We start from the raw sequence: 208,777 nt of genomic DNA, 5'->3' as shown, positions 1-208,777 counted from the left end.
AAGCGCTTAAGCTAACCAGTACTAATTGCTCGTGCGGCTTGACCCTATAACTTTGACAAATCCGTCAAGTTGTTATGCCAAGTGACGCAATCAAACACACAAGCTGATTTGCTCTATGAATTCGCCGTCCTGCACACAATGCTCGACAGCAACCCTTTATGCCTGATGACCATAGCAAGTTGGTCCCACTCCTTCCCATCCCGAACAGGACAGTGAAACGACTTTGCGCCGATGATAGTGCGGGTTCCCGTGTGAAAGTAGGTCATCGTCAGGCTCCTACAGCCCAAACCGCCCTCAGATCATCATTGGTCTGAGGGCGTTTTGCTTTTTGGAGATCCAGATTGTGCAATTGCAAGATATCCTGTATTCCCAAGGGTTTGGCACCAGAAGGGTATGCGCCGGCCTGATCCAGCATGGCCATGTTCAACTGCGTGAGAAAGGCGATGCTGGCGGAGCATGGACTTGCACCGATGCCGGGCTGGACGTCGATCCCGAGGGCTTGACCTTCTATGTTCAGGGCACGGCTTGGCAATGGCACGAGCGGGCCTACGTCATGATGAACAAGCCGGCGGCCGTGGAGTGTTCACAGAAACCATCCACTTATCCCAGCGTCTATACCTTGCTGCCTGACCCATTGCGGCAGCGGCCAGGACCGGGAAAGATCCTCGGCGTGCAGACCATCGGACGGTTGGACCAAGACACGACGGGACTGTTGCTGCTGAGCGATGACGGCAGTTTCATCCACCGCGTGAGCTCTCCGAAGAAACAAATACAAAAGACCTACAGGGTGCACGCCAAGTATGATCTTTCTCAACAGCAGAAGGATCAGCTACTGAAGGGCGTCGTATTGAACGATGATCCGAAACCGGTGATCGCTGTGGACTGCGTCCTCCAGGAAGGCCCGGTTTTCGATCTCACGGTCACCGAAGGAAAGTACCACCAGATCAAGCGGATGGTGGCTGCCGTGGGTAACCGTGTGGAGCAGTTGCACCGCATCCGCATCGGTGGCTTGCATTTGCCCGATGATCTGCAGGCTGGTGATTGGCGGTGGCTCCGTGAAGAGGATGTCCGCAGGATCTTTGAAGGTTGAGCCTCGGGCGTGGCGCTTGGATGTGCAGTGAAGATGGTGGCGTGGTAACGGCTTGGATATGAATATGCGCAAGTGCCCTCGGTGGCTTTTTTCGATCGTGTGCTCCGGCTTCTTCTGGACGGGTGCCGCCTTGGCGACGACCACTCCGCCTCCGGTGTTCGTGCTGAACTCGCTCGATGCCGATGTGAGCATCATCGATCCGGCCACATGGCAGGAAGTGCGGAGGATTCCCACGGGCAAGGAGCCGCACCACATGTATCTCACGCCCGACGAGAAATCCCTCGTCGTGGCGAATGCGCTGGCAGACAGCCTGACCTTCATCGATCCGCGCACCGCGCAGGTGCAGAGAACGGTAAGGAACATCGTCGATCCGTACCACCTCCGTTTCACACCTGACATGAAGTGGTTGATCACTGCGGCGAACCGCCTGAACCATGTGGATTTCTATCGCTGGGATGGCCACGACCTGACGCTGGTTCAGCGCGTGGCCACGGGGCGCACGCCGAGCCATCTCTGGGTGGACAGCGGCAGTCGCGTGGTGTATTCGACCATGCAGGACAGTGACGAACTGGTGGCCATCGATATCGCCACGCAGAAGATCCGCTGGCGCACCAAGACGGGGCCCATGCCCGCAGATATCTATGGCTCCGCTGACGACAAGTTCCTTTTCGTGGGCCTCACCGGCGGCGATGGCGTCGAGGTGTTCGATGTCTCGGGCGCGGAGCCCAGGCTGGTCCAGCGCATCAAGACCGGCAGCGGGGCGCATGCGTTCCGCGGGGCCGGCGACAAGCGTCATATCTTTGTCAGCAACCGCGTGGCCAACACCATCAGCAAGATCGACATGACCACCCAGAAGGTGGTGGACGTGTACCCGGCCCCCGGCGGGCCGGACTGCATGGATGTCTCCCCGGATGGTCGGTGGATCTACGTCAGCGCCCGTTGGGCAAAGAAGATGCTGGTCATCGATACCGTGGAGCGCAAGGTGGTGCAGCGCATCAACGTGGGCAAGTCTCCGCACGGTGTGTGGACGCTCCAGCATGCTCCCCGGTAAGGCCAGGATGCCACGAGCAGGCCAAGTGAGCCGCGCGGGCTTGATCTGTGCGGTGGTCTTGTCCCTGGTGCCGCCTGCGGGCGCGGCGGGTGCTGCATGCGACAAGCCGGTCTATCTGACTCTGGACACGGGTCACATGGGCGTCGCCCCCCTCATCGCCGATGTGTTGAAGCGCCAGCATGTGCTCGTGACTTTTTTTGCTGCGAACGAGAAGACGCAGGAAGGCGACGGCAGCCTGGGCAATTTCTGGGCGGGCTGGTGGAAGGCTCGCGCGGCAGAGGGCCATGCTTTTGCATCCCATACCTACGACCACGTCTATTGGCGTGCGGATGCCGGTCCTGCGGAATCTCCGAGCTTCCGGGTGCGGCCATCGGCCGGCCCGCGGGCGGGCCAGGAGTTCACTGTCACGGCACAGCAGTACTGCGCCGAAATCGCCAGATCCGAAGCACGTCTGAAAGAGATCACCGGGCAACCACCGTTGCCGCTGTTCCGGGCACCGGGTGGAAAAACCTCCGCCCGCCTGCTGGAGGCCGCAAAACGCTGTGGCTACGCCCATGTGGGGTGGTCTCCCGCCGGCTTCCTGGGCGATGAGCTTCCGAGCGAGCGCTACAGCAATCCGGCGCTGCTCCGGCAGGCTCTGGAGCGCATCCGGCCGGGCGACATCCTGCTGGCGCACCTGGGCATCTGGTCGCGCAAGGACCCGTGGGCGCCCGCTGTGCTCGAGCCCCTGATCGAGGGGCTGAAGTCCCGTGGATTCTGTTTCCGCACGCTGCGGGACCATCCCGGGTACCAGGGCTGGATTGCCGCTCATCCCGTGCGGTGAGCGGAACCTGGGCGATCAGGGCGGATCGGAGCGGGGGCTATGGACGGGCTCAGTCAAGTATTCGATATGGCGCAGCAATGGCTGTTCGAGACCATCGTGCAGCCGGCGATGTTCTCGCTCGGGATGGCCAATCTGCTGGAAGACGGCTATGCGGCCACCGGCTGGTTGCTGGTGGGGATCCTGCAACTGGGCGTGATGCTGTGCCTCATCGCGCCGTTGCAGCGGTGGAGGCCCGTGGAGCCGGTGACCGATCGCGCGTCCATCCGTACCGATGTGCTCTACACGCTGATCCACCGGCTGGGGCTCTTCCGGCTCGCGCTGTTTTTCAGCGTGGATCCGCTGTGGGATTCGCTGTTCGGCATCCTCCGGGTCGAGGGCTTCAGCACGTTCCACCTGGATGAGGTATGGCCGGGCGTCACCGACGTGCCCTGGGTCAGCCTGTTGATCTACCTGGTGGTTTTCGATTTCCTGAATTACTGGATCCATCGGGGGCAGCATCATTTCGAATGGTGGTGGAAACTGCATGCGCTCCACCATTCCCAACGGCAGATGACCATGTGGAGCGACAACCGCAACCACCTGCTGGACGACGTGCTGACGGATGCGATCATCGTGGTCGTGGCGCAGCTGATCGGGGTGCCGCCGGGCCAGTTCGTCGCCATCGTGGCCGTAACCCAGCTGAGCGAAAACTTCCACCACGCCAATTTGCGAGTGTGGTTCGGGAAGTGGGGCGAGCGCCTGTGGGTGAGTCCCCGCTTCCATCGCCTGCACCATTCCATCGGCCTGGGTCACGAGGGGCCCGCCAGGAACGGGGAACGGACGCCGGTGCTGGGAGGACACAATTTCGGTGTGCTTCTGCCCTGGTGGGACATGCTGTTCGGGACCGCCAATTTCGAGCTCCGGTACGACCCCACCGGTATCCGTGACCAGGTCGAGGCGGACTCGGAAGGCCGGGTGCGGGACTATGGCCGAGGCTTCTGGCGGCAGCAGTGGCGTGGATTGATGAGGCTGGCCGGCAAGGACTGAAGGGTTTCACCTTCGGGCTATGCTTGCAACCATGAGGCTGCTCATCGATTCGTTCTGGCGCGCCGTGGGTTACTGCCTGCATCCGCGGGTGATTGCCCTCTCGTTGCTGCCGCTGCTGTTGATCGTTCTTCTGACCGGGCTGTTCTGGTACCTGTGGTGGGACGGCGCGGTGGCTTCCCTCGGTGCCCTGCTCGCGGGTTCCGAGTGGCTGTCTTTCCTCTGGGGATGGCTGCAGGGATTCGGGGTGGAGGGGCCGGCGTTGCTGGCGCCCGTGCTGCTGGTGGTTTTGATCACCCCCGCCATCGTCGTGCTGTCGGTGCTCGCGGTGGCGATGTTGATGGCACCCGCGCTGGTGTCTCTGGTCGCTCGGCGCCGGTTCCCGTCGCTCGAGCGCCGGGGCCGCGGCTCCTTTCTGGCGAGCCTGGCCTGGTCGCTGGGTTCGACCGTGGCGGCGCTGGTGGCGCTGGTCCTTTCCATTCCGCTGTGGTTCATTCCTCCGCTGGTGCTGGTACTTCCGCCGCTGATCTGGGGATGGCTGACGTACCGAGTGATGGCTTTCGACGCTCTGGGCGAACACGCCGACAAGGCGGAGCGCGAGACGATCATGCGGCAGTACAAAATGCAGTTGCTGGGCATCGGCGTGGTCACGGGCTACCTGGGGGCTGCTCCCGGCATCGTCTGGGCCTCGGGCATCGTGTTCGCGGCAGCATTCCTGGTCCTGATCCCCGTGGCGGTCTGGATCTATACGCTGGTATTCGCCTTTTCTTCCCTGTGGTTCGCGCACTATTGCCTGGCAGTGCTGGCGCAGTTGCGGGCCTCCGGCTCCGGTGGGCGGGGCGTGGACGCAGTGGCCATCGGGCCTGGCGTGCCTCCAAGTCCGCTTCCCGGGACTTCTTCGACCACCCCTCCTGGACATCAGCCATGACCACGGTTCCATCATTCGGTCTCGTCATCGTCGGTGACGAAATCCTTTCCGGCAAGCGCGCCGACAAGCATCTGTCGAAAGCCATCGAATTGCTGGGTGCCCGCGGTATCCCGCTGGCGTACGCGGACTATGTCGGAGACGATCCCGCGCGCATCACCGCTACGCTGCGAAGGGCTTTCGAGTCCGGCGATGTCGTCTTCTCGTGCGGCGGCATCGGTGCCACGCCGGATGACCACACTCGCCAGTGCGCCGCCAGCGCGCTCGGCACGGAGCTGGAATTGCACCCGGAGGCGGCAGAGCTGATCCGCGAGAGGATGCGGGACGTCGCCCGGGAGCAGGGCGTGCCCTACGAGCCGGACCGCGCAGACAATGTGCACCGGCTGAACATGGGTGTGTTCCCCCGGGAGGCACGAATCATCCCCAACCCTTACAACAAGATCCCCGGCTTCTCGTGCGATGGCCCGGGCGGCGGCACGGTGCATTTCTTCCCGGGCTTTCCGGTGATGGCCTGGCCCATGATGGAGTGGGTGCTCGACGAGCACTGCCGGCAGTGGTTCAACCGCCGGCCGCAGACCGAACGGTCGGTGGTGGTGTACGGTGCCATGGAGGCCGCGCTCACGCCACTGATGGAGAAAGTGGAGACAGGCCATGCCGGCGTGAAGGTGTTCAGCCTGCCCAGCGTGGACCATCCGGTCCATGGCCGGCATATCGAACTGGGGGTCAAGGGCGACTCGGCCCTGGTTCTGCCGGCATGGAATGAATTGCTCCAGGGTTTGCACGATTTTGGTGCGCGCCTTGGCCCCGAATTGGTGCGGAGCACCTGATGCAGGGCCCTGGAGAGAGTGGAGCCCGTTTCTGGTGCATGCCGGGCGACGGGCTGTTGCGGAAGACGTGCATGCTCCGCGTTAGTGCATGCTGGCACGTTATCTGCTTTTTGTAGGCCGTGTTTTTTTCAACAAACGCTAAATCCTGGAGATCCTGATGGCAAAGACCGTTGCAGACGTGATGAAGATGGTGAAGGAGAACGAAGTCAAGTTTGTGGACTTCCGCTTCACCGACACCCGCGGCAAGGAGCAGCACGTCACCGTGCCGGTTTCCCATTTCGACGAAGACAAGTTCTCGTCGGGCCACGCTTTCGACGGTTCTTCGGTGGCGGGCTGGAAGGGCATCGAGGCTTCGGACATGCAGCTCATGCCCGACCCCAACACCGCCAACATCGATCCGTTCTTCGAGGAAACCACGCTGTTCCTGCAGTGCGACGTGATCGAGCCGGGCGACGGCAAGGCCTATGACCGCGATCCCCGCTCCATCGCCAAGCGCGCGGAAGCCTACCTGAAGGCCTCGGGCCTGGGCGACACGGCTTTCTTCGGTCCGGAACCCGAGTTCTTCATTTTCGATGGCGTGCGCTGGAGCAACGAGCCCGGCAAGGTCATGTTCGAGATCGAAGAGTACGAAGCGCCCTGGAACTCCGGCGCGAAGCTGGAAGGCGGCAACCGCGGCCACCGTCCCACGGTCAAGGGCGGCTACTTCCCCGTGCCTCCCGTGGACAGCACGCAGGACATGCGCGCCGAAATGGCCCTGATCCTCGAATCGCTGGGCATCCCGGTCGAGGTGTTCCACCATGAAGTGGCCGGTGCCGGCCAGAACGAAATCGGCACCAAGTTCAGCACGCTGGTCGAGCGTGCCGACTGGACCCAGGTGCTCAAGTACGTGGTGTGGAACGTGGCCAACGCCTACGGCAAGACCGCCACCTTCATGCCCAAGCCCTACGCCGGCGACAACGGCTCCGGCATGCACGTGCACCAGTCCATCTGGAAGGACGGCAAGAACCTGTTCGCCGGCGACGGCTATGCGGGCCTCTCCGACTTCGCGCTGTACTACATCGGCGGCATCATCAAGCACGCCCGTGCCCTGAATGCCATCACCAATCCCGGCACGAACAGCTACAAGCGCCTGGTGCCCGGTTTCGAGGCTCCCGTGAAGCTGGCCTACTCCGCCCGCAACCGCTCGGCCTCGATCCGCATCCCGTACGTGGCCAACCCCAAGGGCCGCCGCATCGAGGCGCGTTTCCCGGATCCTTCGGCGAACCCGTACCTGTGCTTCTCCGCACTGATGATGGCCGGCCTGGACGGCGTGGAAAACAAGATCCATCCGGGCGAAGCCGCCACGAAGGACCTCTACCACCTGCCGCCCGAGGAAGACAAGCTGGTGCCCACCGTGTGCCACAGCCTCGACCAGGCGCTGGAGTACCTGGACAAGGACCGCGGCTTCCTGACCAAGGGCGGCGTGTTCTCGGACTCCATGCTGGACGCCTACATCGAGCTGAAGATGGGCGAAGTCACGCGCTTCCGCATGGCTCCGCACCCGGTCGAGTACGACATGTACTACTCGCTGTGATCAGCGCGGCCCGGGCCTCGTGCCTGGGGGCGAGATGCGACAGGGCGGCTTCGGCCGCCCTTTTTCATGGGCGCGGACTCCATGCGCGGTTCCAGGGGCCCCGCCATACCGGCAGGCGAAGGGGAAGACCCTCCGGGGCGCGGCGATGCATGGCGGCGGCCGGGCGATTGGGGGATACTTCCGGTCAGCTTCCGCGTGCCGACGGCATGCCCCGCGAGGATTTTGAATGACTAAAACTCTCACCGTGCTCATGGCGCTGGCCGCCCTGGCGCCGACCGCCTGGTCCCAGGACCGCATCTACCGCTGCGGCAACGAGTACACCAACAACGTGTCCCAGGCCAGAGAGCGGGGCTGCAAGCTCGTGGAAGGCGGGAACGTCACGGTGGTGCAGGGATCCCGGCACTCCGGCGGCGGCGCTGCACACCCGTCTTCCTCGGGAGGCGGCGGTGCACCTGCAGCGTCGCCGTCCAACGCGCCGCGCGTGGACGCCAATGACCAGCGCGCCCGCGATTCCGACGCGCGTGCCATCCTGGAGGCGGAACTGCGCAAAGCGGAAGCCCGGCTGGCGGATCTGACCCGGGAGTACAACAACGGCGAGCCCCAGCGCACGGCACTGGAGCTGCGCAATCCGCAGGTCTATATGGAGCGGACCGCCGAACTCAAGGCCGCCGTGTCCCGTGCGGAAAGCGACGTGGCCGGCATCAAGCGCGAGCTGGCACGCCTGCCCTCGCCAGCTGGCCGTTGAGCGTGGCCTCGAGCCCTTCCGCGCTCCCTGCCGCGCGTTATGTCGCCCTGGATCTCGTGTCCACGCTGGTGGCCGTGCTGCATCAGGACGGCTCCGTGATGTTCGCGAATGCATCGCTGGAGAACATGCTGGGCCTGTCGCGGCGCACGCTGGAAAGCGCCGACTTCTGCTCCTTCTTCACGGATCCGGCGTTGCTGCAGACGGCCCTGGCCGGGGCCCGCGGGCAGGATTTCGCGGCATTGCGCTTCGAGGCGGGGCTGCGGCGCGGGCCTCTTCAGGAGCAGATACCCGTCCACGTGAACGTGGCGGTGGCAGAGCAGACCGGCGAAATCCTGGTGGAGATGTGGCCGCTGGAAGCCCAGGCGCGGCAGGACCGGGAGGAACGCCTGCGGGAGCAGGCCCTGGCCAACAAGGAGCTGATCCGCAACCTGGCGCACGAGATCAAGAATCCGCTCGGGGGCATCCGGGGGGCGGCCCAGTTGCTCGAGATGGAGCTCGACAATCCGGAGCTTGCCGAATACACCCAGGTCATCATCCATGAGGCCGACCGCCTGCAGAGCCTGGTGGACCGGCTGCTGGCGCCGCACAGGCATCCGCACCTGGTGGGCGACGTGAACATCCATGAGGTGTGCGAGCGCGTGCGTTCGCTGGTGCTGGTGGAGTACCCCCACGGCCTGCGCGTGCAGCGCGACTACGACACCTCGATTCCGGAATTCCGCGGAGACCGGGCGCAGCTCATCCAGGCGGTGTTGAACATCGTGCAGAACGCGGCCCAGGTGCTGACGGAACGCATCGCCACCGGCGATGCCGTGATCACGCTGCGCACGCGCGTCGCGCGGCAGGTGACCTTCGGGCGGCAGCGGTATCGCTTGGCACTGGAATTGCATGTCATCGACAACGGACCGGGCGTACCCGAAGCGATCAAGGAGCGGATCTTCTATCCGCTGGTGACGGGGCGCGATGGAGGGTCGGGGCTGGGACTGACGCTTGCACAGACTTTCGTGCAGCGCCACCACGGCTTGATCGAATGCGACAGCGTTCCGGGTCGCACCGATTTCCGCATCCTCATTCCCTTGCCCTGAGGTCCGGAGACATTCACTTCGAGACAAGGTAGAACTCACACATGAAGCCGATCTGGATAGTAGATGACGACCCCTCGATCCGCTTCGTCCTGGAAAAGGCGCTGGCCCGAGAGAACCTGCCGACACGCAGTTTCACCCACCCGCGCGAGGTGCTTGATGCGCTGGCCGACGTAACGGCCGGAGACCCTGCGCGCCAGGGGCCGCAGGTGCTGGTCAGCGACATCCGCATGCCCGGGGGCTCGGGCCTGCAGTTGCTGGAGCAGGTGCGGCAGCAGCAACCTGGCCTGCCGGTCATCATCATGACCGCGTATTCCGATCTCGACAGCGCGGTGTCCGCGTTCCAGCGCGGTGCTTTTGAATACCTGCCCAAGCCGTTCGACCTGCCCAAGGCGGTGGAGCTGATCCGCCGTGCGGTCGAGGAAAGCCAGCGGGAAGAGGTCACGGAGGAGCGCCAGACCGCCACGCCCGAGATGCTGGGCCAGGCGCCTGCCATGCAGGACGTATTCCGTGCGATCGGGCGGCTGAGCCAGAGTCAGGTGACGGTGCTGATCACCGGCGAGTCCGGCTCCGGCAAGGAGCTCGTGGCCCGGGCGCTGCACAAGCATTCGCCGGTGTCCGAAGGGCCCTTCGTCGCGATCAACACGGCGGCGATCCCCAAGGACTTGCTGGAGAGCGAACTGTTCGGCCATGAACGGGGTGCATTCACCGGCGCCCAGACCCAGCGGCGCGGCCGGTTCGAGCAGGCGGAAGGGGGAACGCTGTTCCTCGATGAAATCGGTGACATGCCGTTCGACCTGCAGACGCGCCTGCTGCGGGTGCTGTCGGACGGGCAGTTCTATCGGGTGGGGGGACATGCCGCGGTGAAGGCGCACGTCCGCGTCATTGCCGCAACGCACCAGAACCTGGAGCTGCGCGTCAAGGACGGGGTGTTCCGCGAGGATCTTTTCCACCGCCTCAACGTGATCCGTCTGCGGCTGCCCGCATTGCGCGAGCGGCACGAGGATGTGCCGATGCTGACGCGGCACTTCCTGCAGCAGAGCGCACGCCAGCTGGGGGTCGAACCGAAGCGTATTTCCGACGCCGCTTTGGCACGGCTTGGGCAATTCTCGTTCCCGGGCAATGTGCGGCAATTGGAGAACATCTGCCATTGGCTGACAGTGATGGCACCCGCCCAGGTGATTTCGCTGCAGGATCTGCCACCCGAGGTGCTGGACGGCCATGCGCCCGTGGATCCGCTGATGTCCAGCGCAGAGGCTCGCCCGGAGATACCGGCGCCTGCGGCCGGGGGGGGCGATGTGCCCGGCTCCGGCATGCAGGCAGGGATTTCCCGGGACGAACGCGGCGCCGGGTGGCCTGCAGGTCTGGCGGGCAGTTGGGCGCCCCAGGGCGGCCATACGCCCGTGCATGCCGCCGCACCCGTGCAGGCGGCGATCGCCCACGGGCCGCTGGGCGAACCCTCGGGCTGGGAGCATGCGCTGGAGGCCGAAGCCCAGAAGCTGCTGGCGACGGGGCAGCCGGAGGTGTGGGACGTGCTCACGCGCCGGTTCGAATCGCGCTTGATCCGTACGGCGCTGTCCGCGACCCACGGCCGGCGGATGGAGGCCGCGCAGCGTCTGGGCATCGGTCGCAACACGATCACGCGCAAGATCCAGGAGCTGGGCCTCGGCCCTTCCGACGATCCGGTGTCCTGACACGGATGGGGCATATCCGGTCGCGATCGGTTTGCTCCTGTTTTCGTAGCAATAGGATGAGATTGGGCGAATGTTTGCTCATCCGTTCCGCTGGCGCCTCTCCTACAGCGCAGCCACGCACGCGCCGACCCTCCGGACAAGCGGTGCCTTCCACAATCAGTGCACTGTTCAACCAACCGGAGCGAATTCATGTCGGATTTCAACGATGCAAACCGCGACCCCCTGACCAATGAGCCTGGAGCCCATCCCGTGGGAACCGGGGTTGGCGCCGCAGGCGGTGCCGTTGCCGGCGCGGCGGCGGGGTCCTTCGGCGGGCCGATCGGCGCAGCCGTGGGCGGCGTTGCGGGCGCCGTGGTCGGCGGCCTCGCAGGCAAGGCTGCTGCAGAGTCCGTGAACCCTACGGTGGAAGACGCCTACTGGCGCGAAAGCTACCAGCGGGAGCCGTACTACCGCAATGGTCGCACGTACGACGAGTACCGCCCTGCCTATGAACTGGGCTGGAGTTCCGTGGGGCGCTACGAAGGAGACTTCGATACGGTGGAGCCCCATCTGGCGCGTGACTGGGGCCAGGCGCGGGGCACCAGCGGCATGGAGTGGGACGAGGCACGTCCGGCGACCCGTGCCGCCTGGGAGCGTGCCGGCAGTGGCAGGACCACCACCGCGGGCGGAGCCGGTGTGGGCGCCGCCGTGGGCAGCATGACGCAATCCACGACGGGCGATACCGCACTGGTGGACAACGACGACGTGGTGGACGTGCTGGACGATCTGCTGGAGTCCTGCCGCGATGGCGAATACGGATTCCGCGCATCGGCCGAGCATGCCGAATCCCCCGAACTCAAGGGCATCCTGCTGCGCCATGCCAGCGAGTGCGCTGCCGCGGCCGCGGAGCTGGAGCGCGAGATCCGCAACCACGGCGGCGAACCGTCGAGCGGCGGTTCCATGTCGGGGGCGCTGCACCGGGGCTGGGTGTCCGTGAAGACTGCCTTGAGCACCCGTGACGACAAGGCCGTCCTGGAGGAGTGCGAGCGGGGTGAGGATGCCGCTGTGGCGCGTTACCGCAAGGCGCTCAAGGCTTCGCTGCCCGCTTCCGTACGCAGCCTGGTCGAACGCCAGGCGGAGGGTGCCCAGCGCAACCACGACGAAGTTCGCGACCTGCGGGACCGCTATAAGGCTGCGCCCTGAGTTCAGTCGGTAGGCATTGCCTGCCCGCCGCTGGCAGGTGATAAGCCGCGAAGCCCGCAGCCGCGTTGCGCTGCGGGCCGCGGCTTTTTTGTTTTGCGCGTTGTCGGCTGGCAGTGTCAGCCGAGCGTGGCCACGACCGGCGCGTGGTCGCTGGGCTGCGGGTTCTTGCGAGGTTGCCGGTCGATCGTGCACGCGGTGACTTGGCCGCGCAGGGCTTCGCTCACCAGGATATGGTCGATGCGCAAGCCCCGGTTCTTCTGGAAACCCAGCATGCGGTAGTCCCACCACGAGAAGCTTTTCTCGGGTTGCTCGAACATGCGGTAGGCGTCCGTGAGGCCCAGTTGCAGAAGGCTCTGGAAATGGGTGCGCTCTTCCACGGTGTGGTGGATGGTGTCTTTCAAGCCCACGGGATCGAAGGAGTCACGGTCTTCCGGCGCTACGTTGAAGTCGCCCACGAGCACCAGCCGAGGATGGGCGAGCAGTTCCTCCCTGACCCATCGGTGCAGCGCGGCCAGCCAGAGCATCTTGTAGGCGAACTTTTCCGTGCCCGGGGCCTGGCCGTTCACGAAGTAGCAGTTGATGAACCGGAGCGGGCCTTGGGGCGTGTCCAGCGTCGCCGCGATCACGCGGGCCTGGGTGTCTTCGTGCCCGGGGATGTTGCGCACCACGTCGCGTACGGGCGTGCGGCTCAGGATGGCGACCCCGTTGTAGGTTTTCTGCCCGAAGCTCACGGCGTGGTAGCCGGCGGATTCGAAGGCATCGTGGGGGAATTTCTCGTCCACCAGCTTGAGTTCCTGCAGGCCGATGGCATCCACGGGGTTGTCGGCCAGCCAGGCCAGCACCTGGGGCAGCCGTATGGAGAGGGAGTTGACGTTCCAGGTGGCCAGCTTCATAGGAGGGAGAGTGATGCGAGGAAGGACGGAGCTTGCCGGCGGGCGGCTTCAGCGGCGCCGGTAGCTGACGAAGGAAAAGGGAAGGGCCGCACTGCCGGCGGAGGTCTGCACGGGGGTGCGCGCGGTCTCCTCCCATTCGGGGCCCAGCACGGGGGCGAAGGCGTCCGCTTCGAAATCCCGGTGGATTTCGGTGACCTCCACGCCGTCCGCCATCGGAAGGGCCTGGGCGTAGATCTGCGCACCGCCCATCACCCATACCGTATCGCCATGCGGCCGGGCCAGTTCCACCGCCTGCTCCAGGCTGGAGGCGGACAGGGCGCCGTCCGCGTGCCAGCCGGCCTGGCGCGTGACCACGATGTTCGTGCGGCCGGGCAGGGGACGGAAGCGGGCAGGCAGGGAATCCCAGGTCTTGCGCCCCATGACCACCGTGGCGCCCAGCGTGAGCTGCTTGAAATGCGCCAGGTCTTCGGGCAGGTGCCAGGGCATGGCGTTGTGGAGACCGATGCCGCCATTGGCGGCCCGTGCGTAGATGAGTCGCAGTGTCATGGCATTGTTCAGAGGTGGAGGGCCGCGAGGACGCCGATGGCGATTCCCAGGCCTGCGACGCCATACATCCCCCACTGCAGCCATTTGCGGCGCGTGAGCAGGGCGATGGCGGCCAGCGCGATGGCGACCTGCAGCATGGTGGTGGCCTGGGCCCAGCGGTGGTGCTGGTGCATTTGCTGCTCGCTTTGTTCATCCAGCGCCAGCGACTGCGCTTCCAGCGCCTCGGCGTTGTGCCTGATGTCGTTTTTCTCCTGCTCGTAGCGATCCAGCCGGGTCTGCAGCTCCGGCCTGCGGTTGTCCGGTGCCAAGTCGCGCGCCAGTTCGGTGACCGATTGCTTGGTGCTTTTGGACTGGTAATAGGCCCACTGGTTGGCCGCCTCCGTTTTTTTGATGGCGGCATCGTTCTTGATCAGGCCGGCATTGGCCTGCGTGGCGCCGCCCATGTACGAGAAGATGGCACCCACCGTGGCGATGATGGCCGTCGCCATGGCGATGCGGTTGGTCATGGCGCCATGGTCGGCATCGGGATGGGCGTGCTGGGCGGCATGCTCGACAGCGTGGTCGTGCGGCCCATGGACATGAAAGCCGTGGGAAGACATCGGGAGGAAGCTGGAAGCGTTTGGAAAACGGGATGGTCAGACCGCGACCGGCGCCTTGATGGCGGGATGGTGCGCGTAGTCGCGCACTTCGAAATCCTCGAAACGGTAGTCGAAGAGGCTGTCCGGCCGGCGCAGGATGTGCAGCGTGGGATAGGGGTGCGGGGCGCGAGAAAGCTGCAGCTCCACCTGCTCGAAATGGTTGCTGTAGATGTGGCAGTCGCCGCCTGTCCAGATGAAATCGCCCACCTCCAGATTGCACTGCTGCGCCATCATGTGGGTCAGCAGCGCGTAGCTCGCGACGTTGAAGGGCACTCCCAGGAAGATGTCGGCGCTGCGCTGGTACAACTGGCAGCTCAGTTTGCCCCGCTCTCCGGCGGCCTGCGGCGGTGCCACGTAGAACTGGAAGAACGCGTGGCAGGGCATGAGGGCCATCTTGTCCAGGTCGGCCACGTTCCAGGCGCTGACGATGATGCGGCGCGAGTCGGGATGGGTCCTGAGCGTTTCGACCACCTGGCTGATCTGGTCGATATGGCCGCCGTCCGGCGTGGGCCAGCTGCGCCACTGCACGCCGTAGACCGGCCCCAGGTCGCCGTCCTCGCGGGCCCATTCGTCCCAGATGGTGACGCCGCGCTCCTTCAGCCAGTGGTTGCTGCTGGAGCCGGTGAGGAACCAGAGCAGCTCCGTGATGATGGATTTGAGGTGGACCTTCTTGGTGGTGACCAGTGGAAAGCCCTCGTTCAGGTCGAACCGCATCTGGTAGCCGAACACGCTGCGGGTGCCGGTGCCGGTGCGGTCGCCCTTGGCCACGCCATGGGTATAGACGTGGCGCATGAAATCTTCGTACTGGGAGCGCACGGGGCGGGCGGGGGCATTCATGGGCAGCAGGCGCAAGCGCGTTCGCAACGATGGAGCCGTGGATTCTAGGGTGTGGGCCCGCGGGCTGCCGGAGCCGGGCCTGGAGCCCGTGAAGGCGCTAAGCTCGGGCGTTGCACCATTCCCCGGCCCGCCGGGCCGGCCTTGCCAACATGCCCGATACATCGTCGCGATTTTCCTTCCCTTCCCTGGCGGCGTGGCCGCTGGCCGCCCTGCTGTCGCTGACGGGTTGCGCCAGCAACGTGCCTCTGTCACCTGCGCCGCCGCCCACCACCCCGCCGCCCGCCCCGGCCGTGGCAGCGCCTGCCGCTCCCGCTCCCGCTCCCGCGGCGGCCGACCGCTGGGCCGGAATGCAGGCACTGGTGGGGCGCTATCCCTCGGACGGCGTGGATTTCCTGCGTGCCGGGCCCATGGCCGAACGCCTGAAGGGCCTGCTGGGCCCCGTGAACTATCCCGTGCTCCTGCAGAACATGGGCACCAGCGGACCGCTGCGCAAGGAGGGAAACCTGCTCTACATCACCGGCAACCGGCCGCACCAGGGCGGATCGGAGTCGGCGGCCGTGGTGCTCGACCCCACGCGCGACGCGATGCGCGTATGGCTGCAGACGGGCGATGAGGAGTGGGACGTGCAGGACTATGGCCGCGGCGTGCAGATGCCGGCCGAAGTGCGCACGATGATGGAGAACGCGCGGCGCTGAACCGCTGCCATCAGCTGATGGCCTGGTCCGCCCGCACCGGCAACATGCATTGCGGGTTCATCAGGCCCTGGGGGTCGAGCGCTCCCTTGATGGCTCGCATCATCGCCAGCGCCACGGGGGACTGGTACTGCTGCAGCTTGTCCACCTTGAGCGCGCCCACGCCGTGCTCGGCGGAGAACGAGCCGCCGAACGCGGCCACGGCCTCGTAAACGAGATGGTTCACGCGGTCTTCCTGGTCGCGCAGGAAGGCCTTGGCATCGCCCTCCGCAGGCGCCTGCACGTTGTAGTGCAGGTTGCCGTCCCCCAGGTGGCCGAAATTGACCAGGCGCACGCCCGGGATCTCGCGCTGCAGCAGCGCGTCCGCATGCTCCACGAAGGCCGGGATGCGCGAGATGGGCACGGAGATGTCGTGCTTGATGTTCAGCCCTTCCTCGGCCTGGGCGAGCGGAATGTTCTCGCGGATGTGCCACAGCTGGTGCGCCTGGGCGAGGTTCTCCGCCACCACGGCGTCCACCACGCAGCCGGCCTCGAAGGCGGTCTCCAGCAGCGCTTCGAAGCGGGCGCGGGCGTGCTCCTCGGATTCACTGTCGCTGTTTTCCAGCAGCACGCCGTAGGGCACTTCCTCCTGGTCGATGAAGGGCACGCGCAACTGCGGCATGTGTTTGTTCACGAGGCTGAGCGCGAAGCGGCCCATGACCTCGAAGCCCGTCAGGCTGGCACCCAGGTGGCCGTGGGCCAGTGCGAGCAGCTGCACCGCGTGCGCCATGGACGGTACCGCGGCCCAGGCAGTGAGGCTGGCTGCCGGACGGGGGTAGAGCTTCATGGTGGCGGCGGTGATGATGCCCAGCGTGCCCTCGCTGCCGATGAACAGGTCGCGCAGGTCGTAGCCGGTGTTGTCCTTGCGCAGGCCCTTCAGCCCGCTCCAGACCTCGCCCTGCGGCGTGACCACTTCCAGCCCCAGGCACAGGTCGCGCGTGTTGCCGTAGCGCACCACCTGCGTTCCGCCGGCGTTGGTGGCGAGGTTGCCCCCGATGGTGCAACTGCCTTCGGCCGCCAGGCTGAGCGGGAAGAGCAGCCCGGCCTTTTCGGCCGTGTCCTGCAGATTCTGCAGGATGCAGCCGGCCTCCACCGTCATGGTGAGGTTGTCGGCATCGACGTTGCGCACTGCATTCATGCGCGTGAGGCTCAGCACCACCTGCGTGCCCGATGCATCGGGGATGGAGCCCACCGCCAGGCCGGTATTGCCGCCCTGGGGCACCAGCGCCGTGCCGTGGGCGGCGCAGGCTTTCACCACGGCAGCCACCTCGGCGGTGCTGGCGGGGCGGACCACGGCCAGGGCCTTGCCGCGGGCTCGCCGGCGCCAGTCCTGCTCCCAGGCAGTGAGGTCGCCATCGGCCAGGACATGGTTGGCGCCGACGATCTGGCGCAGGGTGTCGATCAGGGAGGCGGTCATGGAAATCTTCTCGTGACAACGAAACGGGAGAGGAACGCAGGACGGCAGCGGCGGACCGGGGTCATGGGGGCGTGGCGGGATGCGACCGCGCCGTGCGGGCGCCGGCATGGCGCTGCCGGAGCCGCACGTGCAGAGCGCATGCCGTGAACAGGCCCAGGCAGAGCACGATCTCCGCGCACGCCAGCCAGCGTCCCGGCGGTGCATCGCTCCATGCGCGCACCACCCCTTCGGTGAAGTACAGCCACACCAGCAGGCTGACCCAGCGGTAGGTGTACATGCGGCGCTTGAGCAGGCCCGCCAGCGGCAGAGCGAGCGGCAGCGCCTTGAGCGCCAGCCAGGAGCCGCCGGGGCGCAGCGGCGCCAGCCAGAGCTCCCAGGCCAGGCAAAGCACGATGAGACCCAGCAGGCTGCCCACGGCGAGCCAGCGGGTGAGCGCGATGGTGGGGGCCGTTGGGGCGGGGATGGGCGCGGAGGATCCAGGCATCGGGATGGCATCATATCGGCCATGCCCATTGCCCACCTCGCGCGGCGATTCGAAACCGTGCTGTCGGACCTGTCGCGCTTTCCCTGGCGCACGACCGCGCACACGCTGCGCGAGCGCTTCCGGGAGGACCGCCTGGGCCTCACCGCGAGCAGCCTGACATTCACCACGCTGCTGGCCCTGGTGCCCTTCTTCACCGTGGCGCTGGCCATTTTCACGGCCTTCCCGATCTTCCGCACGCTGCAGACGGGTTTGCAGCGCTGGCTGGTGGACAGCCTCGTGCCGGACAGCATTTCACGGCAGGTGCTGGGGTACCTGACCCAGTTCGCCGCCAAGGCGAGCGGACTGGGGGTGGCGGGGTTCTCCATCCTGCTGGCCACGGCCCTCGCGCTCATCCTCACGATCGACCGTACGCTGAACAACATCTGGCGCGTGCCCCGCCTGCGCCCCCTGGGACAGCGGGTGCTGATCTATTGGGCCGTCATCACGCTCGGGCCGCTGGTGCTCGCCGCGAGCCTGGCATTGACCACGTCGGTCGCATCCAGCGCATCGCGCGGCCTCGAAGGTGCGTTGCCGGACAGTGCCCGGCTGCTGTTCGACTCCATCGAATTCCTGCTGCTGGCCGGGGGCACGGCGGCGCTGTACCGCTATGTGCCCAACACGCAGGTGCGCTGGCGGCATGCCTGGTCCGGCGGGGTGTTCGTGTCGGTGGGCATCGAGGTGGCCAAGAAGGTGCTGGGGCTCTACATCGCCTCCGTGCCCACCTATTCGGTGCTCTACGGCGCTTTCGCGACCCTGCCCATTCTTCTGGTGTGGATCTACGTGGCGTGGGTGATCGTGCTGCTCGGCGCGGTGGTGGCGGCCTACCTGCCCAGCCTCCTCATGGGGGTCGAGAGAACGGCCACCGAGCGGGGATGGAGCTTCCAGCTGGCGGTCGAGGTGCTGCAGCAGTTGCATGCGGCCCGCTGCACGCCACAGCGCGGACTGGATGCCGGCGGGCTGGCCCAAGCGCTGCGCGTGGATGTGCTGCAGCTCGAACCGGTGCTGGAAGCGCTGACCGGGCTGGACTGGATCGTGCAGGTCAACGAGGCGGCCCATGGGGCGGCCGACGACGAGACTCCGCGGTATGTGCTGTTGGCGGAACCTGCCACCACCTTCCTGGAGCCTCTGGTGCAGCGGCTGCTCATCGAGCGCGGGGAGAGTCTGGAGCGCTTCTGGGGCAACACCGGCATGGCCGTGCTCAAGCTCGCCGACGTGCTTCCCCGGCCCGGTGGTGCGGTGGCAGGTGTAGGGGTGTACCGAGACCGCCCGGCTCTGCGCAGTCCCGAAGCGCTCTCAGAGGCTGCGGCCGGCCGCGGTGCCTGACAGGACGGCGCCTTCGAGGGTGGCGGGATAGGGGCCTGCGACATAGTCGCCGCAGGCCACCAGGCCGGCCATGATGTGCTGCGGAGGGCGATCCAGTGCCGGCAGGCAGGCGAAGGTGGCGCGCTTTTCGACGATCGTCCGCAGCACTTGCAGCCCCTCCAGCCCCAGTTGTTCCCGCGCCTGCCGGAGAACGGCCTGTTCCAGCACCGCCCGCTCGCCTTCGAAGGCGCTGACCACGAACGCGAGCAGTCCCGGCTCGCCGCCCAGGTGGCCGCGGTCGAACACGAACTGGGCTGGAGCCTCGGGGCCGCTGCGCAGCGCCAGCATGGGGGCATTTCCTGCCAGCGCAGGCGGCAGGGCCCCGGCCGCCTTCGCGTACACGGTGGCGATGGCGGTGAAACGCAGTGCCGCCGCGGTGGCAGCCCATGTTCGCAGGGCTGCGGCGGGGCGCGGCGGGGCCGTGTCCGCCGCTGCGGCGACCAGCCGGGCGGCTTCGGTGCTCGTGGTGGCCACGACGACGGCGTCGAATTGCATGCCATCCATGCGCCAGGCCTGTCCTCGGCTGCCGGTGGCGATCTCGAGGGACTGGATGCGCCGGCCGGCATGCACGGCATGCCCGTGGGTTTGTAGCCATGCAGCCGCGGCCTCGGGCCACAGCGCGCTCAGATCCCGGCGCGGCAGCAGCAGGTGGGAACCACCGCGCCCACTGAACAGGCTGTCGCGCAGCACCCGCAGGAACACGGCGCCGCTGGCGGCCCCGATCGGCGTGTTGAGCGCGGAAACGCACAGGGGATCGATGAATTCGCGCAGGAGCCGCTCGGGAAGCCCTTGGCAGAGCTGCTCTACGGTGGTGCGGGGCTGGCAGCGAAACCCTGAAATCCGCCAGCGCACCGCACGGCGCAGCAGGGCCAGGCGGTCAGCCAGGGGCCAGCCTCGGGCCCCCGCGATGCCCCGGATCGCATCCCAGGGTGGCGCCGCGTCGGGAAAGCGCAGCCCGTTGCCATCCGGGAATACGAGCGCGAGCGGGGTGCGCAGCAGCGCGGCGTCGGGATCGATGCCCACCAGCCGCATCAGCCGCAGGCATTCGGAGTAGGCGCCGATCAGGATGTGCTGGCCGTTGTCCATGCGGAAAGGCGCCTTGGTGTCCGCTCCTTCCGCAGGCGCCAGGGCCCGGGCACGGCCTCCCAGCATGCGGGCGGTTTCGAAGACGGAGACGGTGTGGCCTGCCTGCGCGGCAGCGATGGCCGCAGCCAGGCCGGCCCAGCCTGCACCGATGACGGCCACCTGCATGGCGTCAGCCCACAGTGCGGGGGCAGGGGGCTGCCCTGCGGGCGCGACAGGCGGCCAGGGCTGGACGCGGCCGGAAGAAGCGGCGCAGCGCCATCACATCCGGCCCAGGGCCTGCATCTTCCACGCCAGCCACAGCTTGCGCAGGGGCGTGAGTGCGATCCGCTGGTGCAGCACCTGGAACTGGTCCCTCTCGATTTCCCGCAGCAGGGTCCGGTAAATGCTGGCCATCATCAATCCGGGTTTCTGTGCCCGCCGCTGGTCGCCCGGGAGCAGGGAGAGGGCCTTGTCATAAAGACCATGGGCGCGTTCTGCCTGGAAGCGCATCAGCGCCGTGAAACGGTCGGAATACTGCCGCTTCAGGATTTCATGGGCCTTGACGTCGAACTGCTGCAGCTCCGCCACGGGAAGGTAGATGCGGCCCATCATCGCGTCCTCGCCGACGTCCCGGATGATGTTCGTCAGCTGGAAAGCGAGGCCCAGGGTATGGGCGTATTCCACGGTGCGTTCGTCGGAGGGGCCGAAGATGCGCGCCGCCACCTCGCCGACGATGCCCGCCACCAGGTGGCAATACCGAGAAAGGCCCTGGAAGTCCAGGTAGCGGGTCTGTTCGAGGTCCATCTGGCACCCCTCTATCACGGCCTGCAGGTGGCGCTCCTCGATGCCGTACATGCCGGTGTGCGGCATCAAGGCCTGCATCACGGGATGCGCCGGGGGCTGGCCCGCGAACGAGCGGGCGACTTCCGCCTGCCACCAGGCCAGCTTTGTCCGGGCCACGCCGGCGTCCGACACCTCGTCCACCACGTCGTCCACCTCGCGGCAGAATGCATAGAAGGCGGTGATGGCGGCCCGTCTGGCGGGCGGGAGGAACAGGAATGCGTAATAGAAGCTGCTGCCGGACGCCGCGGCTTTTTGTTGGACGTACTGTTCCGGTGTCATGAAGGAGGATTGTCCCATGCAGAAACGGCATCCCGAGCCCGGCCGTGCGCCAAAAGGGGCTCGGGACCGCGGATGCCGGAAGAGGGGGCATACCGGCCAGGTGAAAAACAAAAAAGGCCCCGAAGGGCCTTTTTGTTGAACACCCGCATTGCGCATGTTCCATGTATGGAGCGGGAAAAGAGTCTCGAACTCTCGACCTCAACCTTGGCAAGGTTGCGCTCTACCAACTGAGCTATTCCCGCATTGGCTGTTGATTCGTTGCCTCGTCAACAAGCCTTGAATTGTAGCACCATTTTTTGGTGCTTTGCCAAGTCGGCTTGAACACCGATCGATGTGCAAGCCGCTGTCCGTATCTGGAGGCGCGGGCCGGAGTCGAACCGACCTACACGGATTTGCAATCCGGTGCATAACCGCTTTGCTACCGCGCCGAAGATGCTTCCCTTGGCAAAAAGGGGAAGCTTTGGCTTCCCCTTTTTTGGAGTCTGGAGCGGGAAAAGAGTCTCGAACTCTCGACCTCAACCTTGGCAAGGTTGCGCTCTACCAACTGAGCTATTCCCGCATTTACCGAAGCCTTGCATTCTACAACGTTTGGCATCGATGGAGTGAATTGTAGCGCACTTTTTGGGTGGTTCCGGAAAAATTTCGCGTTCAATGCTTCACGGAATCCGTGGAGCCCTGTGCCTGGCGGTTTTCCCGGGCGGTGATGGACGCGGCGATCTCTTCTTCCGTCAGCGCGATCGGCTTGCGCTCCAGGGCGACTTCCAGCACCTTGTCGATCCACTTGACCGGAATGATCTCCAGGCCGCTCTTCACGTTGTCCGGGATCTCCTGCAGGTCCTTGACGTTTTCCTCGGGAATCAGCACCGTCTTGATGCCGCCGCGCAGTGCCGCGAGCAGCTTTTCCTTCAGGCCGCCGATGGCCGTGACCTCGCCCCGCAGGGTGATCTCGCCGGTCATCGCGACATCGCTGCGCACGGGGATGCCCGTGAGGGCGGATACGAAGGCCGTGGTCATGGCCGCGCCGGCGCTCGGGCCATCCTTGGGCGTGGCACCGTCCGGCACGTGGATGTGCATGTCGCGCTTCTCGAACACCTCGTCCTTGATGCCCAGGCGGTGGGCGCGGCTGCGCACCACGGTGCGCGCGGCTTCCACGGATTCCTTCATGACGTCGCCGAGCGAGCCCGTGCGCGTGATGGTTCCCTTGCCGGGCATGGTCGCGGCTTCGATGGTGAGCAGGTCGCCGCCGACCTCGGTCCACGCGAGGCCGACCACCTGGCCCACCTGGTTCTGCTGTTCCGCCCGGCCATAGGTGTGCTTGCGCACGCCCAGGTATTCGGCCAGGTTGTCCGCGGTGACCACCACCTGGGGCTCGAGCTTCTTGAGCTGCAGGCCCTTGACCACCTTTCGGCAGATCTTGGAGAGTTCGCGCTCGAGCGAGCGCACGCCTGCCTCGCGGGTGTAGTAGCGGATGACGTCGCGCACCGCGCTTTCCTCGACCCGCAACTCCTCGTCCTTGACGCCGTTGTTGACCATCTGCTTGGGCAGCAGGTACTTGATGGCGATGTTCGCCTTCTCGTCTTCCGTGTAGCCCGAGAGGCGGATGACTTCCATCCGGTCCAGCAGGGCGGGCGGGATGTTCATGGAGTTCGACGTGGCCACGAACATCACGTCGCTCAGGTCGAAATCGACCTCCACGTAGTGGTCGCCGAACTTGTGGTTCTGCTCCGGGTCGAGCACTTCCAGCAGCGCGCTGGACGGGTCGCCGCGGAAGTCCGTGCCCAGCTTGTCGATCTCGTCGAGCAGGAAGAGCGGGTTGCGTGTGCCGACCTTGTTCAGGCTCTGCAGCACCTTGCCGGGCATGGCGCCGATGTAGGTGCGGCGGTGGCCGCGGATTTCCGCCTCGTCGCGCATGCCGCCGAGCGCCATGCGCACGTACTTGCGGCCCGTCGCCTTGGCGATGGACTGGCCGAGCGAGGTCTTGCCGACCCCGGGCGGGCCCACCAGGCAGAGGATGGGGGCCTTGACCTTGTCCACGCGCTGCTGCACCGCGAGGTATTCGAGGATGCGGTCCTTGACCTTGTCCAGGCCGTAGTGGTCCTCGTTGAGCACTTCCTCCGCGTTGGCGAGGTCGTGCTTGATCTTCGTGCGCTTGCTCCAGGGCAGGCCGGTCAGGACCTCGATGTAGTTGCGCACGACCGTGGCTTCCGCCGACATGGGCGACATCAGCTTGAGCTTCTTGAGTTCGCTCTCGGCCTTCTTGCGCGCGTCCGCGGGCATCTTCGCGGCCTTGATCTTCTTCTCGATCTCCTCGATGTCCGCGCCTTCCTCGCCTTCGCCCAGTTCCTTCTGGATGGCCTTCACCTGCTCGTTCAGGTAGAAGTCGCGCTGGTTCTTCTCCATCTGGCGCTTGACGCGGCCGCGGATGCGCTTGTCCACGTTGAGGATGTCCACCTCGCGGTCGAGCTGCTCGAACAGGTTCTCGAGGCGTTCCTTGACATCGGCCAGGTCCAGCACGGCCTGCTTGTTCTCCAGCTTGAGGGGCAGGTGGGCGGCGATGGTGTCGGCAAGGCGGCCCGGATCGTCGATGCTCGCGATGGAGGTGAGGATCTCGGGCGGGATCTTCTTGTTCAGCTTGACGTACTGGTCGAACTGCTGCATCACCGCGCGGCGCAGCGCTTCGATCTCGCTGGGCTTGTGGTCGCCGTCGCTGGCGGGCACGGGCGTCACGGTGGAGGTGAAGTGGCTTTCATGGTCCTCGATGGAGGTGACCTGGGCCCGCTGCTGGCCTTCCACCAGCACCTTGACGGTGCCGTCGGGCAGCTTGAGCATCTGCAGGATCGTGGAGACGCAGCCGACGTCGAACATGTCGGACACCAGCGGCTCGTCCTTGGCCGCGGTCTTCTGGGCGACCAGCATGATGCGCCGGTCGGCGTCCATGGCCAGTTCCAGGGCCTTGATGCTCTTGGGCCGGCCCACGAACAGCGGAATCACCATGTGGGGGAACACCACCACGTCGCGCAAGGGAAGCAGTGGGAGGTCGATGGGGGTGGCTGGCAGGGGGGTATGTCCGGACATGGGAATCCTTGTGAAACTGAGTGGAATATGGTCCACCAGCCGGTATTTTCAACCCGCGGCACCATCCTGGATGACCGGGGCCGCGGCAGGGCGTCCGGCCGCAGGCGAGTGCCTCCCCGGCAGGGGAGGGCGGCTCAGGCCTTCTTGGCCGCTTCCCGGTAGACGAGCAACGGGGCCTTGTTCTCTTCGATGGTGGATTCGTCCACCACGACCTTCTCCACGTTGCTGGTATTGGGAAGATCGAACATGGTACCGATCAGGGACTGCTCGAGGATGGAGCGCAGGCCGCGGGCGCCGGTCTTGCGGGCCAGGGCCTTGCGGGCGATGGCCTTGAGGGCGGCGGGGCGGATCTCCAGCTCCACGCCCTCCATGGCCAGCAGCTTGCTGTACTGCTTGACCAGGGCGTTCTTGGGCTCCGTGAGGATCTGCACCAGGGCGTCCTCGCTGAGTTCCGCCAGCGCCGTGACCACGGGCATGCGGCCGACCAGTTCGGGGATGAGGCCGAACTTGATGAGGTCTTCAGGCTCGATCTCGGTGAACACCTCGGTGAGCGAGCGCTGCTTCTTGCTCTTGACGGCGGCGCCGAAGCCGATGCCCGAGGCCTCCGTGCGGTTCTCGATGACCTTTTCCAGGCCGGCGAAGGCGCCGCCGCAGATGAACAGGATGTTGGTCGTGTCGATCTGCAGGAAATCCTGGTTGGGATGCTTGCGGCCGCCCTGGGGGGGGACGCTGGCCATGGTGCCCTCGATCAGCTTGAGCAGCGCCTGCTGCACGCCTTCGCCGGAGACATCGCGCGTGATGGAAGGGTTGTCGGACTTGCGGGAGATCTTGTCGATCTCGTCGATGTAGACGATGCCGCGCTGGGCCCGTTCCACCTCGTAGTTGCAGCTCTGCAGCAGCTTCTGGACGATGTTCTCGACGTCCTCGCCGACGTAGCCGGCCTCGGTGAGGGTGGTGGCGTCGGCCATCACGAAGGGCACGTCGAGCATGCGCGCGAGGGTCTGGGCCAGCAGGGTCTTGCCCGAGCCGGTGGGGCCGATCAGCAGGATGTTGCTTTTCGCGAGCTCGACCTCGTCCTTGCCGGCCTTGTCCTTGTGGCGCAGGCGCTTGTAGTGGTTGTACACGGCCACGGCCAGGGTGCGCTTGGCGATTTCCTGGCCGATCACGTAGTTGTCGAGGTTGGCCTTGATCTCCGACGGGGTCGGCAGGTCGCCGCGCGAATCCCGCGCACCTTCGGTTGAAGGCAGCTCGTCGCGGATGATCTCATTGCACAGGTCGATGCACTCGTCGCAAATGAAAACCGACGGGCCAGCGATGAGTTTCTTCACCTCGTGCTGGCTCTTGCCGCAGAAGGAGCAGTAAAGGGTTTTTTCGCTGGAAGAGCCTTTTTTCTCGGCCATGGGGGCATTGCCTCGTGTTGCGGGAACTGTGGGCGGGATGATAACGAAATGGCGGCGGACGCCTTCCCTGGCAGAAAACGCCGCCGGAGGCAACGCCGCTGGTCAGGGACGCTGGGTCACCACCTGGTCGACCAGGCCGTATTCCTTGGCCTCGTCGGCAGTGAGGAAATAGTCGCGTTCGGTGTCGGCCTTGACCTTTTCCAGGGGCTGTCCGGTGCGTTCCGCCAGGATGCGGTTCATCTGGTCCTTGGTACGCAGGATGTCCCGTGCATGGATCTCGATGTCCGTGGCCTGGCCGCGTGCGCCGCCGAGCACCTGGTGGATCATGATCTTCGAATTGGGCAGCGAGAAGCGCTTGCCCTTGGCGCCGGCCGCCAGCAGGAAGGCGCCCATGCTGGCCGCGAAGCCCAGGCACATGGTGGACACGTCCGGCTTGATGAACTGCATCGTGTCGTAGATGGCCATGCCGGCCGTCACGCTGCCGCCGGGGGAGTTGATGTAGAAGGAAATATCCTTGTCGGGGTTCTCGCTCTCCAGGAACAGCAGCTGCGCCACGACCAGGTTGGCGGTCTGGTCGTTCACCTCGCCGATCAGGAAGACGATCCGCTCCTTGAGCAGGCGCGAATAGATGTCGTAGGACCGCTCGCCGCGTCCCGACTGCTCGATCACCATGGGAATCATGCCCAGGGCCTGTGTTTCCAGTGCGCTCATGTTTTCTCCAGTCATGCAGATACTGTACCGAGAAATGAATTGGGGCCTGTGCTCGCCAGCACAAGCCCCGGATGGCGGGCAGGAGCCGGCGCGCTGCGGATGCATGCGCCGGCGCCGCGGCTTCAGCCCTGGCCCATCAGTTCGTCGAAGGAAATGGCCTTTTCCGTGACCTTGGCCTTGTCCAGCACGAACGCCGTGACGTTGTTCTCGATGACCACGGCCTCGACCTCGGCCAGGCGCTGGCGGTCGCCGAAGTACCAGCGGACCACGTCCTCGGGCTTCTCGTAGCTGGCGGCGAGCTCGTCCACGTGCGCCTTCAACTGCTCGGGGGTGGCGTGCAGGTTGTTGGCGCGCACGAGTTCGGCCACGACCAGGCCCAGGCGCACGCGGCGCTCGGCCTGCGGGCGGAACACGTCCTCGGGGATCTCGGCCTTGTCGGCGTCCTTGATGCCGCGCTGCTTGAGGTCGGCGCGGGCGCCTTCCAGCAGGCGGGCGATCTCGGCCTGCACGCTGGCGTTGGGCAGGTCCAGCTCGGCCTTGGACACCAGGGCTTCCATCACGGCCTGCTTGTTGCGGGCCAGCAGGCGGAACTTGACCTCGCGCTCGAGGTTCTTCTTGATGTCGGCGCGCAGGCCTTCCACGGTGCCGTCGGCGATGCCCAGGGACTTCGCCAGCTGCTCATTGACTTCGGGCAGGTGGGCTGCCTCGATCTTCTTCACGGTGACCAGGAAATCGGCGGTCTTGCCGGCCACGTCCTTGCCATGGTAGTCCTCGGGGAAGGCGAGGGGGAAGGTCTTGCTTTCACCGGCCTTCATGCCGCGCACGGCGTCCTCGAATTCCTTGAGCATCTGGCCTTCGCCCACCAGGAACTGGAAGTCTTCGGCCTTGCCGCCGGAGAATGTCTCGCCGTCGATCTTGCCTTCGAAGTCCACGGTCACGCGGTCGCCGTCTTCGGCAGGCGTGCCCTGGGCGCGCTGGGCGAAGGTGCGGCGCTGCTTGCGCAGGATGTCGATGGTCTTGTCGATGGCGGCGTCGGTGACGTCGGCGGAGATCTTCTCGACGTCGGCCGTGGACAGATCGCCGATCTTCACTTCGGGGAACACCTCGAACACGGCGTCGAAGGTCACCTGGCCTTCGGGAGCGCCTTCCTTCTCGGTGATGCGGGGCTGGCCGGCGACGCGCAGGTTGGCCTCATTGGCGGCCTGGGCGAAGGCCTCGCCGACCTTGTCGTTCAGCACTTCGTACTGCACGGAGTAACCGTAGCGCTGGGCCACGACGTTCATCGGCACCTTGCCGGGACGGAAGCCGTCCATCTTCACCGTGCGGGCCAGGCGCTTGAGGCGCGAGTCCACTTCCGACTGGATGGCGGTCAGGGGCAGGCTCAGCGTGATCTTGCGCTCGAGCTTTTCAAGGGTTTCAACAGTAACGGCCATGGCTCTTCCTCTAGGTAATGGGACCGTGACGGCCGTCCCGTGCCGGGACCGCCTCACCGTGTTGTTCGTGGTGCGCGGGGGGGGACTCGAACCCCCACACCATTGCTGGCGTCAGGACCTAAACCTGGTGCGTCTACCAATTTCGCCACCCGCGCTTTTTCCACTTGGCTTTCCGCCCGCTGTTCCCAGCGGGCTACCGACAAAAAGCGGCGGACCCGGGGGACCGCCGCTGCGTGAAATTGGTCAACCTTCGATTTTACCCTGTCGGCGAAGCGTTCCCGGTCAGGCCGGTCGTGGTGGCCGCGTTTCGGGCCGCCTCACGCGGAACCACGCGGCGTACATCGCAGGCAGCGCCAGCAGCGTGAGCACCGTCGCGACGATGAGCCCGCCCATGATGGCGACAGCCATCGGCCCCCAGAAGACACTGCGCGACAGGGGAATCATCGCCAGCACGGCAGCGGCAGCGGTGAGCACGATCGGGCGCAGCCGGCGCACCGCGGATTCCACGATGGCGTCCCACGCCGGCACGCCGCGTGCGCGGTCGCTCTCGATCTGGTCGATGAGGATGACGGAGTTGCGCTGGATCATGCCCATGAGCGCGATCACGCCCAGCAGTGCCACGAACCCGAAGGGCCGGCCGAGCAGCAGCAAGGCGCCCGCCACCCCGGCGATGCCGAGCGGGCCGGTGAGGAACACCAGCAGGGCGCGGCTGAAGCTGTGCAGCTGGAGCATGAGCAGCGTGAAGGTGATGAACAGCATGATGGGCACGCCCGCCGCGATGGAGGCGGAGCCCTTGGAGCTTTCCTCCACGGAGCCGGCGACCTCGATCCGGTAGCCGGCGTCTCCCGATGCATGCCATTGGGCTTCCAGCTGGCGCAGGCCGGGCAGCAGCGCCTCGGTGACGGTAGCGCCCTGGAGTCCTTCGATCACGTCGCCTTGCACCGTGATGGCGTACTCGCGGTTCTGCCGCCACATGACGCCCGGCTCCCAGGCGAACACGGGGCGCGCGATCTGGGTCAGGGGAATGGCCTTGCCCGATGCGGTGGGAAGGTAGGCGTTCGCGATGTCCGTGATGGCCTGCCGCTCGTCCGGCGGCTGCCGGAACACGATGTCGATCAGGCGGTCGCCCTCCCGGTACTGGCCGACGGTGGTGCCGGTGAACACGGTGCGAGCGGCCTGGGCGATGGACTGGCTGGTGACGCCGAGCGCGCGCGCCTTGTCCTGGTCGATCTCCAGGCGCATGGTCTTCACGGATTCGTTCCAGTTGTCATTCACGCCGAGCATCTGCGGGTGTTCGCGCAGGATCTTGCGCACCTCGTCCGCATGCTGGCGCAGCCGCGCCGGATCGTTGCCGATCACGCGGAACTGCACCGGATACGCCACGGGCGGACCGTTGGGCAGCAGCTTGACGCGGGCCCGCACTTCGGGAAATTCCTGCGCCAGCATCGCCGGCAGCGCGTGCCGCAGCGCTTCGCGCCGTGCCAGGTCCTGGGGCAGCAGGATGATCTGCGATACGTTGGATTGCGGGAATACCTGGTCCAGCGGCAGGTAGAAACGCGGCACGCCCGAGCCGATCCAGGTGCTGACCGAGTGCACGCCGGGCTCCTCGACGAGGCGTTTTTCCATGCGCTTGAGCACGGCCTCGTTCGCGGCGAACGAGGTGCCCTCGGGGAACCATGCGTCGATCAGGATTTCCGGGCGGCTGGAGTCGGGGAAGAATTGCTGCTGGACGCGCCCCATGCCCATGATGCCCAGCGCGAAGAGCAGCAGCGTGACGCCGATGGTGATCCAGCGGTGCTCCACGCATGCATCCACGGCGCGGCGGAAGGTGTTGTAGAAAGGGCTGTCGAAGACCTCGTGCGGCCCTTGTGCCGCCCCCTGGGCGGTTCCGGACGGATGGTCTTGCGCCTTCGGGTGCTCGGGCACCCTGAGCAGCAGCGTGCCCAGGTACGGCACGAAGTACACCGAGACGAACCACGACAGTACGAGCGCGATCACGGTGACCGCGAAGATCGCGAAGGTGTACTCGCCGGTGACCGACTTGGCGATGCCGATGGGCAGGAAGCCCGCCGCGGTGATCAGGGTGCCGGTGAGCATCGGCATGGCCGTGATCTCGTAGGCGAAGGTGGCGGCGCGGACCTTGTCGTAGCCTTCTTCCATCTTCCGGACCATCATCTCGACGGCGATGATGGCATCGTCCACCAGCAGCCCGAGGGCGATGATGAGCGAACCGAGGGAGATCTTGTGCAGCCCGATCTTCCAGTACCACATGGCCAGGAAGGTCACGGCCAGCACCAGCGGGATCGTGATGCCCACCACCAGGCCGGGGCGGATGTCCAGCGTCCAGCGGCGCCACAGCGGATGGCTGCCGGGGCGCTTGTGCAGGCCGAGGCTCAGGAAGCTCACGGCGAGCACGATCACGACGGCCTCGATGAGCACCTTGACGAACTCGTTCACGGACGACGACACGGCGCGGGGCTGGTCCTGCACATTCACGAGGCGCACGCCGGCCGGCAGGGTCTGCTCGATGCGGCGCGCGGCCGCGTGCAGTGCTTCGCCCAGGCGGATGATGTCGCCGCCCTTGGCCATCGACACGCCGAGCGCGACGACTTCCCGGCCCTGGTGGCGCACCTTGATGGAGGGCGGGTCGATGTAGCCACGGCGGACCTCGGCGATATCGCCCAGCCGCAGTTGTGCGCCGGAGGCGCCCCGGATCGGCATCGCGCGCAGTTCCTCGACGGCGCCGAACTGTCCGGCCACGCGGATCTGCACCTGGTCCTGCGGGGTCTGGACGGTGCCCGCGCTCTCGACGGCGTTCTGCTGGCCGAGCTGGTTCAGGATCTGGTTCATGTCCAGGCCGAGCTGGGCGAGGCGCTTCTGCGAGATCTCGATGTAGATCTTCTCGTCCTGGATGCCGAACTGCTCGACCTTGGCCACGTCCTTCACGCGCAGCAACTGCTGGCGGATGTCGTCTGCGAAGGTCTTGAGCTCGGCCGGGCTGAAGCCTTCCGCTTCGATGGCATAGATCACGCCGTAGACGTCGCCGAATTCGTCGTTGAAGAACGGGCCCTGCACGCCCTGGGGCAGGGTGGCGCGCATGTCGCCGATCTTCTTGCGCACCGTGTACCAGACGCCGGGCACCTCGCCGGGCGGCGATGAATCCTTGAGCTCGAAGATGATCTGCGACTCGCCCGGCTTGGAGTAGCTGCGCATGCGGTCTGCGTACGGCACTTCCTGCAGGGTGCGTTCGAGCTTGTCGGTGACCTGTTCCGCCACCTGCTGCGCGGTGGCGCCGGGCCAATAGGTGCGCACCACCATGGCGCGGAAGGTGAAGGGCGGGTCCTCGTCCTGGCCGAGCTGGAAGTAGGCGCCCACGCCCAGCAGCATGAGCACCACCATGAGGTAGCGCGTGAGGGCGGGGTGGTCCAGCGCCCATTTGGACAGGTTGAATCCGCCGGTGGGCGGCTGCTGCGTCGCGTTTTCCATGGGGGCCTCAGCGTGCGGTGGCGGAGGCCGCGGGCGCGGCGCCGGATGCGGCCGGAACCGGTGCGGAAACGGGCGTGGTGGCCGGAGCCTCGCCGCCACGGGACGCGCGCGGCTGGTAGACCAGCACCTTCTGCCCCGGAGAGAGCACGTGCACGCCGGCAGCCACCACCTGCATGCCCGGCGCAAGGCCGCTGCCCACCACCACCTCGTTGCCGTCGGCGCTCGCGATCTGCACGGCCTGCGAGCGCACCGTGCCGCTGGCTGGCTCGTAGACCCAGACGGCGGTCTGCGCGCCTTCCTGGCGCAGCGCGCTCGTCGGCAGCTTGATGGCCTGCGGCCCTTGCTGCGCGGCCCCGTCGGGCGTCACGTAGGCGGTGGCGCCCAGGGGCGGGGGCGTGTCGGATTCGATGGCGACCTTGGCCAGGAAGGTGCGCGTGACCGGATCGGCACTCGCGGCCACTTCGCGCACCCGGCCCGGCAGCGCGCCGCCTCCCGACCAAGTGCGGACGGTCACGGCCTGCCCAGGGCGCACGCGGGCGAGCCGGTCTTCGGGCACCGAGAACACCACGTCGCGCGGCCCGTCCTGGGCGATCCGCACGACCGGCGTGCCGGCCGCGACCACCTGGCCGGGCTCGGCGTCGATGCCGGTGACCACGCCGGCGGCATCGGCCACGAGCCGCGTGTACTGCGTCTGGTTGCTCTGCGAGGCCGCCTGGGCCCGGGCCTGTTCGAGCGAGGCTTCGGCGGCCTTCAGCGTGGCCGAGCGCCGGTCGAGCTCGGCGCCGCTGATGAAGTTCTGCGCCTTGAGCGCGGAAAAGCGCTGGTAATCCGCCGCCGCCAGATCCCGCTGGGTCTGCGCCGATGCCACCTGGGCACGCGCCGCGTCCGCGGACAGCTGGTAGTCGCGCGGATCGATCTGCGCCAGCACCTGGCCGGCCTGCACGCGCTGTCCGAGTTCCGCCTGCCGCTGGACGATCTTGCCCGCCACGCGGAAGCCCAGGCGCGATTCGATGCGGGCGCGCACTTCGCCGGCATATTCCGCATGCGTGTGGAGCGACGACGTGCCGACGGTGAGCAGCTTGACCGAGCGCACGGGCTCCGGCGGCGGCTCCTTTCGGGAACAGGCCCCGAGTGCCAGGACCGCCGCGACGGAGGCGATCATGGCCCACTGCCGGCTGAGCACGGGCTGCCACGAAAAAGCCCCACGGAGGGGCTGGAGGGGGCGGGTGCGCCTGGAAGTCCGGGGCTGCGCGGAAAGCGGCATGGTGGTTCCCGAGGAGGGCGGTTAATGACTGACTGGTTAGTAATCTAGGTGAAAGCCTCGGCAGCGTCAAGCGACAATCGCCGGGTGACCACGCCACATTCCACGCGCCGCGACGCAGACATTCCCGAGGCGGCAGCGCCTGAACCGCCTGCAGCGCCCAACCTGCCCGCCACCCCGCCCGCCACGCGGGTACCGGAAGGCTTCCAACCGGCGGCGTCGTCGCGCCCCCCGGAAGGGGATGCGGAATGGCGCGCGCAGCCCGTCACGCATTACGAGAATTTTCCGGTGGCGTCCTGGCTGTGCCCACCGGCACTGCGCGAGCCGATCGCCGCGATCTACGGCTTTGCCCGCACGGCCGACGACATCGCGGACGAGGGCGATGACACGCCTGCAGAGCGGCTGGAGGTACTGGCGGAATACACCACGGAACTGCACCGCATCGCCGCGGGCCACCCACCCGGAGCGCGGTGGGCGGCGGTGTTCGGCCCGCTCCAGAGGGCGATCCGTGCACACGCGCTTCCCGTCCCGCTGCTGGCGGACCTGTTGAGCGCTTTCACCCAGGACATCGTGCGGACGTCGGCCGGCCTCACCTATGCGCATCGGGATGAACTGCTCGACTACTGCCGGCGGTCCGCCAACCCGGTGGGGCGGCTGTTGCTGCACCTCTACGGCATCGGCGATGCCCGGGCGCTGGCCCGCAGCGATGCGATCTGCACCGCGCTGCAGCTCATCAATTTCTGGCAGGACTTCAGCGTGGACCTGCCCCGCGGACGGCATTACCTCACCGATGCCGATCTGGCGCGCTTCGGCATCGACCGCGCGCTGCTGCAGCGTCAGCCGACCGATCCGCGGGCGCGTGCCCTGGTGGCCGACAACGCGGCGTGGGCACGGGCGCTAATGGAGGAGGGCGCCCCGCTCGTGCACCAACTGCCCGGCCGCATCGGTTGGGAGCTGCGCCTCGTGGTGCAGGGCGGGCTGCGCATTCTCGACAAGGTCGAAGCCCTGCGCGGCGACAGCCTCGTGCGCCGGCCGGTGCTGGGGGGCTTCGACTGGCTGCGGATGGTGGCCCGGGCCGTGGCGATGTGACCCGGCAGGCGCGGCACCGTCGGGTGGAGCCTGCGCCGCCTTCCCTACCTGCCGGCGCGCTCCGCAGGCATGGCGGGCGATGCCGCTCAGGGGCGTGAAGCGTCTGCGGCGGTGTAGGCCCCGGACTTGTTCCGGGGCGGTTGCACGACGAGGGTGCTGTAACCCCGGTAGGTGCCGGTTTTCGATTCGTCCGACACCCAGACGATCCACTCCGGCTTCCGGCCTTTGCCCGGGGCGACGGTGGCCACCACTTCCAGCCGGAAGCGCTGGTCCGGCGTCTCGACCGCGACGACGGCGCCTTGGGCATGCGAGGCTCCGGGAAGCACCGTCTTGACCGTATGGCGCTTCGCATCGGCGCGGTTGCGCAGCGATGACGGGAACGTCCGCACATCGAGCCTGTCATGGAGCGTTCTGGCCCGGCGCGCGGCGACCCCGGCCTTCTCCGCGGCGAAGGGCTTGCCGGCCACCAGGTGCAGGGCGTCGCACAGCAGGTATTCGCCGCGGATCTCGAAGTTGCGTTCCGACTCGACGGGGCGGCTCTTCGGCAGCAGCTCCGCATATTCGCGGCAGTTGCGGGCCGACTCGCCGTTGTCGAATGCGAGCGGCGTGCGCGCGGCCTGAAGGGCTGCCTCGGGGTTCTGCAGCGCGGCCAGCAGTTCCGGGTTGGCGACGCGCACGGTGGGGGCGGGGGCCCCGGCAGCCTGCAGGGTGCCGGCAGCCAGCGCCGCGGCCGCCAGGACGATCCATCGTTTCATTTGATTTTCTCCGGCAGTGCGGCTTCCTTGCCGTGCCGGGTAGGCCTTTGGACGTCAGGTAGGGTTTGAGCTTGGCGAAAGGGCTGGCGAGGCCGAGGTTTTTCAGGTCGTTCTCGGACCTCTGGCCGAGATCGACCCGGTCGCGATCTTCGCGCGGCTCTTGCTGACTTTCTCCGCCGGTACGTAGCCGGTCGTCTGCGGGCCGCCTTCCAGGGCGCTCAGGAAGGCGTGGTCGATTTGTTCTGGCAGAAGGGGCCCTTTGGAAGGTAATCAGCCGCCGCGTATTCGTGGAAGCGCGCGATTTGCCGCGCATGCGCAATCGGCCGGTACGGCAGGGCGCCGGGAGATAACTCTGCGAATAACGGGGATCGGCGAATACGCCGAACACTGGCCTGCCGACTGCCGCGCCGCCCCGAATGGCAGGCAGGTGGTTCCAGTGAGAATGCATGCAATTTATTTATGCATTGCATGAAAAAAGCCGGAGCCTTTGTGAAGGCTCCGGCTTTTGCGAAGCGAAGAATCAGGCTTCTTTGTTTTCCTTGATGTTCCAGCCGGCCGAGCTTTCTGCACCCTTGCCGCCCTGGTTCGTCTGTTCCCAGTATTGGGTCTTGATTTTGGCGGCCTGGAATGCGTAATTCACCAGGACGGCATCGCTGCCGTCGGTGCCGCTGACGGTGACGCTCGTGACCAGCACGTCGGTGAGCGTGATCTTGCTGAATTCGATCTGCGTGCCGCCGGCCTTGCACATCGAGATCTCCACCTGACCCAGGTGCTTGCCGGAGGAGCAGTGCTTGAGCACGGCCGGGTAGGCCTTGTCGATCTTGGCCACGACGTTCAGGTCGTGGAAAGTGACCTTGCCGGCGCCGGCGCCGCTGCCCGTGGCCATCGAGTTGGGTTGCGTCGCGCCCCAGGTGAAGGAGCGGATGTCGGTCCAGCTCTTGTGGTTGGCGTCTTGTGATTCGCCGCTGGCACCTTCAACCTTCATGAACATATCGACGGACATGGAATGCTTCCTTTTGATGGACTGCGCGTACGCGCTTTGAAAGATAAAAATGGAACCGACCCGCTCGCATCGCGGTGGCCTGTTCCTCACGAACGGGGCCTTTCGCCAAAGAGCCCTGACCATATTCGCCTGGAGCATCCCCCCTCCCAGGGGCTGCGCGAGGCGATCAGGCATGCTTCTTCGGGTGCCTAGTTGCGCCGCCGATGATAGGGAGGGGCGGTTCGTTTGAAAATACTCCAATTTTCAACATTGTTTAGTTTCAGGAAACAAAAGAAACAATTTGTCTTTTTGTTCGACGGGGACCGGGATGGCAGGGGCGTGTCACATGTTCCCGTTACACTTGCCGGTCCCCCGTAGAGCCCCGCTTTCCCGGTGCCTGGCGGGGTCAACGAGACGGCGGCGGGCGATACACTTTTCCGCCATCTCCATACAGACTAGAAACAGCCGGCTGGGAGTGATGCCTTGACTTTGGTGCTCGACATGCAGGAGACGGGATTTCGCGGCGGGGCCCTGCCCGGCGGCCGGCGACGTTCGCGCCGCCCGCAGCGGTGCTTGGAAGCGTGAACTCATGGACAAGGAATTCAGTGGCTCCGCGAACTGCCTGGGCCCCGGCGTGCAAGTCGGGGAGTACCGGCTGAACGATGTCGTGGGCGAGGGGGGGTTCGGCATCGTCTACAAGGCGCGCGACCTGAGCCTTGACCGCATCGTGGCGATCAAGGAGTACATGCCCGCCACCCTGGCCGGCCGCAAGGATGGCAACGAGGTGCATGTGCGGTCCCAGCACCGCGGCGCTTTCGACGCGGGACTGCGCAGCTTCATCAACGAGGCGCGGCTCCTGGCCAAGTTTTCCCATCCGGCGCTGGTGCATGTGTACCGGTTCTTCGAGGCCAACGGCACGGCCTACATGGTCATGCAGTATTACGAGGGGCAGACCTTCCGCTCCTTCCTGGCACAGCAGCACACGGTGGACGAGGCCTGGCTGTCGGCGGTGCTGGTGCCCATCCTCGACGTGCTGGAGATGCTCCACGCGGCAGACTGCTATCACCGCGACATCGCGCCGGACAACATCTTCCTGCAGGAATCGGGCATGCCGGTGCTGCTGGATTTCGGCGCGGCGCGGCGCATCATCGGCGATATGACCCAGGCGCTGACCATGGTGCTCAAGCCCGGCTTCGCGCCCATAGAGCAGTACGTGGACGACGGTGCGATGCCCCAGGGGGCGTGGACCGATATCTATCAGCTGGGTGCGGTGCTCTACCAGGCGATCACCGGGCGTCCTCCCGCGACGTCGGTCGCGCGGATGATCAACGATCCGCTGGCCCGGCTCACGCCGGAGAACTGCCCGGGGTTCAGCGCGCGTTTCCTGCACGGTGTGCAGAGCGCGCTCGCGGTCAAGCCGCAGGACCGGCCGCAGGGCATTGCCGAGCTGCGGCAGTTGCTGGGTCTCAAGACCGTGACCATTTCCTGGCCGCATGCTTCCGCGGCGGCCGCCGGTGCGGAGGTGGCGGTCCGGGCGTCGGAGCCGGTGCCCGAGGCATCCGCAACCTCTCCGGCGCTGCGCCCCGTGGAGGCCGTGGCTTCCATGATCCCTTCGCATTTGGCCCCTGCCGGTGCCCACGGCGCCGGCGCGGAACGCCGCGTGGCCGAGGATGACGCCTTCCTGCAACCCACGCAGCCGATGCCGCTGCAGGACATCCCGCCTTCGAGGATGGAGCCGTCCGCTGCCGCCGTCGCGTCGGAGATGCACGGCGACGGCGGCCACCGTGGCGAAAAGCCGGCCTCCCGGGCGGCAGCCGCGTCCTCCGCTGGCGCCAGAGCCGCTGCGCCTGCCGTGGCGGCGTCCGTTCCGGTGCCTTCGAAGTCCGGGCGACCTGCCTGGCTCGTGCCGTTGCTGGCGGTGCTGGCGCTGCTGCTGGTCGGTGGCGTGTGGTGGACGGTGCAGGCATCCAGCGAGGCGGCAGCGCGCGAGCGGATGGCTGTGCAGGAGGCGAGCCAGTGGGAGCTGGCTTCCCGCATCAATACCGTGGAATCCGTGCAGGCCTATCTGAGCGCGTTCCCGAACGGTGCCCATCGAATGCAGGCCGAAGAGGCCCTGACCCAGCTGACCGCGCGTTCGCTGCAGGCGACGGCCGTTCCCGCGGCCCAGGATGCCGCAGCCTCTGCACCTGCCGTGGTGGCGTCCGCGGCGTTGCCGCCGGCGGAGCCGGCGTCGCGCGCCAGCGCACCCGCGGCGGCGGCCCTTCCTGCGGCATCGGCGGCGCATGCGGGCCCGGCACCGGCTGCTTCGGTGCCTGCCGCGGAGGATTCCGCGCGGTCCCCGCGGACGGCCGGCCGCGAGGCGGAAAACACCGGCAGGGTGATCCTGCGTGTCATGCCATGGGGCAACGTCACCGTGGACCGGGTTCCCGTCGGTACCACGCCGCCTCTGACCCAGTTGACCCTGTCGGAGGGCTTCCACCGCATCGAGCTTTCCAATCCGGCATCGCAAACGGTCACCCGGATGGTGCAGGTGCGGCGGGGCGAATCCGTGGTGCTGACCCACAAATTCGAGTGATTTCGTTCCGGTGGCCGGATCTCCGGCCGGCGGGGCGTGGAAATACGGGACGGTGTCTGGCGGCCGCGGCCGCTGGTGCACCTGCCATTTTTTTGACGAGGTAAGCATGGCATCTAAGACGAAGCTCATTGGTGGAATGTGCCTGGTGGGCATCTTGCTGAGCGGCTGCGAGACGCCCCCTGCGGGCCAGGCGGGCGGCGGCCAGGCGCAGGCGGAAGGAACCGCTGCCGGCGCGGACGGCAAGGAAGCAGTGAAACCGAAAGACCCGGCTGCCTTGAAGGAAGAGGCGCTCTCCCAGGCGCTCGACGTCTATGCGGACGGCCGGTACGACGAGGCCATCGCTGCCCTCACGCCTTTGAGCACCGCGCCCGAGCTGCCTTCCGCATCGCAGGTCAAGGCCTACAAGTTCATCGCGTTCAGCCATTGCGCCCTGGGACGGCTGCGCCAGTGCCGCCAGAATTTCGAAACAGCGCTGCAGCAGGATCCCGGCTTCCAGTTGAGCGATGTCGAGAAGGGCCATCCGGTCTGGGGCAAGGAATTCAACGCCGCGCGTGCGGTGGTCACCATGCGCGCGAAGCGCGCCCTCCCGGCCAAGAAGGCGCCCTGACCCCGGCGGGTCGTAGCGGACATGGACAAAGTCGAACTCAGGGTCGTCCGCCATGCGGACGAAGCGGTGGACCGCTTATGGACGGCGGTATTCGGCGTGGCGGGCGGAACGATCGGCCGCGGAGGGCAGAACAAGCTCGTGCTGTCCGACAGCGATGCGGGTGTCGCCCGCGTGCATGCGATGGTGCGCATCGAATCCGAGGCCGCCTTCATCGCCAATCTCTGCGAGCGCCGGTCGATTTTCGTGGCGGGTGCCGAAGTGCGCTCGGGCGAAGAGGTGCGCCTGGCAGTGGGGGACGAGGTCCGCATCGGGCCCTACGTCCTGCATTCCGTCGTGCCGGGCTCGCCCTTCGTTCCCGTGGCGGCTGTTCCTGCTCCAGTTCCGGCTCCCGCCCCCGAACCCGTATCTGCGCCCGCTCCGGTAGCGAATCCGTCGTCCCCGGCCTCTGCCGCCGGCGTGCCGGTTCCCGTTTCCGTTCCCGTAGCCATTCCGGTGGCGAACGTGCCGCAGGGCGAGGGGCTGACTGTCGTGCCGTCGCCGCCTGTGGCGATGCCTGCGGCCGGAACGGGAGAAGGCCTGGCGGCGGCCGCGGCCTCTGCGGAGGAAGACGACAACCCCTTCGCGATGCTTGGTCGCGTGGAAGGGCCGGCCATCGCCGCCTCGGCCCCGTCCCGGGCCCCGGCGCCGGCCGCCTTGCCCACGGCCTCGACTGCGCCCATACCCGCGTTCGGCCCCGTGCCCGCCGACGCACCTGTGCCGCCATCCCGGTCCGCGTCCATGCCTGCCCCGGACGGGGTCCATGGTTTCGCCGCGTCGCCCGCATCGGCGATTCCGGTGCCTTCCGACCAGGGTCGGCAGGACAATGCCTGGTCCCCGGCGGTGCCGCAGGACAGGCCCGCCGCGGCACCGGCCCCCCGGGCCCTCGTCATTCCGGAGGACTTCGATCTTTTCGCGGTGGACCCCCGCAAGGGCGAGGAGAAAAAGGATGCCTGGGGGAGCGGTTTGCAGGCTAAGAGCCTGAGCGAGATCGCCAACATGCGGCACGACGAACTGCTGCAGTCGCTGCCGGCCAGCGGCGCGAAATTCGCGCACGACATGGACAACCCGGCCCATGCCGGGCTGCCCAAGGCGCTGGACCCGCGCGACGAACTCGACCCGCTGCGGCTCTTCACGGGCGGCTCGGATGCGGCCTCGGCACTGGTGCCCGAACGTTCGGCGATGGTGCTCGGTTCGGGGTCCGACCTGTCTCAGTCGTTCAGCCTTCCGAGGGGCGTGCAGGCGCCGGTGGGGCCGGGGCTCCCCGGCGCGGCAGAGGTGCCGGGAAGTTCCCCGCCGGTCGTCCAGGGCGCCGGCACGAACCCGGGCATGGCGTCCGCCGCGCCACCGGCCCCTCCGCTGGAGGGCCTGCAGCGTGTGGAAGGACTCGACCTTGGTGCCTTCGGCTCCGGTTCCGCTTCGGCCGATCCACTGGGCTGGCCGCCCGTGGAGAGCGGGCCCGCCCCCGCTGCTGTCGACGTGCTGCCGCAAGCCACGCTTTCCGGGCTGGCTGCCGGCGATGCGAAGGCCGTGCCCATCGAGGAGGTGGCGCTGGCGCATGTTCCTGCCGCGGCCGGCACGCCTGCTCCAGTCCCGGCGCCGGCCCCCGCGCCCGCTCCTGCGCCCACCGCCTCCCACGGCCCGGCTGGGGAAGAGGGCACCCCGAAGTCGCCCCTGGCTCCGGTGCTGCCGGAACTGGAAGCCGCTTCGCCAGCGGAGTTGCAGTCGCTGATCGCCGCCTTCCTGGAAGGCGCGGGGGTGCTGCAGAAGAAGGTCGAGCCGCAGAAGCTCAGTCCCGAGTTCATGCGATCGTTCGGGGAAGCCTTCCGCGTGGCCGTGCAGGGCACCATCGACCTGCTGGCCGCCCGCTCCGAGATCAAGCGCGAATTCCGCGCAGGCGTGACGGTGATTTCCTCCGGCGCGAACAATCCGCTGAAGTTCCTGCCGACGCCCGAGGGCGTGGTCATGCAGATGATCGGGCAGAATTTCCCGGGGTTCATGAAGCCGATCCCCGCCATGCAGGAGGCCTACGACGACCTGCGGGTCCACCAGGTGGCCCTGATGGCCGGCCTGCGCGCGGCCTACGCCGAGGCGCTGGAGCGTTTCGATCCCGCGGCCCTGGAGCAGCGCACCGACGTGACCGGTGGGGTGTTCGGCAAGCTGTCGGCCACGAGCCGCAAGGCAGCGCTGTGGGACGAGTACAAGCGCAATTTCGCCGAGATCCGGCGCGGCGCCGAGGACGACCTGGCGGCCTTCTCTGGCCAGGCCTTCCTGGAGGCCTATGAAAACGCCGAGGCGGCGGCGAAGGCCAGGACGTGATCTTCCATATCGCAGGCGAGGAGTTCCGGTTCCGGGTGATGGCGGCTTCGCTGTCGGAAAAGGGCGGCCGGGAGGTGAACGAGGATTTCCTGGGCATGGTGGACATGGGCCACCGCGGCCTGTGCTGCGTGCTGGCCGACGGCGCGGGCGGGCACGGGCACGGCGGGCTGGCGGCCCGGATCACCGTGAACGCGGTGCTCGAGGGCTTCGGTCACAACCCGCTGTTCGCGCCCGCGGGCCTGGCCTCGCTCATTTCGCTGGCCGAGCATGCGGTGGCCGGCGCGCAGCCGCTTTCGATTTCGCGCAAGCACATGAGCGCCACCGTGGTGCTGCTGTGCATCGATCGCAAGACCGGGCGCGCGCTCTGGGCGCATTGGGGGGATTCGAGGCTGTACTGGTTCAGGGACCAGAAGGTGCTTCAGATCACGGAGGATCACAGCGTCGTGCAGCAGCTGTTGCATGCGGGCGTGTATCGCAACCAGGATCCGCGGCGGCTGCCGAACCGCAGCGTGCTGGCGGGTGCCATCGGCGCGGAATCGCAGATCCCGCCCACGGTGCTCCCGCGGCCCATCGAGCTGGCGGCCGGCGATGCGTTCCTGCTCTGTTCGGACGGGCTCTGGGAGGGGCTGGACGAAGAGCAGATGGAGAGCGCCCTGCGTCACAGCCAGTCCCCGCAGGAGTGGCTGGAGCAGATGGAGGCGGCCGTGCGGGCCCAGGCCAAGTCCTACCAGGACAACTTCAGCGCCCTCGCGGTCTGGGTCGCGGACAGCGAGGATGGCGCCTGACAGGGCGGATGTGGCGTTTTCACCGGAACCTAAGGAGTCGGATATGCATCGGGAAGCGATGGCACGGAAGGGATTCATCAGGGCGGGGCTCGCGGCCGCGGCGGCGGCATGGCTGCTGGGCGGCTGCGGCATGATCAGCAACCTGAACCGCCCGCAGGAGGCCCCCACGGCCGTGCCGCCGGCCGTGTTCGAAATCGTCGCGGACCCTGGCGTCAACCCCGATATCCACGGCACGCCCAAGCCCATCCTGCTGAGGATTTACGAACTGCGCGCGGCGGCGGCTTTCGACCGGGCAAGCTACCTGGACCTGCAGGACAAGGACGAAGCCCAGCTGGGGGCCGATTTCGTGCGGCGCGAGGAGATCCTGCTGCAGCCGGGCGAGCGGCGCACCATCGAGCGCAAGGGCAGTGCGGATGTCCGCACCTTCGCCGTGTTCGCAGGCTACCGCGACCTGGAGCGCAGCACCTGGCGCGCGACCGCGGGCGCTCCCAACTCCGTGGAGATGCGCCGCCGCTGGTGGGGCCTGGGCGAAACCGAGCGGCTCAAGCCCGTGCAGTACCGCATCACAGTGGGCAAGGATGCGGTGAAGATCCAGACCGCTCCTTAAGCATCAAAGAACGAACACATAACGAAAGCCTGAAATCCACCATGGTTTGGCAGCGCAAGGTCGTCTGGGCCGAAGGGATGTTCCTTCGCCCGCAGCATTTCCAGCAACAGGACCGCTACACCGATTTCCTCGTGCAGGCCCGCACGTTGCCGGCCCAGTTCTTCTTCTGGGGCTTCTCCAAGCTGGCGCTCGATACGGAGCTGCTGGGGCTGGGCAAGCTGGGCCTGCTGTCCGGAGAGGGCGTGCTGCCGGACGGCACGCCGTTCAGCTTTCCGCACCATGACCAGGCGCCCGCCGCGCTGGCGATCGGCAAGGACGTCAAGGACACGGTCATCCACCTGGCCCTGCCGATGCGGCGCAGGGCCGGCGCGGAGGTGACGCTGGGCGCGCCCGGCGGCGCTTCGGTGCGCTATGCGGCCGAGGTGGCGGAAGTCCCGGACGTCAACGACATGGGCGCCCAGGCGGCCGAGGTGCAGATCGGGAACATCCAGCTGTCGCTGCGCGCCGCGCAGGACGTCACCGACGGATGGGTGAGCCTGCCCGTGGCCCAGGTGGTGGAGCGCAGGGCGGACGGATCGCTGCTGCTGGATCCGTCCTTCATTCCCACGGTGGTCAACAATTCCGAGATGTCGGGGCTGGCCACCTACTGCCGCGAGCTCTTCGGCCTGCTGCGGCAGCGGGGCGCGGCGCTGGAAGAGCGACTGAGCCAGCCCGGACGGGGCGGCGTGGGGGAGGTCGGCGATTTCCTGATGCTGCAGTTCCTGAACCGCTGGGAGCCGGCGGTGGAGCACTGGGTGCGCGTGCGGGCCATCCACCCCGAGCGGCTGTTCGACGATCTGCTGAAGATGGCCGGCGAACTGGCGACGTTCACGCGCGAGCAGCGCCGGCCCGCGGCCATGCCGACCTACGACCACGACGATCTGCGCAGCTGCTTCCTGCCCCTGATGCTCGAATTGCGCCGGGGGCTCTCCTCGGTGCTGGAACAGAACGCGATCCAGATCGAGTTGCAGGAACGCCAGTACGGCGTCCACGTGGCGCTCATCCCGAGCACGGAACTGCTCACCAGCTGCGACTTCGTGCTGGCGGTGCATGCGCAGACCGCCGTGGAGTTCCTGCGGGCGCATTTCCCCACGCAGATCAAGATGGGGCCCGTGGAACGCATCCGCGACCTCGTGAACCTGCACCTGCCCGGCGTGCCGTTGCGTTCGCTGCCGGTCGCGCCGCGCGAGATCCCTTACCACGCGGGCTATTCCTACTTCGAGCTGGACACGGGACACGACCTGTGGCGCCAGTTGCAGAACTCGGGCGGCCTGGCGCTGCACGTCTCGGGAGGCTTCCCTGAGCTGCAGCTCGAAATGTGGGCCATACGGCGCTGAAAGCGGACATGTCCATGCAGAACTCCGTCAACGTTTTCGCCGCCGGCCATCCGGGCCAGCCCGCCGGGGCCATGCCCGCGTCCGCACCTCCCGGCGGCACCGGTGCCGAGCCCGGCACCAAGCCGTCGGGCCTGCCCGATGTCGTGAGCGGCGGCAATCCGCTCGTGGCCGCGGCCAATACCCTGCTGAACCTCATTCCGCAGATCCGCCGCATGGCGACCAATCCCGATCCCGCGGCATTCCAGCACTACCTGCTCGAATGCATCCGGCATTTCGAGAGCCGGGCGGGCGGCGCGGGCGTGCCGATGGAAACCATCATCGGCGCGCGCTACTGCATCTGCACCGCGATCGACGAGGCGGCGGCCCAGACACCGTGGGGCGGTTCGGGCGTCTGGCCGCAGTACAGCCTGCTCGTGGCGCTGCACAACGAAACCTGGGGCGGGGAGAAGTTCTTCCAGCTGCTGTCCAAGCTGGTCCAGACGCCCCACCAGCACATCGACCTCATCGAGCTCATGTACTTCTGCCTGATGCTCGGCTTCGAGGGACGCTATCACGTCATCGACAACGGGCGCAGCCAGCTCGAGAGCCTGAAGGCCCGGCTGCTGCAGGTGATCGAGAGCACCCGCGGGGACCGCAGCGGGGCGCTGTCCCTGCACTGGCGCGGCGTGCAGCGCGCGGCGGTGCCGCCCTGGAGCCTGGTGCCGTTCTGGGTGGCGGCCGCGCTGACCCTGCTCATCGGCTTCCTGATCTTCCTCTGGTTCAACTACCGGCTGGCATCGCGCTCGGACGAGCTGTTCGCCGCGATCAATGCCATCCGCCTGCCGAAGATGCCCTCCGTGGTGGCCGTGGCGCCACCGAAGCCGCGCCTGCGCCAGTTCCTGGAGCCCGAGATCCGCGAAGGCCTGGTCGAGGTGAACGACCAGGCGGACCGCAGCATCGTGACCCTGCGCGGAGATGGCCTGTTCGATCCAGCGTCCACCGAAGTCAAGCCGCGCTATGTCGCGGTGATCCAGCGCATCGCGTCCGCGCTCAACGAAGTGTCCGGCAAGGTGGTCGTGAACGGCTATTCCGACAACCAGCCGATCCGCACGGCACGCTTCCCTTCGAACTGGCACCTGTCGCAGGAGCGGGCCCAGGCCGTCGCGGCCATGCTGCAGAGGACCATCGCCGACGGGTCCCGCCTGCGGGCCGAAGGCCGTGCCGAAAGCGACCCGATCGCCCCCAACAGCACGCCGGAAGGCCGGGCGCTGAACCGCCGGGTGGAGATCGTGCTGATGGTCCCGCCCCAGGCCCGCGATGCCGAGCTGCAGCTGACTCCCGGCCCGGCTGCGGCCGGCACGCCCGCCCCCGGCAATCCGAAGAACTAAAACATGCTGCGCAAGATCTTTTCATTCTTCTTCAACCGGTTCACGCTGGTGCTGTGCGGCCTGGTGCTGCTCAGCCTGCTGGTCTGGTTCGTCGGTCCGCTGGTCTATATCAAGCCCTACCAGCCGCTCGAGAGCGAGGCGGTGCGCGGCTGGATCATCGCCGCGCTGTTCGGCATCTGGTTCCTGCGGCTGTTCATCCGGTGGTGGCGGGCCAAGGAGATGAATGCACGCCTGCTGGGCCAGCTGGCCCGCATCGGCGCATCGGATGCCTCCGCCCCCGAGGCCGGTCCCGGCAAGGAGGAGGTGGCCGAACTCGAGAAGCGCTTCAAGGAGGCGGTCGATGTCCTGGGCAAGACCCGCTTCGGGCAGACGGAGCAGGGCTGGTTCGGCCGGCTGTCCCGCCGCTACCTCTACCAGTTGCCCTGGTACCTCATCATCGGTTCTCCGGGATCCGGCAAGACCACGGCACTGGTCAATTCGGGCCTCGATTTTCCTCTGGCCGCCCAGTTCGGCAAGGCGTCGATCCGCGGCGTCGGCGGCACGCGCAACTGCGACTGGTGGTTCACCGACCAGGCCGTGCTGCTGGATACCGCCGGCCGCTACACCACGCAGGAGAGCGACGAGGCGCAGGACAGTGCCGCCTGGTCGGGGTTCCTCGGCCTGCTGCGGCGCTTTCGCGGGCGGCAGCCCATCAACGGGGTGCTGGTCACCCTCAGCGTGCAGGAGCTGCTGAGCGGCGGCGATGCGGAGCGCGAGCGCCTGGCCCGGCTGATCGGCCTGCGCCTGGCCGAGCTGTGCGAGGGGCTGTCCATCAAGTTCCCGGTGTACGTGCTGGTCACCAAGACCGACCTGCTGGCCGGCTTCAACGAGTTCTTCGGCAACATGACCCGCGAGGAGCGGGCACAGGTCTGGGGCTTCACCAATCCCTATGTGGAAGGGCAGGCGCAGGAAGACCCGGGGCTGCAGTTCCGCAAGGAATTCGACGGCCTGGCCGACCAGATCAACCGGTTGCTGCCGCAGCGCCTGCTGGCGGAGCCCGACCTCGCGCGCCGTGGCCAGATCTATGGCCTGCCGCAGCAGTTCGTCGGCCTGCGGGACGTGGTCCAGCAGACGCTGTCCACGATCTTCGCGTCCTCGCGTTTCAAGGAAAAGCCGCTGTTCCGCGGCGTCTATTTCACCAGTGGCACGCAGGAGGGCATGCCGTTCGACCGGGTGCTGTCCGCCCTGTCGCGGCGCTTCTCGGTGGCGCCTCCGGCCCATCCCGCCGGGGAAGGGCGCGCGGGCAAGAGCTATTTCATCGAGACCCTGCTCAAGGGGGTCATCTTCAACGAGGCCGGGCTGACGGGACGCAATGCCAAGAAGGAGCGCCAGTTGCGGCTGCTGCAGGCCGCCGGCTTTTTCGCCCTGGCCGCGGGGCTGGCGGGCGCCACGATCGCCTGGACGATCAGCCACGGCAACAACCAGAAATACCTGGACGAGGTGGCCGCGAAGGTGCCCACGCTCAAGCAGGCGGTGGAGGAATCCCGCGACGCGGATCCCGAGAACATGGTGGCGCTGCTGCCGCTGCTGAACCACGCCGAGGCCCTCGCCGTGAGCCAGCGCTACACCGGCGATTCGCCGCCGCTCAGCTGGCGCTACGGATTGCTGCAGGTGCCCAAGGTGCAGACCGCTGCCGACGCGACCTACATGCGGCTGCTGGAGGATGCGTGGCTGCCCCGCCTCGCGCGGCACCTGCGCAATTCGCTGCAGCAGGCCTCGACGGCCAACCCCGAGGCCAGCTACGAGGCGCTCAAGGTCTATCTGATGCTCTACGATCCGGAGCGCTTCAACCCCCGCGTGGTGAAGGCCTGGATGCTCAACGAGTGGGAAGCCACGCTGCCCCCGGCCCTGGTGCAGTCGGGCATGCTGGACCAGCTGGCGCACCACCTCGACCGGCTCATGGAAGACCGTGCCCTGGTTTCGCCGATTCCGATAGACCAGCCGCTGGTGGACGAGGTGCGCCAACGGCTGGCGCAGCTGTCGCCTGCGCAGCGGGCCTACAGCCGGCTGAAGCAGTTGCTGACCACGGGCACGGCGCTGCCGCCGGACTTCACGCTGGTGCGGGCCGCCGGCCCCGAGGCGCCGCAGGTGTTCACGCGGCGCAGCGGCAAGCCGCTCACTCAGGGGATTTCTGGACTGTTCACCTACGACGGCTACTACGGCGTGTTCTCGCATGAGCTGCCCAAGGTGACCTCGCTGCTGGCGCAGGAGGAAACCTGGGTGCTGGGCAAGGCGCAGGGGCAGCGCAGCGTGGCCAACGAGGTCATGACCGGGCAGCTCGCGCTCGAGGTCAAGCGCCTCTACCTCATGGAGTACGCCAAGGTCTGGGAGGACTTCCTCGCCGATGTGCGGCCCGTGCAGGTGGCGTCGCTCGACCAGGCCGGCGAGCAGGCGCGGCTGTATTCGTCCGCCAATTCCAGCCTGGAGCAGTTCATCCGCGCGGTGGCCAAGGAAACCACGCTGGGTCAGAAGCCGGGGGCCGGCGGCAGCAGCACCAGCAGCTGGCTGGGCGAGAAGATCAACCGCATCAAGGAGGAGCAGGAGCAGCTCAGCCGCCTCACCGGCAAGCGGGTGAACATCGGCGGGCTCGCGGCCAGCACCAACCTCGAGGCCGATCTGGTGGACTTCCGCTTCCGCGAATACCGCCGTCTCGCCACCTCCAACGGATCGGGCCCGGCGCCCATCGCCGCCAGCCTGCAGGTGCTCAACGAAGCCGCCGCGGTCATCTCGTCCGCGCGCCAGCAGATCAGTGCCGGCGGCACCGTGCCGCCGTCGCTCTCGCCGGCCCTGGAGCGCGTGCGCATGGAGGCCAAGCGCGTGCCGCCGCCCCTCAACACCATGTACGAGGATCTGGCATCGTCCACGTCGGCCATGGTAGGCCGCGACGTGCGTGCCACCGTGGGCAGCAACCTCAATGCCACCATCGGGACGTTCTGCCGCAGGGCGATCGGCGGCCGCTATCCCTTCACCAAGGGATCGGCCAGCGACGTGACGAGCGACGACTTCGCCAGCCTGTTCTCGCCGGGCGGCATGATGGACGAGTTCTTCCGCAACACCCTGCAGCCGATGGTGGACATCTCCACCACCCCCTGGCGCTTCCGCCAGGGTGTCGATGGGACGCCGGTCGGTGGATCGGCCGCGCTGGCCTCGTTCCAGCGCGCCGCGACCATCCGCGACGTGTATTTCCGGGCGGGCGGCAAGGTGCCGTCCATCCGCATGGACATCAAGCCGCTGGAAATGGACGCCTCCATTTCGCAGATGGTGCTGGACATCGACGGCGAGGTGCTGCGCTACCAGCACGGCCCGCAGATCCCGAAATCGATGGCCTGGCCCGGCACCCGGGGCACGGGCCAGGTCCGCCTGCAGATCACCGGGGGCGGTGCCGAGAACACGGGCCTGGTGACCGAGGGACCCTGGGCCGTGCACCGTTTCTTCGACAAGGCCCAGATTCTGCCGGGCAGCACGCCCGAGCGCTTCGTCGCCGCCTTCGATATCGGCGGGCGCAAGCTGCGCTTCGAGGTCACCACGGGCAGCGTGCTCAACCCGTTCCGTCTCAAGGCCATGGAGGAGTTCGCGTGTCCTGGCAATCTCTGATGCCGTGGTCCCGCGCGCAGCCGCGCGTGGCCTGGTTCGGGAAGCTGCCCGGCCAGGGAGACTTCGTGGGCCGGCGCATGCCCCGGGCCATGAGCGGCGCCTGGGACGAATGGCTGAGCCACGGCCTGGGGCACCTGCGGTCCACCGCGCATGGCGACTGGGAGCGCACGTTCACGCAGGCGCCGCTGTGGTCCTTCGTGGCCAGCGGCGGCAAGGGCGCCGCTCCGTCGTGCGGCGTGCTCGCCCCCAGCATCGACCGCGTGGGGCGCTGCTATCCGCTCACCGTGATGGCGGTGGGCGAGGGCGGCCGGCAGTCGCTGGCCGCCGATGGCGTGCTCGGGCAGTTCTTCTCGGAGGCCTGCGATGCGGTCATCGAGGCGCGCAGGCTGGCCCTGCCGGCGGACGCGCTCGACACCCGCCTGTCCAGGCTGCCATGGCCCTTCGCCGCCACGGCGCCGGACGGCAGGGGGCAGGGCGGCGACATGGCGGGCATCCTCTCCGATCTCGGCATGGGCGGGACCGCCGGGCAGGGCGAGGCGATGTTCTCCCGTGGGCGGGACATCCTGCGCGCGGGACAGGCCGCCAGCTTCTGGTGGTCCTACCCGCCCGGGGCCGGCGGCCGCAGCTGCGAGCACTGGGGCGTTCCCAATGAAAGCCTGTTCCTGCGTCTTTTCGGCGGAGGCCCGAATGCATAAGCGCACGCCAGCAACGCGCGGGGCGCATTGAACCGACAACCCCATCATGATCGACATCGAAGAGCTTCTTGAACCCACGGCGGACACGCCGCCCTGCGGGCCGGATCTCACCTACGACGCGGAGTTCCTGGCCCTGGAGACCGCGGCCACCGGCAAGCCGGAGCAGCAGTTCGGGGACACGGTGATCCCCGCCGAGCCACCGGACTGGCGCGACGTGGAGCGCCGCGCGCGCGCGCTGCTCGTCCGCACGAAGGATGCGCGCGTCGCGGCCTTGCTGTGCCGGGCACTGACCAACGTCCAGGGCGTGCGCGGCATGTCGCAGGGCGTGCAGCTGATGGCCTGGATGTTCGCCCGTTACTGGGACGGCCTGCATCCGCTGCCCGAGGATGGCGACCACTTCATGCGCATGAACGCCGTGTCGTCGCTCAACGAGATCACGGGCCAGCTGCGCGACCTCCGCCAGCAGGACTTCGTGCGCCTGCCCGGCGGCACCATCAGCGTGCGGGACGCGGAGTCGGTGGCGCGGGGGGCGACCGCCGAGGGCGGCCTGCGGATATCGCTCGATCAGTTGCGGGTGGCGCTGGCGCAGGCATGGCAGCAGGGCGATGAGTCGCTGCGGGCCTGGAGCACGGCCAGCGAAGCGCTGCGCAGCCTGCAGACGACGTTCCGCGACCGGCTGGAAAGCACGCAGGTGCCGGACCTGGAGCAGTTCCAGTCGCTGCTGGTGGTCCTGAACGACCTGGTGCCGCATGCGCCCATCGGCATGGCCGATGCCGCCGCGGCATCGCCGGAGGAAGGGGCCGTTCCTGGCGCCGGCGCCGTTCCGGCGGGAGGTGTCGCGGCCGGCGATGCCGGCGGGGTAGCCGCCAGGCCGGCAGGGATCAGGACCCGCGACGACGCGCTGGCACAACTGCTGCTGGTGGCCGAATTCCTGGAGCGCACCGAGCCCACCAATCCGGCGCCGCTGCTGATCCGCCGCGCGGCCAAGCTGATGGGCCTCAGTTTCCTCGACATCCTGAGGGAGCTTTCTCCAGACAGCGTCAGCCAGGTCGAGACGATCACGGGAGGACAAAATCCGCCATCCTGATTTGGAAAACGAAATGTAACAGCGGTATTTTGTTGCCCGCTGGATACTTGTTCAGCAGGCACGCTGCCGGACGAGGTGGTGGAGGGCCCGCCGTGCGCCAGGCACAGGCGGTGAAGGCCGGCCGATCTCTGTTTTTAGCCTTACGAGAGAGAAGATTTCACTATGGTGACCTTAAGCAAGACCGGCAAGAGCGGTCAGAAGTTCATTGCCCGCAATCGCGCCCCACGCGTTCAGATCGAATACGACGTCGAGATCTACGGCTCCGAGAAGAAGGTGCAGATTCCCTTCGTCATGGGCGTGATGGCGGACCTCTCCGGCAAGCCGGTGGATCCCCTGCCGGAGATCGCGGACCGCAAGTTCCTCGACATCGACATCGACAACTTCGATGCGCGCATGAAGTCGATCAAGCCGCGCGCGTCCTTCAACGTGCCCAACACGCTGACGGGCGATGGCCGCCTGCACATCGATCTGACGTTCGAGAGCATGGACGACTTCTCCCCGGCCGCCATCGCGCGCAAGGTGGGGGCGCTCAATTCCCTGCTGGAAGCCCGCACCCAGCTGCACAACCTGCTGTCCTACATGGACGGCAAGCAGGGCGCTGAGGAACTGATCAGCAAGGTGCTGAAGGACCCGGCGCTGCTCAAATCGCTGGCCGCGATGCCCAACCGGCCCGCCGGCGGCGTGACCGAGAAGACCGACGACGCTCAGTGAAAGGGACAGCCGCATGAACACGACGACTTCTCTGGACGCGGTGCAGGGCACCCAGACGCTCGAGGGCAGCGAATTCACCTCGCTGCTGCAGAAGGAATTCAAGCCCAAGACCGACCAGGCGCGCGAGGCGGTCGAATCGGCCGTGCAGACGCTCGCGCAGCAGGCGCTGGCGGCCTCGGCCACGCTGTCGGACGATGCATACCAGACCGTCCAGGCCATCATCGCCGAGATCGACCGCAAGCTCTCCGAGCAGATCAACCTGATCATCCACCACAGCGATTTCCAGCAGCTCGAGGGCGCATGGCGCGGCTTGCACCACCTGGTCCACAACACCGAGGTGGACGAGCTGCTCAAGATCCGCGTGATGAACATCTCCAAGAAGGAGCTGCACCGGAACATGCGCCGCTTCAAGGGCGTGGGCTGGGACCAGAGCCCGATCTTCAAGAAGGTGTACGAAGAGGAATACGGCCAGTTCGGCGGGGAGCCGTTCGGGTGCCTGGTGGGCGACTACTATTTCGACCACAGCCCGCCGGACGTGGAACTGCTCGGCGAGATGGCCAAGGTGTCCGCCGCCGCCCACTGCCCGTTCATCGCCGGCGCGTCTCCCGCGATGATGCAGATGGACTCCTGGCAGGAGCTGGCCAACCCCCGCGACCTGACCAAGATCTTCACCAACACCGAATATGCCGCGTGGCGCAGCCTGCGCGATTCCGACGACTCGAAGTACATCGGCCTGGCGATGCCGCGCTTCCTCGCGCGCCTGCCTTACGGCGCGAAGACGAATCCGGTGGACGAGTTCGACTTCGAGGAGGAAACGGCCGGCGGCGACCACAGCAAGTACGCCTGGGCGAACTCCGCCTATGCGATGGCCGTGAACATCAACCGCTCGTTCAAGTACTACGGCTGGTGCACCTCGATCCGCGGGGTGGAGTCCGGCGGCGCGGTGGACAACCTGCCGGCGCACACCTTCCCGACGGACGACGGCGGCGTGGACATGAAGTGCCCGACCGAGATCGCCATCAGCGACCGGCGCGAGGCCGAATTGGCCAAGAACGGCTTCATGCCGCTGGTGCACCGCAAGAACTCCGACGTCGCCGCCTTCATCGGCGCGCAGTCCCTGCACAAGCCGGCCGAATACTACGATCCGGACGCCACGGCGAACGCCAACCTGTCGGCGCGCCTGCCCTACATGTTCGCGTGCTGCCGCTTCGCGCACTACCTCAAGTGCATCGTGCGCGACAAGATCGGCTCGTTCAAGGAGCGCTCCGACATGGAGCGCTGGCTCAACGACTGGATCATGAACTACGTGGACGGCGACCCGGCCAACTCCTCGCAGGAAACCAAGGCCCGCAAGCCGCTGGCCGCGGCCGAGGTGCAGGTGGCCGAAGTGGAAGGCAACCCGGGCTACTACACGTCCAAGTTCTTCCTGCGCCCGCACTACCAGCTCGAAGGCCTGACCGTGTCCCTGCGGCTGGTGTCGAAGCTGCCGTCGGTGAAGCAGGCGGGCAACTGACCCTTCGGGGCGCGCGGCAGCCTGCTGCCGCGCCCGTTGGCGGCAGGGCGGCGTGGCGGGGCGCGCCCCTGCCGCCGGTTCCCCCAGCGGAGAACCCATAACTATTTTTGCGGACCACCGCATGCAATCCATGAATTTCGATTTCAAGCGCCCGCTGGACCGCCAGCTGGCCGAGCTCAAGGACGCGATCCGGGCCAAGCCGCAGGATGCGCCGCTGCGGGTGTTCTATTTCCAGGTCCTGGCGGTGTACGGGGAGTGGCAGAAGGCGCTGGACCAGCTGCAGATCTGTGCCCAGCTGGACCGCAAGGCGGAAGCCATGGCACGTGCCTACCGGGAGGTGATCCTGTGCGAGGTCGCGCGCCGTGACGTGTTCGCGGGCAAGCGCACGCCCAACATCGTCGGCGAGCCCCCGGAATGGCTCGGATGGATGGTGGAAGGCCTGCAGTGCCTGGCCGAGGGGCGTGCCGGTCAGGCCGCGGAACTGCGCGCCGCCGCGTTCGAGCAGGCGCCGGCCTCGGCTGGTGAGATCGACGGCGAGGCGTTCGAGTGGATCGCCGACTCCGACGCGCGCCTGGGCCCGGTCTGCGAGCTGTACGCCAACGGCAGCTATTACTGGGTGCCGTTTTCCAGCGTGTCGCAGATCGCCTTCGAGAAGCCGCAGGACCTGCGCGATCTCGTCTGGTCGGCCTGCGAGCTCACGCTGCACAACGGCGGCGTGATGCATGGGTTCATCCCCACGCGCTATCCGGGCTCCGAAACCGCCGAGCGCGACGAGATCCGGCTGGCACGCGCCACCGAATGGCGCGACCTGGGGGACGACCAGGCGACGGGCTGGGGCCAGCGCGTGTGGGCCACGGACCAGGGCGATGCCGCGCTGCTCGACGTGCGGCGGGTGAAGCTGTCCGCCTGAGCGGAGCGGACGGTCCATGGCGACGCAGAGCAGGGAGAAATACGGCAACGGCAAGGACCGGCTGCAGCCGGCGCTGCTGGACCGGCTGACCGACCACGAGCCCTCCCGCCGCACGGAGCGGGCCGAATCGGTCTATGTGACCGAGCCGCGCCTGCGGCAGGCACTGCTGCGCGATCTCAACTGGCTGCTGAATGCGTCGGACGCGTCGTCGCACATCGATTTCGAGGGCCTGCCCCACGCCGAGCGCTCCGTGCTGAACTTCGGCATGAAGCCGCTGGCTGGCCAGCTGCTGTCGGAGCTGGACTGGAAGGACGTGGAAGCGGCCATCCTGAAGGCGATCCTCCAGCACGAGCCCCGCATCCTGCCCCATACCCTGAGCGTGACGCTGGCGCCTTCCAGCAAGCTGTTCAACCACCACAACACCCTGCAGTTCGAAATCCGGTGCCAGTTCTGGTCGTCGCCCTATCCGCTGGAGCTGCTGCTCAAGACCAGCCTCGACCTGGAGACCGGGCAGGTGTCCGTGTCCGAGCAGCGGTGAGGTTGCGTGCAATGGGCCGCCCGGGGCGGGCCCGCCTGACGGCCGCGGTGCGCGGCCTGGAGCTTTTCTGACATGAATCCGCGGCTGGTCGAGTACTACAACCGGGAGCTGAGCTACCTGCGCGAACTGGGCGCGGAGTTCGCTGCCGCCTTCCCGAAAGTCGCCGGGCGGCTGTCGCTGCGCGAGCTGGAGGTGGCCGATCCCTACGTGGAGCGGCTGCTCGAGGGCTTCAGCTTCCTCACGGCACGCATCCAGATGAAGATGGACGCGGAGTTTCCGCGTCTCTCGCAGCGCATCCTGGAGATGGTCTGTCCCCATTACCTGGCCCCGACGCCGTCGATGGTGGTCGTGCAGATGGAGCCCAGCGGCACGGAGGGCAGCCTGGTCGAAGGCTACACCCTGGAGGCCGGCAGCGTGATCCGCGGGCGCAAGACCGCGGAAGACCAGACGCCGTGCGATTTCCGCACCGGACATGCGGTCACGCTCTGGCCCATCGATCTGCAGCAGGCCCGCCTGGGCGGGCCGCCGCTGGACCTGCCGCTGTCGCGTTTCGGACTGGCGGAAGAGGCTGCCGGCCATCTGCGTTTCACGCTGTCGGTGCGCGGCGCCGCGCAGTGGCGCAACCTGCGCATGGACCGGCTCGACCTGCACATCTCCGCGGGGGACGCCGTGGCGTCGCACCTGCAGGAGCTGATCCACGAGTCCGTCATGGGCGTCATCGTCCACGATCCGCAGGACGCATCCAGGGTCTGGGCCCAGTTGCCGGCGGAGTCCGTGCAGCCGGAGGGGTACGAGCAGTCCCAGGCCCTGCTGCCCTACACCCACCGGGCATTCCAGGGGCACCGGCTGCTGCACGAGTATTTCGCCTTTCCCGCGCGGTTCCGCTTTTTCTCGATCCGGGGGCTGCGGGAGGCGCTCGACCGCGTGCCGGGCCCGCAGGTCGGCATCACGCTGCTGCTGCGGCGCGCGCAGCCCACGCTGGAAGCGCAGGTGGACCGCAACAAATTTCTCCTGCACTGCGTGCCGGCGATCAATTTGTTCGAACGCCCGGCCGACCGCATCCACGTGTCCCCGGGCGTCAGCGAATACCACGTGGTGCCGGACCGGACGCGGCCGCGCGATTTCGAGGTCTATTCGATTCTCGGCGTGACAGGCCACCGGGAGGGGCAGCTCAAGGACCAGGATTTCCTGCCGTTCTTCGCGTCGGTGCACGGCCTGCGCGCGAGCGAACAGGCCTATTTCGCCGTGCGCAGGGAGCCGCGCCTGTTCTCGGAGCATGCCACGCGTTTCGGGCCGCGCACCCAGTATCTGGGCAGCGAGGTTTTCATCTCGCTGGTGGACCAGAGGGCAGCGCCGTTCGCGGACGACCTCAAGCAGCTCAGCGTGCGGACGCTGTGCACCAACCGCGACCTGCCGCTGCTCATGGGGGGCAAGGGCGAGCAGAGCGACTTCAGCCTGGTGGAGTCCGCGCCCGTGGCCTCGGTGCGCACGGTGGCCGGCCCGACGCGGCCCACGGCCAGCATCGCCGAGAACGAGATGACCTGGCGGCTGATCTCGCACTTGTCCCTCAACTACCTGGCGATGAGCGACCTGTCGGAGGAAGAGGGCGCGGCGACGCTGCGCGATCTGCTGCGGCTCTACATCGACCACGGGGACCGCGACCTGTCCGGGCAGATCGCGGCGATCCGGTCGCTGGCGATCGCGCCGGTCACGCGCCGGCTGCCCCAGCACGGGCAACTGGTCTATGGCCGCGGCGTGGGCATCACCCTGGGCGTGGACGAAGGGCCGCTCGCGGGCGTGAGCCCCTGGCCCCTCGCGTCGATCCTGGAGCGCTTCTTCGCCCGCCATGTGGGTGTCAACAGCTATACCGAACTGTCGCTGCGGTCGCGGCAGCGGGGGGCGGTAGCGCGCTGGAAGGTGCGCCCCGGCCAGAGGCCCGCGGCATGAGCGACCGTGTGCCCGCGCAGGAGGACTCCGCAATGCCGGAGGCGGGACCGCGACCGGGGCAGGGGCCGGCGCCGGATGCCGGCCTGGATGCGTCGGGGTTCTGGCAGCGCCTGCGGCGCGATCCGCATCCGTTCGACCTGTTCTTCGCGCTGCGCGTGCTGCAGGCGCGCAGCCGCGGCCATCCGCGCTTCGGCAAGGCCCTGCGCCCGCGGGACGAGCCGCTGCGCCTGGGCCAGGACCCGTCGCTGGCCTTCGCGCCCGCGACCCTCGCCGAGGTGCTGCCGGCCACGGCCGGCCAGCCCGAGCGCCTCACGGTCTGGAACTTCGGCCTCTATGGCCCCAACGGGCCGCTGCCCACGCACTTGACCGAGTACGTGCGCGAGCGGCTGCGGCAGCACGACGACCCGACGATCGCGCGCTTCTCCGACATCTTCCACCACCGGCTGCTGCTGCTGTTCTTCCGGGCGTGGTCCGACACGCAGCCAGTGACCTCGCTCGACCGTCCGGACAGCGACCTGTTCGGGCGCCACCTGCGCAGCCTGATCGGCTATGGCGAGGCGTCCCAGCGCGACCGCGACACCGTACCGGACCATGCCAAGCAGTACCTGGCGGGCCACTGGACGCGCTGGACCCGCAATCCCGAAGGCCTGGTGTCGGCCCTGCGGATCTTCTTCGAAGTGCCCGTGGAACTGGTCGAGTTCACGCTGCATTACCTGGAGCTGGATCCGGAGCAGCAGACCACGCTGTCGCGCGTGCCGCGCAACGCGCGCCTGGGCGTGGACACGGTGGTGGGCAGCCGGGTGCCCGACGCGCAGGGCAAGTTCCGGCTGCGCATCGGCCCGCTGCCGCTCGCGCAGTACGAACGCTTCCTGCCGGGCGGCGAAGACTTCCGGGCGCTGGTGGACTGGGTGCGCAACTACGTCGGCATCGAGTTCGCATGGGATTACGAGCTGATCCTGCGCCGCGAGGATGTCCCGCCCTGCCAGCTCGGCGGCAGCGTCCGGCTGGGATGGACGACGTGGTCCTTCTCCGGTCCCGCGCAGCGCGATCCGGACGATTTCCGGCTGGACCCCGAACTGTGGCTGGCATCGCGCAGGCGGGCCCGCGCGGATGCCGGTGCGGGATCGCGGGCCGGGCCCGTCCCGGCGGCCGAAGCGTCCTAGCGTGCGGCACCGTGGCGTGTTTCCTTCTTTGTTCATTCCTTCACCGATTTCCATTTCCATCCGCGAGGTCCCATGTCTGAAATCAGCCGGCAAGCCCTTTTCGGCAAGCTCAATCCCCTGCTCTTCAAGTCGCTGGAAAGCGCGACCGTGTTCTGCAAGCTGCGCGGCAATCCCTACGTGGAGCTGGTGCACTGGCTGCACCAGCTGCTGCAGGAGACGGATTCCGACCTGATCCGGCTGCTGCGCCACTTCGCGGTGGATTCCGACCGGCTCGCCACCGACGTGCTGCAGAGCCTGGACCGGCTGCCGCGCGGCGCCACGTCGATCAGCGATTTCTCGGCGCAGATCGAATCCTCGATCGAACGCGGCTGGGTGTACGCCACGCTGATGTACGGCGAATCGCAGATCCGCAGCGCCTACTGGCTCTCGGGCATGCTGCGCACGCGCGTGCTGGCCAACGAGCTGCGCGCGATTTCGGGGGAATTCAACAAGCTGGGCGAGCCTGCCCTGAGCGAGGTGTTCGGCCGCGTGCTGCCGGATTCGCCGGAATCGCGCCTGAAGGCCGCGGACGGCAGCGGCCTGGGCGGCGTGCCCGGCGAGGCGAGCGGCGCCACTGCCGAGGCGGCCGGGCCCGGCGAGGCCCTGAAGCGTTACACGGTGGACCTGACGGAGCGCGCGCGCCTGCAGGAACTCGACCCGGTCACCGGCCGCGACGAGGAAGTGCGCCAGATGGTGGACATCCTCATGCGCCGGCGTCAGAACAACCCCATCCTGGTCGGCGAGGCCGGCGTGGGCAAGACGGCGGTGGTGGAAGGCCTCGCGCTGCGCATCGCGGCGGGCGACGTGCCGCCACCGCTCAAGGACGTGCAACTGCGCGTGGTGGACATCGGCCTGCTGCAGGCCGGCGCGAGCATGAAGGGCGAGTTCGAGAACCGCCTGCGCTCGCTGCTCGACGAGGTGCAGGCCAGCACGGTGCCGATCGTGCTGTTCATCGACGAGGTGCACACGCTCGTCGGCGCGGGCGGGCAGGCAGGCACGGGCGATGCCGCCAACCTGCTCAAGCCGGCGCTGGCGCGCGGCGTGCTGCGCACCATCGGCGCCACCACCTGGGCCGAGTACAAGAAATACATCGAGAAGGACCCGGCGCTCACCCGGCGCTTCCAGCTCGTGCAGATCCACGAGCCGGACGAGGCCAAGGCGGTGCACATGCTGCGCGGCGTGGCCGCGAAGCTGGAAGGCCATCACAAGGTGCGTATCGGCGAGGACGCCGTGGCTGCGGCGGTGACGCTGTCGCACCGCTACATCCCGTCGCGCCAGCTGCCCGACAAGGCCGTGAGCCTGCTGGACACCGCGTGCTCGCGCGTGGCGCTGGGCCTGCACGCGACGCCGGCGCGGCTGGAGTCGGTGGTGCGTCAGCTGGAGGCGCTCGAGGTCGAGAAGGACATCGTGCAGCGCGAGCTGGGCCTGGGCGTGGGCGACGCCGGCCGCTTCGCCGACATCGGCACCGCGATCGAGCGCCTGCTGGCCGAAAAGGCCGAATTGCAGGAGCGGTTCGAACGCGAGAAGGTGCTGGTGCAGCAGATCGTGGACGCGGAGGCGGCGTTGCTGAAGCCGGCCGGCAAGCCCGGGGCAGCCGGGGCGGCGCAGGCGCCTGCCCCGGCAACCGCGCCGGCCCATGCATCGGAGGCCTCCGGAGAAGCCGGCAGCGGCGGGGCGGCTGCCGCCGGTACGGCACAGGGCGCGGCGGTGTCCCCGGGCGTCGCCACTCCCGAGGCGCTGGCTGCGCTGCGCCAGGACCTGGCGCGCCTGCAGGGCGAAGATCCGCTGCTGCAGCCCGTCGTGGATGCGAGCGTGGTGGCTGCGGTGGTGGCCGAATGGACGGGCATCCCCGTGGGCCGCATGGTGCGCGACGAGGTGCAGTCCGTGCTGACGCTCGCCGATACGCTGGAGAAGCGGGTGATCGGCCAGCGCCACGGCCTGGAGGCGATCACGCGCCGCATCCAGACCGCGCGTGCCCAGCTGGACAACCCCGGCAAGCCCATCGGCGTGTTCCTGCTGGCCGGGCCCTCGGGCGTCGGCAAGACGGAGACCGCGCTGTCGCTGGCCGAGGCGCTGTACGGTGGCGAGCAGAACCTCATCACCATCAACATGAGCGAATACCAGGAGGCCCACACGGTCTCCACGCTCAAGGGCGCGCCGCCCGGCTACGTGGGCTACGGCGAAGGCGGCGTGCTGACCGAGGCCGTGCGCCGCCGCCCCTACAGCGTGGTGCTGCTCGACGAGATCGAGAAGGCCCACCCGGACGTGCACGAGCTGTTCTTCCAGGTGTTCGACAAGGGCTGGATGGAAGACGGCGAGGGGCGCTACATCGATTTCAAGAACACGGTCATCATCCTGACTTCCAACGTGGGCTCGGAGCTGATCGCCGGCATGTGCCGGGATCCGGAGCTGGCGCCCCAGCCCGAGGCACTGGCCCAGGCGGTGCGCAAGCCGCTGCTGGAGAAATTCCCGGCCGCGCTGCTGGGCCGGCTGGTGGTGGTGCCGTACTACCCGATCTCGGACGCGATGCTCGAGCAGATCATCCGCCTGCAGCTGCAGCGCATCCAGACGCGCATCGCCGAGCGCCACGGCGCCGTGCTGGACATCGACGATGCGGCCGTGCAGCTCATTCGCCAGCGCTGCACCGAGGTGGAATCCGGCGCCCGGATGGTGGACGGAATCATCACCCAGAACCTGCTGCCGCGGCTGGCGATGCGCTTCCTGCAGAGCTCTGTCGATTCGAAGTCGATCCGCCGCATCCGCCTCGGCGTGGCGGACAGCGATTTCGCCATCGAGTACGAAGAGGCCTGAGCCGTCCCCGGGAACGGGTGCCGCCCCCGGAAGGGGGCTTTTCCCGACTTGGTACATAATGGATGGTTTCCACGGCCGGTGGCAGGTGCCCTGCGGCCGCGGCGCAACTGCCGGAACGCACGGCACCCATTTCGGTCGATACAAGGGAAGCTGCGGCTTCCCTTTTCACTTTGCCGCGCAGGCAGGCATCGCCTGACTGTCCCCCGGGAGGCCATGCGGACATTGCACTCACCCCGCTCCGGGGGTACGCTGCAGTGCGGAGCCCGGGCGGCGCAGCCGGCGCCCCGATGGTGAAATTGGTAGACACTGCGGACTTAAAATCCGCCGCTTCCTGCGAAGGGGCGTGCCGGTTCGATCCCGGCTCGGGGCACCACTACGATTCGATCATGTCAAGTTACAACGCTCCTTTTGAAATCCATGTCCACGGCCAGGTGCAGATGCGTGCCGACACCACGTTCGAGCAGCTGCAGGACGCGCTCAAGCCGCTCTGGAAGTACGCGGGCGCCCGTTCGCTGGCCGACGGTGCGGCGAGCGCGTACGAGGAAGAGCCGGGCATCGAGTTCGATGCCAAGGAGCACGTGCTGAACATCTGCTGGACGGTGCATGGCGACGAGGATTTCCGCCAGTCGCTGGACGAGATGTGCATGAGCCTGAACGAACTTTCGGAGCAGGGCGCGGCCATCGAGGTGACGTTCTACGACACGGAGTTCGACGAGGACGAGGAAGACGACGGCACCGAGGCGCGCGATGATTTCGTCATGCTCTTCGTGGGCCCGACGCCCGCGGCCATCATGCAGGTGCAGCGCGATCTGCTGGTGCAGGACGTGGTGCACCTGATGGAGCGCCATTTCGACGGCGCCGAACTGGGCGGCGTGGTATCGGAGATCGACAAGCTGTTCTCGCAGCGCTTCGATGCCCTGGTGAATTCGCTGGAGATCGGCAAGCCCCCGCGCGGCACGGGGGGCGGCCCCGGTTCCGGCGGCCACGGCGGCGGCGGTGGCCGGAGGCCCCGCCACCTGCATTGAGCGTCCGGCCGTCCGGCGCCGATCCGTTGCTGCCCTACCTGCAAGGCTATCCCGAGCCGCTGCGCGCGCAGGTCGCAGCCCTCGCGGACGGCGACGGGCTTGGCGGGCTGCTGCTGCGGCGCTACCCCCAGGCCCATGCGGTGCGTGACGACAAGTCCCTCTACCGCTATGCGGCCGACCTGAAGGCGCGCCACCTGCGCCATGCCGCGCCCTTGAACAAGGTGGTCTTCGACAGCAAGATCCACGTGGTGCGGCATGCGCTGGGGCTGCACACGGCCTCGTCGCGGGTGCAGGGCGGCCGCCTGGCAGCCCGCCACGAAATCCGCGTGGCATCGGTGTTCAAGCGCGTGCCCGAGGAGTTCCTGCGCATGATCGTCGTGCACGAGCTGGCGCACCTGCGCGAGAAGGACCACGGCAAGGCGTTCTACCAGCTCTGCGAATCCATGGAGTCGCGCTACCACCAGTACGAGTTCGACACGCGCGTGTACCTCACCCACCTGGAGCGCGGTGGCGAGCCGCTCTGGCAGGACTGACGGCCGGGGCCGCAACCGTGCCTACACCGCCGTGCGCGGCATCCCGGCGATCAGTTTGTCGAGCGTGATGGGATAGTCCCGCACGCGCACCCCGGTCGCGTTGTAGATCGCGTTGGCGATGGCCGCGCTCACGCCGCAGATACCCAGCTCGCCCACACCCTTGGCCTTCATGGGCGAGGCGCGCGGGTCGGTCTCGTCGAGGAAGACCACCTCCTGGTGCGGGATGTCGGCATGCACCGGCACCTCGTAGCCGGCCAGGTCGTGGTTCACGAAGAAGCCCAGGCGGGTGTCCACCGCGAGTTCCTCCATCAGCGCGCTGCCCACGCCCATGGTCATGGCGCCGATCACCTGGCTGTGCGCCGATTTGGGATTCAGGATGCGGCCCGCCGCGCACACGGCCAGCATGCGGCGGATGCGCACCTCGGCGGTGAACGCGTCCACGGCGACCTCGACGAAATGCGCGCCGAAGGTGGACTGCTGGGTTTCCTTCTCCAGCACGCCGAATTCGATGGTGTCCTCCGCCTCCGGCTCGCCATCGCGGGCGGCATCGGCGAGTGCCACGCTGCGCCCTCCCGCTGACACCTGCCCGTCGGCGAACTGGGCCGTGGCCGGGTCCAGGCCCAGTTTCTTGGCGACGGCCTCGCGCAGTTTCACGCACGCGGCATAGACGCCCGAAGTGGAGCTGGCCGCGCCCCACTGTCCGCCCGAGCCGGCCGAGACGGGAAAGTCGGAGTCGCCCAGCCGCACCGCGACGCGCGAGAGCGGCACGCCCATCATCTCGGCCGCGGTCTGGGCGATGATGGTGTAGCTGCCGGTGCCGATGTCCGTCATGTCGGTTTCCACCAGGATGCGGCCCTCGCCATCCAGCCGCACGCGGGCGGCGGACTTCATGACGGGCGCGCCGCGGTAGGCCGACGCCATACCCAGGCCCACCCACCAGCGGCCCTCGCGGCGCTGCGCGGGCAGCGGGTTGCGCGCATTCCAGCCGAAGCGTTCGGCGCCCAGGCGCAGGCACTCCACCAGCCGGCGCTGCGAGAAGCGCTTTTCGGGGCGCTTGCCGTCGCCTTTGTCGCCGCCTTTTTCTCCCGTGGTGTCGGGCACGACCTGCGTGTCGTTGCGGATGCGGAGTTCCACGGGGTCGATGCCGAGCTTCTCGGCCAGCTCGTCCATGGCGACTTCCAGCGCCATGTGGCCGGTGGCTTCTCCGGGCGCGCGCATCGCATTGGCTTCGGGCAGGTGCAGTTCGGCCAGGCGCGTGGCGGTCATGCGGTTCGCGCCCGCATAGAGCCTGCGGGTCTGGTCCACGGCGCCGTCGGCCTGGCCGCCGGGCAGGTCGCCCGACCAGCACTCGTGGCCGATCGCGAGGATCTTGCCCTGCGCGTCGGCGCCGATGCGCACGCGCTGGATGGTGGCCGGCCGGTGCGTGGTGTTGTTCATCATCATCGGACGCTGCAGCGCCACCTTGACCGGGCGCTTCGCCGCACGCGCGCCCAAGGCGGCCAGCAGGGCGTCGGCGCGCAGGAAGAGCTTGCCGCCGAAGCCGCCGCCGATGAAGGGCGACACCAGCCGCACCTTGTCCTTCGGGATGCCCAGCGTCTTCGCCAGTTCGCCCTGGCCCCAGGCGATCATCTGGTTGGAGGTCCAGACGGTGAGCTGGTCGCCCTTCCAGGCGGCGATGGTGGCGTGCGGCTCCATCATGGCGTGCGACTGGTCGGGCGTGGTGTAGGTGGCATCGACCTGAACGGGGGCGGCGGCGAAGGCGCCCGCGAAGTCGCCCACCGCCGTGTCGGGTGCATCGCCGTTGATGTCCTCGGGCTTCGTGGCCGAGTCCTTGGCGGCGGCCAGGTCGTAGCGGCCGGGCTGGCGGTCGTAGTCCACGCGCACCAGCTGCGCGGCGGCGCGGGCCTGTTCGAAGGTCTCGGCCACCACCAGCGCCACGGCCTGGTGGTAGTGGTCGATCTGCGGGCCCGCCAGCAGCGGCGCGGTGTTCATCCTGCCCTGGCCCAGCTTGCCCGCCGACTGCGCGGTGACGACGGCCAGCACGCCGGGCGCACGGCGGGCGCGCTCCAGGTCGATGTGGCGGATGGTGCCGTGCGCGATCGCCGATCCCACGACGACGCCGTAGGCTGCGTCGGGCGCGACGTCGTGCCTCTCGTAGGCGTAGGGCGCGGTGCCGGTGGTCTTGCGCAGGCCGTCGATGCGGTTCACCGGCTGGCCCACGACCTTGAGCTGGTCGATGGGGTTGGCGGTGGCGGGGGTGTCGAACTTCATGGCGGTCAGCTCCGGGCCTGGGAAAGGGCTGCGGCCAGCGTGCGTTCGGCCAGGGGCAGCTTGAAGGCGTTCTCGTGGGTGGGGCGGGCACCGGCCAGCAGCCGTTCCGTCACCGCCTGCGCGCCCCGGGGCATGGCGGCCTCTGCCGCCTCGTCCCGCCAGGGCCTGGGGGCCACGCCGCCCAGCGCCACGCGGCCACTGCCGTCGGGCTGCACGATGGTCGCGACCGACACCAGCGCGAAGGCGTAGGAGGCCCGGTCGCGCACCTTGCGATAGACGTGGGTGCCGCCCACCGGCGCGGGCAGCGTGACCGCGGTGATGAGTTCGTCCGGCTGCAGCGCGGTCTCGATGTGCGGGGTGTTGCCCGGCAGACGGTGGAAGTCGGCGATGGGAATGACGCGGGTCGCGCCGTCGGCGCGCACGGTTTCCACCGTGGCATCGAGCACCCGCAGCGCCACGGCCATGTCGCTCGGATGGGTGGCGATGCACTCCTCGCTGCCACCGATCACCGCGAGCTGGCGGCTGAAGCCGCCGATGGCGGAGCAGCCGCTGCCCGGCTGGCGCTTGTTGCAGGGCATGTGGGTGTCGTAGAAGTAGGGGCAGCGCGTGCGCTGCAGCAGGTTGCCGCCCGTGGTGGCCATGTTGCGCAACTGGCCCGACGCGCCCGCCACCAGGGCGCGCGTGAGCACCCCGTAGTCGCGCCGCACGCGCGGATGGGCCGCCAGGTCGCTGTTGCGCACCAGCCCACCGATGCGCAGCCCGCCCTGCGGCGTGGGCTCCACCGTGTCCAGGCCGGTGCCGTTCACGTCCACCAGATGGGCCGGCGTCTCGATCTGCAGCTTCATCAGGTCCAGCAGGTTGGTGCCGCCGGCGATGAACCTGGCCCCCGGACGGGCGGCGACGGCGGCGGCGGCCTGCGCGGGCGAGGTCGCGCGTTCGTAGCTGAAGGGCTTCATGGCTCAAGCCTCCGCGACTTCGGTGATGGCATCCACGATGTTGGAATAGGCGCCGCAGCGGCAGAGGTTGCCGCTCATGCGCTCGCGCAGTTCCTCGGCCGACAGCAGGGGCTGGGCCACGATGTCGGCGGTGGCGTGGCTGGGCGCGCCGCGGCGCAGCTCGTCAAGGGCTCCGACCGCCGAGCAGATCTGCCCTGGTGTGCAGTAACCGCACTGGTAGCCGTCGTGCCGCACTAAGGCGGTCTGCAGCGGGTGCGGCGCGGCCGGCGTGCCCAGGCCTTCGATCGTGGTCACCCCGGCATCCTGGTGCATCACCGCCAGGCTCAGGCACGACACCACGCGGCGGCCGTCCACAAGCACCGTGCAGGCGCCGCACTGGCCGTGGTCGCAGCCCTTCTTGGTGCCGTTGAGGTGCAGATGCTCGCGCAGCGCGTCCAGCAGGGTGGTGCGGGTATCGAGGTCGAGTTCGTGCGCCGTGCCGTTGACGTTCAGGCGGACGGTGGCATGGACCGGGGCCGGAACCGCATCCGGCGGGCTCGCCGCGGAAACCGGCACGGCGGATACTGCCGCCGATGAAGCGCTGGCGATCAGCAGATCGCGCCGCGAGAGGGGGAGCTGGGCGTTGTGTTCCATCGAGGTTCCGTGGGGCTGTCACAAGGCTGGGGAAGCGCTGCGTGCGCACGGCACGCGCGAATTCCACAGCCTCGTACAGTCCGCGGCCGCGCCATGTAGGCCGTGCGCTGAAACCGCCGTGGGCGCCGGGGGGAGATACAGGAGAGCTGGGAGCCGTCCCGCAGGCCCTGGGCCGCAGCGACGCCGGGCTTTTGACGGTGCTACCGGAACCGTTTCAGGTTCCCGTTCCCAACCATTCGCCGGCCGCTTCCTGAGGTACCTCGACCAGGGCGCATGCCGATGCCGGCAACTGCAGCCAGCGGTGTGCGGCCGCCTGCAGCAGGGGCAGGGCTCCTGTCGTGAAGAGGCTCGTGGTGCCCGTGGCCGGAACGGTGGCCGCGGCCAGGGCGCCGGCCGCTTCGAGCAGCCGGCGCGTCTGGCGCGCCACGGGCTCGCCCGTCTCCACCAGGCGCACCTGCGGGCCGGTGTGCGCTCGCAGCGCATCCTCGGCGAAGAGGTAGTGCGTGCAGCCCAGCACGAGCGTGTCGATCTCCCCGGGCGCGGCGCCGAAAGGACCGAGCGCTGCCATGTACCGGGCGCAGAGCGCGCGGATCTCGGCCGTCGCAGGATCGTCGGGAAGGGTGTCGGCCGTGCTGCGCTCGATGGCGTGGGCCAGCCCGTCGCAGGGCTGCACCACGAACTCGACGGGGCCTTGCAGCGATGCCCGCAGGCGCTGGAACTTGGCGCTCGACAACGTCCCGCGCGTCCCGATCACGCCCACCCGGCCGGTGCGCGTCAGGGACAGCGCGGGCTTGAGGGCGGGCTCCACCCCTACCAGCGGCAGGTCGGCATGCCGTGCGCGGACTTCATGGATGGCGGCCGCGGTCGCCGTGTTGCAGGCCACGACCAGGGCCTTGATGCCGTGCGTTCGCTGCAGATACCCGGCGATGGCGTGGGTGCGCGCGGCCACATAGGCATCGCCGCGTTCGCCGTAGGGCGCATTGCCGCTGTCGGCCAGATAGACGAAGCGCTCGTGCGGCAGTTCGGCACGCAGCGCGCGCAGCACGCTCAGGCCGCCGACGCCGCTGTCGAACACGCCGATGGGGCGCTGCGTGGCTGATGTCATGTCGGAGGGGCGAATGTGAAAGGGGCCTGCGGCGCGCCCTGTGTGCGCCGCGGGCCCCGAATGGTAGTGCAGGGCGCGCCGGAGCGCGCACGCGCGTCAGGCCGCCACGACGTCGATGGACTTGAACTCGCCAGTGGCGATGCGCTTCTGCCATTCGGCCGGGCCCGTGATGTGGGCGCTGGTGCCGCCGGCGTCCACGGCCACCGTCACGGGCATGTCCACCACGTCGAATTCGTAGATCGCTTCCATCCCCAGGTCTTCGAAGCCGACCACCTTCGCGGTCTTGATGGCTTTGCTGACCAGGTAGGCGGCGCCGCCCACGGCCATCAGGTAGGCCGACTGGTGCTTCTTGATCGCCTCGATGGCGACGGGGCCGCGCTCGGACTTGCCGATCATCGCGATCAGGCCGGTCTGCGCGAGCATCATGTCGGTGAACTTGTCCATGCGTGTCGCCGTGGTCGGGCCGGCGGGGCCTACGGCCTCGTCGCGCACCGGATCGACCGGGCCGACGTAGTAGATCACGCGGTTGGTGAAGTCCACGGGCAGCGGCTCGCCCTTGGCCAGCATGTCCTGGATGCGCTTGTGCGCGGCGTCGCGGCCGGTGAGCATCTTGCCGTTGAGCAGCAGCGTGTCGCCGGGCTTCCAGCTGGCCACCTCCTCCCTGGTCAGCGTATCGAGGCTGACGCGGCGGCTCTTGTTGTAGTCGGGGGCCCAGTCGATCTTCGGCCACAGGTCCAGCGACGGTGCCTCCAGGTACACGGGGCCGGAGCCGTCCAGCACGAAGTGCGCATGGCGCGTGGCGGCGCAGTTCGGGATCATGGCGACCGGCTTGGAGGCCGCATGCGTGGGATACATCTTGATCTTGATGTCCAGCACGGTGGTGAGGCCGCCCAGGCCCTGCGCGCCGATGCCCAGGGCGTTGACCTTGTCGAACAGCTCCAGGCGCAACTCCTCCACCTGGTCGAGCTTCTCGCCGCGCGCGGCCTTGGCCTGCAGCTCGTACATGTTCAGGTCGTCCATCAGGCTTTCCTTGGCCAGCAGGACGGCCTTCTCCGCCGTGCCGCCGATGCCGATGCCCAGCATACCCGGAGGGCACCAGCCGGCGCCCATGGTGGGCACGGTCTTGAGCACCCAGTCCACCAGGTTGTCGCTGGGGTTCATCATGACCATCTTGGACTTGTTCTCGCTGCCGCCGCCCTTGGCCGCGACGGTGATGTCCACGGTGTTGCCGGGCACGATCTGCGTGAAGATCACGGCAGGGGTGTTGTCCTTCGTGTTCTTGCGCAGGAACTGCGGATCGGCCACGACGCTCGCGCGCAGCGTGTTGTCGGGATGGTTGTAGCCGCGGCGCACGCCTTCGTTGACGGCGTCCTCCAGGCCCTGGCCGGCCGGGAAGCCCTCCCAGCGCACGTCCATGCCGATCTTCAGGAACACGTTGACGATGCCGGTGTCCTGGCAGATGGGGCGCTGGCCGGTGGCGCTCATCTTGCTGTTGGTGAGGATCTGCGCCATCGCGTCCCTGGCCGCCGGGCTCTGCTCGCGCTCGTAGGCGCGGGCCAGGTGGGCGATGAAGTCGGCGGGGTGGTAGTAGCTGATGTACTGCAGGGACGCGGCGACGGATTCCACGAGGTCGTGGTACCGGATGGTGGTGCTCATGGTGGGGATGCGTTGTAGGTAGGACTGACGGCCATGATTATCGCGCCGCGCCCCGGCGAGGTGCTTGCCGACCGTGGAACATCAGGCCGGTGCGTCCACTGAGGGGTCGAGCGCCTGCAGGTCGATGATGGACGGGCTGAAATCCGCCGCGCCCTCGGGCTTGTCGCCCACGGCCCAGGCGAGCAGGGTGTCGGCCGGCATGGGCCGGGCGAAGTAGAAGCCCTGCAGTTCGTCGCAGTGCATGGCCGCCAGGATGTCGCGCTGGCCTTCCGTTTCCACGCCTTCGGCCACGACGCGCAGGCCCAGGGCGTGCGCCAGCCGCACCACGGCGTCCACCACGGCGCGTGCGTCTTCCTGCTCCTCCAGGTCGCGCACGAAGCTGCGGTCGATCTTGAGCTGGCGCGCCGGCAGGCTGCGCAGGTAGTGCAGGCTGGAATAGCCCGTGCCGAAGTCGTCGATGGACAGGTACACGCCGATGCGGCCCAGTTCCTCGATAGCCCGCTGGGTGGCACGCGTGTCTTCCATCGCCACCGATTCGGTGATCTCGCACAGCAGGTGCGAGGCCGGCACGCCGTGCCGCTGCAGGGCGTCGCGGATGCGGTCGGCAAGACCGCTTTCGCGCAGTTGGTAGGCCGAGAGGTTGATGGCCACGCGCATGCGCAGCCCGTCCCAGCTCCACGCGGCCATCTGCCTGCAGGCCTCCTCGATCACCCAGTTGCCGAGCTGCGCGATGAGCCCGAAGCGCTCGGCCACGGGAATGAACTCGGCCGGACTGACGTTGCCCCGCAGGGGATGCCGCCAGCGCAGCAGGGCCTCCACGCCGTTGATGCGGCCGCGCCGGGCGTCGATCTTGGGCTGGTAGTGCAGCGACAGTTCTCCGCGGGCTATCGCCTGCCGCAGGTCGTGCTGAAGCGACAGCTGGGCCGTGGCGTCGGAGTCCATGTGCGACTCGAACATCGCATAGCCGTTGCCGCCGGCCCGCTTGGCGGCATACATGGCGGCGTCGGCGTTCGCGACGAGCTTGTCGCGCTCGCCGTGGTCCGGATACACCACGATGCCGACGGAGCAGGCGATCTGCACGGTCTTGCCCGCCACCTCGAACGGCTGGCCCAGGGAATTGAGCAGCCGGTTCGCCACCGCGAGGCAGTCGGCCGGGTCGTTCACGTTTTCCAGCAGGAGCAGGAATTCGTCGCCGCCCACGCGGGCCACCGTGTCGCTCTCGCGGGCCTGCAGCCGCAGGCGCTCCGCGGCGCTGCGCAGGATGGCGTCCCCCGCCGCATGGCCGAAGGAGTCGTTGATGGGCTTGAAGCCGTCCAGGTCCACGAACATCACGCCCAGACGCTGGCCGGCATCGCGGCGCCGCATGCGGTCCAGGCGCAGCAGGGCGTGGGACAGGCGGTCCTCGAACAGTAGCCGGTTGGGCAGCAGGGTCAGGGGGTCCGCGAAGGCCTGCTTCTGCAGCTGGGCATTGGCTTCGGTGAGGCGCGCATTGCTCTCCTGCAGGGAGGCGTTGAGTTGCCGGGCCGTGCTCTGCAGGCGCGCGTCCAGCACGGCGGTGAACAGCGTGCTCAGCAGCAGCATGCCGGACGACAGCAATACCATGGCCGTCAGGCCCGGTCCGCCGAGGCCGTCGGCGCTCAGGCAGATCGAGCCTTCGGGGAACGACGCCGCAGCCATGCCCGTGTAGTGCATGCCGCAGATCGCGATGCCCATGATCAGCGCCGCAGCCGCCTGGTACCACGCCCTGCGCCGGTCCTGCCGTACGTGGATCAGCCACTGGAAGATGCGCAGCGCCGTGGCCGAGGCGAAAAACGCCACTGCGACCGACAGCGCCACCAGCACGGGATCCCACACGATGTCGATGGACATCTTCATGGCTTTCATGCCGATGTAGTGCATGCCGCTGATACCGCTGCCCATGCATACGGCGCCGAAGAGGATCTGCCACCGGCCGAACCGCGGCAGGCTGGCCATCCCCAGCGCCAGTGCCGAAGCCAGCACCGCCGCCAGCCAGGACAGCAGGGTGAGGCCGCCGGAAAATCCCAGCGCGATGGGCAGCTGGAATGCCTGCATGCCCAAAAAGTGCATGGCCCAGATGCCCGTGCCCATCACCACCGAGCCTGCGGCCCACCAGACCAGGCCGATGTGCCGCTGCGACACATGCACGCGGCGCGCCAGATCCAGCGTGACGTAGCTGGCCAGCACCGCGATGGCGAACGACGCCGCCACCACCATCGGATCGTAGTGCGACGGCATGAAGGCGGTCAGGGCGAAATTGGAAGTAGCGGACATGGTGGAGGCGACCGCCCATCGCGGCGCAGCGCCGTAGTGTATCTATTGGTTACAGGCCTTGCCGACCTGGGGGTTTGGCGGGCGGTGCGGGATGAGAATCGTTCCAGTGGCTTATGCTGCAGGACGAGGCTTCCTCGCCAGCGCGGCCCCGAAGAGAACGCGCCAGCCGTTGCCGGGGCGCATCCGCAGGGCATGCACCAGTCGTCACACCTTCCATCCAGCGGAAATTCATCCATGACCACCCGTACGGAACGCGATACTTTCGGCCCCATCGAGGTCCCGGCCCACCGGCTCTGGGGCGCGCAGACGCAGCGCTCGCTGCAGAACTTCGACATCTCCGGCGAGCGCCAGCCGCGCGAGATCCTCCATGCCCTGGCCCTGGTCAAGCGTGCCTCGGCCAGCGTGAACCACGCCCTGGGCCTGCAGGACGCCAGGAAGACCGAGGCCATCATCGCCGCGGCCGACGAGGTGGCCGCCGGCCGGCATCCGGACGAGTTCCCGCTCGTCGTCTGGCAGACCGGCTCGGGCACGCAGACCAACATGAACATGAACGAGGTGCTGGCCAACCGGGCGAGCGAAATCCTCGGCGGCGAGCGCGGCGAGGGCCGGGCGGTCCATCCCAACGACGACGTGAACCGCAGCCAGTCCAGCAACGACGTGTTCCCCACGGCCATGCACGTGGCGGCCGTGGAGGCGCTCACCCACCGACTGCTGCCCGCCATCGCGAAGCTGCGCGCCACCCTGGAGAAGAAGGCGGCGGAGTTCGACGGTATCGTGAAGATCGGGCGCACGCACCTGCAGGACGCGACCCCTCTCACGCTCGGCCAGGAAATCTCCGGCTGGGTGGCCCAGTTGGCGCACGGCGAAAAGCACGTGTGCGACGCGCTGCCCCATCTCTGCGAACTGGCGCTGGGCGGCACCGCCGTGGGCACTGGGCTGAATGCGCCCAGGGGCTACGCCGAGGGCGTGGCGAAGGAACTGGCCCGGCTGACGGGGCTGCCTTTCGTCACCTCGCCCAACAAGTTCGAGTCGCTCGCCTCGTGCGACGCGCTGGTGCATGCCCATGGCGCGCTCAAGACGCTGGCGGCCAGCATGATGAAGATCGCCAACGACGTGCGCTGGCTGGCGAGCGGCCCGCGCAGCGGCATCGGGGAGATCACGATTCCCGAGAACGAACCGGGCTCGTCGATCATGCCCGGCAAGGTGAACCCCACGCAAAGCGAGGCCGTCACCATGCTGGCGGCGCAGGTCTTCGGCAACGACGTGGCCATCAACATCGGCGGCGCCTCCGGCAATTTCGAGCTGAACGTGTTCCGCCCGATGGTGGCCCACAACTTCCTGCAGAGCGTGCGCCTGCTCGCCGACGGCATGGTGAGCTTCAACGACCACTGCGCCGTGGGCATCGAGCCCAACCGCGAGCGCATCGGCGAGCTGGTGGAGCGTTCCCTGATGCTGGTGACGGCGCTCAATACCCACATCGGCTACGACAAGGCGGCCTTCATCGCCAAGAAGGCCCACAAGGAAGGCACCTCGCTGCGCGAGGCGGCCGTGGCGTCGGGCCACGTGACGGGCGAGCAGTTCGACCAGTGGGTGGTGCCCGGCAACATGGTGGGCCGCTGACGCGGCAGCCGCTCAGGCCGCCGCCTTGCGGCGGGCGCGCCGGGCCGGCAGGGCAGGCCCGGCGGCGCGGGCTTTTCTTTCGGCGCGCGCCCGGGCACGGGCGGTGTCCTGCAGGAAGGCCATCAGCCGGCGCTCCACGGCGCTGAGGCCCCGGGCCCCGGTGGCGCGCTCGCCCATGCGCTGCCACACCGCCTGCATGCCAGGGCCGGCGTCCGACGCGAGCCGTGAACCGAGTTCCAGCACGGCGGGATGGATGTAGGACTTCTTGCAGACCGCCGGGGTGTTGCCCAGTTGGCGCGCCACTTCCGCCAGGATGTGCTTGGCGGTCGCGACCGGGGCGCCCTCGGGCTGCGTGCAGGCGATGCGCGTGAGCTCCAGGGCCTGGGCCGTGCCGTGCCAGGTCCGGAAATCCTTGGCGGTGAAGCGCATGCCGCCACCCGGCGCTCCCTCGTCCGTGCCCGCGATCTCGTGCAGGTAGTCGTTCACGTCGCCGGAGCCCACGGTGTGCCGTGTGCCGTCTTCGTCCTCGTACTGGAACAACTCCTGCCCCGGCAGCTGCTGGCACCGGCGCACCACGCGGGCCACGCGCGGGTCGTCCACGGTCGCCTGCTGCTCCACGCCGCTCTTGCCGCGAAAGCGCAGGGTGAGCCTGCTGCCGCGCACGCCCGCATGCCGGTTGCGCAGCGTGGTGAGGCCGTAGGAGCGGTTGGCGGCCGCGTACTCCTCGTTGCCCACGCGCAGGAAGGTCGTGTCCAGGAGCCGGACGATGGTCGCCAGCACCACCGTGCGCGAGAGCGCGGGCTCGCCGCGCCGGGGGCGGAGGTCGCGCGCCACGCGGGCGCGGATGCGCGGCAGGGCCCGGCCGAAGGCCTGCATGCGCTCGAACTTGGCCTCGTCGCGCTGCTGGCGCCATTCGGGGTGGTAGCGGTACTGCCGGCGTCCGCGCGCATCCAGCCCGGTGGCCTGCAGGTGGCCTTCGGGCAGCGGGCAGATCCAGACATTCGTGTAGGCAGGCGGAATCGCCAGCTTGCGGATGCGGGCGATCTCTTCCTCGTCCGTCACCCACTGCCCGTCGGGCGTGCGGAATTTGAAGTGCTTGCCGCGCAGCACGCGAGTGAGTCCCGGCAGGGTGTCGGGGTGGACGTAGCGCAGGCCGCCGGGAAGTCGCTCCGGCGGAGCGGGGCGGGGCTCGGCGTCGCGGGAGCGGGCGGTGCGGTCGGCTGGAAGGTACATGGACGGGGCCTGTGTGCGGATCTGGGTCCATCACACACGGTTTCGCTCCGCGGCGCTGTAGGAAGCGCCAGGGCCCGCCGGTGGGAAAGGTGCGCGACGCGCGGCCGTCACTCCGTGGGCGGCTCCAGCGAGAAACCCACGCCGTAGACCGAGCGGATCCATTCGTGGTCGCTGCCGTCGGCAGCGCGCAGCTTGCGGCGCAGGTTCTTGATGTGGCTGTCGATCGCGCGTTCGTTCACGTCGAGCGTGTCGTCGTATGCCATGTCGAGCAGCTGTGCGCGCGAGAAGATCCGGCCGCTGTGGCTCGCCAGGGCCTGCAGCAGGCGGAACTCGCGCGGCGTGAGCGAAACGGGGGTGCCACGCAGATGGACCTGCCAGAACGCCTCGTCGAGCACCAGCGGCGCGTCCTGCGCGGCCGGTGACGGATGGGCCGTGCTGCGGCGCAGCACCGTGCGCACCCGCGCGACGACCTCGCGGGGCGAAAAAGGCTTGCAGATGTAGTCGTCGGCGCCCAGTTCCAGCCCGATGAGCCGGTCCACCTCCTCCACGCGCGCCGTGAGCATGATGATGGGGCGGTCGGTGTGCCGGCGTGCCTGCCGGAGCACTTCGAGTCCGTCCACGCCGGGCAGCATGATGTCGAGCAGGGTGAGGTCGGGCGGCGTGGGCCCGGTGAGGCGGGCGAGGGCGGCCGGGCCCTCGGCCAGGTGTTCGGCCTCGAAGCCGGAATGCCGCAGGTAGTCCAGAACGACGTCCGCGATGTCGGGCTCGTCCTCCACCACCAGAATGCGTTGGGGGTCATCGGTCATGGATGGGGGTCTCCAGCAAGGGCAGGGTGAGAAGAATGCGCAGGCCGCCCAGCGGCGAGGCCTCGGCCGTGATCCGTCCGCCGTGCGCCTGCACGATGGCCCGGCAGATGGCCAGCCCCAGGCCGGAGCCGCCGGTGTCGCCCGCGGCGCGGGTGCGGGAGGCTTCGGCACGGTAGAGCCGGTCGAACACACGCGGCAGCTCCGGTGCGGGGACGCCGGGGGCCGTATCGTCCCATTGCAGCACGAGCCAGGCACCATCGCCCGCCTTGCGTTCGGTGTGCGCGGCGATGCAGAGCCTGCCGCCCGTTTCGGTGTAGCGCAGGCTGTTTTCCAGCAGGTTGAGGTACACGCGGTGCAGTTGCGCCGGGTCGCCCCGCACCACCGGGGGCGGGTGGCTGCCCGCGCAGGCGTCCACGGCGGACATGTCCAGGGCGATGCCGGCGTTGTCGAAGCGCGCCTGCATCGAGGCGACGGCCTCCGACAGCAGGGGCAGCGGCTGCACGGGCTCCGGCGCCGAGGGCGTGGCGTCGCCCGCGGCGTCGAGGCTCGCGCGCAGGTCTCCCACCAGCTGGATCAGCCGCATCACCTGCCGGTGCAGGCGCAGCGCCGTCCTGTCGTCGAAGGTGCGCACGCCATCCTGCACGGCCTCGATTTCCGCGCGCATGGCCGCCAGGGGCGTGCGGAGTTCGTGCGCCACGTCGCCGATCCACTGGCGGCGCGAGGCTTCCATGTTCGCGAGCTGCTCCGCCATGTCGTTGAACGTGGAGGCGAGCCGGGCCAGTTCGTCGTCGCCCTGCACCGGCACGCGCGTGTCCAGCCGTCCGCCGGCCACCCGGCGCGCGGCGTGGACCAGCGCGCCGATGGGGGCCAGCCAGCGCCGGGCCAGCCACCAGGACAGCCAGAGCGCGAGGATCAGGCCCGCGGCGCCCGTCCAGGCGACGAACACCAGTTGCTGGCGCAGGAAGGCCTGGTCCGCCTCGGTTTCCACGTTCAGTGGCGGCAGCAGCACGAGCTGGCCGATGGCTTCGCCGCGGGGGCCGCGCAGCACGCGCCGGGCCGTGCCCTGCACCGGCTGGACGCCGGCGACCAGCTGGCGGTCGCCGTCGATCAGCCCCAGGCGGACCGACAGCGCGTGCTGGTTGGGATCGGGAGAGGAGGGGGCTTTACCGGACGGCGTCCCGGCGGAGGCCGGGGGGGTGCCATCGCCGAACGCATAGGCATCCACGTCGCACGTCGCGGGTGCGTTCCGTGCGCCCTGTGGCGCCGCGCCGCCGGGTGGCAGGGCGGGTCGGGTGGGCCCGAAGGTCGCCCGGGGCAGGGCAACGCCGGGCTTGTGCATCTGGCGCCACAGCTCGGGCTGCGTGCGCAGGGTCTGCCAGCCGCCGTGCAGCACATAGACGCGTTCCAGCCGCCCTGCGAGCCAGTCCAGCCGGCCGAGTTCGATCTCTGCGATGTAGGGGCCCAGCCCCCGCTGCAGTCCCAGGCGGGAGAACCCCACGAACAGTGCCAGCAACACGGCCAGCAGGACGCTGAGCGCGAGGAAGGCTTTGCTCTGCAGGGTCAGTCGTGGCATCTGTTCGGGCTGCGTGGTCCAGGGGTGCCGGCGGGCGCGGGGCCGGCCGGGCGTCCGTGTTCCTCGAGTATGGATGGGTTCGACTGTGCCCACCGAATCAGGAGAAAAAGTGGACGCCGGCTCTCCGCCGCCCCCCGCCTCAGTGGTCGGCCGCCGTCGCCTGCGCGATCCAGCCGTCGAAGGTCTTCTGGTGCGCCCGGATCCAGCCGTCCACGTGGCGCTCGATGTCGGCCTGCCGGTTCTGCCCCTTCTGCATGGCGAGGTTCTGCGCGTTGATGTCGGCCACCGGCAACTGCATCACTTCGAACAGCTTCGCCGCTGCCGGGTTCTTCTCGGTGAAGGCCTTGTTCGCCACGATCTTCTGCACGTTCGGCACGAAGCCGTAGTTCTTGCCGTCCGGCAGCTTCGTGTCGATGCCGGCCTGCTCGCCCGGAAGAGAGGAGCGGGGCACCTGCAGCCATACCACGTCCCGGCCCGGGCGCAGCACGCCGCTCACCCAGTAGGGCGTCCAGGTGTAGTAGAGGATGGGCTTGCCCTGCTTGTAGCGCGCGATGGTGTCTGCCATCAGCGCCGCGTAGCTGCCCTGCACGTGCGTGACCGTGCGCGACAGGCCGAAGTCCTTGAGCTGGTGCTCGATGACCGCCTCGCAGCCCCAGCCCGGATTGCAGCCCGTGAGGTCGGCGCGCCCGTCGCCGTTGGCGTCGAACAGCTTCGCGAGCTTCGGGTCCTTGAGCTGGTCGATGTGGGTGATCTGGTACTGCTCCGCGGTCTTGCGGTCGATCAGGTAGCCCTGCACCGCGTTGGGCGAATACGCCCCCTTGCGCCAGAGCTTCGCGTCGCCGCCGGCGTTCTTGTAGAAGTCGGCATGTAGCGGATCCCAGTGGTCGGCGATGAAGGTGGCGTCGCCGTTGGCGACCGCGAGATGGGCCGTGGCGTACTCGATTTCCTTGATGGGCTGCACCTCGTAGCCGAGCTTTTGCAGTGCACGGGACACCAGCAGCGTCTGGAAGGTTTCCTCGGCATTGGAGCTTTGCAGCGGCTGCACGGAAATGCCCTTGCCGGGCAGGGACTGGGCGCCGGCGGGCAGCGCGGCCAGGGCGAGGGCGACGGCGCAGGCGGCAGCGCGGGCGAAGGCCGGCACGCCCGCCGGAACGGGAAAAGAGCGTTGGAAAGTGATGTGCATAGGGAGAAGTGGTTCCTGGATGGGGGGCGTCAGCGGGCGGCTCCCGCCAGCGTGGGCTCTTCCGCGGCGGACAGGGCGGGGGCGGGTTCCGCGGCGGCGGTGCGGCCGCGGGGGGCTTGCCCGGGAGCCGGGCGGAGTGCGGCGAAGGCGGCCACCACCAGGCCTGCGGGGCCGGTCTGCCACCAGTGGCGCGCGCCGCGCCGCGGCTGGCCCATGGCTTGCGTCAGTCGGTCCAGCGTGATCGCGAGCAGCACGATGCCCAGTCCGCCCACGGTGGCCAGGCCCATGTCCAGCCGGCCGATGCCGCGCAGCACCATCTGGCCCAGGCCGCCCACGGCGATCATCGAGGCGATCACCACCATCGAGAGCGACAGCATCAGGGCCTGGTTGATACCGGCCATGATCGACGGCATGGCCAGCGGCAGCTGCACTTTCCAGAGCATCTGCAGCGGCGAGGCACCGTAGGCGCGGGCGGCTTCCACCAGGTCGGGGCGCACCTGCCGCAGGCCCAGGTTGGTCAGGCGCACCAGCGGCGGCAGCGCGAACACGATGGTCACGACCACGCCCGGCACGTTGCCGATGCCGAAGAGCATCACCACCGGCACGAGGTACACGAAGGCCGGAGTGGTCTGCATGGCATCGAGCGCCGGGCGCAGCAGGCGCTGTGCCCGGTCGCTGCTGGCCAGCAGGATGCCCAGGGGCAGTCCCAGCACCAGGCAGAACGCCAGCGAGGTGAGCACGAGCGAGAGCGTCACCATCGCCTCCTGCCAGATGCCCAGCATCGCCACCAGCAGCAGCGAGACCACCGCGCCCAGGGCGAGCGCGCGGCCCGCGAACTGCCATGCCAGAAGGCCCACGACGGCGACCATGCCCAGCGTGGGAAGGCCGGTGAGCACCGACTGCACGCCGGCGAGCGTGGCGTCCACCGGTGCGCGCACGGCCTGGAATGCGGGCCGGAAGTGCTCCACCGTCCAGGTCAGGCCCTGGTTGATCCAATGTTCCACCGGAAGCGATCCGTCCCAGAGCTGGGAAAGGTGCAGGCCGCCCGCGGCCTGCGAGGGATCGCCCGCGCCGCCCGGGGCGCCGTGGGCCAGCGTGCCGCTGACGGCGGTTGGGTCGGGCGCGGCGTTCAGCCAGTCCGCGCCGCCGGCATCGGAGCCGGTGGCCGAAGAGGCGGCCCAGGGGTCTGCCGCGGGTGCGGCGGGGGGCGTGCCGGTGGCAGGGGTCGCCTGCGTGCCGAACGAAGCCACGGCGGCGGGGCCGTCGCCTGCTGCCGCCCAGGGGTTGGCGTCGGGCGCCGGAGCGGGATGGGCCTGGGCCACCTGGGTGGCCTGGAGGGCGCCGGTGCCCGTGGAGGTGGAAGGAGGCGTCGGGGTGGCGTTCATGCGTGGCTCCTTGCGGGTTCGGATGCGGCGGGGTGGGGCGCGGACGCGGGGGGCATCGTCGGCGGCACGGGTGGGGTATCGCGGTCCAGGAAGCGCAGCAGCGTGGTCTTGCTGACCACGCCCCGGAAACGGCCGTCGGGATCCACCACCGGCAGGGCGCAGGGGGCCTGCGCGACCTGGCCGAACAGGTCGGCCACGGGTGCATCGGCCGGGACCGTGCTCACCTCCGGGATGAAGGCATGCTGCAGCCCCAGCGGACCCGAGTGGCCCTGCAGTGCGGCCCGCAGCGAGTCGGCGGAGACGGTGCCCAGGTACCGCTGCGCGGGCGTGACCACGTAGGCGAAGTTGTCGTCATGCCCTTCGATGAGCTGCAGCGCGGGGCGGCAGCCCCGGTCCGTGTGTTCGCGCACCACGGTCAGCCGCTTGCGCGCGATGTCGCCGGCCTTGAACACGGCGGCCGCGTCCACGCCGCGCACGAAATTGCGCACGTAGTCGTTGGCCGGATTGCGCAGGATCTCATCGGGCGTGCCGACCTGCACCACATGGCCGTCCTTCATGATGGCGATGCGGTCGCCGATGCGCATGGCCTCGTCGAGATCGTGCGAGATGAAGACGATGGTGCGGCGGCGGATCTGCTGCAGCCGCAGCAGTTCGCTCTGCATCTCGGTACGGATGATGGGGTCGAGCGCCGAGAAGGCCTCGTCCATCAGCAGGATGGACGGATCGGACGCCAGCGCGCGGGCCAGCCCCACGCGCTGCTGCATGCCGCCGGAGAGTTCGTCCGGATAGCTCTGGGCCCAGGCGCCGAGCCCCACCTGCTCCAGCGCGGCGGCGGCCTGCTGCTCCCGCTCCGCGCGGGCCACGCCCGCCAGTTCCAGGCCGAACGCGGTGTTGTCGAGCACCGTCATGTGGGGCATCAGGGCGAACGACTGGAACACCATGCTGATGTCCTTGCGGCGCAGCGCCCGCAGAGCGCGGTCCGGCAGCACGTTGATGTCGGTGCCCTCGACCAGGATGCGGCCCGCGGTGGGCTCGATGAGGCGGTTGAGCATGCGCACCAGCGTGGATTTGCCGGAGCCCGACAGGCCCATGACGACGAAGATTTCGCCGGCCTCGATGGTGAAGGTGGCGTCGAAGACGCCGATGGATTGGCCGGTGCGCTCCAGGATCTCCTGCTTGCTGCAGCCCTGGCGCACGAGTTCGAGCGCGTCGGCCGGCGCGTCGCCGAATACCTTGAATACATGGTCGATGGTGATTTGCTTGGCCACGTCGTGGGTCCTCCCTCGGTCGGAACGGGTTGAACGAACACGCCCGGCGGCGATCCTGGGGACAGGAACGCCTTCCGGGCACGGGGCCGGTCGATCGGCTGCAACCTGATGCGGCGGCCCCGCGCGGCGCCGCTGCGAAGCATGCGCCGGCGTTGCCGGAAAAAAGATGGGCTCGGAGACTCGGCCCGGGTTTGGCCCGCATGGCACGCGAGAGCGCTGCGCAAGGGCGGGGGGCGCGCGGCGGAGAGGTCGGGGCTGCGAGGACTCCGCCGGCGCCCCGTGGGGCATCAGGGCCGGGAACCGGCCGTGGCGCCGGCGGGCCGCAGGCGAGGCTGCGGCGGCGCCGACTCGATGATCCAGGCCCCGCTGCCCCCCGGACAGGAGGTTGGGACCGGATTACCTGCATTGCAGGTGGTAAAACACCCACAAAGTGTAAGCATTCGGTGTTTTTGAGTCAAAACACCGGGTTTTAAGGATGTGTTATTCGCGAGCGCGACCGTGGCGCGGTCCCGCCGTGTGCGCGAAAGATGTTCAATGCTTTTCGTGCGAGACGTGCAGCAGTCGGTCGGTGTAGGCGATGGCGATCGCGCTGGCCAGGAAAACCACGTGGATGATCGTCTGCCACATCAGCACCTTGGTGTCGTAGTTGGCCGCGTTGATGAAGGTCTTGAGCAGGTGGATCGAGCTGATGCCGATGATCGACAGGCCCAGCTTGACCTTCAGCACCGATGCGTTGACGTGGCCCAGCCATTCCGGCTGGTCGGGGTGGGTGTGCAGGTTGAGCCGGCTCACGAAGGTCTCGTAGCCGCCCACGATCACCATGATGAGCAGGTTGGAGATCATCACCACGTCGATGAGCGCCAGCACCACGAGCATGATCACCGTTTCGTTGAGGGCGGTGACCTCCACGCCGGGCTTGTAGCCGATGCTCGTGACCAGCGCCTGCAGCGCCGTCGGGTTGCCGAAGGCGGCTTCGACGAGGTGCCACAGCTCCACCAGGAAATGCCATACGTACACGCCCTGGGCGACGATGAGCCCCAGGTACAGGGGCAACTGCAGCCAGCGGCTCGCGAAGATGAGCGAGGCGAGCGGGCTCAGGGCAGGGCCCTGCGGGCGCGGGGCGGAGTCTTTGGGGAAGGCCATATCGGTGGGAAAAGGGTGGTGAAAACCGGGGAGCGGGAGGATCGCGGCGGGATTCTAGGGCCTGCCGTCGGGCCGGCGGTCGGTGGGGCTGCTGCCCTGCCCGGGCGGGTGGAGGCGCCGGCCGCGACGCCGTGCCGGGAGTAGCATGTGGGCCGCGCCGGCGGCGGGCTGCGGCCGCATGCGGGCATGCGTCAGTGGCATGTAAGTGGGCCCCCTGAAAGTACGGCGAAAACCTGTTCCAACGATTCCCAGGAGACACAAGCAAATGAGTGCGTCATCGTCCACGATCGAATCCGTGCTGGTGGAAAACCGCGTGTTCCCCCCGCCCGCCGCCTGCGAGCAAGCCGCCCGCGTGTCCGGCATGGCCGGCTACGAGGCCCTGTGCTCCGAGGCCGAGCGTGATTTCGAGGGCTTCTGGGCGCGCCTGGCGCGCGAGAACGTGCAGTGGACCAGGCCCTTCACCCGCACGCTCGACGAGTCCAACGCCCCGTTCTTCCAGTGGTTCGCCGACGGCGAGCTGAACGCCAGCGCCAACTGCCTGGACCGCCACATCGGCACGCCGGTCGAGAACAAGACCGCGATCGTCTTCGAGGCCGACGACGGGGCCGTGACGAAGGTCACCTACAGGGAACTGCTGGAGCGCGTGGGCCGCTTCGCCAACGCCCTCCAGGCCGAGGGCGTGAAGAAGGGCGACCGCGTGCTGATCTACATGCCCATGACCATCGAGGGCGTGGTGGCCATGCAGGCCTGCGCGCGCATCGGCGCCACCCACAGCGTGGTGTTCGGCGGCTTCTCGGCCAAGGCGCTGCAGGAGCGCATCATCGACGCGGGCGCGGTGGCCGTGATCACCGCCAACTACCAGATGCGCGGCGGCAAGGAGTTGCCGCTGAAGGCCATCGTGGACGAAGGCATCGCCATGGGCGGCTGCGAGTCGATCCGCAGCATCCTCGTCTTCCAGCGCACGCCCACGGCCTGCAACATGGTGGCGGGCCGCGACAAGACCTTCGATGAAGCGCTGGCCGGCCAGGGGGCCGAGTGCGCCCCCGTGCCCGTGGGCGCGGAGCACCCGCTCTTCATCCTCTACACCAGCGGTTCGACCGGCAAGCCCAAGGGCGTGCAGCATTCCACCGGCGGCTACCTGCTGTGGGCCAGGCTCACGATGGACTGGACTTTCGACCTCAAGCCCGAGGACGTGTTCTGGTGCACGGCCGACATCGGCTGGATCACCGGCCACACCTACGTGGCGTACGGCCCGCTCGCCGCCGGCGCCACGCAGGTCGTGTTCGAGGGCGTGCCCACCTACCCGGACGCCGGCCGCTTCTGGCAGATGATCGAGCGCCACAAGGTCTCGATCTTCTACACCGCGCCCACGGCCATCCGCTCCCTCATCAAGGCGGCCGATTCGGACGAGAAGGTGCATCCGAAGAACTGGGACCTCTCGAGCCTGCGCATCCTGGGCAGCGTGGGCGAACCCATCAATCCGGAGGCCTGGATGTGGTACCACCGGAACGTGGGCGGCGAGCGCTGCCCCATCGTGGACACCTTCTGGCAGACCGAAACCGGCGGCCATGTCATCACCCCGCTGCCGGGTGCCACGCCGCTGGTGCCGGGCTCCTGCACGCTGCCGCTGCCCGGCATCACCGCCGCCATCGTCGATGAATCCGGCAACGACATCCCCAACGGCACGGGCGGGATCCTGGTCATCAAGCGCCCCTGGCCCAGCATGATCCGCACCATCTGGAACGATCCGGAGCGCTTCAAGAAGAGCTACTTCCCCGAAGAGCTCAAGGGCTACTACCTGGCGGGCGACGGCGCGGTGCGCTCGGCCGACCGTGGCTACTTCCGCATCACCGGCCGCATCGACGACGTGCTGAACGTCTCGGGCCACCGCATGGGCACGATGGAGATCGAATCGGCCCTGGTCGCCAAGACCGACCTCGTGGCCGAGGCCGCCGTGGTGGGCCGCCCCGACGACCTGACCGGCGAGGCCATCTGCGCCTTCGTCGTCTTGAAGCGACCGCGCCCCACCGGCGACGAGGCCAAAGCGATCGCCAAGGAACTGCGCGACTGGGTGGCCAGGGAGATCGGCCCGATCGCCAAGCCGAAGGACATCCGCTTCGGCGACAACCTGCCCAAGACCCGCAGCGGCAAGATCATGCGCCGCCTGCTGCGCTCCATCGCCAAGGGGGAGGCGATCACGCAGGACACCAGCACGCTTGAGAATCCGGCGATCCTGGATCAGCTGGCCCAGGCCAACTGATCCGGGGACTGGCGCATCCTGTAGGACGGAATCTGTTTCGCCGGCCCCGCGCCGGCGGGACGGCCATGGCCGGGTTACAACCGGGTGCCAACGCCGCCGCGGCCCTCGCGGCGCGGCGCCCGACACCCTTTCCGGAGAACAACCATGGCCTTCCGATCCATCGTCATCCTGCTCATCGTCGCGGCGATTGCCGTGCTCGCCGCGCTCAACTGGACCACCCTGGCCACGCCCTCGGCGATTTCGCTCGGCTTCACATCCTTTCAGGCACCGCTCGGCCTGCTGATGCTGGGGCTTACCGTGCTGCTGGGCGTTTTCTTCATCGCCTACGTGCTGTCGCTGCAGGGCTCCGTGCTGCTGGAAACCCGCCGCCATGCCAAGGAACTCCAGGCCCAGCGCGAACTGGCCGACCGGGCCGAGGCATCGCGCTTCACCGAACTGCGGGCGTTTCTGGAGTCGCAGCATCAGCAGGGCCAGGCCGCGCTGCTGGCGCGCATCGATGCGCTGGAGTCGCATGTCGCAGCCCGGGCGCAGGAATCCGACAATGCCACGGCGGCGTATGTGGGCCAGTTGGAAGACCAGTTGCGCACGCGCCGCGATCCGGTGCTGTGAGCAAAGTCCTTATCGTCGGAAAAAGCCCTTGGGCATGCAGGGATCGCCAAAGGGCTGTGGCCGTTGCTGCCGAGCTTGAAATAAAAGGCGGCCAGCGTACGCGTTCATTTGCAAGTTACTCGAAGGACATTCTTTGCATTGATGGAATAGCTGCACTGCTCTACACGGCTCGCCAGCTTGACATCATGCGTTTGCTTGTCCGCGTACTTGCAGCGCATGGTAACGAACCGGCCCTCATCGTAGATGTAGCCGAGAACCCAGTGGCCGTATCGCTTCTTCGCCACGTCAGGTTCAAGAGTCGCGAGACCCGATGGTTCTCCATCGAATACATCGACGTAGCGAAGTGGCTGATTCTGTCGAATGGGGCAGACTGGAGGCGCCGCCAGCACGGTACTGCAGCCAATGAGGCAAAGTAGAAGAGCGGCAATTCGCTTACTCAATGACATAAAAGTTGTTCCCATTGTTTGAGTTGCCATGGGCGCCCCATCGGAGAACTCTTGGGCCGACAGCTTTAGGGCTTGGCGGAGTAACGTATTGATCGTATACCTTGATGCCGGCGGCATCCTGGCTCACGTAGATGGCTGCGTGGCCTTCATAGTGGCCCGAGGCATTGAATGTGGCGATGGCGGTGCCGGGCGCTATGCTTTGATTGTCTTTGACTTGAGCACCTTTGCGCCATTGGGTGGTGCCTGGCAGAGATGGACAAACCTTTTTGACGTAAGAGACGCACTGGCCACAGAAATTCGGTCCCCCGGTCTTGTTGGTCGGTGGAACTTCTCCAAACGGCTGAAGATTCGACGTCGGGGCGCATGTCCACTTTCCTACGGGTGCTGCCGAGTTGTTTTTGTAGTTTAAAGATACATAGGGCATAAATCCTCCGGCTTTTTTAGTGCGTACTGCGATTGGCCTTGTTGCGCCAATCTCGTTGAACAGCGCCACCACCATGTCGTGTCAGCTCAGCCGTCCGCGGAGCTGCACCCGCTCCATCAACTGACGCTGGGAACGGATGCTGTAGAACACCTGCAGCCGCATCGCCCGCACCAGCTTTCCCGATGCAATGCCCGGCATGGAATGGGAGGAGGTTGCGACTCGGGTTGTCCGCGGGCGAAGGGGTATTTCAGCAGCCTGTCCGGCCTGCGTTACTTGAGCGACAGCACCCAGGCCGCCAGTTTCTTCGCATCGGCCTCGTTCACCTGGGAGTTGGCCGGCATGGGCACCGGACCCCACACGCCGGAGCCGCCCTTCATGATCTTGGCGGCCAGCTTGTCCACGGCGTCCTTCTGGCCGGCGTACTTGGCCGCCACGTCCTTGTAGGAAGGGCCCACGAGCTTCTTGTCCACGGCATGGCAGGCCATGCAGTTCTTGGCCGTGGCCAGGGCCTGGTCGGCGAGGGCCGGCGCGGCAGCGGAGAAGGCCAGCAGGAGGAGGGGGAGCGTGCGCTTCATGGGGTGCTTTCGTGTGGGTTAGTATCCGGCTCAATGAAATTGTAGTGGGCGGGGTTGACGTGCCGTGCAGGCCTTTCCGATGCCCGGACCGCGCCATCCCTTCCGGAGTTGCCACCATCATGTATACCCTGGGTCTCGGAATCCTGCTGGTCGTGCTCAAGTATCTGGAAATCGGCCCGGTCGCCCAGTGGAGCTGGTGGTGGGTGCTGTCGCCGTTCGCCGTCACCGCGGCCTGGTGGGCCTGGGCCGACGCCACCGGCTACACCAAGCGCCGCGCCATGGAAAAGATCGAACGGCGCCGCCAGGACCGCATCAACAGGCACAAGGAAGCCATGGGCGTGAAGCCGCGCAGGCCACGGTGATCGGCCAAGGGGCCGCCCACCCGCGCGCCTGCCGCCGGGCCGCGATAGTCGTGCCGCCCGGCGGGGGAAGGCACTGGAGGATAATTCCGCGTCGCCGAGCGACCGCCCCTCCAACCGCTTTCCCCTGATCCACGATGCCCGCATACCGTTCCAAGACCTCCACCGCCGGACGCAACATGGCCGGTGCCCGCTCCCTGTGGCGCGCCACCGGCATGAAGGACGAAGACTTCAGCAAGCCGATCATCGCGGTGGTGAACTCGTTCACCCAGTTCGTGCCCGGCCACGTCCACCTGAAGGACCTGGGCCAGCTCGTGGCCCGCGAGATCGAGGCGGCCGGCGGTGTCGCCAAGGAGTTCAACACCATCGCGGTGGATGACGGCATCGCGATGGGCCACGACGGCATGCTGTATTCGCTGCCCAGCCGCGACATCATCGCGGACTCGGTCGAGTACATGGTGAACGCGCACTGCGCCGACGCCATGGTCTGCATCTCCAACTGCGACAAGATCACGCCCGGCATGCTGATGGCCGCGATGCGCCTGAACATCCCCGTGGTGTTCGTCTCCGGCGGCCCCATGGAGGCCGGCAAGACGCGCCTGGCCAACCCCGTCACCAAGACCATCGAGTTCAAGAAGCTCGACCTGGTGGACGCGATGGTGATCGCCGCCGACGACAAGTATTCCGACGCCGACGTGGCCGAGGTGGAGCGCTCCGCCTGCCCCACCTGCGGTTCGTGCTCGGGCATGTTCACCGCCAATTCCATGAACTGCCTGACCGAGGCGCTGGGCCTGTCCCTGCCCGGCAACGGCACGGTGGTGGCCACGCACGCCGACCGCGAGCAGCTCTTCAAGCGCGCCGGCCGCCGCATCGTGGAACTGGCCCGCCGGTACTACGAGCAGGACGACGAGCGGGTTCTGCCGCGCTCGGTGGGCTTCAAGGCCTTCGAGAACGCGATGACGCTGGACATCGCGATGGGCGGCTCCACCAACACCATCCTGCACCTGCTGGCCATCGCCCAGGAGGCCGGCATCGACTTCACCATGGCCGACATCGACCGCCTGTCGCGCGTGGTGCCGCAGCTGTGCAAGGTGGCGCCCAACACCAACAAGTACCACATCGAGGACGTGCACCGCGCCGGGGGCATCATGGCCATCCTGGGCGAACTGGACCGCGCGGGCCGCCTGCACACCGATGCGCCCACCGTGCACGCCCCCACGCTGGGCGACGCGCTCGCGCAGTGGGACATCACCCGCACGCAGGACGAGGCCGTGCGCCATTTCTACATGGCGGGCCCGGCCGGCATCCCGACGCAGGTGGCGTTCAGCCAGAACACGCGCTGGCCCAGCCTGGACCTGGACCGCGCCGAGGGCTGCATCCGCTCCGTCGAGCATGCCTTCTCGAAGGAAGGGGGCCTGGCCGTGCTGCGCGGCAACATCGCGCTGGATGGCTGCGTTGTCAAGACGGCCGGCGTGGACGAATCCATCCACGTGTTCGAGGGCACGGCCCACGTGACCGAATCGCAGGACGAGGCGGTGGAGAACATCCTGGCCGACAAGGTCAAGGCCGGCGACATCGTCATCGTGCGCTACGAAGGCCCCAAGGGCGGCCCCGGCATGCAGGAAATGCTCTACCCGACCAGCTACATCAAATCCAAGGGCCTGGGCAAGGCCTGCGCGCTGCTGACCGACGGGCGCTTCTCGGGCGGCACCTCGGGCCTTTCGATCGGCCACTGCTCGCCCGAGGCGGCGGCCGGCGGCGCGATCGGCCTGGTGCAGAACGGCGACCGCATCCGCATCGACATCCCCAATCGCACGATCGACGTGCTGGTGTCCGACGAGGAACTGGCCCGCCGCCGCGCCGAGCAGGATGCCAAGGGCTGGAAGCCCGCGAAGCCGCGCCCGCGCAAGGTGTCGGCGGCGCTCAAGGCCTATGCCAAGCTGGTGATGTCGGCCGACAAGGGCGCGGTGCGCGACCTGTCGCTGCTGGACGACTGACCGCGCGGGGCTGCCTGCCGCGCGGCAGGCAGCCGCTGCCGGGCGAAAAAAAGCCGCACCGGCGACGGTGCGGCTTTGTTCCATGGGGGCGCGCCACGGGCGCGTCCGGATCAGGGCGTGCCGGGGGCGGTCTGCGACTGCAGGTAGTTCTGCAGGCCCACGCGATCGATCAGGCCCAGCTGCTTCTCGAGCCAGTAGGCGTGGTCTTCTTCCGTGTCCTTGAGCTGCGCGAGGAGGATGTCGCGGCTCACGTAGTCGCGCACGCTCTCGCACAGGTGCACGCCCGTCTGCAGGGCGGCGCGCACTTCGTATTCGGTGTCCAGGTCCTTGCGCAGCATCTCGGGCACCGTGGTGCCCGGGGTGAACTCGCGGGGGCGCATGTCGGGCAGGCCGCCCAGGAACAGGATGCGGCGCAGCAGCGCGTCGGCGTGCTGGGTCTCTTCCTCCATCTCGTGGTTCAGGCGCTCGTAGAGCTTCACGAAGCCCTGGTCCTCGTAGATCCGCGAATGGATGAAGTACTGGTCGCGCGCGGCCAGTTCGCCGCGCAGCAGATCCTTGAAGTAATCGATGACCTGAGGGTTGCCCTGCATGGTGTGCTCTTTTTCCTTGTTTTTGTGAGGCTGGGAGTATGGCGCCGTTGCGTGGCGTTGTCGCACAAAGCCCCCGCCGCGGCGGTTTGCATGCGTACGGGGATCAGAATCGTTCGCGTTGTCCGATGCTTGGGTGCATGGCCGGTTCGCTACCTGCAGCGATGCTTCGCGCAAGTCCGGAACGGCGTTCGGTCCATTTCTAAGATACATGAAATTGCCTCGGAATTTCTCGTGAAATCATCGTTCGTAGATCCGTCTTCACGGCGCAGCACCACTGCCGCGGCATCCGGGGAGGGCCCCAGCACCCGGCGCCCACCCTTGACGCATCGCTCACCGCTCGCCCGTCCGGCGGAGCTGTCTCCGAGAACTGCCGCCGGTTCACCGTATTCCGGTGCACCCGCTCCCCGGCAAGGCTTTGCGTTCGACCGCGGAGGGCTCGCGCCGGACCGGCACAGGGTGTCGGAAACCGCCAGGAGGAGCGTGCTGGACACAGGCTCGGCTTCGAGGAGGGATTCTTCGGCAGGCGGTTCGGCGCTGACCGCGGCGGAAATTCGCCAGTTGCTGAGCCAGGGCAAAAGCCGGCAGAAGGTGGTGCTCGGAAGGTTGCTGGAGGCGTGGGCAGGCCCTCTGTCCGTGAAAACCAAAATCCTCAAAGCCCACGCGCAAGATTCCGAAATGCTGAAGCTGGAGAGGGAAAACATCAGCAGCCTGCCAAATGGCATCTCCCTGCTGCCGCGTTTGCGTATCATCAATTTGAATGGCAATCCGTCGCTGCAGGAGTTGCCGTCCGATTTGGTCCACGCGCCTGCATTGGAACGAATCCAGGCCAACGAGTGTGACCTGCGCAAGTTGCCGGAAAATATTGGTGAGGCTCGCGCGCTGATCATGCTGGACGTCAACGACAACAGGCAACTGGAAGCGTTGCCCGGATCGATGGCGGACCTTCAAAACCTCGAGGTGATAGAAGCGGCCCGGTGTGATCTGACCCGCTTGCCGGAAGGAGGATTCGGACCGGCGGTCACCAGGATCAGTCTTCAGCACAATCCACGTCTTGACCGATTGCCGGAAAAATTCGCCAGCGGGCCTTCCATCAAGCATTTGGATCTGGAGGGCTGCTCGCTGACGCATATTCCCGCCGGGGTCGCGTCCCTGCCGGAACTGAAGTGGTTGAACCTGGGGAAAAATGCAGGCTTGCAGCATATTCCGCCGCTCCTCGACTTGAAGCGGGTGCATGTCGTGACGCGAGGCTCGCAAATCAGGTTGATGGACCTGGTTTTAAGCCAGCCCATCAGTCCGGAGGTGCGCAAGGAGTATGAACGCAGGTTCAGGAAGGCGCAGAAGTACTGGAGCACGATTCAAAAGCGGATCGCCACTGGCGGCGCCAACGTATCGCAGAAGGCGCGAGCGGCTCGCCTGGATGTGGATCGGGCAAGGGCTGGTGTGTCCGATACCGCCCGGTCCACGCTATTGGCAGGTCGCAATTGGGAAGCCGCCGACCGCCAGGTCAGGCAGTGGGTAGAGCAGGGGTACCCCCTGGATACCGAGCACCTCAAGCAGCTGAATGCCCTGCTGGGCAGAGATGTCCAGCCCTTCGGTGATCCCGAAGCGGTTGAAAAATTCGAAGCCCGCTTCGGGGAGTTTCGCCGGATGCCGACCGGGTTCCCCCAAGATGGCTCAAGAGCTCTCGTTGTGGACGAGCGGGAAGTGGGTGCTGAAATGGCCCATTTCGATGAATGGTTCGAACAGGCGTCGGCCCAGGTGGCGCAGGGGAGAATGAATCCCGCCGAACTTTCGGCCGCGACGGTTCAGCGCTTGATCAGCATCCATCCCTTCGCCGATGCCAATGGCCGTACAGCCCGGCTCGCGGGCGACTGGGTGCTGATGAGCCATGGTCTTCCTCCGGCCGCCAGTCCGAAGAAACTCATCATCGTGTTTTCCGAGGGGCGCAACTTCGAGGGGCCTGAACAGGCCCTCGCTTCGACGATCCAAGGCTTGGCCAACACCGTCGAGATGTATGGAAGGCACCTGGGCCTGAAAATCAAAGCACCCTGAAGCGGGCCGGGTTCGCCCGGGGCCGATGCATTGGGCGCAGTCAGTGAGGTGGCGCAGGCCAGGCTCCCTCTCCCGGTGGGCAGTGGGGCGGGCCCCGCTGATGCGGCGGCGCGGCGGGCACAATACCGCCCACCATGCTCATGTACCCGCATATCGATCCCATCGCCCTGCAGATCGGGCCGCTCGCCATCCACTGGTACGGCCTGACCTACCTGGCCGCGTTCGGCCTCTTCATGTTCCTGGGCACGCGCCGGTTGCGGCACGAGCCGTATGCCTCGCTCACCGGCGCGCAGGCCTGGACCCGCAAGGACGTGGAGGACATCCTCTTCCTGGGCGTGCTGGGCGTGGTGGTCGGCGGGCGGCTGGGCTACTGCCTCTTCTACAAGCCGGGCTACTACCTGTCGCATCCGCTGGAGATCTTCTATATCTGGCAGGGCGGCATGAGCTTCCACGGCGGGCTGCTGGGGGTGATCGCGTCGATGGTGTGGTTCGCCCGCTCGCGCCACCGGCCCTGGCTGCAGGTGGCGGACTTCGTGGCACCCTGCGTGCCCACGGGGCTCGCCGCCGGGCGGGTGGGCAACTTCATCAACGGCGAACTCTGGGGGCGGTTCTGCGACCCGTCGCTGCCCTGGGGCATGGTGTTCCCGCAGAGCGGCTCGATGCTGCCGCGCCATCCTTCGCAGGTGTACCAGTTCCTGATGGAAGGCCTGCTGCTGTTCGTGCTGCTGTGGCTGTATGCGCGGCGCGAGCGCCGGCAGGGCGAGGTGGCGGCGGCGTTCCTCGTGGGATACGGGTGCTTCCGTTTCATCGCCGAATATTTCCGCGAGCCGGACGCGTTCCTCGGCATCCTGTCGCTGGGCATGAGCATGGGCCAATGGCTCTGCGTGCCGATGATCGTGGCCGGGGTGCTGCTGTGGGTGTGGGCGCGGCGGCAGCCGGCGCGCTGAGAGCTCCCCGGCCCCGAAGCCGGGAGGCGGGCTCCGTCTCCGGGTAGAGCGGGTGCCCGCCCGGCGTCTGATACCGGTGGCGCACCGGGTGGCGCACTCGCTGCGCCGCGCGCCGGCGGGCGGTGTACCGGATGGGCAACGCCATCTGGCCACGGGTGAAAATCCTACGTGACGGCCCTGTTGAAGCTGCTCATAATTATGAGAAATTATGGCGCGGCGACCGGGATATGTCCGCCCCTGCCATTCTTCGGTTCCTGAAAGGCCTTCGCCGGCATCTTTTCCATGCGCATACCGACAGCCTCCCTGCACGACAACGTCGCCGAACGCCTGCGCGAGCAGATCTTCGCCGGGGAGTTCGCGCCGGGCGCCTTCCTGGATGAAACGGCACTGTGCGAGCGCCTCGCCATTTCCCGCACCCCGCTGCGCGAGGCCCTGAAGGTGCTCACGGCCGAGGGCCTGCTGCGCCATGAGCCCCGGCGGGGCTGCTTCGTGGCCGAGGTGACGGAGCGGGACCTGGACGAAATCTTTCCCGTGATCGCCCTGCTGGAGGGCCGCGCCGCGCACGAGGCGACGGTGCGCGCCGGCATGGCCGACGTGGCTGCGCTGGAGGTGCTGCACGAGCGGCTGCAGGAGCACGCGGCGGCCGGGCGCATCGCCGAGTACTACGCGGCCAACCATGCCATCCACGAGGCCTTCATCGTGCTGGCCGACAACCGCTGGCTGGCCCAGGTGATCGGCGACCTGCGCAAGATCCTGCGCCTGGCGCGGCTGCAGCAATTGCATGCGCCCGGCCGCCTGCAGCAGAGCCTGGCGGAGCACCTGGCGGTGTTCGCCGCGCTGCGGCGCGGGGACGCCGAGGCCGCCGAGCAGGCCATGCGCAACCATCTTCTCGCGCAGCGCGTGGCGCTGCGCGACATCGCCCGCCACCACCACTCCAGGATCGCTCCATGAATGCCGCTTCCGAATGGATCACGCGCAGTGTCGCCCGCCTGCGCACCGAAGCCCCGCTCGCCGACCTCGATGCCGCGGGCGCGGCAGGCGGTGGCCGCCCGCCCGCCGCTGCCGCCCCGGCCGCCGCGCCGGCCAAGGCTCCGCCGCCGCGCTCCACGTCCGAGCGCCTGGCCGCCACGCTGCGGCGGGGGCAGGAGGCTCTGTCCCCGCGCGCGCTGCGCCGGCTGCTGGCCGATCTGCAGGCGGTCGCGGCGCCGCAGGCCAGCGAGGTGGAGGGGGGCCGGCAGGCCGAGGCCGTGGCGGCCTGGTACGCGGAGGCCAAGCCCGAAGAGCGCCGCGACATGTGGCTGCTGATGTGCGAGCAGTTCGCGCCCGACGCCACGCGCTTCAAGACGGCGCAGAAGCGCTACGAGGCCGCCGCCGGCACGGAGGACGAGGCGCACGCGGAAGTGCACCTGCGCCGGGCCCTGGTCTCGCCGCGCACGCGGCTGCTGCAGCGCTTCGCGGTGTTTCCGCAGGGCATGCGCTTCCTGGTGGACCTGCGCGCGGAACTGCTGCCGCAGCTCAAGGGCGACAAGCGGCTGCTGCCGCTGGACGCGGAGCTCGAGCAGTTGTTCTCCACCTGGTTCGACGTGGCGTTCCTGGAACTCCAACGGCTGTCGTGGGATTCGCCGGCGTCGCTGCTGGAAAAGCTCATCAAGTACGAGGCCGTGCACGACATCCGCAGCTGGGCCGACCTGAAGAACCGGCTGGACAGCGACCGCCGCTGCTACGGCTTCTTCCATCCGCGTCTGCCGAACGAGCCGCTCATCTTCGTGGAGGTGGCGCTGGTCAACGAGATCTCGGACAGCATCACGCCGCTGCTCGACGAGGACGGCGCGGAGGTGGATATCGCGCGCGCCAATACCGCGATCTTCTATTCGATCAGCAACACGCAGACGGGACTGCGCGGCGTGAGCTTCGGGGATTCGCTCATCAAGCACGTGGTGGAAACGCTGTCGGCCGAGTTCCCGCGGCTGCGGACCTTCGCCACGCTCTCGCCGATTCCGGGTTTCCGCGCATGGCTCGGCAAGCACTGCGCGGGCATGCTCGAAGCCATGGACGACAAGCGCCGCGCCGAACTGGGCCGTGCCATCGGCTCGGAGGCACCGCAGGCCGCGCAGGTGATTGCCGCGGCCGAGAATGCGCTGGAGCTGCCCGTGAAGTCGCCGCTGCGGCAGTGGCTGCTGCACTGCGCGGCGCGCTACCTGGGGCGCGAACTGCAGGACGGCCGCCCTGTGGATGCGGTGGCGCGCTTCCACCTCGGCAACGGCGCGCGCGTGGAGCGGCTCAACTGGGCGGGAGACCCGTCTTCCAAGGGGCAGAAGCAGTCGTTCGGCCTCATGGTGAACTATCTCTACGACCTCAAGCGCATCGACAAGCACCGTGCGCTCCTGGCCCAGGGGCGCGTGCCGGTGTCGGGAGACATCGACAGCCTGTGCCGCGGCTGAGTGCCTTTTGCCGGCCATGCCGGCATCGTTTTCGGATATCGGATCGACGGATAAAAAAGAGTGTTCCCGGCGGCATGGCCGCCCCTTCACCACAACGACGACAGGAGACAAGACCGATGCCAGTGAACCCTTTCCAGGCGCCCGCAGCGGCGCTGCCCCGGCGCGCCCTGCTGCGCGGGGCTGCCGCCACGGGCCTCGCGCTCGCCGCGGGCCGCGCCCTCGCGAACGACCCCTGGCCGGCCAAGCCGGTCACGCTGGTGGTGCCGTTCCCGGCCGGCGGCGGCACCGACGCGTTCGCGCGACCGCTGGCGGCGCAGTTTTCCAAGTCCACCGGCAAGACGCTGGTCATCGACAACCGCGGTGGTGCCGGCGGCACGGTGGGCGCGAGCTATGCGTCGAAGGCCGCGCCGGACGGCTACACGCTGTTCATGGGCGGAACGCACCACGTGATCGCGCCTTCGATGTATCCGCGGCTGGACTACGACATCGAAAAGGATTTCATCCCGCTGGCGCTGCTGGCCAACGTGCCGCAGGTGCTGGTGGTGAACCCGCGCAACGTGCCGTTCACGGCGTTTCCGGCCTTCCTCGACCACGTGCGGCGCAATCCGGCCAAGCTCAACTACGCATCGGCGGGTTCGGGAACCTCCCACCACCTGGCCGGAGAGCTCTTCAAGCTGCAGTCCAATACCTTCATCACGCACATTCCCTACCGGGGCGCAGGACCGGCGCTGCAGGACCTGATCGGTGGCAACGTGGACATGATGTTCGACGGTCTGGGCTCTTCCGCGGCGCACATCAAGGGCGGGCGCATCCGCGCGCTGATGGTGTCGGGCAAGCAGCGCAATCCGGCCTTCCCGGATGTGCCGTGCGCGGCCGAGGTGGGGTTGCCCGACTACACGGTGACCACGTGGTACGGCCTCTGGGCGCCCCGCGGCACGCCGGCCGACCTGCAGGCGCGCATCGTCGAGGAGGTGCGCCGCATCGGCGCGGCCGACGAGATCAAGGCCGTGTGGGCGAAGAATGGCGCCGATTACGGCGGGCTCACGCAGGCGCAGTTCGGTGCCATGGTGGGGGCGGAGGTGAAGCGCTGGGCGCAGGTGGTGAAGGCTTCCGGGGCCAAATTGGAGTGAACCCCCCTGAGGCGCTGCGCGCCTTCCATGCAGCCGCCAGAGACGGCAGCCCTTCGGGCACGTCCAAGCCTGCGCAGGCAGGCTCGGAGCCGCGGCCCTCAGCCCCTTTCTCGCGCTGCGCGCGGAAGGGGGGACGACGCCTGTGGCCCGGCGGAGCCGGTTCCACGGCGTCTGCTCGCATTGGCCTGCTCCGCGGCCTCTCGATCGGGTGGCATTGCGTGGATTCCGGCATTTGTCGGCGTGGCGATGGTCGGGTGAGCAGATGAACTTTTGTTGAACAGGGGGCCGTGGAATGGCGGGTGGTGAGGTCGGGGTGGTCTGGCCGCAAGGGGGTGCGCAGGAAGGGCGTGGCATCGTGCGTGTCACGTTGCGGCATCCGGGGCGGCTCAATGCCATGTCGCGGGCGATGTGGCGGCAGTTGCGGGAGGTGTTCGAGGGCATCCAGGCCCGCGAGGACGCGCGCTGCGTGCTCATCGAGGGGGAGGGCGATGCCTTCTGCGCGGGGGGCGATATCTCCGAATACCCGGCGTTCCGGTTCGATCCCGGGAGCCTGCGCGACTTCCACGAGCACGATGTGTGGGGCGGGCTGTCGGCGATGCTGGCGTGCGACGTGCCGGTCGTCGCCGTGATCCGTGGTGCCTGCATGGGCGCCGGGATGGAGATCGCGGCCTGCTGCGACGTGCGGTTCGCGGCGGTATCCGCGCGCTTCGGCGCACCGATCGCGCGGCTGGGGTTCCCGATGGCGCCGCGCGAGGCCGCGCTGGTGGCGCAGGCCGTGGGCGATGGCCTGGCCCGCCGCATGCTGCTGGAGGCCGCCACGTTCGGCGCGGGGCCGCTGGCCGCGCAGGGTTTCCTGGCGGCCGTGGTGGCGGACGACGGACTGGCCGCGCAGGCGTGGGCGAGCGCGGAGCGCATCGCGGCGCTGGCACCCGAGGCGGCGCGGCTCAACAAGCAGACGCTGCGCGCGTGCCGGCAGGCTGCCGGCGGCGCTCCGCAGGCCGTTTCCGATCCGTATGCCTACGCGGCCGGCGCGGAGCACCGCGAAGGCATCTCCGCTTTCCTGGAAAAGCGGACACCTCGGTTCTGAGTCACGCATTCCTTCATCTTCTTCCGGCATCCATCCGAGTTCGCCGTTTCCCAGTTTTCATTCGTCCATCCATTTGCTCATCACCATGTCTTCCCAACCGCTCGCACCGTCTTCCCCCGCACCGGAGCCCGCACCGTCCGCCGGCCACCAGAACCTCTACAGCGCCCTGCGCGCCGCCTTCCCGGCGGACCTGGACGGCATCGCCGTGGAGGCCACGTCGCCCGAGGGGCTGCCCCTGCACTACAGCTGGGCGGACCTGGAGCACGCCAGCGCGCGCATCGCCAACCTGTTCGCCTCGCTGAAGCTGCCCGAGGGCAGCCGCATCGCGGTGCAGGTGGAGAAGTCGGTCGAGGCCATGCTGCTGTACCTCGCGACACTGCGCGCCGGTTTCGTGTTCCTGCCGCTGAACACCGCCTACCAGAGCGCGGAGATCGAATACTTCATCGGCAATGCCGAGCCGGCGGTGGTGGTCTGCACGCCGGCGAATTTCGGCTGGGTCTCCAAGCTGGCCTTTACGGCCGGTACGGCGCACGTGTTCACGCTCGGCGACGACCGCACGGGCACGCTGCTCGAGCGCGCGACGCACCATTCCAGCGTGCACGAGCCGGTGGCACGGTCGGCGGATGACCTCGCCGCCATCCTCTACACCAGCGGCACCACGGGCCGCAGCAAGGGCGCGATGCTCACGCACGGCAACCTGCTGTCGAACGCACTGGTGCTCAAGGACTACTGGGGCTGGAAGCCCGGCGACGTGCTGATCCACGCGCTGCCGATCTTCCATGTCCACGGCCTGTTCGTGGCGATCCACGGGGCGCTCATCAACGGCAGCCCGATGGTCTGGTTCGCGAAGTTCGACCCGAAGGCCGTGATCGCCGCGATGCCGCGAGCCACGGTGTTCATGGGCGTGCCCACGCTCTACGTGCGGCTGCTGGCCGAGCCCGCGCTGAACCGCGAGTGCACGGCCCGCATGCGCCTGTTCGTGGCCGGCTCCGCGCCGCTGCTGATCGAGACGTTCAAGGAGTGGCAGGAACGCACGGGCCACACCATCCTGGAGCGCTATGGAATGAGCGAGACCATCATGCTCACCAGCAATCCGTACGCGGCCGACCCGCGCCACGGCGGGCAGGAGGAGCGCCGCGGAGGCACCGTGGGCTTCCCGCTGCCGGGCGTGGGCCTGCGCGTGGTGGACGACGCCGGGCAGCCGGTGGCCACCGACGAGATCGGCCACATCCAGGTGCAGGGCCCGAACGTGTTCCAGGGCTACTGGCGCATGCCGGAGAAGACGAAGGAGGAGTTCGCCGTTGACGCGCAGGGCGGCCGCTGGTTCAAGACGGGCGACGTGGGCAAGGTCGATGCGCGGGGCTATGTCCACACCGTGGGGCGCAGCAAGGACCTCATCATCTCCGGCGGCTACAACGTCTATCCGGCCGAGATCGAAGGCTTCATCAACGAGATGCCCGGCGTGGCCGAGAGCGCGCTGGTGGGCGTGCCGCACCCCGACTTCGGCGAGGTGGGCGTGGCGGTGGTGATCGGCAAGCCCGGCGCGCAGCCCGATGGCGAGGCGATCATCGCGCAGCTCAAGGCGCGCCTGGCGAACTTCAAGATTCCGAAGCGCTGCTTCGTGGCCGCCGAGCTGCCGCGCAATACCATGGGCAAGGTGCAGAAGAACCTGCTGCGCGAGCAGTACAAGGGGCTGTTCGGCTGACGCTGGCACCCGATGCAGCCATTTGTTCGTGCCTGCGGCTTATTCCTGGGTCGCCGATGGATCCGGCTTTGTCATGCCGTCTGGTCACCGGCTGCAACCACCTGGCTGAAAAGTCAGGATGGGAGATGGGCCACCGTGGCGTATCCGGGCGCCGCGGGGTTTGCCGGCGCCTTCGGAAGGTGCTGCAATATCAGTAGCGCGGCGTCTTCCACGCCGAGATTCAGATCGAAATTCCCTTGGCTCCAGTCTGGAGCAGGAAGTCCGAATTCGTGGAGGATGCGTTCGGCCATCAGCCTGCTCACGCGTCCGTTTCCATCCATGTAGGGGTGGATGGCAATGAAGTTTTGCTTGAAGTGGGCCGCCACCAAGGCGCCCTCCAGGGCACCGCCGTGCCTGGGTTGGCGAAGCATTTTCTTGACTTCGTCGCAGAGTTTGTTCAGATCCGCGGGTATCTGGTTTGCCGGTCGAAAGACGGTTTTCCCCGTCTGGGATCTACCGGATACAGTGGATAAGGTTGGCCAAGGAAGGGCCATGAATGAAGCCCCATGCTGCCGAATCTTGGCAATTTCCGAAGAGTCATATGTTCTCAGGGCCAACCCGGCGGGGGCAGCGGCCCAGGACTGGCGAATCTGGGCAGGCTCGATGCGATGCTTGCCGCGGACCAGTGCCAGTGCGTAGTCGAAGGACAGCTTGCCCTTGAGGGTGCCAAACCTGTCGTCGGGTGCGTATGCGACCGAATGCACGACATGCAGCAATTCGGAAGAAAGCTCGCTCTTGAGACGCCCGAGCGGGATGCTTGCCAGGACCTCGCGCGCCATCTGCTCTGAGGCATGGGCAAGTGTGCCGTGCTGACTCAGCCGCCGGATCTCGGTCCGGGGCTGCATTTGGCCCCGGACCGAAACTGGGCGGGCAGGTGCGCCTTGCAGTCCCTCAGGTGTCGTATGGCGGTTTGTCTTGCGGTTTGCGGAGGGCGTCGGGTGCGTGGTTTGTCTGGTGGAGGAGAGCGTATGGAAAGACGATGACTTTCTGCTACCTACGGTGGGACTTGGCATGGCTGTGTCTGTATGCGTTCACTGCATCCATCCTCTCAGCAACCGAAAAATGGACCCGAGACGATCGGAAGCGCGATACATGCACGCGAAGCAATCCATGCAGGAGCGTCGTTTGGCGCTAACACTATGGAATGGCCGTCCCATGCGGGTTGCTCCACCAAAGGGCCGCCTGCGGCGTTGACACCCGCACTTCCAGCCACTTAGCGGGGCAATGTGATCTCCGCCATAGCGTTACACGTTCTGACTCTTCCTGGTGGGGAAAGTCTTCGGTATGGGGCAGCGTTTGCCGGCCACCGGCCGGCCGCACCACTTCAGCGCAGCACGAGCACGGGCACCTTCGAGTGCGTGAGCACGTGCTGGGTCTCGCTGCCCAGCAGCAGGCGCTTGATGCCCTTGCGGCCGTGCGAGGCCATCACGACGAGGTCGCAGTCGTGCTTGGTGGCCGCGGCGATGATCGCCTCGGCGACGAGGTCCGACTTGGTCACCACGGGCTTGACCTTCACCCCCTGGGCATCGCCCAGCTGCCGGATGCCGTCCACCAGCGCCTGGGCGTTGGTGGCCCACTGGCTCTCGATGCGCCGCGCCTCGGCGGCATCCACCGGCGAGCCGCCCTCGAAGTAGCTGCGCGGGTAGCGCGGCACGACCTTGAGCGCGACCACGCGGCCGCCCGAGAGCCGGGCCAGGGACAGCCCGTGCTCGACGGCCTTGGCGGACAGGTCGGAGCCGTCGGTGGCGATGAGGATGCGGCGGTAGGACATCGTTGTTCCCTCCTCTGGATGAGTGCGCCGATGCCGGGCTGGCGGGAGCGCGTGGTGATGACTCTGCTGCAGGATAGGTGGGTGGGCGCCTTCCTGTCTTGATGCGCGTCAATGCAGCTTGGTGCGGCGCGTTCCTGCGTCGGCCGGCAGGGCTGCAGCCAGGGCGCTTCGCCTGGCGCAATGCGGGTTCGCCTGCAGGGCGGCGTGGCGATGAAAGTCCTCCGAGCATCGGCGTTTTTCCAGGAATTCCTTCCGTGTTCCGTGACCTGAATGCCCTCCGCAGCCCTTCCCCGGAACGGCGGACTGCAGTCTCCGGGGAAGGTGCATCATCGACTGGTTCCCCGCGCGCGGGCACGCCCATGCCCGGCAACCCCCATCTGGCCGGGCTGGCGCCACGCGCCGCCAGGCGGGCATCCGCAGCGGATCCGGCACCACCGGCCGGCCCCGGGCTTGCGGGGCTCCATACCCTGCAGCCGGGACCGGCCGAGCTGTCGCCGGCGGAGCTGGGGGAAAAGATCGGCAGTGGCAGCCAGAAGGATGTCTACAGGCTGCGGAGCCGGCCCGGTGCCTGCGTCGCGCTCGTGCGCCGGGAGGCGATCGGGCATTTCGATACACCGCTGTCCCACGCGCAACGGGAGGTGGCGGCACTGCTGGAACTGAAGGCCCGCGGGTTCCGGACCGTGGCGGTGTATTCGCTGGTGCGGGTGGGGCGCCTGGTCGGCATCGAGCAGGCCTATCTGCCGGCGGCGAAGAACTCCGCGGACATCGTGGCCTCCGGCGGAGCCGTGCCCTCGGAGAGGTATCTCACCACCCTGACCGTGGACGATTGCGACACCAACATCGCCACACTCCGGCACACCCGGACCGTGGTGGACGATCTGCAGTTCCTGGTCGAGGAATCCGGGGCCCTGCACATCACCGACCCGCCCGCAGTGTGTACCGGTGATCCCGACAAAAGCGTGGGGACCGTGAAGGAGCTCAGGGGCCTGGCCCTGTCCGCCACCCTTTCCTCGGACGACGACAGCGCCTGAGCCACCCCGTCCTTCGCGTCTTGATCCAGGTCAATGTGCCCTGGGGGGTGGGCGCATAGCCTCGGGGCCATGCTTTCCGATCCCTCCGAGTCGCCTGCCGCCAGTTCCGCCATCGACAGGGAGGCACTGCCCGGCAGCCCATCCGTGGACGGGGACGCGTTGCTGGACGATCCGCAGGAATGGCCATCGTTTGGCCGTCCGCATGCCTCCGCCACCGGTCCGGCGCAGGGTGTCTGGGATTCCCATGTCGTGTTGCAGGGCATGCATTGCGCGGCCTGCGCGCTGACCATCGAGGATGCGTTGCGTGCCGTGCCCGGCGTGCTGCAGGCCGAGGTGAGCGCCGCCACGCACCGCGCCCGCGTGGTCTGGGACGCGGGCGTCGTCCGGCCCTCACGCTGGTTCGCCGCGGTGGCCCGCGCCGGCTACCCCGCCCTGCCGGCGATGGACGCGCTGGCGCGGGAGCAGCGCCGCCGCGAGGGCCGCCGCGCCCTGTGGCGCTGGCTGGTGGCGGGCTTTTGCATGATGCAGGTGATGATGTACGCGTGGCCCGCGTACGTGGCGCAGCCGGGAGACCTCACGGCCGAGATGGAGCGGTTGCTGCGCTGGGCCTCGTGGGTCATCACGCTGCCGATGATGATCTTTTCGTGCGGCCCATTCTTCTCCAGCGCGCTGCGCGACCTGCGGCAGCGCCGCGTGAGCATGGACCTGCCGGTGGCGCTGGGCATGGGCATCACTTTCGTGGTGAGCACGGCAGGCACCTTCGACCCGGCCGGTCCCTTCGGGCGCGAGGTCTATTACGACTCGCTGACCATGTTCGTGTTCTTCCTGCTCACGGGACGCTGGCTGGAGATGCGGCTGCGCGACCGCACGGCGGGCGCGCTGGAGGCGGTGATGAACCGCCTGCCCGACAGCGTGGAGCGCCGTGGTGCCGACGGCACCTTCACGCGCGTGGGCGTGCGCCGGCTGGCGGCGGGCGACGTGGTCCGCGTCCTGCCGGGCGAGGCCTTCCCGGCCGACGGCCGCATCGACCGCGGCAGCACGCAGGTGGACGAAGCCCTGCTCACGGGGGAATCGACTCCGCTGCCGCGCGCGGAAGGCGCGGCCGTCACGGCCGGCAGCTACAACCTGAGCGCGCCTGTGGAGGTGCGCGTGGAGCGCGTCGGAGGCGATACGCGTTTCGCCGAGATCGTCGCGCTGATGGAGGCGGCGTCCGCGCAGAAACCTCGGCTGGCGCAACTGGCCGACCGCATCGCGCGGCCGTTCCTGGTGGGCGTGCTGCTGGCTGCGGGCCTGGCCGCCGCGTGGTGGTGGAGGGCGGACCCCGAGCATGCGCTCATGGTCGCGGTGGCGGTGCTCATCGTGACGTGCCCGTGCGCGCTCTCCCTCGCCACGCCGGTGGCGATGCTCACGGCGGCGGGCGCGCTGGCCCGGCAGGGCGTGCTGGTGCGCAATCTGCAGGCACTGGAAACCCTGGCTGCCGTGGACACGGTCGTGTTCGACAAGACCGGCACGCTCACGCGGGACGGTGTCCGCATTGCCGGCGTGCATCCGGCGCCGGGCTTCGAGCCGGCCGATGCGCTGGCCCTGGCGGCGGCGTTGGCGCGGCACTCGCTGCATCCGCTGTCGCGCGCGCTGGTGGAGGCGGCCGGGCCTCAAGGGCAGGGCGCCGCCGCGCGCTGGCGCGTGAGCGACGTGCGCGAGGTGGCGGGGCAGGGCCTCGTCGCCCGCGTGGACGACGGCGAAGGCCGGCTCGCGCCCGCGGTGGTGCGGCTCGGCCGTGCGGCGGACAGCGTCCCTGTGGACGCCCAGCAACTGGCGTTGTGCGCGCAGCCGCTGCACGGCAGTGCCGGGGACCGGGGGGGCGCAGCGTCCCCCGCCGGCTGGCCCGCCGAGATCGCTCGCTTCGGCTGGCGCGAGGATCTGCGGTCCGATGCGGCCGGCGTGATCGTCCGGCTGCGTGGCGCGGGCCTCGCGGTCGAGTTGCTTTCCGGCGACCGCGACGATGCCGTGGCGCGCGTGGCCGCGGGCGCGGGCATCGAGGTAGCGCGGGGCGGCTGCGCCCCGCAGGGCAAGCTCGACCACATGCGCGCGCTGCAGGCCGCCGGCCGGCACGTGGCGATGGTGGGCGACGGCCTCAACGACGGGCCGGTGCTCGCGGGCGCGCACGTGTCGTTCGCGTTCGGCCGGGCCGTGCCGCTCGCGCGGTCGCGTTCGGATTTCGTGGTGATGGGCGAGCAGCTCGCGATGGTCGAGCGCAGCGTGCGGCTCGCGCGGCGCACGCTGCGCGTGGTGCGCCAGAACCTGGCCTGGGCCGCTGCCTACAACGCGCTGTGCGTGCCGCTCGCGGTGGCGGGCTGGATGCCGGCCTGGCTCGCGGGCCTGGGGATGGCGCTCAGCTCGCTGCTGGTGGTGGCCAACGCGGCGCGCCTCGCAAGGGGCGCGGGCAGCGATGCCGAAACGGCCGCCATGGCGCCGGACGCTGCCGTGCCGCCTGACGCGGCTCCCCTGGTGCAGGGAGCCGCGTGATGGACATCCTGTACCTGCTGATTCCGCTGTCGGTCGTGCTCGTGCTGCTGATTCTGGTCGGGCTCTGGTGGGCCATCGACCGGGGGCAATTCGACAACGTCGAACAGGAAGGCGAACGCATTCTTCGGGACGATTGACGCTGGTCAAACGGCTTCGGGCCCCCTTTCGTCAGAATTTGTAAGCAAACCAAAGAGGTGCCCGATGGATTCTTCTGTCTCGAACGCCGCGCACTACAACGACACGGTCGTGCGGCAGTTTTCAATCATGGCCGTGGTGTGGGGAGTGGTCGGCATGCTGGTGGGCGTACTGATCGCCGCCCAGCTCGCCTGGCCGGAACTCAACTTCGGCATTCCGTGGCTCAGCTACGGCCGCCTGCGCCCGCTGCACACCAACGCGGTGATCTTCGCGTTCGGCGGCTGCGCGCTGTTCGCCACCAGCTACTACGTGGTGCAGCGCACTGGGCAGGTGCGCCTGTTCGCGGGCCCGCTCGCGTCGTTCACCTTCTGGGGCTGGCAGGCGGTCATCGTGGCCGCGGCCATCAGCCTGCCGCTGGGCTACACCACGGGCAAGGAATACGCCGAGCTCGAGTGGCCGATCGACATCCTGATCACGCTCGTGTGGGTCTCGTACGCCATCGTGTTCTTCGGCACCGTCGGCAAGCGCCGCGTGAAGCACATCTACGTGGCCAACTGGTTCTTCGGCGGCTTCATTCTCGCGGTGGCGCTGCTGCACGTGGTCAACAGCGCGGAGGTGCCTGCCGGCTGGATGAAGAGCTACTCCGCCTATGCAGGCGTGCAGGATGCGATGGTGCAGTGGTGGTACGGCCACAATGCCGTGGGCTTCTTCCTCACGGCCGGGTTCCTGGGAATGATGTACTACTTCATCCCGAAGCAGGCCGGCCGCCCGGTGTACAGCTATCGCCTGTCCATCGTGCACTTCTGGGCCCTGATCTTCACCTACATGTGGGCGGGCCCCCACCACCTGCACTACACCGCGCTGCCCGACTGGACGCAGTCCGTGGGCATGGTGTTCTCGCTGATCCTGCTGGCGCCCAGCTGGGGCGGGATGATCAACGGGATCATGACCCTGTCGGGCGCCTGGCACAAGCTGCGCGACGACCCCATCCTGCGCTTCCTGATCGTGTCCCTGTCGTTCTACGGCATGGCCACGTTCGAGGGCCCGATGATGTCCATCAAGACGGTGAACGCGCTGAGCCACTACACCGACTGGACCGTGGGCCACGTGCACGCCGGCGCGCTCGGCTGGGTCGGCCTGATCACGATGGGCTCGCTCTACTACCTCGTGCCGCGCCTGTTCGGCCGCGAGAAGATGCACTCCATCAAGGCGATCGAGCTGCACTTCTGGATGTCCACCATCGGCATCGTGCTCTACATCGCCGCCATGTGGATCGCCGGCGTGATGCAGGGCCTGATGTGGCGCGCGGTGAACGCCGACGGCACGCTCACCTACACCTTCGTCGAAAGCGTCAAGGCCACCTATCCCTTCTACGTCATCCGCTTCACCGGCGGCCTGCTCTACCTCGCGGGCATGGTGGTGATGGCCTGGAACGTGTGGAAGACCGCCATGGCCGGCCGCTCGGTCGAGGTGCAGATCCCGGCCGTGGCGCCTGCCCACGCCTGAACCCCAGGAGCGCTTTCCATGTCCGACAACACAACGACAAAAGCCGGCTTCTCCCACGAGAAGATCGAGACCAACAACTTCCTCATGATCGTGCTGATCGTGCTGGTGGTGGCCATCGGCGGCCTGGCGGAGATCGTGCCGCTGTTCTTCCAGAAGTCCACCACCGAGCCGGTCAACGGCGTGCAGCCCTACACGGCCACGCAGCTGCTCGGCCGCGACATCTACCTGCGCGAGGGGTGCTACAACTGCCACTCGCAGATGATCCGCCCCTTCCGCGCCGAGACGCTGCGCTATGGCCACTACTCCGTGGCCGGCGAGTTCGTTTACGACCACCCGTTCCAGTGGGGCAGCAAGCGCACGGGCCCCGACCTGCACCGCGTGGGCGGCAAGTACAGCGACGAGTGGCACCGCATCCACCTGAACAATCCGCGCGACGTGGTGCCGGAGTCCAACATGCCCGCCTATCCGTGGCTGGAGAAGACCGCGGTGGACCCGTCCGTCGCCGCGCCCCGCATGAAGGCCCTGCGCACCGTGGGCGTGCCCTACACCGACGAGCAGATCGCCGGTGCGGCCGAGGAGGTCAAGGGCAAGACCGAGCTGGACGTGCTGGTGGCCTACCTGCAGGTCATGGGCCGCGCGCTCAAGTAACGGGAGGCCGCCATGGACATCACCACGGTGCGCATCATCGCGACGCTGGTTTCGTTCGCGCTCTTCCTCGGGATCCTGGTCTGGGCGTTCTCGCGCGGCAACCGGTCCCGTTTCGAGGAGGCCGCGCAACTGCCGTTCGCCGAGCAGGACGCTCCCCTGAACTCTTTCAAGAACGAGAAGAACCATGAGTGACTTCACCCACAATTTCTGGTCGGTGTACGTCGTCGCGCTGACCCTCGGCGGCATCGCCGGCTGCCTCATCCTGCTGTGGATCACTTCGCGCAAGAAGGTCGAGCCGCGTGCGGACAACACCACGGGCCACGTCTGGGACGGCGACCTCACCGAGATGGACAACCCCATGCCGCGCTGGTGGATGTGGCTGTTCGTCATCACCATCGTGTTCGGCCTGGGCTACCTGGCCGCCTATCCGGGCCTGGGCCGCTTCAGCGGGCAGCTCGGCTGGTCGCAGCGCGGCGAATACGAGAACGAGATGACCAAGGCCCGGGCCGAACTGGAGCCGCTCTATGCGCGCTTCGCCGCGATGAGCACCGAGCAGGCCGCCGCCAGCCCCGAGGCCATGGCCATCGGCGAGCGCCTGTTCATGAACAACTGCGCGCAGTGCCACGGCTCCGATGCGCGCGGCAGCAAGGGCTTCCCGAACCTGGCCGACAACGACTGGCTGCATGGCGGCGCGCCCGCCAACATCCGCGAGACGATCGAGAAGGGCCGCATCGGCACCATGCCTCCCATGGCAGCGGCCGTCGGTTCGGCCGAGGACGTGCGCAACCTCGCGCACTACGTGCTGAGCCTGTCGGGCAGCCCGCACGATTCGCTGCGTGCCTCGCTGGGCAAGTCCAAGTTCACGGTGTGCGCAGCCTGCCATGGCATGGACGGCAAGGGCAACACCGCGCTGGGCGCGCCCAACCTGACGGACGACATCTGGCTCCACGGCTGGGGCGAGGGCGCCATCACCGCCATGATCAACAACGGCAAGGTGAACCAGATGCCCGCCCAGGCCGGCAAGCTCACCGATGCGCAGATCGGCGTGCTGACCGCCTACGTCTGGGGCCTGTCCAACAAGCCGGGCGCGAACATCGCCGCGGCGGCCCCGGCGAACTGAACCGCGGACCGGACCCGGGGCGCCGCCGGCCGGCGCGCCGCCCCTCCGGTCCCGTGCGCAGCGAATGCCCCCAACGACACGAGACAGCCGGCCCACAGAGCAAAGCAGAACCCACATGAAGCCCCCTGACGGAAAGCCGCGCAAGGTCATTCCGATCGCGCCCGCCCCGGCGGACAGCGGATCGGCACAGGCCGAAGTCGTCTCCCTCTACGAAGCCCAGAAGAAGATCTACCCGAGGTCCATCGCCGGCGTGTTCGCGCGCTGGCGGTGGGCCATGGTCGCTTTCACGCAGCTGGTGTTCTACGGTCTGCCGTGGCTGCAATGGGGCGAGCGGCAAATGGTGCTGTTCGACCTGGGTGCGCGGCGCTTCTACCTCTTCGGCCTGGTGCTGTATCCGCAGGACTTCATCTACCTGACGGGCCTGCTCATCATCTCGGCGCTGTCGCTGTTCCTGTTCACCGCGGTGGCGGGCCGGCTCTGGTGCGGGTTTTCCTGCCCGCAGACCATCTATACCGAGATGTTCATGTGGATCGAGCACAAGGTGGAGGGCGACCGCAGCGCGCGCCTGCGGCTCGACAACGGCCCCTGGACGTTCGAGAAGGTCCGCAAGAAGGCCCTCAAGCAGTTTCTCTGGATCGCGGTGTCGGCCTGGACGGGCTTCACCTTCGTGGGCTACTTCGTGCCCATCCGCGAGCTGGGCGCCGAGCTGCTGGCGCTGCAGGGTTCCTGGCAACTCTTCTGGGTGGCCTTCTACGGCTTCGCCACCTACGGCAACGCGGGCTTCCTGCGCGAGCAGGTCTGCAAATACATGTGCCCGTACGCGCGCTTCCAGAGCGCGATGTTCGACAAGGACACCCTCATCGTCACGTACGACGAGGCCCGCGGCGAACCGCGCGGCCCGCGCAACAAGTCGGTGGACCACCGTGCCAGGGGCCTGGGCGACTGCATCGACTGCACGCTGTGCGTGCAGGTCTGTCCCGTGGGCATCGACATCCGCAACGGCCTGCAGTACGAATGCATCGGCTGCGGCCTCTGCGTGGATGCGTGCAACACCGTGATGGACAAGATGAAGTACCCGCGCGGGCTCATCCGCTATTCCACGCAGAACGGCGTGGCGAACCGCTGGACCCAGTCGCAGATGCTGCGCCGCGTGCTGCGGCCGCGCGTGCTCATCTATACGGCCGTGCTGGTGGCGCTGTGCATCGGCATGCTCACGAGCCTGGCACTGCGCACACCGCTCAAGGTGGACGTGGTGCGCGACCGCGCGGCGCTCTCGCGCATCGTCGCGGGCGGCCGCCTGGAGAACGTGTACAGCCTGCAGATCATGAACGCTACCGAGGCGCCGCAGCGCTACCGCATTGCGGCGTCCGGCCTGGAAGGGCTGGCCGTCGCGTCGGAGGCCGAGGTGGACATCGGCGCGGCGCAGTCGCGCTGGGTGGCGGTGCGGCTGCAGATCCCGTACGGCTCGGCCGCGCCGGGATCGCATCCGGTGGCCTTCGAGGTGGAAGCCCTGGAGACGAAGGCCCATGTGCGGGAGAAGTCCATCTTCCTGGTGCCGCGATGAAGCGGCTCGGGCGGTTGGTGTTATTCAGTATGGCAGGCCCCTGCCACCGTGTGGTGTGATGGGGCCGTGGTGACGAAGGAGTTCGAGATGGCGCACAAGACGACATCGGCCGCCGTGGCGGCCCAGCCCTGGTGGAAATTCGGCCACGTGTGGATGGTGGTTGCGGGACCCGCGATCGTAGTGGTCGCCGGCACGGTGACGGCATGGCTGGCCGTGCGGCAGCCCGATCCGGTGGTGGCGCAAGACTATTACCGCCAGGGCATCGAGATCAACCGCACACTCGAGCGGCAGCGCGCGCATGCCGCGGCCATGGAGCCGGCGATGAAGGCGCGCAACCACGCGGCCACGCCGGCGCAGGACCAGCCCCGCTGATCCCCACGGCCCTGCCTGGCGGGCCCCGGGGCCCGACGTGTTCCGTTCGTTTTCGACACCGATGACTGCAAAGGAGGAGATCGCGATGAGGACCCAACGCTGGATGTGGATCGCCTGGCCCGCCTTCCTGGTGGCAGGATTGATCGAGATGGTGGTATTTGCTTTCGTGGACCCGGCCGCCCTGCACTGGTCCGACCAACCCCTCGCCCTGTCGCGCGAGGGCGTCTATACGGTGGCGTTCTTCGTGTTCTGGGCGCTGTGCATGCTCTCCAGCGCCCTCACCACGCTGCTGTCCATGTCGCCCTTCGAGCTCAACCGCTGCTCGGTTCCCACGGGCGAGCGCCCGATGGAGTGCGGCAAGTTTTCGCAGTGAGGAGGGCGGGGCGCTCTGCCAGCGCGGGTGCTTCCTTGCAGGAGGTCTGACTCCGCATGCTGCCGAGGGCCTGCAGTGTCTGCAAGGACCCCGCATTTCCCGCAGAGCATTGGCGCAGCGCAAGGCCCATGGACACGCACGGCCTCACCCGTCAGAAGGCGCGCAGCGCCTCAGGGGGATGTCAACTACAAGCCTGGCTGTTCACGATCCGCTTGAGCGCATCCGGCTCGACGATGCGCACGTGCCGCTGCTTGACCTCGACGATGCCTTCCTCGACGAACTTGGAGAAGGTGCGGCTCACGGTCTCCAGCTTGAGGCCCAGGTAGCTGCCGATCTCCTCGCGGGTCATGCGCAGCACCAGTTCGGACTGCGAGAAGCCCCGCGCATGCAGGCGCTGAACGAGGTTGAGCAGGAAGGCGGCGAGGCGCTCCTCCGCGCGCATGCTGCCGAGCAGCAGCATCACGCCGTGCTCGCGCACGATCTCGCGGCTCATGATCTTGTGGACGTGGTGCTGCAGGGCGGTGACCTCGCGCGACAGCTCCTCGATGCGCTCGAAGGGCATGACGCACACCTCGGCATCCTCCAGCGCGACGGCGTCGCAGGTGTGGTGGTCGCTGACGATGCCGTCGAGCCCGATGATCTCGCCGGCCATCTGGAAGCCCGTCACCTGGTCGCGTCCGTCCTCGGTGGCCACGCAGGTCTTGAAGAAGCCCGTGCGGATGGCGAAGAGCGACGTGAAGGCCTCGCCGTTGCGGAACAGCGTGCCGCCGCGCTTGACCTTGCGGCGCGTGGCGACGATGTCATCGATGCGCTGCAGCTGCTGCTCGTTCAGGCCCAGCGGCATGCAGAGCTCGCGCAGGTTGCAGTTCGAGCAGGCGACCTTGATGGTGTGCGGATTCATGGATGAGCAGCCTTACCTTCTGTGTTCTATCTCGCTGTGCATGCAGGCCGGCCACGGTTCGACGCATGGCGGGAGCGCAGGCGTGCAAAAAAGAATGTGGCGGGCGACTGTGATGCGTCAATTGTCGCAGCGACGCGCGTCGAAATGCTTGACCGGCGTCAAGGACATGGGCGCGGGACATGGGGCACATTGTGAATCGTTAAGGAATTCCGCACCATGAACGCTGTGACTCCCGAGCTTCTGCGCCGCTTCGACGTGCCGGGCCCCCGCTATACCTCGTACCCGACCGCGGACCGGTTCGTGGAGGCCTTCGGCGCGGACGAGTACGTGCTGGCGCTGCAGCAGCGCCGCCTCGGCTCGGCCGCCAAGGCCGTGCCTCTTTCGCTGTACGTGCACATCCCGTTCTGCGAATCGCTGTGCTACTACTGCGCGTGCAACAAGATCATCACGCGCCACCCCGAGCGCGCCGACGTGTACCTGCGCTACCTCAGCCGCGAGATCGACCTGCACATGGCGCACTGCGCGCTCGGCCATGCGGTGAGCCAGCTGCACATCGGCGGCGGCAGCCCCACCTTCCTCGGCGACGAGGCGCTGCAGGAACTGATGAACATGCTGCGCCGCAGCTTCACGCTCGTGCCCGGGGGCGAGTATTCCATCGAGGTCGATCCCCGCACGGTGGACGCCGGACGGCTCGCGCGGCTGGCGGAGCTCGGCTTCAACCGGTTGAGCTTCGGCGTGCAGGATTTCGACCCGGCCGTGCAGAAGGCCGTGCACCGCGTGCAGCCCGCCGAGCAGGTGTTCGCGCTCGTGCAGGAAGCGCGCCGGATCGGCTTCGAGTCGATCAACGTGGACCTGATCTACGGCCTGCCGCGGCAGACGCCCGAATCGTTCGACCGCACGCTGGCCCAGGTGTGCGAACTGCGGCCCGACCGCATCGCGCTCTATGCCTATGCCCACCTGCCGGAGCGCTTCAAGCCGCAGCGCCGCATCGTGTCGGCCGAGCTGCCGATGGCGTCGGCCAAGGTGTCGATGCTGTCGCGCTCGCTCAACGCCTTCCAGGATGCCGGCTACGTGTACGTGGGGATGGACCATTTCGCGCTCCCCGAGGACGCGCTGGCCGTGGCCAAGCGGCAGGGGCGGCTGCACCGCAACTTCCAGGGCTACAGCACGCAGCCCGACTGCGACCTCATCGCCCTGGGCGTCTCGGCCATCGGCCGCGTGGGCGCCACCTACAGCCAGAACGCCAAGACGCTCGACGAGTATTACGACCTGATCAACCAGGGCCGCCTTCCGGTGGTCCGCGGCCTGGCGCTCACGCGCGATGATCTCGTGCGGCGTTCGGTCATCATGGCCCTGATGTGCCAGGGCGAAGTGCTGTTCGAGCCGATGGAGCAATCGTGGCTGATCGATTTCCGGAGGTACTTCGCGGCGGAGCTGGAAGCGCTCGAAGGCATGGCTGGCGACGGCCTCGTCAACGTGGGCGAGGACGGCATCACCGTCACCGAGATGGGCTGGTTCTTCGTGCGCGGCGTGGCGATGGTGTTCGACCGCTATCTGCAGGCGGACCGCAACCGCGCGCGGTTCTCCCGGATCATCTGACGATCCTTTCCTTCCCGCAGGAGCCGCATGCCCGATGCACTGATCTGGACGGCCTTCGCCATGGGCCTGGCGGGCGGGCCCCACTGCCTGGCGATGTGCGCTGCGCCTTGTGCGGCGATCGCCGGCGGGCCGCGGGGTGCCGGAGGCCCTCTGCCGGTGCCCTTGCGCCGGTTCGTCTCCGTGCCCGCCGCGGCCGGGGGAGGCCCGGCCTGCGCCGCGCCGGCCCCGGGGGGCACGCTCCGCGGGGGCGGCTTCGCGCGCACCGCGCTCTTCCACCTGGCCCGCGTGGCCGGCTACGGCCTGGCCGGCGCTGCCGCGGCGCTGGCCATGGACCGCCTGGCCTGGCTCACGCAGCAGTCCGCGGCCCTGCGGCCGGCATGGACGCTGCTGCACGTGGGCATGCTGGCCTGGGGGCTGCTGATGGCCCTGCAGGCCCGGCAGCCGCTCTGGGTGGAGCGGGCCGGCCGTGCGGTCTGGGACCGTGTCGGTCCGGCCGTGCGGGCTCCGGGCGGCCTGGCCGTGGCCGGGCTGGCCTGGGCGCTGATGCCGTGCGGGCTGCTGTATTCGGCCCTGCTCGTGGCCGCCCTGGCCGGCAGCCCGGCGCAGGGCGCCGCCACGATGGCCGCATTCGGCGGCGGCAGCGCGCTCTGGCTGCTGGGCGGTACCTGGGCGTGGCGCCGGCTCCGCTCCCGGGTGGACGCGGTGCGCGCCACCTGGGGAACGCGGTTCGCCGGGGTGCTGCTGGCGGCCGTGGCTGCCTGGGCCCTCTGGATGGACACGGCGCGCCATGCCCTGGAGGCCTGGTGTCGCTGAAGCGGTACATTTCTCACGGGACCGGAAACAGCTGCTCACGAACTGGTGATAATGGTTTCGAATGAGAGGCGTTACGCGCCTCTTTTATTTCGTGACTTCCCCGTGAACTCCTCTCTCCTCATCGGCGTCGGCCGGTTGCGTGTCGGCATGTATATCCAGCTGGAGCTGGGATGGATGAACCATCCGTTCCCGGTGAGCAGCTTCCGCATCGCCTCCGGGGACCAGATCGCCACCTTGCAGTCCCTGGGCCTGGAACAGGTGCGATGGGTGCCGGCACGCAGCGATGCCGCGGTGCGCGAGGCGATGGAGGCGCCGGGATCCGCGCAGCAGGAGCCCTCCGCAGGGCCGCAGGCCGGTGGCGCATCCGCCGGCTCCGGGCCGGGCGCCGGCGCCCCGGGGCAGGAGCCGGCCGGCATGCTCCAGGCGCGCCTGGAGGCACAGCGCCGCTCCCTGGCGCGCTGCGACGAGCAGTTCGCCCGGGCCACGCGGGTGTATGAGCGGCTGGCCCTGCACGTGGAGCAGGACCCGGCCGAAGCGCGCAGGGCCACGGAAGCATTGATGCGCGCCTGCGTGGACGAACTCATGGACCACGGCGATTCCGCGGTCCGCCTGCTGTCCGAGCGGGCCGGCACGCGCGCGGCGCTGCATTCCGTCAACGTGGCGGTGCTGTCCCTGCTGCTGGGAAAGTCCCTGGGGATGCGCGGCGAAGACCTCGGCGACCTGGGCACCGCGGCGCTGCTGCATGACGTGGGCAAGATTTCCCTTCCACCGCACGTGGGCCAGCCCAGCGCGGTGCTGGGCCCGGCCGACCAGGCGCTGTACGAGGCCCACGTGGGCGAATCCGTGGTGCTGGCCCAGCGCATGGGATGGGGGCGGGTGGTGGTCTCGGCCATCGCCCAGCACCACGAGCGGGCCGATGGCAGCGGCTTCCCGCTCGGGCTGCAGGGGGCCGAGCTGGGCCGGGCGGGTCAGGTGCTCGCGCTGGTGAACCACTACGACCGGCTGTGCAATCCGCTGCGCGGGGAGCCTCCCCTGACGCCGCACGAGGCCCTGTCCGTCCTGTTCGCCCAGCACAAGTCCCGTTTCGATGCCCAGGTGCTGCAGTCTTTCATCCGGCTCATGGGGGTGTACCCCGCTGGATCGATCGTGCAGCTCACCAATGAACGCTATGCCATGGTGGTGGCGGTGGATGCGGCCCGGCCGCTGCGGCCGCGAATCATCGTGCACGACGGCCGCGTACCGCGCGACCAGGCGCTCGTGTTCGACCTGGAGCGCTCGCCGGACCTGGGCATCCGCCGCAGCCTGCGGCCCTCGCAGCTGCCGCGCGACGCGCTGGACTACCTCTCTCCGTGCAAACGCATCTGCTATTTCTTCGAGAGGGCGCTGGTGGTTGGCGCGGACGAGGTGCCGGAGTGAACCGCCCGGCCGTCGATGTCGCGTGGCGGTCGCTGTTCGCGGGCCTGCGCGAAGCGCTCTGGCTGGTCGATGCGCAGTCGCTGGACGTGGTGATGTGCAACCGGGCGGCGGCCGAGCTGGCCGGCCGGCCGCGGGAGGCCATGGAAGGGCGCCCGGTGCACCTGCTGGCCAACACGCCCGAGGATCTCGCGTTCTGGTCGCAGGACCTGGCCGGGCTGCGGGCGGGTATCCATTCCTATTCGGGCATGCTGCGCCCCGACGGGTCCCTCGTGCCGGTGGACCGCCGCGTCGCCGCCGTCGAGTCGCCCGAGGGCATGCCGCTGCTGGTGCTGGGCATGCTGGACCGCAGCGAGCAGGCGTCCATCCAGGACGAGCTCGAGCGGCTGCTTTCGGAGCTGCGCGCCACGCTCGACTCCGCTGCCGACGGCATGCTGGTCTGCGACATGGGCGGCCGCGTGCGGGCCTTCAACCAGCGCCTGGCCTGGCTGTGGAACATGCCGGACGACCTGCTCGTGCGGCGCGACGACGCGGCCGTGGAAGCGCACATGGCCGCGCAGGTCACGGACGCCGACGCCTACCGCGCGCGGCTGCTGGGCATCGCGCAGTTCCCGGAGGAGGAAACCCTCGACATCCTGCACCTGCGTACGGGCACGGTGATCGAGCGCCGCTCGGTGCCGCAGATGAGCCATGGCCGTCCCATGGGCCGCGTGTATTCCTTCCGCGACCTCACCCTGCAGCATGCCGCGCAAAAGCGGATCGAGCAGCTGGCGTACAGCGACGTGCTCACGGGCCTGCCCAACCGCCTGCTGCTGTCGCGCTGCGTCGCCTCGGCGCTGGAAACCGCGCGCGCGCAGGGCGGCGGCTTCGCCATCCTGTTCATCGACCTCGACCGTTTCAAGATCATCAACGATTCGCTGGGGCATCTCTTCGGCGACCGGGTGCTGCAGCTCGTGGCGCAGCGCCTGCGGGGCTGCCTGCGGCAGAACGACATGCTGTGCCGCCTGGGAGGCGACGAGTTCGTGCTCCACCTGGATGAGGGTGACGCGTCCATGGCCGAGGCCGTGGCGTGCCGCATCCTGGAGGAGATGCGCCAGCCCTTCATGCTCGACGGCATGGGCTTTTCCATCCAGTGCAGCATCGGCATCGCGCTGCACCCGCGGGACGGCGAGACGCTGGACGACCTGATCAAGCAGGCGGACACCGCCATGTACCGGGTCAAGGAGCGCGGCCGGGGCAGCTACGGGTTCTACCACCCGCAGATGAATGCCGACATGCTCTCGCGCATGCAACTGGAGCACGCGATGCGCCAGGCGCTGGACCGCGGCGATTTCGCCGTGCACTACCAGCCGCAGGTGGAGATGGCCTCGGGCCGCGTGGTGGGCGCCGAAGCCCTGCTGCGCTGGAACGATCCCGGGCTGGGCGCGGTGTCGCCGGGCGTCTTCATCCCGCTGGCGGAAGAGTCGGGCTATATCGTGACCCTGGGAGCCTGGGTGCTGGAGCAGGCGATCCGCGAGGCGGCCGAGTGGATGCGCGCCGGCACGCCCCTGGTGGTGGCGGTGAACGTGTCCGCGCTGGAGTTCCGGCAGTCCGGCTTCGTGGAGCGCCTCGTGGCGCTGCTGCGCAGCCACGGGCTGCCGGCATCGCTGCTGGAGCTGGAACTGACCGAGACGATCCTGCTGCAGGATGCGCAGGAAATGGCGCAGCGCCTCGCGGCCCTGGCCGAGCTGGGCGTGGGCCTGTCGATCGACGATTTCGGCACGGGCTATTCGAGCCTGGCCTATCTCAAGAAGCTCCGCATCCACAAGCTCAAGATCGACCAGTCGTTCGTGCGCGGCCTGCCGGACGACGAGAGCGACCGGGCGATCATCGAGGCGATCGTGCACATCGGCCGGGCGCTGCGCATCCGGGTGGTGGCCGAGGGCGTCGAGACGCCGCAGCAGCGCGAGGCGCTGCAGGCCATGCAGTGCCACTACTTCCAGGGTTTCCTGGTGGCACCGGGGTTGCCTGCGGAGGCTTTCCGCGCCCTGGTCGCGCGGGATGGCTGCGAACCACCGGCATGAGCCCGCTGCAGCGGGCCGTCATCGCGGGCAGGACCGCAATGCAAAAGCGCCGCGGGAATGCTGCGGCGCTCGGGGGAAAAGGTGTCCGCAGTAGCCACCGGACCGTCATCCTGAACCGGGGGTTCAGGGGGGCGAGGGCAGCCAGGCGTTGGGTTCATCTGACGCGAGATGATCACGCTCACCGGGCGATGTACCAAGCCCTTGCTCATGGAGCATTGGTTCAAGGAAATATAAAGCCCGGCGGCACTGCGGACGCCCCATTGTAGGCGCGTGAAGCACCCTTTGGAAGTGCGGGGTCAGGCCGGCCGGCCGTCCTCGCCCAGCGCATGGTCCAGGCGCCGCAGCAGCGCCTGCAGCGCGTCGCCGTCCGGTGCCTCGCCCTCGGCCAGCAGGCTGCGCTGGGCAGGCCCGGCGGTGGCCGGCACGCCGCCGGGCAGGGTGGCCTGCGCATCCGTGGCGGCGCAGGCGTCCGTGGAAGGAGGAACGACCGGGGGGGCTTCCATGGCCGGCGCCTCGGCGGGCGGCGCCGCCGCCGCGCGGGCCTGGTCGGCCAGTTCAAAGGCCAGATTCAGGGCCGCCAGCACGGCGATGCGCTCGCGCGCGCGCACCTTGCCGGCGTCGCGGATGCGGACCATGGCCGCGTCCACGCGCTCGACCGCCTGCAGCAGCCGTTCCTGCTGGCCTTCCGGACAGGCGAGGCGGTAGCTCTGCTGCATGATCTGCACTTCGATCTGGTTCATTCGGCCTCCTTGGGCAGGTCGGTCGGGGTGGCCGGGACATGGTCCGGCGGGGGCGGCAGTTGCTCCAGCAGCGCGTCGATGCGCGTGCGGGCGGTGTTCAGGCGCGACCGGAGCGAGTCGCGCTCCTGCGTGAGCGAGACCACCTGGGCGGTGAGCAGGGCGTTGGCGCGCTGCAGCTCGGCATGGCGCACGAGCAGCCGCTCCACGCGCTCGGTGATCTGGTCGAGGGGGGAGGGTGAATCCATGCCCGGATTGTAGGGTTGGGGCAGGGCGGGCGAATATGTATCGAAACGTCCTAGAATCCGCTGCGTTGGTGCCTGCGGCCTGGTTCACAGACCGCGGTTCAACGGGAAGCAGGGAGGCGCCGTCCGCCACGGGCGCGCCGTGCCTGCGCTGCCCCCGCAACGGTCCGTGGAAAGAAAGCTGCCCCGCCCCTTCCGGCGCAACGGCTTTCGCCGCCTCCTGCATATAGCCACTGGGCGCCTTGAACAAGCGTCTGGGAAGGCGCAGGAGCGTGTCGTCCACCAGCCCGGATACCGGCCAACACGGAGGCCTCGCCCCTGGCTCAACGCCGGGCGCGGCCGTGTCGCCCAATGCCGGCGGGGAGGCCGGCGCGGGCTCGTTTTCTGCGAGCGCTTCCATGCATTCTTCGATCCCCCGGTTCCGCGGCGCCGCCGGCGCGCGTGCGGCCCTTGTCCCCCTCCACGCGCCCGCCGCACTTGTCCTGTTCGCCATGGGCCTGTCGCTGGCCCCGGCGGCGCATGCCGCCACCGCCGCCCCCATGGAAGAGGTCGTGGTGACCGCCAACCGCACGCCCCAGCCCCTGGCCGATCTCGTGGCCGACGTCTCCATCGTGGACCGCGACACCATCGAGGCCAGCGGCGCCACGGGGCTGGCCGATGTGCTGGCCCGCGTGCCGGGCATCGAGATTTCACGCAACGGCGGACCGGGCACGACGACCAGCGTCTATCTGCGCGGCGCGGAGCAGCGCTTCACCGCCGTCTATATCGACGGCGTGCGGATGGATTCGCAGACCACGGGCGGCGCGCCCTGGGAAGCGATCCCGCTGGGCCTCATCGACCGCATCGAGGTGCTGCGCGGCCCCGCCGCCGCCGTGTACGGATCGGACGCCGTGGGCGGCGTGATCCAGATCTTCACGCGCAAGGGCGAGGGCCCGGCGCAGCCGTACGTCGGCATCGGCGCCGGCAGCCACGGCACCTACAAGGCCGAGGCCGGCGTGAGCGGCTCGGCGGGCGAGGGCCGCGCGGTGGACTACGCGCTGGGCCTGGAGCGCGAGATCAGCGACGGCTTCAATGCCCGGCCCGTCGCGGGCCAGAACCCCGACGAGGACGGCCTGCGCCGCTCCGCCGTGAACGCGCGCGTGGGCCTGCAGATCGATCCGCACCAGCGCCTCGAAGGCACGCTGCTGGGGGCCGACACCAACGCGGGCTACGACACCACGCCCCTGGGCAACGACGACCGCGCCCTGCACCGCATGCATGCGCTGGGCCTGAACTGGCGCGCGCAATGGAGCGACCGCTACACCACCCGCGTATCGGTCACGGATTCGCGCGAGCGCTACGAGACGCGTCCCTCGCCCTACACCGCCGATACGCGCCTGCGGGGCTACCTGTTCCAGAACGAGTGGCGCGAGGGGGCGCACTTCTTCACCGCCGCGCTGGAGCGCCGCGAGGACCAGCTGCGCAACGGGGACATCGATGGCGACCGCTCGCAGGACGCGCTGGCGCTGGGCTATGGCTTCACCGCCGGCCCGCATGCGCTGCAGATCAACGCACGCCACGATTCGGACAGCGAGTTCGGTGGGCACAACACCGGCAGCATCGCCTACGGCTACGCGATCACGCCGCAGTGGCGCGCCACGGCATCGGCCGGCACCTCCTTCCGCGCGCCCACGCTCTACCAGCGCTTCAGTCCCTACGGCGTCGCGTCGCTGAAGCCGGAAGAGGGCCGCAACGTGGAGCTGGGCCTGCGCTGGGCGCAAGGCGCGAGCAGCGCGTCCGTGGTGGCCTACCGCAACCGCGTGAAGAACCTCATCGTCTTCGGCGAGGCCGGTCCGTGCCAGGATGAGTTCGGCTGCTATGCCAACGCGGGCCGGGCGAAGTACGAGGGCGTGACGCTCTCGGCACGGCACACCCTGGGCGGCGTGCAGTTGCGCGCATCGGTCGATCTGCAGAACCACCGCGACGAAACCACCGGCCGCCAGTTGCCCCGCCGCGCCAGGCGCCACGCGACCCTGGGCGCCGACACGCGCATCGCCGGCTGGACGGTGGGCTCCGAGGTGCAGGCCGCGGGCCGCCGCTTCGACAACGCCGCCAACACGGCGGTGCTGGGCGGCTACACGCTCGTGAACCTGTACGCCAGCACGCGTGTGGCGCAGGACACGACGCTGCTCGCGCGCGTGGACAACCTCGCCGACAGGAACTACCAGACCGCGCGCACCTATGCGCAGGCGGGCCGCACGTTCTATGTGGGCCTGAAGTGGGCGCCGCGTTGAGCGGGGCCGCAGGCACCGCGGGCAGCATTCGCTGTCCGGCGATCGCGATCGCCGCGCCGTCGTCGGGGCAGGGCAAGACCACCGTGACCGCCGCGCTGGCACGCCTGCACGCGCGGCAGGGGCGGCGCGTGCGCGTGTTCAAGTGCGGGCCGGACTTTCTCGATCCCTGCTGGCTGGAGCAGGCCAGCGGCGCGCCGGTGCATGCCATCGATCTCTGGATGACCGGCGAGCAGGATGCGGCCGAACGGCTGCACGCCGCGGCGCAGGAGGCCGACCTGATCCTGGTCGAGGGCGTGATGGGCCTTTTCGACGGCACGCCCAGCCTCGCGGACCTCGCCCGGCGCTTCGGCCTGCCGGTGCTGGCCGTGGTGGATGCCTCCGCCATGGCGGGCACCTTCGGCGCGCTGGCCTGGGGCCTGCGGAACTACCGTCCGGGCCTGCCGTGGGCGGGCGTGCTGGCCAACCGCGTGGGCAGCGCGCGCCATGCCGCCATGCTGCAGGAGAGCCTGGCGGACGCGGGCGACTGGATGGGCGCCCTGGCGCGCGTCGCCCCGCCCGCGGCGGATGTACCCGCGGGCGACGCGCCACCGGGCCGCCAGCGCGGGGGGCTGCTGCCCGAGCGGCACCTGGGCCTGGTGGCAGCGCATGAGCTGGCCGACGGCCTGGCGCGCATCGACCTCGCGGCCGATGCGCTGGCGCAGACGCCCCTGGGCCGCCTGTCTCCGCAGGAATGGCAGGAGCGGTTCGCGGTGGAGTTCGCCGCGCCCGCGCCGCGCGCCGCGGTGCCGCCGCTGCTGGCCGGCCGCACCGTGGCGGTGGCCGGCGATGCCGCGTTCTGCTTCGTCTATCGGGCCAACCTGCAGACGCTGGAAGCCCTGGGCGCGCGCGTGCGGCGCTTCTCGCCGCTGCAGGACGCTCAACTGCCGGCCTGCGACGCCGTGTGGCTGCCCGGCGGCTATCCGGAACTGCACGCCGACCGCCTGGCCGCCAACACCGGCATGCAGCGCAGCCTGCGGGCCCACGTGGAGGCCGGCCGGCCCGTATGGGCAGAATGCGGCGGCATGATGGCGCTCTTCGAATCGATCACCCTCGCGGACGGCGAACGCAAGCCGCTCTGGGGGCTGCTGCCGGGCCACGTGGCCATGCAGCGGCGGCTGGCGGCGCTGGGGCCGCAGCAGCTGGACCTGGACGGCCACGTGCTGCGCGGCCACACCTTCCATTACTCGACCTGCGAGAGCGGCGCCGCCGTGCGCGCGCGCACCCGCCGCCCGGATCCGGGCGAGGGCGGCGCGGGCGAGGCGCTCTACCGGCAGGGCAGCATCCACGCGAGCTATTTCCACGCCTGGTTCCCCTCCAGCCCGCGGGCCGTGGCGGCGCTGTTCGGCGCCGAGGACGCGCTGGCGCCGGAGGCCGCGGCATGACGGCCCTGGCGGCCCCTTTCGTGGGCGATGGCGTCGGCGACGGCATGCAGGGCGCGCCGCTGTCGGTCGCGCGCAGCGAATTCATCCTGGGCGGGCAGAAGAGCGGCAAGTCGCGCCGTGCCGAGATGCTGGCGCGCACCTGGATGGAGGCCTCCGGCGCGCACCGCGCGGTGCTCATCGCCACCGGCCGGGCCTGGGACGACGAGATGCGCGAGCGCATCGCCCGCCACCAGCGCGAGCGCGCGCTGCGCGTGCCGGGCATGGAGACGGTGGAGGAGCCGCTGGACGTGGCCGGTGCGCTGGCGCGCTGCGCGGGGCCGGGGACGCTGGTGGTGGTCGATTGCCTCACGCTGTGGCTCACGCAGTGGCTGATGCCGCTGCCGGAGGCGCCGCCGCCGGGCGACTTCGAGCCCCAGTGCCGGGCCTTCCTGGAGGCCGTCCGGCAGGCGCCGGGGCCGGTGGTGGTGGTCGGCAACGAGATCGGACTGGGCGTCATCCCCCTGGGCCGCGAAGTGCGCGCCTTCGTGGATGCGCTGGGGCGCCTCAACCAGCGCACCGCCGAGGCCTGTGCGCGCGTCACCCTCATGGCGGCCGGCCTGCCGCTCGCACTGAAGGAGCCGCCCCAGCCATGAACCGGTGGTGCCGCGTCATTCCTTTCCTGCAGCGCCTGGGGGCGATGGCCCTGCTGGCATGGTCCGCCGGCGCGCAGGGGCCGGCCCTGGCGCAGCTGCCGCCGGGGCCCGCGACCGCGGTCTCTGCGGCCTCCGCGGTGCCCGATGCTCCCGCGGGCGGCGTGGCGATCACCGACGGCCGCGGCCGCCGCATCGCCTTCGCCCGGCCGCCGCAGCGCATCGTGAGCCTGCTGCCCTCGCTCACCGAATCGGTCTGCGCGCTGCAGCAGTGCGCGCGGCTGGTGGGCGTGGACCGCTATTCCAACTGGCCCGAGTCCGTGCGCGCGCTGCCGCAGATGGGCGGCGGCATCGACCCCAACATCGAGGCCATCGCCGCCCAGCGGCCGGACGTGGTGCTGCTGGCGACCAGCTCGCGCGCGAGCGACCGGCTGGAGGCGCTGGGCATCCCCGTGGTGGCGCTGGAGCCCAAGACGCATGCCGACGTGCGCGAGGTGCTGCGCACCCTGGGCACGCTGCTGGCCGTGCCGCCGCAGCAGGGCGCCGACCGCGTGTGGCGCGAGATCGACGCGGGCGTGCAGGCGGCCGCGCAGTCGCTGCCGGAGCGCGCGCGCGGCGCGCGCGTGTACTTCGAAGTGAGCCGGGGGCCCTATGCGGCCGGCACGTCGTCCTTCATCGGCGAGACGCTGGCCCGCCTGGGCGCGCGCAACGTGGTGCCGCCCGAACTGGGGCCGTTCCCGCGGCTGAACCCCGAATTCGTCGTGCGGGCGCAGCCGGACATCATCATGGTGGGCAACAGCAGCATGCAGGCCCTGGTGCCGTACCCGGGCTGGGGCAACCTGCGCGCGGTGCAGGGGCAGCGTGTCTGCGTGTTCTCCCCGCGCGAGGCCGACGTGGCGGTGCGCCCCGGCCCGCGCATGGCGGATGCCGCGCGCATCATGGCGCGCTGCCTCGCGGACAAGGCGCCATGAGGCCGGCGGGCGACGGGACCGGGCATGCCGGCGGTGCCCGCCGGGCGGCGTGGCTGGCCGCGGGGCTGCTGCTGGCCGGCACGGCCCTGGTGATGCTGGGCGCGAGCGTGGGCAGCACCGGCATCGGGCTGGCCTGGGGCCCCGATGCGGATCCCGTGGCGCGGCAGATCCTCCGGGACATCCGCCTGCCGCGCACGCTGGGCGCCTGGCTCGCCGGGGCGCTGCTCGGCCTGTCCGGCGCGGTGGCGCAGGGGCTGTTCCGCAATCCGCTGGCGGACCCGTACCTGCTGGGCAGCGCCTCGGGCGCGGCGCTCGGGGGCGCGCTGGCCATGGCGCTGTTCGGCCTGTCGCCCGGCGCATCGCAGTGGCTCGCGCGGCTGGGCGTGACGGGCATGGCCTTCCTCGGCGCCGTGGCGGCCGTGCTGCTCACGCTGGTGCTGGCGCGCGGCGTGCAGCACACGCTGCGGCTGCTGCTGGCGGGCGTGATCGTGGGCGTGGTGCTCGGCGCCGCGCGCGACCTGGTGGAACTGGCCTCGCCCGAGATCCTGCAGGCCATGCAGGCCTTCACCCTGGGCAGCACCAGCTTCGTGGGCTGGATCGCCTGCGGGCTGATGGCCGGGGCCTGGGCACTGAGCGCCGGCACCGCCTGGGTGCTGGCGCGCGCGCTGGACGGGCTGGTGCTGGGCGAGGCCACGGCGGCCAGCCTGGGCCTGCCGCTCGCGCCCATGCGCGCGGGGCTGGTGGCGGCCATGGCGCTGGCCACCGGCACCGCGGTGGCGCAGACGGGCCTGATCGCCTTCGTGGGCCTGGCCGCCCCGCACCTGGTGCGCTCCATCGCGCCGTCCACCCACCAGCGCCACGTGGTGCTCTCCAGCCTCATGGGCGCGGTGCTGCTGCTGGCCGCGGACATCCTCGCGCGCTGGATCGTCGCGCCGCAGGAACTGCCCGTGGGCGTGCTCACGGCGGCCCTGGGCGGCAGCTACCTGCTGTGGCTCATGCACCGGCGCGCCCGGCTGGGCCGCGGAGGCTGAACGCATGGACCGCACCATCGCCCTGCAGGCGTCCGGCCTCTGCGCATCGTTCGGCGGCACGCCCGTGCTGCGCGACGTGGACCTGCGCATTCCCGCCGGCTGCTGGACCAGCGTGGTCGGCCCGAACGGCGCTGGCAAATCGACCCTGCTCAAGGCCCTGGCGGGCCTGCTGCCGGGCGGCGCCGTGCGCGGGCATATCGATTTGATGGGCCGTCCGCTGCCGCGCTGGGGTGCGCGGGAGCGCGCGCGCCAGCTCGCGTGGCTGGGGCAGGGCGAGGCCGGCTCCGACGGCCTGCCTGCCTACGACATCGCCATGCTGGGCCGCCTGCCGCACCAGCCCTGGCTCGCGCCGCCCAGCCCGGCGGACCATGCGGCCGTGCGCGCCGCGCTGGAGGCCACGCAGGCCTGGGCGTGGCGCCACCGCCCGCTCGCCGAACTCTCCGGCGGCGAGCGCCAGCGCGTGCTGCTGGCCCGTGCGCTGGCCGTGCAGGCCCCCGTGCTGCTCATGGACGAGCCGCTCGCCCACCTCGACCCGCCCCACCAGGCCGACTGGCTGCAGACCGTGCGCGGCCTGGCGCGGCAGGGCTGCGCGGTGGTGAGCGTGCTGCACGAGGTGTCGTTCGCGCTGCAGGCCGATGCGCTGGTCGTCCTGGCCGAAGGCCGGGTGCTCCACCATGGGCCGGGCGATGATCCCGCCACCCATGCGGCGCTGGAGGCCGTGTTCGGCCACCGCATCCGCGTGCGCGAGGTGGACGGCCTGCGCGTGGCGGTACCGTGCGTCGGTCCCGCCGCGCCCGGCGGCTGATGCCAGCGTGCCGGACCGGATCTTTTTCTTCTCCCATTCATCTTTGTTTCGCATGCAGATCGAATCTCCCCCCACCGAGCGCCGCTCGGAGAAGCCGGACGGCGAGCGCCGCGGCCTCGTGCTGGTGCATACCGGCGACGGCAAGGGCAAGAGCACGGCGGCCTTCGGCCTCGCGCTGCGCGCGCACGGCCGCGGCAAGCCGGTGAAGATCTTCCAGTTCATGAAGGTGCCCAGCGCGCGCTTCGGCGAGCACCGTGTGTTCGAGCAGCTCGGCATTCCCATCGAGGGACTGGGCGACGGCTTCAGCTGGAAGAGCCGCGACCTGGAGCATTCGGCCGCGCTCGCCCGCGCCGGCTGGGAACGGGCGCGGGACGCCATCCTGGGCGGCGGGCATTTCCTGGTGGTGCTCGACGAGGTCACCTATCCGCTCATCTACGGCTGGGTGCCGCTGCAGGAGGTGGTGCAGGCGCTGCGCGATCGGCCGCGCGACGTGCATGTGGTGCTGACGGGGCGCCGCTGCCCGAAGGAACTGATCGACCTGGCGGACACGGTCACCGAGATGGGTCTGGTCAAGCATGCGTTCCAGGCCGGCGTGCCGGCGCAGCGCGGCATCGAGGACTGACGCTTGCATACGGGAGGCAAAGGCATGGCACCCGGCGAATCCGGCGCGGCAGCGGGCGAGGCCTACAGTGCCGCGGAGCGCGAGGCCATCTACCGCGCCATCCGCGAGCGGCGCGACATGCGCCACTTCGCGGGCGGGCACGTCGAGCCCGCGGTGCTCGAGCGCCTGCTGCGCGCCGCGCACGAGGGGCCCAGCGTGGGCTTCATGCAGCCCTGGCGCTTCATCCGCGTGTCCGATGCCGCGCTGCGGCGCCAGTTGCACGCTTGCGTCGATGCCGAACGCCTGCGCACGGCGGAGGTGCTGGGAGCCAGCCCCGCGCCGGATGCGGCCGGGCCGGCGGTGCAGGGCGCGGGGCGGCAGGAGGAGTTCCTGCGGCTCAAGCTGGAAGGCATCCTCGATGCGGCGGAGCTGATCGCGGTGGTACTGGCCGACGGGCGGGATGCGCACGTGTTCGGCCGCCGCACCATGCCCCACATGGACGTGGCCTCGGTGGGCTGCGCCATCGAGAACCTCTGGCTGGCCGCGCGCGCCGAAGGGCTGGGGATGGGCTGGGTGTCGATCTTCGACCCCCTTGACGTCGCCCGCCTGCTGGGCCTGCCGCCCGGCGCCGAGCCGGTCGCGCTGCTCTGCCTGGGGCCGGTGCATGGCTTCTATCCATCGCCCATGCTGGAGCGCGAGCGCTGGGCGCGCCGCGCGCCGCTGGCCTCGGTGGTGTTCGACGGGGGCTGGGGACGCCCGGCGCGCTGGCTGTCCGGCAGCGAAAACGGCGGGGCCGGGGATGGCTGACGGAGGCTCCGCGCTGCTGCAGGCCCTGCTGGCCGCGCTGCCCTGGGCTGCCGCCCTCGCGGCCGCGCTGGCGATCGACCGGTGGTGGGGCGAGCCGCCGGTGGCCTTGCATCCGGTGGTCTGGATGGGGCGCGCGCTGCACTGGTGCGGCGAGCGCATCGCGCCCGCGCAGCCGGTGGCCGCGGATGCCCGGGCGTTCGTGCTGGGCGCGGCGGCCTGGCTGCTGATGGCCTCGGTGGTGGCCGGTGCCGCCGGGGCGCTGCAGCACGCGGCACGGCAACTGCCCGCATGGTGGGCGGTGCCCGTGCTGGCCCTGCTGCTCAAGCCGCTGCTGGCCTGGCGCATGCTGCGCGACGAGGTCGTGGCCGTGGAGGATGCGCTGGCGCAATCGCTCGAGGCCGGCCGCGAGCGGCTGTCGCGTCTGGTGAGCCGCGACGTCCACGCGCTGCAGGCCGTGCAGGTGCGCGAATCCGCCATCGAATCGCTGGCGGAGAACCTGAACGATTCCGTGGTGGCGCCGCTTTTCTGGTTCGCGCTGCTGGGGCTGCCCGGCGCGGCGCTCTACCGCTTCGCCAACACCGCGGATGCCATGTGGGGCTACCCCGGCATGCGCGGCGGGCGCTACTGGCAGTGGGCCGGCAAGTGGGCGGCGCGCGCGGACGACGTGCTCTCGTGGGTGCCCGCGCGCATCACGGCGGTGCTGCTGGCGCTGTGCGCGCGCCGCGGGCGCTGGGCCGCGGTGGCCCGGCAGGCGCGCCGGACACCGTCGCCCAACAGCGGCTGGCCGATGGCCGCGATGGCGCTCGCGCTGGACGTGCGGCTGTGCAAGCCCGGCGTGTACACCCTGCACCGCCGCGGCAGGGCCGCGGCCCCGGCGGACACCCACCGGGCCGCCGTGCTGGCCGCGCGGGTCGTGGCATGGTGCCTGCCGCTCGCCCTGGCGGCGATATGGGCGCTGGAGTGGCTGCGTGTCGTCCTGCATGGTGCCCTGCATGCCGCCCTGGGAGGCGTGCTGCCATGACGCCAGAGGCGCTCGACGGTGGCGCAGCCGCGCAGGGGTTGCCGGTGCACGGCGGCCCGGATGCGCTGGGCGTTCCGCTGCACGATTTTTCCACCAACGCGAACGCCTGCGGGCCCTGTCCGGCCGCCCTGGCCGCCGTGCGCGGGGCCGACGCCGCGCGCTACCCCGATCCGGCCTACACCGCGCTGCGCGAGGCCCTGGGCGCCTGGCACGGCGTGGCGCCCGGGCGCATCCTGCCGGCCGCGAGCGCCAGCGAATTCATCCACCGCTTCACCGCGTGGGCCGCGCGGCAGGGCGTCGCCGGGGTGGTGGTGCCTGCGCACGCCTATGGCGACTATGCGCGCGCGGCCCGGGCCTGGGGCCTGCCGCTGCGCGCATCGCCGGTGCCGGAAGCAGAGGCGGATGGGCAGAAGGATTCCGGGAAGGCCCTGCTGCACTGGGCCTGCGAACCCGGCAGTCCCCTCGGCACGCCCGATCCCGCGCTGGAGGCATGGCGCGCGCGGGCATGCCGTGGCGCCGCCGCCCCGGATGCCGGCCTGCGCATCGTCGATTGCGCCTATGCGCCCCTGCGGCTGGAGGCCGCTGGCGGCCCGCTGCCCACGAATGCCTGGCAGCTCTGGACGCCCAACAAGGCCCTGGGCCTCACGGGCGTGCGCGCTGCCTATGCCATCGCCCCGGCCTGCGTGCCGCGGCACGTGCTGGATGCGCTGCAGGCCCTGGCGCCCTCCTGGCCGATCGGCGCGCACGGAGTGGCGATGCTGTCGGCCTGGGTGGCGCCGCAGGTGCAGGACTGGCTGGCCGCGTCGCTCGGCACGCTGCGCGCATGGAAGGCGGCCCAAATTCTCCTCAGCCAGGAGTTGGGATGGGACGTCTGGCCGGGCAGCCTCGCCAACTATTTCGCCGCCATGCCGCCGCAGGGCGATATGGCGGCGTGGCTGACTGGCCTGCGCGCGCAGGGGGTCAAGGTAAGGGATGCCGCTTCCTTCGGGCTGAGGGGCTGGGTGCGGCTCGGCGTCCTGGATCCGCTCGCGCAGCATGCCCTCTTTCAGGCCTGCCGTGGCATGCGCTGATCTGCACACGAGGGCACGGCCGTTCGACCAGCCTTCAGCGCTTGGGTGGGTAGTGACTCGCTTCGCCGTCACTGCCCTGGTAAATATCGTTGAACAGCGCGCGGCGCAACGTCGGATCGCTGGTCTCGAAGACCATCAGATTCTCGTTGGACCGGTAATGCGATTGCCCGTCCAGGTTGTAGGAGCCCGTCATGACGATGCAGGACCCGTCACTGCGGGTGAGAAGATAGTTCTTGGCGTGCAGCACCGTTTCGCTGCGCAGGTTGATCTGCAGTTCGTGCGCCAGAGACTCGCCAGGCGCATAGTGTTTGACCGTGAGGTGGCCTGCAGGCGGTTTCGCCTTGTCTCCGTAGAGCCTGCGTGCCGCGAAATCCACCAGCCCCCTGCTGGAGCGGTCCACCAGGATGTTGACGTTGCAGCCCCTGGCGAGTGCTTCGCCGATGAGGCCAAAGGCCTCGGTCCCCAGCTTCTTCCCGGCAATGTCCAGCGTATCGCCCGGTCCTGTACTAGCGAAGATCTTCGCCAGGGCGAAGCCGATGGGCTTGCCTTCTATCCTTCCGCCTTCCGAGAACATGTTCCGGTAGCCGTTCGATGGATTCTGCAGCCAGAGCACCTTCTGCCGGTTCCCCGTGAACGCGATGCCAGCCCTGGCGAGCGCTGCGTGCATGGGGTGCTGGCCGGCTTCTCCGGTTCCCGGATCGAAAGGCGAGCGCACGGCGATGTCCCTCAGCGTGCCCAGCGCAGCGGCAGGCTGCTCCACAGGGTCCATGACGGCAAGCCCGTCCTGGCAGACCAGGCGCGCACAGCGCACCGCGTGTTCTCCCATCAGCTCATCGAGGAAATAGTCGCGCTGGCTCCCGGCCAGGCGGGCCGACAGGGCGATGCAGCCGCCGTCCATCCATCCGTCCTTGGTTTTGTTGGCGATGCTTGCGCCCAGGGTGGCAGCCACACCGCGGTCGTTGATGCAGAACTTGTTGTGGTGGGAGCCGGCGGCGCCCCGGGCCTTGGCCGCCACGAAATACACGCGGGCACGCAACGTGCCGATCTTCAATCCGTCGTCCGCCTGCATGGCGTTGTAGGCCCGGACCACCGACGGCCATGTGATGGTGCCCGGAACCCGGCTTTCGTTGCGCAGCGACATGTTGGCCGTCACGTTCTGCCCCACCACTGCCGCGATCGCGGCATTCCGCTGCAGCTTGTTGTCGTTGTACAGGAGCACGAAGGTGAAGTCCGGGTCGTGCTGCCGCCGTGCCAGCGCCTCCATCATGGCGAACGTGGTGCCGGAGACATGGCCGGGTTCATGGTCCTTGGTCGGATGGATGCTGAAGGAGGTCATGATGGCCAGCCGGTCCGCCGATTCGATCGTCAGGTGGATCAGCCGCTTCTGCCGGTCCTCGCTGGATGGCACCGTATCCAGGACGAGCGCTGAATCGTCCACGTGGCAAAAGCGTGCCGGCCACCGCTGGCTCAGCTCCGCCTGCAGGTCGGCGACCAGATTCCGCGAGCCGGATGTACCTGCTGCGGCTGCCGGGGATTCCTGGGCGTGCATGCCAGCCCGGGCGGCGCGCCTGGCGGAATCTGCCGGCGCAGCCGACGGGGGGGAGAGCCTGGCGTTCCTGGGGGATGCGGGGGCCGCACAGGTTCTCGCCGGGCCGAACGGAAAGCAGGCGGCCCATGCCGCCGTACCGGTCCTGGCGCTGCCGTTGTTCCTGGGATTGCGCTCCGGAGCAGCGGGCGGACGGACTGCAGGGGTGTCGCGGACCGAAGATGCCCTCATGGTTGATCCCCCGTCCGAGCATCCTGCAAGGGATCCCAGAGGTCGATGCGATGTCCTGAACCCAATCCGAAAACGCTTGCTGCTGCCGCTTTGCCGGCCCGTGCGCCGGGCGTGCTGCGCGCGTGGTTGTCCATGGCACGCTGCAGCAGGGACGCCGCACCCGAATTGCAGTTGCCGACCTTGCCCGACGCATGGGGCGGAAGGCGCTGGAAGCGCGGCGTATTCTCCACCAGTCGATGGCGCCGTGGCGAGTCCGCCCGCGGCTGCACGGATTCCGGAGGAAAGCCCGATCCGTCGCGGCCCATCAACTCGTCCTGGTAGAGCCGGTGCAGCAGGAACTGCCGCCTGGCGTCCTGCAGGTCGGTTTGGCGCGCGCCCTCGATCCGGCGCATGTATACCTTGCGCGCCAACCCTTGCGGCGGGCTTTCGAACGCACGGATGTCCCGTTCCGGTGCCGGGGGCCGGGGAGCGCGGTAGTCGCCCGTCGTTTTCGGCCACAACTCCATGGTGTTCATGGGGAGCAGCCGGTAAATCGAGGCGACTTCCTTGCGGATTGCTGCAGGATCCACGGCGTCACCGCGCACGGACCGGTAGCCGTTGAAGAAATCTTCGCGGCTTGCGAACCGTTGCCCGGCCAGTTGCGCGATAGTGGCGCGGACGGCCGCTGGAAAGCGTGCAGGCCCGGCCTTGTCCATGCTGGACAGCAGGTGCTTCAAGAGCGGGCGGTCCAGCAGGACCGGACCGCGGACGGGGTCTCCTCCGACCCCGTAGAGCACGGCACCGCTCTTGCGCCCCTTGCCAGGATCGCCTGCCACGACATATCCGTGCGTGGGCAGGAAATAGCCATGCGTGTTGCGGTTCACGTAGTGGACGGGCACCGTTCGCAGCGTGTCCTTACCACGGTTGCGCATCTCTTCGAGCACCGTGGCGAAGGCCTCCCGTTCCTGGCCTTCGGGAATCCGGGAGCCACGCGGAGGGCGTCGCACATCAATGACGGAGCCGTGCCCGTCCATGCGCAGGTCCAGCGTGGCGACCTGGTCTTTCACCCTCCGGGTATTGCGCACCCAGCCGTCCCCCAGCGGCAACGAGGAAGTGCCGGGCTGGCCGTCCGCATCGGCCATGAAGCGGATGAAATCCGCTGCCTGGTCGCGCGCCGTGCGAAGGCCCAGCAGGGACAGGGCCTTGTGGATGCACCGGTCTGCGATGGTTCCGGCCTGCGTCCAGCCGAGGCGCGAGCGCTCGAGCGCCACTGCCGGTTGGGCTGCGGCCTCCCGGGCCACGGGACAGGGCAGTTGTCTTGCGCCGGTACTGCGTGGCGACAGTCCTTGGGGACGGGGGAGTCTGGGAGATTCTCCGGCGCGGGGGCGGGATGAACTGCCCGTCGGCGTGTTGCCGAATGGAAAGGCTGCGCGGACGGCATCCAGGCGATGGATGGAAATGAACTGTAGAGGCATCGGATACCCTTGCGGGGCGGGCTCAGCGTGGGCGGGCGTGAAAATTCCGAATATGCGCACGCATGCGCTGCGCACCCGGTGCATGGGCGAAAAACTGCCCTCCCCGGCGAAGAGGGCACTACCATGGGTGCCCTTTTCTCATCTCTTGTCGCGAAAGCCCCGCCGTGCGTACCATCACCGTAAGCCGCTACGTCACGCCGCTGCGCGAGGGCGGCTCCATGCCGGCCGTCGTGGAGGGCGACGACCTCGGCGTCTATGTCCTGAAGTTCCGCGGTGCCGGGCAGGGCGTGCGTGCGCTCATGGCCGAGATCATCGCCGGCGGCATCGCCCGTGCGCTGGAACTGCCCGTGCCCGAGATCGTGCTGGCCCAGCTCGATCCGGCACTCGCGCAGACCGAGCCGGACCCCGAGATCCAGGACCTGATCCGCGCGAGCGCGGGGCTGAACGTGGCGCTCGACTATCTCTCCGGCGCGGTCAACTTCGATCCGGCGGTGGACCGCGTCACGCCCGATTTCGCGTCGCGCCTCGTCTGGTTCGACGCGCTGGTGGGCAACGTGGACCGCACCGCGCGCAACACCAACCTGCTGGTGTGGCACCGCGACCCGTGGCTGATCGACCATGGCGCGTCGCTCACCTTCCACCACGCCTGGAACGGCACGGTGGCGCAGCCCGCCAAACCGTTCGCGCCGATCGCCGACCATGTGCTGCTGCCCCTGGCCACGGAACTGGCGGCGGTGGATGCCGGGCTGGCTGCGCGCCTCACTCCAGAATGCCTGCAGGCGGTGCTGGCCGAGGTGCCCGACCTGTTCCTGGCACAGGCGGCCGAGGGCCATGGGGACGGGGAGGGCGATGGTCCGCTCGCCGATCCGGCGGCGCACCGGCAGGCCTACGTCGATTATTTCCTGGCGCGGCTCGCGGGCCGGCAGGCCTGGCTGCAGGGGGCGATCGATGCACGCGGCTGACGTCTATGACTACGCCATCGTGCGCGTGGTGCCGCGCGTGGAGCGCGAGGAATTCATCAACGCCGGCGTGATCCTCTCGTGCCAGCGTTCCGGCTTCCTGCAGGCCGCGACCGCGCTCGACGAGGCGCGCCTGCTCGCGCTCGACCCGCAGGCCGACCTGGACACGGTGCGGCGCCACCTGGGCGCCATCGTGGCCATCTGCGCCGGCGACCCGGGCTGCGGTCCGATCGCGGCGCTGCCCTACCGGGCGCGCTTCCACTGGCTCACCGCGCGGCGCAGCGCGATCATCCAGACCTCGCCCGTGCACACCGGGCGCTGCACGGACGCCGCGGCGGCGCTGGAGCACATCATGGACCGCATGGTCCGGCGCTGAAGAGCCTGGCGCCCTTGCCCTGCACGGGCGCGCTGCCGGGCCCGCTGGCGGGCTGGCGGCGCCCGCCGGCGGGATGCCCTCCGACAGGCATACGGCGCCGAAGGCGCACGAACGCGGAGGCGGGCCGCGCGAAAAATGGACGTTTGCTTTCCACGCAGACTCCACGAAAGGAACGTCCCATGGCATCCCCATCTTCGCAGTCCGGCTCATCCATCCCGTCCCGGCGCTTCGCCGGCAAGGTCGTCATCGTCACCGGGGCGGGCTCCGGCATCGGTGCCGCCACCGCGCGCCGCTTCTCGCAGGAAGGGGCGATGGTCGCCATCGCCGACCTGAGCGACGACAAGCTCGCCGCCACGCGCGCCGACCTGCCGGCCGACCGCACGCTCGCGCACCCGGCCGATGTCTCGAAGTTCGAAGACGTCCAGGCCCTGGTGGATGCCACGGTCCAGCGCTTCGGCCACCTCGACGTCATGGTGAACAACGCCGGCATCGCCGTGCAGGGCAAGGTCACCGAGGCCAGCCTGGACGACTGGCAGCGCGTCCTCGCCACGAACGTCTCCGGCGTGTTCCACGGCGCGCGCGCCGCCATGCCGCACCTGCTGAAGACCCGGGGCTGCATCGTCAACACCTCGTCGGTCTCGGGCCTGGGCGGCGACTGGGACATGAGCTTCTACAACACCTCCAAGGGCGCCGTCTCCAATTTCACGCGCGCGCTCGCGCTGGACCATGGCAAGGACGGCGTGCGCGTGAATGCCGTGGCGCCCAGCCTCACCTTCACCGGCATGACGGAGGACATCAAGAGCGATCCCGAGCTGCTCGCCAAGTTCGCCGAACGCATTCCCCTGGGCCGCGGCGCCGAGCCCGAGGAGATCGCCTCCGTGATCGCGTTCCTCGCGAGCCCGGACGCCGGCTTCGTCACCGGCGTGGTGCTGCCGGTGGATGGCGGCGTGTCGGCATCGAACGGGCAGCCGCCGCAGGGCTGAGCCGCCAGCCTGGTCCGCGAACCTCGCATTCGGGCACCGCTGCGCAGGGGACAATAGGCGCATTGCGCGATCCGGGCGGCCATCCGACCGGACGGGCGCCCACCTTCCCTGCCGCCGTGCCGTGATCCCCATCCCAGACCATCCCCGTACCGCATCCGAACGGCTCCCCCGGTCCGCGAACGCTGCGCGCCGTCCATCCTCCGGCGAAGGGGCCGCCTGCACGGCGCCGGAGGCCGCATGACCGCCCGCTGCATCATGGTCCTCGGCACCTCCAGCGGCGCCGGCAAGAGCTGGCTCGCCACGGCGCTGTGCCGCTGGTTCAGCGACCAGGGCCTGCGCGTCGCGCCGTTCAAGGCGCAGAACATGAGCAACAACGCGCGCGTGGTGGCGGCGCCGGGCGGCGGGCAGGGGGAGATCGGCAGCGCGCAGTACTTCCAGGCGCTGGCGGCACGCACCGAGCCCGAGGTGCGCATGAACCCGGTGCTGCTCAAGCCCGAGGCGGACACGCGCAGCCAGGTGGTCCTGATGGGGCAGGTGAGCGAAGAACTCACGCGCATGCCCTGGCGCGGGCGCAGCGTGCACGTCTGGCCGCACGTGGCCGCGGCGCTCGACGCGCTGCGGGCCGAGAACGACGTCGTGGTGATCGAAGGCGCGGGCTCGCCGGCCGAGATCAACCTGCACGCGAACGACATCGTCAACATGCGCGTGGCGCGGCACGCGGGCGCGCACGGGCTGCTGGTGACCGACATCGACCGCGGCGGCGCCTTCGCCCACCTCTACGGCACCTGGGCGCTGCTGCCCGAGGACGAGCGCGCGCTGATCCAGGGCTTCGTGCTCAACAAGTTCCGCGGCGACGCCGCGCTGCTCGCGCCCGCGCCGGACATGCTGCGCGAGCGCACGGGCGTGCCCACGGTGGCCACCATTCCCATGCAGTGGCGCCACGGCCTGCCGGAGGAAGACGGCGTGTTCGACGATGCCGGCCACGTGCGCGCGGGCGCCGGCGGCGCGGTGCACACCACGGTGGCGGTGGTGGCGTACCCGCGCATCAGCAACCTCGACGAGTTCCAGCCGCTCAAGGGCGTGCCGGGCCTGCGGCTCGTCTGGGCACGCAGCCCGGCCGAGGTGGCCGGCGCCGACTGGATCGTGCTGCCCGGCTCCAAGGCGACCGCGGCCGACCTGGCCTGGCTGCGCGCCCAGGGCCTGGATGCCGCCATCGCCGCCCACGCCGCGCGCGGCGGCCGCGTGCTGGGCATCTGCGGCGGCCTGCAGATGCTGGGCGAGGCGCTGATCGACACCCACGGCGTGGACGGCAACGCGCCCGGCCTGGGCCTGCTGCCGCTGGTCACCGCGTTCGATCCGGCCAAGACCGTGCGCCGCACGCGCACCGCCTTCGGCGCACTGCGGGGCGCGTGGAGCGCGCTCTCGGGCGTGGCGGTGCAGGGCTACGAGATCCGCCACGGCCGCACGGCGCAGCATCCGGCCATGGCCGCGGCCGGCGACGTGGCGCACGCAGCCATCCCCGGCCTGGCATGGCAGAACGCGCGCGGCAACGTGCTGGGCCTGTACCTGCACGGCCTGTTCGAGGATGCGGTCGCGCTGCGCGCGCTCTTCGGCGCGGACGTGCCGACGCTGGACGCGGTGTTCGACCGGCTGGCGCGCGGCGTGGACGAATGGTTCGACCCCGCCTGGCGCGCGGCGCGGCGCGCGGGCCGATGATGATCGCGGCACCGTGCCCTGCCGCGGTGCGTTTCCTGGACTCCGAAAACCATCATGACCACGAATGACCCCACCCCGGCCGGCGCCACGGTGCGCCCGCAGGATGCAGCCCTGGCCGCGCGCCTGCGCCACCGCATGGACCACAAGACCAAACCGCTGGGCGCGCTCGGCCGGCTCGAGGCGCTGGCCGTGCGCATCGGCTGCATCCTCGGCACCGAATCGCCGGAGCTGCACGCGCCGCAGATGCTGGTCTGCGCGGCGGACCACGGCATCGCCGCGCGCGGCGTCTCGGCCTATCCCAGCGAAGTCACCGCCCAGATGGTGGAGAACTTCCTGGCGGGCGGCGCGGCGGTGAGCGTGCTCGCGCGCCAGCACGGCCTGGCGCTCACGGTGGCCGACTGCGGCGTGGCGGCATCCGTCCCACCGCGTGACGGCGCCCCGGGCATGCCGCGCCTGCTGAGCCACTGCCGGGTGGCGGCCGGCACCGCCGATGCGTCGGCAGGTCCCGCCATGACGGCGCAGCAGTGCGCGCAGGCCGTGGAGAACGGCCGCTCCATCGTCCGCTCCCTGCCGGGCAACGCGCTGCTTCTGGGTGAAATGGGTATCGGCAACACCTCGGTCGCCAGCCTGCTGCTCGCGCGCCTGTGCGGCGTCGCGCTGGAGGACTGCACCGGGGCCGGCACGGGGCTGGACGCCGACGGCATCGCGCGCAAGCGGGCCGTGCTGCGGCAGGCGCTGGAGGCCAATGCCGCCGCCACCGCGCCGCTCGACGCGCTGGCCGCCCTGGGCGGGCTGGAGGTGGCCACCCTGGCGGGCGCCGTGCTGCAGGCCGCGGCCGAGCGCCGCGTGGTGGTGGTCGATGGCTTCATCACCAGCGCCGCGGTGCTGGTGGCCAGCCGCATCGAACCGGCCGTGCTGGAATGCTGCGTGTTCTCGCACCGCTCCGGCGAGCCGGGGCATGCGCACCTGCTCGCCGCGCTGGGAGCGGAGCCGCTGCTGGACCTGGGCCTGCGCCTGGGCGAGGGTTCGGGCGCGGCGCTGGCGTGGCCGCTGCTCGTTTCCGCCTGCGCGATCCTGCGCGAGATGGCGAGCTTCGAGCAGGCCGGCGTCTCGCGCCAGCGCGACTGATCAGGCCGTGGCGCCGGTCTCGCGGCCGGCCATCTCCTGCAGCAGCGCCACCAGCGGGTCGTCCGGCAGGGGCTGGTGCGTTTCGGGGCGGCGCGGGTCCCAGCCGGGGTTGTGGCGGTTGAGCCAGGCCCCGGCGACCAACTGGCGCGCGAATTCCCGGCGGGCTTCTTCGCCGGGCGCCTCTGCCGAAGCGTGGGCTCCACCGTCCTGCGCGGCCAGCAGCGCCTGCTCCACCTCCGCCACGGCCTGGCTGAAATCGCGCAGCACGTAGCGCGCGAGCAGCGCCCGCGCGTCGAAGGGTTCGCCGGGGCTGTCCGGCGGCATCACGAAAGCGGGGAGGGCGGTGCGGGCCGGTGCGTCCGGCGTGGTGGTTGCGTCCATGGGGCGGGGCCTTTGCTCAGAAGAAGTGGGGGAAGCTCACGAAAGTGCTGAACGCGGAGAACGGGTTGAGCCGGTGCGAGAAGTAACCCAGCGCCGCCATGGGCGACATCAGCGTGGATTGCAGCATCGACGCGCCGTAGATGAAGGAGTTGAGCGACCGTCCGCCCGACGCCTCCACGCCGTGCGCTGGCGCCTGGTAGTGGAAGGCGCTGCTCTGCTGCGCCAGGTGGTGCGGGTTGAATTGCTGGAACGCCGGGAGCGCATGGCCCGCCGCGGGGTAGGCCGCGTGGCCCCCGTGGCCCATCCCGTAGTGCGGCGCGGCATAGGCGGGCGGCTGGAAGGCCTGGAAGTGCATCGGCGGCGGCGTGTGCGCGGGCGGCTGCAGGTGGGCGGCATGCCCGAAGCCATGCGCCGGCCCGTGCAGGGCTCCGGGGTGGAAGTCCCGGCTGGCATGCCCGTGCGGTGCCATGCCGGGCAGCGCGGAGCGGGGCTGGATGCCGGCGCCGCCGTGCGCGGCCTGCATGCCGCCGCGTCCGAACAGGCCGGTGCTGCTGGATAGCACGGAACGCGGCCGCTCGGGCGCGGATTCGGGGGCGAAGGTGGGTTGGCGTGCGGCGGTATGCGCCACGCCGGCGGAATGTCTGAACCGGACATCGGTCATCGAAGGCTCCAAAAGGGTCTGCAGGAGCGGCACGCCGCCCCCGTTGTACTGTTGGGCGCCATGATCGTCCAGCGGCCCTGCCCGCCGGGTGTCCGATCCGAAGCGGAGTGCCACCCCGCGAAGCGGCGGCGCAGCTCCGGCGGCGCGGCCCGCGCCAGGACCGCACCGCGTCCGGCCAGGCCCTGGCCGGCCGGCGAGGGGCCCGGCGTCCCGCGCACCCGCGTGCGGCCGGTGCTCGTGCGCCTGGCCGGCGAGCAGGTGGTCACGCTCACGCTCACGCCGCGGCGCGGCGCCTCCATCGCCCGCCCCACGGTGGACGAGGCCCGCGAGGTGTTCGAGGCCCGCCGCCTCATCGAGCCGCGCCCGACGCCGTGCTGATCGGCTGCTTCGGCGACCCGGGCCTGTTCGCGCTCCGGGAATGCAGCCCCGTGCCGGTCACCGGGCTGGCCGAAGCGTCCTTCCTGGCGGTCGCGCGCCATGGCCGCTTCGGCATCGTCACGGGCGGTGAACGTTGGGAGGCCATGCTGCTGCGGCTCGCGCAGGCATTGGGCCATGCGGACCGGCTGGCCGGTGTGCGCACCGTGGCCCCTTCGGGCGCGGAGCAAAATCCCAATGCCGTGAAGTTCTTCTCGGGGGTGATTGATGATGCTTCCTCAACGAGCGTCGCCAAGCTTTATGCGCTCTGCGGAATGAAGAAGGCTGGAGCCCGGGACTTACAGTCGTATGAGGAAAAGGTTTTGAAAGTGGGTGGCAAGGTCTCGACCATGCACGGAGATCAAATGCAAAAGGAGGAGATCGGCTTTTTCGTCCATCGCATAAGAACAGGCGGTTGCAATCAATGAACCGTTGATTGGCGGGTGGGTTTTCAGGACTTTGGCGCGGATCAGTCCGATCCGCGCTCACGGTGCCAATGCGGGGGCCGTCGCGCGCCTCGCCCCCTGCGATGGGATCAATGATCGTGGTGCAGATAGCTCGCCTGCCGCGGCAGCCGCAGGCTCACCAGGAAAGCCACGACCATCATCGCCGTCACGTACCAGAAGAACGCCGACTCGTGCCCCAGCGTCTTCAGCCCCAGCGCGACGTACTCCGCCGAGCCGCCGAAGATCGCGTTGGCCACCGCGTAGGCCAGGCCCACGCCCAGCGCGCGCACCTCGGGCGGGAACATCTCCGCCTTCACGATGCCGCTGATCGAGGTGTAGAAGCTCACGATGGCCAGCGCCACCACGATCAGCACGAAGGCCGCCACCGGGCTGGTCACGTGCTGCAGCGTGGTGAGGATCGGCACCGTGCCGATGGCGCCCAGCGCGCCGAACAGCAGCATGTTGTTGCGCCGCCCGATGCGGTCCGACAGCGCGCCGAAGAGGGGCTGCATGCACATGTAGAGGAACAGCGCGCCGGTCATCACGTAGCTGGTCGTCTTGATCGGCAGGCCCACCGTGTTCACGAGGTACTTCTGCATGTAGGTCGTGAAGGTGTAGAAGATCAGCGAGCCGCCGGCCGTGTAGCCCAGCACCGTGAAGAAGGCCGCCTTGTGGTGGCGGAACAGGCCGCCGATGGTGCCCGCGTCGTCCTTCTTCCTGTTCTCGTCGCTCTGCGTCTCGTGCAGCGTGCGGCGCAGCATCAGCGCGACCACCGCCGAGATGGCGCCGATCATGAACGGGATGCGCCAGCCCCAGGCCTTGAGCTCGGCCTCGGACAGCAGCGTCTCCAGGATCACGATCACCAGCACCGCCAGCAGTTGCCCGCCGATCAGCGTCACGTACTGGAACGACGAGAAGAAGCCGCGCTGGCCGCGCAGCGCCACCTCGCTCATGTAGGTGGCCGTGGTGCCGTATTCGCCACCCACCGACAGGCCCTGGAACAGCCGGCACACCAGCAGCAGGAAGGGCGCCCAGGCCCCGATGGCCGCATAGGTGGGCAGGCACGCGATCACCAGCGAGCCCGCGCACATCATGGTGACCGAGATCAGCATCGAGGTCTTGCGGCCGTAGCGGTCCGCGATGCGGCCGAACAGCCAGCCGCCGATGGGCCGCATGAGAAAGCCCGCGGCGAACACGCCCGCCGTGTTCAGCAGCTGGGCCGTGGGGTCCGATTTCGGGAAGAACGCCGGCGCGAAATACAGCGCCGCGAACGCATACACGTAGAAATCGAACCATTCCACGAGGTTGCCCGACGAGGCCGCCATGATCGAGAAGACCCGGTGGCGCTTCTCTTCGGCCGTGTAGGCGCGGGGTTCGGGGTGCGGCGTGCCGGCCGCTGAAGGGGTGTGCGTGCTCATGGAGAAGATGCCTTTCTGGCCGTGCGCGCCGCAGGGCCGGCACGCAGAGTGTGTGATGTTGTTTCTGGCCGGCAGGTATTGTGCGGGCGCTGCGGAAGGCTTGATGTCAGTCAACCGCCCATGCGTTCCGGCCCGGCTGCCGCGCACTGTGGTGCTATCGTCCGAGGAGCATGAATCCGCGTGAATGCGAGGGATCCCGGCCTACGCTGATTCGGCATGGGCTGCCGGCGGAGGGAACCAACGGCACCGGCTACGCTCTGTCGGGCAGGCAGCCGGTGCCCCGCCACCGCGTGGCGCGGCGGCCTGTCCCGTCACCACCCACCGTCACCGACAAGGATCCCTTCGCATGCAGCCTGAACAGACCCGCGCCGTCATGACCCTGGCCCTGATGGCCGCCTTCGCCGACGACCACAAGGACGAGCGCGAGCGGGAGCATATCCGCGAGCTGGCCCAATCCCTGGGCGCCGCCAGCGGTGCCGACCTGATGAAGACCTACCAGGACGTCTTGCTCGGCCGTGCGCGCCTGGAAGACGCCGTGGCCGCGCTCGAGACGCCCGCGCAGCGCCTGCTGGCCTTCGAGATGGCCGTGGGCGTGTGCGATGCCGACGGCGTCTGCAATGCCCAGGAAAAAGCGTTCCTGGAGCGGCTGCGCGCGGCCCTGGCCATCGCCCCGTCCGATGCCGGCGCCGTCACCGAGCAGGCCGACGCGCTGGCCGGCGCCCCTGTACGGGCCGCGCCCGTGGAGGGCGAGGACGTGCCCCCGGCCGCGCTCGCCGTCGCCGCGGCGCCCGTGGCTTCCGGCGCGGCGGCGGCATCCGCGCAAGGCGGAGCGGGCACCCCCGGCCTGCGTGCGGCCTCGGTGAGCGATGCGGAGATCGATTCCATGGTGCTCAACGCCGCCATCCTGAACGGCGCGCTGGAACTGCTGCCGCAATCCCTCGCCTCCATGGCCATCATCCCGCTGCAGACGCGGCTGGTCTATCGCATCGGCAAGGTCTATGGCTACGAGCTCGACAAGGGCCACATCACCGATTTCCTGGCCACCGTGGGCGTGGGCCTCACCTCGCAGTATGTCGAGCAGTTCGGCCGCAAGCTGGTGGGCGGCCTGCTGGGCAAGGTGATGGGCGGCCTGGGCCGCGCCGTGGGCAGCGCCGCCACCGGCTCCGCGTTCTCCTTCGCCACCACCTACGCCCTGGGCAAGGTCGCGCAGCGCTACTACGCCGGTGGCCGCACCCTGGGCACCGACGCGCTCAAGTCCGCCTTCGCCCGCACGGCCGAAGAGGCCCAGGGCCTGCAGCAACGCTACGCGCCCCAGATCCAGGAGCGCGCCCGCGGCCTGGACGTGGGCAAGCTGCTGAAGGAACTGCGGGCCTGATGGCGGGCGCCGCGGCCCCGCGCCACGCGCCGCCGCATGCCGTGCGGATCCGCCCCGCCACGTTGCAGGACGCGGCACACCTGCCGGCCATCGAGCAATCCGCGGCCGGCTTGTTCCGTGGCGCGGCCGGCCTGGAATGGCTGGCCGACAGCCCCGGCATGGCGCCGGCGGAACACGGGCGGCTCATCCTGCGGGGCGCGGTCTGGGTGGCCGAGGCAGCGCCCGGCCACCTGGCCGGCTTCCTGGATGCCGAGGTTTTCGGACAGGAATTGCATCTCTGGGAATTGTCGGTGCACACGGACTGGCAGCGCATGGGCATCGGCACGAGGCTCATCCAGGCCGCGCAGGAGCATGCCGCAACGCAGGGCCTGGCGGCGCTGACGCTGACCACCTTCGCCGACCTGCCGTGGAGCGCGCCGGCCTACGCGAGGCTGGGGTTCCGCCCGGTCTCGCCGCCCGGGCCGCGGCTGCAGGGGGTGATGGACGTGGAGGCTGCGCATGGGTTGCCGGTGGGGCGGCGGGTGGCGATGCGGTTGGGGGTCAATGGGCCTTTGATGTGAGGGCGCCCGCGCAGGCTCCCTCGCGCGCCGCATCGTGGATGGGTCGGCACTGGAAGCCGGCTTCGCTCATCTGGATCAAGCTTCGTGCAACCGGAGCCAAGCTTCTGCAGGAATGGCAAATACTCAAGAAAGCCTGCACGGCTTCGTTGAGGAGTCGCTGCAATACAAATTCGGACTGGAGTGAAGAAGAAATGGGATGCGTCTCGTCAAAACGCAGTGGTGCCTCATCGCCAACCGTTACACATAGCCGTGGTTTTGGGCTCTCGGAGCAGGCAGCAACAGGTGGTCTTCCAAGAGATCATGCTTCATCGCACCTATCGGGGTTGCCGAGGCGCAACCGGGCCGGGGCGGAGCAACTGCCTTTGCAGCCGCACCAGGTTCAGCAGGTGGCCTATCAGCTCGGCATGCGTCTCAACGGTTCGCCCATCGACAGCGCCAGAGACCGGCAGAGACTGGCCGATGCCACTGAAACGGTGCATGAAACACGGCTCGCTTTGACTCGTGGCCGCGGCAATGTAGATAGCGATCTGCGACTCAGCGGCGGACTTAGCGCTTCCTACACCGCTGTGTCCTATTGCCTGGGTGAAGGCGATGACGACGTACTGGCGGGCAGCGCGTTGGCCATGGGTGCAGGCAACTGCGACCACAATGGGGCGATCAACGTCCGCCGGCATGCGATTCGCATGGAAGATGGCGGACACATGATGACCGTGCGCGACATGGAAGAGGCACATGTCTATGCGCTCTACCAGCCGCCCGCGAGGGGAACCGGCGCGTATCATGGAGCGCCGCCCATGGTGGTTCTCGACTCGTGGAGCGATGGTCCGGCGGTGCTGCTGCGGGATTCGCACTGGGCCGAAGGCTACGGGCGGAATACTGCGGTGCTCGAACATTTCGACAAGCCCGCTGCCACCCACGCGCGGGCGCGGATGGAGGCCGTCAGGGCGCAGATCGAGGACCCGCGAACCTCGCTGCATGCCACGGCGCAGCAATGGGAAGCCGAATGTCTTCGCAATCCGACACCCGGCGCCATCTTCACTTCGATTCCGGTTATTGATCCCGCCTTGGCCGAGAGTACGCGGCAGGAGCTTGCACAGTACTCTCCACGAACCCAGCATGCGCTTGCAGCCGATGCTGCGCAGCAGGCCTACGGGCTGAGCGAAGGACCTGCCAGCACGCCGCAGCTGACGGAAGCGATCCTGGAAGACGCCATGCGCCTGGATTCACTGGACCGTCCGGCGTTGCGGTACTGAGGCCAGTTTCCCGACAGGAAATCCTGTTTGGGAAACTGGCTGGTAGGGGGCGTGGCGCAATGCTCGCGCCCGCCGGAGCGCACGCGACCCGATGCGCCGGTTCAATGCGTCGGCCTTCGTGCTGTTTCAATCCACGCGCCCGGACAGGGCGCGACAACCTCGCTGTCCACTTCCACGGGGTAGCCGCGTTCGTTTCACCCAGGAAAAATTCCCTTTGCCCCCAACCACTTGCACCCGCGCGAACCACATGCGGAGAAGCCAGTCGCCCCGGTTCGCAACGCCCGGCACAAAGAAGGAAGGAAAGAGAGGAAGCAGGGCCCGGCCTCAGGGCGCCGGCGTCTTCGGCTGGTAATCGCACCACGGTGCCACCACGCATTCCCAGCAGCGCGGCTTTCTCGCCTGGCAGACGTAGCGGCCCAGCAGGATGAGCCAGTGGTGCGAATCCACGGCATATTCGGCGGGCACGCGTTTGAGCAGCTGCATTTCCACGGCCAGCGGGTTCTTGCCGGGGGCGAGGCCGGTGCGGTTGCTCACGCGGAAGATGTGCGTGTCCACCGCCATGGTGGGCTGGCCGAAGGCCACGTTCAGCACCACGTTGGCGGTCTTGCGGCCCACGCCGGGCAGGGCTTCCAGTTCCTCGCGCGTGCGCGGCACGGTGCCGCCGTGGCGCTCCACCAGGATGCGGCACGTCTCCATCAGGTGGCGGGCCTTGCTGCGGTACAGGCCAATGGTCTTGATGTAGCCCTCCAGCCCTTCCAGCCCCAGGTCGAGGATGGCCTGCGGCGTGCCCGCCACCGGGAACAGCTTGCGCGTGGCCTTGTTCACGCCCACGTCGGTGGCCTGGGCCGACAGCAGCACGGCGGCCAGCAACTCGAAGACGGTTGTGTATTCCAGTTCGGTGTTGGGTTGGGGATTGGCGGCCTTCAGCGCGGCGAAGAAGGGTTCGATCTGCGCGGTCTTCATGGTGGTGTGGGGCGTCGTTGTCGATGCGGTTCGCCCGTGCATTGTCCCGCAGCGCACCGTACGCATGAAACATGCGCGGCCATTGGCGACAATGGGGGTCTTTCGCCAACACACCGTGAACACGCCATGCAATTCGCAGACCGCCTGAACAACGTCGAAACCTCCGCCATCCGGGAGCTGTTCAAGCTGCTGGGCAAGCCCGGCATCATCAGCTTCGCCGGCGGCTTTCCCGACAGCGCGATGTTCGACGTCGAGGGCATCCGCGAGGCGAGCGGGCGGGCGCTCGCCGAGGAGCCCGGCACGGCGCTGCAGTACGGTGCCACCGAGGGCTACAACCCGCTGCGCGAACAGCTCTCGGCCTTCATGGCCACCAAGGGCGCGCAGGGCGTGCGGCCCGAGGACCTGATCGTCACCACCGGCAGCCAGCAGGCGCTGGACCTGCTGGGCAAGACCCTCATCAGCCCCGGCGACAAGGTGATCGTGGAAGGGCCCACCTTCCTCGCCACCATCCAGTGCTTCCGCCTCTACGGCGCCGAACTGGTAAGCGCACCCGTGGACGGCCATGGTGTGGATGCCGACGCGCTCGAGCGGCTCATCGTGGAGCACCGGCCCAAGTTCGTCTATCTCATTCCCACCTTCGGCAACCCCAGCGGCGCGCTGCTGTCGCTGGAGCGCCGCCGCAGGATCCTGGAGCTGGCGGTGCGCCACCAGGTGCTGGTCGTCGAGGACGATCCCTACGGCGACCTGTATTTCGGCGAGGCGCCGCCGCCCAGCCTGCTGGCGCTGTCGGCCACGGTGCCCGGCAGCCGCGAACTGCTGGCCCACTGCGGCAGCCTCAGCAAGGTGCTGAGCCCGGGCCTGCGCGTGGGCTGGCTGATCGCGCCCGCCGAGCTGCTGGCCAAGGCCACCATGTGCAAGCAGTTCAGCGACGCGCACACCAGCACTTTCGCGCAGGCCACGGCCGCGCAGTACCTGCGTTCGGGCCGCATGCCGGCCACGCTGGCCAAGGTACGCGCCGTGTATGCCGAGCGCGCGCAGGCCATGGGCGACGCGCTGCGCCGCGAGCTGGGCGAGGCGATCGACTTCGTGCAGCCCCAGGGCGGCCTGTTCGTGTGGGCGCGGCTCACGGGGGCGGGCGGCGCGGTGGCCGACGGCAACGTGCTGGCCAAGCAGGCCATCGACAAGGGCGTGGCCTTCGTGCCGGGCACGCCGTTCTTCTGCGCGAACCCCGACCATGCCACGCTGCGCCTGTCGTTCGCGACGGCCGACGTGGACAGGATCCGCGAAGGCGTGGCGCGCCTCGGCCAGGCGCTGCGAGGCTGAGCCATGCCGGACACCGACCGCACCCCGTCCGAGCGCCTCGACGAGCTGGAGATCAAGGCCAGCTACGCCGAAGACCTGCTGGACCAGCTCAACGTCACCGTCTATCGCCAGCAGCAGCAGATCGACGCGCTGCAGCGCGCCCTGGCGGCGCTGCGGCAGCAACTGCCCGAGCCGGGTGGCACCGCGCCCGGCGGCAGCCTGCGCGACGAGATCCCGCCACACTACTGACCCCCGGCCTCCGTCGCGCGGCGGCCTTGCATTGGGCCGTGGCGGTGGAGGCGCCTCTTCTCGATATTCCCCGCGCCCTGCGGGCGCCTCATTCCCTGAAAGGCCCGCCCCATGCAATACCGCCGCCTCGGCCGCAGCAACCTGCAGGTTTCCGCCCTCTGCCTGGGCACCATGATGTTCGGCGACCAGACCGGCCGGGACGAGGCCGCGGCCGTCGTGGCCGATGCGCGCGAGCGCGGCGTGAATTTCATCGACACGGCGGACGTCTATACCAGGGGCGCCTCCGAATCGATGCTGGGCGACCTGCTGGCGGGCCAGCGGCACGACTGGGTGCTGGCCACCAAGCTGGGCAACCGGATGTCCGACCGCGTGAACGAGAGCCACTATTCCCGCACCTGGATGCTGCGCGAGGTGGAGGCCAGCCTGGCGCGCCTGCGCACCGACCATGTGGACATCCTCTACCTGCACCGCGATTTCCTGGGCATGGACCTCGAGGAGCCGCTCTTCGCCCTCGATGCGCTGCTGCGCGCGGGCAAGATCCGCTACTGGGGCGTCTCTAACTTCCGCGCGTGGCGCATCGCCGAGCTGGTGCACGGCGCCGCGCGCATCGGCATGCCCGGGCCCGTGGTCTGCCAGCCCTACTACAACCTGCTCAACCGCATGCCGGAGGTCGAGATCCTGCCGGCCTGCGCGCACCACGGCCTGGGCGTGGTGCCCTACAGCCCCATCGCGCGCGGCGTGCTCACCGGCAAGTACCTGCCGGGCGAGGCGCCCGCGGCGGCACGCGCGCCGGGCGGGGCGACAGGCGCATCGCGGAAACCGAATTCCGCCACGAATCGCTGGTGCTGGCGCAGGAACTGAAGCGGCACGCCGAGGCCCGCGGCGTGACGCTGGCCCAGTTCGCCACCGCCTGGGTATTGGCCCACCGGGCGGTCAGCGCCGTCATCGCGGGCCCGCGCACCCTGGCCCAGTGGCAGGACTACGCACCTGCGCTCGAATACACCGTCACGCCGGAAGACGAAGCCCTGGTGGATGGCATGGTGGCGCCGGGCCACCCCTCCACGCCGGGCTACACCGACCCGGCCTATCCCGCACCGCCGCGCGTTTAGAGCCGCGCCGGGCCACCGCGAAGCTTTTCCATTCGTCGCGCGTTGCTATTGAAATCATAGTGCCCAGGCGCGGGCAGGTTACGATGGGCGCATGCGAAAGACCTATGTGCTCCATATCGACGGCAAGAACCGCTACCGGCTGCTGGACGCGGCCCGCCACGACATCCACCGCTACCTGCGCCGCGAGCGCCGCCGCGCGCTGCCCGAGGGCGCGCGCTACTGGGACTTCGACTGCCGCTTCGGCCGCACGCAGGACGATGCGCGCAGCGTGCAGGTGGAAGACATCACCCGCCTGATCGACGGCGTGGCGCAGTCCGGCGATGCGCAGTTCTACGTGGAGATCGTCGCCAAGCCCGGCGAAGGCATGCCCCGCAAGCCGGCCGCGCGGCCGGCGGACTCCGGCGGCGACGGCCCGCATGCCGAGGACGGCGACGGTGCCGACGGCGGCGCGGATGGTTCGGATGGCGGAGGCGACGGCGGGGACTGACGCCACCTGAACGGCGGCCCGCCGGCTCTGCCCGCCGGCCTGTCGCCCGGTCTCAATCCACTGTGGGGTTCCCGGTGCCGCCGGCCTGCGCGGCGGCCGCCGCAGCAGCGGCCCGCAGCTTGTCCTTCTTGCTCGGGCGCCGCCCCTTGATGCCGCCCGTGCCCGGCGGCAGCTTGCCGGGGCGCGCGGGCGCATCCTCTGTGGCGCCGGTCTCCTGCGCAGCGGGCGCGAGCGCCACCTCGAATCCCGCGACCTGCTCCACCGGCAGCGCCTGCAGGCCGTGCCGCCGGGCGAGCAGCCGCCAGTGGGGCGCGGCCTCGGGGGTGACGAAGCTGACCGCCACGCCGCTGGCGCCGGCACGCCCCGTGCGGCCGATGCGGTGCACGTAGTCGGCCGCGGCGCGGGGCAGGTCGTAGTTGACGACGGCCGGCAGCCCGGCGATGTCGATGCCGCGCGCGGCCAGGTCGGTGGTCACCAGCACCTGCCAGCGTTCGTCGCGGAATTCCTGCAGCACCTGCCGGCGCGTGCCCTGGCTCAGGCCGCCGTGGAAGGGCGATGCGTAGATGCCGGACTGGTAGAGCTTTTCCGCGACATGCTCGGCCGCGTACTGGGTGGCCACGAACACCAGCACCCGCGTCCAGCCGGGCTCCTGCGTGAGCAACTGCTTCAGCAGCTGGGTGCGGCGCGGTGCTTCCACCGCGATGGCGCGCTGGGCGATGTCGGGCGCCGTGCCGGGCGCTCCGGCGATTTCGATGCGCAGCGGATCGCGCAACAGGCCCTCGGCCAGCCGGGCCACGCCCGGCTCGAAGGTGGCGGAAAACAGCAGGTTCTGGCGCTGCGCCGGCAGCAATGCGAGCACGCGCTGCAGCTCTTCGGCGAATCCCAGGTCCAGCAGCCGGTCGGCCTCGTCCAGCACCAGCGCCCGCACCTGCGAGAGCGACAGGGCGTTGTGCTCCACGAGGTCCAGCAGCCGGCCCGGCGTGGCCACCACCGCGTCCGCGCCGCCGCGCAGGGCCATCAACTGCGGGTTGATGGACACCCCGCCGCACGCGATCGCGATCTTCAGCCGCGGCCCGGGCAGATGGCCCGCCAGGTCGCGCAGCACCTCGCCCACCTGGGCGGCCAGTTCGCGCGTGGGCACCAGCACCAGGGCGCCCGGGCGCCGCGGCCCGGGGCGGGCGCCGGCCTGCTGCGCTTGCGGCAGGAGCCGCTGCAGCAGCGGCAGGCCGAAGGCGGCCGTCTTGCCCGAGCCCGTTTGCGCGCGGCCCAGCACGTCGCCCCCGTCCAGCACGGCGGGAATGGCCTGCGCCTGGATGGGCGTGGGCGTGTCGAAGCCCAGGGCACCGGCGGCGTGGACGAGGGCGGGCGAGAGGCCGAGGGCGGCAAAGGGCATGGCGGGCGGGAGGGCAGGGGGCCGGGGCATGGAAGACGCAGCGGCCATGGAACAACAACGGGAAAACAAGAGGGAGCGCGGGGGCGCTCCCCGCGGATTGTGCGGCACCGCCGCATGCCCCGGATAATCGCGCCATGCCCAGTCCTGCCGCCACCTCCGCGTCCGCCCCCGCCGCCGGCCTCCACCGGAGCCTTCCATGCGCCTGAGCGACCTGGGCGGCCTCGTCTATTCGACCGAATCCGGCCGCATGTGCCCCGCGTGCCGCCAGCCGGTCGCGCAATGCGCCTGCGCCGCCGCGCGCGCGGCAGCGGTGCCGGCGGGCGACGGCATCGTGCGCGTCTCCCGCGAGACCAAGGGCCGGGGCGGCAAGGCGGTGACCGTGGTGAAGGGCGTGGCGCTGCCCGCGGCCGAGCTGGCCCAGCTGGGCAAGCAGCTCAAGGCCGCCTGCGGCACGGGCGGCACCGCCAAGGACGGCGTGATCGAAGTGCAGGGCGACCATGTGGAGCGCGTCATGCAGGCGCTCCAGGCGCTGGGCCACAAGGTCAGGCGCGCGGGCGGGTGAGGGGGAGTACGGCCATGGACCCGGCACAGCTCGAGCGGCTCGTCACGGTGGTCATGCCCTACGGCAAGCACAAGGGCACGGCGATCGCCGACCTGCCCGGCAACTACCTCAACTGGTTCGCCCGCGAGGGCTTCCCGCCCGGCGACATCGGCCGCCTGCTGGCGCTGATGCACGAGATCGACCACAACGGCCTCTCGCACCTGCTGGTACCGCTGCGCGCCGCCCGCAAGGGTTGACAGGGCCGGCCGGCCATGGCGGGCTCAGTGCCCGTGGCCGGCGGGTTCCGCGAAATCCGGCAGCCGCCCCATCAGGGCGCGGAACAGGTTGCGCGCCACGCCATGCGCCGCCTGCTGCAGGTCGTGCGCGACGTCCGGCGCGAAGCGGCGCTCCGTGTGCTGCTTCCACAGCCCCACCCAGGCCGCGAAATGCGCGGGCGTCACGCCCTGCAGGGCCATGTGGCGCTTTTGCACATTGCCGCGGTAGCTCCGCGCGCCCAGCGCCACCGTGGCCCAGAAATCCACCATGCGCGCCAGGTGCGGCTCCCACCGGTCCCCCAGAGCCTCCTCGAAGACCGGGCCGAGCAGCGGATGGGCGCGCACGTCCGCATAGAACCCGTGGACGAGCGCGGCGATGGCGCCGTGGTCCAGCGGGGACGGGGCGATGGTGTCGGGAAGAGGGGCTTGGTCGGGCATGGCAAGGTGTGGATTGTCCTGCACGGTATCAGCGGCATCCGCACGCGCCTGCACCGTCAGTCGCGCCGCAGCCCCGGGGTGCGGCGGCCGTGCCGTCGAAGCGCGGGAACAGCACGTTGTTTTCCAGGTGGATGTGCTCGACGAGGTCGTCGCGGAACTGCTCCAGCCCCGCGTAGAGAGCGCGCCACGTGTTGCAGGCGCCCGGCGGCGGCGTCATCTGCCCGGTGAGGGCCGCGAGCCGTTCCAGCGTCTCTCCGTGCTCCGTGTGCTCTGCGCGCATCATGGCGATGGGCGGGCCCGCGAAGGCGTCGCCGCCGCCCCGGAGCATGGGAAACAGCACGCGCTCTTCCTTGAGCATGTGCGACAGCAGTTCCCCCTGCGTGGCCTCCAGCAGGTCGGCCAGGCCCGCAGGCACCCGCGGATGCTCCCGGTGCACCGCCTCCACGCGCCGCGCCATGCGGATCAGTTCGGGCAACTGCGCGCGATGGACCTCGTGGTAGCGCGCCACGATGTGATCGAGCAGCGTGCCGGTGTCCAGTGCCGGATCGGGGGCGGCGCCATCGCGTTGCAGGGCGGCAAGCTCGGCCTGCAGCGCGGCGAGGTCCAGGCCCTTGTCGGCCGCGGCCTGCGCCAGGCTCACCTGCCCGCCCCAGCAGAAATCCAGGTGCAGCCTGCGGAACACCGCCGTGGCGCCGGGCAGCGACACGGCGATCTGGCCCAGCGTCTGCCGGGAGTCGATCGTGGCGGCAGGCAGGGCATCGGGAAGGCGTGCATTCATGGGGGCTCCTTAAAGATTCATTTCTGATGAATATTTTATGCAATAAGATTCATCCGAAGAGACTCTTTCGGATTGATCCAACGCAAACGCCATGCGCCTCACCCAATGGACCGACTACGCCCTGCGCGTACTGATGTATTGCGCCGCCTGCGAGGGGCGCGCGCAGCCCGTGACCATCACCGAGGTGGCCGGGCAGCATGGCATCTCGCGCAGCCACCTCATGAAGATCGTCCAGGCGCTGGCCGCGCAGGGCCTGCTGGACACCACGCGCGGACGGGGAGGCGGCCTGCGCCTGCGCGTGCCTGCCGCCAGCATCCGCCTGGGTGACGTGGTGCGCCTCACGGAGAGCGATTTCGACATGGTGGAGTGCTTCGACCCGGCGGTGAACCAGTGCCGCCTCACCGGGCACTGCCTGCTGCGGGGCGCGCTCGCGCAGGCCACCCAGAGCTACCTGGCGGTGCTCGACGGCGTGACGCTGGCCGACCTGGTGGCACGCCCGGCCGCCGCAGGGGCCGTGTCGCCCGCGCGGCGCCGCGCGCTGGCGCAGGTGCCGGTTCCAGGGCTGCCCGTGCGCGTGGAAGTCGGGGGGAATTGACCCGGGCGGGCTATTTCTTCGGCGGCTTGCGCGGCGTCCCCGCCCGCCGCCTGCCGGCATCCGCGCCCAGCCAGGCCTGCGCCGCCGCCATGACGCACTGCGTGAGCCGCTCCAGCCCCGCCTGGGCCGAACGCGGGTGGGCCCAGTAGAGCGCCACGTCCATGCCGGTGCCCGGCAGCATCTCCACCAGCGTGCCGTCCGCGAGCTGCCGCTCGATCAGCACCGTGGGGTGCATGCCCCAGCCGATGCCCATCTCGCAGCTGCGCAGGAAGCCCTGGTTGGACGGCAGGAAGTGGCGGGGCGGATGGCGGCGCGAGCCGAGGCCCTGGCGCTGCAGCCACTGGTCCTGCAGGCGGTCGTTGCGGCTGTACACCATCATCGGCGCCTGCGCGATGGTGTCCTGGGTCACCCCGCCCGTGTCCGGCCCGAAATGGCGGCGCACGAAGGCCGGGCTGGCCGCCGCCACGTAGTGCATGGAGCCCAGCGGCCAGGTGTTGCAGCCCGCGATGGCGCCGGCGGTGGCCGTCACGGCGGCGATCACCTCGCCTTCGCGCAGCCGCTGCGCGGTGTGCTCCTGGTCGTCGATGCGCACGTCCAGCAATTCGTTGCCGCCTTCGGCGAAGGCCGCCATCGCGTCCATGAACCAGGTGGACAGCGAATCGTCGTTCACCGCCAGCTTGACCGTGGGCGCAGGCGCGTGGGCATCGGGCACCAGCGCGGGGTGGACCCGCCGCAGTTCGTTTTCCAGGAGGGCCACCTGCTCCAGGTGCAGGCACAGCCGGCGTCCGGCCTCGGTGCCCGTGCAGGGGGTACCGCGCTGTACCAGCACCTGTCCCGCACGCTCTTCCAGTTGCTTGACGCGCTGCGAGACCGCCGAAGGCGTGACGTGCAGGCGCCGCGCCGCACGTTCGAAACTGCCCTCGCGCACCACGGCCGCGAGGGCCTCGAGTCCGGCGTAGTCCAGCATGAAGCAATACTTAATGAAGGTTAGAGTTTTTAAGTTTACATAATTTTTACACCCGCCCAGAATCGGTCGCATGTGGGCACTTCTTCCTTCCTCTTCCCTGTTCTCCGGCGGGGCCGCGTCCGCCGCCTGGCTGGCCGGCTTCACGGTCTGCATGTCCCTGATCGTCTCCATCGGCGCGCAGAACGCCTACGTGCTGCGCCAGGCGGTCGCCGGGCGGCACGTGCGGGCCTGCGTGGCCCTGTGCGTGCTGGCCGACGCGGCGCTGATCGGCGCCGGCGTGGCCGGCATGGCGAAGCTGCTGGAGAGCGCTCCGGGCCTGGCGCGCGTGCTCACCCTGGGCGGCGCCGTGTTCCTGCTGGCCTATGGGCTGTTCGCATGGCACCGGGCGTTGTTCGGTGCGGGCGCCGGCCTGCGCACGGACGGCGAGCGCACCCGCCAGGGCCTGCTGGGCGTGCTGGGCACCCTGGCCGCGATCACGCTGCTCAACCCGCATGTGTACCTGGACACCGTGGTGCTCGTGGGCTCCATCGGCGCCCGGCAGGAGGGCTGCCTCAAGTGGGTGTTCGTGGCCGGCGCGGCATCGGCCAGCCTGCTGTGGTTCCTGATGCTCGCCTTCGCGGGGCGGCAGCTGCAGGGCGTGTTCGCGAAGCCGGTGGCCTGGCGCCTGCTCGATGGGCTCACGGGCGCCATCATGCTCACGCTGTCGTTCTGGCTCTGGCAGGGACTGGAATGAAAAAGGCGCCGCGAAAGCGGCGCCTTGCACGGCGGACGGCGCGGGCGATCAGAACGCCGGCACGATCGCGCCCTGGTACTTGTCCTGGATGAACTTCTTCACTTCGGGCGTGTGCAGCGCCTTCACCAGCTTGGCGATCGCCGGGTCGTTGGCGCGGTCGGCGCGGGCGGCGATCAGGTTGGCGTAGGGCGAATCGCTGCCTTCGATGAACAGCGCATCCTTCGTCGGGTTCAGCCTGGCCTCGATCGCGTAGTTGGTGTTGATCAGGGCCAGGTCCACGTCCTGCAGCGCGCGGGGCAGCAGGGCGGCTTCCAGTTCGCGGAACTTGAGTTTCTTCGGGTTCCGGGCGATGTCGATCGGCGTGGCCGTGATGTTCTTCGGGTCCTTGAGCGTGATGAGGCCCTGCTTCTGCAGCAGGATCAGCGCGCGGCCCGCGTTCGACGGATCGTTGGGGATGGCGATGGTGGCGCCGTCCTTGAGTTCGCTCACGGACTTGATCTTCTTCGAGTAGGCGCCGAAGGGCTCCACGTGGACCTTGCCGTCCGGCACGGCCACGAGGCTGCTCTTGCGGTCCTTGTTGTAGCTGTCCAGGTAGGGCTGGTGCTGGAAGAAGTTGGCGTCGAGCTGCTTGTCTTCCACCGCGGCATTGGGCTGGATGTAGTCGCTGAATTCGCGCACCTGCAGGTCCACGCCCTGGGCCTTGAGCCGGGGCTTCACGAAGTTCAGGATCTCGGCATGCGGCACGGCGGAGGCCGCCACCTTGAGGACGGTGTCGGCCGCGTGGGCAGAGACGGCGAGCGCGGCGAGGGCCAGGGCGGAGAGGGCTTTCTTCAGCATCGGAACAACGGCTTTCTTCGGTAGGTTGGGGGCGCCCCGGCCGCGCCGGGGCTGTCGCCCATGGGCCCGGAGTCTAGGTAGTTTCCCGCAGGCTCACCACGTTTTTATTGTCATACCCATATAACGCGGCTGCTACTTATGCCTTCCCGAGGCCTCACCGCAGGATGTCCAGCAGCCGGTCGAGGCCGCCCTCGTTGATCGCCACCTTGGCCTGCGCGCGCACGGCGGGTTTCGCGTGGAAGGCCACGGACAGGCCGGCCACGCCCATCATGGGCAGGTCGTTGGCGCCGTCGCCCACCGCGATCGCCTGCGACGGGTCGATGCCCATCAGCGAGGCCACTTCCAGCAGCGTGCGGCGCTTCTCGGCGCCGTCGCAGATGTCGCCCCAGGGCTGGTCCACCATGCGGCCCGTGAGGCGGCCGTCCTCGATCTCCAGCACGTTGGCGCGCGAGAGGTCGATCCCCAGGCCGGCGCGCACCCGGTCCGAGAAGAACGTGAACCCGCCCGACACCAGCAGCGTAGCGAGGCCCGCGGCCTTGGCGGCGTCGATGAGTTCCTTCGCACCGGGGTTGAAGCGCAGGCGCTCGCGGAAGACCTGCTCCATGTGCTCCACGCCCACGCCGCGCAGCAGCGCCACGCGCTGGCGCAGGCTCTCCTTGTAGTCGGTGATGAGGCCCTGCATGGCGGCCTCGGTGATGGCGGCCACCTCGGCCTTGCGCCCGGCGGCATCCGCGATCTCGTCCACGCATTCGATGTTGATCAGCGTGGAGTCCATGTCGAAGGCGATGAGCTTGTAGTCCGACAGGGACAGTGGGGGCTCGATGCCCTGCAGGACAAGGCCGGGGGCGAATTCGGTGGCATGGGTCATGGTGCTCGGAACAGCGGTGGCGGAAAGTCGGCGATGTTATCTCCGTACCGGCCCGGGCTTGTGCGGCGCGGTGGCGCTCCCGTACCATCCGCCCCCGAAGAGGCAGTACCCGGACCCGCTCCGGGGACCACAGACCCAACAGGAGACAGGCCCATGCATTTGCAGGAATGGGAGGCCGTGCAGGACGGCCCCGCCATGAGCGCATGCACCCGCCAGGCACCGGCCCGAGCCTTGCCGGCGATCGGCCCGCTGCAGGCCTTCAGCGCCGGCCTGCTGCGGCTGTCCGAGCGTGCGCGCCAGGGTGCCCCGCAGGCCATGCTGCGCGACGCACTCGACATCCTGCGCACGCTGGTGCCCTTCGACATGGCGTGGTGGGGCGAGGTGTCGGCCGGCACGCCCCAGGTGGCTCCGCGCAACTGGCTGCACGGCAGCATCGGCCTCAGCCGGCAGTTCGCCCAGGAGTGGAACCAGCTGTCCATGGAGGACGAATTCGCGCAGGCATCGCTGGACAGCCTCGGGCAGGTGGTCGTGGGCAATGCCTGCAGCGGGCAGCCGCTGTCCGCTTCGCCGCGGGTGGAGGCCTTCTGCGAGCGCCACGGTCTGTTCCACAGCATGGCCTTCACCGTGGCGCTGCCGGACAGCGGCCTGCAGTTTTTCGTCTGCGTGTACCGCAAGCCCCTGGCCCCGCCGTTCTCCGGGCAGGATGCGGCGCTGTTCGGTGAGTTCGTCCCGCACCTGCTGGACCACTGGCGGCACATGCTCGAAACCCTGCAGAGCGTCTCCATCGCACGGGCCTGGGACAGCTACGCGCTGGCCGACATGGAGGGCCGGCTGCTCTTCCTGGGATTGCGCGTGGGCCAGGCGCTGGCGCAGGTCCATCCCGGATGGTCCGGCACGGCCCTGCCCCCCGAGTGCCATGCGGCCCTGCGGCAACTGCCCGCAAGCCTGGTGGTCGGCAGGTCGTGCCGCCTGCACCTGGAGGCCTGCGGGGCGCTGGTGTGCCTGCGCCTGCCGTCGCGGCAACGCAAATCGCCGCTCGCCCCGCGCGAGATGAGCGCCGCCATGCTGTACGCGCATGGCCATGGCTACAAGGCCATCGCCGGCCTGCTGGGCCTCTCGCCCGCCACCGTGCGGACCTACCTGCGCAGCGCCTATGCCGTGCTGGGCGTGCGCAACAAGGTGGAGCTGGCGGCCGCGCTGCGCGGCACGCGCCATTGAACGCGGGCTCGGGATTTTCCCCATCCGTCTGCATTTGCAGGGGTGTCCGCACGGGCATGGCGTCCTATCGTGCCGGCAGGCCGCGTGGCGGCCGAGACAACGCACGAGGAGATTTCCACCCATGTTCCGCCGACACACCACCACCGCGGCCGCGCAGGCACGCGGGCGCTTCCAGGAGCCTGTCCATCGTCCCGGCCTCCGCTCCGCGCCGCCGGAGAGCTGTCCAGTCCGCGGCGCGGGAACCCTGCGGCGCTTCGGCGCCTTCCGGGGCTGGACCGTGCTGGCCGCCTTCGGCCTGGCCGGTTGCGGCAGCGGTGACGGCGGAGGTTCCCTGGCCGCGCGGCCGCTGGCCGAGTCCTGCCAGGCCTATGCCGCGGCATCGCCGCTGCCGCACGGTGCGGTGGCCACGCGCACCGAACTGCGCAAGGGCTCGGGCACGCAGCCCGACGTGTGCATCGTGCGCGGGCAGATCGTGTCGTCGCCGGAGTCCACCATCCGCTGGGCGGTCGAACTGCCGGAGCCGGCCGCCTGGAACCGCAAGACCCTCACCATCGGCGGGGGCGGGTTCGACGGATTCATCCCCACCGACGATCCCTGGTACCAGCTGCTGGCCGGCCCCTCGGCCCATGCCTACGTGAAGATCAGCTCCGACTCGGGCCACCCGTCGCGTGGCTTCGGCTGGGCTTCCAGCGACGTGGCGCTGCGCAACCATGCCTACGACGCCAACCACTTCGTGCTCGGCGTGGGCACCGCCATCGCCACCGACTTCTATGGGCAGCGCCCGGTGCGGCGCTACCACCTGGGCCATTCCAACGGCGGCCGCTCGGCGCTGGCGGCCGCGCAGAAATACCCGCGGGACTACGACGGCGTCATCGCTATGGAGCCGGCCATCAGCCAGCAGGCGCACCAGGTGAACCTGGGGCCGACGGTGCTGCGGCACATCTTCTCGCGGCCCGAGAACTGGCTGAACGCGGAGAAGATCGCGCTCTACGCGCGCGCCGAAACCGCGGCCTGCGATGCCCTGGACGGCCTGCGGGACGGCATCATCGGCAACGTGCGGGCCTGCGACTACGTGCCCACCGAACTGCTGTGCAAGGGCGCCGACAACAATGGCTGCCTGACCGCGGGGCAGATCGAATCCATCCGGCTGATCCACAGCGCGCACGACATCCCCGTCACGCTGTCGCGGGGCGAGCGCGGCTATCCGGGCTATGGCCGCGGCGGATCGGCCACGTCGGACTGGAAGGACTACATTTTCGGCAGCGGCTTCCAGGCCCGCGATTCCTTCAATTTCATGGCGGCCCAGGAAGGCGCGCGGGTGGCCGAAGGCAATCCGCAGCGCAGCCTGCTGGACCACGATCCCACGCAGTTCCCTTCGCAGTACCTGCGCCTGGCCGACATGATGGACACCACCGACCCGGACCTGTCCGCGTTCGCCGCCCGCGGCGGCAAGCTGCTGATCTGGTACGGAATGGCGGACACCTGCGTGTCGGTCTATCGCACGGCGGCTTATTTCGATACGGTGCGCGATCGCCTGGGGGATGACCGCGTGCGCGGCTTCGCGCGCCTGTTCACCACCCCCTCGGTCGGCCACAACCTGGACGGCCCGGGCGGCGATCCGCGATCGATCGACCTGCTGGGCGCGCTCGATGCCTGGGTGGAGCGGGACGCCGCGCCGCGGAACCTGGTCACCACGCGCTTCGCGGCGGACGGCACCACGCCGGTATTGCAGCGGCCCGTCTGCGAGTACCCCCGGTTCCCGCGCTACAACGGCACGGGGGATCCGTCCCGGGCCGACAGCTTCACCTGCTCGGCGACCTGACGCCCGGGCGCCTCAGGAGCGCAGGTACAGCCGGTCCGACCAGGTGGCCAGCCACTCGGGCCGGAAGGCCACGAACACCGCGCAGAGCATGCCCGTCACCACCGCGTCGCCCCAGGCCATGAGCCAGCGGGCGACCATGGCGAGGCCTGGGTCCACGCCCGGCAGCGCATGCCCGCTCCAGAGCGCGAGGCCGCCCGCCGCGAACATGCACAGGGCCGTGCCGAGGAAGGCGCGGCCCAGCACATAGACGAAGAGGTGCGTGCCGGTCAGCCGGCGCAGCAGCGCGCCCAGCAGCAGCGCGAGGGTGGCGGGCACCACGCCCTGCCAGGCCGCCAGGCCCAGCGCCTCGCTCCAGGTCAGGGCGGGCGAAAGCAGGGCCGCCACCACCGCCACCGTGGCCAGGACGGGCACGGCCAGCGGCCAGCCCACCATCAGCACCACGAGGCAGGCGCCCGACATCTGCAGTTGCAGCGGCATGGCGTGCAGCGTGGGAAGGGCCCATATCCAGGGCAGGAACACCAGCGTGGCCAGCAACGGCGTGAGCAGCGGCGAAGCCTGCCGGCCCCCTGGAGCGCCCCCGGGGCCTTCCGGCGCCTGGGAAGCGGACCGGGCCACCAGCAGGCGCCACGGGCGGGTGGCGGCCGCGGCGGCGAGGGCGAGCAGGACGATGGCGGCTTCGAGGGGCATGGGGGGGCATCCGTGGGCGGCTCCGGCAAACGGCGCTCCCGGCGCCCCCGCGGTCCGCGGCGGGCGCGCCCCGCCGGGCGGCCTCAGGCCGGAGCGCCCTGCGCAGCCCCCAGGGGCTGGCCCAGGCTGCGCAGCACGTCGCGCACCATCTGCGCCCGGTCTTTCGCGTCCGGCAGTTCGCGCTCGATGCGCAGCTTTTCGTTGCCCGCGAGCTTGATGTGCCTATTTTTCTGGATCAGGTGGATGATCTGCATCGGGTCCACCGGCGGCTGGGGCCGGAACGTGATGTTCGTCACGCCCGGTGCCGCATCCACCTTGATGACCCCGTAGGGCTGCGACAGCACGCGCAGCCGGTGCACGTCGATCAGCGTCTGCGCCTGCGGCGGCAGCTTGCCGAAGCGGTCCACGATTTCTTCGAGCAGGGCGTCGATCTGGTCCGCGGTCTTCGCGGTGGCGAGCTTCTTGTAGAACGACAGCCGCAGGTGCACGTCGCCGCAGTAGTCGTCGGGCAGCAGGGCCGGCGCATGCAGGTTGATGTCCGTGGTGACAGACAGCGGCGCGAGCAGGTCGGGCTCCTTGCCGGCCTTGAGCGACTTCACGGCCTCGGCCAGCATCTCGTTGTAGAGCTGGAAGCCCACCTCCAGCATGTTGCCGCTCTGGCTCTCGCCCAGTACCTCGCCCGCGCCGCGGATCTCCAGGTCGTGCATGGCGAGGTAGAAGCCCGAGCCCAGTTCCTCCATCTGCTGGATGGCGTCCAGCCGCTGGGCGGCCTGCTTGGTCAGGCCGTCCACGTCCGGCACCATCAGGTAGGCATAGGCCTGGTGGTGGCTGCGGCCCACGCGGCCGCGCAGCTGGTGCAGCTGCGCCAGGCCGAACTTGTCGGCGCGGCTCATGATGATGGTGTTGGCCGTGGGCACGTCGATGCCGGTCTCGATGATGGTCGAGCACAGCAGGATGTTGTAGCGCTGCGCCACGAAGTCGCGCATCACCTTCTCCAGCTCGCGCTCGGGCATCTGGCCGTGGGCCACGGCGATGCGCGCCTCGGGCAATATCTCCTCGAGCTTCTGGCGCCGGTTCTCGATCGTCTCGACCTCGTTGTGCAGGAAGTAGCACTGGCCCCCGCGCTTCAATTCGCGCAGCACCGCCTCGCGGATCACGCCCGTGCCCTCGTTGCGCACGAAGGTCTTGATCGCCAGGCGCCGCTGCGGCGCGGTGGCGATCACCGACAGGTCGCGCAGGCCTTCCAGCGCCATGCCCAGCGTGCGCGGGATGGGCGTGGCGGTGAGCGTGAGCACGTCCACCTCGGCGCGCAGCTGCTTCATCTGCTCCTTGTGGCGCACCCCGAAGCGGTGCTCCTCGTCGATGATGAGCAGGCCCAGGTTGTGGAACTTCGTGGATTCGGAAAGCAGCTTGTGCGTGCCCACCACGATGTCCACCGTGCCGTCGCCGATGCCCTTGATGGCCGCCGTGATCTCCTTGCCCGAGCGGAAGCGCGAGACCTCCGCGATCTTCACCGGCCACTTGGAGAAGCGGTCCACCAGCGTCTGGTAGTGCTGCTCGGCCAGCAGCGTGGTCGGCGCGAGGAACGCCACCTGCTTGCCGCCGGTGACGGCCACGAAGGCGGCGCGCAGTGCCACCTCGGTCTTGCCGAAGCCCACGTCGCCGCAGACCAGCCGGTCCATGGGGCGGGGCGAGATCATGTCCTGGATCACCGCGTGGATGGCGGCGTTCTGGTCGGCCGTTTCCTCGAACCCGAAATCGTTGGCGAACTGCTCGTAGTCCTGCGGGCTGTAGCGGAAGGCGTGGCCCTCGCGCGCCGCGCGGCGGGCGTAGATGTTGAGCAGCTCGGCGGCGGAATCGCGCACCTGCTCTGCGGCCTTGCGCTTGGCCTTCTCCCATTGGCCGCTGCCCAGCTTGTGCAGCGGCGCCTCGTCGGCGGACACGCCCGTGTAGCGGCTGATGAGCTGCAGCTGGCTCACCGGCACGTACAGCACGGCCTTGTCGGCGTATTCGAGGTGCAGGAACTCCTGCATCGCGGGCGTGCCGTCGGGGTTCTTCTGGCCCACGTCCATGTGGATCAGGCCCCGGTAGCGGCCGATGCCGTGCGCGCTGTGCACCACCGGGTCGCCCAGCGTGAGTTCCGACAGATCCTTGATGAGCGCCTCGACATCGCTCACCTGCTCCTGCTTCTTGCGCCGGCGCGTGGTGGCGCCGGCCGCGAACAGCTCGGTCTCGGTGACGAAGTCGATGCCTTCCCCGACCCAGGCGAAGCCCGTGGCCAGGGCGGCGGTGGCGATGCCGACCTTCTCGTCAGCCTGGCCCTGGAACTCGGCCAGCGAATCGAAGGCCGGCGGGTTCAGCTGCGAGGCGCGCAGGAAGTCCAGCAGGCTCTCGCGCCGGCCGTCGCTCTCGGCCAGCAGCAGCACCCGGTGCCGCGTGTCGCGGATGTGCGCATGCAGGCGCGCCAGCGGATCCTCGGCGCCCCGCACCACCGACAGATCGCCCAGCTTCTGGAAGTCAGCGTTGTCGGCCACGTCCTCCACGCCCGGCCGCAGCGCGAGCTGCGCATGCACGTTGGCGCGGGTGTAGAACTGCTCGATGCCCAGGAACAGCGACTCGGGCGGCAGTGCGGGCCGGTCGGGGTCGCCCTGCACCAGGCGGAAGCGCTCCTTCGTGTCGTGCCAGAAGCGCTGGAAAGCCGGCTCCAGGTCGCCGTGCAGCACCACGGTGGCGTCCTCTCCAAGATAGTCGAACACGGTGGCCGTCTCGTCGAAGAAGAGCGGCAGGTAGTACTCGATGCCGGCGGTGGCCACGCCGTTGCCCATGTCCTTGTAGATGCGGCTCTTGGTCGGGTCGCCCTCCAGCAGCTCGCGCCAGCGGCTGCGGAACTTGGCCCGGGCCGCATCGTCCATGGGGAACTCGCGGCCGGGCAGCAGGCGCACTTCCGGCACGGGATACAGGCTGCGCTGCGTGTCGGGATCGAAAGTGCGGATGGAGTCGATCTCGTCGTCGAACAGGTCCACCCGGTAGGGCACGGGCGAGCCCATGGGGAACAGGTCGATCAGGCCGCCGCGCACTGCGTATTCGCCGGGGCTCACCACCTGCGAGACGTGGCTGTAGCCGGCCAGCGTGAGCTGGGCGCGGAACTTCGCCTCGTCCAGCTTCTGCCTGACCTTGAAATGGAAGGTGTAGGCCGCGAGGAACGAGGGGGGCGCGAGGCGGTAGAGCGCCGTGGTGGCCGGCACCAGCACCACGTCGGCGCCGGTGTCCCGGTCCTTCTGGCTGATGCGCCAGAGCGTGGCCAGGCGCTCGCTGATGAGGTCCTGGTGCGGCGAGAAGGTGTCGTAGGGCAGCGTTTCCCAGTCGGGAAACAGCGCGCAGCGCAGTTCGGGCGCGAAGAACGCCATCTCGTCGATCAGGCGCTGCGCGTCGGTGGCGTCGGCCGTGACGATGGCGGTGGTGCGCCGGGCGGCCTTCTCGCGCTCCGCGACGCGCGCGAGCAGCAGGGCGTCGGCGCTGCCCACGGGGCGCGGCATGGTGAAACGTTTGCCGGGGATGAGTTTGGGGAGGTCCATGGGGAAGCGGGGACTGGCTGGGCGCATCGGAGCGCCGCGGGCCGTGCGCGGTGCGGCGCGGCCATGCAGGCATTCTAGGGCGGCGGCCATTCCGGCGGAGCGCCCGGGGCATGCCGGCCGGCGAGGGCGCGCCGCGCTCCTACAATGGCCGCCCCATGAGCGACCTGCTGCCGCCCCGACCGACCCTTCCGCCTCCGGCCACGCCGGGCCGTTTCTGGGCGCTGCTGCCCTGTGCGGGCACCGGCGCCCGCGCCGTGGCGCCGGGCGCCGCGGCCGGCGTGCCCAAGCAGTACCAGGCCGTGGCCGGACTGCCGCTCGTGCTGCACACCCTGGCGGCATTCGCGGGCGTGCGGCGCCTGCTGGGCACCCTGGTGGCCGTGGCGCCCGGCGACGCATTCTTCGACGCCCATCCTTCGGAGCTGCATTTCGCCGTCGCCTGCGGCGGCGCCACGCGCGCCGATACCGTGCTCGGGGGCTTGCGCGCGCTGCGCGAGCGCGGCGCGGGGGAGGGGGACTGGGTGCTGGTGCACGACGCGGCGCGCTGCCTGGTGACCACCGCGCAGATCGACGCCCTCATCGATGCCTGCGAGCACGACAGCGTGGGCGGCCTGCTGGCCCACAAGCTGGCCGACACGCTCAAGACGGCCAGCGAAGGCCCGGGCGGCGTGCGCGTCGCCTCCACGGTGGACCGCAGCGACAAATGGCTCGCCCAGACCCCGCAGATGTTCCGCCTGGGCACCCTCGAATCCGCGCTCGTGCGGTACGGCGCGCAGGCCACCGACGAGGCCAGCGCCATGGAGGCCATGGGCCTGCATCCGCGCCTCGTGCCGGGCGGCGCGCAGAACTTCAAGGTCACCTATCCGGACGACTTCGCGCTGGCCGAGGCCGTGCTGGCGCAGCGCCTGCTGCCGGCCACCCTGGAGCGCTTCGGCGGGCCGCTCGCGCAGGGCGCGCCGCTGCCGGGCAAGACTTTCTTCTGACAAGACACACAAGGCGGAACTGCCCATGACGTTTCCCCCATTCCGCATCGGCGAGGGCTGGGACATCCATGCCCTGGTGCCGGGCCGCCGCCTGGTGATCGGCGGCGTGGACATTCCCCACTCCATGGGCCTGCTCGGGCATTCCGATGCCGACGTGCTGCTGCACGCCGTGACCGACGCGCTGCTGGGCGCCGTGGGGCTCGGCGACATCGGCAGCCATTTCCCGGACACGGACGAGCGCTTCAAGGGCGCGGATTCCATGGTCCTGCTGGTGGAAGCCGCGCGGCGCGTGCGCGAGCGCGGCCACGAGATCGGCAACATCGACAGCACGGTGATCGCGCAGGCCCCGCGCCTCGCGCCGCACATCCCCGCGATGCGCGAAGGCATGGCCCGGTCGCTGGGCCTGCAGCCCGATCAGGTGAACGTGAAGGCCAAGACGGCCGAGCGCATGGGCCCCGTGGGGCAGGGCCTGGCCATGGAGGCGCGCGCGGCCGTGCTGCTGTTCAGGCCTTCGCCGGCTTGACGGGCTTGCCGCCCTTGGCCGCGTCGGGCGGCAGCTGGCGCTTGATCTGCGGGCGCTGCAGCCGCTGCTTGGGGTCCTTGCCGGCCGGCAGCTGCGAGGCGCGCTGCAGCTGGATGTGCGCCACCAGGCCACCGGAGCCGGAATTGGCCAGCGCGAAGATGCCGCCCATGCGCTGCACGGTCTTGTCCACGATGGCCAGGCCCAGGCCCGCGCCCGCGGCCGCCGTGCGCGCGGAGTTGCCGCGGAAGAAGGGCTTGGTCAGGTTGCTCAACTGGTCGGGCGGCACGCCCGGGCCGTGGTCGCGCACCTTCACCAGCACCCATTTCTCGCGCCCCTTGGCGGCGATTTCCACGGAGGCCGTGCCGCTCTCGGGCGTCTTGCCGTAGCGGCGGGCGTTCTCCAGCAGGTTGGAGATCACGCGCGCCAGCTCCACCTCGTCGGCCAGCACGATCAGGTCTTCCGGCACGTTCATGGAGATCTGCAGTTCGCGGTGGTCCTGCACCGCATACACGCAGGAAGACACCACGCCGTGCAGGTTCACCGGCGTGAGCGTGACGTGGTCCGGCCGCGCGTAGTCCAGGAACTTGTCGATGGTGGCGTCGAGCTGCACGATGTCGGCCACCATGTGCTCGCGGGCCACGTCGTCGATCACGCTCATCTCGGTTTCCAGCCGCAGGCGCGCCAGCGGCGTGCGCAGGTCGTGGGAGATGCCGGCCAGCATCACCGCCCGGTCCTGTTCGAGCTTCGCGAGCTTCTGCGCCATGCGGTTGAAGCCGATGTTCACCTCGCGGATCTCGCTGGTCACCACTTCCTCGTCGAGCTGGCTGGCCGCGAAATCGCCGTCGCGCACGCGGTTGGCGGCGTAGGAGAGCTGCTTGAGCGGCCGGTTGATGAGCCGCGCGATCGCCGCCGCGCCCGCCAGCGACAGGGCACCCGCGGTGATGAGCCAGATCAGCCAGGTCTTGCCGCCCGCCGTGCTCAGGCGCGAGCGGTCCATCAGCAGCCAGTTGGGATCGCCGTTGATGGTGAAGCCCACCCACAGCCCGCTCTCGCCGTTCACGTTGCCGGCCACGATGGTGCCCGGGCCGAGCCGCTCGGTCAGTTCCTCGGTGAGGCGCACGCCCAGCGCGGTGTCGTCCACGAGGTCGAAGCGGTCGCTGGGCTCGCGGGGCAGGATGCGCACGCCCTCCTGGTCCGCCATGGTCTTGATGAGCGAGACGCGGGCGATGGCGTCCGCATGCACCAGCGCGGCACGGCTCAGGTTCACGAGGGAGGCGATCTGCTGCGCGGTCTGCAGGGTGCGGGGCTCGAATTCGAGCGCGCGCAGCGTCTGCAGCCAGGCCAGGATGCTGCCCACCAGCAGCAGGGCGAGCAGGAAAAAAGTGCGCCAGAAGAGGTTCAGGCCGACGCGCGTGCGCTGGGACGCACGCCGGTTCGGCGTCGTCTCCAGTGGCGCGGGGCTGGTGGCGTCTGCGGACGCGTCGTGGGAGGCGCTCATGTCAGGTCAGGAGAAGAGCCGGGCCGCTGCAGGCCGTGGAAGGGCTGCGGGCACCGGGGCTGCACAGGGTGCCGCCCCGGTGCCCGCGCGCGGGGTTGTCGGCCGTGGATCAGCTCGCTCCATCCGGCACGAACACGTAGCCCACGCCCCAGACGGTCTGGATGTAGCGGGGGGCGGCGGCGTCCACCTCGACCAGCTTGCGCAGGCGCGAGACCTGCACGTCCAGGCTGCGGTCGAAGGGCTCGAACTCGCGGCCGCGGGCCAGCAGGGCCAGTTTTTCGCGCGACAGCGGCTGGCGCGGGTGGCGCACCAGGGCCTTGAGCATGGCGAATTCGCCGGTGGTGAGGGGCAGCTCCTCGCCGTTCTTCTGCAGGGCGCGGGTGCCCAGGTCGAAGGTGAAGGGGCCGAAGGTCACGACCTCGTTGTCGCCCGACGGGGCGCCGGGGGCCTCCTGCGGCGGGCGGCGGCGCAGCACGGCATGGATGCGCGCCAGCAGTTCGCGGGGATTGAAGGGCTTGCCCAGGTAGTCGTCCGCACCCACCTCCAGGCCGACGATGCGGTCCACGTCCTCGCCCTTGGCGGTGAGCATGATGATCGGGGTGCGGTCGTTGGCCGCGCGCAGGCGGCGGCAGATGGAGAGCCCGTCCTCGCCGGGCATCATGAGATCCAGAACGATCAGTTCGACCGTCTCGCGCAGCAGGATGCGGTTGAGCGCCTTGCCGTCTTCCGCCACCATGACTTCGAAGCCTTCCTGGGTCAGATAGCGGCGCAGCAAATCACGGATGCGCGCGTCGTCGTCCACCACGAGGATCTTGTCGGTACGGTTGGTTGTAGAGGCCATGAGTTTCCTGGGTCCTATTTGTAACAGAGCCGATTCTGACCACCTTGCCGCCCGAAGTTCGCGTTTTTCCGGCGGGTCTGACCAAGTGTTACAAATTTTGCGGCAGCTATCAGCAGGGTTGTCCGTGCGACATCTCCAGGGGCCGCCGCGTGCGTTACCGTGGGCGGCCTGCCCGCATGCGCATGTCGGCATGCAGGTTTTCATACGTTTTTTTCCATAAAGGGAGTCCCTTCATGAAATTCCTCGCCCCCCTGGCCGCCGCCTGCGCCATCGCCGCCGTGTCGGGCACGGCATTTGCCCAGAACGTGGCCGCGCCGGCGCCCCAGAACGTGCTGCAGCTCGCCGCGAGCGGCTCGGTGGACGTCCAGCAGGACCTGCTGGTGCTGACCCTGGCCGCTACGCGCGAGGGCGCGGATGCCGCCACCGTGCAGACGCAACTGCGGCAGGCGCTGGATGCCGGCCTGGCCGAAGCCAAGCGCGCCGCGCAGCCCGAACAGATGGAGGTGCGCACCGGCCAGTTCGGCCTGTATCCGCGCTACGGCAAGGACGGCAAGATCACCGCCTGGCAGGGACGTGCCGAACTGGTGCTGCAGGGGCGCGACTTCTCGCGCATCACCACCACGGCCGGCCGCATCCAGTCCATGCCCATCAGCCAGATCGCGTTCGACCTGTCCAAGGAGGCCCGGGCGCGTGTCCAGGCCGAGGCCCAGACGCGGGCCATCGAGGAGTTCAAGAACCGCGCGGGCGAACTGGCCAAGGGCTTCGGCTTCTCGGGCTATTCGCTGCGTGAGGTGTCGGTCAACAGCGACGAGGTGTCGCCCGGACCACGCGCGCCCCGCATGATGGCCGTACAGGCCAAGTCGGCCATGGCTTCCGCCGACGAGTCCGTGCCGGTCGAGGCCGGCAAGACCCAGGTGGTGGTCCACGTCTCCGGGTCGGTGCAGCTGCGCTGACGCGCGCCGGGCGGCTTACTGCGCCGCCCAGCCGCCGTCCATGTTCCACGCCACGCCGCGCACGTTGTTGGCGGCCGGCGAGCAGAAGAACACCGCCAGCTCGCCCAGTTCCTCGGGCGTGGTGAACTGCATCGAGGGCTCCTTCTCGCCCAGCAGCAGGCGCGTGGCGTCCTCGTTCGAGAGGCCGTGCTCGGCGGCCTTGGCGTCCACCTGCTTCTGCACCAGCGGGGTGAGCACCCAGCCCGGGCAGATGGCGTTGCAGGTCACGCCCGTGGCCGCGGTCTCCAGCGCCGTCACCTTGGTGAAGCCTACGATGCCGTGCTTGGCGGCCACGTAGGCCGACTTCTGCGCGGAGCCCACGAGCCCGTGCACCGAGGCCACGTTGACGATGCGGCCCCAGTTGGCCGCCTTCATGGCCGGCAGCGCGAGGCGGGTGGTGTGGAAGGCGCTGCTCAGGTTGATGGCCAGGATCGCGTCCCACTTCTCCACCGGGAAATCCTCCACGTTGGCGACGTGCTGGATGCCGGCGTTGTTCACCAGGATGTCCACGCGGCCGAACTGGGCGGCCGCGTACTTCATCATGTCCTCGATCTCCGCCACGCGGGACATGTCCGCGCCGTGGTAGGCCACCTGCGCGCCCGCCGCCTGGCCGGCGGCCAGCACCCCGGCCCGGGGAGCCTCCACGTCGCCGAAGCCGTTGAGGACGACGTTCGCTCCCTCGCGCGCCAGGGCCTTGGCGATGCCCAGCCCGATGCCGCTGGTGGAACCCGTGACGAGTGCAGTCTTGCCTGTGAGAAGCATGCCGGTCTCTCCGAATGAATTAGGATGAACGAAGGGCCATTATCGAGTGCCCCAGAGACGATTGCCCGCCATGACAGAGCCTACGCTGAACTACGTACATTGCCCGGGTGCCGCGGCATCCCCCGGCACCACCACGGAGGGCGAGGGCGGGCACCGCATGGCTTACTGGGAGTGGAACGCCACGGGCGACCCCGCGCATCCCCACGTGGTCGTCTGCGTGCACGGCCTGACGCGGCAGGGCCGCGACTTCGACGTGCTGGCGCGCCGGCTCGCGCGGCACGCGCGCATCGTGTGCCCCGACGTGGCCGGGCGCGGCCGCAGCGACTGGCTGGCCGACGCCTCGCACTACCAGATCCCCGTCTATGCGGCCGACATGCTCGCGCTGCTCGGCCACCTGCATGTGCGGGCGCCCGTGCGCGTGCTCGACTGGGTGGGCACCAGCATGGGCGGGCTCATCGGCATGGCGCTGTGCGGCCAGCCGGAGTTGCCGCTGCCCGCGCCGGTGCGCCGGCTGGTGCTCAACGACGTCGGCCCCACGCTGGAGTGGCCGGCGCTGCAGCGCATCGGCCAGTACGTGGGCCGCGTGGTGGAATTCTCCAGCGTGGCGGCCGCGGTCGAGGGGCTGCGGATCGTTTCCACGGGTTTCGGCCCGCACACCGCCGAGGAATGGCAGGCACTGTCCGAACCCCTGCTGCGCCCGCAGCCGGACGGCTCCGTGCGCCTGCACTACGACCCGGCCATCGCCGAGAATTTCCGCAACCTCACGCCAGAATCCGCGCGCGCGGGCGACGCCCAGCTCTGGCAACTCTACGACGCCATCCGCGCGCGGACCCTGGTGTTGCGGGGCGCGGAATCGGATCTGCTGCTGCCGGCCACCACGCAGGCCATGGCGCAGCGCGGACCCCGTGCCCGTGTGGTCGAGTGGCCCGGCGTGGGCCATGCCCCCACCCTGGTGGCCGCGGAGCAGGTCGATGTGGTGGAACAGTTCCTGTTCGGCGCCGGGCAGGGTGGCCCAGGAGCGGTGGAGGCGCGCCCATGAGAAGCATCGCCGCGCCCCAGCCACCGCACGCCGCCGCCGGCCAGGAGGCCGTGCCCCAGCTCATCGCAGCCACCTCCCTCGCGTTGCCCGAGCAGGCCGGCGCCCTGGCGCGCGCCCGGGCGTTCGCCGAACCGCTGCTCTCCGGCGAGACGCTGGAGACCGGCGAGAACACCTTCGCCCATGCCGAGGCCGTCGCCGCCATCCTGAAGACCATCGGCGGCTCGGAGGCCATGCAGGCCGCCAGCTACCTCGTGCATGCCTGCTCGCACCTGAACAAGCCCGAAGAGGTCATCGCCAAGGCCTTCGGCCAGAACTTCGCCACGCTCGCCGTCGAAACCACCAAGCTCATGCGCGTGCAGCACCATGCGCGCGAGGCACAGCTCGCCGGCCATGCGGTGGACGACCCGGCCACCCACACCGAGAACGTGCGCAAGATGCTGCTGGCCTTCTCGCGCGACCTGCGCGTGGTCATGCTGCGCCTGGCGTCGCGCCTGCAGACGCTGCGCTTCTACGCGGCCAGCAAGCGGCCCGTCTCGCCCTCCATCGCCCGCGAGGCGCTGCAGGTGTTCGCGCCGCTCGCCAACCGCCTCGGCATCTGGCAGATGAAGTGGGAGCTGGAAGACCTGTCCTTCCGCTTCCTGGAGCCCGACACCTACAAGCAGATCGCCCGCCTGCTCGACGAGAAGCGCGCCGAGCGCGAGGTGTACATGGAGCAGCTGCGCGGCCGGCTCGAATCCGAACTGCGCGCGCGCAGCATCAGCGCCACCGTGCAGGGGCGGCCCAAGCACATCTACAGCATCGTCAAGAAGATGCGCGGCAAGTCGCTCGACTTCGACCAGGTGTTCGACATCCGCGCGCTGCGTGTGGTCGTTCCCACGGTGAAGGACTGCTATGCCGCGCTGTCATGGGTGCATTCGCACTTCAAGCCCATCGACGCCGAGTTCGACGACTACATCGCCAAACCCAAGCCCAACGGCTACCAGTCGCTGCACACCGTGGTGCGCGACGAGGCGGGCAAGGCCATCGAGATCCAGATCCGCACCCAGGCCATGCACGACCATGCCGAGCACGGCGTGGCGGCGCACTGGGCGTACAAGGAAGCCGGCGCCAAGGGCTATGCGGGAGTTTCTGCCAGCAGCGAGTACGACGCCAAGATCGCCGTGCTGCGGCAGCTGCTGGCCTGGGAGCGCGACATGGCCGGCGCGGTGCAGCACCGCGGCCTGTTCGAGGACCGCATCTACGTGCTGACGCCCAATGCCGAGGTGGTGGAACTGCCCCAGGGCGCCACCCCGGTGGACTTCGCCTACGCCGTGCACACCAGCGTGGGGCACCGCTGCCGGGGTGCGCGCGTGGACGGCGCCATGGTTCCGCTCAACACGCCGCTGCACAACGGCCAGACGGTGGAGATCACCACGGTGAAGGAGGGCCGGCCCTCGCGCGACTGGCTCAATCCCGAACTGGGCTATCTCACCAGCCACCGCGCCCGCGCCAAGGTGCGCGCCTGGTTCAACGCCCAGGCCACGCACGAGACCGTGGCGCGCGGCCGCGAGGCCGTCGAAAAGCTGCTGCAGCGCGAAGGCAAGACCGCCATCCGGCTGGAAGACCTGGCCGTGCAACTGGGCTTCAAGACCGCCGATGCGCTCTTCGAAGTGGTGGGCAAGGACGAATTCTCCCTGCGCACCATCGAGACCCTGCTGCGCCCGCCCGAGCCCGTGCTGCAGCCCGACGACTACCTGCTGCTCAAGAAGGCGCGCACGAACGAGAGCGCTCCCAAGGGCGGCGTGCTGGTGGTGGGCATCGACTCCCTCATGACCCAGCTGGCCAAGTGCTGCCGCCCCGCGCCGCCGGACCCGATCCGCGGCTTCGTCACGCGCGGCAAGGGCGTGAGCGTGCACCGCGCGGACTGCAGCAACTTCCGCGAGATGGCCGCCCGCAGCGCCGAGCGCGTGATCGACGTCGAATGGGGCAGCGCGGGTGGATCCGGTGGCGGAGCGCAGGGAGGCGGGCAGGGCGGCCACCCAGCCCTCCTCTACCCCGTGGACGTGGCCGTCGAGGCCGCCGACCGCCAGGGCCTGCTGCGCGACATCTCCGAAGTCTTCGCGCGCGAGAAGACCAACGTCATCGGCGTGCAGACGCAGTCGGTGAAGGGCACGGCGTGGATGACGTTCACCGTGGAGGTGTCGGACTCCGGACGCCTGAACAAGGTGCTGTCGATCGTCGCCGCGGTGCAGGGCGTGCGCTCCGCGCGGCGGCGCTGAGGTGAGGTGTTTGGAGCGAGATTTCGCGACTTTGTCCGGCGACCGGTTTTTTGCTGCTATACTCTCGCTTCTCGAATACACACAGGCGCGTAGCTCAGCTGGTTAGAGCACCACCTTGACATGGTGGGGGTCGTTGGTTCGAGTCCAATCGCGCCTACCACTTTCTCCCTCTGAAGAAACCAGCCTTCAGAACCCACGGGAAGATTTGTGGGAGATTTCGCCACCCGCTGGCGGATCTTTTTCTCCAAGCATCGCTTCCATTTTTGCCTTCTGTCGATCGCGGTCTGCCCCGTCGGTCCTTGGCGTACACGGTGAACAGCGTCTTCCCGTTCTTATGGCCCATCTGCCGGGCAACATAGGTCGGACTGGCTCCTGCCGCCAAGTTGTTCGCGGCATAGGTGTGGCGCGTCTAATGTGCCGGGCGACTTTGGATGCCGCACGCGCAGAGCTGTCTGCCCGAACGTGTCGCGTTGGCTCTTTTCATCGTGCCGGAGCCGGTGGATCGCTGGAGTCGCAAAGATGGGCGGCCTAGTTCCTGATCGGTTGTGCTTAGCTGTCCATGATCGCCCGCGGCTTCCTCACATCCTGCGCTGCAATAGGTCGCCGCTTCGGGCTTTGTAGGTCTTGAGTCGGCTTGCCATTGCCTTCGCCCTCACGACCGCGTTGACCCTGGCCATGGGCCCGGCCGCCTGGACGCAGATGCGCACGATCCAGGCCGGCGCCGAAGACCTGGCCAGCAACTGGCTGCCGAGCGTGCAGGCGATCGGCAACGCCCGCACGACGGCCAACCGCGTGCGCCGCACCGAGAGCGAGCTGTTCCTGCCGGAGCCGACCGAGGCCATGGCGAAGCGCCGCGAGGAACTGGCGCACCGCATGGTGCAGTTCGCGGAGGCCGAGCAGGTCTAGGCCCCCTGGTCACGCCCGGCGAGGAGCAGCGCCTGTTCGGCGAGTACCGCGCCGCACGCGATGCCTATGCGAAGGCGCAGGCCCGGCTGCTCGCGCTGCCGCCCGATGCGCGGGCCGAAGCGACCCGGGTGTTCTTCGGGGCGTCGGAGCAGGCTTTCGATGCCATGGCCGGCGCCCTGGGCACGCTCGCCGATTTCAACCGGAAGTCCGCGGATCTTGCCGAGCAGAATGTGCGCACGGTGTATGGCCGCGCGGTGTGGACGCTGGCGGGTTTCGTCGCGGCCGCCGTAGCCATCGCGGTGGCGTTGGCGTGGTGGATCACGAGCCTGATCACGCGGCCGATCCCCGCGCGAGGCCGTGGTGATCGCGCAGGGCGTGGCCTCCGGCGACCTGACCATGTCCATCGTGCCGCAGGGCCGCGACGAGGCCGCGCAGCTCATGCAGGCCCTGGCCGGCATGCGCGACAGCCTGTCGCAGGTGGTCGGCGGGGTGCGCGCCAATGCGGAAAGCGTGGCCACGGCCAGCGTGGAGATCGAGCAGGGCAATATCGACCTGTCATCGCGCACGGAAGAGCAGGCCCCGGCCCTGGAGCAGACCGCGGCATCGATGGAGCAGCTCGGCTCCACCGCGCGCCAGAACTCCGACAACGCCCGGCAGGCCAGCGCGCTGGCGCAGGATGCCGCATCGGCCGCGGCGCGCAGCGGCGAGGCGGTGGGCACGATGGTGCGCACCATGCGCTCCATCGATGAAGCCTCGCGGCGCATTGCCGACATCATCGGCCTGATCGACGGCATCGCCTTCCAGACCCACATCCTCGTGCTGACGGGGTGGCGCAGGCCGGCGAAGCCGTGACCCAGATGGACCAGGCCATCCAGCAGAACGCCGTGCTGGTCGAGCAAAGCGCGGCGGCGGCCTCCAGCCTCAAGGCGCAGGCCGACCAGCTGGTGGTTGTGGTTTCGGTGTTCCGTCTGCGGGCCTGGTACCCGCCTGAGCCCGAGCGCGGGAAGGCTCCGCAGCCTGCGGTTGAGGTGCTCCCACAACGCGACCGCACCCTCAAAAGGCCTTGAAACGTCAATCATTGTCAACTGGCGATTACTGAAAGCTATCTGCCGTAAAAGCGTTCCACCGCGATGCAAGTGCATTCGCCCGACGCCTTTTACCGCCAACTTTCAGAGAAAAGCCAATGGACCAACGCAGCTCCTGTCCCCGTTCTTTCCGCCCATCCTGGAAACTCGCACTCGCCGCCGTCTCCGCGTCGGCCGCCCTGTGGAGCCCCGCGGTGTCTGCCCAGACGCTCGGCATGTACCTCTCGGCCCCCGGCCAGCAGGACACGACGCGCACGGGTGCCACGGTCGAGCGCTTTCAGTCTGCCGGCCCGATCGGTGCCTCGGGCAACTGGGCCATCGGCAACTACACGGCCACTTCGGGCAACCGCGCTGCCGCGTCGCAATATGGCGGCGCGGGCGGCACCGGGCAGTTCCTGTCGGTGGGCTCCGGCACGATCTCGGTCACGCTGACCGGCAACCGGCAGTACGTGGGCTTCTGGTGGTCCGCGGGGGATGCGACCAACATCATCCGGTTCTACGACACGGACAACAACCTGCTGGCCGAGTTCACCACGGCCTCGCTGGTTACCCTGCTGCAAGGTCCTGGCAACATCACGGCGCTGGACGGCCAGCAGTATGCAAAGGCTGCCTACTTCGGCAACCCGAACCCCAACTTCGCGGGCATGAACGACCGGGAGCCGTACGGCTACGTGAACCTGCTGCTGCAGGGCACGAGCGTGCGTTTCGGCCGCATCGAGATCCGGGGCGCGAACTTCGAGCTGGACAACATCGCCATCGCGGACCCGGTGCCTGTCGATACGTCGTGGGTGGACTACGGCAGCCAGCCCGTCGCGCTGCCGCCGGGTGCCGTGGGGGCCTCCAACGACGCCAGCGCCACGCGGGTGGACACGCCCGTCTCCGGCAACGCCGCGGCGAACGACACCGCGCCGGCGGGCTCGCGCTGGACGAAGATTTCCGACCCGGCCCATGGCTCGGCGGTGATGAACGACGACGGGACCTACACGTACACGCCCGCGCCGGGTTTCACGGGCGTCGATGCGTTCGACTACACCGTGTGCAAGCCGGCGCCGGATACCGACCAGTGCGCGAACGCCACGGTCCGGATCACCGTCGGGCTCGATGCCGTGGACGACAGGGCGAGCACCACGCCCAACACGCCCGTCAGCGCCAGCGTGCCGAACAACGACCTGTTCCCGCAGGGCGCCACCTTCAACGTGTCCTCCTCGCCCACGCGCGGCACGGTCACGATGGACCCGGCCACCGGCGCCTACACGTACACGCCCAATGCCAACGTGACCGGCACCGACACCTTCCAGTACCGGCTCTGCCTGCCGGCGCCCGACGCCACGCAGTGCGACACCGCCACGGTGACCATCACCGTGGACCCCAACACCGCGCCGGTGGCCTCCGCCGTCACGATCGGCGGGGCCCCGCAGCAGGGCGTGCCGCTGACCGGCACCTATACCTACGGCGATGCGCAGAACGATGCGGAATCGGTCTCGACCTTCCGCTGGGTGCGCAGCGCATCCGGCACGTCGCCCGCGGGCGGATTCACGGTCGGCACCGCGGCCACCTACACCCCGACCGCGTCGGACGCGGGCCAGTTCCTGTTCTTCTGCGTGACCCCGCAGGCGCAGACGGGCACCACTCCCGGCACGGAGGTGTGCACCGCGGCATCCGCGACTGCCGGAGGGCCGGCCGCTCCGGTGGCCGAACCCCCGGCGCCCCCGGCTCCGGCGTCCATTCCGACGCTGTCCGAGTGGGGCATGCTGCTCATGTCCTCGCTGTTGGCGCTGTTCGCGATCGCCACGATCCGGCGCCGCGGCTGAAGGTGCCTCGCACGGGCCACGCGACGTGGTGCAAAGCAAAGCCCTCGAAGGAGGGCTTTTTCAGTTCCCGGTGATCTCCAGCACGGGCTCGCAGTCGATCTGCGTCCTGACCGAATTGGCCAGGAAGCACGATGCATGGGCCTGGCGGTGCAGGGCCTCCAGTTGCTCCGCGCCGGGCGCATGCGCCGCGTCGAAGCGCGTGACGGGGCGCAGCCGCACATGGGTGACGGCGATCTGCCCGGCCTCGTTCTTCGCCATGGTGCCGGTGGCCGTATCGGTGTAGCTGTCGAGGCGCAGGCCCGCGCGGCTGGCGAAGTCCATGAACCACAGCATGTGGCAGCTGGAGAGCGCGGCGATGTAGGCCTCTTCCGGATCGACCGCGGCCGCGTCGGAGCAGGGCAGTGGCACGACGTGGGGCGAGGACGAGGCCGCCACCGTGGCTCCGCCGTCGAACTGCCATGTGTGGGCGCGGTGGTAGCGCCTGTCCAGGAAATCGTCGGTGCCGCGTTGCCAGGCGACGGTGGCGGTGTGTGTGGCCATGGGTGCTTTCTCTCCGCAGGGAAGGGTTGCGATGGCCCGACAGTGTAGGGCGGAGCATCCACCGCACCGGCATGCTCAACGTGAGTGCGGTGCTGGACGAGCGGTTCCGGCGGGCCGTGGATGCGGCGGGCGCCGTGGCGGGCCGGTCCGGCGATGGCTCGCAGCCAGACCGTCATTGGCCGATCGCCGGCGCGGCGCGGGGGCCGCGAGCGCGCCCATCTGCCGGCGCTGGGCGATGGCTGCGGCGCGCTGTTCTTCCCACGGCATCCCCGCGGGCACGGTTTCGGTGCGGTCCACCCAGGCCCCGTGCTCATGGCAGTGGCGGGGTGTCCAGAACCTGCCGCCCGCCCGGCCGCGGCAGAAATAGACGGTGGAGGTTCCCTGCGCCGGGCCGGACGAAATGATCTGCGGGGCGGTATCCACCACACGGCCGCCCCGGCAGGCTTGCTGTCCGTACGTGTTGCCGCAGCGATAGACCGGCTGGGCGCCGCCCGGCATGGCCAGGCAAGACAGCGCGGCGGCGAGGATGAGGTGGCGCATGGCGCGGCGGGTGGCGCGTGCCGCGCCAGCCGGCGTCGCGGGTCGATATGGTGGCATGGTCCCTCCCTGGACAGGGCCCGGTGCGCGGGCCTCTTCTGAATGGCGGAACCATGATAGGCCGGGGTGGCCGCCGCACCGTTTCAGTCTGTGAGGCCGTCCTGGCGGGTGCCTTCCGGGTCTGGCGCCGCGGTGTCGCCGTGCGAGGGCGGGCGGGGCTTTTTCTCGATGCTTCTGCGGTCGTCCGTTTCCACGAAGGTGGGGCTGGGGCGGTCCGGGTCCTTGCGGGGCTTGCCGTCGGGGGAGTCGAGCTGGGTCACCATGGTGCGTCTCTCCGGGTCAGCTGCGGGCTTCGCGTTCCGTGCCGGCGCCCTGCTGGAGCGTCTTCAGGATCTGTTCGTTGAACTGCGGGATGTCGTCGGGCTTGCGGCTGCTGATCCAGCGGCCCTCGACCTGGACGGGCCGGTCCACCCATTGGGCGCCGGCGTTGCGCAGGTCGGTCGCGAGGCTCGGCCAGCTGGTCAGGGTTTTGCCCTTGACCAGGCCCGCATCGATCAGCAGCCAGGCGCCGTGGCAGATCACGGCCACGGGCTTGCCCGCGCGGTCGATCGCCTGCACGAAGGCCCGGGCCTTTTCGTCGGTACGCAATTCGTCGGCATTCACGACGCCGCCGGGCAGCACGACCGCGTCGAATGCGTCGGGCGACGCCTGGTCCAGCGTCTGGTCCACGTCGAAGCGGTCGGCCTTGTCCACGTGGTTGAAGCCCTGGACCTGGCCCGGCTTCGGGGCCACGATCTGCGCGTCGAACCCGGCGCCTTCCAGGGCGTCGCGGGGGCCGGTCAGCTCGGCCTGCTCGAAGCCGTCGGTGACGAGCAGGGCGATGCGGCGGCCACGGGCCATGGAGGAGGAAGCGGAAGTTCCGTTGGAGGAAGATGCCATGGGGAAAGCTCCTGGAAAGGGAAAGCTTCCAATCTAGGCACCGGGCGCGGGCACGCCTGTCGGCCGATGGCGACGATGCCCGTGGGCATGCACGGGCCGGCCGTTGCCGCTAGCGATTGCGGCAGGCCGCGCGGACGAGCTTGTCCGCGGGGTTGCCCGGCACGCCTGTGAAGGTGACCGGGGCCTCGTGCTCGCGGAAGTCGAGCCGGGCGGTGACGGGGCCCCGCCACAGCGGCTCCTGGTAATACTGCAGAGACAGGTACCAGCCCTTGCGCCGCACGCAGTCGAACACGGCCATGCCCTGGTAGGACCGGTAGGACAGCTTGCGATGGTTCATGCGCATGCTGCTGCGCGACACGCGCAGATCCACCGCGATCTGGTCCTGCCACTGCTGGGCGGTCGGATCGATCTGCACCAGATCGCCGTTGGGCACTTCGGGAAAGCCGTGGATGGTGAGCCACTCCCCGGTGCGCCGTGCAACGTCCGGGGACGCCGCGGCGCTCGCCGCCAGCGACGGCTTCGCAGGCGCGGACTGCACGGGGTCCGCGCTGGAGGGCAGCGCGGCGGTCAACAGGGCCATGCACAGGGGTGGGAGCAAGAGGCCTCCGCAATGAGAGCCGGTGGAAGGACGTATGCTGCATCTTAAGGCATGGGTACGGAATATGCCGCACAGCGGAATGCCCCGGGTGTGACCCCGCCGCCGCGTCAGGGTATTCCTTCGCGGCCCCGCCGCGTCCCCCTCCCTAGAATCGGGCGGACAGCCATAACGAAAAGTTCTGGGGCCATTTCCGGCCCCGGGTGTGCAAGGAGCCCGCCGTGCCCGATTCCCCGTCCGAATCCCCATCGCCCCGCGCCCCGCAGCGGGTCATCAAGAAGTATCCGAACCGCCGGCTCTACGACACCTCCACCTCCACCTACATCACGCTGGCGGAAGTCAAGCAGCTCGTCATCGACGGCGAGGAAGTGGCCGTGCGCGACGCCAAGACCGGCGAGGACCTCACGCGCAGCATCCTCCTGCAGATCATCCTGGAAGAAGAGGCCGGCGGCGCGCCCATGTTCACCGAGGCCGTGCTGGCCAACATCATCCGCTTCTACGGCCACGCGATGCAGGGCTTCATGGGCGCCTACCTGGAGAAGAACGTGCAGATGTTCTCGGACTTCCAGGCGCGCGTGGCCGAGCAGTCGCAGGGCTTCACGCCCGAGATGTGGACCCAGTTCATGAACCCGCAGTCGCCGCTCTACCAGGGCGTGATGGGGCAGTACCGCGACCAGTCGCAGGCCATGTTCACGCAGATGCAGGAGCAGATGCAGAAGCAGACGGAGCAGATGCTGAACGCCTTCGGCATCAAGCGCTGAAGGGAGCAGGCTGCGGGCGCCGGCAACGGTTCCCTCCGCCCGGCAGCGGTAGTCCGTTCTCCGCCCCCCCGCGCCTGTACCGGAATCGGCCCGGCGCGAAAGGCAGGCGCCGCGCGGCCGGAACTGGGACAATACGGGGATGAGCGACGTTCTCTCCCCCACGAAAACACCCAAGGTCGGGTTCGTGAGCCTCGGCTGCCCGAAGGCCCTCACGGATTCCGAACTCATCCTCACGCAGCTGAGCGCCGAGGGTTACCAGACTTCCAAGACCTTCGAGGGCGCCGACCTCGTCATCGTCAACACCTGCGGCTTCATCGACGATGCCGTGAAGGAAAGCCTCGACACCATCGGCGAGGCGCTGGCCGAGAACGGCAAGGTGATCGTCACCGGCTGCCTGGGCGCGCGCGCGGGCGAGGGCGGCGGCAACCTGGTGCGCGAAATGCACCCTAGCGTGCTGGCCGTGACCGGCCCGCATGCCACGCAGGAGGTGATGGACGCCGTCCACCAGAACCTGCCCAAGCCGCACGATCCGTTCATCGACCTCGTGCCCGGCGGCTTCGGCGTGGCGGGCGTGAAGCTCACGCCCAGGCACTATGCGTACCTGAAGATCAGCGAGGGCTGCAACCACCGCTGCACCTTCTGCATCATCCCCTCGATGCGCGGCGACCTGGTCTCGCGCCCCGTGGGCGATGTGCTGAGCGAGGCGAAGGCGCTCTTCGAGGGTGGCGTGAAGGAACTGCTGGTGATCAGCCAGGACACGTCCGCCTACGGCGTGGACGTGAAGTACCGCACCGGCTTCTGGGACGGCAAGCCGGTCAAGACGCGCATGCTGGAGCTGGTGCAGACGCTGGGCGAGATCGCCGAGCCCTACGGCGCCTGGGTGCGCCTGCATTACGTGTATCCGTACCCCAGCGTGGACGAGGTGATCCCGTTCATGGCCACGGGCAAGATCCTGCCCTACCTGGACGTGCCGTTCCAGCACAGCCACCCCGACGTGCTCCGGCGCATGAAGCGGCCTGCGAGCGGCGAGCGCAACCTGGAGCGCATCCAGCGCTGGCGCGAGGCCTGCCCGGAGCTGGTGATCCGCAGCACCTTCATCGCGGGCTTCCCCGGCGAGACGGAAGAAGAATTCCAGCACCTGCTGGACTTCCTGCGCGAAGCGCAGATCGACCGCGCGGGCTGCTTCGCCTACAGCGACGTGGACGGCGCCGTCGCGAACGAGCTTCCCGGCATGCTGCCGATGGAAGTGCGCGAGGAGCGCCGCGCGCGCTTCATGGCCGTGGCCGAAGAGGTTTCCATCGAACGCCTGCGCCGCCGCGTGGGCGCGACCATGCAGGTGCTGGTGGACCATGCCCCGGCGCTGGGCCGCAAGGGCGGCCGGGGCCGCAGCTATGCCGATGCGCCGGAAATCGACGGCGTGGTGCACCTGCTGCCGCCCGAGAAGATCAGCAAGCAGCTGAAGGTGGGCGAATTCACGCGCGCGCAGATCGTGGGCGTGCAGGGGCACGACCTGGTCGCAAGACCGATCTGAATCCCCCCCTGGGTCGCCTTCGGCGCCTCCGCGCAGCCGCCGGAGTCGGCAGCTCTTCAGGCACGTCCAGGCCTGCGCAGGCAGGCCCGGAGCCGCGGCCTTCAGCCCCAAAGGGGACGACGCCCTGTGGCCCGGCAGAGCCGGTTCCACGGCGTCTGCTGGCGTGGCCGCTGATCCGGTTCACGAGCGACCGCGGAGTGATGGGCGGCTTCGTGAACGGGCGCGCGGTGCGGGTGCTGGCATGGGACGCTGTTCGGGGTGATATCGGTCGCGAACGTCTGGCTGGTGGGAGCGGTGGTGGCAGGCTGACGCGCCGGCCGCATACGCAATTCCACGGAAGGATTTCGCGAACGGCTGAGCTCTAATTCCACTGTTTCCACTCCTGGACGCGCGTGCCTGTCGTCGCCGCGCTCCTGCCATCCATGACTCCTTCACACCAATCCTTCATCGCGGCTTCCGGCAGCGAAGCCGCCCCGTCCGCGCCCGCGCAGTCCAAGGTGGGCACCGTCCTGCGCGTGACGGGCGGCAATTTCATGGAGATGTTCGATTTTTTCCTGTTCGGCTTCTACGCCACGCAGATCTCCAAGGCGTTCTTCCCCGCAGGCAACGAGTTCGCCTCGCTCATGCTGACGTTCATGACCTTCGGCGCGGGCTTCCTCATGCGGCCGCTGGGGGCGGTGTTCCTCGGGGCGTACGTGGACCGCGTCGGCCGCCGCAAGGGGCTGATCGTGACGCTGGCGCTGATGGCGCTGGGCACGCTGCTGATCGCCTGCGTGCCCGGCCACGCCACCATCGGCCTGGCGGCGCCGCTGCTGGTGCTGATCGGGCGCCTGCTGCAGGGCTTCTCGGCCGGCGTGGAGCTGGGCGGGGTGTCGGTGTACCTTGCCGAGATAGCGACACCGGGCCGCAAGGGCTTCTACGTGAGCTGGCAGTCGGCCAGCCAGCAGGTGGCGATCATCGTCGCGGCGGCGCTGGGCTACTGGCTCAACGTGACCTTCGTGCCGCAGGAGATCGCGGACTTCTACTGGCGGGTGCCGTTCTTCGTGGGTTGCCTGATCGTGCCGGTGCTGTTCATCATCCGCCGCTCGCTGCAGGAGACCGAGGAGTTCAAGGCGCGCAGGCACCGTCCTTCCACGCGCGAGATCTTCCGCTCCATCGTCTCCAACTGGGGCTTGGTGATCGCGGGGATGATGATGGTGTCGATGACGACCGTGTCGTTCTACCTCATCACCGTGTACACGCCGACCTTCGGCAAGAGCGTGCTGCACCTGAGCACCACGGACGCGCTGGTCGTGACGCTGTGCGTGGCGCTGTCCAACTTCTTCTGGCTGCCGGTGATGGGCGCGCTCTCCGACCGCGTGGGCCGCAAGCCGCTGCTGGTGGCCTTCACCGTGCTGACCATCTTCACCGCCTATCCGGCCCTGAAGTGGCTGGTGGCCGCTCCCGATTTCGCGCGCATGCTGGAGGTGGAGCTGTGGCTGTCCTTCCTGTACGCGAGCTACAACGGCGCGATGGTCGTCGCGCTGACCGAGGTGATGCCGGTGGACGTGCGCACGGTGGGCTTCTCGCTGGCCTACAGCCTGGCGACCGCGGTGTTCGGCGGCTTCACGCCGGCCGTCGCCACGGGCCTGATCGAATGGTCGGGCGACAAGGCCGCTCCGGGCTGGTGGATGACGGCCGCCGCGGTCTGCGGCCTGCTGGCCACGCTGCGGCTGTACCGCCGCGCGGCCGGCCGCGGCTGAAGGCCCGCCGTCCGCAAGCCCGGAGCCGGCGGTATCCGGGCTGGGCGTCGCATCAGACTTCCCTTTGGTGGATCGTGATGTGGGGCAGGCGGGAGGATCGCTCGATCTGCTCTACGTGGAAGCGCGTTCCCGGCGGGAACAGCACTTCCTGCTCTTCAGGGATCACCGAGAACTGGGAGATGTGTTTTCCGCGCAAGGACTCGGTCTGCCACTCCACACGCTTGCCCTGCCACGCCGCCTCCTTGGTTTTCGAGGTCGCGAAAAAGCGAAGGTTGGTGACCGTCTGTCCCTCCGAATGACGGGCCTGTACCCAGGCGTCCGACTGGTCTTCACCCGTGAACACGGTGCCCCGGTGGGTGTATGAGTCGGGCAGCGAGTGCAGGCCTGAAAGAAGGCACTTCGCATACGCCAGACCTTCCACGCTGGGCGTATGGCCGTCTTCCAGTACATCCTGCACGATCTGGTAATCCGGGGTGATGGTCCACGCCCGCAGTGCCATCATGTCTTCATCCTTCATGTGGCGGAGCTCCGGGTCGCTGGTTTTGAGAAACTGCAGATCCCAGACATTGGTGTCCCAGTCGCCCTCGGGGCTGCTGACGCAATCTCCTGTGCGCTGTTTGATGAACGCTGCCTTGAACTGGGCGCGCTCTTCCTCCGTGCTCCGGAAATTCGCGCCCCGGCTCAATACCCGCTGGACAAGGCGCTGTTGTTCCGTTTTCAACTGCCGGGTGGACAGCGTGGGAAGACGAACCTGGGCGCTCCGGGGTGCGGAGCTTCCGCGCGCGGGCGACGACCTGGGCGAGAGGCCTTCAGGGCTTGTGCCGGCGGAGGACGATGACGATCCAGCCGAAGAGCGCGGGAAGGGGCCGGGGGAGTAATACGCTGAGTGATAGGAAGAGCCGGAGGCTCCCGAAATGCGCCGATCCATGGTGATGGTTTTCCTTGATGCATGTGGGGCAGGGATTGCGATGGCTTTCCCTGGTGCCTGTCCGTGCGCTAGGAGCGCTGGACAATGCCGATGAATCTAAGGACGTGCGGCTGGCGCGGAGTGTCCGGCTGCGAAGTGCCGGGGAGGGCTGCGAAAAACCGGTGTGGCGGAGCGGCGGGACGTGAGTTCGCCGAGGCGGATGCGAGGTGCCATATGGCCTGGCTTCGCGGCCTTCCTGACGGCCGCATCGGCCCCGGTGCGGTCCAGCCAGGGCCGGGCCGGCACCCAAGCAAAAAGGGCACCGGCCTGACGGCCCGTGCCCTTGTCGTCGCGTGACGGTTCGCTCTCCGCCGGGAGGCGGAGCGGCGCTCAGACGCGCTTGCGGTATTCGCCCGTGCGGGTGTCGATTTCGATCCTGTCGCCCTGGTTCACGAACAGGGGCACGGCCACTTCGAAGCCGGTGGCGATCTTGGCGGGCTTGAGCACCTTGCCGGACGTGTCGCCCTTGACGGCGGGCTCGGTCCAGGTGATTTCGCGCTCGACGCTGGTGGGCAGTTCGACCGAGATGGCCTTGCCGTCGTAGAACACCACTTCGACGGCCATGCCGTCTTCCAGGTAGTTCAGCGCGTCGCCCATGTTCTCGGCTTCGACTTCGTACTGGTTGTACTCGGCGTCCATGCAGACGTACATCGGATCGGCGAAGTAGGAGTAGGTGCACTCCTTCTTGTCCAGGATCACGTTGTCGATCTTGTCGTCGGCCTTGAACACCACTTCGGTGCCCATGTTGTTCAGCAGGGCCTTGAGCTTCATGCGCACGGTGGCGGCGCCGCGGCCGCCGCGTGCGTATTCGGTCTTGAGGACGATCATCGGGTCCTTGCCGTGCATGATCACGTTGCCGGCGCGGATTTCTTGAGCGATTTTCATAGCAGGTCTGCCTGGGTTGGGGCCGCTCAACGCACCGGAGCGCCCGCCGAAGGCCGGCTGCGAGCGCGGCGGTGCGGCAAGGGCGCCGGGCAGGTTCCGCGGCGGGGGGATGCGCCGGCCGGCATGCGGAACTACGCGTGCCGCCCCTTTTGGGCGCAAAACCCCGGATTTTAGCTTTTTTCCTGGACGAAGCCGAGCAACTGCGTCACGAGGTCGTCCTGCGCGAACAGCCGGCCGCGCGCCGCCTGCACGCATTCGCGCCACTCGGCAAGGTGGGAGGCCGTCAGGGCGGGCAGGGCGGCCGGTTCCGCGATGCCGTTCCAGGCGTGGTGGAAATGCCGCAGCGCGGCCGGCGCCCGCAGCCAGTCGAGGAAGGCGTCGAGCTTGGCGTGGTGCGCGCCGTCGTCCTGCGGGTAGATGTGCCAGACGAAGGGCTGGCCGGCCCAGAGCGCGCGCACCAGCGAATCCTCGCCGCGCACGGCATTCAGGTCGCAGGCCCACAGCATCTCGTCGAATCCGGGCTGAGGGCAATGCGGCAGGCAGGTGACCATCGGCGGGGCATCCGCCGCCGGGCCGTCCGCCAGCGCGGCGCGCACGGCGGCCGTGGCGCGCCCCGGGGTGGCCAGCAGGTGGGCGCGCGGCTCTTCGCAGAGGCGGCGCAGCAGGGCGGGCAGGCCGGCGGGCTCATAGCAGAACAGCGAGACGGCCAGCGCGTCCGGGGCCACGCCATGGCGGGCACGCCAGGCGGTGCGGTCGAAGGCCGCCTGGCGCGCGGCCAGGTCCGGCTCGCGCAGCAGGCCGCCCGTGCGCGGCGTGAAGCCCGGGTAGAAGAACCAGCGGGTGCGCCCGGCGCCGGGACCGGAGAAGAGCGGAGAGGGCAGGCGGTGGCTGCGCTCGACGTACGCCTCGGCCGAAAGGTATTCCAGGTTGATCCACACGGGGCGCCGTGCGGCCTGCGGCTCGCCGGCGGCGGGCAGGCGGGCGAGGAAGGCTTCGGGAATGTCGCAGCCGAAGGCCTCGACGAGCACGTCGCCCGGCCCGGCGGACACCGGCCCGGCGGCGGGCCAGGGCAGCACCTGCACGTCCGGCGCGCCTCCCGGCGCCATCCAGGCGAGGGCGGTGGCGTCGTCGGTCCACAGCCGCACGCGGTGGCCGAGCGCGCCGAGCTGGGCCGCGAGGCGCCAGCAGACACCGATGTCGCCGAAGTTGTCGATGACGCGGCAGAAGACGTCCCAGGAAAGGGGCGGGGCGGTGGTCATGGCGCGGCCTCCGCGGGCGGCGCCGCGCGCAGGTGGTCCACGAGCAGGCGCGCCGCGCTGGAGAGCGTGTCGCCCGCCCGCACGCACAGCGACAGCTGGCGCCGCGCCCAGGGCTCGGCCAGCGCCACGGTGCGCAGCGGCAGGGTGCCCAGGTAGAGCCGGGCGCTGCCGCGCGGCAGCACGCCGACGCCGAGCCCGGCGGACACCATCAGGCAGAGCGCGTCGTAGCTGGTCACCTGGATGCGCAGCCGCAGGGGCCGGCCGGCGTCCGCGGCAGCGCGCGTGAGCAGGTTGTTGATGGCACTGCCGGGATGCACGCCGACGAAGTCGCAATGCAGCGCCTCGGCCAGGCGCACGCTGCGCCGCCGCGCCAGCGCATGGCCCCGGGGCGCCACCAGCACGAGTTCGTCCTCGCGGTAGGGCAGCAGCGTGACGCGGTCGCCGTAGTTGCCGTGGTTGAGGATGCCGATGTCGGCCGCGTTCTCCGCCACGGAGCGGGCGATGGCGCTGCTGATCTGCTCCTCCAGCCGCACCTGCACCTGGGGGTGGGCCGCCATGAAGCGCTGCAGGTCCCCGGGCAGGAACTGGGTGATGGCGGAGATGTTGGCCACCACGCGCACCTGCCCGCGCACGCCGGCGCGGTAGTCGCCCATCTGCGCGGCGATGCCGTCCAGGTCGTTGAGCACGCCGCGCGCCATGTGCAGCAGCGCGTAGGCGGCGGCCGTGGGCTCGCTGCCGCGGTTGCTGCGGGCGAACAGGTCCACGCCCAGGGCGTCCTCCAGTTCCGCGAGCCGGCGGCTGGCGGCCGAGGCGGCGATGTGCTCGCGCGCGGCGGCGCGGGCGATGGCGTTCTCTTCCATCACCGCCACGAAGAGGCGCAGGGACACGGGATCGAGTTTCATGGGCGCTAGTCTGCCATGCCGTTTTGCGATGGCACCTTCTCGATTGGGCGTTTTGCGGCCGTGCCGGTGCTGGGCATGATGCGCGCCATGCAGGAGACGACACCCACGGAATCCAGGGACGCGCAGGCATCCGCCCCGTCCGCCACCCCGACGACCCCCGCGGCCCTGGCCGGTGTCCGGGTGATCGAGATGGGCCAGCTCATCGCCGGGCCGTTCTGCGGCAAGACCCTGGGCGAATTCGGCGCCGAGGTGGTGAAGATCGAGGCCACCGGCACGGGCGATCCGCTGCGCAACTGGCGCATGCTCAAGGACGGCACGTCGGTCTGGTGGCAGGTGCAGTCGCGCAACAAGCGCTCGGTGGCGCTGGACCTGCGCCAGCCTGAGGGGCAGGACATCGCGCGCCGGCTCATCGCCGAGGCCGACGTGCTCATCGAGAACTTCCGCCCCGGCACGCTGGAGGACTGGGGGATGTCGCCCGAGGCGCTGCACGCGCTCAACCCCGGCCTGGTGATCCTGCGCATCTCGGGCTACGGCCAGACGGGCCCCTACCGCGACCTGCCGGGTTTCGGCGTGATCGGCGAGGCCATGGGCGGCCTGCGGCACCTGACGGGCGAGCCGGGTCGCGTGCCGGTGCGCGTGGGGGTGTCGATCGGCGACACGCTGGCGGCGCTGCACGGCGCCATCGGCGTGCTCACGGCCCTCTACCACCGCAAGGTGAACGGCGGGCAGGGGCAGGTGATCGACGTGGCGCTGCACGAGGCGGTGTTCAACGTGATGGAAAGCCTGATCCCCGAATACAGCGCCTTCGGCGCGGTGCGCGACGCCGCGGGCAGCGCGCTGCCGGGCATCGCCCCTTCCAACGCCTACCCTTGCACGGACGGCTGGGTGCTGGTGGCGGGCAATGGCGACAGCATCTTCCGGCGGCTGATGGAGGCCATCGGCCGGCCGGACCTCGCCGCGGCGCCCGATCTCGCGAACAACGCCGGCCGCGTGGCGCGCGTGCAGGAGATCGACGCCGCGATCGGTGCCTGGACGGCCCGGCGCACCGTGGCCGAGGTGATGGAGGTGCTCGCCGCCGCGCGCGTGCCCGCCGGCAAGGTCTATACGGCGCGGGACATCGCGGAAGACCCGCACTACCGCGCCCGCGACATGCTGCTGCCGCAGGCGACGCGCGACGGCTACACGGTGGAGGTGCCTGGCATCGTGCCCAAGCTTTCGGCCACGCCGGGCACCATCCGTTCCAGCGCCCCGCAGCTGGGTGACGACACGGACGCGGTGCTGCGCGAGGCCGGCCTGAGCGATGCCCAGATCGCGCTGCTGCGCGAAAAGGGGGTGGTGCAATGAACGCCGGCGGCACGGTGTGGCACGGCGCCGGGCGCCGCATCCACATGCAGGAAGTGGGCACGCGCGACGGCCTGCAGATGGAGCAGGCCTTCGTGCCCACCGAAGACAAGATCGCGCTGGTGGACGCGCTGTCCGCCGCGGGCCTGGCCAAGATCGAGGTGACGGCCTTCGTGTCGCCCGCGGCGATCCCGGCGCTGCGCGACGCGGAGATCGTGATGCGCGAGATCGCGCGCCGCCCCGGCGTCGTCTATGCCGCGCTGGTGCCGAACGTGCGCGGCGCGGAGCGCGCGATCGAGGCGCGCACCGACGAGCTGAACCTGGTGATGTCCGCCAGCGAGACGCACAACCTCGCCAACCTGCGCATGACGCGCGCGCAGTCCTTCGCGGCCCTCGCGCAGGTGGTGGCCACGGCGCAGGGCGCGGGCGTGGCGGTGAACGTGTCGCTCTCGTGCGTGTTCGGCTGCCCGATGGAGGGCGACGTCGCCGGGGCGGAGGTGTTCGGATGGGTGCAGCGCTTCGCCGACCTGGGCGTGGGCGGCATCACGCTGTGCGACACCACCGGCATGGCGTACCCCGCGCAGGTGGCGGCGCTGGTGGCCGCGGCGCGCGCCCGCTTGCCGGCAATGGCCTTCACGCTGCACTTCCACAACACGCGCGGCATGGGCCTGGCCAACGTGCTGGCGGCGATCGACGCGGGCGCGGACCGGTTCGACGCCTCGCTGGGCGGGCTGGGCGGCTGCCCGTACGCGCCGGGTGCCTCGGGCAACGTCTGCAGCGAGGAGGTCGTCCATGCGCTGGAGCTCATGGGCTACGACACGGGCGTGGACCTGCCGGCGCTGCTCGCGGCCGCGCGGCGGCTGCCCGCGCTCATCGGGCACGACATCCCGGGCCAGATCGCCAAGGCGGGCGCGCGCCTGGACCTGCACCCGGTGCCTGCGGACTTCGCGGCCATCCGCGAGCGGGCGCTCGCGCGCTGACGCCGGCGGCGCGGCCCGGGCAGAACCACGACCACCACGATAACCACGACAGGAGACACACCATGCACACGCCGACCATCCCCGGAGCCGGCCTGCCGCGCCGCCGCGCGCTGCAGGCCCTGGCCGCAGGGCTCTGCGCGCCCGCCGCGCTCGTCCGGGCCGAGGACCGCTATCCCTCCAGGCCCGTCACGCTGGTCGTGCCGCAGGCCGCCGGCGGCGCCAACGACGCGATCGCCCGGGTGATCGCGCAGCGCCTGTCCGAGCAGATGGGCCAGAGCGTGGTGGTGGACAACCGCCCCGGCGCGGGCGGCACGCTCGCCACCGCGGCCACGGCGCGCGCCAGGCACGACGGCTACACGCTCCTGCTCACGGCCGACAGCGCGCACGTGATCGGCCCGGCGCTCTACCGCAATCCCGGCTTCGATCCGGTGAAGGATTTCGAGCCCGTCGCGCCCGTGGCCACGGCGGGCTACGTGCTGGTCGCCCATCCGTCGTTCCCCGCGAACGACATCGCCGGCCTCATCGCGCTCGCCAAGGCCAAACCCGGGGAATACGCGATCGCCTCGGCGGGCAACGGCACGCTCAACCACCTGATCGGCGAGATGCTGCAGAAGGCGGCGGGCATCCGGCTGCAGCACGTGCCCTACAAGGGCTCGGCCGCCGCCGCGACGGACGTCGCGGGCGGGCAGGTACCGCTGTCGGTGCAGAGCCTGCCGTCCTGCATCGCGTTCATCAAGGCCGGCAAGCTCAAGGTGCTGGGCGTGGTCAACAGCCGCCCCGTGGCCGCGCTGCCCGGCGTGCCGACGATCGGCCAGACGCTGCCGGGCTTCGGCCAGTCGCCCTGGTACGCGCTGTTCGCGCCGGCCGGCACGCCCGCGCCCATCGTCGCGCGGCTGCAGGCCGAAGTGGCCCGCGCGCTCGAGCAGAAGGACGTGGTGGACAAGCTCGCCGGCGTGGGCTGCGAGCCGTTCAAGGGCACGTCCGCGCAGCTCGGCGCGCTGGTGCAGGCCGAGCTGCCGCAATGGGCGCGCGTGGTGAAGGAAACCGGCGCCACCGTGGATTGACGGGCGCGGCGCCACGCAACGAAACACATAACAACCCCGGAGACATCGACATGCGACATTCCCTTCCTCGCCGGCTCGCGCTGGCTGCCCTGGCCGCCTGCGCGGCCCTGCCGCTGGCCGCGGCGGCGCAGGGCAACTACCCCTCCAGGCCGGTCACCCTCGTCGTGCCCACCGCGGCCGGCGGCACCACCGACCTGTCGGCACGCATGCTGGCGCAGGCGCTGGGGCCGGTGCTGGGCCAGTCGGTGGTGGTGGACAACAAGGGCGGCGGCAACGGCAACATCGCGGCCGGTGCCGTGAAGCGCGCGGAGCCGGACGGCTACACGCTGCTCATGCAGTATTCGGGCTACCACGTCATCTCGCCGCTGCTCACGGCGCAGAAGACCTGGGAGATGGGCGACTTCCAGCCCGTGGCGAACGTGCTCTCCGCGCCGCAGATCATCGTGGTGCGCGATGGGCTTCCCGTGAAGACGCTGGGCGAATTGATCGCCCATGCGAAGGCGAACCCCGGCAAGCTCAACTACGCCTCATCGGGCAATGGCTCGCTGCAGCACGTGACGGGCGCCATGCTGGAGCAGCAGGGCGGCGTGAAGATGGTGCACGTGCCCTACAAGGGCACCGGCCCGGCGCTGCAGGACCTGCTGGGCGGGCAGGTGGACCTGACCTTCGGCACGGCCCCGCCGTTCATGCCGCACATCCAGTCCGGCAAGCTGCGCGTGCTGGCCGTCACGGGCAGGGAGCGGCTTCCCAGCCTGCCGAACGTGCCCACCACGGCGGAGGCCGGCTATCCGAAGGTGGATGCCACGTCGTGGTTCGCGTTGTTTGCGCCCGCGGCCACGCCCCCCGCGGTGGTGGACAAACTGGTGGCCGACGTGCGCACGGTGGTGCAGAGCCCCGCGTTCCAGCAGAAGGCGCAGGAGCAGGGCGCCACGGCGGATTACCAGGGGCCGCAGCAACTGGGCGCGCGCGTGAAATCCGATCTGGCCAATTGGGCACAGGTGGTCAAGGCTGCGAACATCCAGGCGGATTAACGGCCTGCCAGCGTGATTTAAGGGTTTTCCCCATTGCGGCGGCGTGCCGCATTTCAGGGCCTCCATGCACCGCATGGGGGCTTTTTTCATGCTGCGCCGCACCATGCGGGTGCGCTTGCGAAATCGCTTTGAATGATTGATTTTTTTCTTTAATATGACGTCGTTGTAAATTTTTTCTCAACGCTTTCCGGACGCATTTCCGGCTTCCGCACCGCATTTCCTGCCCATGTCCGACCTTCCAGAGACCGCCAGCGAGGCCGTGTCGATCGCGATCCGCATCGGCCGCGCGCGCCCCACGCTGACGCGCTCGCACCAGCAGATGGCGGACTACGTGCTGGCGCATCCGCTGCAGGCGGCCACCATGCCGATCGATGAACTGGCGTCGGCGGTGGGGGTGTCCATCGCCACGGCGAACCGCTTCGCGCGGGCCGTGGGCCTGGACGGCTATCCGATGCTGCGGGCCGAGCTGGTGAAGGGCTTCGAGGCCATGCTGGCGCCCATCGAGAAGATGCGCATCAAGCTGGAAAAACCCACGTCCGTGCGCGACGTCTTCGCCGCCGCGCTGGAAGAGAGCCAGCGCAATATCGCCGCCACGCGCGAGGCGCTGGACCCGGCCGCCTGCGAGGCGGCGGTGCAGGCGCTGCTGGGCGCGCGCCGCATCTACCTGGCGGGCTTCGGCGCGAGCGGCTGGCTGGCCGGCCTGCTGCAGCGCGGGCTGGACGCGCATTGCGACAACGTGCACCTGCTCGCCGGCGTGGGCGGCTCGTCCTACGGCGCGCGCATGCTGCCGCGCATGGGCGAGGGCGATGTGCTCGTCGCCATCAGCTACCCGCGCTACCTTACCGATACCGTGGTGCTGGCGCAGGGCGCCTTCGAGCGCGGCGTGCATGTGCTGGCGCTCACCGACGGCCCGCAGTCGCCGCTGGTGCCGTTCGCGCACGGCTGCCTGTTCGCCCAGACCGAGAACCAGTACGCGGCCAACTCCGAATCGTCGGCGCTGGCCCTCATCGAGGCGCTGACCAGCGCGGTCGCCCACCAGTCGCGGGAGTCGCTGAAGACGGCCGCCCGCATGACGGAGGCAGTCCTGCCGTGGCTGCACGACAGCGCCCGCAGCCGGCTCGCGCCGCGATCGGCCGAGTCCGGACCGCGGCGGGCGGAGGCGCGGGGCGCGGGGCGCTGACCGCCCTGCGCCAACGCACCGCCTCCAGCCGCTTCGCCCGTACCGTCCGCTTCGTTCCGTTCCGTTCCCGTCCGCACGCTTTCCTTTCGCCGCTTCCGCCGACCGCCCGCATGACCGCCTTCGCCGCATCCCCGTCCGCCGTCCGCCCCGTGCCCGTAATCGCCATCCATGGCGGCGCGGGCACGCTGAACCGCGCGCACATCAGCCCCGCCCAGGAGCAGGCCTACCATGCCGCGCTGCAGGACGTGCTGCGCGCGGGCCAGGCCGTGCTGGCGCGGGGCGGCAGCGCGGTGGATGCCGTCTGCGAAGCCGTGCGCCTGCTGGAGGAGTGCCCGCTGTTCAACGCCGGCCATGGCGCGGTGTTCACGGCCGACGCCACGCACGAACTGGACGCGGCGGTGATGGACGGCGCGAACCTGGCGGCCGGCGCGGTGGCGGGCGTGGCCCACGTGCGCAACCCGGTGCTGGCGGCCCGCGCGGTGATGCGACACGGCCAGCACGTGCTCATGGCCGGCGAGGGCGCAGAGCGCATCGCACGCGACGCGGGCCTGGAGATGGTGGAGCCGTCGCATTTCTCGACCGATGCGCGCCGCGCGCAGCTGGAGGCCGCGCGCGCCAGCCAGCGCGGCGCCGTGCTGGACCACGACGGCGCCGCGGCGCTGGCGGGCCGCGCGCTCGACGAAGACCGCAAGATGGGCACGGTGGGTGCCGTGGCGCTGGACGCGCACGGGCACCTCGCCGCCGCCACCTCCACGGGCGGCATGACCAACAAGCGCCCCGGCCGCGTGGGCGACAGCCCGCTGATCGGCGCGGGCACCTATGCCGACGACCGCACGGCGGCCGTCTCCTGCACCGGGCACGGCGAGAGCTTCATCCGCGTGGCGGCCGCGCACGACGTCTGCGCGCGCATGGCATACGGCGGCCAGGACCTCGCGCAGGCCGCCGATGCCGTGGTGCACGGCGCCCTGGCCGCCATCGGCGGCACCGGCGGCCTGATCGCCGTGGACCGCCTGGGCAACGTGCGCCTGCCGTTCAATACCGAGGGCATGTACCGCGGATCCGCCCGCGTGGGCGAAGCGCCCGAGACCTCCATCTACCGCTGAGGGCGCAGCGCCCCGTTCCTCCGCCCCACGACCGACCTTTCTTTCCGCCCGCCATGAAACCCAACGCCTCGACCGCCTCCACGACCCTCGCCCTGCCCGAGCAGCGCGTGCTGGCCGTGGACGACCTCACCATCCGCTTCGCCAATTCCGAGCGCACGGTGGATGCCGTGCGCAACCTCTCCTTTCATGTGGACCGCGGCGAGACCCTGGCCATCGTGGGCGAATCGGGTTCGGGCAAGTCCGTCACCTCGCTGGCGCTCATGCGGCTCGTGGAGCACGGCGGCGGCAGGATCATCGGCGGTTCGGTGGCGCTGCGCCGCCGCAATGGCCAGGTGCTGGACGTGGCCCGTGCGAGCAACGCCGTGATGCGCGACGTGCGCGGCGCCGACGTGGCCATGATCTTCCAGGAGCCGATGACCTCGCTCAACCCGGTGTTCACCGCGGGCGACCAGATCGCAGAATCCATCCGCGTGCACCAGGGCAAGGACCGCGCCGCCGCGCGCGCCGAGGCGCTGCGCATGCTGGAACTGGTGCGCATTCCCGAGGCGCGCAACGTGCTGGACCGCTTCCCCCACCAGCTCTCGGGCGGCATGCGCCAGCGCGTGATGATCGCCATGGCGCTGTCGTGCAAGCCGCAGCTGCTGATCGCCGACGAGCCCACCACGGCGCTGGACGTGACCATCCAGGCGCAGATCCTGCAGCTCATCCGGCAACTGCAGGACGAGATGCACATGGGCGTGATCTTCATCACCCACGACATGGGCGTGGTGGCCGAGGTGGCCGACCGCGTGCTGGTGATGTACCGCGGCGACAAGGTGGAGGAGGGCCCGTCGGAACGCGTCTTCGCCGCACCGCGGCATGCCTACACCCGCGCGCTGCTGTCGGCCGTGCCCAAGCTGGGTGCCATGCAGGGCACCGATCTGCCGCGCCACTTCGACCTGATCGGCGCCGACGGCGCGCAGGATACGCAGCCGGTGCTGGAATCCACACCCGCCGACACCCGTCCCGCAGGCGCACAGCCCATCCTGCGCGTGAAGGATCTGGTGACGCGCTTCGACCTGCGCGCAGGCCTGTTCAACCGCGTGAAGCGCCGCGTGCATGCGGTGGAGCGCGTGAGCTTCGATCTCTATCCCGGCGAGACGCTGGCGCTGGTGGGCGAGTCCGGCTGCGGCAAGTCCACCACCGGCCGCTCGCTGCTGCGCCTGGTGGAAAGCCAGAGCGGCGCCATCGAATTCGGTGGCCGTAATATCCTCGATCTGCCGACGTCCGAAGTGCAGGCCCTGCGCCGCGACATCCAGTTCATCTTCCAGGACCCGTTCGCCTCGCTCGACCCGCGCCTCACCGTGGGCTTCTCGATCATGGAGCCGCTGCTGGTGCACAGGATCGGCACCCGCGAGGAGGCGCAGGCCCGGGTGGACTGGCTCATGGAAAAAGTGGGCCTGCCGCGCGAGCATGCGCAGCGCTACCCGCACGAGTTCTCCGGCGGCCAGCGCCAGCGCATCGCGATCGCGCGCGCCCTGGCGCTCAACCCCAAGGTGGTGGTGGCCGACGAGTCCGTCTCGGCGCTCGACGTCTCCATCCAGGCGCAGATCGTCAACCTGATGCTGGACCTGCAGCGCGAGCTGGGCGTGGCTTTCCTCTTCATCTCGCACGACATGGCGGTGGTGGAGCGCATCAGCCACCGCGTGGCGGTGATGTTCCTCGGCCAGATCGTGGAGATCGGCCCGCGCCGCGCGATCTTCGAGAACCCGCAGCACGCCTACACGAAGAAGCTCATGGCCGCCGTGCCCATCGCCGATCCGGCGCGCCGCCACCTCAAGCGCGCGCTGCTGGACGGCGACATTCCCAGCCCCATCCGCGCCATCGGCGACGAGCCCGCGGTGCAGCCGCTGGTGGAGGTGGGCCCGGGCCATTTCGTGGCGCGCCACGCCATCGCCAACCTGTACTGATCCCGCCTTTCCTTCCTGCCTTCGTTCCTTCCCCAACCGGAGTCCACCATGAAGAAGACCCCCGCTTCCCGCCGCGTCGCCGCCAGCCTGCTGGCGCTGGCCGCCCTGTCCGGCACCGGCTCGGCGCTCGCCGCCGGCAATGCCGTGCTGGCCATCTACCAGCAGCCCGAGACGCTGGACCCCTACAACACGAACACGACCATCACCACGGCCGTCACCAAGAGCTTCTACGAAGGCCTGTTCGCGTTCGACAAGGACATGAAGCTCAAGAACGTGCTGGCCGAGAGCTATGAGGTTTCCAAGGACGGCCTGGTCTATACCTTCAAGCTGCGTTCGGGCGTGAAGTTCCACGACGGCACCGACTTCAACGCCGCCGCGGCCAAGGCCAACCTGGACCGCGTGATGGACCCGGCCAACCGCCTGCTGCGCGCCAACCAGTTCAACCGGGTGGCCAAGGTCGAGGCCGTGAATCCGCAGACCCTGCGCATCACGCTCAAGGAGCCCTTCGGCCCCTTCATCAACGCGCTGGGCCATGCCTCGGCCGCGATGATCTCGCCCGCGGCGCTCGCCAAGTGGGGCAGCAAGGACATCGCCTTCCACCCCGTGGGCACCGGCCCGTTCGAGTTCGTCGAGTGGAAGCAGACCGAAGCCATCGTGGGCAAGAAGTTCGCCAACTACTGGAAGAAGGGCTATCCCAAGGTGGACCAGGTGACCTGGAAGCCCGTCACCGAGAACAACACCCGCGCCGCCATGCTGCAGACGGGCGAGGCCGACTTCGCCTTCACGCTGCCCTATGAGCAGATCGCCACGCTGAAGAAGAGCGACAAGGTGGAAGTGGTGACCGCGCCCTCCATCATCCAGCGCTTCCTGACGTTCAACATGCTGCAGAAGCCCTTCGACAACCCGAAGGTGCGCGAGGCCATCGGCTACGCCATCAACAAGGAGGCGCTGTCCAAGGTGGCCTTCAACGGCTACGCCTTCCCGGCCCAGGGCTTCGTGCCCCAGGGCGTGGAATACGCCGTGAAGATGCAGCCGATTCCCTACAACGTGGCCAAGGCCAGGGAACTGCTGAAGGAAGCCGGCTACCCCAACGGTTTCGAGACCGTGCTGTGGAGCGGCTACAACAACACCACCAGCCAGAAGGTGATCCAGTTCCTGCAGCAGCAGCTGCAGCAGGTGGGCATCAAGGTGTCGGTGGAGGCGCTGGAGCCCGGCAAGCGCGCCGAAACAGTCGATGCCTGGCCCGATCCCAAGACCTCCAAGCTGCGCCTGTACTACATCGGCTGGTCGTCCTCCACCGGCGAGGCCGACTGGGCGCTGCGTCCGCTGTTCTCCACCGAATCGTGGGCGCCCAAGCTCGCGAACTACGCCTTCTACAGCAACCAGGTGGTGGATGACGCCATCGCCAAGGCGCTGTTGAGCACCGACAGCTCCGAGCGTGCCGCGCTCTACAAGACCGCGCAGGAGCAGCTCGCCAAGGACCTGCCGCGCATTCCGCTGGTCACCGAGGAAGTGCTCTACGCCCACGCCAAGCGCCTCTCGGGCGTGTACGTGATGCCCGACGGCAACATCAACAGCGAAGAAATCTCGCTGAAGTAAGCCCGGTGCACGGCCCCCGCAGACAGCGGGGGCCCTTTTTCCCGTTTCCCGCTCCGCTCCCGTTTTCCCCCTCGCTGCACACCGCGGCGCCGCATCATGCTGAACTATTTCCTCAAACGACTGCTGGGGCTGCTTCCCGCGCTGCTGATCGTGGCGGTACTGGTGTTCCTGTTCGTCCACATGCTGCCGGGCGATCCCGCCCGCCTGGCCGCGGGCGTGGACGCCGACGAGGCCACCGTGCAGGTCGTTCGCCAGGAACTGGGCCTGGACAGGCCCCTGCCCGAGCAGTTCGTGCACTTCTTCTCGCGCATGGTGCAAGGGGATTTCGGCACGTCCATCCGCACCCGCCGCCCGGTGGCCGCCGAGATCGGCGAGCGCTTCATGCCCACGCTGCTGCTCACCATCGCCGCCATGGCGTGGTCCGTGGTGATCGGCATGGGCATCGGCATCCTGTCGGCCGTGTACCGCAACCGCTGGCCCGACCGGCTCGGCATGACGCTCGCGGTCTCCGGCATTTCCTTTCCCGCGTTCGCGCTCGGCATGACGCTGATGCAGGTCTTCTCGGTGGAGCTCGGCTGGCTGCCCACCGTGGGCGCCGACAGCTGGAAGCACTACATCCTGCCCTCCATCACGCTGGGTGCCGCGGTGGCCGCCGTGATGGCCCGCTTCACGCGCGCCTCCTTCGTCGAGGTGGTGCAGGAGGACTTCGTGCGCACCGCGCGCGCCAAGGGCCTCAACGAGCGCACCGTGGTGCTCAAGCACTGCCTGCGCAACGCGCTCATCCCGGTCGTCACCATGATGGGCCTGCAGTTCGGCTTCCTGCTGGGCGGATCCATCGTCGTGGAGGCGGTCTTCAACTGGCCCGGCCTCGGCCGCCTGCTGGTGGACGCCGTGACCATGCGCGACTACCCCGTCATCCAGACGCTGGTGCTGCTTTTCTCGCTGGAGTTCATCCTCATCAACCTGGTGGTGGACATGCTCTACGGCTTCATCAACCCGACCATCCGCTACAAGTGAAGCGCACGGACCGGACCCTCTCCACCGACGAAGACACGGTATGACCACGCCCTCCATTCCCACCCCGCCCGACGCCGCCCAGATCGCCGCGGCCTCGGTGGCCCCCGCCGCCGGCGCCTCCAAGGTGCGCACCCCCTGGCGCGAGTTCTGGCGCAAGTTCAAGAAGCAGCACGTCGCGGTGGCCGCGCTGGTGTTCGTCGTGCTGCTCGTCGCCGTGGCCGTGCTGGCTCCGGCCATCGTGCCCTTCGACGCGGAGAACTTCTTCGACTACGACCGGATCAACGACGGCCCCTCGGCCATGCACTGGTTCGGCGTCGATCCGCTGGGCCGCGACATCTTCAGCCGCATCCTGATGGGCGCGCGCATCTCGCTGGCCGCGGGCTTCCTCTCGGTGGCGATCGGCTGCCTGATCGGCACCACGCTGGGCCTGCTGGCCGGCTACTACGAAGGCTGGTGGGATCGCATCGTGATGCGCATCTCCGACGTGCTGTTCGCCTTCCCCGGCATCCTGCTGGCGCTGGGCGTGGTCGCCATCCTGGGCAGCAGCATGACCAACGTGGTGGTGGCCGTGGCGGTGTTCAGCGTGCCGGCCTTCGCGCGGCTGGTGCGCGGCAACACGCTGGTGCTCAAGCAGATGACCTACATCGAGTCCGCGCGCAGCATCGGCGCCTCGGACTGGACCATCATCGTGCGGCACATCCTGCCGGGCACCATCTCCTCCATCGTCGTGTACTTCACGATGCGCGTGGGCACCTCCATCATCACGGCCGCCAGCCTGTCCTTCCTCGGCATGGGCGCGCAGCCGCCGACGCCGGAGTGGGGCGCCATGCTCAACGAAGCGCGTGCCGACATGGTGAACGCGCCGCACGTCGCGCTGTTCCCCAGCCTCGCCATCTTCCTGACGGTGCTGGCCTTCAACCTGCTGGGCGACGGCCTGCGCGACGCGCTGGACCCCAAGATCGACCGGCAGACATGAGCGCGCGCGACCCCGCCGCCACGGCGCCGCCGCGCATCGGCCTGCTGGACGCGGGCCCCCTGGATGCGATCACCGACGTGGCCGGCGTCACCGTCGGCCATGCCACGCTGGACGACGGCCCGGTGCAGACCGGCGTGACGGTGATCCATCCGCACGCGCAGGACCCGTACCGCCACAAGGTGCCGGCGGGTGCCGCGGTCATCAACGGCTTCGGCAAGAGCGTGGGCCTGGTGCAGCTGGAAGAGCTGGGCCAGCTCGAGACGCCGATCGCGCTCACCAACACCTTCTCCGTCGGCGCGCTGGCGCAGGCGCAGATCCGCGACTGCGTGCGCGCCAACCCCGAGACCGGGCGCGCCCTGCCCACGGTCAATCCGCTGGTGCTGGAGTGCAACGACGGCTACCTGAACGACATCCAGCGCATGTCCCTCGGCGAGGACCACTACCGCGCCGCCTGCGGGGCGGCCCGGGCGCAGGTGCCCCAGGGTGCCGTGGGCGCGGGCCGCGGCATGTCGAGCTTCCAGCTCAAGGGGGGCATCGGCACCGCGTCGCGCCGCGTTCCGCTGGCTGGTGGCCATTGCACCGTGGGCGCGCTGGTGCTCGCCAACTACGGCCTGCTGCCGAACCTCGTCTGGGGCGGCGCGCCGATCGGTGCGTCCCTGGCCGCCCGGCTCGCGGCCGAGGCGCGCACCGCCGCGGCCGGGCCCGAGAAGGGCTCGATCATCATGGTGCTGGCCACCGACGCTCCGCTGGACGCCCGCCAACTGCGCCGCCTGGCCTGGCGGGCCGCCGCGGGTCTCGCGCGCACGGGTTCGGTCTATGGCCACGGCAGCGGCGACATCGCCCTGGCGTTCTCCACCGCCTACACCCTGCCGCACCTGCCGCAGGAGCCCATGCCGGCCGTGGCGATGGTGCACGAGGGCCTGCTCGACGGCCTGTTCCAGGCCGCGGCCGACAGCGTGGAGCAGGCCATCGTCCATGCGCTCTGGCATGCGGAGCCCGTCACCGGCAGGGACGGGCACCACCGCGGCACGCTGCGGGACCTCCTCTCCCGGTCCGGCTGACTCCCCACGTCGCCGTCCTCCCACGCCCAACCCTTCCTTTTTCGCCCAGTGCAGCGTTCCATGAAAATCCTCATCTCCGTCGATATCGAAGGCGTGGCTGGTGTCTACCACCCCGAACAGGTGCGCGCCGGCAATCCGGAATACGAGCGCGCCCGGCGCCTCATGGCCGCCGAGGCGAATGCCGCCATCGCCGGGGCGTTCGACGGTGGCGCCGCCGAGGTGTTCGTCAACGATTCGCACGGGGGCTTCCGCAACATGCCGCCGGACCTGCTCGATCCGCGCGCCCAGGCCATCCAGGGCAAGCCGCGCTACCTGAGCATGGTGGCCGGCGTGGAGCTCGGCATGGATGGCGTGTGCTTCATCGGCTACCACGCGAAATCGCGGGCCCACGGCATCCTGGCCCACACCATCAACAGCTTCGCGTTCGCCCGCATCGCGCTCAACGGGCGGGAGCTGGGCGAGGCCGGCATCTACGGCGCCCTCGCCGGGGCCTACGGGGCGCCGGTCATCGCCGCTTCCGGCGACGATGCCTTCATCGCGGAGACGCGCGAGCTGTTCCCGCACGCGCAGTTCGTGCAGACCAAGCGCGCCACGGGCGCCAACAGCGGCATCAGCCTGTCGCCCGAGCGTGCCTGCGCGGCCATCCGCGAAGGCGTGTCCCGGGCCATGACCGCGGCCGGACAGGCCCGGCCTTTCCGCATCGACGGTCCGGTCACGGTCGATCTGGAGGCGCAGTCGGTGGCGCTGGCCGACCTGTTCTGCCAGTGGCCCGCGCTGGAGCGCACGGCGCCCGACGCGCTGCGGTTCACCGCGCCCGATACCGAGTCGGCGGTGCGGATGGTCAATGGCCTCTCTGCCATGTCCAGTATGTTGAGGTAGGCACTGAGAACACCCCCCTGAGCGGCTGCGCCGCTTCCATGCAACCGCCAGAGGCGGCAGCCCTTCGGGCACGTCCGAGCCTGCGCAGGCAGGCTCGGAGCCGCGGCCCTCAGCCCCTTTCTCGCCGTGCCGGGCACGGCGGGCAGGGGGACGACGCCGGTGGCCCGGCGGAGCCGGTTCCACGGCGTCTGCTGGCTTGGCCTGCTCCGCGGCCTTCTGAAGGGTGAGGCCGTGTCGTTGTCAAAATCTGCGCACAATCCCGTCGATCACCGGACTGAAGAAAAATGACTGCAACTGCAAACCCGTCCGCGGCCGTCGTGTCCGCGATGACCGTCGGCATCGTGGCCGGCATGGGCCCTGCCGCGGGCGTGGATTTCGCGCGGCTGTTCGTGCGTGCGTCGGAACAATGGCTGCGCGACCATGGCCAGGCCGTGCGCGATCAGGCGTTCCCCGAGCACTGGATCGCCCAGGTGCCGGTGGCGGACCGCACGCAGGCACTGCGCGATCCGGCGGCGCCACAGCCGCTCGAGGGGCTGGTGTCGGCGCTGGAGCGCCTGGCGGCGGTGGGCGCGCGTGCCGCGGCCATGTCGTGCAACACGGCGCATGCCTGGCACGCGGCGCTGCAGGAGCGCGTGCCCGGCGTGGAACTGCTGCACATCGCGCGGGACACCGCCGCGGAACTGCAGCGCCGCGGGATCCGCCGCGCGGCGCTGCTGGCCACGCAGGGCACCTACGGCATGGGCCTGTACGACGAAGCCTTCGCCACGCACGGCGTGGAATGCGTGCTGCCCTCTGCCAAGGCGAAGGAGTTGCTGATGGCGGGCATCTACGATGGCGTGAAGGCCGGCGACATGGCCCTGGCGCGCCGCCGGTTCGCCGAGGCGGGGCAGGCGGTGCGCGCGCAGCACGGCGACGTTCCGCTCGTCATGGCCTGCACGGAGATCCCGCTGGCGCTGCCCGATGCGCCCGAGGCCGCCGGCTGGACGCTGGTGGATCCGTCCGAGATCCTCGCGGCCGCGCTGGTGCGCCGCGCGTACGGCGGCCGCTGACAAGGCCCGGGCGGGCGGGGGCCTTCGCAGCCCTCCGGCCGGCGCGGCCGTGCGCGCCGGCCACAATACGCCCATGTCCGACGTGCACTCCGATGAACTGCTCGCGCAGGTGGCCTCGCTGCCACCGCTGCCGGGCGTGTACCGCTACTTCGATGCCCAGGGCGGGCTGCTCTACGTGGGCAAGGCCCGCAACCTGAAAAAGCGCGTCTCCAGCTATTTCACCAAGACCCATGGCGGCACGCGCATCGGCCACATGGTGGGCAAGATCGCCCGGCTGGAGACCACCGTGGTGCGCTCCGAGGCCGAGGCGCTGCTGCTGGAAAACAACCTCATCAAGTCGCTGAACCCGCGCTACAACATCCTGTTCCGCGACGACAAGAGCTATCCCTACCTGAAGATCACGGGCGTGGCCGCGCGCGACGGCACCGGCGAGCAGCCCGGCCAGCGGTTTCCGCGGGTGGCCTACTACCGCGGCGCCGTGGACAAGCGGCACCGGTACTTCGGCCCCTATCCCGGTGCCTGGGCGGTGAAGGAAACCATCCTGCTGCTGCAGAAGGTGTTCCGGCTGCGCACCTGCGAGGACACCGTCTTCGCCAACCGCACGCGGCCCTGCCTGCTCTACCAGATCAAGCGCTGCTCCGGCCCGTGCGTGGACCTCATCTCTCCCGAGGCCTATGCGCTGGACGTGCGCAACGCCGACGCCATGCTGCGCGGCGAGACCAGGGAACTGCTGGAAGCGCTGGAGGCGCGCATGATGGCGCACTCCGAACGGCTGGAGTTCGAGCAGGCGGCGGACATCCGCAACCAGATCACGGCGCTGTCGCGCGTGCTGCACCAGCAGGCCATCGAGACGGTTTCCGACAAGGACGTGGACATCCTGGCCGTGAAGGTGCTGGGGGGGCGCGCCTGCGTCAACCTCGCCATGGTGCGCGGCGGCCGCCACCTGGGCGACCGGCCGTACTTTCCCGTCCACGTGGAAGACGCGGCCGCGGTGTACCAGCTGGAAGAGTGGGGCGACGGGGGCGACGGCCCCGATGGCGCGGCCGAAGCGGCAGGCGCGGCGGAGGCGCCCCCCGCCGCACCCCGTGCCCCGCAGCGCTCGCTCGAAGTGCAGGTGCTGGAGGCCTTCATCGCCCAGCACTACATCGGCGTGCCCGTGCCGCCCGTGCTCGTCACCAGCGAGCCGGTGGACCGCGCGTTGCTGGAGGCGCTCTCGCAGCAGGCCGGCATCCGCGTGGGCGCGGTGCACCAGCCGCGCGAGCAGCGCCGCGCCTGGCTGGAGATGGCGCAGAAGAATGCCGACATCCAGCTCGCGCGGCTGCTCTCCGAAGAGGGCTCCCAGCAGGCCCGCACGCGCGCATTGGCCGAGGCGCTGGACCTGCCCATGGACGACCTGGAGTCGCTCACCATCGAGTGCTTCGACATTTCCCACACGGCGGGCGAGGCTACGCAGGCGTCGTGCGTGGTCTTCCACCACCACCGCATGCAGAGCAGCGAGTACCGCCGCTACAAGATCGAGGGCATCACCGGCGGTGACGATTACGCCGCCATGCGGCAGGTGCTCACGCGGCGCTACAGCAAGGTCGCGGAGGCGCAGCGCGAGGCCGGCGGCGCCGAGCCGGCACCCGGGCAGGCGCGCCTGCCGGACCTCGTTCTGATCGACGGCGGCAAGGGGCAGGTCAGCATGGCGCGCGAAGTGTTCACCGAGCTGGGCCTGGAGCTGTCCCGCATCGTCGGCGTGGAGAAAGGCGAGGGCCGCAAGGTCGGGCTGGAGGAACTCGTCTTCGCCGACGGCCGCGAGAAGATCTACCTCGGCCGCGACTCCGCCGCGCTCATGCTGGTGGCCCAGATCCGCGACGAGGCCCACCGCTTCGCCATCACCGGCATGCGCGCCGCGCGCGCCAGGGTGCGCGTGGGCGGCGGGCAGCTGGAGGAGATCCCCGGCGTGGGCCCCAAGAAGCGCGCGCGCCTGCTGCAGCGCTTCGGCGGGGTGCGGGGCGTGGCGGCGGCCAGCGTGGAGGATCTGGCCACGGTGGACGGCATCTCGCTGGAGCTCGCGCAGGAGATATACCGGGCGCTGCGCTGAGCCGGCGGCGGCCATGGTGGCATGACACAATCGACCCATGTTCCTGACCATTCCCACCATCATGACCTGGACGCGCATCGTCGCGATACCCTTGATCGTGGGCGTGTTCTACGCGCCGCTGGAGCCGGCCACGCGCAACCTCATCGCCACGGTGATGTTCGTGGTGTTCGCCGCCACCGACTGGCTCGACGGCTACCTGGCGCGCAAGCTGAACCAGACCTCCTCCTTCGGCGCCTTCCTCGATCCGGTCGCCGACAAATTCCTCGTCTGCGCGTCGCTGCTCGTGCTGGTGCACCTGCAGCGCGCCGACGTGTTCGTTGCGCTCATCATCATCGGCCGGGAGATCGCGATCTCCGCCCTGCGCGAATGGATGGCGCAGATCGGGGCCTCGCGCAGCGTGGCGGTGCACATGCTGGGCAAGGTGAAGACCACGGTGCAGATGGTCGCCATCCCGTTCCTGCTCTACGACGGGCGCGTCGCCGGCACCATCGACACGGGCGTCTGGGGCACGTGGCTGATCTGGCTGGCCGCGGTGCTCACCGTGTGGTCCATGGTCTATTACCTGCAGAAGGCTTTGCCGGAGATCCGCGCGCGCGTCAAGCGGTGAGCGGCGCGGCCCTGCCGCATGTCAATGGGTGCTTGCGATAGCGCGCGCGACGCCCGTTGCGCAAACCCCGCGCATCGCCTGGCGCCTCTGGAATTGCCGCTAAAATCCACAGCTTCCGCCGTCGCAAAACGGCCCGTTGTATTGACACCCGGAAAGTCGATGGCTTTAATCTGGCACAGCGGCATCTGCCCCATGCCAGCCCCTTCCACGCCCCGTGCCCAACCCCGCCCGCAGCGGCCGTTCCGGCGCGTGTGAAGGCCAGATTCGCGCCAGACATTTCCTCCACACCCTTTCCCGAGAGGCTTCTTGTGAACAAGTCCGAACTGATTGAGCAAATTGCGACCAACGCCGACATCTCCAAGGCAGCCGCTGCGCGCGCGCTGGAGTCCATGATCGAGTCGGTCAAGAAGACCCTGAAGAAGGGCGGCACGGTGTCTCTGGTCGGTTTCGGTACGTTCGCGGTGGGCAAGCGCGCTGCGCGCACGGGCCGCAATCCCCGTACGGGCGATACGATTAAGATCAAGGCTGCTAAAGTTCCGAAGTTCCGCCCCGGCAAGGCATTGAAGGATGCCCTCAACTGAGGCTCGAGGTTCAAGGTGGGGTGCTTAGCTCAGTTGGTAGAGCGGCGCCCTTACAAGGCGTAGGTCGGCGGTTCGACCCCGTCAGCACCCACCACTAAAAACCTAATGAAATCAAGGGTCTAGAGCAATCTAGACCCTTTTTCTTTGCCCGTTTTGCCACCTTCTAGGGACGCCAAAGGACGCCACTGCCACCCACAAAACGCCGCTTGCCGCCCGTGCTAACTCCGTGAACGGCGTAGAATCGCCGCCGCAACCAACGCTCAGGAGGGCCATGGCAGGCAAGAGAAAACGGGGCAACTCGTGGGAATACATCTTCAAGCGGGCCGGCGTGCTGGAGAAGCCGCTGTACCTGAGCTTCGATGATGAGGAGGAGGGAGACCGGTACGCGGCCAGGCTCGACGCCCTGCTGGAACGGGGAATCGTACCCACCGAGCTGCGCACGCCAGATCGGCCCATGACCATCCAGCAGCTGGTGGGGCTTTTCATCCGGGATGCGCACCCGTCGAAGAAGGACATCGGCGCCCTGAACACCATCGTGGCGTCCCGCGGCGGTGCCCCTCTCACGAAGATCGATTCCGGCTGGGTGGACGACTGGATCTCGGAAATGAAGCGGGTCGACAAGCTCGCGCCGGCTTCGATCCGGGCCAAGGTGGGGGCGCTCGCGCGGTGCTGCGACTGGGGCATGCGCAAGGGCTTCCTGGTCATGCCGGACCACCCGCTGCGCACGCTCCCCGAGGGCTACGCCCAGTACACCAAGGCGGACGAGGCGATCGCCGGCGTGAGGCGCGAGGACGTGGAGCGCGATCGACGGCTGGAGGAGGGCGAGTTCGAGCAGGCGCTTGCCGTGTTGGCCGGCGGGGTGCTGGCGCGCAAGCAGCGGCCGCTGGTGCTGGAGCACCCCCGGGCACTGCGCTGCCTGATGATCCTGGCCGTGGAATCGGCCATGCGACTGCGGGAAATGTTCACCCTGCACCTGGCCCAGCTGGACCTACCGCGGCGCACGGTGTTCTTGGACAAGACGAAAAATGGGGACAAGAGGCAGGTGCCGCTGTCGTCGGTCGCGCTGGCCGAGCTGCGGAGCTACCTGGATGATGTGCACGGGCCCTCCCCTGAGCCCGGCACGCGGTTGTTCCCCTGGTGGAATGGGGAAGCGAATGATCTGGACGCGACGAGCGACTACCTGAGCAAGCTGTTCATCGACATCTTTTCCCAGGCCGGTGCCCAGGGGCTGAAATTCCATGATCTGCGGCACGAGGCCACGAGCCGGCTGTTCGAGCGCACGCAGCTCTCGGACACGCAGATCATGAAAATCACCGGGCACAAGAGCCAGCGGATGCTGATGCGCTACGCGAACCTCCGCGCTTCCGACCTGTCGAAGGCGCTCTGGTAGGTTGGCGGCTCAGGCGTTCGGCGGTCTGCTCGATGACGATCTTCTCGGCGTAGGCGAGCACGTCGCGCGTGAGGAGCAGGTAGGCCCGGCCGGCCTTGCCCGCCGGCAGATCGCCCCGGCGGATCAGCTTCTCCACCGAGTGCGGGTGCATCTTCAGCGTGTCGGCCGTTTCCTGCAGGTCCATGGTGGGCTTGATGGGGCTGTTCATGCGGGACTCGCTTTCTGCGCCCAGCCGGCGCGCATTGCTGTCAGGTGGGTGGCCGCCGAGTGCTCGACCTGGGCCGCGACGGCGGCGCGCGCCTCGCGCTCCAGCCGTGGGAGGAAATCCGACCGGTGCTTGTGCAGCAGCGCCAAGCCGGCTACCAGGTCGGGATGGAGCGAAAGGCAGTCGTCGGCCGGGTCCAGGATCGCGTTGTGGTCCCAGCAGATGACATGGCACATGCCGTTGATCACCCGTCCGTAGAAGTTCGGCGCCCGCCGCAGCAGCTTGGCCAGGTGGTTGTACAGCGCCTGCAGGTGCTCGCGGTTGTCGCAGTCGAACTCTTCGTCTGCGGCGAGTGTGGCGCGAAGATCGTCAGGGCCATCCGTCGCCCACGGGCCTCCCCATCGTGAGTCGATCGCGGAGAGCACCCAGTGAAGTTCGTCGGCTGCATCGATGTCGCGGGCGGAAGGGCGGGCCATCTTCATGCTGCACCTCCTTCCGTCCGTCCGTAGTAGCGCTCGACCTCCCGGACCAGCTCCAGCGCATCCAGATTGCACACGCTGTAGGACCGGTCCCAGGAGACGTACCTGATGATCTCCAGGGCCTTCGCACTGGGCATTTGCAGGCCCGCGGCGAGCGCCTTCGCACATGCCTGGCGATCTGCCGGGGGCTGGGGCGTTCGTTGGGCGGGCAGGGTGCCCGATGGAGGCAGCAGCCGTCCGTCCCAGTCGCCGCCCGGGTGCGGAAGCGTGCTGCCGTTGCCGCCGGGGCCGCCCCATTTCCATCCCTTGGGGGTCTTGCACCAGTATCCGCCGCCAATGGATGGCGCCTTGGTGCCCATGGGGGCGTCCTGCGGGGTGATATGGCTTTCCATATTCATGCGGGTGTCCGTTCTGCGCCAGTGGCGGGCGCGTTGGTCATTTGGCGAGCCCGTGTTTCGGCGGGCTCCGGCGTCAGGTACACGAGCCCTCGGGCCAGGCGCATGAAGTCGTATGGGGTGCCCTTCCAGATCCGCTCGGTGACCCATCCGTCTTCGCCTGGTGCTGGGGTGTAATGCTTCGTGTCCTTCGCGGGGGCAATGATCTCGGCCCCGTGCGCACCGCGCGCCGCCAGCAGCTCCCGGTGCCGGGCAAGGTAGAGCTGCCGCGCCGAATTGGGGCCCATGGGCTGCAGCCCGAAACTTGGGGTCGGCTCGATGCCGTCCAGCGATGGCCACCGGCCGCCGTCGATGTGCATCAGGTCACGCTGCTCCGTGCGTAGCGCCACGAGGTCCGCGTGCTTGACCTCTGCGGGCGTGGCCGCAGGCAGTCCGAATTGCGCCAGGATGGCGGCCTCCACGCGGCGCTCCAGCGCCTTGTACTCGGGCATGAGGCGTTTCAGGGGGCTGGACATGTCGCCCATGACCGCCTCCACGTCGTCGTGGTGCAGTGCGTGGAATGCGTGCTCTGGCGGCACCAGGTGGGAGACCAGGACAGCGTGCTGCGCGACCGAGTAGAAGCCGCGGCAGTGCCCGGTGAACCGGCAGAGGTGGGACAGCGCGTGAGCGATGTCCTCCACGCTGACGGGCGTGCTCTCCGGCTTGTCGAAACTGAAATACCGGCCGCTGGCCAGGAGGATGGTGGGCCCGACGGCTTGATCGCGGGCTTCGAGCTGGGCGAGTGTTTCGGTCATTGAGTATTTCCTTGTGGCGGGGGCTTGATGTCGAGCGCGCGAGGCCGCGAGAAGTACGCGGGCAGGTCGGCGGCGTTGTAGGTGTCCCAGAGCGCCTGGCCTTCCGGGCATCGGGTCTGGTTCTTGGGGCTCGCACCTGCGCTGATGCAGGTGCCGCAGCCGGCGTGGTGCAGCTGGTAGGCCTTGTCGGCCGCTTTCCAGTCGTCCTGGGGGCTCATGGCGTGGACGGCGGGAACCCGTCGTGCTGCTGGCCATCGAGCAGCCGGCCGGCGGCCTTTTTGCCCGCGCGCTGCATCCAGACGTGGTTGTCTCCCTCGGCAGACAAGTCGCTGCCGTTCTCGCCGAGGTCGGTGAGCCGGACGCGGGGCACGCCCTCGACCAGGGGATAGCCCATGCTCTCCGGGCCGCGCGGCACCCACTCGCCCCACTGCTTGAACAAGAAGGGAACGCCCGCCGCAGCGCACTGGTCGCGGACTGTGCGGGCCCAATCCGGATGCATGGGGCGTGCGCCCGGGCCACTCTCACCGCCGACGATCACCCAGTCGATGCGCCGCAGGCCGTCGAGGTGGTGCGTGTTACCGCTGGGGTGCTCGGCGCGGCGGCCCGTGTTTTCGGGCCAAGCGGCCAACCAGCGCAGCGATACGAGGGCCAGCAGCGGCTCGATGCTCAGGAACCGCACGCGTGCGGGCACGGCCAGCAGCTTCGGGATGTCGCGATCCACCTCCTTTTGCGTCACAACGGTGGCGCCAAGCCAGACGTTGTCCGGCCAGGGCCGCGCGGAATCCAGGTAAGCACCTGCGTACAGGTTTCGAGCGTTCCCTATCCGCTTGGTGAGCAGCAGCCAGTCCAGATGGGGAGTGGCTTCGATCAGGTCGAACAGGTCGCGGCGCCACTGCACCGGCACCGCGGTGTCGAACACGTCGGCCAAACTGGCACAGAACACGCGCTGCCGGCGTCCGTGCTTGGCGAAGAACTCTGCGGCGGCGGCATTCCAGGCCCGGGGCTTTGCCCAGTTGCTGGTGCTGGTGCGGCGCCGCGGCGCGTCCGGGCCCCAGTTGATGGCCGTGCCACCCGCGAACCGCGCATTGCGCGTCTCGGCGTAGCAGTGGTCGCAGCCCGGGCCCACCTTCTGGCAGCCTTCCCAGGGGTTGAATGTGTGATCGGTCCATTCGATCTTGCTGTTCTCGGACATACGGACTCCAGAAAAAGAAAACCCGCCGGGGTGGCGGGCTGGGTTGTGAGATGCGCCGGGGCTATCCCGGCGGCGCCGGCGCGTCGGCCCGGGCCGCGGCGCGCTGGTTGACCTGGCGCACGCAGTCCGCGCAGACGTGATGGGCCCTGAACGGGCGGGCTCCCTCGGCGGTCTTGTCCTTGTCGCAGACCATGCACCGGACCCGGGCCAGGTCGGCGAAGGTGAGGCGAGGGCGGCCCTTTGTGGGGCTCTTCATGATCTGCGCCAGGCGTGCGCGCGCATCGATTCCAGGGCGCGCTCCTGGCGGCGGATCTCCTGCTCGTGGTGTGCCCGGTCTGCCATGACGGCATCGAAGATGCGCGTCGCGACCTCCAACGGAGGCCCGTCGATCGTGAGGCCGGGGTGCAGCCCGGCCAGCAGTGCCAGAGCCTGCTCGTACTCTTCGACGGCCGGCGCCAGAGCGCGTCGGTTCCAGGCGGCGATGGCATCCGCCTTCGCCTGCTCCGGATTCTTTCGTATGGCCATCTGGTGCGCCCGTGCCGAGTACCCGCCGCAATAGCAGGCCATGGCGTAGAAGAACTCCGTGCCGTCTATGTTGTCGGGGCGCTCCACGATTGAAGGCTCGCCGCCGCAGAACGGGCACGGCGCCAGGGTGGTGTCGGTGCTCATTGGATGGGCTCCTGTTCCGCGCCGCAGAAGAGGCGCTGCATGTGGTCCATGGCGGCGCGGGCCTGGTCTTCCGACGTTAGCCCGGAGACGGTCATCTGCGCGAAGTAGGTGCCGTCTTTAGCCTCACCCCACACCAGCGAGACGACAGGCGTGAGGGCCTGTGGGGTTTCGGTGCTCATGCTTGTCCCTTCTGTCCCTTTGCAGCGCGGACCGCCACGGCGGATGCTGGCTCTGCGAAGGTCATGCTGATCGACACGGTGCCGGTGGGGTAGGCCACGCCGTTCGACCACATGAGCGCGCCAAACCGCTCTTCAATCATGTCGCGCACTTCTTCCCAGGTCATGCCGTCGATGCGGATGTTCAGCATGGCCGGTGTCTTTTCCATGATGTTCATGCTGCACCGCCTTCCTGCCGCGCGCGGGCGGCGACCATGGCATTGACGCTAGCAATCCAGTTCAGCACGGGGGCCATGGCGCCATCTGCGTCCTCGGTGTGCGGGCACTGGTAATGCCCTTGCTCCAAGAGCCAGTTGTCGAACGCATGGATGATGTTGAAGTTGTGTTCTGCCGCGTCCTCTGCCTGCGCGAGCGCCTCGTCAGCCGCCACGCCGATAGCCACGCACTTGTCTGCCACAGCGGTGAGCCCATCGTTGGAGCCGCGAAGCTTGTGGGTCACGTCGCGCAACCTTTCGGCGAAATTGCCGGGGCCGTGGTCCGGCGGCTCCGCCTCCGTTGGCACTGGCACCCCAGCCCTGTGCGATGAGCCATTCCAGCCCTGCGCGATGAGCCATGCCAACAATTCCTCAAGGGCTCCAAAGCACATCTCTGCGTCGGAGCCATCCCCATCTTGGAAGCCCCCGAACTGGGACGTTGCGATGTCCCGAGCTTTCATGGTGGGCGGCATTGGCATCTTGCCGAGGTTGACGTGCTCGCCGCTTGCACGAACGCCCACCACGTCCACGGTGTCCGCATCCGTTGGCGCTGCCCCTGCGGCGGGCGCCGGAGTTGCGTGCCATGCATCGCCCGGCTTGTGCTTGAAGTCGCCAGGATCGGCGCCATTGCACAGTGCGACGCGGTAGCACTGCAGCCAGTTCCGCTCGGCGAACTCGGCGCGCTGCTGCCAGCCCACGGCAGTACGCTGCAGCTGATCGTGCTCGGCGGCGGTGGGTGCGGCGGGCGCCTGGGGCGCTGCTGCAGCCTCTTGCAGCGCCACG

The 208,777-nt window shown here is 69.1% G+C and carries 189 protein-coding genes, 7 tRNA genes, 1 rRNA gene, 4 pseudogenes and 1 riboswitch; of the genes and pseudogenes, 121 read left to right on the top strand and 80 right to left on the bottom strand.

Going from position 1 to position 208,777, the window contains the following annotated elements; translation table 11 throughout:
- The first annotated feature begins 161 nt into the window (after positions 1–161).
- The 12 genes from rrf to BLR99_RS05520 all read left to right on the top strand — a co-directional run bounded on the left by rrf (position 162) and on the right by BLR99_RS05520 (position 12,012).
- A 5S ribosomal RNA gene (gene rrf, locus BLR99_RS05575) occupies positions 162–274 on the top strand.
- 69 nt (positions 275–343) lie between these two features.
- Positions 344–1,090: a pseudouridine synthase gene (locus BLR99_RS05570; RefSeq protein WP_041827868.1), complete on the top strand. Its 747-nt coding sequence runs from the start codon at positions 344–346 to the stop codon at positions 1,088–1,090.
- Positions 1,091–1,154: 64 nt separating this feature from the next.
- Positions 1,155–2,141: a YncE family protein gene (locus BLR99_RS05565; protein WP_017438009.1), complete on the top strand. Its 987-nt coding sequence runs from the start codon at positions 1,155–1,157 to the stop codon at positions 2,139–2,141.
- Positions 2,128–2,964, top strand: a complete 837-nt coding sequence (locus BLR99_RS05560; RefSeq protein ID WP_011794579.1) for a polysaccharide deacetylase family protein — start codon at positions 2,128–2,130, stop codon at positions 2,962–2,964. Before BLR99_RS05565 ends, BLR99_RS05560 begins: the two co-directional genes overlap by 14 nt.
- A 39-nt stretch (positions 2,965–3,003) precedes the next feature.
- The gene (locus BLR99_RS05555) at positions 3,004–3,990 is read left to right on the top strand and encodes a sterol desaturase family protein (RefSeq protein ID WP_011794580.1); all 987 of its coding nucleotides are present in this window, start codon (positions 3,004–3,006) and stop codon (positions 3,988–3,990) included.
- Positions 3,991–4,021: 31 nt separating this feature from the next.
- A complete protein-coding gene (locus BLR99_RS05550; RefSeq protein ID WP_011794581.1) occupies positions 4,022–4,915 on the top strand; it encodes an EI24 domain-containing protein in 894 nt (297 codons plus the stop codon).
- Positions 4,912–5,739: a competence/damage-inducible protein A gene (locus BLR99_RS05545; RefSeq protein WP_011794582.1), complete on the top strand. Its 828-nt coding sequence runs from the start codon at positions 4,912–4,914 to the stop codon at positions 5,737–5,739. The genes BLR99_RS05550 and BLR99_RS05545 overlap by 4 nt, the downstream gene beginning before the upstream one ends.
- A gap of 157 nt (positions 5,740–5,896) precedes the next feature.
- Positions 5,897–7,312 carry a type I glutamate--ammonia ligase gene (gene glnA / locus BLR99_RS05540; protein WP_011794583.1) on the top strand — a complete coding sequence of 472 codons (1,416 nt, stop codon included), beginning with the start codon at positions 5,897–5,899 and terminating at the stop codon, positions 7,310–7,312.
- A 226-nt stretch (positions 7,313–7,538) separates the two neighbouring features.
- A complete protein-coding gene (locus BLR99_RS05535) occupies positions 7,539–8,057 on the top strand; it encodes a hypothetical protein (protein WP_011794584.1) in 519 nt (172 codons plus the stop codon).
- A gap of 2 nt (positions 8,058–8,059) precedes the next feature.
- A complete protein-coding gene (glnL, locus tag BLR99_RS05530) occupies positions 8,060–9,139 on the top strand; it encodes a nitrogen regulation protein NR(II) (protein WP_170838022.1) in 1,080 nt (359 codons plus the stop codon).
- Positions 9,140–9,180: 41 nt separating this feature from the next.
- On the top strand, positions 9,181–10,830 hold the full coding sequence (gene ntrC, locus BLR99_RS05525; protein ID WP_011794586.1) for a nitrogen regulation protein NR(I): 1,650 nt from the start codon (positions 9,181–9,183) through the stop codon (positions 10,828–10,830).
- Between the two features lie 189 nt (positions 10,831–11,019).
- Positions 11,020–12,012: a ferritin-like domain-containing protein gene (locus tag BLR99_RS05520; RefSeq protein ID WP_011794587.1), complete on the top strand. Its 993-nt coding sequence runs from the start codon at positions 11,020–11,022 to the stop codon at positions 12,010–12,012.
- Between the two features lie 116 nt (positions 12,013–12,128).
- Here the strand turns inward: BLR99_RS05520 and xth are convergent, their stop codons facing one another.
- Genes xth through BLR99_RS05500 form a run of 4 tightly spaced genes read right to left on the bottom strand, consistent with a single transcriptional unit; the run spans position 12,129 to position 14,926 of the window.
- Positions 12,129–12,905 carry an exodeoxyribonuclease III gene (gene xth, locus BLR99_RS05515; protein ID WP_011794588.1) on the bottom strand — a complete coding sequence of 259 codons (777 nt, stop codon included), beginning with the start codon at positions 12,903–12,905 and terminating at the stop codon, positions 12,129–12,131.
- A gap of 48 nt (positions 12,906–12,953) precedes the next feature.
- Positions 12,954–13,451, bottom strand: a complete 498-nt coding sequence (locus BLR99_RS05510; protein ID WP_011794589.1) for a dihydrofolate reductase — start codon at positions 13,449–13,451, stop codon at positions 12,954–12,956.
- An 8-nt stretch (positions 13,452–13,459) separates the two neighbouring features.
- Complete coding sequence (locus BLR99_RS05505) at positions 13,460–14,050, bottom strand: DUF4337 domain-containing protein (protein ID WP_011794590.1); 591 nt, start codon at positions 14,048–14,050, stop codon at positions 13,460–13,462.
- A 36-nt stretch (positions 14,051–14,086) separates the two neighbouring features.
- Positions 14,087–14,926, bottom strand: a complete 840-nt coding sequence (locus tag BLR99_RS05500; protein WP_074686910.1) for a thymidylate synthase — start codon at positions 14,924–14,926, stop codon at positions 14,087–14,089.
- Positions 14,927–15,075: 149 nt separating this feature from the next.
- Here BLR99_RS05500 and BLR99_RS05495 point away from each other — a divergent pair, with 149 nt between their 5' ends.
- On the top strand, positions 15,076–15,621 hold the full coding sequence (locus BLR99_RS05495) for an Ivy family c-type lysozyme inhibitor (protein ID WP_011794592.1): 546 nt from the start codon (positions 15,076–15,078) through the stop codon (positions 15,619–15,621).
- A gap of 10 nt (positions 15,622–15,631) precedes the next feature.
- Here the strand turns inward: BLR99_RS05495 and BLR99_RS05490 are convergent, their stop codons facing one another.
- Complete coding sequence (locus tag BLR99_RS05490; RefSeq protein WP_011794593.1) at positions 15,632–17,074, bottom strand: FAD-binding oxidoreductase; 1,443 nt, start codon at positions 17,072–17,074, stop codon at positions 15,632–15,634.
- Positions 17,075–17,135: 61 nt separating this feature from the next.
- Entirely contained in the window at positions 17,136–17,558 is a 423-nt protein-coding gene (locus BLR99_RS05485; protein ID WP_011794594.1) for a DUF2069 domain-containing protein, read from the bottom strand.
- A 21-nt stretch (positions 17,559–17,579) separates the two neighbouring features.
- On the opposite strand from BLR99_RS05485, the gene BLR99_RS05480 reads away from it, so the two are divergent.
- Complete coding sequence (locus BLR99_RS05480) at positions 17,580–18,920, top strand: YihY family inner membrane protein (protein WP_011794595.1); 1,341 nt, start codon at positions 17,580–17,582, stop codon at positions 18,918–18,920.
- Here BLR99_RS05480 and hpnE read toward each other — a convergent pair.
- The 12 genes from hpnE to BLR99_RS05420 form a co-directional block, all read right to left on the bottom strand.
- Positions 18,891–20,210: a hydroxysqualene dehydroxylase HpnE gene (gene hpnE, locus BLR99_RS05475; RefSeq protein ID WP_011794596.1), complete on the bottom strand. Its 1,320-nt coding sequence runs from the start codon at positions 20,208–20,210 to the stop codon at positions 18,891–18,893. The two genes, BLR99_RS05480 and hpnE, sit on opposite strands and share 30 nt — an antisense overlap.
- Before the next feature lie 93 nt (positions 20,211–20,303).
- Positions 20,304–21,146: a presqualene diphosphate synthase HpnD gene (hpnD, locus tag BLR99_RS05470; RefSeq protein ID WP_041827871.1), complete on the bottom strand. Its 843-nt coding sequence runs from the start codon at positions 21,144–21,146 to the stop codon at positions 20,304–20,306.
- A gap of 166 nt (positions 21,147–21,312) precedes the next feature.
- Positions 21,313–21,388 (bottom strand) — tRNA-Gly (locus tag BLR99_RS05465).
- A 112-nt stretch (positions 21,389–21,500) separates the two neighbouring features.
- Positions 21,501–21,574 (bottom strand) — tRNA-Cys (locus BLR99_RS05460).
- Positions 21,575–21,629: 55 nt separating this feature from the next.
- Positions 21,630–21,705: transfer RNA gene (locus tag BLR99_RS05455), tRNA-Gly, on the bottom strand.
- Positions 21,706–21,794: 89 nt separating this feature from the next.
- Positions 21,795–24,221, bottom strand: a complete 2,427-nt coding sequence (lon, locus tag BLR99_RS05450) for an endopeptidase La (RefSeq protein WP_011794598.1) — start codon at positions 24,219–24,221, stop codon at positions 21,795–21,797.
- 134 nt (positions 24,222–24,355) lie between these two features.
- On the bottom strand, positions 24,356–25,621 hold the full coding sequence (clpX, locus tag BLR99_RS05445; protein ID WP_011794599.1) for an ATP-dependent Clp protease ATP-binding subunit ClpX: 1,266 nt from the start codon (positions 25,619–25,621) through the stop codon (positions 24,356–24,358).
- Positions 25,622–25,723: 102 nt separating this feature from the next.
- On the bottom strand, positions 25,724–26,332 hold the full coding sequence (gene clpP / locus BLR99_RS05440; RefSeq protein WP_011794600.1) for an ATP-dependent Clp endopeptidase proteolytic subunit ClpP: 609 nt from the start codon (positions 26,330–26,332) through the stop codon (positions 25,724–25,726).
- 122 nt (positions 26,333–26,454) lie between these two features.
- Complete coding sequence (tig, locus tag BLR99_RS05435) at positions 26,455–27,765, bottom strand: trigger factor (protein ID WP_011794601.1); 1,311 nt, start codon at positions 27,763–27,765, stop codon at positions 26,455–26,457.
- A 68-nt stretch (positions 27,766–27,833) separates the two neighbouring features.
- Positions 27,834–27,920: transfer RNA gene (locus tag BLR99_RS05430), tRNA-Leu, on the bottom strand.
- A gap of 127 nt (positions 27,921–28,047) precedes the next feature.
- Positions 28,048–31,251, bottom strand: a complete 3,204-nt coding sequence (locus tag BLR99_RS05425; protein ID WP_011794602.1) for an efflux RND transporter permease subunit — start codon at positions 31,249–31,251, stop codon at positions 28,048–28,050.
- Between the two features lie 7 nt (positions 31,252–31,258).
- On the bottom strand, positions 31,259–32,413 hold the full coding sequence (locus tag BLR99_RS05420; RefSeq protein ID WP_228193866.1) for an efflux RND transporter periplasmic adaptor subunit: 1,155 nt from the start codon (positions 32,411–32,413) through the stop codon (positions 31,259–31,261).
- Between the two features lie 264 nt (positions 32,414–32,677).
- On the opposite strand from BLR99_RS05420, the gene hpnC reads away from it, so the two are divergent.
- Positions 32,678–33,601 (top strand): squalene synthase HpnC, encoded by a 924-nt coding sequence (gene hpnC, locus BLR99_RS05415; RefSeq protein ID WP_377703424.1) that lies wholly within the window; start codon positions 32,678–32,680, stop codon positions 33,599–33,601.
- Between the two features lie 86 nt (positions 33,602–33,687).
- Here the strand turns inward: hpnC and BLR99_RS05410 are convergent, their stop codons facing one another.
- Both BLR99_RS05410 and BLR99_RS05405 read right to left on the bottom strand, forming a co-directional pair.
- Positions 33,688–34,356, bottom strand: coding sequence for a hypothetical protein (locus tag BLR99_RS05410; protein WP_011794605.1), 669 nt, complete (start codon positions 34,354–34,356; stop codon positions 33,688–33,690).
- Between the two features lie 520 nt (positions 34,357–34,876).
- Entirely contained in the window at positions 34,877–35,359 is a 483-nt protein-coding gene (locus tag BLR99_RS05405; RefSeq protein WP_011794606.1) for an Hcp family type VI secretion system effector, read from the bottom strand.
- 568 nt (positions 35,360–35,927) lie between these two features.
- On the opposite strand from BLR99_RS05405, the gene BLR99_RS05400 reads away from it, so the two are divergent.
- From BLR99_RS05400 to BLR99_RS05305, 20 genes are all read left to right on the top strand, one after another.
- Entirely contained in the window at positions 35,928–37,913 is a 1,986-nt protein-coding gene (locus BLR99_RS05400; RefSeq protein ID WP_046060257.1) for a serine/threonine-protein kinase, read from the top strand.
- A gap of 106 nt (positions 37,914–38,019) precedes the next feature.
- Positions 38,020–38,520 carry a TssQ family T6SS-associated lipoprotein gene (locus BLR99_RS05395; protein ID WP_017439898.1) on the top strand — a complete coding sequence of 167 codons (501 nt, stop codon included), beginning with the start codon at positions 38,020–38,022 and terminating at the stop codon, positions 38,518–38,520.
- 21 nt (positions 38,521–38,541) lie between these two features.
- On the top strand, positions 38,542–40,875 hold the full coding sequence (gene tagH, locus BLR99_RS05390) for a type VI secretion system-associated FHA domain protein TagH (protein ID WP_011794609.1): 2,334 nt from the start codon (positions 38,542–38,544) through the stop codon (positions 40,873–40,875).
- Positions 40,872–41,660: a PP2C family protein-serine/threonine phosphatase gene (locus tag BLR99_RS05385; RefSeq protein WP_041827282.1), complete on the top strand. Its 789-nt coding sequence runs from the start codon at positions 40,872–40,874 to the stop codon at positions 41,658–41,660. The genes tagH and BLR99_RS05385 overlap by 4 nt, the downstream gene beginning before the upstream one ends.
- A gap of 43 nt (positions 41,661–41,703) precedes the next feature.
- On the top strand, positions 41,704–42,267 hold the full coding sequence (tssJ, locus tag BLR99_RS05380; protein WP_011794611.1) for a type VI secretion system lipoprotein TssJ: 564 nt from the start codon (positions 41,704–41,706) through the stop codon (positions 42,265–42,267).
- Positions 42,268–42,308: 41 nt separating this feature from the next.
- Complete coding sequence (gene tssK, locus BLR99_RS05375) at positions 42,309–43,643, top strand: type VI secretion system baseplate subunit TssK (RefSeq protein WP_011794612.1); 1,335 nt, start codon at positions 42,309–42,311, stop codon at positions 43,641–43,643.
- 14 nt (positions 43,644–43,657) lie between these two features.
- A complete protein-coding gene (locus BLR99_RS05370) occupies positions 43,658–45,010 on the top strand; it encodes a DotU family type VI secretion system protein (RefSeq protein WP_085947483.1) in 1,353 nt (450 codons plus the stop codon).
- A gap of 3 nt (positions 45,011–45,013) precedes the next feature.
- Complete coding sequence (gene tssM / locus BLR99_RS05365) at positions 45,014–48,643, top strand: type VI secretion system membrane subunit TssM (RefSeq protein ID WP_011794614.1); 3,630 nt, start codon at positions 45,014–45,016, stop codon at positions 48,641–48,643.
- Positions 48,625–49,338, top strand: coding sequence for a type VI secretion system-associated protein TagF (gene tagF / locus BLR99_RS05360; RefSeq protein ID WP_011794615.1), 714 nt, complete (start codon positions 48,625–48,627; stop codon positions 49,336–49,338). The genes tssM and tagF overlap by 19 nt, the downstream gene beginning before the upstream one ends.
- Positions 49,339–49,384: 46 nt before the next feature.
- Positions 49,385–50,425 carry a type VI secretion system protein TssA gene (gene tssA / locus BLR99_RS05355; protein ID WP_011794616.1) on the top strand — a complete coding sequence of 347 codons (1,041 nt, stop codon included), beginning with the start codon at positions 49,385–49,387 and terminating at the stop codon, positions 50,423–50,425.
- A 162-nt stretch (positions 50,426–50,587) separates the two neighbouring features.
- Complete coding sequence (gene tssB / locus BLR99_RS05350) at positions 50,588–51,136, top strand: type VI secretion system contractile sheath small subunit (protein WP_011794617.1); 549 nt, start codon at positions 50,588–50,590, stop codon at positions 51,134–51,136.
- 13 nt (positions 51,137–51,149) lie between these two features.
- Positions 51,150–52,649 (top strand): type VI secretion system contractile sheath large subunit, encoded by a 1,500-nt coding sequence (gene tssC, locus BLR99_RS05345; protein WP_011794618.1) that lies wholly within the window; start codon positions 51,150–51,152, stop codon positions 52,647–52,649.
- 121 nt (positions 52,650–52,770) lie between these two features.
- Entirely contained in the window at positions 52,771–53,559 is a 789-nt protein-coding gene (locus BLR99_RS05340) for a type VI secretion system accessory protein TagJ (RefSeq protein WP_017438650.1), read from the top strand.
- 16 nt (positions 53,560–53,575) lie between these two features.
- The gene (gene tssE, locus BLR99_RS05335) at positions 53,576–54,097 is read left to right on the top strand and encodes a type VI secretion system baseplate subunit TssE (protein ID WP_011794620.1); all 522 of its coding nucleotides are present in this window, start codon (positions 53,576–53,578) and stop codon (positions 54,095–54,097) included.
- A gap of 72 nt (positions 54,098–54,169) precedes the next feature.
- On the top strand, positions 54,170–56,044 hold the full coding sequence (gene tssF, locus BLR99_RS05330; RefSeq protein ID WP_011794621.1) for a type VI secretion system baseplate subunit TssF: 1,875 nt from the start codon (positions 54,170–54,172) through the stop codon (positions 56,042–56,044).
- Positions 56,041–57,207 (top strand): type VI secretion system baseplate subunit TssG, encoded by a 1,167-nt coding sequence (gene tssG, locus BLR99_RS05325; RefSeq protein ID WP_011794622.1) that lies wholly within the window; start codon positions 56,041–56,043, stop codon positions 57,205–57,207. The genes tssF and tssG overlap by 4 nt, the downstream gene beginning before the upstream one ends.
- Before the next feature lie 72 nt (positions 57,208–57,279).
- Entirely contained in the window at positions 57,280–60,057 is a 2,778-nt protein-coding gene (gene tssH / locus BLR99_RS05320; RefSeq protein WP_011794623.1) for a type VI secretion system ATPase TssH, read from the top strand.
- 281 nt (positions 60,058–60,338) lie between these two features.
- Positions 60,339–60,430: transfer RNA gene (locus BLR99_RS05315), tRNA-Leu, on the top strand.
- Between the two features lie 13 nt (positions 60,431–60,443).
- Positions 60,444–61,082 (top strand): DUF6806 family protein, encoded by a 639-nt coding sequence (locus BLR99_RS05310; RefSeq protein WP_011794624.1) that lies wholly within the window; start codon positions 60,444–60,446, stop codon positions 61,080–61,082.
- Entirely contained in the window at positions 61,079–61,615 is a 537-nt protein-coding gene (locus BLR99_RS05305; protein ID WP_228193864.1) for a M48 metallopeptidase family protein, read from the top strand. The genes BLR99_RS05310 and BLR99_RS05305 overlap by 4 nt, the downstream gene beginning before the upstream one ends.
- A 21-nt stretch (positions 61,616–61,636) precedes the next feature.
- On the opposite strand, the gene paoC is transcribed toward BLR99_RS05305, so the two are convergent.
- From paoC to BLR99_RS05275, 6 genes are all read right to left on the bottom strand, one after another.
- Positions 61,637–63,886 carry an aldehyde oxidoreductase molybdenum-binding subunit PaoC gene (gene paoC / locus BLR99_RS05300; protein ID WP_048857799.1) on the bottom strand — a complete coding sequence of 750 codons (2,250 nt, stop codon included), beginning with the start codon at positions 63,884–63,886 and terminating at the stop codon, positions 61,637–61,639.
- Between the two features lie 5 nt (positions 63,887–63,891).
- Complete coding sequence (locus BLR99_RS05295; protein ID WP_011794627.1) at positions 63,892–64,842, bottom strand: FAD binding domain-containing protein; 951 nt, start codon at positions 64,840–64,842, stop codon at positions 63,892–63,894.
- Positions 64,843–64,845: 3 nt separating this feature from the next.
- Positions 64,846–65,475 carry an aldehyde dehydrogenase iron-sulfur subunit PaoA gene (gene paoA / locus BLR99_RS05290; RefSeq protein ID WP_017440201.1) on the bottom strand — a complete coding sequence of 210 codons (630 nt, stop codon included), beginning with the start codon at positions 65,473–65,475 and terminating at the stop codon, positions 64,846–64,848.
- Between the two features lie 214 nt (positions 65,476–65,689).
- Positions 65,690–66,580 carry a glutamate racemase gene (gene murI / locus BLR99_RS05285; RefSeq protein ID WP_011794628.1) on the bottom strand — a complete coding sequence of 297 codons (891 nt, stop codon included), beginning with the start codon at positions 66,578–66,580 and terminating at the stop codon, positions 65,690–65,692.
- A 96-nt stretch (positions 66,581–66,676) separates the two neighbouring features.
- Positions 66,677–68,236, bottom strand: a complete 1,560-nt coding sequence (locus BLR99_RS05280; protein ID WP_011794629.1) for a fumarate hydratase — start codon at positions 68,234–68,236, stop codon at positions 66,677–66,679.
- Between the two features lie 81 nt (positions 68,237–68,317).
- The gene (locus BLR99_RS05275; RefSeq protein WP_017438498.1) at positions 68,318–70,528 is read right to left on the bottom strand and encodes a putative bifunctional diguanylate cyclase/phosphodiesterase; all 2,211 of its coding nucleotides are present in this window, start codon (positions 70,526–70,528) and stop codon (positions 68,318–68,320) included.
- Positions 70,529–70,762: 234 nt separating this feature from the next.
- On the opposite strand from BLR99_RS05275, the gene fumC reads away from it, so the two are divergent.
- Positions 70,763–72,148: a class II fumarate hydratase gene (gene fumC / locus BLR99_RS05270; RefSeq protein WP_011794631.1), complete on the top strand. Its 1,386-nt coding sequence runs from the start codon at positions 70,763–70,765 to the stop codon at positions 72,146–72,148.
- A 12-nt stretch (positions 72,149–72,160) separates the two neighbouring features.
- On the opposite strand, the gene BLR99_RS05265 is transcribed toward fumC, so the two are convergent.
- The 7 genes from BLR99_RS05265 to BLR99_RS05235 form a co-directional block, all read right to left on the bottom strand.
- Entirely contained in the window at positions 72,161–73,381 is a 1,221-nt protein-coding gene (locus BLR99_RS05265) for a DNA topoisomerase IB (protein ID WP_011794632.1), read from the bottom strand.
- A gap of 107 nt (positions 73,382–73,488) precedes the next feature.
- Complete coding sequence (locus tag BLR99_RS05260; protein WP_011794633.1) at positions 73,489–74,187, bottom strand: response regulator; 699 nt, start codon at positions 74,185–74,187, stop codon at positions 73,489–73,491.
- On the bottom strand, positions 74,177–75,760 hold the full coding sequence (locus BLR99_RS05255; protein ID WP_011794634.1) for an ATP-binding protein: 1,584 nt from the start codon (positions 75,758–75,760) through the stop codon (positions 74,177–74,179). The genes BLR99_RS05260 and BLR99_RS05255 overlap by 11 nt, the downstream gene beginning before the upstream one ends.
- A 139-nt stretch (positions 75,761–75,899) precedes the next feature.
- Positions 75,900–76,943, bottom strand: coding sequence for a glycine betaine/L-proline ABC transporter substrate-binding protein ProX (gene proX / locus BLR99_RS05250; RefSeq protein ID WP_011794635.1), 1,044 nt, complete (start codon positions 76,941–76,943; stop codon positions 75,900–75,902).
- Between the two features lie 29 nt (positions 76,944–76,972).
- On the bottom strand, positions 76,973–78,328 hold the full coding sequence (gene proW / locus BLR99_RS05245; RefSeq protein ID WP_011794636.1) for a glycine betaine/L-proline ABC transporter permease ProW: 1,356 nt from the start codon (positions 78,326–78,328) through the stop codon (positions 76,973–76,975).
- The gene (gene proV / locus BLR99_RS05240; RefSeq protein ID WP_011794637.1) at positions 78,325–79,596 is read right to left on the bottom strand and encodes a glycine betaine/L-proline ABC transporter ATP-binding protein ProV; all 1,272 of its coding nucleotides are present in this window, start codon (positions 79,594–79,596) and stop codon (positions 78,325–78,327) included. Before proV ends, proW begins: the two co-directional genes overlap by 4 nt.
- Positions 79,597–80,127: 531 nt before the next feature.
- Positions 80,128–80,739, bottom strand: coding sequence for a TIGR00645 family protein (locus BLR99_RS05235; protein ID WP_011794638.1), 612 nt, complete (start codon positions 80,737–80,739; stop codon positions 80,128–80,130).
- Positions 80,740–81,004: 265 nt separating this feature from the next.
- On the opposite strand from BLR99_RS05235, the gene acs reads away from it, so the two are divergent.
- Positions 81,005–82,999, top strand: a complete 1,995-nt coding sequence (acs, locus tag BLR99_RS05230; RefSeq protein WP_011794639.1) for an acetate--CoA ligase — start codon at positions 81,005–81,007, stop codon at positions 82,997–82,999.
- A 144-nt stretch (positions 83,000–83,143) separates the two neighbouring features.
- Entirely contained in the window at positions 83,144–83,608 is a 465-nt protein-coding gene (locus BLR99_RS05225) for a hypothetical protein (RefSeq protein WP_011794640.1), read from the top strand.
- Positions 83,609–83,712: 104 nt separating this feature from the next.
- On the opposite strand, the gene BLR99_RS23375 is transcribed toward BLR99_RS05225, so the two are convergent.
- The 3 genes from BLR99_RS23375 to BLR99_RS05210 form a co-directional block, all read right to left on the bottom strand.
- Positions 83,713–84,054, bottom strand: a complete 342-nt coding sequence (locus BLR99_RS23375) for an STY0301 family protein (protein WP_011794641.1) — start codon at positions 84,052–84,054, stop codon at positions 83,713–83,715.
- Positions 84,041–84,478 carry a BPSL0067 family protein gene (locus tag BLR99_RS05215; RefSeq protein ID WP_011794642.1) on the bottom strand — a complete coding sequence of 146 codons (438 nt, stop codon included), beginning with the start codon at positions 84,476–84,478 and terminating at the stop codon, positions 84,041–84,043. Before BLR99_RS05215 ends, BLR99_RS23375 begins: the two co-directional genes overlap by 14 nt.
- 269 nt (positions 84,479–84,747) lie before the next feature.
- A complete protein-coding gene (locus BLR99_RS05210; protein ID WP_011794643.1) occupies positions 84,748–85,053 on the bottom strand; it encodes a c-type cytochrome in 306 nt (101 codons plus the stop codon).
- A gap of 119 nt (positions 85,054–85,172) precedes the next feature.
- On the opposite strand from BLR99_RS05210, the gene BLR99_RS05205 reads away from it, so the two are divergent.
- Positions 85,173–85,415: a TIGR04438 family Trp-rich protein gene (locus tag BLR99_RS05205; protein WP_011794644.1), complete on the top strand. Its 243-nt coding sequence runs from the start codon at positions 85,173–85,175 to the stop codon at positions 85,413–85,415.
- A 134-nt stretch (positions 85,416–85,549) separates the two neighbouring features.
- Positions 85,550–87,409, top strand: a complete 1,860-nt coding sequence (ilvD, locus tag BLR99_RS05200) for a dihydroxy-acid dehydratase (protein ID WP_011794645.1) — start codon at positions 85,550–85,552, stop codon at positions 87,407–87,409.
- A gap of 110 nt (positions 87,410–87,519) precedes the next feature.
- Here ilvD and bfr read toward each other — a convergent pair whose 3' ends face one another.
- Positions 87,520–87,999 (bottom strand): bacterioferritin, encoded by a 480-nt coding sequence (bfr, locus tag BLR99_RS05195; RefSeq protein ID WP_011794646.1) that lies wholly within the window; start codon positions 87,997–87,999, stop codon positions 87,520–87,522.
- A gap of 480 nt (positions 88,000–88,479) precedes the next feature.
- Between bfr and xopAC the strand changes: the two genes are divergently transcribed.
- The 7 genes from xopAC to BLR99_RS05160 all read left to right on the top strand — a co-directional run bounded on the left by xopAC (position 88,480) and on the right by BLR99_RS05160 (position 97,361).
- Positions 88,480–90,051: a XopAC/AvrAC family type III secretion system effector gene (gene xopAC, locus BLR99_RS05190; protein ID WP_017438883.1), complete on the top strand. Its 1,572-nt coding sequence runs from the start codon at positions 88,480–88,482 to the stop codon at positions 90,049–90,051.
- 134 nt (positions 90,052–90,185) lie between these two features.
- The gene (gene lgt, locus BLR99_RS05185) at positions 90,186–90,998 is read left to right on the top strand and encodes a prolipoprotein diacylglyceryl transferase (protein WP_011794648.1); all 813 of its coding nucleotides are present in this window, start codon (positions 90,186–90,188) and stop codon (positions 90,996–90,998) included.
- A 282-nt stretch (positions 90,999–91,280) separates the two neighbouring features.
- Positions 91,281–91,949: a GntR family transcriptional regulator gene (locus BLR99_RS05180; RefSeq protein ID WP_011794649.1), complete on the top strand. Its 669-nt coding sequence runs from the start codon at positions 91,281–91,283 to the stop codon at positions 91,947–91,949.
- Complete coding sequence (locus BLR99_RS05175) at positions 91,946–93,439, top strand: malonyl-CoA decarboxylase (protein WP_011794650.1); 1,494 nt, start codon at positions 91,946–91,948, stop codon at positions 93,437–93,439. The genes BLR99_RS05180 and BLR99_RS05175 overlap by 4 nt, the downstream gene beginning before the upstream one ends.
- Positions 93,440–93,555: 116 nt before the next feature.
- A complete protein-coding gene (locus tag BLR99_RS05170; protein ID WP_011794651.1) occupies positions 93,556–94,569 on the top strand; it encodes a Bug family tripartite tricarboxylate transporter substrate binding protein in 1,014 nt (337 codons plus the stop codon).
- 292 nt (positions 94,570–94,861) lie between these two features.
- On the top strand, positions 94,862–95,656 hold the full coding sequence (locus BLR99_RS05165; protein WP_011794652.1) for an enoyl-CoA hydratase/isomerase family protein: 795 nt from the start codon (positions 94,862–94,864) through the stop codon (positions 95,654–95,656).
- 85 nt (positions 95,657–95,741) lie between these two features.
- The gene (locus BLR99_RS05160; protein ID WP_074686908.1) at positions 95,742–97,361 is read left to right on the top strand and encodes a malonate--CoA ligase; all 1,620 of its coding nucleotides are present in this window, start codon (positions 95,742–95,744) and stop codon (positions 97,359–97,361) included.
- Between the two features lie 113 nt (positions 97,362–97,474).
- Here BLR99_RS05160 and BLR99_RS05155 read toward each other — a convergent pair whose 3' ends face one another.
- Positions 97,475–98,245 (bottom strand): Fic family protein, encoded by a 771-nt coding sequence (locus BLR99_RS05155; protein WP_011794654.1) that lies wholly within the window; start codon positions 98,243–98,245, stop codon positions 97,475–97,477.
- A 479-nt stretch (positions 98,246–98,724) separates the two neighbouring features.
- The gene (locus BLR99_RS05150) at positions 98,725–99,171 is read right to left on the bottom strand and encodes a universal stress protein (protein WP_011794656.1); all 447 of its coding nucleotides are present in this window, start codon (positions 99,169–99,171) and stop codon (positions 98,725–98,727) included.
- Between the two features lie 359 nt (positions 99,172–99,530).
- Here BLR99_RS05150 and BLR99_RS22440 point away from each other — a divergent pair, with 359 nt between their 5' ends.
- The 10 genes from BLR99_RS22440 (at position 99,531) to BLR99_RS05100 (ending at position 108,446) form a co-directional block, all read left to right on the top strand.
- Positions 99,531–100,202, top strand: coding sequence for a hypothetical protein (locus BLR99_RS22440; RefSeq protein ID WP_017438746.1), 672 nt, complete (start codon positions 99,531–99,533; stop codon positions 100,200–100,202).
- Between the two features lie 69 nt (positions 100,203–100,271).
- Complete coding sequence (locus BLR99_RS05140) at positions 100,272–102,728, top strand: heavy metal translocating P-type ATPase (protein ID WP_041827284.1); 2,457 nt, start codon at positions 100,272–100,274, stop codon at positions 102,726–102,728.
- Entirely contained in the window at positions 102,728–102,865 is a 138-nt protein-coding gene (gene ccoS / locus BLR99_RS05135; RefSeq protein WP_011794659.1) for a cbb3-type cytochrome oxidase assembly protein CcoS, read from the top strand. The genes BLR99_RS05140 and ccoS overlap by 1 nt, the downstream gene beginning before the upstream one ends.
- A 64-nt stretch (positions 102,866–102,929) precedes the next feature.
- A complete protein-coding gene (ccoN, locus tag BLR99_RS05130) occupies positions 102,930–104,369 on the top strand; it encodes a cytochrome-c oxidase, cbb3-type subunit I (RefSeq protein WP_011794660.1) in 1,440 nt (479 codons plus the stop codon).
- Between the two features lie 18 nt (positions 104,370–104,387).
- Entirely contained in the window at positions 104,388–105,017 is a 630-nt protein-coding gene (gene ccoO, locus BLR99_RS05125; RefSeq protein WP_011794661.1) for a cytochrome-c oxidase, cbb3-type subunit II, read from the top strand.
- Between the two features lie 12 nt (positions 105,018–105,029).
- Positions 105,030–105,209, top strand: coding sequence for a CcoQ/FixQ family Cbb3-type cytochrome c oxidase assembly chaperone (locus tag BLR99_RS05120; protein WP_011794662.1), 180 nt, complete (start codon positions 105,030–105,032; stop codon positions 105,207–105,209).
- The gene (gene ccoP / locus BLR99_RS05115) at positions 105,202–106,137 is read left to right on the top strand and encodes a cytochrome-c oxidase, cbb3-type subunit III (RefSeq protein WP_011794663.1); all 936 of its coding nucleotides are present in this window, start codon (positions 105,202–105,204) and stop codon (positions 106,135–106,137) included. The genes BLR99_RS05120 and ccoP overlap by 8 nt, the downstream gene beginning before the upstream one ends.
- Before the next feature lie 115 nt (positions 106,138–106,252).
- Positions 106,253–107,701 carry a cytochrome c oxidase accessory protein CcoG gene (ccoG, locus tag BLR99_RS05110; protein WP_017438767.1) on the top strand — a complete coding sequence of 483 codons (1,449 nt, stop codon included), beginning with the start codon at positions 106,253–106,255 and terminating at the stop codon, positions 107,699–107,701.
- 87 nt (positions 107,702–107,788) lie between these two features.
- Positions 107,789–108,073: a FixH family protein gene (locus tag BLR99_RS05105; protein ID WP_011794665.1), complete on the top strand. Its 285-nt coding sequence runs from the start codon at positions 107,789–107,791 to the stop codon at positions 108,071–108,073.
- Between the two features lie 85 nt (positions 108,074–108,158).
- A complete protein-coding gene (locus tag BLR99_RS05100; RefSeq protein WP_011794666.1) occupies positions 108,159–108,446 on the top strand; it encodes a hypothetical protein in 288 nt (95 codons plus the stop codon).
- 181 nt (positions 108,447–108,627) lie between these two features.
- Here the strand turns inward: BLR99_RS05100 and fnr are convergent, their stop codons facing one another.
- Entirely contained in the window at positions 108,628–109,347 is a 720-nt protein-coding gene (fnr, locus tag BLR99_RS05095) for a fumarate/nitrate reduction transcriptional regulator Fnr (RefSeq protein ID WP_011794667.1), read from the bottom strand.
- Between the two features lie 216 nt (positions 109,348–109,563).
- Here fnr and hemN point away from each other — a divergent pair, with 216 nt between their 5' ends.
- From hemN to BLR99_RS05075, 4 genes are read left to right on the top strand one after another with little or no spacing between them, the layout of a single operon-like run.
- The gene (gene hemN, locus BLR99_RS05090; RefSeq protein WP_011794668.1) at positions 109,564–110,946 is read left to right on the top strand and encodes an oxygen-independent coproporphyrinogen III oxidase; all 1,383 of its coding nucleotides are present in this window, start codon (positions 109,564–109,566) and stop codon (positions 110,944–110,946) included.
- A gap of 27 nt (positions 110,947–110,973) precedes the next feature.
- Complete coding sequence (locus tag BLR99_RS05085) at positions 110,974–111,759, top strand: sulfite exporter TauE/SafE family protein (RefSeq protein ID WP_011794669.1); 786 nt, start codon at positions 110,974–110,976, stop codon at positions 111,757–111,759.
- Between the two features lie 51 nt (positions 111,760–111,810).
- Positions 111,811–113,175, top strand: a complete 1,365-nt coding sequence (locus BLR99_RS05080; protein ID WP_011794670.1) for a cyclic di-GMP phosphodiesterase — start codon at positions 111,811–111,813, stop codon at positions 113,173–113,175.
- Positions 113,172–115,235 (top strand): putative bifunctional diguanylate cyclase/phosphodiesterase, encoded by a 2,064-nt coding sequence (locus BLR99_RS05075; protein WP_046060253.1) that lies wholly within the window; start codon positions 113,172–113,174, stop codon positions 115,233–115,235. The genes BLR99_RS05080 and BLR99_RS05075 overlap by 4 nt, the downstream gene beginning before the upstream one ends.
- 296 nt (positions 115,236–115,531) lie before the next feature.
- Here BLR99_RS05075 and BLR99_RS05070 read toward each other — a convergent pair whose 3' ends face one another.
- Entirely contained in the window at positions 115,532–115,975 is a 444-nt protein-coding gene (locus BLR99_RS05070; RefSeq protein ID WP_011794672.1) for a cell division protein ZapA, read from the bottom strand.
- A complete protein-coding gene (locus tag BLR99_RS05065; protein WP_011794673.1) occupies positions 115,972–116,220 on the bottom strand; it encodes a hypothetical protein in 249 nt (82 codons plus the stop codon). Before BLR99_RS05065 ends, BLR99_RS05070 begins: the two co-directional genes overlap by 4 nt.
- Positions 116,221–116,269: 49 nt before the next feature.
- Positions 116,270–116,534, top strand: a riboswitch (cobalamin riboswitch).
- An 81-nt stretch (positions 116,535–116,615) separates the two neighbouring features.
- Here BLR99_RS05065 and BLR99_RS05060 point away from each other — a divergent pair.
- Genes BLR99_RS05060 through BLR99_RS05015 form a run of 10 tightly spaced genes read left to right on the top strand, consistent with a single transcriptional unit; the run spans position 116,616 to position 126,846 of the window.
- Positions 116,616–118,490, top strand: coding sequence for a TonB-dependent receptor domain-containing protein (locus BLR99_RS05060; protein WP_041827286.1), 1,875 nt, complete (start codon positions 116,616–116,618; stop codon positions 118,488–118,490).
- A complete protein-coding gene (locus BLR99_RS05055; RefSeq protein ID WP_011794675.1) occupies positions 118,487–119,911 on the top strand; it encodes a cobyrinic acid a,c-diamide synthase CobB in 1,425 nt (474 codons plus the stop codon). The genes BLR99_RS05060 and BLR99_RS05055 overlap by 4 nt, the downstream gene beginning before the upstream one ends.
- Positions 119,908–120,543 carry a bifunctional adenosylcobinamide kinase/adenosylcobinamide-phosphate guanylyltransferase gene (locus BLR99_RS05050; RefSeq protein ID WP_046060252.1) on the top strand — a complete coding sequence of 212 codons (636 nt, stop codon included), beginning with the start codon at positions 119,908–119,910 and terminating at the stop codon, positions 120,541–120,543. Before BLR99_RS05055 ends, BLR99_RS05050 begins: the two co-directional genes overlap by 4 nt.
- Positions 120,540–121,511 carry an ABC transporter substrate-binding protein gene (locus tag BLR99_RS05045; RefSeq protein WP_046060251.1) on the top strand — a complete coding sequence of 324 codons (972 nt, stop codon included), beginning with the start codon at positions 120,540–120,542 and terminating at the stop codon, positions 121,509–121,511. The genes BLR99_RS05050 and BLR99_RS05045 overlap by 4 nt, the downstream gene beginning before the upstream one ends.
- Positions 121,508–122,542: a FecCD family ABC transporter permease gene (locus tag BLR99_RS05040; RefSeq protein WP_048857802.1), complete on the top strand. Its 1,035-nt coding sequence runs from the start codon at positions 121,508–121,510 to the stop codon at positions 122,540–122,542. The genes BLR99_RS05045 and BLR99_RS05040 overlap by 4 nt, the downstream gene beginning before the upstream one ends.
- A 4-nt stretch (positions 122,543–122,546) precedes the next feature.
- Positions 122,547–123,347 (top strand): ABC transporter ATP-binding protein, encoded by an 801-nt coding sequence (locus tag BLR99_RS05035; protein ID WP_046060249.1) that lies wholly within the window; start codon positions 122,547–122,549, stop codon positions 123,345–123,347.
- A 52-nt stretch (positions 123,348–123,399) separates the two neighbouring features.
- Positions 123,400–123,969, top strand: a complete 570-nt coding sequence (cobO, locus tag BLR99_RS05030) for a cob(I)yrinic acid a,c-diamide adenosyltransferase (protein ID WP_011794680.1) — start codon at positions 123,400–123,402, stop codon at positions 123,967–123,969.
- Positions 123,970–123,993: 24 nt separating this feature from the next.
- Positions 123,994–124,755 carry a 5,6-dimethylbenzimidazole synthase gene (gene bluB, locus BLR99_RS05025; RefSeq protein WP_011794681.1) on the top strand — a complete coding sequence of 254 codons (762 nt, stop codon included), beginning with the start codon at positions 123,994–123,996 and terminating at the stop codon, positions 124,753–124,755.
- On the top strand, positions 124,748–125,776 hold the full coding sequence (cbiB, locus tag BLR99_RS05020) for an adenosylcobinamide-phosphate synthase CbiB (RefSeq protein ID WP_046060248.1): 1,029 nt from the start codon (positions 124,748–124,750) through the stop codon (positions 125,774–125,776). The genes bluB and cbiB overlap by 8 nt, the downstream gene beginning before the upstream one ends.
- A complete protein-coding gene (locus BLR99_RS05015) occupies positions 125,773–126,846 on the top strand; it encodes an aminotransferase class I/II-fold pyridoxal phosphate-dependent enzyme (protein ID WP_011794683.1) in 1,074 nt (357 codons plus the stop codon). The genes cbiB and BLR99_RS05015 overlap by 4 nt, the downstream gene beginning before the upstream one ends.
- Positions 126,847–126,880: 34 nt before the next feature.
- Here BLR99_RS05015 and BLR99_RS05010 read toward each other — a convergent pair whose 3' ends face one another.
- Both BLR99_RS05010 and BLR99_RS05005 read right to left on the bottom strand, forming a co-directional pair.
- The gene (locus tag BLR99_RS05010) at positions 126,881–128,284 is read right to left on the bottom strand and encodes a phospholipase D-like domain-containing protein (protein ID WP_233427212.1); all 1,404 of its coding nucleotides are present in this window, start codon (positions 128,282–128,284) and stop codon (positions 126,881–126,883) included.
- 335 nt (positions 128,285–128,619) lie between these two features.
- Complete coding sequence (locus tag BLR99_RS05005; protein WP_046060247.1) at positions 128,620–129,903, bottom strand: hypothetical protein; 1,284 nt, start codon at positions 129,901–129,903, stop codon at positions 128,620–128,622.
- A gap of 338 nt (positions 129,904–130,241) precedes the next feature.
- Between BLR99_RS05005 and BLR99_RS05000 the strand changes: the two genes are divergently transcribed.
- The 5 genes from BLR99_RS05000 to cobT all read left to right on the top strand — a co-directional run bounded on the left by BLR99_RS05000 (position 130,242) and on the right by cobT (position 135,239).
- Positions 130,242–131,039, top strand: coding sequence for a HipA family kinase (locus tag BLR99_RS05000; RefSeq protein ID WP_011794686.1), 798 nt, complete (start codon positions 130,242–130,244; stop codon positions 131,037–131,039).
- Complete coding sequence (locus BLR99_RS04995; protein WP_011794687.1) at positions 131,026–131,412, top strand: DUF3037 domain-containing protein; 387 nt, start codon at positions 131,026–131,028, stop codon at positions 131,410–131,412. Before BLR99_RS05000 ends, BLR99_RS04995 begins: the two co-directional genes overlap by 14 nt.
- 179 nt (positions 131,413–131,591) lie before the next feature.
- The gene (budC, locus tag BLR99_RS04990; RefSeq protein WP_017439823.1) at positions 131,592–132,395 is read left to right on the top strand and encodes a meso-2,3-butanediol dehydrogenase; all 804 of its coding nucleotides are present in this window, start codon (positions 131,592–131,594) and stop codon (positions 132,393–132,395) included.
- 237 nt (positions 132,396–132,632) lie between these two features.
- On the top strand, positions 132,633–134,111 hold the full coding sequence (locus BLR99_RS04985; RefSeq protein ID WP_046060246.1) for a cobyric acid synthase: 1,479 nt from the start codon (positions 132,633–132,635) through the stop codon (positions 134,109–134,111).
- Positions 134,112–134,165: 54 nt separating this feature from the next.
- Positions 134,166–135,239, top strand: a complete 1,074-nt coding sequence (gene cobT / locus BLR99_RS04980; protein WP_046060245.1) for a nicotinate-nucleotide--dimethylbenzimidazole phosphoribosyltransferase — start codon at positions 134,166–134,168, stop codon at positions 135,237–135,239.
- Here cobT and BLR99_RS04975 read toward each other — a convergent pair whose 3' ends face one another.
- Entirely contained in the window at positions 135,240–135,620 is a 381-nt protein-coding gene (locus BLR99_RS04975) for a hypothetical protein (RefSeq protein ID WP_017440368.1), read from the bottom strand.
- A 16-nt stretch (positions 135,621–135,636) separates the two neighbouring features.
- The gene (locus BLR99_RS04970; RefSeq protein ID WP_046060244.1) at positions 135,637–136,281 is read right to left on the bottom strand and encodes a hypothetical protein; all 645 of its coding nucleotides are present in this window, start codon (positions 136,279–136,281) and stop codon (positions 135,637–135,639) included.
- Positions 136,282–136,344: 63 nt separating this feature from the next.
- Here BLR99_RS04970 and BLR99_RS22230 point away from each other — a divergent pair.
- Positions 136,345–136,644, top strand: a pseudogene (locus tag BLR99_RS22230) (hypothetical protein); the annotation flags it as partial.
- Positions 136,641–136,883 (top strand): annotated as a pseudogene (locus BLR99_RS04960) (aspartate/glutamate racemase family protein); the annotation flags it as partial. The pseudogenes BLR99_RS22230 and BLR99_RS04960, both read left to right, overlap by 4 nt.
- 347 nt (positions 136,884–137,230) lie before the next feature.
- Here the strand turns inward: BLR99_RS04960 and BLR99_RS04955 are convergent.
- Positions 137,231–138,559 carry an MFS family transporter gene (locus BLR99_RS04955; RefSeq protein WP_017439317.1) on the bottom strand — a complete coding sequence of 443 codons (1,329 nt, stop codon included), beginning with the start codon at positions 138,557–138,559 and terminating at the stop codon, positions 137,231–137,233.
- A gap of 346 nt (positions 138,560–138,905) precedes the next feature.
- On the opposite strand from BLR99_RS04955, the gene BLR99_RS04950 reads away from it, so the two are divergent.
- The 3 genes from BLR99_RS04950 (at position 138,906) to xopE (ending at position 141,747) form a co-directional block, all read left to right on the top strand.
- Positions 138,906–139,934 (top strand): YcjF family protein, encoded by a 1,029-nt coding sequence (locus BLR99_RS04950; RefSeq protein WP_046060243.1) that lies wholly within the window; start codon positions 138,906–138,908, stop codon positions 139,932–139,934.
- The gene (locus BLR99_RS04945; RefSeq protein WP_046060242.1) at positions 139,934–140,494 is read left to right on the top strand and encodes a GNAT family N-acetyltransferase; all 561 of its coding nucleotides are present in this window, start codon (positions 139,934–139,936) and stop codon (positions 140,492–140,494) included. Before BLR99_RS04950 ends, BLR99_RS04945 begins: the two co-directional genes overlap by 1 nt.
- Before the next feature lie 191 nt (positions 140,495–140,685).
- Positions 140,686–141,747, top strand: a complete 1,062-nt coding sequence (gene xopE / locus BLR99_RS23250) for a XopE/AvrPphe family type III secretion system effector (protein WP_046060241.1) — start codon at positions 140,686–140,688, stop codon at positions 141,745–141,747.
- A gap of 324 nt (positions 141,748–142,071) precedes the next feature.
- Here the strand turns inward: xopE and nth are convergent, their stop codons facing one another.
- Positions 142,072–142,710 carry an endonuclease III gene (gene nth, locus BLR99_RS04935; RefSeq protein ID WP_017439002.1) on the bottom strand — a complete coding sequence of 213 codons (639 nt, stop codon included), beginning with the start codon at positions 142,708–142,710 and terminating at the stop codon, positions 142,072–142,074.
- A gap of 126 nt (positions 142,711–142,836) precedes the next feature.
- Here nth and BLR99_RS04930 point away from each other — a divergent pair, with 126 nt between their 5' ends.
- The 4 genes and pseudogenes from BLR99_RS04930 to BLR99_RS04915 all read left to right on the top strand — a co-directional run bounded on the left by BLR99_RS04930 (position 142,837) and on the right by BLR99_RS04915 (position 145,857).
- Positions 142,837–144,033 (top strand): aminotransferase-like domain-containing protein, encoded by a 1,197-nt coding sequence (locus tag BLR99_RS04930; protein ID WP_046060240.1) that lies wholly within the window; start codon positions 142,837–142,839, stop codon positions 144,031–144,033.
- Between the two features lie 3 nt (positions 144,034–144,036).
- Entirely contained in the window at positions 144,037–144,261 is a 225-nt protein-coding gene (locus BLR99_RS04925; protein ID WP_011794701.1) for a SlyX family protein, read from the top strand.
- Positions 144,262–144,372: 111 nt separating this feature from the next.
- Positions 144,373–145,370 (top strand): annotated as a pseudogene (locus BLR99_RS04920) (aldo/keto reductase).
- A gap of 91 nt (positions 145,371–145,461) precedes the next feature.
- Positions 145,462–145,857: a DUF6172 family protein gene (locus tag BLR99_RS04915; RefSeq protein WP_046060239.1), complete on the top strand. Its 396-nt coding sequence runs from the start codon at positions 145,462–145,464 to the stop codon at positions 145,855–145,857.
- Between the two features lie 52 nt (positions 145,858–145,909).
- On the opposite strand, the gene BLR99_RS04910 is transcribed toward BLR99_RS04915, so the two are convergent.
- A complete protein-coding gene (locus BLR99_RS04910; protein ID WP_011794704.1) occupies positions 145,910–147,250 on the bottom strand; it encodes a DEAD/DEAH box helicase in 1,341 nt (446 codons plus the stop codon).
- A gap of 196 nt (positions 147,251–147,446) precedes the next feature.
- Here BLR99_RS04910 and BLR99_RS04905 point away from each other — a divergent pair, with 196 nt between their 5' ends.
- Positions 147,447–147,812: a translation initiation factor Sui1 gene (locus BLR99_RS04905; RefSeq protein ID WP_011794705.1), complete on the top strand. Its 366-nt coding sequence runs from the start codon at positions 147,447–147,449 to the stop codon at positions 147,810–147,812.
- Between the two features lie 14 nt (positions 147,813–147,826).
- Positions 147,827–148,048: a DUF3820 family protein gene (locus tag BLR99_RS04900; protein ID WP_011794706.1), complete on the top strand. Its 222-nt coding sequence runs from the start codon at positions 147,827–147,829 to the stop codon at positions 148,046–148,048.
- Between the two features lie 24 nt (positions 148,049–148,072).
- Here the strand turns inward: BLR99_RS04900 and BLR99_RS04895 are convergent, their stop codons facing one another.
- Together BLR99_RS04895 and ytfE are read right to left on the bottom strand one after the other, a co-directional pair.
- The gene (locus BLR99_RS04895; protein ID WP_011794707.1) at positions 148,073–148,504 is read right to left on the bottom strand and encodes a group III truncated hemoglobin; all 432 of its coding nucleotides are present in this window, start codon (positions 148,502–148,504) and stop codon (positions 148,073–148,075) included.
- Positions 148,505–148,532: 28 nt separating this feature from the next.
- The gene (ytfE, locus tag BLR99_RS04890; protein ID WP_011794708.1) at positions 148,533–149,282 is read right to left on the bottom strand and encodes an iron-sulfur cluster repair protein YtfE; all 750 of its coding nucleotides are present in this window, start codon (positions 149,280–149,282) and stop codon (positions 148,533–148,535) included.
- Positions 149,283–149,373: 91 nt separating this feature from the next.
- Between ytfE and BLR99_RS04885 the strand changes: the two genes are divergently transcribed.
- Complete coding sequence (locus BLR99_RS04885; RefSeq protein ID WP_011794709.1) at positions 149,374–149,877, top strand: RrF2 family transcriptional regulator; 504 nt, start codon at positions 149,374–149,376, stop codon at positions 149,875–149,877.
- Between the two features lie 10 nt (positions 149,878–149,887).
- On the opposite strand, the gene BLR99_RS04880 is transcribed toward BLR99_RS04885, so the two are convergent.
- Positions 149,888–150,844, bottom strand: coding sequence for an HTH-type transcriptional regulator ArgP (locus tag BLR99_RS04880; RefSeq protein WP_011794710.1), 957 nt, complete (start codon positions 150,842–150,844; stop codon positions 149,888–149,890).
- 70 nt (positions 150,845–150,914) lie between these two features.
- On the opposite strand from BLR99_RS04880, the gene BLR99_RS04875 reads away from it, so the two are divergent.
- Positions 150,915–151,577: a LysE/ArgO family amino acid transporter gene (locus BLR99_RS04875; RefSeq protein WP_011794711.1), complete on the top strand. Its 663-nt coding sequence runs from the start codon at positions 150,915–150,917 to the stop codon at positions 151,575–151,577.
- 48 nt (positions 151,578–151,625) lie between these two features.
- On the opposite strand, the gene BLR99_RS04870 is transcribed toward BLR99_RS04875, so the two are convergent.
- Together BLR99_RS04870 and serB are read right to left on the bottom strand one after the other, a co-directional pair.
- Entirely contained in the window at positions 151,626–152,414 is a 789-nt protein-coding gene (locus BLR99_RS04870; RefSeq protein ID WP_011794712.1) for a MetQ/NlpA family ABC transporter substrate-binding protein, read from the bottom strand.
- Positions 152,415–152,568: 154 nt separating this feature from the next.
- Positions 152,569–153,282: a phosphoserine phosphatase SerB gene (serB, locus tag BLR99_RS04865; protein WP_017439022.1), complete on the bottom strand. Its 714-nt coding sequence runs from the start codon at positions 153,280–153,282 to the stop codon at positions 152,569–152,571.
- 153 nt (positions 153,283–153,435) lie between these two features.
- Here serB and BLR99_RS04860 point away from each other — a divergent pair, with 153 nt between their 5' ends.
- Positions 153,436–154,500, top strand: coding sequence for a helix-turn-helix transcriptional regulator (locus BLR99_RS04860; RefSeq protein ID WP_017439023.1), 1,065 nt, complete (start codon positions 153,436–153,438; stop codon positions 154,498–154,500).
- A 121-nt stretch (positions 154,501–154,621) separates the two neighbouring features.
- Positions 154,622–156,322, top strand: coding sequence for a tannase/feruloyl esterase family alpha/beta hydrolase (locus BLR99_RS04855; protein WP_011794715.1), 1,701 nt, complete (start codon positions 154,622–154,624; stop codon positions 156,320–156,322).
- Positions 156,323–156,334: 12 nt separating this feature from the next.
- On the opposite strand, the gene BLR99_RS04850 is transcribed toward BLR99_RS04855, so the two are convergent.
- The gene (locus BLR99_RS04850) at positions 156,335–157,009 is read right to left on the bottom strand and encodes a hypothetical protein (protein WP_011794716.1); all 675 of its coding nucleotides are present in this window, start codon (positions 157,007–157,009) and stop codon (positions 156,335–156,337) included.
- An 83-nt stretch (positions 157,010–157,092) separates the two neighbouring features.
- Positions 157,093–160,584 carry a transcription-repair coupling factor gene (gene mfd / locus BLR99_RS04845; RefSeq protein ID WP_011794717.1) on the bottom strand — a complete coding sequence of 1,164 codons (3,492 nt, stop codon included), beginning with the start codon at positions 160,582–160,584 and terminating at the stop codon, positions 157,093–157,095.
- Positions 160,585–160,739: 155 nt separating this feature from the next.
- Between mfd and ispD the strand changes: the two genes are divergently transcribed.
- Both ispD and ispF read left to right on the top strand, forming a co-directional pair.
- The gene (gene ispD / locus BLR99_RS04840) at positions 160,740–161,564 is read left to right on the top strand and encodes a 2-C-methyl-D-erythritol 4-phosphate cytidylyltransferase (protein WP_011794718.1); all 825 of its coding nucleotides are present in this window, start codon (positions 160,740–160,742) and stop codon (positions 161,562–161,564) included.
- 25 nt (positions 161,565–161,589) lie between these two features.
- Positions 161,590–162,087 carry a 2-C-methyl-D-erythritol 2,4-cyclodiphosphate synthase gene (ispF, locus tag BLR99_RS04835; protein ID WP_011794719.1) on the top strand — a complete coding sequence of 166 codons (498 nt, stop codon included), beginning with the start codon at positions 161,590–161,592 and terminating at the stop codon, positions 162,085–162,087.
- Here ispF and BLR99_RS04830 read toward each other — a convergent pair.
- Together BLR99_RS04830 and ompR are read right to left on the bottom strand one after the other, a co-directional pair.
- A complete protein-coding gene (locus BLR99_RS04830; protein ID WP_011794720.1) occupies positions 162,068–163,585 on the bottom strand; it encodes a sensor histidine kinase in 1,518 nt (505 codons plus the stop codon). The genes ispF and BLR99_RS04830 overlap by 20 nt on opposite strands.
- Before the next feature lie 109 nt (positions 163,586–163,694).
- The gene (gene ompR / locus BLR99_RS04825; RefSeq protein WP_011794721.1) at positions 163,695–164,426 is read right to left on the bottom strand and encodes an osmolarity response regulator transcription factor OmpR; all 732 of its coding nucleotides are present in this window, start codon (positions 164,424–164,426) and stop codon (positions 163,695–163,697) included.
- 233 nt (positions 164,427–164,659) lie between these two features.
- Here ompR and BLR99_RS04820 point away from each other — a divergent pair, with 233 nt between their 5' ends.
- Positions 164,660–165,379 carry an SIMPL domain-containing protein gene (locus tag BLR99_RS04820; protein ID WP_011794722.1) on the top strand — a complete coding sequence of 240 codons (720 nt, stop codon included), beginning with the start codon at positions 164,660–164,662 and terminating at the stop codon, positions 165,377–165,379.
- A gap of 15 nt (positions 165,380–165,394) precedes the next feature.
- Here BLR99_RS04820 and BLR99_RS04815 read toward each other — a convergent pair whose 3' ends face one another.
- Entirely contained in the window at positions 165,395–166,180 is a 786-nt protein-coding gene (locus BLR99_RS04815) for a 3-hydroxybutyrate dehydrogenase (RefSeq protein WP_017438681.1), read from the bottom strand.
- A gap of 70 nt (positions 166,181–166,250) precedes the next feature.
- Between BLR99_RS04815 and BLR99_RS04810 the strand changes: the two genes are divergently transcribed.
- From BLR99_RS04810 to BLR99_RS23865, 4 genes are all read left to right on the top strand, one after another.
- Positions 166,251–167,219, top strand: a complete 969-nt coding sequence (locus BLR99_RS04810; protein ID WP_041827290.1) for an alpha/beta fold hydrolase — start codon at positions 166,251–166,253, stop codon at positions 167,217–167,219.
- Positions 167,216–169,477 carry a RelA/SpoT family protein gene (locus tag BLR99_RS04805; protein WP_011794725.1) on the top strand — a complete coding sequence of 754 codons (2,262 nt, stop codon included), beginning with the start codon at positions 167,216–167,218 and terminating at the stop codon, positions 169,475–169,477. The genes BLR99_RS04810 and BLR99_RS04805 overlap by 4 nt, the downstream gene beginning before the upstream one ends.
- 83 nt (positions 169,478–169,560) lie before the next feature.
- A tRNA-Val gene (locus BLR99_RS04800) sits at positions 169,561–169,637 on the top strand.
- A 464-nt stretch (positions 169,638–170,101) separates the two neighbouring features.
- On the top strand, positions 170,102–170,383 hold the full coding sequence (locus BLR99_RS23865; RefSeq protein WP_011794726.1) for an MCP four helix bundle domain-containing protein: 282 nt from the start codon (positions 170,102–170,104) through the stop codon (positions 170,381–170,383).
- Here BLR99_RS23865 and BLR99_RS23860 read toward each other — a convergent pair.
- On the bottom strand, positions 170,380–170,787 hold the full coding sequence (locus BLR99_RS23860) for a hypothetical protein (protein ID WP_377703125.1): 408 nt from the start codon (positions 170,785–170,787) through the stop codon (positions 170,380–170,382). The two genes, BLR99_RS23865 and BLR99_RS23860, sit on opposite strands and share 4 nt — an antisense overlap.
- Positions 170,788–170,869: 82 nt before the next feature.
- Here BLR99_RS23860 and BLR99_RS23855 point away from each other — a divergent pair.
- Positions 170,870–171,420, top strand: a pseudogene (locus BLR99_RS23855) (methyl-accepting chemotaxis protein); the annotation flags it as partial.
- Between the two features lie 242 nt (positions 171,421–171,662).
- Positions 171,663–173,279 (top strand): IPTL-CTERM sorting domain-containing protein, encoded by a 1,617-nt coding sequence (locus BLR99_RS04790; protein ID WP_228193858.1) that lies wholly within the window; start codon positions 171,663–171,665, stop codon positions 173,277–173,279.
- 60 nt (positions 173,280–173,339) lie between these two features.
- On the opposite strand, the gene BLR99_RS04785 is transcribed toward BLR99_RS04790, so the two are convergent.
- The 5 genes from BLR99_RS04785 to BLR99_RS04765 all read right to left on the bottom strand — a co-directional run bounded on the left by BLR99_RS04785 (position 173,340) and on the right by BLR99_RS04765 (position 175,875).
- Positions 173,340–173,819 carry an OsmC family protein gene (locus tag BLR99_RS04785; protein WP_011794728.1) on the bottom strand — a complete coding sequence of 160 codons (480 nt, stop codon included), beginning with the start codon at positions 173,817–173,819 and terminating at the stop codon, positions 173,340–173,342.
- Between the two features lie 75 nt (positions 173,820–173,894).
- Positions 173,895–174,359 carry a hypothetical protein gene (locus BLR99_RS04780; RefSeq protein WP_228193856.1) on the bottom strand — a complete coding sequence of 155 codons (465 nt, stop codon included), beginning with the start codon at positions 174,357–174,359 and terminating at the stop codon, positions 173,895–173,897.
- A gap of 140 nt (positions 174,360–174,499) precedes the next feature.
- Positions 174,500–174,679: a hypothetical protein gene (locus tag BLR99_RS04775; protein ID WP_017438687.1), complete on the bottom strand. Its 180-nt coding sequence runs from the start codon at positions 174,677–174,679 to the stop codon at positions 174,500–174,502.
- Between the two features lie 16 nt (positions 174,680–174,695).
- Positions 174,696–175,295 (bottom strand): type 1 glutamine amidotransferase domain-containing protein, encoded by a 600-nt coding sequence (locus BLR99_RS04770; RefSeq protein ID WP_011794730.1) that lies wholly within the window; start codon positions 175,293–175,295, stop codon positions 174,696–174,698.
- Between the two features lie 109 nt (positions 175,296–175,404).
- Positions 175,405–175,875, bottom strand: coding sequence for a surface-adhesin E family protein (locus tag BLR99_RS04765; RefSeq protein ID WP_011794731.1), 471 nt, complete (start codon positions 175,873–175,875; stop codon positions 175,405–175,407).
- Between the two features lie 236 nt (positions 175,876–176,111).
- Here BLR99_RS04765 and phaR point away from each other — a divergent pair, with 236 nt between their 5' ends.
- The 3 genes from phaR to BLR99_RS04750 all read left to right on the top strand — a co-directional run bounded on the left by phaR (position 176,112) and on the right by BLR99_RS04750 (position 179,924).
- Positions 176,112–176,651: a polyhydroxyalkanoate synthesis repressor PhaR gene (gene phaR / locus BLR99_RS04760; RefSeq protein WP_011794732.1), complete on the top strand. Its 540-nt coding sequence runs from the start codon at positions 176,112–176,114 to the stop codon at positions 176,649–176,651.
- A gap of 139 nt (positions 176,652–176,790) precedes the next feature.
- Positions 176,791–178,182, top strand: a complete 1,392-nt coding sequence (rimO, locus tag BLR99_RS04755) for a 30S ribosomal protein S12 methylthiotransferase RimO (protein ID WP_017438685.1) — start codon at positions 176,791–176,793, stop codon at positions 178,180–178,182.
- A gap of 422 nt (positions 178,183–178,604) precedes the next feature.
- A complete protein-coding gene (locus BLR99_RS04750) occupies positions 178,605–179,924 on the top strand; it encodes an MFS transporter (protein WP_011794781.1) in 1,320 nt (439 codons plus the stop codon).
- Between the two features lie 52 nt (positions 179,925–179,976).
- Here BLR99_RS04750 and xopAI read toward each other — a convergent pair whose 3' ends face one another.
- The 4 genes from xopAI to BLR99_RS04730 form a co-directional block, all read right to left on the bottom strand.
- Positions 179,977–180,852 carry a type III secretion system effector XopAI gene (gene xopAI, locus BLR99_RS22425; RefSeq protein WP_011794782.1) on the bottom strand — a complete coding sequence of 292 codons (876 nt, stop codon included), beginning with the start codon at positions 180,850–180,852 and terminating at the stop codon, positions 179,977–179,979.
- A gap of 369 nt (positions 180,853–181,221) precedes the next feature.
- Positions 181,222–181,776 (bottom strand): elongation factor P, encoded by a 555-nt coding sequence (efp, locus tag BLR99_RS04740; protein WP_011794783.1) that lies wholly within the window; start codon positions 181,774–181,776, stop codon positions 181,222–181,224.
- Between the two features lie 170 nt (positions 181,777–181,946).
- Positions 181,947–183,035, bottom strand: coding sequence for an elongation factor P maturation arginine rhamnosyltransferase EarP (gene earP / locus BLR99_RS04735; protein ID WP_011794784.1), 1,089 nt, complete (start codon positions 183,033–183,035; stop codon positions 181,947–181,949).
- Entirely contained in the window at positions 183,032–183,937 is a 906-nt protein-coding gene (locus tag BLR99_RS04730; RefSeq protein WP_011794785.1) for a LysR family transcriptional regulator, read from the bottom strand. Before BLR99_RS04730 ends, earP begins: the two co-directional genes overlap by 4 nt.
- An 87-nt stretch (positions 183,938–184,024) precedes the next feature.
- Between BLR99_RS04730 and BLR99_RS04725 the strand changes: the two genes are divergently transcribed.
- The 18 genes from BLR99_RS04725 (at position 184,025) to BLR99_RS04640 (ending at position 203,830) form a co-directional block, all read left to right on the top strand.
- Positions 184,025–185,281 (top strand): CaiB/BaiF CoA transferase family protein, encoded by a 1,257-nt coding sequence (locus BLR99_RS04725; RefSeq protein ID WP_011794786.1) that lies wholly within the window; start codon positions 184,025–184,027, stop codon positions 185,279–185,281.
- On the top strand, positions 185,278–186,258 hold the full coding sequence (locus BLR99_RS04720; protein ID WP_074686901.1) for a hydroxymethylglutaryl-CoA lyase: 981 nt from the start codon (positions 185,278–185,280) through the stop codon (positions 186,256–186,258). The genes BLR99_RS04725 and BLR99_RS04720 overlap by 4 nt, the downstream gene beginning before the upstream one ends.
- A gap of 62 nt (positions 186,259–186,320) precedes the next feature.
- Positions 186,321–187,322, top strand: coding sequence for a Bug family tripartite tricarboxylate transporter substrate binding protein (locus BLR99_RS04715; protein WP_011794788.1), 1,002 nt, complete (start codon positions 186,321–186,323; stop codon positions 187,320–187,322).
- A gap of 50 nt (positions 187,323–187,372) precedes the next feature.
- Positions 187,373–188,353 carry a Bug family tripartite tricarboxylate transporter substrate binding protein gene (locus BLR99_RS04710; protein ID WP_011794789.1) on the top strand — a complete coding sequence of 327 codons (981 nt, stop codon included), beginning with the start codon at positions 187,373–187,375 and terminating at the stop codon, positions 188,351–188,353.
- A 226-nt stretch (positions 188,354–188,579) separates the two neighbouring features.
- The gene (locus BLR99_RS04705) at positions 188,580–189,533 is read left to right on the top strand and encodes a MurR/RpiR family transcriptional regulator (RefSeq protein ID WP_011794790.1); all 954 of its coding nucleotides are present in this window, start codon (positions 188,580–188,582) and stop codon (positions 189,531–189,533) included.
- Between the two features lie 110 nt (positions 189,534–189,643).
- Entirely contained in the window at positions 189,644–190,636 is a 993-nt protein-coding gene (locus BLR99_RS04700) for an isoaspartyl peptidase/L-asparaginase family protein (protein ID WP_011794791.1), read from the top strand.
- 53 nt (positions 190,637–190,689) lie between these two features.
- A complete protein-coding gene (locus BLR99_RS04695; RefSeq protein WP_017438580.1) occupies positions 190,690–192,585 on the top strand; it encodes a dipeptide ABC transporter ATP-binding protein in 1,896 nt (631 codons plus the stop codon).
- A 48-nt stretch (positions 192,586–192,633) separates the two neighbouring features.
- Positions 192,634–194,184, top strand: a complete 1,551-nt coding sequence (gene gsiB / locus BLR99_RS04690; RefSeq protein ID WP_011794793.1) for a glutathione ABC transporter substrate-binding protein GsiB — start codon at positions 192,634–192,636, stop codon at positions 194,182–194,184.
- Positions 194,185–194,280: 96 nt separating this feature from the next.
- Positions 194,281–195,201: a glutathione ABC transporter permease GsiC gene (gsiC, locus tag BLR99_RS04685; protein WP_011794794.1), complete on the top strand. Its 921-nt coding sequence runs from the start codon at positions 194,281–194,283 to the stop codon at positions 195,199–195,201.
- 40 nt (positions 195,202–195,241) lie between these two features.
- The gene (gene gsiD / locus BLR99_RS04680; protein WP_011794795.1) at positions 195,242–196,177 is read left to right on the top strand and encodes a glutathione ABC transporter permease GsiD; all 936 of its coding nucleotides are present in this window, start codon (positions 195,242–195,244) and stop codon (positions 196,175–196,177) included.
- Entirely contained in the window at positions 196,174–197,238 is a 1,065-nt protein-coding gene (locus BLR99_RS04675; RefSeq protein ID WP_011794796.1) for a P1 family peptidase, read from the top strand. Before gsiD ends, BLR99_RS04675 begins: the two co-directional genes overlap by 4 nt.
- 60 nt (positions 197,239–197,298) lie before the next feature.
- Positions 197,299–198,117, top strand: coding sequence for a M55 family metallopeptidase (locus BLR99_RS04670; RefSeq protein ID WP_011794797.1), 819 nt, complete (start codon positions 197,299–197,301; stop codon positions 198,115–198,117).
- A gap of 284 nt (positions 198,118–198,401) precedes the next feature.
- Positions 198,402–199,166: an aspartate/glutamate racemase family protein gene (locus BLR99_RS04665; RefSeq protein WP_082082005.1), complete on the top strand. Its 765-nt coding sequence runs from the start codon at positions 198,402–198,404 to the stop codon at positions 199,164–199,166.
- Positions 199,167–199,239: 73 nt separating this feature from the next.
- Entirely contained in the window at positions 199,240–201,252 is a 2,013-nt protein-coding gene (gene uvrC, locus BLR99_RS04660) for an excinuclease ABC subunit UvrC (protein WP_011794799.1), read from the top strand.
- A gap of 37 nt (positions 201,253–201,289) precedes the next feature.
- Positions 201,290–201,859: a CDP-diacylglycerol--glycerol-3-phosphate 3-phosphatidyltransferase gene (gene pgsA, locus BLR99_RS04655; RefSeq protein WP_011794800.1), complete on the top strand. Its 570-nt coding sequence runs from the start codon at positions 201,290–201,292 to the stop codon at positions 201,857–201,859.
- A 308-nt stretch (positions 201,860–202,167) separates the two neighbouring features.
- Positions 202,168–202,440 carry an HU family DNA-binding protein gene (locus BLR99_RS04650; RefSeq protein ID WP_011794801.1) on the top strand — a complete coding sequence of 91 codons (273 nt, stop codon included), beginning with the start codon at positions 202,168–202,170 and terminating at the stop codon, positions 202,438–202,440.
- An 18-nt stretch (positions 202,441–202,458) separates the two neighbouring features.
- A tRNA-Val gene (locus tag BLR99_RS04645) sits at positions 202,459–202,534 on the top strand.
- 177 nt (positions 202,535–202,711) lie between these two features.
- Entirely contained in the window at positions 202,712–203,830 is a 1,119-nt protein-coding gene (locus BLR99_RS04640) for a site-specific integrase (protein ID WP_011794802.1), read from the top strand.
- Here BLR99_RS04640 and BLR99_RS04635 read toward each other — a convergent pair.
- From BLR99_RS04635 to BLR99_RS23010, 11 genes are all read right to left on the bottom strand, one after another.
- Positions 203,751–204,038, bottom strand: coding sequence for a helix-turn-helix domain-containing protein (locus BLR99_RS04635; RefSeq protein WP_074686899.1), 288 nt, complete (start codon positions 204,036–204,038; stop codon positions 203,751–203,753). The genes BLR99_RS04640 and BLR99_RS04635 overlap by 80 nt on opposite strands.
- The gene (locus tag BLR99_RS04630) at positions 204,035–204,517 is read right to left on the bottom strand and encodes a hypothetical protein (protein WP_011794803.1); all 483 of its coding nucleotides are present in this window, start codon (positions 204,515–204,517) and stop codon (positions 204,035–204,037) included. The genes BLR99_RS04635 and BLR99_RS04630 overlap by 4 nt, the downstream gene beginning before the upstream one ends.
- Entirely contained in the window at positions 204,514–204,912 is a 399-nt protein-coding gene (locus BLR99_RS04625) for a hypothetical protein (RefSeq protein WP_011794804.1), read from the bottom strand. Before BLR99_RS04625 ends, BLR99_RS04630 begins: the two co-directional genes overlap by 4 nt.
- A complete protein-coding gene (locus BLR99_RS23245; protein WP_011794805.1) occupies positions 204,909–205,703 on the bottom strand; it encodes an HD domain-containing protein in 795 nt (264 codons plus the stop codon). The genes BLR99_RS04625 and BLR99_RS23245 overlap by 4 nt, the downstream gene beginning before the upstream one ends.
- On the bottom strand, positions 205,700–205,921 hold the full coding sequence (locus BLR99_RS04615; protein WP_011794806.1) for a hypothetical protein: 222 nt from the start codon (positions 205,919–205,921) through the stop codon (positions 205,700–205,702). The genes BLR99_RS23245 and BLR99_RS04615 overlap by 4 nt, the downstream gene beginning before the upstream one ends.
- Positions 205,918–206,895, bottom strand: a complete 978-nt coding sequence (locus tag BLR99_RS04610; protein ID WP_011794807.1) for a phage Gp37/Gp68 family protein — start codon at positions 206,893–206,895, stop codon at positions 205,918–205,920. The genes BLR99_RS04615 and BLR99_RS04610 overlap by 4 nt, the downstream gene beginning before the upstream one ends.
- Positions 206,896–206,956: 61 nt before the next feature.
- Positions 206,957–207,151, bottom strand: a complete 195-nt coding sequence (locus tag BLR99_RS04605; protein WP_011794808.1) for a hypothetical protein — start codon at positions 207,149–207,151, stop codon at positions 206,957–206,959.
- A complete protein-coding gene (locus tag BLR99_RS04600; RefSeq protein WP_011794809.1) occupies positions 207,148–207,564 on the bottom strand; it encodes a Lar family restriction alleviation protein in 417 nt (138 codons plus the stop codon). The genes BLR99_RS04605 and BLR99_RS04600 overlap by 4 nt, the downstream gene beginning before the upstream one ends.
- Positions 207,561–207,743 (bottom strand): hypothetical protein, encoded by a 183-nt coding sequence (locus tag BLR99_RS04595; RefSeq protein WP_011794810.1) that lies wholly within the window; start codon positions 207,741–207,743, stop codon positions 207,561–207,563. Before BLR99_RS04595 ends, BLR99_RS04600 begins: the two co-directional genes overlap by 4 nt.
- A complete protein-coding gene (locus BLR99_RS04590) occupies positions 207,740–207,958 on the bottom strand; it encodes a hypothetical protein (RefSeq protein ID WP_011794811.1) in 219 nt (72 codons plus the stop codon). Before BLR99_RS04590 ends, BLR99_RS04595 begins: the two co-directional genes overlap by 4 nt.
- Positions 207,955–208,777, bottom strand: an 823-nt coding sequence (locus BLR99_RS23010; protein WP_211481575.1) for a hypothetical protein, incomplete at its 5' end; no start/stop codon positions are given. The genes BLR99_RS04590 and BLR99_RS23010, both read right to left, overlap by 4 nt.

The organism is Paracidovorax citrulli, from assembly GCF_900100305.1.
Lineage (GTDB): Bacteria > Pseudomonadota > Gammaproteobacteria > Burkholderiales > Burkholderiaceae_C > Paracidovorax > Paracidovorax citrulli.
The sequence above is the reverse complement of the archived record's forward strand: the minus strand, read 5'-3'. Positions and strand labels throughout refer to the sequence as shown.

Coding starts and splice junctions, on each gene's coding strand:
- BLR99_RS05565 (WP_017438009.1), top strand. CDS start 1,155: ATGCGCAAGTGCCCTCGGTGGCTTTTTTCGATCGTGTGCTCCGGCTTC.
- BLR99_RS05560 (WP_011794579.1), top strand. CDS start 2,128: ATGCTCCCCGGTAAGGCCAGGATGCCACGAGCAGGCCAAGTGAGCCGC.
- BLR99_RS05555 (WP_011794580.1), top strand. CDS start 3,004: ATGGACGGGCTCAGTCAAGTATTCGATATGGCGCAGCAATGGCTGTTC.
- BLR99_RS05550 (WP_011794581.1), top strand. CDS start 4,022: ATGAGGCTGCTCATCGATTCGTTCTGGCGCGCCGTGGGTTACTGCCTG.
- BLR99_RS05545 (WP_011794582.1), top strand. CDS start 4,912: ATGACCACGGTTCCATCATTCGGTCTCGTCATCGTCGGTGACGAAATC.
- glnA (WP_011794583.1), top strand. CDS start 5,897: ATGGCAAAGACCGTTGCAGACGTGATGAAGATGGTGAAGGAGAACGAA.
- BLR99_RS05535 (WP_011794584.1), top strand. CDS start 7,539: ATGACTAAAACTCTCACCGTGCTCATGGCGCTGGCCGCCCTGGCGCCG.
- ntrC (WP_011794586.1), top strand. CDS start 9,181: ATGAAGCCGATCTGGATAGTAGATGACGACCCCTCGATCCGCTTCGTC.
- BLR99_RS05520 (WP_011794587.1), top strand. CDS start 11,020: ATGTCGGATTTCAACGATGCAAACCGCGACCCCCTGACCAATGAGCCT.
- xth (WP_011794588.1), bottom strand. CDS start 12,905: ATGAAGCTGGCCACCTGGAACGTCAACTCCCTCTCCATACGGCTGCCC.
- BLR99_RS05510 (WP_011794589.1), bottom strand. CDS start 13,451: ATGACACTGCGACTCATCTACGCACGGGCCGCCAATGGCGGCATCGGT.
- BLR99_RS05505 (WP_011794590.1), bottom strand. CDS start 14,050: ATGTCTTCCCACGGCTTTCATGTCCATGGGCCGCACGACCACGCTGTC.
- BLR99_RS05500 (WP_074686910.1), bottom strand. CDS start 14,926: ATGAATGCCCCCGCCCGCCCCGTGCGCTCCCAGTACGAAGATTTCATG.
- BLR99_RS05495 (WP_011794592.1), top strand. CDS start 15,076: ATGCCCGATACATCGTCGCGATTTTCCTTCCCTTCCCTGGCGGCGTGG.
- BLR99_RS05490 (WP_011794593.1), bottom strand. CDS start 17,074: ATGACCGCCTCCCTGATCGACACCCTGCGCCAGATCGTCGGCGCCAAC.
- BLR99_RS05485 (WP_011794594.1), bottom strand. CDS start 17,558: ATGCCTGGATCCTCCGCGCCCATCCCCGCCCCAACGGCCCCCACCATC.
- BLR99_RS05480 (WP_011794595.1), top strand. CDS start 17,580: ATGCCCATTGCCCACCTCGCGCGGCGATTCGAAACCGTGCTGTCGGAC.
- hpnE (WP_011794596.1), bottom strand. CDS start 20,210: ATGCAGGTGGCCGTCATCGGTGCAGGCTGGGCCGGCCTGGCTGCGGCC.
- hpnD (WP_041827871.1), bottom strand. CDS start 21,146: ATGACACCGGAACAGTACGTCCAACAAAAAGCCGCGGCGTCCGGCAGC.
- lon (WP_011794598.1), bottom strand. CDS start 24,221: ATGTCCGGACATACCCCCCTGCCAGCCACCCCCATCGACCTCCCACTG.
- clpX (WP_011794599.1), bottom strand. CDS start 25,621: ATGGCCGAGAAAAAAGGCTCTTCCAGCGAAAAAACCCTTTACTGCTCC.
- clpP (WP_011794600.1), bottom strand. CDS start 26,332: ATGAGCGCACTGGAAACACAGGCCCTGGGCATGATTCCCATGGTGATC.
- tig (WP_011794601.1), bottom strand. CDS start 27,765: ATGGCCGTTACTGTTGAAACCCTTGAAAAGCTCGAGCGCAAGATCACG.
- BLR99_RS05425 (WP_011794602.1), bottom strand. CDS start 31,251: ATGGAAAACGCGACGCAGCAGCCGCCCACCGGCGGATTCAACCTGTCC.
- BLR99_RS05420 (WP_228193866.1), bottom strand. CDS start 32,413: ATGATCGCCTCCGTCGCGGCGGTCCTGGCACTCGGGGCCTGTTCCCGA.
- BLR99_RS05410 (WP_011794605.1), bottom strand. CDS start 34,356: ATGAAACGATGGATCGTCCTGGCGGCCGCGGCGCTGGCTGCCGGCACC.
- BLR99_RS05405 (WP_011794606.1), bottom strand. CDS start 35,359: ATGTCCGTCGATATGTTCATGAAGGTTGAAGGTGCCAGCGGCGAATCA.
- BLR99_RS05400 (WP_046060257.1), top strand. CDS start 35,928: ATGGACAAGGAATTCAGTGGCTCCGCGAACTGCCTGGGCCCCGGCGTG.
- BLR99_RS05395 (WP_017439898.1), top strand. CDS start 38,020: ATGGCATCTAAGACGAAGCTCATTGGTGGAATGTGCCTGGTGGGCATC.
- tagH (WP_011794609.1), top strand. CDS start 38,542: ATGGACAAAGTCGAACTCAGGGTCGTCCGCCATGCGGACGAAGCGGTG.
- tssJ (WP_011794611.1), top strand. CDS start 41,704: ATGCATCGGGAAGCGATGGCACGGAAGGGATTCATCAGGGCGGGGCTC.
- tssK (WP_011794612.1), top strand. CDS start 42,309: ATGGTTTGGCAGCGCAAGGTCGTCTGGGCCGAAGGGATGTTCCTTCGC.
- BLR99_RS05370 (WP_085947483.1), top strand. CDS start 43,658: ATGCAGAACTCCGTCAACGTTTTCGCCGCCGGCCATCCGGGCCAGCCC.
- tssM (WP_011794614.1), top strand. CDS start 45,014: ATGCTGCGCAAGATCTTTTCATTCTTCTTCAACCGGTTCACGCTGGTG.
- tssA (WP_011794616.1), top strand. CDS start 49,385: ATGATCGACATCGAAGAGCTTCTTGAACCCACGGCGGACACGCCGCCC.
- tssB (WP_011794617.1), top strand. CDS start 50,588: ATGGTGACCTTAAGCAAGACCGGCAAGAGCGGTCAGAAGTTCATTGCC.
- tssC (WP_011794618.1), top strand. CDS start 51,150: ATGAACACGACGACTTCTCTGGACGCGGTGCAGGGCACCCAGACGCTC.
- BLR99_RS05340 (WP_017438650.1), top strand. CDS start 52,771: ATGCAATCCATGAATTTCGATTTCAAGCGCCCGCTGGACCGCCAGCTG.
- tssE (WP_011794620.1), top strand. CDS start 53,576: ATGGCGACGCAGAGCAGGGAGAAATACGGCAACGGCAAGGACCGGCTG.
- tssF (WP_011794621.1), top strand. CDS start 54,170: ATGAATCCGCGGCTGGTCGAGTACTACAACCGGGAGCTGAGCTACCTG.
- tssG (WP_011794622.1), top strand. CDS start 56,041: ATGAGCGACCGTGTGCCCGCGCAGGAGGACTCCGCAATGCCGGAGGCG.
- tssH (WP_011794623.1), top strand. CDS start 57,280: ATGTCTGAAATCAGCCGGCAAGCCCTTTTCGGCAAGCTCAATCCCCTG.
- BLR99_RS05310 (WP_011794624.1), top strand. CDS start 60,444: ATGTCAAGTTACAACGCTCCTTTTGAAATCCATGTCCACGGCCAGGTG.
- paoC (WP_048857799.1), bottom strand. CDS start 63,886: ATGAAGTTCGACACCCCCGCCACCGCCAACCCCATCGACCAGCTCAAG.
- BLR99_RS05295 (WP_011794627.1), bottom strand. CDS start 64,842: ATGAAGCCCTTCAGCTACGAACGCGCGACCTCGCCCGCGCAGGCCGCC.
- paoA (WP_017440201.1), bottom strand. CDS start 65,475: ATGGAACACAACGCCCAGCTCCCCCTCTCGCGGCGCGATCTGCTGATC.
- murI (WP_011794628.1), bottom strand. CDS start 66,580: ATGACATCAGCCACGCAGCGCCCCATCGGCGTGTTCGACAGCGGCGTC.
- BLR99_RS05280 (WP_011794629.1), bottom strand. CDS start 68,236: ATGAGCACCACCATCCGGTACCACGACCTCGTGGAATCCGTCGCCGCG.
- BLR99_RS05275 (WP_017438498.1), bottom strand. CDS start 70,528: ATGTCCGCTACTTCCAATTTCGCCCTGACCGCCTTCATGCCGTCGCAC.
- fumC (WP_011794631.1), top strand. CDS start 70,763: ATGACCACCCGTACGGAACGCGATACTTTCGGCCCCATCGAGGTCCCG.
- BLR99_RS05265 (WP_011794632.1), bottom strand. CDS start 73,381: ATGTACCTTCCAGCCGACCGCACCGCCCGCTCCCGCGACGCCGAGCCC.
- BLR99_RS05260 (WP_011794633.1), bottom strand. CDS start 74,187: ATGACCGATGACCCCCAACGCATTCTGGTGGTGGAGGACGAGCCCGAC.
- BLR99_RS05255 (WP_011794634.1), bottom strand. CDS start 75,760: ATGCCACGACTGACCCTGCAGAGCAAAGCCTTCCTCGCGCTCAGCGTC.
- proX (WP_011794635.1), bottom strand. CDS start 76,943: ATGCACATCACTTTCCAACGCTCTTTTCCCGTTCCGGCGGGCGTGCCG.
- proW (WP_011794636.1), bottom strand. CDS start 78,328: ATGAACGCCACCCCGACGCCTCCTTCCACCTCCACGGGCACCGGCGCC.
- BLR99_RS05235 (WP_011794638.1), bottom strand. CDS start 80,739: ATGGCCTTCCCCAAAGACTCCGCCCCGCGCCCGCAGGGCCCTGCCCTG.
- acs (WP_011794639.1), top strand. CDS start 81,005: ATGAGTGCGTCATCGTCCACGATCGAATCCGTGCTGGTGGAAAACCGC.
- BLR99_RS05225 (WP_011794640.1), top strand. CDS start 83,144: ATGGCCTTCCGATCCATCGTCATCCTGCTCATCGTCGCGGCGATTGCC.
- BLR99_RS23375 (WP_011794641.1), bottom strand. CDS start 84,054: ATGTCATTGAGTAAGCGAATTGCCGCTCTTCTACTTTGCCTCATTGGC.
- BLR99_RS05215 (WP_011794642.1), bottom strand. CDS start 84,478: ATGCCCTATGTATCTTTAAACTACAAAAACAACTCGGCAGCACCCGTA.
- BLR99_RS05210 (WP_011794643.1), bottom strand. CDS start 85,053: ATGAAGCGCACGCTCCCCCTCCTCCTGCTGGCCTTCTCCGCTGCCGCG.
- BLR99_RS05205 (WP_011794644.1), top strand. CDS start 85,173: ATGTATACCCTGGGTCTCGGAATCCTGCTGGTCGTGCTCAAGTATCTG.
- ilvD (WP_011794645.1), top strand. CDS start 85,550: ATGCCCGCATACCGTTCCAAGACCTCCACCGCCGGACGCAACATGGCC.
- bfr (WP_011794646.1), bottom strand. CDS start 87,999: ATGCAGGGCAACCCTCAGGTCATCGATTACTTCAAGGATCTGCTGCGC.
- lgt (WP_011794648.1), top strand. CDS start 90,186: ATGCTCATGTACCCGCATATCGATCCCATCGCCCTGCAGATCGGGCCG.
- BLR99_RS05180 (WP_011794649.1), top strand. CDS start 91,281: ATGCGCATACCGACAGCCTCCCTGCACGACAACGTCGCCGAACGCCTG.
- BLR99_RS05175 (WP_011794650.1), top strand. CDS start 91,946: ATGAATGCCGCTTCCGAATGGATCACGCGCAGTGTCGCCCGCCTGCGC.
- BLR99_RS05170 (WP_011794651.1), top strand. CDS start 93,556: ATGCCAGTGAACCCTTTCCAGGCGCCCGCAGCGGCGCTGCCCCGGCGC.
- BLR99_RS05165 (WP_011794652.1), top strand. CDS start 94,862: ATGGCGGGTGGTGAGGTCGGGGTGGTCTGGCCGCAAGGGGGTGCGCAG.
- BLR99_RS05160 (WP_074686908.1), top strand. CDS start 95,742: ATGTCTTCCCAACCGCTCGCACCGTCTTCCCCCGCACCGGAGCCCGCA.
- BLR99_RS05155 (WP_011794654.1), bottom strand. CDS start 98,245: ATGCAGCCCCGGACCGAGATCCGGCGGCTGAGTCAGCACGGCACACTT.
- BLR99_RS05150 (WP_011794656.1), bottom strand. CDS start 99,171: ATGTCCTACCGCCGCATCCTCATCGCCACCGACGGCTCCGACCTGTCC.
- BLR99_RS22440 (WP_017438746.1), top strand. CDS start 99,531: ATGCCCGGCAACCCCCATCTGGCCGGGCTGGCGCCACGCGCCGCCAGG.
- BLR99_RS05140 (WP_041827284.1), top strand. CDS start 100,272: ATGCTTTCCGATCCCTCCGAGTCGCCTGCCGCCAGTTCCGCCATCGAC.
- ccoS (WP_011794659.1), top strand. CDS start 102,728: ATGGACATCCTGTACCTGCTGATTCCGCTGTCGGTCGTGCTCGTGCTG.
- ccoN (WP_011794660.1), top strand. CDS start 102,930: ATGGATTCTTCTGTCTCGAACGCCGCGCACTACAACGACACGGTCGTG.
- ccoO (WP_011794661.1), top strand. CDS start 104,388: ATGTCCGACAACACAACGACAAAAGCCGGCTTCTCCCACGAGAAGATC.
- BLR99_RS05120 (WP_011794662.1), top strand. CDS start 105,030: ATGGACATCACCACGGTGCGCATCATCGCGACGCTGGTTTCGTTCGCG.
- ccoP (WP_011794663.1), top strand. CDS start 105,202: ATGAGTGACTTCACCCACAATTTCTGGTCGGTGTACGTCGTCGCGCTG.
- ccoG (WP_017438767.1), top strand. CDS start 106,253: ATGAAGCCCCCTGACGGAAAGCCGCGCAAGGTCATTCCGATCGCGCCC.
- BLR99_RS05105 (WP_011794665.1), top strand. CDS start 107,789: ATGGCGCACAAGACGACATCGGCCGCCGTGGCGGCCCAGCCCTGGTGG.
- BLR99_RS05100 (WP_011794666.1), top strand. CDS start 108,159: ATGAGGACCCAACGCTGGATGTGGATCGCCTGGCCCGCCTTCCTGGTG.
- fnr (WP_011794667.1), bottom strand. CDS start 109,347: ATGAATCCGCACACCATCAAGGTCGCCTGCTCGAACTGCAACCTGCGC.
- hemN (WP_011794668.1), top strand. CDS start 109,564: ATGAACGCTGTGACTCCCGAGCTTCTGCGCCGCTTCGACGTGCCGGGC.
- BLR99_RS05085 (WP_011794669.1), top strand. CDS start 110,974: ATGCCCGATGCACTGATCTGGACGGCCTTCGCCATGGGCCTGGCGGGC.
- BLR99_RS05080 (WP_011794670.1), top strand. CDS start 111,811: ATGGTTTCGAATGAGAGGCGTTACGCGCCTCTTTTATTTCGTGACTTC.
- BLR99_RS05070 (WP_011794672.1), bottom strand. CDS start 115,975: ATGAACCAGATCGAAGTGCAGATCATGCAGCAGAGCTACCGCCTCGCC.
- BLR99_RS05065 (WP_011794673.1), bottom strand. CDS start 116,220: ATGGATTCACCCTCCCCCCTCGACCAGATCACCGAGCGCGTGGAGCGG.
- BLR99_RS05060 (WP_041827286.1), top strand. CDS start 116,616: ATGCATTCTTCGATCCCCCGGTTCCGCGGCGCCGCCGGCGCGCGTGCG.
- BLR99_RS05050 (WP_046060252.1), top strand. CDS start 119,908: ATGACGGCCCTGGCGGCCCCTTTCGTGGGCGATGGCGTCGGCGACGGC.
- BLR99_RS05045 (WP_046060251.1), top strand. CDS start 120,540: ATGAACCGGTGGTGCCGCGTCATTCCTTTCCTGCAGCGCCTGGGGGCG.
- BLR99_RS05040 (WP_048857802.1), top strand. CDS start 121,508: ATGAGGCCGGCGGGCGACGGGACCGGGCATGCCGGCGGTGCCCGCCGG.
- BLR99_RS05035 (WP_046060249.1), top strand. CDS start 122,547: ATGGACCGCACCATCGCCCTGCAGGCGTCCGGCCTCTGCGCATCGTTC.
- cobO (WP_011794680.1), top strand. CDS start 123,400: ATGCAGATCGAATCTCCCCCCACCGAGCGCCGCTCGGAGAAGCCGGAC.
- bluB (WP_011794681.1), top strand. CDS start 123,994: ATGGCACCCGGCGAATCCGGCGCGGCAGCGGGCGAGGCCTACAGTGCC.
- cbiB (WP_046060248.1), top strand. CDS start 124,748: ATGGCTGACGGAGGCTCCGCGCTGCTGCAGGCCCTGCTGGCCGCGCTG.
- BLR99_RS05015 (WP_011794683.1), top strand. CDS start 125,773: ATGACGCCAGAGGCGCTCGACGGTGGCGCAGCCGCGCAGGGGTTGCCG.
- BLR99_RS04995 (WP_011794687.1), top strand. CDS start 131,026: ATGCACGCGGCTGACGTCTATGACTACGCCATCGTGCGCGTGGTGCCG.
- budC (WP_017439823.1), top strand. CDS start 131,592: ATGGCATCCCCATCTTCGCAGTCCGGCTCATCCATCCCGTCCCGGCGC.
- BLR99_RS04985 (WP_046060246.1), top strand. CDS start 132,633: ATGACCGCCCGCTGCATCATGGTCCTCGGCACCTCCAGCGGCGCCGGC.
- cobT (WP_046060245.1), top strand. CDS start 134,166: ATGACCACGAATGACCCCACCCCGGCCGGCGCCACGGTGCGCCCGCAG.
- BLR99_RS04975 (WP_017440368.1), bottom strand. CDS start 135,620: ATGGACGCAACCACCACGCCGGACGCACCGGCCCGCACCGCCCTCCCC.
- BLR99_RS04970 (WP_046060244.1), bottom strand. CDS start 136,281: ATGACCGATGTCCGGTTCAGACATTCCGCCGGCGTGGCGCATACCGCC.
- BLR99_RS04955 (WP_017439317.1), bottom strand. CDS start 138,559: ATGAGCACGCACACCCCTTCAGCGGCCGGCACGCCGCACCCCGAACCC.
- BLR99_RS04950 (WP_046060243.1), top strand. CDS start 138,906: ATGCAGCCTGAACAGACCCGCGCCGTCATGACCCTGGCCCTGATGGCC.
- BLR99_RS04945 (WP_046060242.1), top strand. CDS start 139,934: ATGGCGGGCGCCGCGGCCCCGCGCCACGCGCCGCCGCATGCCGTGCGG.
- xopE (WP_046060241.1), top strand. CDS start 140,686: ATGGGATGCGTCTCGTCAAAACGCAGTGGTGCCTCATCGCCAACCGTT.
- nth (WP_017439002.1), bottom strand. CDS start 142,710: ATGAAGACCGCGCAGATCGAACCCTTCTTCGCCGCGCTGAAGGCCGCC.
- BLR99_RS04930 (WP_046060240.1), top strand. CDS start 142,837: ATGCAATTCGCAGACCGCCTGAACAACGTCGAAACCTCCGCCATCCGG.
- BLR99_RS04925 (WP_011794701.1), top strand. CDS start 144,037: ATGCCGGACACCGACCGCACCCCGTCCGAGCGCCTCGACGAGCTGGAG.
- BLR99_RS04915 (WP_046060239.1), top strand. CDS start 145,462: ATGCGAAAGACCTATGTGCTCCATATCGACGGCAAGAACCGCTACCGG.
- BLR99_RS04910 (WP_011794704.1), bottom strand. CDS start 147,250: ATGCCCTTTGCCGCCCTCGGCCTCTCGCCCGCCCTCGTCCACGCCGCC.
- BLR99_RS04905 (WP_011794705.1), top strand. CDS start 147,447: ATGCGCCTGAGCGACCTGGGCGGCCTCGTCTATTCGACCGAATCCGGC.
- BLR99_RS04900 (WP_011794706.1), top strand. CDS start 147,827: ATGGACCCGGCACAGCTCGAGCGGCTCGTCACGGTGGTCATGCCCTAC.
- BLR99_RS04895 (WP_011794707.1), bottom strand. CDS start 148,504: ATGCCCGACCAAGCCCCTCTTCCCGACACCATCGCCCCGTCCCCGCTG.
- ytfE (WP_011794708.1), bottom strand. CDS start 149,282: ATGAATGCACGCCTTCCCGATGCCCTGCCTGCCGCCACGATCGACTCC.
- BLR99_RS04885 (WP_011794709.1), top strand. CDS start 149,374: ATGCGCCTCACCCAATGGACCGACTACGCCCTGCGCGTACTGATGTAT.
- BLR99_RS04880 (WP_011794710.1), bottom strand. CDS start 150,844: ATGCTGGACTACGCCGGACTCGAGGCCCTCGCGGCCGTGGTGCGCGAG.
- BLR99_RS04875 (WP_011794711.1), top strand. CDS start 150,915: ATGTGGGCACTTCTTCCTTCCTCTTCCCTGTTCTCCGGCGGGGCCGCG.
- BLR99_RS04870 (WP_011794712.1), bottom strand. CDS start 152,414: ATGCTGAAGAAAGCCCTCTCCGCCCTGGCCCTCGCCGCGCTCGCCGTC.
- serB (WP_017439022.1), bottom strand. CDS start 153,282: ATGACCCATGCCACCGAATTCGCCCCCGGCCTTGTCCTGCAGGGCATC.
- BLR99_RS04860 (WP_017439023.1), top strand. CDS start 153,436: ATGCATTTGCAGGAATGGGAGGCCGTGCAGGACGGCCCCGCCATGAGC.
- BLR99_RS04855 (WP_011794715.1), top strand. CDS start 154,622: ATGTTCCGCCGACACACCACCACCGCGGCCGCGCAGGCACGCGGGCGC.
- BLR99_RS04850 (WP_011794716.1), bottom strand. CDS start 157,009: ATGCCCCTCGAAGCCGCCATCGTCCTGCTCGCCCTCGCCGCCGCGGCC.
- mfd (WP_011794717.1), bottom strand. CDS start 160,584: ATGGACCTCCCCAAACTCATCCCCGGCAAACGTTTCACCATGCCGCGC.
- ispD (WP_011794718.1), top strand. CDS start 160,740: ATGAGCGACCTGCTGCCGCCCCGACCGACCCTTCCGCCTCCGGCCACG.
- ispF (WP_011794719.1), top strand. CDS start 161,590: ATGACGTTTCCCCCATTCCGCATCGGCGAGGGCTGGGACATCCATGCC.
- BLR99_RS04830 (WP_011794720.1), bottom strand. CDS start 163,585: ATGAGCGCCTCCCACGACGCGTCCGCAGACGCCACCAGCCCCGCGCCA.
- ompR (WP_011794721.1), bottom strand. CDS start 164,426: ATGGCCTCTACAACCAACCGTACCGACAAGATCCTCGTGGTGGACGAC.
- BLR99_RS04820 (WP_011794722.1), top strand. CDS start 164,660: ATGAAATTCCTCGCCCCCCTGGCCGCCGCCTGCGCCATCGCCGCCGTG.
- BLR99_RS04815 (WP_017438681.1), bottom strand. CDS start 166,180: ATGCTTCTCACAGGCAAGACTGCACTCGTCACGGGTTCCACCAGCGGC.
- BLR99_RS04810 (WP_041827290.1), top strand. CDS start 166,251: ATGACAGAGCCTACGCTGAACTACGTACATTGCCCGGGTGCCGCGGCA.
- BLR99_RS04805 (WP_011794725.1), top strand. CDS start 167,216: ATGAGAAGCATCGCCGCGCCCCAGCCACCGCACGCCGCCGCCGGCCAG.
- BLR99_RS23860 (WP_377703125.1), bottom strand. CDS start 170,787: ATGGACATGGTCAGGTCGCCGGAGGCCACGCCCTGCGCGATCACCACG.
- BLR99_RS04785 (WP_011794728.1), bottom strand. CDS start 173,819: ATGGCCACACACACCGCCACCGTCGCCTGGCAACGCGGCACCGACGAT.
- BLR99_RS04780 (WP_228193856.1), bottom strand. CDS start 174,359: ATGCGCCACCTCATCCTCGCCGCCGCGCTGTCTTGCCTGGCCATGCCG.
- BLR99_RS04775 (WP_017438687.1), bottom strand. CDS start 174,679: ATGGTGACCCAGCTCGACTCCCCCGACGGCAAGCCCCGCAAGGACCCG.
- BLR99_RS04770 (WP_011794730.1), bottom strand. CDS start 175,295: ATGGCATCTTCCTCCAACGGAACTTCCGCTTCCTCCTCCATGGCCCGT.
- BLR99_RS04765 (WP_011794731.1), bottom strand. CDS start 175,875: ATGGCCCTGTTGACCGCCGCGCTGCCCTCCAGCGCGGACCCCGTGCAG.
- rimO (WP_017438685.1), top strand. CDS start 176,791: ATGAGCGACGTTCTCTCCCCCACGAAAACACCCAAGGTCGGGTTCGTG.
- BLR99_RS04750 (WP_011794781.1), top strand. CDS start 178,605: ATGACTCCTTCACACCAATCCTTCATCGCGGCTTCCGGCAGCGAAGCC.
- xopAI (WP_011794782.1), bottom strand. CDS start 180,852: ATGGATCGGCGCATTTCGGGAGCCTCCGGCTCTTCCTATCACTCAGCG.
- efp (WP_011794783.1), bottom strand. CDS start 181,776: ATGAAAATCGCTCAAGAAATCCGCGCCGGCAACGTGATCATGCACGGC.
- earP (WP_011794784.1), bottom strand. CDS start 183,035: ATGACCACCGCCCCGCCCCTTTCCTGGGACGTCTTCTGCCGCGTCATC.
- BLR99_RS04730 (WP_011794785.1), bottom strand. CDS start 183,937: ATGAAACTCGATCCCGTGTCCCTGCGCCTCTTCGTGGCGGTGATGGAA.
- BLR99_RS04725 (WP_011794786.1), top strand. CDS start 184,025: ATGCAGGAGACGACACCCACGGAATCCAGGGACGCGCAGGCATCCGCC.
- BLR99_RS04720 (WP_074686901.1), top strand. CDS start 185,278: ATGAACGCCGGCGGCACGGTGTGGCACGGCGCCGGGCGCCGCATCCAC.
- BLR99_RS04715 (WP_011794788.1), top strand. CDS start 186,321: ATGCACACGCCGACCATCCCCGGAGCCGGCCTGCCGCGCCGCCGCGCG.
- BLR99_RS04710 (WP_011794789.1), top strand. CDS start 187,373: ATGCGACATTCCCTTCCTCGCCGGCTCGCGCTGGCTGCCCTGGCCGCC.
- BLR99_RS04705 (WP_011794790.1), top strand. CDS start 188,580: ATGTCCGACCTTCCAGAGACCGCCAGCGAGGCCGTGTCGATCGCGATC.
- BLR99_RS04700 (WP_011794791.1), top strand. CDS start 189,644: ATGACCGCCTTCGCCGCATCCCCGTCCGCCGTCCGCCCCGTGCCCGTA.
- BLR99_RS04695 (WP_017438580.1), top strand. CDS start 190,690: ATGAAACCCAACGCCTCGACCGCCTCCACGACCCTCGCCCTGCCCGAG.
- gsiB (WP_011794793.1), top strand. CDS start 192,634: ATGAAGAAGACCCCCGCTTCCCGCCGCGTCGCCGCCAGCCTGCTGGCG.
- gsiC (WP_011794794.1), top strand. CDS start 194,281: ATGCTGAACTATTTCCTCAAACGACTGCTGGGGCTGCTTCCCGCGCTG.
- gsiD (WP_011794795.1), top strand. CDS start 195,242: ATGACCACGCCCTCCATTCCCACCCCGCCCGACGCCGCCCAGATCGCC.
- BLR99_RS04675 (WP_011794796.1), top strand. CDS start 196,174: ATGAGCGCGCGCGACCCCGCCGCCACGGCGCCGCCGCGCATCGGCCTG.
- BLR99_RS04670 (WP_011794797.1), top strand. CDS start 197,299: ATGAAAATCCTCATCTCCGTCGATATCGAAGGCGTGGCTGGTGTCTAC.
- BLR99_RS04665 (WP_082082005.1), top strand. CDS start 198,402: ATGACTGCAACTGCAAACCCGTCCGCGGCCGTCGTGTCCGCGATGACC.
- uvrC (WP_011794799.1), top strand. CDS start 199,240: ATGTCCGACGTGCACTCCGATGAACTGCTCGCGCAGGTGGCCTCGCTG.
- pgsA (WP_011794800.1), top strand. CDS start 201,290: ATGTTCCTGACCATTCCCACCATCATGACCTGGACGCGCATCGTCGCG.
- BLR99_RS04640 (WP_011794802.1), top strand. CDS start 202,712: ATGGCAGGCAAGAGAAAACGGGGCAACTCGTGGGAATACATCTTCAAG.
- BLR99_RS04635 (WP_074686899.1), bottom strand. CDS start 204,038: ATGAACAGCCCCATCAAGCCCACCATGGACCTGCAGGAAACGGCCGAC.
- BLR99_RS04630 (WP_011794803.1), bottom strand. CDS start 204,517: ATGAAGATGGCCCGCCCTTCCGCCCGCGACATCGATGCAGCCGACGAA.
- BLR99_RS04625 (WP_011794804.1), bottom strand. CDS start 204,912: ATGAATATGGAAAGCCATATCACCCCGCAGGACGCCCCCATGGGCACC.
- BLR99_RS23245 (WP_011794805.1), bottom strand. CDS start 205,703: ATGACCGAAACACTCGCCCAGCTCGAAGCCCGCGATCAAGCCGTCGGG.
- BLR99_RS04615 (WP_011794806.1), bottom strand. CDS start 205,921: ATGAGCCCCCAGGACGACTGGAAAGCGGCCGACAAGGCCTACCAGCTG.
- BLR99_RS04610 (WP_011794807.1), bottom strand. CDS start 206,895: ATGTCCGAGAACAGCAAGATCGAATGGACCGATCACACATTCAACCCC.
- BLR99_RS04605 (WP_011794808.1), bottom strand. CDS start 207,151: ATGAAGAGCCCCACAAAGGGCCGCCCTCGCCTCACCTTCGCCGACCTG.
- BLR99_RS04600 (WP_011794809.1), bottom strand. CDS start 207,564: ATGAGCACCGACACCACCCTGGCGCCGTGCCCGTTCTGCGGCGGCGAG.
- BLR99_RS04595 (WP_011794810.1), bottom strand. CDS start 207,743: ATGAGCACCGAAACCCCACAGGCCCTCACGCCTGTCGTCTCGCTGGTG.
- BLR99_RS04590 (WP_011794811.1), bottom strand. CDS start 207,958: ATGAACATCATGGAAAAGACACCGGCCATGCTGAACATCCGCATCGAC.